The sequence below is a fragment of the Streptomyces sp. CBMA152 genome (assembly GCF_014596475.1).
In the GTDB taxonomy this organism is placed as follows: domain Bacteria; phylum Actinomycetota; class Actinomycetes; order Streptomycetales; family Streptomycetaceae; genus Streptomyces.
Genome location: NZ_MECJ01000031.1, coordinates 1 through 198849 on the forward strand (window position 1 = coordinate 1; position 198849 = coordinate 198849).

Sequence of the window (198849 nt, forward strand, 5' to 3'; positions counted from 1 at the left end):
ACCTTCAGGTTGACCGAGCCGATGGACAGCTGGGAGGCGAACACCTTCTTCGCCGAGGAGAAGCCCTCCATGTCGGAGATGGACTTCGTGGAGACCGTGCCGCTGATCAGCTTGGTGAAGCCGAGGTCGGGGGGGGGGGGGGGGGGGGGGGGGGGGGGGGGGGGGGGGGGGGGGGGGGGGGGGGGGGGGGGGGGGGGGGGGGGGGGGGGGGGGGGGGGGGTAGGCCTGCTGGGCTGGGCATGTTTCGTTCTCGGTGAGATTGCCTTGGTGTTCCTCAGACAGTGGCTACCCCGGGCGTGGCCCCGCTTGGTCGCGTACGTCGTGTACACCGCGACGATCACGTTTTCCACCCGGCCCATCGTGCCGGAATACTGCGCGGGGCCTGTCACCTTAGATACCGCTGCGCCACGGCCGTGAAGGCGGCCTTGGGTTCCCATTCCATGTCGGGGTAGGTCTGCCCTCGCCGCCCTTCGAGGAGTTTGACGATGCCCAGACCGGCCCTGTCCAAGTCGTCCCTGGGGTCGCCGTCCGGGCGGTGCGGGTAGCCAGGCAAGGCGAACAAGAACACGAACGCACTGTCCACGCCCTCGGTCTCGAAGATCTCCAGCAGTTCGCTCAGATAGGCGGCCTGGCCGGCCTCGTCCCGCTCGTATACGCCGTTCAGCCGTACAGGAGCCTTGGTCTCCGGGTCGTACTCGACCACTTCCAGCACCCGCCCACCGCGGTCTCCCGCGCCGCGGTAGGCCGCGGTGCCGAACCCGGTGATGGCGAGCGGCTTCGGGTCTTGGGCCAGGGTGCGCACCGCGTCCCGGAACCGGTCGGCGACCTCGGCGGAGCGGATCAGCTCGAACGTCACAATGTCGAAGGGAGTCCAGTCGACCTGCTCGAACTGGATGGACGCGTAGGTGAGCTTGCCCTGGAAGTGCTCGCGGACCGTGGCCGCAGCGTCGCGGAGGAAGGTGTTGATGCGGACACCGAGCTCGCACATTGCTTCGGCCCGCCGCTCGGGTCGGCTCATCAGCTGCGCGACCCGCTCCTCGGGACTCTCCCCGGGCAGGAACCCGCGGTTCATCACGCTCAGTTCGACCCCTGCGACGAACACGACTGCGGCCCCCTGCTGCCGGAGCCGTTCCGCTCGCTCGGCGCAGTCGCGGAAAAGCGTGAGGATCTGCTCCGGATACAGCTCCAGCGGATAGGGCGAGAACCAGACCTCCAGGCCGAGCTCGGCAGCGGCACCGGCGGCCAGCTCCAGCCGCTCCGGGTCACCGCCGATGATCTGGATCGCGTTGCAGTGCAGGTCCTCGCGGATGATGGCGAGTTCGCGCCGGACCACCGCGGGATCGAACTGCTCGCGGGATGTCTGGCCGTGCACGACGAATCCGGTGTCGTAGGTCATTCCTCTTGCTCGCATGGTGACGTCCTCTCCGTCGGTCCTGGTCGGGTCGAGGCTGACAAGAAAAGTGCGTGCACGCAAGTTTGCGTGCACGCAGTCCTGTGTGGAACGCTGACACCGTGACGACACCACCAGGGCTGCGGAAGCGAAAGAAGCAGGCCACACGCGAGGCGCTACGCGAGGCGGCCCTGCGCCTGGCCGTGGAGCGCGGACCGGACCAGGTGCGGGTCGAGGACATCGCCGAGGCGGCCGGGGTCTCGCCGCGCACCTACAACAACTACTTCGCAAGCCGCGAGCAGGCGATCGTCTCCGCTGTTACCGCGGACCGGGAGGCGCGGATCGCGGCGGCGGTCGCATCCCGGCCCGCCAGCGTGCGCCTGGCTGACGCCGTCACCGAAGCAGTGGTCGAGCAGTTCACCAACACCGGTGAGCGCGAACACAAGGCACTGCTGCTGATCACCACCCGGACCGCGCTGCGCGACGCGTTCCTCGATACCACCGCCGACATCGAGCCCCCTCTTACGGCGGTGATCGCCGAACGCCTAGGTGACGCCGGAGCGCACACAGCCCGCGTTCTCGCGGCGAGCGTGGCCGCGGCGGTTCGCATCGCATTGGAAGGCTGGCTCCAGCCGGCCGGGGGCGCAGAGGCCGCCGGGAGTTTCGGTGCCGGAGGACTGGTCGTGCCCTCCGGCTCACTGCCCGACCAACTCCGCGCAGCACTGGCCCCGCTCGCACCCGCGTTCGACGCCGCCGAGCGACGCACCCAGCCGTGAAGTCGCCCCAACTGGGGCATCCGCTGGGCAAACAGTAGATCCGGAACGTGCCGATGCACCCGGTCGTCATCATCCTCGTCAGTCGATTCAGCGCAGATGACGCCATGTCAGGTCGCGATCTACGACTGGAGTATCGGTACTCCAGTCGTAGATCGTGATCTCGCTGGCTTCGGCTGGTCAGCGGGCTCCTGAGTTGGCCGATCCAGTGCTCGGTCATCGCGCCCGGTGAGGGCCGTCGGCCGGGGACGGCCCTCACCGAAGCTATCGATCACATGGGGAGCGAGAGCAGGCGGACCTCTCCAGCGGGCCAGTTCGCACCGTCGCGCAGTGGCGTCCACATGGTCCGCAGCGGCATGATCACGGCCCCCTCGGGTTGTTCGACGTGGACGTCCCGCTCAAGGGTTCGCCAGCCGAGTTGCTGGTAGAGCGGGACGAGCGGTGGTCGACAGAAAAGAAGCCCGTGCTGTGGCCCCATCGTCCGTGCGTGGTCCAGGGCTGCCGATACGACCGACCGCGCCAGTCCGTGGCCCCGCAGATCAGGAGCGACAGCCACCCCGCCGACGCCCACCACCTGTGTGCCGACGCCGTCGATCGATATGGGAAGTTGCAACAGACCGGCGTGGGCTACGAGGCGGCCCTTGTGCCTGATGCCGAAATGATCTTTCTTGGGCAGCCATGTCAATCCGGCGTCTGCGACGCCGAACGGATCGGCACCGTCGCCGAGGATTTCGATCTGCTCGGTCTTCGTATACTCCATGAGCCGCACCACGGTTGGCGATGCGGAAGAGTGGCGATCTGTCATCTCGCCATGATCCCTTCGGGTCGGCCCCTGACCAACTGAATCAGCGGGGGTGTCCAACCGAGGTGCCCGGTCGCACTGTCGGAGGTCGGTGCGCAGACAGGTGCGGCCACCGCTGATCATCAGTGTGCGAAGACAGAAGATCACGCGATAGCCTCAGGTCACAGCGTGGACCCGGCCCACTGGCAGGGCGCATTCGCGGGCCTGATGAACCGTCACCAAGCAGTTGACCACCCGCTTCGCCACTATCGCCATCGAGGACCTCAACGTCGCCGGCATGACCCGCACCGCCCGCGGCGCCCTCGAACGCCCCGGCAAACGCGTACGCCAGAAAGCCGGCCTCAACCGCCGTTGCCGCAGCGCACCAAGCGGTTGCCCCTGGTAGAGGGGAGACCTCAAACGCCCGCCGAGCACCCAGAAGACCAGCTGGCCCCGGGCCGGACGGCAGGATGCAATGAAATGGGAAGACACCGGCCCACCAGGATCGGTGCCACCTCAGCGGAGCAATCCGCTGACGCTCTCCCCACGCGGACACGAAAAGGCAAAGCGGTCCTAGAGCCCCAGGTCACGACGGTCAGGCTCGCGCAGGAGTGACCAGCTCGGCGAGTTGATGGCGATGGTGGAGCCGCCCGGCGCGCGCGAGCCCTGCCATCGGTGTTGCTTGCCGGGGGCGAGCACTGGTCGCGCAGCACCGCGGCGGCATCGGGAACGGAGGAGCGCTCGGACGGGACGGTCATGGGGCCAGTACTGCGTGCCGGGCGACAGCCCGGCGAGGTCACACGGACGGGCTTAGCCGGTCATGCCGAGGGCGGTGTCCGGGCGGCAGAAGCCGCAGGTGCGACGCCGTCGGCGAGGGCCTGGCGGGCGGTTTCGCGGTCGACGGCGCGCATGCGGCCGGCTTTGTGGAGCAGCCACCACTGACCAGTGCCGTTCTGCAGGCAGAAGAACGACTGCCACTGCCCGGCCTGCTGCCCGTTATTGCCAGCTACCCAGCACCTTTCGTAGATGGCATACGGGCCGTACACCCCCGCAAGGCGTGCCTGCGTGGATACGGCAGTCACCTGGGGTACCACCGCCGTGGCTTGAGAGCCTGCGGCCGATCGCGACCTCGGTGACGACCGCCGGGACCAGCACCCGTGCCCGGCAGGGCGGTGTCCGCGGAATATCCCGGGCGCCGGCCCGTTGAGCTGATCATGAACAGGATTCTGGTGACCGGCGCGACCGGCAACGTGGGCGGTGAGGTGGCCGCGCAGCTCGCGGCCGAGGGGATCGGCGTACGGGCGTTGACGCGTCGGCCGCAACCGGCCGGGGCACTGAACGGCGCCGAGGTCGCGACGGGGGACCTGGCGCAGCCGGAGTCGCTGGAGGCGGCGTTGGCGGAGATCGACACGGTGTTCCTGATCTGGCCGTTCCTCAGCACCGAGGGCGCGCCCGCCGTGCTGGAGGCGATCGGACGGCAGGCGCACCGGATCGTCTACCTCTCGTCGTCGGGCGTACGCGAGGACGCCGACCGGCAGAGCGACCCCATCAACCAACTGCACGCCGACATGGAGGCCTTGATCGAGGGGTCCGGGCTGGAGTGGGCCGTCCTGCGGTCGAACACGATCGCCTCCAACACGCTCGGCTGGGCCGCGCAGATCCGGGACACCGGTGTGGTGCGCGGCCCCGACATCGCGCCCACCGCCGTGGTCCACGAGCGCGATGTCGCGGCGGTGGCGGTACGGGTGCTGGCCGATCCCCGGCAGGTGGCGGTGAAGCACGTCCTGACCGGCCCGGAGGTCGTGAGCAGGGCCGAGCAGGTACGGGCGATCGGCGAGGCGATCGGACGCCCGCTGCGTTTCGAGGAGGTGCCCGTGCAGGTCGCCCGGGAGCGGATGCTCGCGGACGGCCGACCGCCCGCCCTGGTGGAGGCCCTGCTGGCGAGCGCCGAGAAGCGGTCGCGGTCGGACCTGGTCACCGGCACGGTGGAGGAGATCACCGGGAAGCCCGCACGCTCGTTCCGTAGCTGGGCGGACGACCACGCCGACGACTTCCGCTGACCACGGAAGTGGCCGACCGCACTCACCCGTGCCGGCCGGCCACCGGCACATGGACCGGGCGGGCCCCGATGCGCTCAAGCACCTCGGGCGAGCCGAACCGCAGGTCGATGCGGCGCACCGCCTCGGCCCAGTCGGCGCGCGTGCGTATGGCGTTGAGGCAGTCGACCACGTACGGGTCGTCCCAGCGCGCCAGGGAGCGCCGCCACAGCACGAGCGGGTCCTCGGTGAGCAGGCTGCCCACCGTGCCCTCGTAGATCGGCATGGCGCGCACCTCGCCGTCCGGCTCGATCTCCATGGGGCGGAAGGTCGGGGTGCGTGCGAGGAAGTCCGGGTTCATCTGGACCTCGAAGTTCTCGGTGGTCTCCACGGCGACCGACGCGGGTGCGGCCGCCTGGAGCCGGCGCCGGGTCTCGGGCGCGATCAGCTCGGCCACCTGCTCGTCGCGCAGCAGCTCGTGCTCGACGAAGGACGGGCGGCTGGCGAGCCCAGTGGGCACCACCGCCCCGAAGTACAGGGTCTCCAGATGCGGGAAGCGTGGTGCCACCTCCGCGCACATCCGGTCCAGCTCGTCGAAGTTGCTGCGGATCACTACGTAGTCGATGCCGAAGCGCGGCGCCGGGAGCCCCGCCGCGAGCCTGCGCCCCACCTCCGCGTCGATCCGGGCCAGCGCGCCGGTCGCCCGCTCGAAGGAACGCGCGCGCCCCCGTATCCGGTCGTGGGTCGCGGCCGTCGCTCCGTCGAGGCTCACCACGATCTTGGACACCGTCCCGGCCAGTGCCTCGACCGTCGCCGTCGGCACCGCCCAGCCGCTGGTGTAGACGAAGACCACCAGCCCGGCGTCCGCGAAGTGCCGGGCGACGTCCACGATCCGTTTGATGGTCAGCGGCTCACCTCCGCACAGGGTGATCTGCTGCGGCTTCAGCGAGAGGATCGCGTCCGCGACCCGCATCATCTCGTCGTGGCTGAGGTTCTTCGCCGGGCGCCGCCCCGACTCCGTATAGCAGTGGTAGCAGCGCAGCGGGCAGGCGAACGTGACGTCCCAGATGATGGCGTTGGGGTTCTCGACGGTGTCCATGGGCGTACCTCCAGGCCGCGGGGGGCGACACGCGTCGCCGGATCCGCACGCTACGAACGCCCGGCCTGCCTGTCGTCCGTGGCGAAGTACGCAATGCGCGCGGGCGCGTACGTACGCACGGGGGATACGTACGCAACCCGCGCGTCCCCAACTGCGTAGCGGTGGCTTCGAGTTACGTAGTGGAATACGGATCTGCCCGCCCCGGTCCAGCGGCTAGCTTCCTCTTCTGTGACCCAGAGCACGGAGGAGGTGAGCCTCATGATGTATCCGCCCCCGACCGTCGGTACCGGTCGCTAACGCGAAGGCGGTGGCCGCTTCCGTTCCGGAGCGGCCACCGCACCCGTCGGCCGGGAGGGTCGGCGAACCCCGTCCGGCGGAGGGTGAACCGGTCATGAAGGTCGACAGCAGGGGCAACAACGAGAGCGAGAAGAATGGTGAGCGGGCCGTCAGTGATGTCCTGCTCCTGGTCCGGCAGTTGCCGCGGATCGCCAAGGGGCTGACCTTCGCGCTCGGCGTGCTCGTCGTCGGGCAGGCCGCGGGCGGTGCGCTGCTGCCGCTGGCCACCGGGCGGCTGGTGGCCGCGCTGACGGAGGCCTCCAAGTCGATGCACGGTGTGACCGTCGGGCTCGTGCTGCTGGGCGTGGTGCTCTTCCTCGACGTCGTGCTCGACCCGATCCGCACGATGCTCGCCTGGCGCCTCGGTACCGCGCTCGACGGCGCGACGGCCCAGACCACGGTCGACGGCGCCCTGCGTCCGGCCCGGATCGGCCACTTGGACGACGCGGAGGTGGCCGACCGCATCGAGCGCGCCCGAGCCGTCGGCCTTGGCGCGCACCCCCCGGGGCAGGCGGTCACCGCGCTCGCCGGGCTCGTACCGCTGCGGCTGACCGGACTGGTGTCGGCCGTGCTGCTCGGCTGGGCCGGGCAGTGGTGGATGCCGGTCGTCCTGGGCTCCGCCTGGGTGGTCACCGGGCGCTGGCAGGAGAAGGAGATCGGGCGGTCGGTCTCCGCGCACGCGGGCGAGACCGCGCAGCTGCGCCGCGCCGCCTATCTGCGCGAAGTCGCCACCACGGCGCCCGCCGCCAAGGAGGTGCGCCTGTTCGGCCTGCGCTCCTGGCTGGTCGAGCGGTTCACCACGGCCTGGTGGGACGGCATGGTGCAGATGCGCCGGGCCAGGGTCAGCCCGCACCGCCACGCCCTGGCGATCCTGCTGCTCCTCGCCGCGCACCTCGCGGTAGTACTCCCGCTGGTCCACCAGGCCACCCACGGCGACCGGTCCGTGGAGCAACTGACCGTCGCCCTCCAGGCGTTGCTCGGCCTGTTCGCGCTCGGCTTCAGCGGGGACCTCCAGTGGATGCTGCACACGGCGAGCGCCGCGGTCCCGGCCGCGATGGCGGTCGGTGAACTGGAGACGGCCGGGGAGACGGGACGGCTCGGCTCGGCCGGGCTGCCGCGGCGGGAGATCCGCTTCGAGAAGGTCTGCTTCGCCTATCCCGGCGGCCGCGGCCAGGTCCTCGACGGCCTCGACCTGGTCCTCCCGGCCGGCTCCTCGCTGGCGATCGTCGGGGACAACGGCGCGGGCAAGAGCACCCTCACCAAACTCCTCGCCGGGCTCTATCTGCCCGACAGCGGCCGCATCACCGTCGACGGCCAGGACCTGCGCGCCCACGACCCCGAGAACTGGCGCCGCCAACTCGCCGTGGTCTTCCAGGACTTCGTCCGCTATCCGTTCTCCGTACGCGACAACATCGGCTTCGGCCGGATCGAGGCGGACGCCGACGACGAGGCGCTCACCGAGGCCACCCGGCTCGGCGGCTTCCTCGGAGTGGAGGCCGAACTGCCGGGCGGCTGGGACACCTTGCTCAGCGGTGCCTACACCGACGGCACCGAACTGTCCGGCGGGCAGTGGCAGCGGTTGGCGCTGAGCCGGGCCCTGTACGCGGTCCGGCACGGCGCCCGGGTGCTCGTCCTCGACGAACCCACCGCCCACCTCGACGTCCAGGCGGAACACGAGTTGTACGCCCGCTTCCTGGACATCACCGCCGGGCTGACCACCGTCCTCGTCTCGCACCGGTTCGCCACCGTACGCCTCGCGGACCGCATCGCCGTCGTCGAGGAGGGCCGGATCGGCGAGTACGGCACGCACGACGAACTGGTGGCCGCCGGAGGCCGATACGCACGGATGTTCCGCGTGCAGTCGCAGCCCTTCATCGAGCAGGGCGTACGGGAAGGAAGCAGCCGTGCGTAAGAGCCTCGCCGCTGTCCGACTCCTGATCGGGACCGCTGTCAGGGCCGATCCCCGGCGCGCCCTGGTGGTCCTGACCCTTTCCCCGCTGCTCAATGTGGTGGCGGCGCTCCAGGCGGTGGGCCTCCAGTGGATGGTCGACGGCGCGAGCGGCCACGACCGCACCGAGGCGGTGCGCGGTGGGCTGCTGCTGCTCGGGGTCACCGTCTTCGTGCATCAGGCCGCCGCGATCGCCACCGATCTGCGGCTGGTGCTCCAGCACCGCGTCGGCCTCGAATTCGACCGCAGGCTGATGAACCTGTGCTCGGCTCCGCCGCACATCGGGCACTACCAGGACCCCGAGTTCCTCGACAGCGCCGAGGTGGTGCGCCAGCGGCGCGGGGAGTTCGGCACCGCGCTGGCCGCGCTGGTGGAGAACGCGAACCTGGTGGCGCGGTTCCTGGGCGCCCTCGTCCTGCTCGCGGGCGCGCATCCGCTGCTCGCGCTGCTGCCGTTGACGATCGTGCCACTGGCCGCGGCCAACCGCTGGCAGGCACGCCTCGTCGCCGGGGCCGAGCGGGCGGGCGCCGAGGCCGACCGCCGCCGCAGGGCCGTGTTCTCGCTGGCCACCGACCCGGCACCGGCCCGCGAGGTGCGGCTGTACCGGCTTGCCGGTGAGCTCTCGGCGCGCCACCGGGACGCCTTCCTCGCGGCGAGCGGCCCGCGCGAGGCGGCCCGCGCCAGGGGCGCGGTCGCGGTCGCGGCGGGGTGGCTGGTGTTCGCGGCGGCGCTCATCGCAGGGCTCTATCTGATCTCGCGAGCGGTGGTCGACGGAACCGGTTCGGCGGGCCAGGCGGTGCTGGTCCTCCTGCTGAGCACGCGGCTGGTCGGGGCGACCACCGGCCTCGGCTGGCTGATCGGCTGGCTGCGCCGCTCGCTCGACACGGTCGCGCTGTATCTGCGGCTGGTCGACCACGCGCGGGGGAGCGGGGCACGGCAGGACACCGCGCGGCCGGACCACGTACGGGAGTCCGGCGGCGAACTCGTCCTGGAAGGCGTCTCGTTCACGTATCCCGGCCGTACGGAACCGGCGCTCGGGCCCGTCGACCTGACCCTGTCCGCCGGGACCACCGTCGCCGTGGTCGGCGACAACGGGGCGGGCAAGTCCACGCTGATCGCGCTGCTCGCCGGGCTGCAACCGGTGTCGGCCGGGCGGATCACGTTCGGCGGCGAGGACCTGGCCGGGATCCCCGCGCAGGAGTGGTCGGCGCGGATCACGGCCTGCTTCCAGGACTTCTGCCGGTTCGAGCTGCTCGCCCGGGAGACGGTCGGGCTCGGTGAGGTCGGGGCTCTGGGCGACGAGGCGGCGGTGTGGGCCGCCCTGGAGTCGGCGGGGGCCGCCGACGTGGTGGCGGGGCTGAGCCGGGGTCTTGACACCCAGCTCGGCCGGACTTTCCCCGACGGCACGGACCTGTCGGCGGGACAGTGGCAGAAGCTGGCGCTGGCCCGCGCCCGGATGCGGACCCGGCCCGCCCTCGTCCTCCTCGACGAGCCCGCCGCCAGCCTCGACCCGGACAGCGAGGCCGAGTTGCTCGGCACGTATCTGCGGGCGGGCGTGTCCGGCCCGGCGACGATCACCGTGATCGTGTCGCACCGGTTCACCACCGTGCGCGAGGCGGACCTGATCGTCGTCCTGGACAACGGCCGGATCGTCGAACAGGGCACGCACACGGGCCTGTTGGCGCGTGGCGGCCGCTACGCGGACATGTACGCGCTCCACGCCGCCGCGTACACCTCGGCCCCCGCCGCCTCAGCCGCGCAGCACGGGCGGCAGGTCGCGGCGGGAGTGCACGCCGAGCTTGCGGTAGATCCGGGTGAGGTGGCTCTCGACGGTACGGACGGACACCGCGAGCCGGTGGGAGATCGCCCGGTCGGACAGGCCACCGGCGGCCAGTGAGGCGATCTCCACCTCGCGGGTGGTGAGCGCGACCGGCTGGGCGGGCGGCGGAGCCACCCCGAGCCGCTCGCGCAGCCGGCCCACCAGCACCACGGCGTCGCCCCGGCGGCTGCCGCCCTGCTGCTGGAGCGTGGCGGCCGCGCGCTCCGCGAGCCGCCACGCCTGCGTGCTCAGGCCGAGCGCGTCGAGGCGTACGGCGTGGTCGAGCAGTTCCGTACCGGCGCCGCGGGCCAGGGCGAGCACGGCCTCCGCGCCCGTGACGAGCCGGGGCGCGTCGACGTGGCGGACGACCTCGGCCAGCCGGTCGAGGACGGCGGGTGGCGGTCCGGCGGGGTCCAGCCACGCCGCACAGGTCAGGTACTCGGCCTCCACCGCCCAGCACCCGGCCTCCCGCGCCGCGTCCACGGCGGCCCGCATCGAGCCCGCCGCGCCCGCCGAGTCGCCGCGCGCGGCCGCGATCACCGCGGCCGCCCGGTGAACCTGGCCGGGAACCACCGCCACCCGGTCCGCCCAGCAGGGGGCGATGGCCTGCTGGGCGCAGTCGGGGCGCTGCTCCTCGGCCAGGCAGACGGCGAGCCAGCTGGAAGCCTCGGTCAGGAACAGGCGCGGGCCGCCGGCCTGTTGGACAACCGCCTCGCGCAGCTGTGCCATCGCGTCCGTACGGCGGCCGCGCACCCACTGGAGGTAGCCGCCGAGCAGCGCCCCCTCCCCGCCGGGCGCCACGCCTTGGACCGCCCGGCGGCCGATGGGTCTGCACAGGTCGGAGGCGGGCCACAGCTGCGCGAAGGCGCGCAGCGAGGGGGCGAGATCGGGCAGGTAGGACGGCAGGGCCCGGTCCGGGGACGGGTCCTCGGCCAGTGTCGCGGCGTCCGCCGTACGCCCGGTGAGGGCGAGGGAGGCGGCGAGCGCCAGACGGGCGGCGGCCACTCCCGGTCCGTGGGAGGCCTCGTGCAGGACCCGCTCGGCCAGCCGCGCCGCCGCGCCGGTGCGGCCGCCGAAGAGCAGGACCAGGGCATGGACGCCGTCCAGCGCGGCCTGTGCGGTGGGCGCCGTCGTCTCGGCGCGCAGGGCGACGAGTTCGTCGGCGGCGCCCGCCGGGTCGCGGTCGGCCCAGCAGCGGTGGGCGGCGAGTGCCGTGGCGAGCCGCAGCCGGCCGCTGGGTGTGGTCGCCGCCTCACGCGTCCGCTCCAGCACCTTGCGGGCCTGCGCGGCGTCCCCGAGCTCGACCAGTGCGTGCGCCAGCGGTACGGCGGCGGCGCTGGAGCGTTCGAGCGCCCGGAGAGCGAAGCGGCAGGCCAGCTCGGGGTCTTGGCGGCAAATCGTTTCCGCGGCCCGGATCAGCAGCGCCGAGTCGACCGGGCCGTGGGCGTCGAGCTGCCAGCGGGCCCGGGTCACCGGGTCGGGGCCGCTGGGGGTGCAGGCGTCGAGCAGGGCCGCGGCGAGCCGTCGGCGCCGCAGCCGGGGCAGTCGGTGACGCAGCGCCGCGCCCAGCATCGGCTGGCCGAGCCGGACCAGGATCTGCCCGCCGGTCTCCACCGTGCACAGCAGGCCCTGCTCCTCCAGGCTCTCCACGACGTCCGGGGCGACTGCCTCCAGCACGGGCAGGGAGAGCGGCTCGCCCAGGGCGACCGCCGCCAGGGCGTCCTGGTGGCGCGGGTCGAGCCCGCGCAGCTCGCGCTCGAACAGCTCGGCCAGCCGGGGCGGCACGGTCAGCGGACCCCGCCACCACCACACGCCGCCCCCGCTGACCAGGCGGCGCGTGGCACGGCCGTGGCGGACCAGTTCGGTGAGAAAGAGCGGATTCCCGCCGGTCCATTGGTGGAGCAGGTCGACCGTGGGCCGGGCGCCGGCGCCTTCCATCAGCGCGTGCACGAGCCGGCCCGTGTCGGCGAGGCCGAACGGCGCGATGTCGAAGCGCTCCAGATAGCTGTCCTTCCAGAGCGCGACCACGGCGTCGGAGGCGGGCAGCCCCGACTGCGCGGAGACGACGAGGCGCAGATTCCCGTCACCGGCCAGGCTCAGCGTCAGGGCGGCGGAGGCGTCGTCGAGGTGGTGGACGTCGTCGATGACCAGCACCGGGGTGCGCCGGCCCGCGCGGCGGGCGAGCTCGGTGCGCAGCAGACCGTACGCCTGGCCGTGGTCGAGGCGTCCGCCGACCCCGAGCAGCCCGCGGAAGACCCCGAACGGAAGCTGGCGGCTCGCCTCGGTGGCGGCCGTCCAGACGACTTCGAAGCGCGAGACGCCGAGTTGTGCGGTGACGGCCGTGAGCAGGGCCGTCCTGCCGACACCGGCGGGCCCGACGACCGCGGCCCCTTTCCTGGCCAGGACGGCCCCCAGCACCTGTTTCCGCTCCTGCTCCCTGGCGACGAACGTCCCCGGTACCAGGTCGTACGGCATCGTTCCCCCCGCGCAGGCCATCGGGCTGCCCGCGTACAACAAGCTCCCGCATGGAGCGGGGATACCGCGTTTTCCGGCTTCCCTTTGGCCGGAACTGTGTCGGGAAGGTCGGATTCCGGTCCCTCGCGCTTGTCGGAGGGGCACCCTGTGTACACCTCGATCCGGCCCTCGGCGGGCACCCGCCGAGGGCCGGATCCAGGTCACCAGCCCGACTTGCGCACCCCGGGCAGGAGCCTGGCGTGGGCCTGGGTGCGGACATTGATCCGGGGGAGGCCGAACGTGCCCCCTTCGCGGGCCTGGCGGCCGCGCTGGACCCGCGCGTGGTCGACCGACTGCCTGGCCCGGTTGTCCGACGTGGGCCCACCGCTTCGTGCCGTAGCCGTGATTGAACGGCAGGTTGCGGATGATCTCGAACCGGTCCGGATGCCCGATCAGGATCCGGTGGATGTCCAGGGAGCAACCCTTGACCGGTGCTCGGGCGGCCAACGGGCAGCGGTATAGCGGTAGTTCATGATGCTGGAGACGTTCACCCCGACGTCGTCGGCGAACCGCCGCATGGTCTCTTCCACCGACTGAACGTCCTCGCCCATCGTCGCCCGCGCACCCCCTTTCGCCTGCAGGGGCTCTACCTCCAAAGCGTTGTCACCTCGTGCTGTGACCCGCACAGGTTCGCCGGGTTGGCGCTGGCGCGCACTCGGCCGGTTGGATGTCGCGAGACGTTCAGCTTGGGAGGGGCGCGATGGCAGAGCCGGTCAGGGTCCGCAGGCTCACGGACCAAGAAGGCCAGCAGTTGCAGAGGATCGTGCGTCGGGGCAGCACGAACACGGTGCGCTACCGGCGGGCGATGATGCTGATGGACTCGGTTGGCGGCAACCGGGTCCCGGGCATCGGTCAGCTGGTCCAGGCGGACGAGGACACCGTGCGGGATGTCATCCACCGGTTCAACGAGATTGGCCTGGCCTGCTTGGACCCTCGGCGGGGGGAGGGGGGGAGGCCGTCCCCGCCTTCTCAGCCCTGACGACGAGGACTTCGTCATCAAGACGGCCACCACCCGCCCGACCAAGCTCGGCCAGCCCTTCACCCGCTGGTCCATCCGCAAACTCCTCGTCTACCTGCGCACGGCGCACGGCCGGGTGATTCGAATCGGCCGCGAAGCCCTGCGCTGCCTGCTCGCCCGACGCGGCGTCACCTTCCAGCGAACCAAGACATGGAAGGAGTCCACCGACCTGGAGTACGACTCCGAACTCGACCGGATCGAGCACGTCCTGGACCGCTTCCCGGACCGGACGTTCGCGTTCGACGAGTTCGGGCCGCCCGGCATCCGTCCCACTGCCGGCAACTGCTGGGCCGAGCAGACCGGCTGCCGGCGACCGACAAGCGCACCCACGGCGTATCGACAATCTCTCCGCCCACAACGGCAAGAAGATCCTGCGCTGGGCGAAGAGAAAAGACTGCGCTGGGTCGGGCGGCCCCTGGCTGACGTGGCCTGAACGCGTTCCCTCGCGTGAGAGGGACTTCAGCGGTGCCGTCGCCCCGGGATCAGGGCGCTGAGCATCGCACAGATGATCGCAGCGAATAGCAGCCCGCCCCACGGCATCCCGTCGACCGGGCGATGCCGAATCACCCCATAGACGAAGGAGCCAAGCCCGCCACACACGAAGAAGAGCAGGAAGCCTCGAAGCGCGGACCACCATCTCGGGCGGTCTATATCTGAAGTCACGGGAGGCATTATCCACACGCGACGGTGTCCGACCACGGCCACAGGACTGATCACTCCGGCATGCCGGTGAACCAATGCGGTCATAGCACTAGCTTGAAATGTGCTGTGGCCCCAACCACTCCGCGGTCGGGGCCACACTCGCTGTTCTGCCGGTGGCGCGCGGGCCGGTGCCCGGTCGGGTGGGTACCGGCCGGTCCGGTTCAGCGGGCGCTGGTGAGGAGGTCTTCGAGTTGGTGGGCGAGGGCGGCGTTCGGCTGGGGGATACTGCCGAGTTCGTCGTCGCCTTCCACGTCCAGGTGCTGGACGGCGTCCTTGACGGCGTCGTCGGGGACGAAGGCGTCGTCGCCGGGGGCCTCGAAACGCATGGTGATGCCGGCTCCTGGGGCGCCGGGGGTGATGACGATGTGCCCGACGGGGGTGTACTGGCCGATTTCTCCGTCGAGGACGGCCAGTTGGGTTGCCCAGAAGTCGGCGTCGCGGAGCTCCCCGCGGCGCAGGTGCAGGAAGTACAGGCACAGCGCGCTGGTCGAGTTGCCGGCTCCGGCGGCGAACAGCCACCAGAACTGAGCACCTTCCTCCTGCCCGGCGAGATCGAGCAGACAGGCGAAGGCGAGGGCGCCGCCGGGGTCGCGGTCGGCGTGGAACTTGCCGAGGCGGCAGGCGGCTTCGGTGTCGGTGATGACGTTCTGCGACAGCTCCCACAGCCGGTGGGCGGCTTGCTCGTGCAAGGCGGTGGGTGTTCGGCGGCGTGCTCCGCGGCTATGGTCGGCCATCAGCAGGCCCATCCACGAGAGCTCGGTGAGGTCCCGCGCCAGGCGGGCGCGCGAGGCTTCCAGGTGGGCGGGTGTGTAGTCGCCCTCGAAGACCCGGATGCGGGCGAGGGCGTCATCGATACTGCGCGGCTGGGCGGGCATGGGTTCCTCACTCATCGTCGTCTTTCGTGTCGAAGCCGAGCTCCGCCGCGAGCCGCCGCTTGGCTTTGCAGCGCAGGGTGCGCACCGTCTCCGGAGTGATGCCCATGGTCAGCGCGGTGCGCTTGGTGGTGAAGCCGAGCGCGTAGTTGAGGACCATCACATCAAACTGCCTCTCAGGCAGGCGAGCCATGGCCGCGTAGAGACCGATGGTGTGCTCCAGTTCGTCGAGTTGGGCGTTGAAGCGAGCACGGAAGGTCTCTATGACGACGTCGGTTGCCGCCCGGACGGCCCGCTCGAACACCATCGTCTGGGGTCCGGCCGCGGGCCGGCCCTGCATCATCAGCTCGGTGGCGACGCGCTCCTTGTGCAGAGCCCAGGCGTAGGAGTGGAAGTCGGGCTGCTCGGTGCAGTGCTGCCAGTTGATCGCCAGGTAGAGGAAGGTGCCTTGGACGAGCTCGTTCGCGTCGCGGTCGTTGCCCAGCTGGATGCGGGCGTACTCGTAGTAGGGGCGGTGGAAGCCCGTGTGGAAGGCGCGGAACGGCAGTGGCATGGCGTTGATCAGTTCCGTTATCGCCCGCTCGCCCGGCTCCGGGGAAGAGCTCTCACTCACTGTCGGCTCCTTCGTCCCACACGGGGGCGTCATGGCGCACCGCAGGGCGGGGGTGCTGGCCGACAAGGGTTGAGGCTCCGATCCGGACGCCGGCGCTGAGCAGGCGCCGCAGCAGACACCGCGCATCCGGCGCGAACGCGCGCGCGGAGGCGGCTATGGCCAGCACGAGGCTGACAACGTCTGACTTCACGGTGGTTGTAGTCCTTTTCGTTCGCGTTCTGGTGCGGCACCAGCCCCCTGGGCATCCCCGCCCGGTGCCTGAGCGTCGTTGCTCTTGCGGAACAGCAAAGCGGGCAGGACCACCGAATCGTTGAGGTGAACGACAACAAATCTTCGACGCAAAGCTACTGGTCAGTCACAAGACGTTCGCTCGGGAGTTCACTCTCGCCCCAAATGAACGAGTCCGGCCCCGGTCTTGCGTTCAACATGTGCCGCCGACCTGTGCGTCGTGCCTTTAGGCACGCAATCAACTACCGTTTGCGCAAAGAGCGGTAGTGATTATTCCGGATCTGATGTGATGGACGTCACGTGTCGGAGTGGACCCCGACCGCCCCCGCGCGCCCGCTCCGCCAAGCCGGATGCGCGACGGCGTCCCGCCGTCGCGGAGCATCGCGAAGAGTACGTCGGCTCGGCGATGGGGTCATCGCCCAGCAGCCCGGCCACTCACCATGCCGATCGGGAGGGGTTGCGCACCGCGACGCCGACGAGCCAGTGGGCCGGGATGAAGCCGCAGTGCCGGGAGTCGTGGCTGTGGCCTCGGTTGTCGCCCAGAACCACCAGGCTTCGTGCTGGGACGCTCGCTGGGGTGTGTTCGCCCAGGATCTGGGCGAGTTCGTCCGGGACCGGATCCCCGGGCAGGGCTGCCACACGTTTGACCATCCAGTCCGACCCGGCCGGTCCGCCTCGCCGTCCGTCGGGCCCAACGGGTGAGTCGGGGCCGGGCAGGGCGACCACGACCACGTCACCGGTTCGCAGCCGCCGCAGCGGTATGCGGCGGACCAGGAGCCGGTCGCCGTAGCGCAGCGCCGGCTCCATGCTGATGCCGACGACGTCGACGGTGAGGTAGCGCAGACGTGCCCGTAGAGCGGCGACGCACACAGCCGCCGTCATTGCCGCTATCGGGATCTCCACCAGGCCTGCGGCCGCTGCCGGCATCACGTCTCCCTCCAGCATGTGCCGGGGTGCCCCCGGTGTGCGGCAGCAGTGGGCAGCCGCACACCGGGGGGGGTGTCGCTTCACTACAGGCAGCAGCCGAAGCAGTAGACCCGGCAGTCGCAATCCACATCGCAGCAGCCGTTGTACCAGCACCAATACTTGTACTGGTTCTGGTCGAAGCAGAAACACCTGCCGGACCACCAGGCCTCCCCCTTGGCCTTGGGCGCAAGCGTGCCCAGGAGCCGGTCGCTGACTGTGCCCATCGTTAGTGACATGTCCTCACCTCCTCTCTTCCTCATGTCAGGTGGATCGAAGAGCGCGGCCGCGCAGGGCGCGTCGCGTCCCCGTTCAAGGCATCGCCGGAGCGCAGGCCGGGCTCGGCGTAGCCTTTGGCTTGGAGTCTGAACAACCTTGCGTAGATGCCTTCGTCCGCCATCAGCGATACGTGGTCGCCCTGCTCGGCGATCTGGCCGTCGGCGAGCACCACGATCTGGTCGGCCGTGCGGAGCGTCCCGAGCCGGTGCGAGATCATGAGGGTGGTGCGGCCGTGGGACAGGTCGGCCAGCCGTTCCTGGATCTCGCGCTCGGCCGCGGCGTCCAGACTTGCGCTCGGCTCGTCGAGGATGAACACGTCGCGTTCGGCCCGCAGGAACGCCCGGGCCACGGCCAGGCGCTGCCACTGGCCACCGGACAGCACCACGCCCGTGGTCGAGTCGTCGTCGGCTCCGCTGAAGTAGGTACGGCTGAGCAGCGTGTCGTAGCCGTCGGGCAGGGCGGTGAGGGCGGCGTCGATGCCTGCGTCGCGCGCCGCGGTGCCCAGTCGCGTCCGCTCCGCACCCACGTCGGCCAGCACGATGTTCTCGGCGGCGGTCAGGTCGTAGCACATGAAGTCCTGGAACACCGTGCTGATACGCCGGCGCAGTTCGGCGGCCGGCAGGTTGCGGACGTTGACGCCGTCCCAGTAGATGGCCCCGCGAGTCGGGTCGTAGAGCCTGGTGACCAACTTGACCACGGTCGACTTGCCGCAACCGTTGCTCCCCACCAGCGCGGTGGTGCCTGCGGCCGGGATGAACAGGTTGAGTCCGCGCAGTACCCACGGGTGTTCGTCGCTGTAACGGAACCACACGTCACGCAGTTCGATGCCTTCCCTCAAGGGCGGCACGGAATGTGGCGTGACGGGTGCGGGAAGGTCGTCGTCGGCGTTGTGCACGGCCAGATAGTGCTTGAACAGCAGCAACTGCTGATGGAGCAGAGCCGCTTCGTTGACCATCGCGCTCAGTCCCGACTGGACTCCCGCCACCGTCGCGAGGAACAGTGACAAGTCGCCTACGGTCAGCGCTCCCCGGGCAGCCTGGTGGATCGCCCATACGAGCCCCGCACCGGCGACGGTAGCGCTGAACACCGCGAGGACGACCTGGATCAGCAGTTCTCGGCGGTCCAGGGCGCGCCGGGCGGAGTTCGCGGCCGTCCGCTCCGCCATCATCCGGCCGTGCAGAAACTTCCCCGAACCGAACAGCCGGGTCTCCGCGGCGGCTTGAACGCTGGTCAGCAGCCCGGCGTAGAACATCTCCCGGCGCTCGATCACGCCCACCCCCCAGATGGTGCGCGCCCGGCGGCGGCTGAGCGCCAGTTGCGCTGCCAGAGCCGGGAGGGCCGCGGCGACGACCACCGCCGCCATGACCGGGCTGAGCACGATCAGTGAGGCGAACAGTCCGGCAACGCTGATGGCGTATTGCGCCAGGGCGAAGGTGCCGTTGACGGCTTGGGCCGGGGTCCGTCCACCTGCTTGTTGCGCCAGTCGTAGGCGGTTCAGGAAAGCCGGCTCTTCGAAGCGGGAGAGGCCGCTGAAGCGCGCGACGGCCTGGTACAGCCGGTCCGTCGCGAGCAGTCCCACCCGTCGTTCGAGCTCAGCCGTGAGATACCCCGTCACGCGTGGCAGAGCCGCGCCCATGACGCCGGTGGCCGCCAGCCCCGCGGCAAGCCACGGCATCGCGGCATACCCCTTGCCCGGCTCGACCAGGTGGTCGAGGACCAGTTTCGTCAGCCAGGCAGCGACCACCGGGACGAAGCCGGCCGTACATCGTGCCAGGGCACACCCGACCGTCGCGGCCGGTGCCGCCTTCCTGGCCATCACCAGCGCGACACGAACGCCCCGCACCCGCCGCTGCGAGGCGCCGCCTGGAGACGAATGTCCCATCGCCGTGTCACACCGCGGACGGAAGCGGCAGGCGCGTCGCCCTGCTGCCGGACGCGAGCACCTTGCCGTGGCGGTCCACCAGGTAGACGGTGGGCAGCGCGCGGGCGGCCAGGGCCGCCATCACCGTGTCCGCGTCGGCCCCTTTGACGACAGCGGCGACGTCGAGCAGCTGGTCGACCATGCCTGCGCCCGCCTCGCCCTTGGCCAGTACGCGGGCAAGCGCACGTTCGCGGCCGCCGGACATGGCGCGCGCGTACGCGACGAACTCCGGCACCGCATCCACGCACGGCGGGCACTCGGGCGAGAAGACACCGATCAGGGTGGTGTCCTCAAGGCCGGCCCGCGACAGCACGGTGCCGTCCGTCGCGCTGACACTGAATTCGGCGATCTCGGTGCCGGGCTGCAACCGGCCGCTCTCCGGCGTCTCCTCGTCATGTCCTGGTCGCTGCGCGGACTGTTCACGCAACCTGCGGACCACACCGAGCGTGATGGTCAGGTTGAGCAGGCACAAGACGGTGAGCACGACCACCGCCGCGGTGAGTACGGGCATCCCTGGCACTCCTCATCGATCGAAATCGGGCTCGGCCCGACCCGCGCCGGACGGCGCGAGCATGACGTCCACAAGGTCGTCGAACCGTACGAACAACCCGGCGCCGACAGCTGCCACGACCAATGCGACAGCCAGTCCTGATACCGGCCGCGTCGCATCCCGGGCCGGTCCGGTGGCACCGATGACCGCGATCACCACCAACAGACCGTTGCGCACCACGTGACGCCACCCCAGCTCGGCGCCCGCGGCGCCGAAACAGGAGCAGCGTGCCTCGACATCCCGGCGCAACGCCCCGGCGATGGCGGCGCAGAACACCATCAGCAGCGCGGCAGCGAGCAGGCACCCGGCGGGAGCCGTCACCGGGGCCGGCAGGAGCACCGGCACGCAGAATTCCGCGGCCACGGTGAGCAGCGCGAGCGTGCGAAGTGCGCGTGGCGACCGCTGCCCCAGGTTCGAGGTGACAAGGGAAACGGACTGCTCGAACGCCGCGAAGGCGCTGCGCTTGCGCACCTTCGCCACCGCGGAGACAGCGAAGACGATGCCCACCAGGCATTGCGCGGTTACCGTCGCATACGTCATTGCGAGCCTCCCCTCGTGCGCACGACCCGTTCGTTCGTCCGAGGCGCACGCGGCGCAGTGTGTCGCCCCCGCTGGAAGCCCAGCTCGGCCGGCAGTGATCCCGCGACCGACGACTGCCGAAGACCTTAGAAGAAGCCGATCGGTGGCGTCGTCAACCCCCAGGTTTGGCCTAGGTCTTCGGGCTACCGTCGTCGTTGTAGGCCAACGGCGGTACCACATCGCCGGGTCTACTGCCGACGGTTGGCACACCCCTTTTCCGGCAGGTCCCGGCCGGCAAACGTATGGGATGTCCCCGATTCAATGTGCGCCCGCGTCCCAATGCTCTGGTCCCCGGCATGCGACAGCCTTCCCACTGTCTCGGGACTGCGCTGACCAACCCTCAGGATCTCTCCGAGTACGTACGTTTGAGCTGCACCAACGGCCGCGCAACAACAGGTTTTCGTGTCACAGATCACTGAAGAACAAGATGAGGCTCAACATGACGTCGGCGCTTCGCGGCGGAACGGCCCACCACCTGCACGCTGTCCATCGACCGGGACCTCAACGTGGCCCGCAACATCGAACAGCACGCCGTTGTCGCAGCGCACCAAGCGGTCGCCCCTGGTAGAGGCTCGGCGCGGGCGGCACCGCATCGGGGGTGGTCGCAGCCCAGTGGGCGCCGGTGGCGGCGAGTGTGCCCAGCGATGCGATGACGAGGCCGCGTCGGTCCACAGGCCCTCCTGGATCCTCCAGTCAAGGAAGCCGCCCAGGACTCGGGCCCGCTGAGCGCCCAGGAAAGAACGCTGACCCACTCTTGTGGGTGATTGTGTCGAATGTCGCCCTATTGGAGGGTTTCCCCAAGCGCACTCATCGTGCGTCCCGAGGAGCATCCAGGGGGTGTCGTGGCCGACGTGTCACTGTGGAGCCCGCGAATCTCACGTTCGGTAGCCGTCACCGGATCAGCGTTGTTTGCCGTGGTGTTGAGTACGTCCACCGCCAGTCCCTCCGCGCTCGTCGGCTGCACGCTCAGCTGGATGGCCGGCGGCGTCGAGTGGGTGGATCCCGGTATGACCGCCGGTTCTTGCCGTGCCACCTCGCATGACGGGGCCGACTGGGTGAGCTCCGATCCCCTCAGCGCAGCGTGGAGCTTCTACCCCTCGGACAACTGCACGGGTGACCCCGTAGCCCTCGGCAACGGATTCAGAAGATTCTCGCCTCCCGGGGAGCCGCTCCACTTCGGGTCCGTGAGGATGGATGTCTGCCCGTAGCCGTCCTCCCCGCTGCTCCCGAACCCTCAGCACGGTCCGGTACATCGCTCTTCGGAGGTAATCGTGTCGTCCATCTCCCGGAAGATCGTGCGGCTTGCCACGGCAGGCGGTTCGCTCGCACTGGCCCTCACGGTCGGCACCTCGACCGCCATGCCTGCCCCGTTGGCCACCTGCACCCTGCGGGTCCAGTCGCGCGGCGCCTCCAGTTTCAGGGACGGGCTGTCCAGCGGAAGCTGCGTCGCCCCTTCGATCCATACCGACGTCAACAACGTCGCCGCCGGGAACCGGACAGGCCAGGCGGAGTTCACCATCCTCGACGGAGCGGGCTGTTCAGGGAACGTGATCGGACACGGCGTGGGCGAGGCGGACTACCTTCCGCACATCGACTTCACGACGATCCGGATCGACAATTGCCCCTGACCCCAGACCGGCGATACGGAGCCAGGCTTCGACGAGGAGGCGGCAAGAAGCGCAACACCGGTGCATGCGGGCCCTGGCCCAAGGCTGGGTAGTTGACGGATTTCCGCTGGTGGCAGGGGTGTTGGCGCCCATTTGGTGGCTGTGCAGAGGCCAGGGCCGATCTTGTTGATGAGGCCGTTGGCGGCCCAGCGGTTGAGCTGCCGGTACATGGTCTTCATGGTGATATCGCCGAAGCGGGCCGCGATGTCGCGGGGCCGCCACGGGCGGTTGGGGTCTTAGAGCTGGTAACAGAATGGTCAGGGCGTTGCGGCAAGTCGCTCTTACGGATGTTGAGTGCAGTGATGCTGGCTGGGGCATGCGTGGGTGCAGGTCAGGGTTCGATGACGAGGTTCTCGATGAGACCGCCGTCGAGGGTGAAGCGATAGTGCAGGTCCACCACCCCGCCAGGGAAGTTGCCCTCGAGGTGGTGTGTGGCGACGTAGTGGTCGGTGTCGACCTTCTGTGCGCTGGTGAGTTCGATCGTGTACGTGTACTCGCTGGAGGAACGGTTCAGCCAGGTCTCGATCGCGGGGGCTCCGCGGTGGGTCTTGCCCTCATCGGTCACGGTGGCGTCCGAATGGAAGGCGCTGAGTGCAGCGGCGGTGTCATGGTCGCGGTGGGCAGCCAGGTAGCGGGTGATCACCTCGGGCAGTGCGTCGGGGGCGATGTCCTGGGGCTGGTCGGTGTGCATGGCAATTCCTGACGGTGGTGGGGTTCACACGGTGGGGATGGTGCCGCCGTCGATGACGTGTTCGGCGCCGACGATGGCGGAGGCACGGTCGGAGGCGAGGAAGGCGACGAGCTCCGCGACTTCTTCGGGGCGGTTGGGACGGCCCAGCGGGATACCGCCGAGGGAGCCCATGAGCTGCTTCAGCGCAGCTTCGTGGGTGGTTCCGGCGTTCTTGGCGATCCGGGCGACGAGGTCGTCGGCGGCGGCGGTCTGAACGAAGCCGGGGGCGACCGTGTTGACGCGGACCCCGTGCGGGGCGACCTCGTTGGCCAGGCCCTTGCTGTAGGTGGTCAGCGCGGCCTTGGCGGCGGCGTAGGCGAGGGTGCCGTTCCACAGCGGCATGCGGCGCTGGATCGAGGAGACGTGAATGATGACGCCTTTGCCGGCTTCGATCATGCCGGGCAGCAGGCCGCGGTCCAGACGGACGGCAGCGAGGAGATTGATGTTCAGCTCCCTGGCCCAGTCGTCCTCGCTGAGGACCGCGTATCCGCCCGAGGGTGCCTCGGAGCCGCCCAGGTTGTTGACCAGGATGTCGACGCCGCCCAGACGGCGGAGGGCTTCCTGGACCACTGTGGCGGCCCCTTCGGGGCTGGCCAGGTCGGTGGTGATCATGTCCGAGGCCGCGACACCGTTCGATCGGCTCCGCGCGGTCACCAGTACGGTGGCGCCGGCCTGGGCCAGCCGTCGGGCGACGGCGGCACCGACCCCCTTCGTGCCACCGGTGACCAGCGTGCGCCGGCCCTTCAGGGATTCGTTGACCGGGCTTGCGGGGGTGATCATGTCGCATTCCGTTCCCGGGTGCGGGCAGGCGCGGGCACCGCACCCCTTTGTTACTGCTAAAATAGAAGCTAGTAACTTCGATTTTAGCAGTAACTCTCTGGGGGTGGTCAACCTTGGCAAGCCGTATCAGGGCAGAAGACCTCGAATGCCCGCTGTCGACGACCGTGCAGCACGTTGGCGAATGGTGGACGCTGCTGATCCTCCACGACGCCTTCGACGGCTACACCCGCTTCGACCAGTTCCAGGAGAACCTCGGCATCTCCACCAGCATGCTCACCGCACGCCTGAAAACCCTCGTGAGCGACGGCCTCCTGGAGCGCCGCCCGTACCAGGCCAACCCGGTACGCCACGAATACGTCCTCACCGACCTGGGCCGATCCCTGCGCCCGGTGATCGTCACCCTTGCAGCTTGGGGCAACTCCCGCCTCGCCCCCGAGCAGCGCAGCATGATCCTGGTTGATGCAGACAGCGGTGAAGAGGTCGAACCCGTGGTCGTCGACGCCAAGACCGGCCTCCGCCTCGACGACAGCAACGCATATGTGTTCACCGCCGGCCCCGCCGCCAGCAACGCCATGCGCGCCCGCTATACCCGAACCACGGCGACCTGAGCCTGATGATGCAATCACCACTTGCCGTCCGTCTCACCTACAGGCGACGAGCCGTGCCCTCGGCGCCTGCAGATCCGTTGCCGGGGTGTGAGCGCCCTGCCTGGGGCCAAGGAGTAACGACGTGCTGTGCCTCAAGTGTGTGTGATGTTCTGCCTGGTGTCGGGGTAGGCAGGCGGTGCCTGCCCCCTGCACCGTAGGCGTATGACTCAATCCGAGATTCCGGCCCGGACCTGGGAGAAATGCCATTTACTGGCCGCGCGGATATATGGCGCTGCCAGTGCAACCCGGGTGAGTCAGCGGACCGCGCCCGCCGCCGTGCGATCTGGGATCTCGACACGGCTGATACCGGTTCCCTCGTCACCACACTGATAGCGCTGGCACTGCACAGCGCCACCCTGGACGCCGCCCATCAGCACACCGGCACCGCTGCACAGAACCCCGATACCGTTCTGGCCACGGTCGCCGAGCACCTGAAGGCACGGCCCCGCCACGAGTTCTTCGCCGGCACCCCGAACCTGAACTCCCAGAGCCCGGCGGCCAAAACCGTCGCCGCACTCCGCCTGCTCGCCTACACCGCGGCGCGGCCCGCCCCTCCCACGCTCGAACGCCTCGCGGTGGACGCCCGGTCCACCGTCCTGGCCGCCGCAGCACATTCCCCGCGACCTGATCCCACAGCCGACTCCATGTGAGGCAGCTGGACTTGGGCACCGCCGCGGGCACATGCGGTGGCTGGGCTCACCAGCCTGTGAAGGTGCCCTGCTCGGGGGCGTCGATGGTCAGGGCCCCAGCGTGAGAAGTCGTTCTGTGGGCGGTATCTTTCGCGGCCGTGGTTCTGGCTGCAGCGGGTGGTGTGCGCGAAGGGCATGAAGATCCTGGCGCCGTTGTGGAAGTCGACGCTGACGCCCGGGTGCGGGGTGGGCGCGTGCGGAAGCAGGGCCTCATCCCGGAGCAGGGGACGTACACGATCCCGGCCGTGCAGCCGGGCGGCGGGCGTACACCGGCCGCCCGGCCCCGTTGAGCAAGCCGCGCTTGAGGGTGGGGCAGGTACGGCCACCCCCGAAGATCGGACCGGGGTCAGCTCACCAGTTGTGGTAGGCCGCGACGCGCAGGAGCGGCCAGGTCTGCGGGCCTACGTAGCCGTCGGCGGGTATCCCGTAGCTGGCCTGGAAGTTCTGCACTGCGTCGTGGGTGTGCTGTCCGTAGATTCCGTCTACGGCGAGGCCGTAGTGCAGCCTGTTGAGCAGGCACTGTGCCTCGATCGCGGGTGTGCTCCAGTCCCCGTAGGTCGGGACGTAGCTGTTTCCGCTGTAGTAGCCGGCGTACTCGTATTCCTTGGGGATGTCGTAGCTGTAGTGGCAGGTGTAGGTGGTTGCGGCTGAGGCGTTGGTTGCGGTGGCCAGGCTGCCGGTTCCGACGAGGAACGCCGCGGTGGTGGCCAGGGCGGCAGTCCGCCGTGGGATGCGCATGGTGTGCCTCCAGTTGGACGACCAGTGGTGACTGACCACTGTCGGCCCGGTCGGCACGGCAACGCATCACGCAGAGGTTTGAGATTAGGTAAACCTGTGCGGTACACGCCTCTGCTTGGTGAGGCTTGTACGAAACGCCGCGCAGTCGCGCGCTCACCCCGTCCGTTTCAGGAAGCGGACTACCTGACCGCTGGCTTCAGCGAGCGGGTGACGCTGGGGCGTGGGACGGACCGGTCCGCCGGGACTGGCCTCCTCCGTTCGCGATGTGACGGGAGGGAAGGCGGGTCCGTACGGTGGCGGCATGGCAATGACCGACCGTCACTGCGCCTCTCGGCGGCGGCCGTTGCCGCTCCGTGGGACGCGCACCGCGGAGCGTCGTGGGCTGGCTGGAGGACTGAGCGGTTACGCCGAAGTCGAGTGCTGATCTTTTCCTGCGTTGGGCACTCGGTCAGGCCGAACCCTGAGGCCAAGCGTCCGCTGGGCCGGGCCCGCTGAGCAGCACCGATACCCCGAGGTGGGTCGCCGTATCGCAAGTCACCCCAAATGTAGGGTGGAAATGTGAAAACGATCGAGTTTCGTGCTGTGCCCCGTCGATGGTTCTGGCTGGCCGCCGCCGTCTTTCTTCTCACCGGTGTGGTCTTCCCGTGTGTCATCACCTTCGGCATGGGCTGGGACGAGTTCGGTCGGCGCTTCCAGGAGTCGCCGCGCGGGAGGGGCCTGGGCTTCTGGTCCACTGGCCTCTTTACGATCGCGACCCTCTCCCTCATCGGGTGCTACTTCTTCGCCGGGCGCACGTACGTCGAGGCCGACGGCATACGTATCAGGACGCCGCTACGGCGGCGGTTCATCCCCTGGGAAAAGGTCAAGTACATCGACATGGACAAGGGGATCGACGAAGTCATGGGCCGCAAAGCCGGCCCCTTCTACCGGATTCGGCTGGACCTGGTGGACGGCACGAGTGTCTGCCTGCCCGCACCGACGAGCAGTGAGTTCGACTCCGCCATGGAGGCAGCCAAGAGCGCGATCATCCGCCGCCGGAAGGCCTGGACCGACGAGGCCTCCAGCGAGGTGCCGGAGCCAACGGTCAAACCCTGAACGGTTGTGACGAAGCGCGCCGTTGCCCCTCGTGGTTCGGCCCGGCCGAGAGGTCGAACTCCGAGAAGAATCGGCACGCGACCTCGCCGCAACCGCTTGGTACTCCAGTGCGACTTCGTGATCTATCCGGTTGAGGGGCTGGTGAGTCGTCGCCAGTTGCGGCTGCGGCGATCTCCGGCCTGGTGGTATCTGCGCCAGTTCGACCAGTTCAGCAGCCTGCGCAGGGACGTGATCGGCGGGGTCGGCACGGCACAGAGCAGGTGCCGGACCGCCAAGACGTTCAGGTCGACGGGGTTGGTGCTGCAGGCGTGCCCGTTGGGGTGTGCTGTCCTGGTAGGTGTCGCGCCGGCTCATGCGATCATCCGTCCTGAACTGATTCATCGTCCCGGCCGCGCTTCCGCCGCCAGTCCGACGGGCTCACCCCGCACGCCCGTTTGAACGCCACACTGAACGCGAACGCATCTGTGTACCCCACCTCGCGCGCCACCGCGGCAACGGTCTCCTCCGTGTCGCGCAGCAGGTCCGCCGCCAGCGCCATCCGCCAGCCGGTGAGGTAGGTGAGCGGTGGCTCGCCGACCACGCCGGTGAAGCGCGCGGCGAAGGCGGCCCGGGATTGGCCGACCCGCGCGGCCAGTTCGGCGACCGTCCACCGGTGTGCCGGGTCCTCGTGCAGCAGGCGCAGAGCGTCGCCGACGGCCGGGGTGGACAGCGCCCCGTACCAAGAGGGGAGTTCGGCCTGCGGCCGGGCGCACCAGGCGCGCAGCGCCAGCACCAGTACGAGGTCCAGCAGCCGGTTGAGGATGGCATCCTGACCGGGCTCCTCGTGGGCCACCTCGGCGGCTAGTAGGTCCAGCGCCGCGCGGGTGCGCGGCCCGGTGGGCACGACGGCCAGTGGCGGAAGTATGTCCAGCAGGCGCTCGCCCACGTCCCCGCGGAGTTCGTAGGCACCCCGGAGCAGGGTCGTGGCGCCGGGCAGTCCGTCGCCGTACGTGCGGGGCGCCAGGTTCTGCCGGGCTGCCGTTGCGCTGTCGATGACGTGCTTCCTTCCACTGCGGATCACCACCTGCGGCGGGGTTTCCGGGGCGTCGGCGATCGTGTACCGGTTGGTGCCGCTGATGAGGGCGATGTCCCCGGCGGCCAACCGCACCGGCGTGGCCTGTGGGTCGTCGTCGAGCCGGACTGACGCGTGGCCACCAAGGGTGGCCACGACCGTGAGCGGAGGGGCGTCGGCGAAGGTCATCGACCACGGTGGCCGCTGGATCAGTTGCCGGATCTGTGCGTTCCTGGCGCGGGCCCGGTGCAGCAGATCGCTCAGGACGTCCATGCCGGCCACGCTAGACGATTGCAAAGGGATGAGCGACGGTCTCCCATGGATCGTCTGCCTCCACCGGGGTTGTCTGGAGGGCATGAAGAACATCCTCATCCTCGGCGGCACCGGCACGACCGGCCGCCGCATCGCCCGCCGCCTGACGGCCGAGGGTCGTACGGTCCGTACGGCGTCCCGCACTCGCGGCGACGTCCACTTCGACCTGGACGATCCGGCGACCTGGGCACCCGCCATCGATGGCGCCGCCGCCGTCTACCTCATGGAGCCCAACCTGCAGCCCGGCGCGGACCGGCAAGCGCGCATCCCCCGCCTGGTGGCCGACGCGGTCGCCGCGGGCGCGCAGCGGCTGGTACTGCTCTCCGCCCACGGCGTCGGCCAGGCCGACGACAGCCACCCGCTCAAGGCAGCCGAACAGGCCGTCCGCGACTGCGGCGTCGACTGGACCATCCTGCAACCCGACTGGTTCGCACAGAACTTCAGCGAGTCCTTCTGGCTGCCGGGCGTCCTGGCCGGAACCCTCGAACTGCCCACCGGTGACGGGCGCACGCCGTTCGTCGACGCCGAGGACATCGCCGAGGTCGCCGCCGCAGCGCTGACCGAGGACCGCCACAGCGGACAGACCTACCAGCTGACCGGCCCACGGGCGATCGGCTTCAGTGAGGCGGCTGACCTGATCGCCGCCGCCACTGGGCGGACGGTACGTCACCTTGACATCGACCCCGACGTCTTTGTGGACCGCATGGTCGCCGAAGGCGTGCCCGCCGACGTCGCTCGACTACTCACCGGCCTGCTCGTGGACATCCGCGACGGCCGGGGCGCGGACGTCTCCGACGGCGTGGAGCGGGCGCTCGGCAGGCCGCCCAGGTCGTTCGAGGACTTCGCCGCCGAGGCCGCCGCCGCAGGGCGCTGGAGCTGACCTGACGGGCCACCGGTCAGTGCTGCGGTCTGACTTCGCGATCTTGCGTCGGACCCGCGTGAGAGCGGGAACGGCCACCGCGTGATCATCGGGGGTTGTGTCGACCCCGGAAGTTCGTGCGGTGGCCGCGGGCCAGAGCATAGAGACTGCCTGCTGGCGGGCGATGTTCGAACAGGCCATGGCCCGGATCGCGGGTCGGTTCAAGCGGGTGGAGCCGCGTGCCACGGCCCGCGCCTTCGTGCTTGGACTGCTGTCCGGCGTCGAGCGGAAGAACTGCCGGCGGGCTCGCTGAACAGGCCGGCCACGCCCGCCCAGGGCCGATGCAGCGCCTGCTGCGAAGCGCCTTTGTCCAGCGGTATGAGGAGCTCCGCCGTGATCGGCCAGCCGGTTTTCGGCTCAGCCGCGAAGAGTACGGCCGGGGCTTCCACTCCTGAGCGGACTCTCCGGGGCGATCGCGGGATTTCAGGCCGAGTTGGGGTCCGCGGCAGCTGGTGCGGGCTGGGTGGGGGTGAACAGGCCGGGTTCGGGTTCGGCGAGGACGCCGCGGGTATCCAGGCGGCGCGGGCCACGCCGCACTTGACACCACAAGGTCCGCAACACCCGCGTGCATGCCTGGCCCGCGCTCAAGCCGTCCGCACTCACGAGCAACGGTCGTGGGTGCGGACGGTATTGCGGCTATTCGCAGAGAGCTGAGTCGACCGCGTCGAACACCTTCAGCGACGACGACGCCGCATTGGTCACGGCCGTCGCGTGGCGGCCGTCGGCGGTGACCATGGTCAGCGAGGCGTACCCCCGCACCGCACCGCTGATTCCCCAGGCGGTGCCACCACAGGACAGGGCGCGGCTGGTCAGGCCGAGGCCGAAGTCCAAGCCCGGCCCGGCGTGGAAGGTGGTCTGCATCTCGGCCAGGCTCGCGGCGGAGACGACCTTGCCGCCAATGAGCGCCTGGTAGAAGGCGGTCAGGTCCTGCTGCGTGGAGATCATTGCTCCCGCGCCGCTGTACTGGGACGGTTCGAAGTTCGCGGTGGCATCGGTCCAGAAGAAGAACGGGCCGACCCGGCCACCATCGTATCCGTGCACGTAGGGGGTGGTCAGGGAGTGGTCGCCCGCGAGGGGGTAGGTGGTCCGGGTCAGGCCGAGCGGCTCGATGATCCGGTTGGTGACCGCCTTGCTCAGCGGCATGCCGGTGACCCGTTCGACGAGCATGCTGAGGATCTGGTAGTTGGTGTTCGAGTAGTGGAACGCGGCCCCGGGCGTGGAGGCGGAGGGCAGGCGGAGGCCGTCGCGCACCACCTCGGCCAGCGCGTAGGTCCCGTCCGGGTTGGCCTTCGCTTGCGGATTCCCGTTGGTGGGGATGCCGCTGGTGTGCTGGAGGAGCTGCCGGATGGTGATGGCGTTGCCGTCGTGTCCGTTACCGGCGACGACGCCCGGCAAGTACTGCTCGATCGGCGCTCCGAGGGAGACCTTGCCCTCGTCAACCAGCTGCATGACCACGGACGCGGTGAACGCCTTGGTCTGACTGCCGATGCGGAAGCGGTCGGCGGGCTGGATGGGCAGGGTGGCGTTGGTGGTGCCGGTGCCGACGGAGAGGCTCCACGTGCCGTTGCCGTTACCGGCGTAGAGGCCCGCTCCCGGACCGCCTTCCGCCTGAAAGGCGCTGAGGACCGCCTTGGTGGCGGCATGGTCTCCGGCCGGTGCGGCCTGCGCCGAGGCCGGCAGCGCGAGCACGGTTGCGATCAACGCACCGACCACGGCAGCCGGACGTCGTCCATAGGTGTTCGACCTCATCAGAACTCCCTCAATGTTCATACGAATGAGCAGGATGAGCGGATCCTTTGATCTTTACGGGTCTTACGCGAGACCTTCACCGGCCAACAAATCCAGCCACCCCTCACCTTGTCCTGGGGCTGGTCTTACTCGGCAAGACCGTCCGGGCCCGGATCCCGCTCGGCTCGTGACCCGTGATGGATACTCCTGCTGCCGCGGACCTCACGGGCCACGTGGGCGTTGACACCTCGCGCACGATGACCGAGCCCCCCTACGGTGCTCAGGGTCAGTCGGAGCCGAGTGCGACGGCGACCACGAAGGTGAGCACACCCGTGACAGCGGCGCCGGCGAAGACCAGTTCGGCGAGAGCTGGAACGGTGTCCGTTCGGCCGATTAGCGGACGCAGTGGTGCCCGCAGTGCTCCGGTGAGCGGGATGGCGAGAGCCGCCGCCGTGACCGCGTGGCGTGCAGCCCGCAGGGACCCGCGACGGCGGCCGTTCGCGCGCGGTACGGCGATCGACAGCGTCGCGTTGCAGAGCATCGCGAAGGCGAAGAACCCGCCCGCGTGGACCGACGCGGCGGTGAGCCAGAGCAGCGGGTCGGTCCAGCCTTCGCCGACGGCCTCCGCGGCGGCCAGCAGCGCGCCGCCGAGCCCGGCCGCCGCCTCGGCGAGGCCCAGGACGTGCCGGCGGGTGAACCGCACGGCGCAGGCGAAGCGCCGGTGTGTCACAGCCCGGTCCACTGCTCGCGTCAACGGCGCCGGGAGGTGCACGGCCAAGCCCCGGACCACTGGCTCCAGATCGTCGAGCCAGTCACCCGCCGCCGCACTCTCCCCGCGCCCGCGCGGGCCCGGGGAGAGGAGCCGACGAGCGCGCAGGACGCGCGCGCTTGCCACAGCGGCGGCCGCCGTGGGGAGCACCAGGGATGCGACGAGCCAGGGCGTCATGCCGCTCCATCGGCCTCGGTCGGCGCGCAGTGCCACGGCCGTCCAGTCGGTGAGCGTGGTGGTGGCGATCAGCGCGGCGCACAGGCCCCAGGTGCGCAGGAGCTGACTGATCCGGAAGCGCGGCTGCGGCTCGTCCCGTCGCAGCAGGACGGACCGGGCGGCGGCGAGCGCCGCCAGGGCCGGGACCAGGAACAGGGTGAACGAGACCACAGCGTCGTACGGGTCGTTCTGCCACGGGCTGCCCGCGCGCACCGCTTGAACGTGGGAGGTGACCTCGGCGAAGGCGGTGAAGACCGCGGCTGCGGCCAGGCCGTCCCGCGCGGCTCGGCAGACCGCGGCCCGGGCGGGGTGGCCGACGGGAAGCGTCGCGTCGGCGGCTGGCGTCGCGTCGGGACGGTTGGCCATGACGGAATAGTACACACCGCGTACTACGCAGTGCGTAGTAATCTGAGTCCAGTCAACGAAGGGAGACGGTCGGCATGCAGGCCAACGACGCCCAGACGCTGGTGCTCTGTGCCCTGGCCGACGGGCCGCTGCACGGCTATGCCGTGAACGCGGCCATCGAGCGGCTGGTCGGGGAGCGCCTCGGGCCCGGCAGCCTCTACGGTGCGCTCACCCGGCTGGAGGCCAAGGGGCTCGTCGAGCCGGTCGAGGAGTCGGGGCGGCAGCGCCCCGTGCAACTGACCGCCGAGGGGCGGGCGGTGCTCGAACGGGAGCTGCGGTCCATGGCCAAGGTGGCCGCCGCCGGGCTGCGCAGCCTGGGAGTGAGCCCCGCATGAGCGTCGCCGACCGCCTGGTGCGGCTCTACCCGGCCGCCTTCCGCGACCGCTGGGGCGAGGCCATGGTCGAGGAGGTGCGGGCGGCCGGTTGGCGCGGCTGGTACGACGCGCTGCGCGGCGCCGCCGACCTGTGGCTGCACCCGGTGCTCTGGCATGTCGACCCCAGGCCCGTCGAGGCTGGGCCGGCCGAGTCCGGGCCCGCTGAAGTTCGCTCCGTCGGCGCGCGCGACAGGCGCCTCGGCCGTGCCGCGACGCTCGGCGTCGCGGTCGCGCTGTTCACCGCGCTGCTCGGCCACGCGATGGGGGAGCAGGGCGCCCCCCTCGCCGACGCGCCGGGCGGGCCCTGGCCGGCGCGCGTCTGTGCCGTCCTGCTGCTGCTCGGTCTCGCGCTCGCCGCGCCGCGCCCGAAGCTCTCGGCGGGCGCGCTGCGCGTCCTGGTGGATCGTGCCGTCCGTCGTCTCGGCGTCCCGATGCTGCTCGGGGCGGGTGTGGTGGCGCTCGCGCGGGTCCACACGGGGCGAGCCGGGCTGTGGGAGCACCTGGCGGCCGACTCTTGGTGGCTCGCCCTGGCTGCGGCCGCGGTCCAGGCCTGTCGCGCGGTCTCGGACGTGGGCGGCGCCGTGCTCGTCCCGCCGTCCGCTGCGAGCCTGCGCCTCGGCCTGTGGAGTCTGACCGCGGGCAGCCTGCTGGCCGGGGCCGTGGCGCTCGCCGTCTGCCTCGGCCGTCCCGACCCCGACCCGATCGCCGTGGCGGCGGGCGGCTGCCTCGTCCTGCCGGCCGGCGCCTTGGCCGTGACCCTGCATGATCTGCGCGTGGTCTCCGGGAACTGACGTCGAGTACGCGAGCTCGCCCGCGTTCCTCCACCACCCGACCCGCAGGTGCGCGAAGACGCCCGGCTTACAGCAGCCAAGATCACCGCGTCGGAAAGCCCCACAACTCTTGTCTATTGCTCAGCTTCGCGGCGGTCCGCGCCGGTGGGCCGGCCTCGTTCGGCGGCGTGGCCTCGGCGCGGCCAGCAGGCATTCGCCGATCCGCGCCACGGTGTGGCCTACGGTCACAGCCAATGACGCTGGCACGGTGTGCGCTCACTGTGAGCGCGGGGAAAGATCGTCAAGGTCCCGGGGGAGCGCAGGGCAAACCTGAGCGTGCCCCCCCACACTGTGGTGGACGGTTTCGTTTCCCCTTGGTCCGAGGGTGGCGAGGGTTGGCTCACACGTGGTGTGGACGGTCAGGGGGTGGGGTCGGGGTCCCAGCCGAATTTGGAGCGCATGCGGCCTTCGGCGATGTGGCCGAGGGCCGCGGCGTGGTAGGGGACGGTGTGGTGGGGGATGGCGGTCAGGGGGAACCAGTCGAGGCCGCCGCATTTTGCGGGTTCGGCGTTGTAGGGCTCGCCCTGCCAGGTGCGGGCGCGGTAGAAGACGCCGAGGCGGGGTTCTTCGCCGGGGGCGCGGTGGTCGATGAAGTGGGCGAAGTCGAGCTGGTTGTCGTCGACGCGTACGCCGATTTCTTCCCAGCCTTCGCGGACGCTGCCGGTGTCGGTGGGCTCGTCGTGTTCGAGATGGCCGGAGGGGACCTGCCACAGGCCGGCGGCGTATCCGCCCTTGCGGAGCGTGAGGAGCACGTGGTCGTCGCGGATGAGGACGAGGTGGACGTCGCAGATGCGGCGGTGGCGGGTGGGCTGGGAAATAAGTGGTGCGGTCACGGTGATCGGGCTTCTGTCGTGGGGCTGTTGAGGGCACCGATTATGGCGGTGCCTGGCGGTGCCTGGCGGTGCCTGGCGGCGGTGGGGCGATGTTTCACCGATCGGGTGAACCGGGCTCAGCAGGGCTCGCCGCGCAGGAATGCCTGGGTCCGGTCGAGCTGCAGGCGGATGAGGCGACTCACGTGCCGAGGCGCTCTGGCGAAGAGCTCGTGCTGCACGGTGCGGGTTTTCTTGTCCCAGGCCCAGGTGCCGGCGATGCGGCCCGCCACGGTGATGGTGGCGCGTACTTCCCCGATGGGGTTGAAGGCCCGTGTCGTGTGAGCGGGATCGTGGTAGCGGGATCGGGTGGTGAAGTAGCCCTTGAACGAGGGGTCTTCGAAGGCGAGGAGTCGCACGTGGTCGTCTGGCAGGGGCTGGCTGGTGCGCAGCTGGTCGATGTCACACGTCAGCGCCATCTGCTCGCCCTTGAGGCCGTGGACGTGTAGGAGGGTGATCTCGGGGCGCAGGGCGGCGAGCGCGAGGGAGACCTGGGTGCGGGGCAGGCCAGACCACCACAGCAGGTCACCTTCGGCGGCGGGGCCGTAGGCGCGCAGGTAGCGGCGGACCAGGCGGATGGTCGCGGCGTGCGGGTCGTCGCTGGCCAGGGACAGGCCAGGGTGGGCGTGGTTGAGGAGGGCGAACTGGCGCGCCTCGCGGTGTAGTGAAGTAGCCGTGTTGCGGCAGGCGATGTGGCCCGATTCCCACGCCCACTTGATACCCAGAGGGATCTCCTCGACCCCTGTGGCGGGATGCTGTTTGCCGATGCGTTCTTGGAGATCGCGGTAGGAGAGCGGTCCGTCGTGGAGTTCGGTGATGCTGGATTCGGCCCATCGTGCCAGCTCGGGCACGCTGAGATGGTGGCGGCGGGCGGCGGCAGCGGTGGCTCCGAGGTGCAGCCGCAGGGTGGCGGCGTGGGCATCGCAGGCCTGGTCGAGCGGCCACAGGTGCAGGGTCCGGCGCATGCAGCGCACCTTGACCAGGCCGCCGCCGGGGGAGAGAGCGTCGCGGAGCTGGCCGGGGCGGAAGCCGGGCAGGCGGGTGCCTGCTGATCCCGGGCGGCTGTGTCTGGTGCATCGGAAAGTCCAGCCCGTTTTGGCCCGCGAGGAGTACGACGCGGTTGAGGAATGGGCGGTCACGGTCGTCGCCGCTCAGTTTCCCGGCCGAACCACGGGCGGTGAGATCGGCATGATGACGTTGTACCGGCTGTGCCGGGACAACCCGTCGAACTGCGCACTGCCTACCGCCGCAGAAGGCGACGACCACTGGCTGGCCGAGCTCTCCCGGTCCTTGCTCGACTGGGACGGCATCCCCCGGGCGAGGTTCGCGGACATGGTCTCGTCCACCGATGGCGACGTACTGGCCGTGCACAACGTCTGCCTGGCGGCCGAGTGGCATGGAACCGGAGTCGAGGCCGCATTGCTGGCGGAAGCGATCTGGGCCTTGGCCGACGGCTGCTGCGCGGTGGTCACGGACTCGTACACCAACGAGCGCCCAGATTACCCGCCGACGGCCGACGCCCGGTGGTTGCCCGTGCCCTCCACACTCCTCGACGGCGTGTGGCACTGCCTTGGCTTCCGCCTGCTTTCCTCCCGCACCGTTCCATCACCAAGGTCCACCGCCCACAGGCTCTCGACGCTCGCTGGCGGCCAGCCGTCCTCGTCTTTCCATCCGGAAGCTGACCTTCACGTGGTCATCACTGATGCGCGTCACTGCACCATCATCCACACCACTCTGTCCGCGCCGACCCACCGCCATCGCGGGAAACGATCAGCACTTGCAGGGTGGATCGTTGCCCGACGGCACAGGGTTCGCTCTGCACGCGGTGGTGGCTGCGGGAGGAGTGGTTCAGGCAGCGCGGCGGTCGTCGATTGTGACGGAGAGCTGTGGCCATGCCTCGGCAAGTCGCGCGAGCTCGTCCGCCGTCACGTCGTGAAACCTACGCAGGGGTTCGTTCGGGAAGAAGTGGACGAGGGTCCCGGTCGTGCGGTCGTCGGTGATGGGTTGCAGGTCGGTGGTGGGGATGCCGTGTTCGTATCGCTGGGTCCAGGATCCGTTGCGGCGGCGGTTGGTGTGGACGAGCCAGGTGCTGAGCGCGGCGACGGTGGAGATACCGCGGCGGGGGTGTTTGTCGGGCAGCAGTGGCGTGTCGGAGTGGTCGAAGAAGCGGAGGTCCTTCGTCGCCATGACCGGCTTCTTCACGACGTGGCCGTGTTCGTCGCGGCGTGTGTCGGTGCCCCGTCCGTCGTCGGCGACGGCCACGGAGCCATCGGAGTGGAGCGTGATGAGGCAGTGCCCGCCGCCGGTGCATTCGGCCTCGTCGGCCGCGTAGGCGACGACTTCCAGGATCAGGTGCCGGAGGCCGCCGGGGGCGAAGACGGCAGGAATCCGGCGGATGTGCTCCAGGTGGTCGCGGTCGACGGCGCTCGCCCAGTCGTGTGTCGTATTGCGCCAGGCAGCTCTTGGTGCGTCCATCCGACAACTGTGCGGGCGGCGATTACGGGTGCGCCTTGGGGGATCCATCCGCATGGGGGGCGTGACCATCTCTGGCTTGGCCGGCCCGCAGTCCTGTCCTCGGATCACACCATGGCCATCAAGATCGATCTCAGGGCCGGCCGTGGCGGCGGACAAGATCAGAGCCTTACCCATCAGGTACTTCCTCCGCTGCTGTCTCGCCTGTCGCATCTGAGCACGCGGTGATCGTCAGGTTGCGGCCGGGGGCGATCCCGCAAGATCACGTAACGGGCTGCCCCCGACTCATCGCGGCAGCCCGTTACTTCGGTTCCATGCGCACGTGTGGAACGATGATCTTATGGCGCAGAGAGATTCACAGGAGCCGCTTGACTCGGCGGCGGCACTGCAGGTGATAGGTCGGGCCCTGGTGGAGGCGGTCCCCGCGGGATGGTGCCGGATCCGGTGCGAGTTCCGCGGCACGATCCAGATCGACGGGGCCGGGCTGCAAGCGATCTTCGATGACGGATCGTCCACCAACTACCGCGTTCCGGGCATCGTCTGGGAGGAGTTCAACGAGTTGCGCGCCGCGCACTACCAGCCGGGCAAGGGCACGTGGTTCACCGCCCGCTATGTCGTCGAACGCTCGGGGGACTACACGATCGAGTTCGATTACGACAACGAGCCCGCTTTTGTCCCTCAGTTGACCCCGGGTGCCTACCTGCTCGATTTCGAGTACTACCCCCGCGATGCCGCGAACACCCCAGAGTGGTTGCGGGAGATGCTCCAGGAGGCGCGGGCCTCAAAGACGAGCCACCCCTGAGCCTCCCGGACCGACCGGGGCCGTCGGTGTGTGTCAGCGGACACTCCGATGACTTCGGCTTTCCCCATCGCGCGGAGTGCGGCAGACAGCGGTGTGCGCCGACTCAGTTTGTTCCTTGGAAGGGAGTTGGCGCAGCCGCTGCTGGACCCTGCGCGGTCGCGCCGGCACGTCATCGATTCCTAATGCCGTTCGTCAAGCCACAGGGCACGCGCGAAGTAGCGGGCCGGGGATTGTCAGAGGTGCCCGGTATGGTGCGTCCATCAGACTGGGGAGGGCTCATGGCGACCAAGTGGAGCTTGACGATCGACTGCGCGTACCCGGGCAAGCTGGCCAAGTTCTGGGCGCTGGCATTGGGCTATGTGGAGAAGCCCGCGCCCGCAGGGTTCGGGAGCTGGGAGGAGTGGATCGCGCACCATGGCGTTCCGGAGGACGAGTGGGATGACGGGGCGTATCTCTCGGATCCGGACGGCGTAGGCCCCACCTTGTCCTTCTTGAAGGTGCCGGAGCCGAAGTTGATGAAGAACCGGTTGCACCTTGACGTGCAAGTAGGTGGCGGCCGTGAAACACCGTGGGAGATCCGCTGGCCGCGTGTGGTCGAGGCGGTCGAGCGGTTGACCGTGGCGGGTGCGACTGTGGTCCGCGAGGACGAGCTGCAGGGCAGGCCGGATCACGTGGTGATGGCAGACCCTGAAGGTAACGAGTTCTGCCTGGTCTGACTGAATGCGCCAGATCGACCGTCCGACGCGGAACGTGTCGCGTCGGTTCCTACGCGGCAGCCCTTGCCGGCGGAGCTGGCTCGTAGCACCGGCCGTCCCGTAGGAGGGCCAAGAGGACGTTGACGCGGCGGCGGGCGAGGGCGAGGACGGCCTGGGTGTGGCGCTTGCCCTCAGCTCGTTTGCGGTCGTAGAACCTGCGCGACTCCTCGCACTTGCGGATGCTGAACAACGCCGAGGTGTAGAAGACGCGTTGGAGGCGGCGGCTGTATCGCTGCGGGCGCTTCAGATTCCCGCTGATCTTCCCGGAGTCGCGGGGCACCGGAGCGGCGCCGCCGAAGCCGGCGAGGCGGTCGGCGGTGCCGAAGACCGCCATGTCGCCACCGGTGGCGGCGAGGAACTCGGCGCCGAGGATGACACCTAGGCCGGGCATGCTGGTGATCACGTCGAAGTCGCGGTGCTCACGGAACCGGGCCTCGATCGCCTTGTCGAGCTCGGCGACCTGCTGGTTGAGGCCCAGCACCTCCTTCGCCAGCGTGTGCACCAGCTCGGCGGATAGCGTCTCCCCGGGCAGCCTGGTGTGCTGCCGTTCGGAAGCCTGGACCGCTGCCTCAGCGAGCCGGTCCGAGTGGACAACGTGGCGGTTTCGCAGCCAGGTCTCCAGCCGTTTGGCACCGATCCGGCGGATGTCGGCGGGGGTTCGGTAGCCCGTCAGCAAGGTCAGCGGGCCTGCCTTGGTCAGATCCAGTGCCCGTTCCAGGCCGGGAAAGACCCCCGTGAGCTGGGCCCGGAGGCGGTTGATGGTGCGGGTACGGTCGGCGACCAGATTCATGCGACGGCCGGTGAGGATCTTCAGGTCGATGACGGTGTCGTCGCCGGTGCGTAAGGGGTGCAGGTCGCGGCGGACGCGGACTTGGTCGGCGATGACGGCGGCGTCCTTGGCGTCGGTCTTGCCTTCGCCGCGGTAGCTCTCGGAGGCGCGGTGAATGGCCCGGCCGGAGATGTAGTGCACCGTCTGGTCGTGGTTGAAGAGGACCGTGATGGCGAGGGCGGCTCCGCCGTCGGCCAGGTCGATGCCCCAGGACGCCTCGTCGCCCAAGGCCAGGACATCGGTGAGGAGTTCGAGGAGTTCGGGTTCGTCGTTGGCGACGCGTCGGGACAGCAGCCGGTGGCCGCTCTCGTCGATCGCGACGCAGTGGTGATGGGTCTTGCCTGCGTCGATGCCGGCCCAGATCGCCGCCATATGGTGCCTCCGTGCGGTGTGCGGCTGGTTCCTCCCACGGACGACCTCGCTGTCGATTCCCTACGTGGCGATCATTCGCAATTCCTAATTGGCAGCCGAGTCGTCGTGGGGCGCCGGGCGGCCAATCGATGGAAGTCTCAAGCGGCAGAAGTTTGAAAGCCACACCCGGCGCCCCTGGGTGGGTGAACCATACGAAGGGCTCACCGCCTCCTGCAGGACAACGCAGGGACAAGTTTGAAGGGGAGGTATGGAGGCAACTCGCCCAAGTGGCCAGGCGCATAGACGCCGCCAGCCACGGTGACCGTACGGGTCAGCACGCCGATCGCAGACCGGCTGGACACAGGACCTCCCGGAACAGGAAGACCTTGGCCGGTCTGCCTGGCCTACCAGGGGTCCCGCTTCTGCACCTTGACCCCATCGTCAGCCCCGGCGAGGAAATCCTGCTCCCTCGGACGCTCTCGCCGCATGCCTCAACGACCAGGACGAGGCCGTACGGGTCATGGCTACGATCCGGCTCGCCCTGCGTGACGACCCCCGCGGTGACGAGGTGCTCCACGGTTTTGACCACAGCGACCAGGACTCGCCGTACTACTGGGACGTGTATGAGGTGTGGCGGGCACCGCTGGGCGCTTCGCACCGCGACGTGAACTGCTCAGGCCCGCAAACGGCAACGCCTGTCGGTCAGTGGTGGCGCTCAGTTGTTGCTTCGGCTTCCGGCCACCTTCTGCTCGGATGGCTGTAGCCACCGAGCCCCGGCAACGCCCCCTGCACGCCGAGCCTTCTGGGGCGGCGCAGCGTCCGTCGTCGTTTCTGCCACCTCGGCGGGCCGTCGTTCGAGGGCGCGCCGAGGTGGGAGCCGACGGGTTATCGGTGGGTGCGCCAGGTGGTGTAGAGGCCGGCGCCGGTGCTGACGACGAGGGAGAGACCGGCGGGCCCGACGGTGAGGAACAAAGCCGCGGCGACGGCCAGCAGGAGCACGAGCGCGGCGAGGTCCAGTGGCCCGCCCGGCCGTCGTTGGCGGCCCGCGCTGCGCGGGTTCGTACGGGCGAGGGCAGTCGTGTTCTTGGACATGGGTGATATCCCCGTGGGTGCGGATGGCCGCGGCTAGCTGCCGCCCTTCCAGCGTCAGCCCACCGGGGACCCGTCGGCCGGATCCGGTCAGAGGCTGCCGAAGACTGCCAGCCAATCCGTCTCCGGCGGGTCTGGACGGCCTGGCCGGGGTTGTCGGATGCGGTTGTTCGGCTGCGCGGCCAACGGGTTCTGCCCGATCCTGACACTCGTGCGCCCGCGTGCCGGAGAAGACCGGAGCGTCCAGCGCAGAGGCCGCTGCGGGTCAGGGGAGGGGGAGTTGATGGTTCAGCGGGTGATGATGCCGTCGGAGGATGAGGTGGGGCCGGGGCCGCGGCGGGATTTGCTGCTGGCGCTCCACGAGTTGTACCGGGACGCGGGCTATCCGGGACTGCGACCGCTGGCGGATGAGATCGACAAGAACGAGGACGAGCGCGCGCTGGGCAGGCCGGGCCGGGAGGGGATAGCCGCTCTGCTGCGGGGGGCGTCCACGAGCGCGCCGGAGTGGGCGAACATGCAGGCGCTGGTGTGGACGCTGGCCAAGCACTCGCACCGTCGCCCCGACGGCGACGTGGAGGTGAGCCGCTTCCACGCGCTGTGGCTGGCCGTCGATGCCTACGCCGCCGCCTCGGCCGGTGGGGACGGCTGGGTGGACGACCCCGCGGCCTACGCCCGGCCGCTCCCGGACGGTCTGCGAGACCGGAGCCTGAGGGCACAGGACCTGGTGAAGCTGTACCACCAGGGTGAGTTTGCGGTGCTGCCGACCGCGGCGAGCGCCGCGCTGTGGCCGCCGGACAAGGACAGCGCCTCCCTGGTGGAGACCGCTCTGCCGTTCGCGCTGAGCCAGTACGAGGAACGCCGGCCCCTGCTGGCCCGAGTCGTGCTGAACGCCGGAGCCCTCACCCGCCACCACGGACACCTAGAACGCGAGCTGGTGTACGCGCACCGCCCCCAGGATCGGGAACAGGTCCGCCAATTCTGCCTGGCTCACCTCCCGCACGACGTCCTGTGGGAGGAACTGAAGGCATACAGCGGCCCGGGCGACAACCCCGACTACCCGCGGAACCTGCGCGCCCGCTACCTCACCGACATCATTACCCACCGCAACGCGACAGACCTCGCCGCACTGCTGGCTCACCTCGCCAGAAAAGTCCCCGGCTATGCGGGCGACGACAAGACGTACGACGACATCGCCCTCCACTCCCTGTACCGGGCGCTCGCCGAACACTCCGACGTACAGGCCCTGAGTGAACTCCTGGCCGTGCTCGCCGAGGAGCCCGACGCCGACCACGGCCCCGACCTGAGCCAGCACTTGTGGGGCGAGATCGCCCGCGCCCGCTCCCCGCTGGCCCCGCTGCTGAGCGCGCTTCGGGAGAACGGGCAGGCATGGCAGACCACCAGCATCCTGCGCCGCACGCTGACGATCGACGTGATGGGCTCACGGCGCAACGACCTCGAGCTGGTGGACGAGCTCAGCCAGGCCGGACTCGCCGAAGACGCCGACACCGCAGCCTTCATGAGCCAGCTCACCGAAGTCGTCCACCTTCTGGCCAGCACCCACACCAGAACCGGCGGCCCCACCCGGACCGACATACTCAAACGCTGGGGCTACCTCTGACTGCCCCCACACCGCGTCCCGTCCAGGTCCACCTGGCCTGCGCTGATGCCGGATTCTGCCAGATCCTGGCAGCACGCACGGCACGTCCCGAGTCTCATCCGGGGGCGGGAGACGACCGCAAAGAAGGGGGAGTCCATGGTTCAGTGAGTCGAGATACCGTCCGAGGCCGACATGCCACTCGGACCGTGCCGGACGCTGCTGGAAACCCTGCACCTGCTCCACCGGGACGCCCAGCACCCCAGGCTGCGGCCGCTGGGGGCGGTGATCAACGAGAACAAGGACGAGGACTCGCTGGACAGCCCGCACCGGGATGGCATCGCCTGAATCCTGCGCGGCTCGTTCACCACCGCGCCGCTGTGAGCGAACCGCGCGAGGTTAAGGGCCCGCAGAGAATTAACTTGCTGGTTTTGGGACTTGGCACTCCAGGCCAGCGTGACACGAGCACGCATGTAGTTTCTCTGCGGGCCATTAGGGGTGTATCTGGTTTTGATCAATCCGCGGGCTCGCCCTTGTGGCCGTACACGGTCTGCGTTTGCGCCGTGAGTCGCTGCTGATTCGAGCGAAGAGGGTACGGCGGGAGCAGCCCGGGCACCACCGGCCGTGCTGATACAGCCGCTTGGTGTGGTTCTGGCAAGCGTCGTGGAAGAGGAGCACCGTCACTGCCCGTGCTGCTGAACGGCGCGTAGCGTGTCGGAGCATGATGCTGCTGCCGAACCTGCCGCAGAACACGGCACTGCTCGACCTGCTGCGTGAGCAGAGCGTGCCGCAGGAGCGCGGTGGCTATGCCGACGAGGGGTGGGAGCTGCATACTCACCCCGACCTCGTCGAAAGACTTGAAGACCTTGCTCCCCGCTGGCCCGTCCTGGCGTCCTTCGGGGTGCCCGTACTTGCCGCCAACGGCATCGCTGCGGTCGTTGCCGTGGGCACCGGCGTGCTGCTGGTGCGCCTTCCCGAAGCACCGCCCGAGCCCTTGGAGCCGGCAGAGCCCTGCCCGCCCCTGACGGATCCGGGCCAGGGTTGGTACGCGGTCTGCCCATGGCAGAACGAGCTTTCCTCGGCGGAGTCGAAGCGACTGCTGTCACTGCTGGTCCAGCATGCGCTCACGTATGCCGCGAGCCAGTCGGCGGTCGACAGCATCGACTGGCAGGAGAAACCTGGCACGCAGAGCGGCAAGAGCCAGGGCAGACGACCCAGCAAAAGGACAACCCGCCGATCGCGCGGCAGACGCGGACGACGGCGCTAGACCAACGGCGTTCGCCAGGCCATGCTCGGCATCGCCCGACTGCACAACCTCGCCCTCAGTGGATAACTCACGCCCATACGGGACAACCTCTGGCTCAGAACCGGTGTCTGACGCCGACACGACACGACACGACATGACGTCCAAAGATGTACCGAGGTCAGAAGTGGGGGCCTCGGCTGCACCCCAGGCGATGGTCAGGCGGGGGCGGACGCTACGGTCCTGCTAAGGGAGTCGGTCGGGGCGGCAGGGGGGAGGAGCGATGGTGACGGCACGCATCGCAGCCGTGACGTTGACTGTGTGGGGTGTGCTGGTCGTCCTTCTGCTTGCGCCTTCATTGCTACCGGTGGCGTGGCACTACTACTTCTACTCACCCGCAAGCGTGGGCTTGTGGATGCTTTCGATGCTGATCTCGCCTTTTGCGGCCTGTCTCATCAAGTGGGAATGGATCAAGAATGGCGGCGGTCGGCGGATCTGATTCCGCACAGTCCGCCGCCGTACGGTGTTCGTATGCCTCGTACTCCAGCTGTAGATCGTGATGAACCGTGGGGCAAAGTTGGGGCATGACTACGTACGAGACGATGTCGTTCCATCTTGAGACCGAGCGGCTGATACTGCGGCCGTGGGCCGAGTCGGACGCCGCTGAGTTCTGCGCCCTACTCTCCGAACGCGGCAAGGGGACCACCACGGTTGAGCACATCCGGACGTCCATCGCGGAGTTGCTCACTGCGACGGCGAGTACGGGGATCGCCCTGTTGCCCATCCAGCGCCGTGACGAAGGCGACTTCATCGGCTACTGCGGGCTGATCATCGGCCGCTCCACCGTAGAGGAGCCGGAAATCGCGTATGAGCTGTTCCAACGTGTGCATGGGCGTGGCTACGCCACCGAGGCGGCCAGCGCGGTGCTCGATGCCGCTATTGCGACCGGGCGGAAACGGCTCTGGTCGACCGTCGGTACGTGGAACACACCGTCGCTCCGTGTCCTTGAGAAGATCGGGTTCGAGCGGGATCACGTTTCCATGGAAGACAACGGTGAAGTGGTCTGGCTCACACGCTCGTTGCAGTGACGCGAGTGCACACACCCGGCGCCTCATACTCCACATGATCGAGGGCGCTCCGGAGGAGCGCCAGGCATGCCGAGATCGGGCAGTGCTCCAGGTGTAGATCGTGATCTTCATGTCTGGGCTGCGGCTTGTCGACGGTAATGGCTGGCCTGTGATCGTGCCTGATGGCGGCGTCGCCAGTCGGACCAGCCGATCCGGTGAGCGAGGTCGTTCAGTGGCCGGACGACGATGGTGAGGAACAGGTGCTGGTCTCGTTGCAGGCACCCGCCACCTGGATCCCGCCGTCCCGACCAGGGTGCGCAACGGAGCCGGCTCGGTGGAATGGCAGCGGTAGTAGGCGAGTTCGCCAGTGGTGCGGTTGCGCCGGATCAGCAGCTGACGGTGGCCCGGCGCCGGGCCGGTGAGTCGATGACGGCCCAGCCGTAGTAACGGTGCCCCTTCGCGCTGGGGCCGACGGACAGTTTCTGCCAGGCCCGCTTCCGGAGCTTGCCGGCCAGCCCGTCGAAGCGGAACCTTCCCGCACCGGTGGCCACTTCGGCCGAGCAGGCAACCGCGAGGACATAGCCCAGACCGCGTTCTTCCAGGGCCGTCCGCAGTTTCGGATTGCCGCCGTAACGGCGCACCGCCGACATGCCCCGCTTCCCCACCGCCGCCGACTTGGCCTCCTGGGTCGGCTTGTGCCCCGGCAACAACGAGTCCGGCGGCAAGCGCAAGTCCAGGCGCACCCGCCACGGCGACCCCTGGCTCACGGGCGCGCTCGGCCAGGCGGCCATCGCCGCCTCCCGCACCAAGAACACCTACCTCCCGGCCCGCTACCGCCGCATCACCGCCCGCCGCGGCAAGAAACGTGCCATCGTCGCACTCAGCCACACGATCCTGACCGCCGCCTGGCACATGCTCACCCACGACGTGCCCTACCAGGACCTCGGCGGCACCTACTTCCTCTACTTCGTCGAACGCGCCGGACGGGCCCAGCAGACCTGTCGCCTCGTCAGCCAACTCACTCAGCTCGGCTACCAAGTGACCCTTCAAGCAGAAGAAGACGCAGCCTGATCAGCAGCTACGAATATGGGTGGGATTTTCGGATCAGTCGAGGAGCCTGTCTTTGAACCACCGCCTGCGCCCCGACGCCTGGCACGCACGCTCGCCGCTCGGACCGTCGAATGGGGGACTCACCGCGAGGGCGTGCGCTAGGAGTCCCCGAACTGGCTCATCAAACTCGGCGGCTCCCTCATCACCCTCTACCGAAGGGAGCCGATGGCCCACCCCACGCCCTTCTCCCGCGTCGGAACCGGCGACGGTGTCACGCGGACGGGGGGCGGCCGTGACTGATCCGCGCCTTGGCCGAGCAGACGAGGACCAGGACGTAGCCGGTGCACGATGCACCGCACTCGCACTCGCACCGCATCAGGATTGACAGCCCTTTACGGACTGGCCGACAAGGTACGTGGACCGTTCGTGCGGGGTGAGATCGCGGCCGACCGCCGTGCAGATCCGGCGGATCGCCGCGGTCGGGGCGACCGGGCCGATGCCCCACTGGCGTACGGTGCGGTCGTTGCCGGTGGTGAACAGGCTCTGCCCGTCCGGGCTGTAGAGGACCCTGGTCACCTCGCCGGTGTGGCCGGTGAACATGGCGTAGGCGCGGCCGGTGGTCGCGTCCCACAGGCGTACCGTGCGGTCCTCCCCGGCGGTGGCCAGGGTGCGGCCGTCCGGGCTGAGGGCGATGTCCAGGACCCTGCCGCTGTGGCCGGTGGCGGTGGCGCGCGGATGCCCCGCTGCCGTGTCCCACAGCCGTACGGTGCTGCCGTCATTGGTGGCCAGGGTGCGGCCGTCCGGGCTGAACATGATGGTCCAGGTGCTGTTGCACTGGCCGGTGGGGGTGGCGAGAGTGCGGGCGCGGCCTGTGGTCGTGTCCCAGAGCTGCATTTCCTTGCTGTGGCCGGTGGCCAGGGTGCGGCCGTCGGGGCTGAAGGCCATGGCCCACTGGTCGTTGCAGCCGGCACTCGGATCGGTGTCCGGGGTGGAGGGCGGTGTGCTGGTCCGGCCCATCCGCCCGGTGAGGGTGGTGCGCAGGCGGCCGTTCGCGGTGTCCCACAGGCGGACCGCTCGGCTGTTGCCGGAGGCCAGGGTGCGGCCGTCGGGACTGAACGCCATTTTCGGCCATGGGCGTTGGTCCGGGTCCGTGTGGCCGGTGAGTCGGGTGCGCAGGCGGCCGGTCGTGGTGTCCCACAGACTCAGCGCGCCGCCGTCGGCCGGAGAGTAGTCGGCTTTGATGCGGCCGTCCGGGCTGAGAACCCCCTCAAGCGAGCCGTTGGCGGCGTTCGTTGTGCGTATCCGGCCGGAGGCCATGTCCCGCAGTCGTACGGTCCCGCCGTCGGCCATGAGCAGGGTGCGGCCGTCCGGGGTGAAGGCCAGCTCCGGCACCTGCGCGTGCGGGCTCGCGGGCAGTGCGGCAGCCAGATGTCCGCTGGCGGTGTCCCACAGGCGGGCCTGGTCGCCGGTGGTGGCCAGGGTGCGGCCGTCGGGACTCAGCGCGAGGGATCTCCTTGCGATGTTGCTGTCGGTCAGGAGAATGCGGGTGCGTCGGCTCTGGCTGAGGTCCCACAGGCGGACCGTGCCGCCCTCGCCGACGGCGGCGATGGCCTGCCCGTCCGGACTGACTGCGAGCGCCATGGGCAGGACCGTGGAGGCGGTGAGGGTGGTCACGAGGCGCCCCGAGGCGACATCCCAGACCACAGGGCCTCCACTTGCTCCAGCTCCGAGACCGTCGGCCAGGGTGTCGCCGCCCTTGCCCGATGAGAGCCGAGGCCCCGACCTGCCGACGGCGGCCTCGCCGACGGCGGCAGCGCTACTGGCCAGGGTGGTGCCGTCCGCACTGAAGAAGAGCTCCCCCACCATGGCGGTGCCGCTCTTGAGGGAGCGGACGCGGCCACTGGGGTGTTCCCACAGCCGCACGGTCCCGTTGTCGTATCCGACCGCGAGGGTGTGTCCGTCCGGGCTGAAGCGCAGAGCTGCCACTCCGCCGAAGTCCTCGCCTGTCAGGGTCTCTTTCGTGTGGCCTGTGGCGATGTCCCGCAGCCGTACCGTCCCGTCGTCGCCTGCCTGGGCGACCGTGTCCCCCTCCGGGCTCAGCATCGGCTGGGCTGCCATAGCCGCACCGAACAGCATGGTGCGCACGCGGCCGTCCGCCGGATCCTTCACCCGCACCGTGCCATCGGCACTGGCCCGGACGCCTGGTTGAAAGTCCGGGCCCTGCCGCGGTACGTCGTCCTCGCTGACCAGCAGGGTGCGCGTGCTGCGGGTCTCCAGGTCCCACTGCCGCAGCGTGCCGCCACCGAGAGCGAAGACCAGGGTGCGCCCGTCACGGCCGAATACCAGGTTCTCCGGGCCGTGGGGCTGATCGAACGTGGCCTCGGCACGGACACGGCCGGAGGCCACCTCCCACACCCGCAAGCTGAATTTCGTGCCGACGGCCAGGGCACGGCCATCGGGGCTGAACGCCAGCGAGTGGACCTGGTCTTTGCCGCTTACGGCCAGGGTGCGGGACTGGCCGGTCACGGTGTCCCACAGCCGTACCCCACGGTCGCCGCCCACCGCCAGCAGTCGGCCTCCTGGAGCGAATGCCACCGCGCTCGCTTCGCCGTCGCCAGCGCCGAAGGTGAGTCGGCGCTTCAGCGGTAGGGACCCCGCCGCGTACAGGGCCGCCGAGGCTTCCGCGGTAGGGCTGGAGCGGTAGGCCGCCACCGCCAGCAGCGAGGCGACATCAGGGTCGGTGGTCAGCAGCGACTGGGCCTGGGCCGCCAGCTGCCGCGACTGGGCCCGCCCCTGCGCGACACGCGAATCCTGCCGCTGCCCCCACGCGAGGACGGCCGCCACCAGCGCCAGCGCCACCAGCAGTGCCAGGGACACCACCGTCGCCCGGCGCCGCCGGCGTTCACGGGTCGCCGCGGCACCGCTGGCGGTGAGGAACTCCCGCTCCAGGAGCGTGAGATGCGTGGCCGCATCCGGGGCGGCGAACGCGTCGCGGGCCGCCTCCAGCCGCCCGCCCCGCAGCAGAGCTCCCTGGTCGCGGACTTGTTCCCGCCATGCTTGGGCGGCGTCGGTGAGCTGCCGGTGCAGGCGCAGCCGGTCCCGGTCCTCGTCGATCCATCCCCGCAGCCGCGGCCAGGCGGCGATCAGGGCTTCGTGGGCGAGGTCGACCCGGCCGTCGTCGAGGGTGATCAGGCGGGCGCGGGCCAGTCGTTCGAGGACGGCGGTGGCGTCGCCGGGGCGGTCGGCCTCGGCTTCCTCGAGGGTGATGGGACGGCGGGTGTCGGGGGTGCCGTCGCCAGGGGTGATCAGACGGAGCAGGATCCGGCGTGTCAGGGTGGCCTGGTGGTCGTCGAGGGCGCTGTAGAGGGTTTCGGCGGTGCGGGCGACGGCGCCTTCGAGGCCTCCGGCGCCTTCGTAGGCGTCGAGGGTGAGGGCGCGGCCGGTGCGGTGGCGCCAGGTCTCCAGCAGCGCGTGTGACATCAGGGGCAGGGAGCCCGGTTCGGCGGACACCTCTTCCACCAAGCGGGCGGTGAGGGCGCGTTCCACGATCAGGCCCTGAGCGGCGGCGGGTTTGGTGATCGCTTCGCGCAGCTCGCCGGGGCTCATCGGCCCGACGGGCAGGGCCGCCGTGCGCAGGATGTCGGCGAGGCGGGGGTGGTGGAGGCAGTGGGTGTAGAAGTCGGCGCGTACGCCCAGCACCAGCCGCAGTCGGCTGCTGGGGTTTCGGGCGGCCAGGATCTGTCCGAGGAAGGCGTCGCGTTCGTCCGGGTCGCCGCAGAGGGTGAAGACCTCTTCGAACTGGTCCACGATCACGAAGGTGTCGTCGTCCTCGGCTGCTCCGCCCGCCCCGCCTGCCCTGGCTGTCCCGCCTGTCCCGGTGCCACGCGGGGCGAAGAGTCTCTCGTGCTCGCTGGCCGGGTGGGGCCCGGGTGTGCAGATCCGCAGAGCCGCGACGCGTAACGCGGACGTGTCCGTGGGGTGTTGGAGGCGGGGGATGAGGCCGGCGCGCAGCAGGGAGGACTTGCCGCTGCCGGACGGGCCCAGCACCACACTGACTCGTTCTCGCGCGACGAGGCCGAGGAGCTGATCGGTCAGGCGGTCGCGGCCGAAGAACAGCGCGCTGTCGCCCGCCTCGTAGCGGGCCAGACCCCGCCATGGAGCGGGACCTTCCGCCTCCTGTTCGGTGCGGGCGGCCACGGTCTGATGCCGCACTGCCTGCTCGGCGTCATGCCAGCGCTGCTCCCACACGGCGCGGTCCGCATCGGCGTCGCAGGCCTCGACGTAGGCGAGGGTGACGGCCAGGGTGGGGAGTTTTTCTCCGGCGGCGGCCTGCGAGAGCGTGGAGAGCGAGTGCCCGGTCTGCTTCGCCATCGCCCGGTAGGACACGCGGGCATCGTGACGCAGGCGGCGCAGGGCGGCCGCGAACTGCGCCACCGGTCCCGCGGCCGGGTCGAGGGGCTTTTCGGGCCGTGCCATGGCATCCCCCTGCGTGGTGGATCGGCTCCTGCGGGTGATCAAGCGGCCCCACGCTAGAGAGGGTGTACCCAGACCGGCAAGGCGTCCCCCGGCCACCTCCCGCACGCCGCCGCAGGACCATGCGTACCTCCTCTCCTCCGGGAACCGGAGAAGGGATTGTTCGCCCTGGCGGGAGCGGGGTGCCGAACAATTTCCGGGCTGCTGGACTCGTTCACCGGCGCCGCTGCTCGGCGCTGCGGGCCGTCGCCGCATCCCGTGCGGCGGGCCCGGTGTGCGGCTGCGCGGGATACCCGCGCAGCCAGGTGCCCCGAAGCGCAGGTGCGTGATTCGGGCAATCCCTCAAGGAGGAATCTGTGTTCAACCGCAGGAAGCTGTTCAGTACAGTGGCCGCCACCGTGCTGGCCGCAGGTCTGTCCGTCGGTGCGGCCGGCGCCGCCACCGCGGCTCCCTCTGGCCATGGCCAGCCCTCCGTGTCCGCCGTCGTCGGCGGGTGCGGGTACTACTCGGGCAACGCGCTCACGGTGAAGGGGAACACGGGCAACCGGGTCAGCGAGGTCCAGTGCCTGCTCCTGTCGTGGGGCTTCAGTGTCGGTCCCGACGGGGTCGACGGTGACTTCGGCCCCAACACCTACAACGCGGTCCGCGCCTTCCAGGGCTGGTACGGCGGACTGGTGATCGACGGCAAGGTCGGCGTCAACACCTGGCGCGCTCTGCGCAGTTGACCCTGTCCCGCCGCCGCGTGGCCTGCGGGCGGAACCAGTGGCTCGCGGGCCGTGGGGGGAGGCGCGGCTGAACGGCGGGCCCGGGCGGTCCGGATCGCATACGGCCGGATCGCCCGGGCTGCCCCGACCACGGGCCGCAGGGCAGGTGAGTTGTGGGGATCCCCGAGCGGGCAGCACGGGGGGCTGCCCGTATGCGTCGGGGACTGGCCGTGCCGTCGGCCCGCCGGACACGGGGGCGGGGCCAGGCCGGTGGATGCGATGCGGCGCACGCGGGCCCGGCCGTCACCGACTGGGGGAGCGGGCAGGGCGTGGCCTGGGCGTGAGCCGTCCGCCCAGGCCAGGCCGAAGGCCGCCGGGATGGGTTCAGTGGACAGACGAGACCTGGGGGACGGGGGAGGGATTGCTGTGGTGTGGGCCCTGGTGTGGTCGGTGGCGATGGGGTGCGCGGTGCTGGTGATGCCGTGTACCGGAACGGTCCGGCCGGAGCGGCCGGCCTGGACCCGGGACACCGCCACCTCGGCGCCGTCCCCATACCGGGGCGGCTACTACACGGGCACGGCCCGGTTACGGCGGGGCTGTATCGGGGACGCGGTCCGCGAGGTGCAGGCCCTGCTCCTGCAGTGCGGCTACCCGGTCATGTGCGTGGACGGCGTCTTCGCGCCACCCCTGGAAACCCTGGTGAAGGCATTCCAGACCGATCAGCGGCTGCGTGCGGACGGCGCGGTGGGACCGGCCACCTGGGAGCGGCTGCGCCACTGCTGACATCGGTGCCGGGCACGGTCGGCGCGGCACGCCATGAAGGTACGGGGGCCTTGGCCGCCACGGTGCCGGTCTGGGGAACCGTCCCTGCCGGGCGGCCGTCGTACCGCCGGTATGCCAACAGACCCATGGCAAGCGGGGAATGTGAGGAGAGGGACAGTGAGGAGAGGGAAGATCGTCGTTTGGCGCGTCGGGTGTGCGGGGTGGCCTGGCTGTGTTGCTGGGGGTGGCAGGCTGTGGGGATGCCATCCGGGACACGCCGTGACTGAGGCCTCCCGCTCGGCATCCGCTACTCCCTCCTCTCCGGGGGCCAGGCCCTGTCCGATGACGGATGACGCGCTGAGGCGGCCGTCAGCGCCGCCGACGGTCATCGACGGGGTGGGGGAGAACACACCGGAGGCGACCCGTATCTCGCAGGCCGTGGGGGACCAGGGGCGCGGGGCGTATGCGGATGTGCACGGGACGCAGGCCAACGACTTCCCGGTGGGCCGGGTCGCCTTGTGCGTGACCGGACTCAACCGGGGCCGTGAGCTGGTGAAGGCGGCGGCGAAGGCCGACCCCGGAGCGGACCCGAGCCCGGTGGACCTCTACGTGAGCCGCTATACGTGGCGTGAGTTGTCCCGGGCGGTGGACACGGTCTTCGGCCCGAAAACCGCCTTCTCCCTCTACACCGCCAGCCCGACCGCGGACGCCTCGGGCATCCGCGTGACCAGCAACGCCGCGGGGACAGGTCCGGCATCGTTCCGGCACACCCTGGAGAAGGCGGCCGGGGGCATCCCGGTCGTGGTGGTCCAGGGCGAACCCTTCGTCGCCGGAGTCGGCTGAAGCCCTGCTGCCTTCCGCCTGTTGTCGGCTGCGAGCCGCAGGTCTGCTGTGGCTTCGGCGGCCGTGGCGAGCACTTCTGATCGCCCCGCCTTCCCCGGCGGCACGCAGCTCATCCACCCGTTTGGAAGGAGCAACACTCATGTACCAACGCACCGCATGGACGACCGTCCTCGTCGGCGCCGCGCTGATCGCGGGCCTGGCGGTCGGCCCGGCACGCGCCTCCGGCGTCCCGGCTCCCGCGCAGGGGCACGGCACCGCATCTGTGCTGACGGGCCCCAACTGCGAGCGCTCCCCAGCCACTCCTCCGCTCAAACCAGGTGACACCGGCAGGGCCGTACGCGAACTCCAGTGCCTGCTCGCGTACTGCGGCTACTACACCGGCCCCATCGACGGCTACTACGGCTCCGCACTGGGGCAGGCGCTCCTGCACTACCAGAGGGATCACGGCCTGCCCGTGGACGGTGTCGTGGGACCCAGGGTGTGGGCGCTGCTGCGTGCTGGGGTGTGCTGATCCGGATCGGCCGTTGGCCACGGTGTGGTGGCGACACAGTCACACGGCGGGCAGCGGCAAAGCCCGACGGTCAGGGGGCTCGTTGGACCGGGGCGGTCGTGATCGATGTGGAGGAGGAACGCGGTGACGGGTCCTGTTTGTACGCGTACGGCAGCTCGGGCCCCGCCGAGGCCGGCCGCGGCACGATCCAGCCCCAACGGGTCCACCAGCGCGCCTCGTTGCGGACCGCGCCCGCCGCCTCCAGCGCGGGGACGAGGCCGAGTTCGTCCAGCACCGGATAGGCGTTGGCGGTGATGGAGTGGGTGCAGAGCACCTTGTACGCCCCGGGGTCCGAGCGGCGTTCCAGCAGCGCGACGCGAACCCCGCGCCGGGCGAGCAGGATCGCCGCCGCGCTGCCGGCGATGCTGGCTCCGCTGATGACGACGTCGTAGTCGTGCCCCGCGTTCTCGGGGGCCATGCGCAGATCGCTCCCTTCGGGGTGAGGTCCCGTTCATGGGAGTGTGCAATGCAACTGGCCCCAGGTACGTAGCAGTTCGCGAGAGTGGTGCCCGGGGTGGGGGAGGGTGTCCCGGCTTAGCCCCGCCGTTGCCGACTGCGGCGCCTTGACCGTCCAGGTAGTTAGGTGCCATATTAGTTGCATGACGAATGGCGGGACGGATCGCGAGGCGCCCACGCTGGACCAGGCCAGGCAGCAGGTCGGGCGTTACGGTCTCGACGTCGATCCGCAGGCGGTGCTGGTCGCGGTGCGTCTGATCTCCGCCGGTGCGCGGGTCGGCCGGGCGGCCGAGGCGCACTTCTCCCGGTTCGGCCTGTCGACCGGGCGTTACCGACTGCTCGTCGATCTGGAGGACTGCGGCGGGGAGAAGTCCCCGTCCAGGCTGGCGTCCGACCTCGATGTCTCCCGGGCCACGGTCACCGGCCTGGTGGACGGCCTGGAGCGGGACGGCCTGGTCGCCCGGCGTGCGTCCGTCGAGGACGGGCGCGGCGCGGTGGTCGTGCTCACCGCCCGTGGTGCGCAGCGCCTGCGCGAGATGGCGCCCGATCACTTCGGGCGGCTGGAGGAGATGGTGGGCGGCCTCAGTGTCGAGGAGCGCGCGGTGTTCCTGGATCTACTCGCGCGCGTGGTACGGGGCAGTTCCGCCCTGACTGACGAGTAGCCCGGCCCGCGTCCGTCCTGGCTCCGCACCTCGGCGGGGCCTGTTTTCCGGCCCAATAGTTAGCTACCTAATTAGATTGGCCCAGGTGGATTCGTATCCCCGCCCCGGGTCGAGAGAGAGGCCCGCATGAAGTCAACGAAGGAAGACGTCGCCCCCGGCCGTGCGGACGCCCGGCCGTTCACGCTGTGGCGCGAAGTCCTGACCGCCTACGCCGCCCCGGCACTGATGGCCGGCGCGGCCGGATTCGCCACCGGCCAGAGCGGGCTGGTCCTGGCGGCGTTCACGTCCATCGCCGGCACCTCCGCCGTGGTGGCGTACCTGCTCGGTGCCTGGCTGCGGCACGGCGGACGCCCGCGGCGCTGGACCACCACCCTGCCGCGCCCGGTGCTGACGGGGCTGCTGGCCGCCGCCACGACCGCCGCGGCCGCCCTGCTGGGCTGGTTCGCCGCGGGCTGGCTGCCCGCCCACACCGCCGTTCCGACGGGGAAGTGGCTGGACCGGCTCCGCCTGGACCTGCCGATCTCCGCCGCCCTCGCCACCGCCATCGTCACCCTGCGCTGGCGGGCCGCCATCGGCCGTTGGCGCGCCTGACCTGGACCGACACCCCACCGACACCCGAGGAGAGGACGCACGATGATCACCGTCATGGGAGCCACCGGAGCCACCGGCAGGGCGCTGCTCCAGAGTCTGCGCATGCTCGGCGTGCCCGCCCGCACGCTGACCCGCACCCCGCAGCAGATACGCGACGGCGCCGGCGACCCGCTCGTCGAGGTCCGGTACGCCGATGCCACCGACCCCGGGTCGCTGCACGCCGCCTTCGAGGGAGCCACCCAGCTCTTCCTGGCGATGGCCAACGGCCCCGCGCAGGTCGAACTCGAAACCCGGGCCGTCGACATCGCCGCAGCCGCCGGCATCAGCCACATCGTCAAGATCTCCGCCCCGGCCGCCGAACCGGACTCGCCCGTCGCCGTCTCGCGCGGGCACCACGCCGTCGAGGAGCACCTGCGCGCCGCCGGCCCCGCCCACACGGTCCTGCGGCCCTACGCCTTCATGCAGAACCTGCTGCGCCTGGCCCCGGCCGTGGTGGCCCGGTCCGCGTTCCTCGGCGCCATGGGTGACGCGCCCTGCAACTACGTCGACTGCCGCGACATCGGCGACGTCGCCGCCGCCGCGCTGACCAGGGCCGAGCTCGCCGGCGGCACGTACACCCTGACCGGCCCCGAAGCCGTCAGCCACCCCGAACTCGCGGACCGGCTGACCGCGCTGACCGGTACTCGGGTCCGGTACGTCGACCTGCCCGCGCAGGAGCTGCGCGAGAGCCTGGTCCGCCACGCCGGGATGCCCGACTGGCTCGCCGACCACGTGACCGAGATCCAGCAACTGGCCAAGGCCCGCCCCGAACGTCCCACCAGCACGGTCGCGGACCTCCTGGGCCACCCGCCCCGTACGCTGCACGCCTTCCTGCAGGAGCACCGGGCGGACTTCCGTCGCTGACGACGGGGGCTGCCCCTTCGCCCGCCGGCGGGCGACCAGCCAGCCGATGGCGCCGCCGACCAGCAGCGTGACGGCCAGTTCCAGCCAGAGCGGAAGCGTGACGGTCGGGATCCAGGGCCGGATGCTCACCGAGTCCGCGTTGGGCAGCGATCTGCGCGAGGGTGTCGTGCTTGCGCAGATGGACCAGCGCAACGATCGCCCGTTGCGAGGGTCGGAGCTTGCACCGGCGGTCACCCTCCGGGTGACGATGAGCATGGTGACCCGCTGAGCAGTGTGCATCGTGAAGTCGCAGGTCACGGGTCTGGCGTGACGTTGATTCGGGGTGCTCACGCTGGCCGTGCGGGGCGGTCTGGCATGTAGATCGTCTGGCGGGGCGGCTTTGCGGGTTCCCGCCCGTCGTCGCCGGTGTCGCTTCTACGATCCGGCGCATGCACGATCAGGGCCATGCGGGATGACAGCACACGCGACTGGTGGGCCTTGCGGTTCTGTACGACCCGGGGCTCGGCGTCGTGGTCCTGGTCGTGGTTCCCCTCGACGTCCTGGTCCTCGTTGTCGTTCTGGTCGACGCGGTCTGTGGTCGCGGTAGCGGACCAGGCCCCAGGAGATGGCTTCGGGGCGGCTCAAGTCAGAGGTTCGGGGCGGGAGTTCCGTGGCACCAGCCGAAGGGTGGCCACCCGCTCCGAGCCTCGACACCCTATCGGCTGGTCCCGCCGTCGGTTGCCCGTCCGTCGCGGCGGTGGCCCCGGACGACGCGGGGCGCCGACAGCGGGGCGCGGGGGCTTGGTGGTTGGGGCGAGACTTTCGGGATGGGCACTGTGCCTCGTCCCCGTCGTCGGCTTGGTCCCGGTCCTGATCTGCCGCCGCCTGCGGTGCGTGATCCGCGTACGCGTGCGGTGGCGGAGCGGGCCGGTGATGCCGGATGGGTGGAGTAGCCGCAGGTGACGGTGCGGCCGACCTCCATGCGCCGTCGGCTGGGCTCTGGTCCGGTCGGGGACGGCGACCGTTAGTCCTGCCGAGCGTATCCGGTGACAGTGCTCGGCCTCAGCCCTGGGCAGCGCGTTCGTCCCGCTCGGCCCGCTTCTGCCGCATCCACGTTGACCGGGGTATCCCCTTGGGGCGTTCGCGTTCCCACTGGGCTTCCTCGGCGGTCTGCGCAGCGTGGGGGCCGGCGTGCTCGGTCGCGATGCGGACGTGGTCGAGAGCGTGTGCCACGGTCGCAAGGACGGCGCTGGCGAGCCGGGGGTCGTTGAGATCCTCTGCCGCCGCGTTGTACGCGGGCGGGAAGGCCAGTTCGGGGTGTTGGTTGGTCATCGGGGCGGGGCGCCTTGCGTCGGGCGTCTGAGCTTGTTCGTTGGCGTGCATGAGGTCCTCTCGGCGGGCCGGCCAGTTCGCGGCGCAGCGGTGCGCGCGACGGTGCCAGACGGCGCTATCGCCTCACTAACCCCTGGGCAGGCAGCGCGTTAGCGAAGAGACGCCGCCCGCCAGGAGGTGCGCTTCGGCCTCACCAACCAGCTCGACGTCGTCGGACGTTCCTGTCAGAGGAGGGTTGGTCGTACCCCCCCCGGGGGACTCAGCTCTGATCAGTGCACCATCCGCACCACCAGTCACGAAGTTGCGCATTGCCGCCAGCTCCTCATTCCAAGGGACCTCTCAGCAGACAACCGACCACCACGAAGGAGACGCAATGAGCGATCGCAACCCCGAGGGGCACTACGCGGAGTGCCCCTCACATCGCCGAAGGGTGCGGTCCTTCTGGAGCGATCGGTTGAACTGTAGTTGCCGGTGAAGGGTGGCAGTTGGGCTTCATGGCGCCCGCCACCATCGACCGCCGCCTCGCCGGAGTCATCGTCACCGCCCGCCGCCAGTGGTCGCGGTCCATACTGGCGAATGCTGGGTCCTCCGGCCCCGGGGATCAATCGAAGGTTTGCCGACACTCTCGAGCCGGTCGGCTAGCTCGGGCAGATTGCGGCCTCGATGTGGGCGAGTTGGGCGGCGAGGATGTCTTCGAGCGCGGCACGGCGGTCTGCCCCAAGGGGGCGGACGTCGCGGGCGAAGTGGGCCAGGGCGGGGAAGCGTTCGGGGCATGCCCGGTCGGCACCGGCACCGGCACCGGCCGCCAGCATCAAGCTGTCTTTGAACCTCACCGCAACCGCCCCTCACCACTGGTGCGTTACGACTTGATCGGCGGCGTCCCGAGCTCTTCGGCACCCCAGCTCGCCTCAAGGCCGTCGCCGCGCCGCCCGTTTGCTGTTCCCGACCGTCACCCAGGACGCGACGCCGGCGGTCCTCGATGACGACCGGGCCCTTGATGAGGGCGACTTCTTCAGCGCGAAGACCGAGGACCGGTACCCGGACGTGTTCGAGCTGCTGCCCGTCGGCGCCGACCAGGACACCGACCACGTCGCGGCCTTCCTCGCCGAGCACCCGCACACATGCTGACCCTCGGCCACGACACCGACGCGAACACGGCCCTCCTGGCGAGAGTCGTGGCGTCGTGACCGGGCGAATACGCCGGTCATTGGTCGCTTCGGGGGTCGTTGGGAGCCGCCAGCCGTCCCCGTAGTCAGCGGGCTTGATCTGGAGGCATCGAACGCTTAGGAGCACGACGGCCCCAGGAGGGTCAGCCGGGGTGGCGCAGCTCGCAACGGTCCTGGGGTTGTCTTGAGGGCGTTCACGACCCTGCTGCGTAAATCCCGTTGGTCATGTGGTGCTTGCATCGTGAGGTTGTGCCGCCCCAGGAGCGCCCGGTCGCTCACACGGGTCCGAGTAGCCGTCCTCGTGCACGTGTCATGCCGGGGGCTTCTGCAGCCAGTCTGCTTCGGTGGTCCAGAACATGTGGCGTGCACCGAGGTAGTCGTGGGCGAAGTCCGTGAACCGTTCGCGGGTGTACGGCTTACCGGTCTTGGGGTCCTTGGCGTTGATGTCGGGTTCCTGGACGGCCATCGCGACGAGGGGAAGGGCGTCCTTGTACTCGTGGAGGAACTTGTAGGAGTTCTCCATCTGGTACTTCCGGTCCGGCAGGGTGTCCGGTCCTCCGATGCCGATCTTCTTGTCCCTGGCGAGGTCGAACATCTCCTTCATGCGCTTGTGGTCGTCGTCATCCGGCAGGAAGTTGATGTACTGGATGAACTGCGTCTTGGTGAAGACCTTCTTGCCGTAGCGCATGTTGTCGATCTCGGCATCGATGTAGGACTTCGAGGTGTACTTGGTCTGATCCTTCTTGGTGTCCACCTCGACTGCGGTCTCGGGAAGGTTCACCCCGGCGAGCTTGCCGTCGAACTTCTCCGCCATGGCCTTCAGCATGGCCTGGAAGTCTGCTCGCACCTTGTTGTTCCACTGTGCGGCCATGGCTCCATGGGTGGTGGGGTTGTCAGGGTTCTCATCGACCGTCGGCGCGATGCCGCCCTCGTCCTTCACATATTGGGGAACGTTGGCGTCCTTCATGGCCACATCGAAGAACCGGTCCTGAACCTGGACGAACAGCTTCTTGTGGCGTTCCTGGAGATACTTCAGGGCATTGTCCAGCCGCGACCACTTGTACTCCCCCTTCTTCCCCTCAAGGGCCTTCCAGGGCGCCACCAGCTGTACGCCGCCGATGTCCGTACGGTCAATCATGGCTTTGACCTTCGGGTCCTCGCCGGACGTGGCATCCTCGAAGGCGCCGAGCGACATGTACAGATTGTCCGTCACCTTGCCGTGGGACACCGAGGCGGCGGCCTTGTCGGGGGCGGGAGCGGCGCCGGCCGCCCCGACGGTGGCCGTCAAGGCCACGGCTGTGAGGACAACAGATCCGACTGCACCACGTTGCGTCATCATGAATGAGACGCTAGGAGAACGTTCTAAGCGAAAGATAAGAGCGTCTCGGTCGGCCAATCCGACCTTGCGTCTTCGGAGACGTCTTTCGGTGCGTGCTTCCCCCCAACTCATGACGACGAACGGGAGGGGAGCCCGCGAGCCCCGCCGTTGGCGCCATGGCCAGCGTGGAGCAGCAACAGCGGGGCGCGCGTCTGCGAACAGGCCGTCAGGCCAGGCGGCAGCGGCCCTGCCTGTGGGTGGGCCGCCGGATTTGTTGGCGTGCCTTGCGGCTAGGACTTCAACTCGGCGATCAGGCTGCCCGCGCGACCGCCCAGCTCGTCGATCACCGTCTGACGGACCTGGCTGTAGACCTGTTCATCCAGCGTCAAGCTCAAGGCGCAGTTGGACATGCTCAGATCGGGCGGGGAGACGGTGGTCGGGAACGTGCGCTTCAACGTGTTGTCGCTTGTGAAGGTGTAGCCGATGGTGAGTACGGCAAGGGTGCCATCAGCGTCGGCCTGGCCGACGGAGAGGAGCTGCATGTTTCCGTCGTGGGCGGTGTGGCTCTCGGATTCGAAGACCGTGACGCGGTCGTCGGAATCAGCAAGCTTGTTCAGCAAGTTGATCGTCGCACGGAGGTCTCCCGCATGAGCCGTGCGCCGAGCCTGCCACCGTGGTGCGCGCATGGGATGACGCGCTGGCGATCGTGCCGCGCGGCGGTGTGACCGCCGGACGTACCCTGGTGATCCCGCGCCGTCACGTCGAGACCGCCGTCATCGCCCCGGCCGTCACCGCGTGGACGATGGCGCGCGCAGCCGAGCCGGGCGCCGACCTCGGCTGCGACCTGAACTTGGTCACCAGCGTCGGAGCCACGGCGACCCAGAGCGTCGGCCACCTTCATGTTCATGTGGTTCCGCGTGCTGCGGGTGACGGGCTGCCGTTGCCGTGGACGCCGCAGGAGAGCGCCCGCGCCGCCTCAGCGACCCTCACGTAGCGGACCAGGCCCGGGAGGGGGCGGCTTAGGGGCGGCTCAAGTTAGTTGCTCGGGGCGGGAGTTCCGTGTCAAACGGGATCACTGTCTTCGACGGTCACCGGATGTGCGGCGGGCTCGCTGTGGTCGCCGACCGGGCGCCCCCGGCAGCGAGCAGCTCGACGTGACACTGACCCGACCTTCCTTCTGAACACCCGTGCCCTTGCGGCCACTCTGCGCCCTTGCGGGCATTTGAAGGGGGCATGACGATGGCGTCATGTCGCAGCAGCCCAGGGGAGACTCCGGAGACACCGGAAACAGCAGCGGAAGCAACGCGAACGCAGGCACCGCCCGGCGTACGGTCCTGACGGCGGCCACGGCCGGGGCGGCGGTGCTCGGGATGCCCACGGCGTCCGCCGCCGAAGGGCAGCGGGCAGTCGGCACCTCCCAGCATCCCCCGCCCGAACTCCGGGCGCTCCTGCGGGAGATCGACCCCGACCGCATCGAGGCCACCGTCCGCAAGCTCGTGTCGTTCGGGACCCGGCACACCGTCTCCGCGCAGGACGACCTCGTACGGGGCGTCGGGGCGGCGCGGGACTGGATCGCCGCCGAACTGCGGGCCTGCGCGGCGGTGTCGGACGGGCGGATGAGCGTCGAGCTCCAGTCGTACGTCCAGCCGCCCGCGAACCGCATTCCCGTGCCCACCCGCATCACCAATGTCATCGCCACCCTGCGCGGCTCGGTCGCCCCGGAACGCATCTACGTCGTCTCCGGGCACTACGACTCGCGCAACAGCGACCCCATGAACGCCACCGCCGACGCGCCCGGCGCCGACGACGACGCCTCGGGAGTCGCCGTCGTCCTGGAGCTCGCCCGGGTGATGGCGGCACGGCGGCCCGCCGCGACCATCGTCTTCGCGGCGGTCGCGGGCGAGGAGCAGGGGCTGTACGGATCGGGCCACATGGCGGAGGTCTTCAAAAGCCGCAAGGCCGATGTGCAGGGGATGTTCACCAACGACATCGTCGGCAGCCCCACCGCCGAGGACGGCACCCGCGACCCGCACACGATCCGGCTCTTCGCCGAGGGCGTGCCCACGGCCGAGACAGCCGAGGAGGCCGCCGTGCGGCGGTCGGTGGGCGGCGAGAACGACTCGCCCTCGCGGCAGCTGGCCCGGTTCGTCCGCGACACCGCCGACAACGACGCCACCGGCATGCGGATACGGGTGGTCTACCGGCGCGACCGCTATCTGCGCAGCGGGGACCACATCCCGTTCCTGGAACGGGGGTATCCGGCGGCCCGGTTCACCGAGCCCGCCGAGAACTACGCCCATCAGCACCAGGACGTGCGGGTCGTGGACGGGAAGCAGTACGGCGATCTGCCCGAGTTCTGCGACTTCGGATTCATCGCGCGCGTCGCCCGGGTCAACGCCGCCGCGCTGTGGACCCTCGCGCAGGCCCCCGGGACCCCGCGCGGTGTCAAGATCGTCACCAGCGCGCTCGGCAACTCCACCGAGCTGGTGTGGCAGCGCGGCCCGGAACCGGACATCGCCGGGTACGAGCTGGTGTGGCGCGAGACGACCTCGTCCGAGTGGACCCATGTGCTGCGCGTCGGGGACGTCACGCGGTGCACGGTCCCGCTCTCCAAGGACAACGTGTTCTTCGGGGTGCGGGCCGTCGGCCGCGCCGGGCGGCGCAGTCCGGTCGCGTTTCCGGTGCCGCAGGCCTGACGACCCTGACGACGGACGAACGAAGGGGCCGCCGGTGCGGGACGAATCCCATACCGACAGCCCCTTCAGCGCCTGACCTCGCCTGTCCTACAGGCTGCGTACCGTGATGGTGCGGTAGTGGAGGTGGCCGTTGCTGTCGGAGTGGTGTCCCCGTTGTTCCGCGTGCTGCGGGTGACGGGTTGCCGTTGCCATGGACGCCTCAGCGGAGCGTCCGCGCCGCCTCAACGATCCTCAACTAGGGGTTGCCCGGTCGGTCACGTGAGCCGCTAAGCTGCCGCTTCTTCTCGAAGGAGACGGTGATGGCACCCGAATCCGCTGTCGCACTGGTGCAGAAGTTCACGGGCGGGGACTACGCCGACGATGCCGAGGCCAGCGGCATATTGGAGGCGCTTGACCGGGTCCTTGCCTGGCCCAGCGGTTATGTGAGCGGCTTGATCTTCTGGCCCAAGAGCCGGAATCCGGCAGTGGCAGAGGTGGTCGATCTGGCTCTGGCCTACCGCTTCCTTGCGTGGTGAGAGGACCTCGGGTCCATAGCCGGATGATCAAGGCAATGGCGGTGACGATGTCTTAGGGACGCTGCGAGGGTGGCGGCTCAGATCCGAGGGTGCCCCGGGCCCGCGCCGCACCATGCTTGGCGGGGCCAAAGACGCCTCCCCGTACGTCCCTTGGGAGCTCTGCCTCAGCCAGCCTGCCCCGTCGGCCGCACCGTGATGTGGTTGATGTCCACGCCCGCGGGCTGGTTGACGGCGAACACAATGGTGTCCGCGATCTGTTCGGCGGTCATCGTGGCGGCTGTCTCGGGGGTGCCGCCGCGGGCGTGCCAGAAGGGGGTGTCCACGATGCCGGGGGCGACAACGGTGACGCCGATTCCGTCCTGGCCGACCAGGAGGCGGGTGTTCTCGGCGAGGGCGTGGGCGGCCCACTTGGTGACGGAGTAGAGGTTGCCGGGGGTGTGGCGGACGCCGGCGACCGAGCCGATGATCACGATTCGGCCCTTGGAGGTCCGCAGGTGGGGCAGGGTCTCCTGGATGAGCAGGGCGGGGCCCAGGACGTTGGTGAGGATCATGGCGCGCATGTCCTCAGGGGCGTGGGTCTCCAGGTTGCCGGGCAGGGAGAAACCAGCGTTGGCTATGACGTTGTCCAACTGGCCCCAGGTGTCCAGCACGTGACGGACGGCGGCGGCGACGTCATCTGCTTCGCCGGCGTCGCCGGTGATCGTGAGCAGCCGCTCGCCCGCCCCCGCGGTGGTGGCGAAGGCGGCCAGCTTGCTCACGTCGCGTCCGGTGACGGCCACGCGGTTGCCCTGCTTGAGCAGGGCGCGGGCGGTGGCGGCGCCGATTCCGGTCGAGCCACCGGTGATCAGCGTGACGGGTTCCATGGGACGGCCTCCTCGGCGGCGGGGTCATCGGGGCAAAGCGGCTGCACTATACCCAGCGATCTTCGACGCTCGCTCCCGGATTTCTCCGACGGCTGGGCTCCTGACTGTGGGTCAGGAGTCCGAGGGCGTGTGCATTGTGTTGCGAAGTGGTAGCACCCAACTGACCCACTCATTCTGGCCGCACAGCGCCGGGAACGGGCCCGCGTCCGCAGTGAGAAGGGCATCCGGTGGGGCGGCCGGTCCAGGGAGCCGGCCGCTGAGGCCCGGAACGGACCGGTCAGCGCAAGTCGAGCCGCATGAGGACCCGAGGATGACCGGCCAGCACCGAGGTGGTGTCGGCGGCATGGGTGAATCCAGCGCGTTCGAAGTTCTTCCGGATCCCGGCGTACGCCATCGTCGTGTCGACCCGGGCCTCACCGCTGTCCAGGGGGTACGCCTCGATCACCGGTGCACCGTGGGAGCGGGCGAACTCGACCGCCCCGGCGATCAGAGCGTGCGAGATGCCCTGCCCCCGGTGACCTGGGCGGACGCGGATGCACCACAGGGACCACACCGGCAGGTCGTCAAGGTGCGGGATGGTGCGGCTGCGGGCGAAGGACGTGCCCGAACGCGGTGCCACCGCGGCCCAGCCGACCGGCTCATCGCCGTCATAGGCGAGCACCCCCGGCGGGGGCTGCCTACGGCACAGCTCGCCTACGTACTCGCCACGGGCCGGTCCACGGAGCTGGTTGTTGAGCTTGGACGGAAGCCGGTAGCTCAAGCACCAGCAGACGTTGGCACCAGGCGACTTCGGACCGACCAGGGCCCGAACATCCTCCAACACCGATGCCGGGCGAACGTCGAAGGTCATGCCATCACGATGCCACGACGCACATGACGACGCTGCCCAGCTCGCGGCGCCACAGGGCAACCCACCTCGGTGAGAGCCTGTCTTTGAACCCCCGTCGTCCGCCCAGAGGGCGAGCGTGCGTATCGGGCGTCGAGACGCCCCGCTCCTTGAGCGACGGTGATCGGACCCGGTGATCGCATCCATGACAAGCAGGCGGCCCGGATCGGGCAGAACGGCCCTGCGCGCGGCCGAGGTAGTCGTAGAGCGGGTGATGATCCTCGACAGGTGCAACGTCGTACGGGGCATGTGTCCAGCGCCCGCACTCTGGCCACCCCTACCGTCGTGGCCCACACTCCCGACGGCCGCCTCCGCTCCTGCTCATCAGTCACCGCGCCAGCCCAGATGATCGATTCCAAGAGGCCTGCCAACGAGTTGGTGCGTGATTGCGGGCGAGACGTGTCTGCCCTGCTCGGCACGTTGCTCAGGCGGTGATACCGCGGTCTGAGACAAGGTCGGCGACGGCTCGGTAAGTGTCGGGCAGCCGGTCTCGGCGGTGGGTCCAACGCGTCGGTGTTTTCCAGCGTTTGTGATCGGCGAGGGTGTGCTCGCCGGGTGCGGGGGCAGCGACCAGCACTGGTGTCCGGACCGCATCACCTCATGTCCACCGACTTGGGCAAGGCGATGTGAGACGAGGCCCCACATGAATGCGGGGCGGGGAACCGGAGTCAGGCGACAAAAGCGGCGAGGAGTTTGTCGGCGAGACGGTCCAGGTAGTCGGGGGCGGTCCGGGTTTGGACGACCGCGAGGCGCCAGTAGAGCGGGCCGGCGAGGAGGTCCAGCGCGAGTTCGCGGTCCACGTCCGCGGGGAGCTCCCCGCGCTCGACCGCCCGGTCCAGCAGCCGGTTGGCCCGCCTGCGCCGGGTGTCGCGCACGGCGGTGAAGAGCGCCTGGCCCAGCTCGGGGTTGCGGGTGCCCTCGGCGAGCAGGTCGGGGATGATCTTCGAGGGGAGCCGGTGGCGCAGCGCGCCGGCCAGCTCGGTGAGGAAGGCGAGCACGTCGCCGCGCAGGGTGCCGGTGTCGGCAGTCTCGGGCCCGTCCACGGCGGCCGCCGAGACCAGGGCGACGGTCATCTCCAGTTTGGAGGGCCAACGGCGGTAGATGGCGGCCTTCCCGGCTCCGGCCCGCTTGGCGACTGCTTCCAGGGAGAGCCGTGCGTAGCCGACCGTCGCCAGTTCCTCGAAGAAAGCGGCCGAGATCGCCTCGGTCACCGAGTCCTGGAGCACGGGGCCACCGGGAGGCCGGCGTTCAGGGGCGGCGGTGGGGGTCCGAGGTGCGGGCGAGCTGGGCATGCGCTGAACCTATCACCAGACGGAACGATTGCGTCTCGACTGAACGGGGACTACAGTTCCAACCAGACGAGACGGAACCGTTCCGTCTTGACTTCGGGTTGGAGTACACCATGCGCTTCCTGTTCGAGGACGAGTCGTTCTCCTTCGAGACCTTGCGTGCCGCTGGATTCGCCAACTACGGCGGCGCCGACGTCGGCGAAGTCGTGGCCACTGCCCGGAACATCGGCGAGGGCGACGAGGAGGCGTGGCTGCGGGAATGGAAGAACACCGCCGAGCGTGTGCACGCCATCGGCACCCGCGCCCAGGCCGACGGACACCTGGTCAGCGCTCGCGAGGCCCTGCTGCGCGCGTCGAATTACTACCGCACTGCCGAGTTCTACCGCCGCGACGACCCGGCCCACGACCCTGAGGTGAAGCGCCTGTCCGCGCTCTCCCGCGAAACCTTCGCGGCCGCCGCAGCCCTCATGGACACCCCCGTCGAGGCCGTACACATCCCCTACGAGGACGCCAGCCTGCCCGGCTACCTCTTCCTCGTCGACGACTCGGGCACCCCTCGCCCCACCATCATTTTCACCAGCGGCTTCGACTCCACCCTGGAGGAGTCCTACTTCGCCGCCGCCGCGGCCGCGACGCGCCGCGGATACAACGTGCTGGCCTACGACGGGCCCGGCCAGGGAGCGGTGCTGCGCGAGCAGGGGCTGACCTTCCGCCCGGACTGGGAGGCCGTGATCACGCCGGTCGTCGACTACGCGCTGACCCGCGCCGAGATCGCTCCCGACCGGATCGCCCTGCTGGGCTACAGCCTCGGCGGCTACCTCGCCGCCCGGGCCGCCGCCCATGAACACCGCCTGGCGGCCCTGGTGTTGGACGACGGCCTCTACGACTACCACGAGGCGCACACCCGGTTCATAGCGCCGTTCCTGCGGGAGTGGATCGAGAACGGGCAGGACGACCTCGCCAACCCCGTCGCTGGCCTGCTCATGCAGGCCAGCACCCAGCTCCGCTGGGCCCTGCGCAACGGCGTGTGGGCGTTCGGCGCCGATTCGGTCGCGGACTACATCCGCCGGACCGCCGACTACACCCTGGAAGGCAGGGCCCAGCTCATCGAGTGTCCGACGCTCACCCTGGACGCCGAGGGCGACCAGTTCTTCCAGGGCCAGCCTCAGCTCGTGCAGGCCGCCCTGACCTGCCCCCATACACTGGTCACCCTCCGCGAGGCCGAGGGTGCTGGCGAGCACTGCCACATGGGTGCCATGTACCGCTTCCACCAGGTCACCTTCGACTGGCTCGACAGCACCCTCAACTCGAGGGCTCAGCCCAGCAGTTAGTGGCTGTTGTTGTTCCGAACCTGAGGAGTGCTGGTCAAACGGGAGTCGCCTGTACTCCCGGCCCGGCCGGTCTTTCCCCGCCGTCGTGGCCTCCGCGTCCATCACATCGAGCGGCAGCAGGACCGCGCGCACCGGGTGGACATCACGTCGCCGAGGTGCCCGGCGGCGCGGCGAGGCCAGGGCACCCGCAGGCACGACGCCGGGTGTACCGCCACCACCAGCGTCCTTGAAGCAGTGCGCAGCTGGTCATCCGAGCGGTGGGAGGCGAGGACGTCCGCAGTGGCCACACGGCGGCGAGTGTGAAAATCGCTGTCCGATCACCGGGGCACGGTGATAGAAATCCGGCGTGGAAAAGAATCTTGAGTTCCCCGACCTGTTGCGACTGATCGATGAACGGTCGACCGCCTTCCGCGCCGTGGTCGCCGCCGCGCCCGGTCTTGACGCACAGGTGCCGACCTGCCCTGGGTGGACGCTGTTCGATCTGGTGAAGCATCTAGGCGGGGGAGACCGCTTCTGGGCCGCCATCGTCGGCGCGGGGCCCGCCGACGCGCCCCCGGCCGAGGCCGTCGCCGCGCGCGCCGCGCTGGAAGTGCCGCAGGAGCGTGAGGCCCTGGTGGCCTGGCTGGACGCGTCGACGCAGCTTCTGCTGGGCGCCCTGCGCGCGGCGGGGCCGGAGAGCGGTTGCTGGACGTGGTGGCCCTCGTGTCAGTCGCCGCAGACCGCCGGCGGTGTCGCTCGGCACCGGGTCCAGGAGAGCGCGGTGCACACCTACGACGCGCAGCTCGCCCTGGGCGCCCCGCAGCCGCTGCCGGTCGAGCTGGCGCTCGACGGTGTGGAGGACTTCCTGTTCGTCGTCTGCGAAACGCCGAGTGCCTGGCCGCACAAGCCGACGGCCTTCGACTTCCACGCCGCCGAGGGCCGCTCCTGGCGCCTCACCGTCGACGGCGACGGCGCACGCGTCACCCGCATCCCCGCGCCCACCGCCGCGACCGGCGAGGACTGGGACGCAGCCGGCGCCGCCGTCCACGGCACGGCCAGTGAGCTGGTCCTCTACCTGTACGACCGGATCAAGGCCGACTCCTTGCACGTTGACGGAGACGCAGGGCTGCTCGACCTGCTCCGCGCCTGGGAGCCGGAGAAGTAGGACGTAGCGGGGGCGGTTGGCGAGCGCGCGCACTGTCTGGCGCCATTTGCGCAGCGCTTTGACCAGCGCACCCCAGTCCTCGCCGTATTCCGGTGCGCGCCAGCGGCCGGGCGGCTCAAGGTAGTGGTGATACCGGGCCAGAGCGATGGCGACAGCATCCGGCCGCGGGTGCTCGCCCTCCGTGCGGCGGATCGCCGCACGTGTCCGCGCGGAGATGTCAGATGCGGCGGACGGAGGTGCCTCTCGGGGGACGCCACTGCGCGGACCGCAGGGCGTTCGGCCGACTACGCGGCATGTGCCTTTCGGATCGAACACATGGCGGCATTCTGACCTGTGGGTGGTCGCGGCGGCACCGAACGGGGAGAGGCGTCCGCGACCTTCGGGAGGTCAGTGCTTCGCCGGGTTGAGGGTGGCGAGCAGCAGACGCTGGGCGAGGGCCGGCGAGCGGCCGAAGGCCCAGTTGGTGGTCGAGACCGAGTAGACGCCCCGGAGGGACAGGTCGCGGGTGGCGAACATGCCGTCCGAGTAACCGAAGTCGTGGCCCGTCTTGCCCCACAGTACGGTGCCGTTCGGCAGTGGCGACGACATCAGGCCGGCGCCGTAGCAGGCCACGCCCGTGACGCACTCGCCGGTGCCGGCGTTCAGCGGGAGCGGCTTGCCGGCGCTGTCCTTGGGTACGGTGAACATCTCTTCGAGGTGGGCGGCGGGCAGCAGTTGGCCCTTGAAGAGCCCGGTGATGAAGTGGTCGAGGTCCGCCGGGGTGGAGATCATGTTGGACGGGTTGCCGCCCTGCTCGCTGACGTCGACAACCCCGCCCTTGCTGTCGGTGAGGTAGCCGTGCACGTAGGGCCGGGGCATCCGGGAGTCGTCCTCGGGCACCGAAGTCTGGTTCAGGTGCATCGGGTTCAGGATGCGATCGGTGACCTCGTCCTTGAACGAGTTGCCGGTGATCTCCTCGATCAGCTTCCCGGCGATCCGGAAGCCCAGCGAGTTGTACTCCTGCTTCGTTCCCGGCGCGAACCTCGGGCCGGGCCACGGGCGGTGCTCAGGTCGCAGGGTCGACTGGATGATCTCGTCGAAGCTGCGGTAGTCGTACCGGTCCGCGATCTCGTCGTCGATGGGCTTCTCCGGCGCACCCTGGCCGACGTCCGGGAGGCCGCTGGTCATGTTGATCAGCTGGCGGACGGTGATCGGGTCGAAGGTGTCCGGCAGCAGGCCGGGCAGGTAGGACTGGACCGGCTGGTCGAGGTCGAGCCGGCCCTCGGCGGCGAGTTGCAGGATGACTGTTGCTTCGAACGTCTTGGCGATGCTGCCGATGCGGAAGTGCGCGTTCAGCGGGATCTGCTTCCCGGTGACCGCGTCCACGGTCGAGCCCTGCCACAGCTGACCGGGCTCACCCACCCGGGCGATGGCCCCGGCCGCGTCGTCGCCGGGCCGGGTCGCGATGGCGGCGGAAAGTGCCGCCGGGTCCAACGGCGGAAGCCCCGGCCCGGCCGTGGGCGAGCTCACGGCGCCGGCGGGTTGCGAAGCCGCGAACGCCGGGACGGTGGTGCCTGCCGTGGTGGCGGCCAGTGCCAGGCCGGCCAGTCCCAGGGTCGCGATGCGCCGTATGCGCGTGTTCATGGGTCTGCTCCAGATGTCGTCAGGATGTCGGCTGAACTCTTGCGATCATCCTGTCGGGCCACGACCGTTTCGATCATGGGGCATCACCCTGACTCACCCCCGACTCTCCCCTGACGCAGACTGGGGGGCGACCGTCCATGCACGGCCGCGTTTCCCCCTGGCACGAGCCCATGACTCCGTTGGCCAATTCCGCTGGGTGGCTCTGGAAGGCCTGCATGGTCAAGGGGGAACGTGGTGTGTCAAGGGGCGATGCAGTCCGAAATGTCTGTCTGGTGGTCCGTGGTCAAGGGGTCTGTAGTCGGTCGCAGTCGGCGGAAGTGGGAGGTGCGGCTGCTGCCTCGTGGTGTCTCGGTGATCCAGGCGTCGATGCGTGAGAGGTTAAGGGCTGCCTCTGTGAACTGATGCTGAAGGTGCGTCATGGCGGCGCCGTGGTAGCGAGAACGTCGCAGTCGCATCTGCCGGACACCCTGCGAGATCGTGTTCTCGATGCCCGCGCGCGACTGGTAGCGCCGACGCCACTCGTCCGTCTGCTGCTCTTCGCGTGCCTCGTGGAGCGCTTCTAGTTCTTCGCGGTTTCTGAGGGTCAGGCGCCTGCCGATCCGGCCGGTACCGCGTGTGCACTGGGTGCGGACGGGGCAGGGCCGACAGTCGTTGATAGAGAACCAGACCCGGATGACGGGGCTCTGGTCTGGCTATTGCTGGCTGACCAGCCCCTGCTGCGCTTGCCGTTGGGACAGCTCACCTCCTGGGCCTGCCAGTCGATGGTGAAGCTCTCCTGCGTGAATCCGTCGTCGCACTTGGCCTGCCAGACCGCGGAGCCCGGAACCGGTCCCACGATCTCGATGCCGAAGTCGCGTTGCGCGGAGACGAGGACAGGGACTGTAAGACGTTCGGCTCTTCCAACATTTTCGTAGCTGTTGATCGCTGGGCTCGCTGGAGTGTCAGTTGAGCAGGATGCGGTGGCGGAGGAGGCGGTAGCCGGCGCGGCCGTAGGTCTGCCGCTTGAGCAACTTGATCTTGTTGTTGACGCCCTCGATACGTCCGTTGTGGTGGGGCAGGGTCAGTTCGGCGTCGACGGCGGCCCGGTCGCGTTCGAGGCCGGTGGCGAAAGAGTGCAGGAAAGCAGGTCGGTATCCCGGGCCCGGGCAATCCAGCCGGTCAGGGCCTTGGCATTGCCCGGCGAAGGGGACAGCAGGGTGGCGAACTCGCTCACCAGGGCGGACAGGAGGTCATCTCCGGGCAGGCCGCAGCGAGTTGGTCGTGCAGGACGCGTTGCCGGGCGGGGTCGGCGAGGAGGAGGCCGGTGGCCTTGCGCGGGGACAAGGCGGCGCGGTCGGCCTCGACACGGCCCTGGTTGATGTGGCGGACCAGCAGGTTCGCGCTGCCGGGGTAGCCCATCTGTTTGATCTCGTGCAGGAGGTGGGTGATGGGCACGGCCGGGTTCTCTGCCCGGCGTCGGCGCAGGTGTTCTCGGTAGGGGTCGACCAGGGTGGGCCGGTAGCCCGGAGCCCGGACCATCAGCCCGGGTTCGGTGTGGCGGTCATAGCGTTTGACGGTGTTCAATACGAGGTTCAGCCGGCGGGAGCAGTCGAGCAGACCCACCCCGGCGTCCAGGAGCTGGTGCACCTGGCACCAGCGTTCGCGGGTGGTCGCGGCCCGTCGGCCGTCTGCCACCGGCGGGCCGATCTTGGCTCAGCAGGCGCTGTGCGCGGCGACTTCCTTCCAGGCCGCCCCGGCCAGGCCGTGCCCCAGGTGCCAGCGGTCCATGCACTGCGTGATGGCGTGGTGGGAGCTGTTCGCACTGCCCGGGGTGTCCCTGGCCACGAGCTACTACAGCCCCACCGCGGCCGGGCACCAGGAGGTGACCGGCCGCAAGGGCTCCTTCGTCCGTACCCGGGCGAACATCGGCGAGGCGGTGCGGCGCGGTATCCCGCTGCGGGTCGGCATCGTGGACGTTCCCGGAGGCAATCACGCCGCCCGCGCCCGCGACGATCTCGTACGGCTCGGCGTCGACCCGAAGCGGATCAAGACCGACCGGGTACGAGCCGTGGGCCGCGCCACCGAAACCCTCGGCCGCGCCTTCCGTACGGCTGAGCTGTGCGGGCGCTGCGGCCTGGGCCGGGCCGCTGTCCTGCCGAGCGGCGACGTGGCCCCGCTGCGTGCTCGGCAGGGCTCTGGTTGTCGCGAACGTCCTTGCCCAGCCGCTCGGCGAGATCCTGACCGGCCCGGCCTGGCAGAAGGCCATGGCGAGCGTGCCCCGTCGCCGGGGCGGGTGTGTGCCGGACAGCTGCACCCCGAAAGAGGACTCGTGCCAGCCGTCGCCGGGCAGCTCCTGACGATGTGCCAGCCGGACGGGAGCGACTGCGACCCCGCTTCCACGGAGGCGTGCGACCCTGCGTACGACAGCATCCCGGACGGCGACGGAAACAGCGGAGGGGACGGGAAGTGACAAAGCCGGCGTGGGAGCCGCACGCGCGAAAGCTCGCGGACCAGGTCGCACACCCGGCCTCCCGCTGGCACGGGCCCCTCACCACCACCCCCCGGCACGTTTTCGTCCCTTGCTGGTGGGCGCGGGGGAAGCAGGAATGGGAACTGAGCGACGGCCCGACCGATCCCGATACATGGATGCGGGCGGCCTACTGTGACCGCACGCTGGTCACCCGCATCGGCGCCCTCCACGCCGACCACGCCGCCCCGCACCAGGCCGCTGACGGGCTGCCCACCTCGTCCTCGACCCTGCCCTCCCTCGTGGTCCAGATGTATCGGCACGCGCTCATCGGCGACGCTCACGAGGTGCTGGACGTGGCCACCGGCTCCGGGTACGGCGCCGCCCTGCTGTGCCGGCGCCTGCCGGAGAGGCAGGTGACGACTGTCGACATCGACCGCTACCTCACGGACGCCGCCGCCCAACGCCTCGACCGCGTGGGCCTGCACCCCAGGGTCGAAGCCCGCGACGCGACCGGACCGCTGCCGGGCACATACGACCGGATCGTGTCCATGGTGTCCGTGAGCCCCCTCCCGGCCTCCTGGCTGGCCGCGCTGCGGCCCGGCGGACGCCTGGTGACCACGCTGGCACGAACGTCGGTGATCGTGGTCGCGGACAAGACGGACGACGGCGGCGCGGTCGGTATGACGGCCCGCGACTGGGCCGGCTTCATGGCCACCCGTGACAGCGACGACTACCCGCCCTCGCTCTACACCCAGCTCGGCGACCAGGTTCACGAGCCCGGCGAGCACGTCAGCACGGGCCGGTACCCGGTCCTGCGCGTGGATGACGCGTGGGAGCTGCGTTCCATGCTGGAGTTCACCGTGCCGGGCACGGAATCCGCCTACCAGGAAGGCCCGGACGGCCAGCGCACCGCCTGGCTCGTGCACCCCGACGGTTCCTGGGCCAGGGCATGCGCCCACCACTTCGACAACCCCACCGTCCACCAGACCGGGCCCCGGCGCCTGTGGGACGCCCTGGAGCGCATCCGAACCCGCCTCAACACCGCCGGGGGACTGCCCGTGTACGGCGTCCCCCTCACCATCACCCCGGACGGCACGGTCCACCTCAAGCGCGGGAACTGGGCCGCCACCATCGGTCGTTGAACGCGGACCAACGGCACCGGCCCCACCGCCGAAGCGGTGCCCGGTGCCGTGTCAGAGTAGGAACCGGGGGGTCGAGAATCAGTGGTCTGACTAGCGGGAAGGCTGTGGCCTGCGGGTTGTTCAGTTGTACTGGGCGGTGTTGAGCCTTGGGCGCTCGGTGAAGGTGAGTGGTGGGCGGCGCGCTTGGCGGAGTGCGCGCCTGTTGTCCCGGGTTTTGTCGGTGCTGCGGGCGCGTGTGCGGGTTGGGCGAGCGGGTGTGCACCTTCAGCGGTTTTGGACACTACGTCCCCTCGGTCCGCGTCCTGGCGCGCGATCTGGCGCGGACCACGACCGGTGCGCTCTCCCACACCGCGCACCGCCTGGCCGACGAGATCACCACCGTCGCCGCCTGAGCACCGGGTGCTCCGCCCGGGGGCCCAACTGGGCCGGGGGCGCTGTTGTGTCCGGCTACTCCCCGCATGCCTCGACGGACGCCTGAAACGCATCCTTTGTGAATCTGCACCGAACGCGTGCGACAGGGGCGGGCGGGCTGAACCGTGCGCGCGGCGCGCCGATTGGATCGCCAGGCGCTTTGGCGTGCAGGATCTCCCCGTCCGATGATCGCAACACGGGGAGGGAACCCATGACCCGCACCACCCTCGCACTCGCCGCCCTCGCGCTCGGCACCTTTGCCTGGAGCTGGGTCAACGGCTCCGCGATCAACGACCAGGGCGAGCAGCCGAACGTCCGAGCCGCGTTCGAGAACCACTCCGAGCACTACGACGAGTAGTGGGCACGACGGCGTCCCGGCTGCCCGTGAAGTCAAACGGCGGCCGGGCGCGCCGTCACGAATCAGCAACACCCCTACGCCGCAACGAGATCAAGCGGTGCCATAGGTCCCTCGCAACGTCTGGGGGACCCATGACCCGAACCATCGCCACCCTCCTCGCCACCACCGCCGTGGCCGGCCTGCTCCTCACCGGATGCAGCAGCGACCCCGCACCCGCCGGGACCAGCCCCGGCGGCGGCACCGCGACCCTCCTATCAGACGGCCCGCACAAGACAGCGTCCGTGGAGAACCGCGCCGCCGCCGCGAAAATCCTCCACGCCAACGTCCAGCACTACCGCGACAGCCTCAACACCGGCCGCACCACCTGGGGCATCCCCAAGTTCGGCCCCTGGACGCAGCAAGCCCTCCTCGACCTGACCTACCAAGACGCTTTCGCCAAGGCCGACAAGCAGTTCACTGCCGACAACGAACCCGACAGCATCAACACCTGGCGCGACGACATCGCCGCGGTCACGGACGCCATCAACGACTGGGCGAAAAAGAACGCCCTGGACACCTCCAGCCAGCCCGCGCCGGCCACCACCGACGTCGACAAGGCGCTGGCCAAGGCTGACAAGGACGCCGACGACGTTGCCACCGGAAAATAGCCGCCGCGCCCGTCTGCGACTGCGCCATCCGCACACGCTTGAAGTGCCCCGGCCGCGCCGCCGGCGGGGAGGGCACCATTGTCTCCGGCGACCGGGGCCGGGCCCCTGGGTGGAAGAGTGCCAGAGGTCCCTGCCTCTGGGCGAAGGCGGCCGTCGCCGCGCTCGCGTTCGGGGATCTTGAGCACAAAACCGCAGTCAGTGACCGCTCATGGGAGCACTGGCCAACGAGAAGTCGGAATGGCCACCTATCGGTCGACGTCACAATCACCTCTCGCTCGGCCGCCTGAAAGTAGCGGGCAGAACATGACAGAGGACATGAAAGGCTATCAATACCCCTTGAAGCTAGGTGAGTTGGATGCGTACTGCTAAGGCTGCGCCCGCTACATGAGGGGATATTCACCCGCTCCGGCGCTGCTGCGGGGCCCCGGCCGAGCCGTCCCGAAGTGTGGCGACTTGGGGGTTTGGCTGGCTGTCAGTGCCGTGCGCCACGATCGGTCCATGGCCACCCTGGATGACCTTCCTCCGTACCGGCGTGCACCGTTGCTCTGGCGCTGGGCACACCAGGGACTCGCGTCCGTCGAGCACCGGGTCGCCGTAGCCAACGCCGAGAACAGGCCATGCAGCCTGCCGTCACCTCCGCCTGGGCCGGCGGGGGAGAGCTGGGCGGTGGCCGGGGATGACGGTCGGCTCCACCTGGTGCGCGGGGGGTGGATGCTGTGCGGCGAGGCGGAGACCGCTCACGGCTGGAGCCACCGCCAGCACTGCTCATGGGTCGAAGGCGGATCACGGCCCGCAGGAGTGGACGGGGCAGCGCGACGTCTCCGACGAATGGGGCTGTTTCGTGGCCGAGTGGTTCGTGCACCCCGCCGGGGCGCACACGGACCTCGGCACAGTTGATCGTGGCAACCGTTGCCCCGGCGGCACGTGGGAGACAAGCCACAGCTGGCCACCACCGCCTGCCCGTACGGCGTCCATCTGGCGCTATGCCTAGAACGGGTTTCAAGATGTTCAGGAAAGCCTTGCCCAGGAGGCCGTCGGCTTCGACTACAGTCTCGCCGCTTCGGTCTATCAAGGCTCTGGGTGAACTTGTCGTGCCAGGCTCAGCGACAGCTTCCGACACTCCGGTGTCGACACGGGTGTCGGCCGGAATCAGGAAGGCGGTCTGGCGGCGTTGCCGCCAATTGGGCCAGGTCCAGTGCCCAGATGTGATGAAGAGCGAGGGCAGTCGGTCCAGGTGTCCACCGGTGGGCGGGGGACGGGTTCACCCTCCTGGTGCACGGTTCCGCTTAGGGAACTGGTGGACGAAGGAATGGGTGAATGAGACGTAAGTGCAAGGGAGAAATGCGCCGTTCACGGCGATCGGTCTGCGGGTCGGTGACGCGCCGAGCGGCTGCCGGGGTCGCGTTGGTTCTGGCCTGCACGCTGGCCGGCCCCGCTGTGGCGGTTCCGGGGACGAGTGCCGAAGTCCCGGCCGCGGTGGCCTCCGTCGTACGGGTGGAAGGCCCGGCCGTGACCTTGCGAGCGAAGGAGGAAGGGGATCTGCCCAGGGTGTTCTGCCCGCAGGGGCAGACATCCACCGGGGGCGGCATCAGGGTTAATCCGAACAACGGTGTATTCATCCGAGGGGCGAGCCCTGGCGGGACGGGCTATGACGTCAGCGTCGACAACCTGAGCGATGAGCCACGCACGGTGACCCCCCTGGTGATCTGCACGACGGATCCGACCATTACCCACCAGGTCGGTCCTACCGCAGTAGGCGATGAGGCAATCAGCGACGCTCAATGCCCTCAGGGACAGGTGGCGGCAGGCGGCGGGGCCACCGCCGCGCGGCACAACTACCTGAGCAGATCGTTCTCGGGCGGCACCTACTGGTCGGCGCGGGCCAAGTCCCAGGGCGGCCTCTACAAGGGTGTCAACGCGTTCGCCCGATGCTCCTCGCGACCGCACTCCAGAGCCTCCAGCTCCATCACGCTACCGGCAGGGGGAGTGGGAACGGCCCATACCGAGTGTCCGAGCGGCCAAGTACCGACCGCGGGCGGTGGGACCGGCCACAGCAACGTCCTCCACAACGCGTCGAGCCCCACGGCAACCGGGTGGGACCTCCGCGCCACGAACGCGGACAACGTCGAACACCTACTGATCGTCGACGTGGTCTGCACTACCCCATGAGAACAGCGGCACGACCGGCTGGGCGTGAATCCGGTCGGCTTGGTCGGCGGATCGGGGCGATCCAGGCCTCTGGCAGCAGATCCGTGCGCAGCAGGTGAGCCAGGGTGGCCGCGTCGACCTTGTCGTTCTTCAGCCGGGCCGACGCGGTCGCCTTGCACTGCAGTGGATGCGCCATATGCGGCTCGAACCCGTAGTCCCGCAGTAGTTCGAGCAGCCAGCCCCAGTCGAACGCGGCCTCGAACGCCATCGGCGTGCCCACCGGCAGATCACCGATCACACCCAGCACCGTCTCGCGCCCATTGGGGACGTTTCGGTTTACCGCCGTCCGGCCATCCTCGTCCATCACGGCGATCCGCGACCGGCAACGATGCACATCGATCCCGACGTAAGCCTTCATCGCGAGCCTCCCGACCCGGACTCGGCTTTCCCCCCAACGAGAGTGCTCCGAACGCATGGGGAGGGGAAGCCCCAGCCCTCATAGGGTCAGGCAGGAACAGTGATGATGGCAGGTCTTCTCCACGGCGGCTGCCAGATTCTGAGGCAGATGCCACCTGCCGGCCACCTCGACCGCGCTCGGTGCCGCCTCGCGGACTGCCCGGCCGTAGCCGCTGTCGCGGTCCCTGCACACGATCTCCGCTCCAGGATGCGTCCTCAGCCATGCTGCCAGCGTCTCCGTGGTGCGGTCCGGCAGTACGTCGATGACCGTGGGGGTCTCGACGTCCAACACGATGGCCCCGTAGGTCCAAGACCGGCGGAACGTGAAGTCGTCGACGCCCAGTCCCCGCGGGCTACGGTCCGGCACGGGCGACGCGTGCAGCAGGTCCAGGAGCCGGGCGCGTCCGGTTGGCGCCGCCAGGACGCGGCACAACCGTGTCCCGGGCCATCCCCCCCACGGCGAGTGCGATGGCCCGCCACTACCCCTTCACCCCGGGCCCGGCGCGGGCGTATCTGGTGGTCAGGCACTCAACTTGCTCGACCAACGTGCGACGCGGACAGCCGGGAGCGTCGCAGAAGAACCGCCGTACGATCAGTCTCCCCACCACCCGTCGCCCAGCAGCAGGCAGTTCAGCGAGGTGCCGTTCGTACCGGCTGTGCACGCGGCGAGAGACCGTCGAGCAGTCCGGACACACCAACTCCCCGACGGAGCAGTGCGTCTCGAACACAACCAGCCCGTCCATTTCGGTGAACCGGTTGAGCACCAGCCCTACCGCCCTCGGCTTGGTCGACAGCCCGCACTGCCCTGGTACGGGGGCCGGGTAGCCCGCCCGGCGCCGACTCGCTGCGTACCCATGCGGCTTCGGTCTGCTCGTGGTTGTCCTCGAAGGAGAGCAGCCGAGACCCGCTGTCGGCCGCGTCTGCTGTTCGGCGGGTGGCCAGCACTGTGCTGGACACGGTCCTCGGGTTCACGCTGCTGGGTTCCCCCCGGGCCGGGAAATGAGGCCGTGCGTGGCGGGATTGTTCGGCACGCCGGAACCGGGCTGCCGAACAACCCCCGGTCTGGTGAGCTTGGCGACCAGCGGACAACAATCGCAGGTCAGGAATCCCACACCCACCGCGAGACAGAACAGGGGAACCCATGCACATACGAAGGATCGTCGCCGCCACGGCGATGGCTGCTGCCGCCACCACCGCCACCGCTGTTCCCGCGCAGGCTGGCGGGAAGCCGTACCACGCGCCCGAGTTCATCCTGGCGAACCGGCTGACCGCGCCGACCACCGTCGAGTTCACCTACCGGTGCCGGCCCGGTCTGCCGCGCACCCTCGTCATCGAGCTGACGGCCCCGGGGACCGACTTTTATATGAAGCTCAAGGGCAGGCAGGTCAACTGCAACAACAAGGCGCAGCGCTACAAGGCAGTGCTCGCCGATCCCGTTGACGGGATGGACCGCCCGCTCACGCCGGGCGAGGTCGGCCGGGTACGGCTGGGGATTTATGACGGCCCCAAGGGGGACGTGCTCCACACCCGCCTGATGACCGCACACTGACCCTCGAAGCGGACCGCCCGGACGGCCTGGGCGGTCCGTCGGCCCTGGGCGGTCCGTTGTGAGCGTGCGGCCCGGTCGGATCAAGGGACTGTCAGTCCGGCCGCTTAGGCTCGTGCCGTGCGTGAGAAAGACCCCAGGAGGGGACGCAGAGTTCCAGCGCCTGGTGAAGCTGAAACGATCCGTCGCGGGGGCTCAACCCCGACTCCGCCGGGGCGGAGTCGGGTACGGATCATGGTCGGGGGCGGGGCAGGGGCAGGTCGGGCAGCTGTGGATGGCGCAGGTGCTGGCCGCCGTTGTACACGTGCACAGCGAAGGCCTCCGGGCCCGGTCGACCTGCCGTGTCGTAGGCGTCCAGGACGTGCTCGATGCGCTCCCACAGCTTGACCGGGCCGCCCTCGCGTACGCGCCAACCGCCGTCTGCCGGGGTGAGGGTGGCGGCGGAGCCGGTGACGACGTCGGCCAAGTGGACGACGTCGCCGACGGTCGTCATCTGCGCGTCGGGCACGGCGCTCTGGGCCAGGAAGCGCAGGTGGAACGCTTCGTCGGTCATCGCGATGATCCGCTCCGGGCTCTGTCGGGCCGTGCGCGGCGTGTCGGGGAGGCACGCGGCCCAGTGGGCGGGGGTCCCGAACACCGGCGCCGCATGGGTGTGCGCTGCCATGAACGACACGGTGCCGCCCAGCAGCTGGCCCTCGGAGTTGTTCGACCAGGGCCGTGCGGGTGGCTGCCCGGTGCAGTCCACGCTGTACCGCCCGGCCGTCGGGTGTCTTGAGGCGTCGCCGGCGTGGGTGATCGGTGTCGAGTACCAGAGCAGCGGTTACGGGCGCGAGGGGGCACTCGCCGTGGCGCACTGGCCGCGTACGCGAGGGGTGGACGAGCCGGTCGCGTACATCCATCCGGGACATGACGCGTCCATGGGCATCGCCCGGGCCCTCGGCTTGCCGCGTCCGGTGTCGTGGTGGACGGCGAAGTCCGTTGGAGCGACTCGGGCAGGTAATGAGATCCCGGCAAGTAACCCGATCCCTCACCGCTGCATACCGCGATCCCCTCCACCGTTACACCACGCACATCACGGAGATAACGCCCCATTCCGGACCGTTTACTACAGCGGCATTTCGGCCTCATGGCGGCACCGGCCAAATGCTGGTGTCGGTTCCCAGGTACGGACCAGACTCGCGCTCAGCACCTCAGTGCTGACGTTCCGTCCCTGCAGAAGGCTCCACCGCGCATGTATACGTCCCCCAGACCCCGTGCCTTTGAGGCGCACCCCTCGCGTGCGGCGAGGAGGTGGCGCGCGTGGTGCGCTATGTGATGCGCAAGGCGACCGGCTGGCTTCTGATGATCGTGGTCGCGACCAACTCCACGTATTTCCTTGCCAGTTGGTTCCTGGATCCGCGGTCGAACTTCAAGGAGTTGCGGCCCGTCCGCAGCGAGGACCAGATCGACCGGGCTCTCGCGCCGTACAACCTGGACCCGCAGGTGCCGCTGGTGCACCGGTGGTGGGACTGGTTCACCTCGGTGTTTCTCCGCTTCGACTGGGGGAGGTCTCCCACCGGTGTCTCCGTCAACGGGGAGATCGGCTACCGGTCGCTCGTCAGCGCGGAGTTGGTCGTCATCGCGACGGTCCTGTCCGTCGTGCTCGGCGTCACCCTGGCCGTGTACACCGCGTCACGGCAGTACGGCTGGGCCGACCGCCTCACGCAGGCCGTCTCCATCGCGGTGTTCAACGTTCCCACGTCCGTCGCCGCGCTCGCCGTGGTCTTCGTCGCCATCTGGCTGAACCAGCACGCCGGGCTGCACTTCCTCTACGTCGCCGGGGAGAACTCACCGAACGTCGAAGGGCTGCTCCCGACGATCGGTGACCGCTGCCTGCACCTGATCCTGCCGACCCTGACGCTGACGCTGATGGGTTACGTCGGCTATCACCTGACGCAGCGTTCGCTGCTGCTCGACACGATCAACGCCGATTTCGTGCGCACCGCCCGGGCCACCGGGCTCACCCGGACCAAGGCGATCCGCAGGCACGCCCTGCGGGCCGCGCTCATTCCGACGGCGGCATCCGTGGCGTTCGGCGTCCCGGCCGTCTTCACCGGGGCCGTCATCACCGAGACGATCTTCGGCTGGAACGGCATGGGCCGTTACTTCGTCCAGACCATCAGCAAGAACGACGTACACGGTACGGTCGCGACCGCCGCCTTCGCCGCGGCTCTGACCGCGATCGGCGCGATCCTCGCGGACATCGCCACGGTCTTCCTCGACCCGAGAGTGCGGGTGAGCTGACGTGGCCACAGACGTGACGACCGGCGCCTCATCCCCTACGCCGGCAGACCAGGTGCCAGAGCCGCAAGCGGCGCTCCCCGCACACAGGAACGGGCCCCACCTCGGCCTCGGCCGGCTCTATCTGCGGCGCTTCCTGCGCAACCGCCTCGCCGTCGCCGGTGTGCTGATCTTCGTGCTGCTGGTGCTGTTCAGCGTGTTCGGCGGCCTGTTCACCTCGTACGCGTACTCCGACGCCGACTTCGCCGCACTCACCCAGCCGCCGAGCGCCACCCACTGGTTCGGCACCAACCAGGGCGGAAACGACATCTACGCCTCGGCCGTGCACGGACTCCAGCGCTCCCTGGCGATCGCCGTGAGCGTCTCCGTCCTGACCACCGTTGTCGCCGCTGTCGTCGGCTCCGGCGCCGCGTACTTCGGCGGCCGGGTCGAGAAGGCGACACTCGCCGTCATCCACTTCCTTCTGATCGTCCCCTCGTTCCTCATCCTCGCCCTGGTCTCCCACCGCCTCGCCGGCGACTGGCGGGTCCTCATCGTCGTGCTGACGGTGTTCGGCTGGATGTCCACCGCGCGCGTCATCTGGTCCGTCTCGACCTCACTGCGCGAACGGGACTACGTGACGGCGGCCGAGTTCATGGGGGTGCGGCCGCTGCGCATCATCGTGCGCCACATCATCCCCAACCTCGGCTCGCTGCTGATCGTCAACCTCACCCTCGGCGTCGTCGCGACCGTACTGAGCGAAACCGGCCTGTCGTTCCTCGGATTCGGCGTCCAGACCCCGGACGTGTCCCTCGGCACGATGCTCGCCGACGGTGCGGGCACCATCACGAGCGCCCCCTGGCTGTTCGCCTTCCCCGCGGGCCTGGTCGTCCTGCTCACCGTGTCGATGACCTTCGTCGGCGACGGACTGCGTGACGCCCTGGACCCCACATCCGTGACCGGCGCGGCAGGAGGCCGACGATGACACTCACCACGACCCTCGCCGACCCCGCACCGCCCACCGGCGCCACCCCCGTCCTGTCGGTGCGGGACCTGCGGATCTCCTTCCCCTCCGAGGCCGGACCCGTCGAGGCGGTGCGCGGCGTCAGCTTCGACCTCCTGCCGGGCCGGACCCTCGGCATCGTCGGCGAGTCCGGCTCGGGCAAGTCGGCCACCGCGATGGGCATCATGGGCCTGCTGCCGCCCTCCGCCGCCCTGCGGGGCCAGGTGCTGCTCGGCGGACGCGACCTGATCGGCCTTGGCGACAAGGAGCTGTCCGCGCTACGGGGCAACTCCATCGGCATGGTCTTCCAGGACCCCCTGTCCGCGCTCACGCCGATCTTCTCCGTGGGCAGACTGCTCCGCGACGCCCTGCGGGTCCACCAGGACCTGACGAAGCGGGCAGCCTGGGAACAGGCCGTCGAACTGCTCGATCTCGTCGGCATCCCCGACCCGCGCGAGCGGGCCAAGTCCTTCCCGCACGAGTTCTCCGGCGGCATGCGCCAGCGCGTCGTCATCGCCATGGCGATCGCCAACAAACCGTCTGTTCTCGTCGCCGACGAGCCCACCACCGCCCTCGACGTCACCGTCCAGGCCCAGATCCTGGACGTCCTGCGACTGGCGCAGCACGAGACCGGCGCCGGCCTCGTCCTCATCACCCACGACCTCGGGGTCGTCGCCGGCCACGCCGACGACATCGCCGTGATGTACGCGGGCCGGTTCGTGGAGCGGGCGGGCGTCGGCGAACTGTTCCGCCGCCCGACGATGCCGTACACCGCGCGGCTGCTCGCCGCCGTGCCGACCGTGGACAGCGGGGTCCACCGGCCCCTGGTCCCGATCGGCGGGGAGCCGCCCGCCCTCGTGGGTCTCCCGGACGGCTGCCCGTTCGCGAGCCGCTGCGCCGTCGCCCTCGACGCGTGCCGCACCGGCGAACCGGAACTGCGCGAAGTCACCGGGCACGGGCACGTGGCCTGCCTGCGCGCCGACGAGATCGCCGACGGGTCGCTTGATCCCGCGGGCGGTGTCGCGACCGTCGAACAGTCCGCCGCCTCCGGGCGGGTCGCGGCCGGTGAGGTGGTGCTGCGGGTGGAGGACCTCGTCAAGACCTTCCCGATCACCAAGGGCACCCTCCTCAAGCGCCGCGTCGGCACGCTGCGGGCGGTCAACGGGGTGAGCTTCGAGCTGCGCGCGGGGCAGACCCTGGGCCTGGTGGGGGAGTCGGGCAGCGGCAAGACCACGACCCTGCTGGAGGTCCTGCGGCTCAGGGCGCCCGAGGGCGGCCGGATCGAGGTGGCCGGAACCGACGTCGCCACGGTCGAAACCGCCGGGCGCAAAAGGGAGTTGAGGCGGGACGCGCAGATCGTCATGCAGGACCCGCTGGGGGCCCTGGACCCGCGGCTGCCCGTCTTCCAGCTGCTCGCCGAGCCCTTGCAGGCCATCGGGCGCGATCGCGAGTCGATCCGCTCCCGTATCCACGAACTGCTGACCCTGGTCGGTCTGGACGCCTCGGTGAGCGACCGTTTCCCGGCCGCTCTTTCGGGCGGGCAGCGCCAGCGGGTCGGCATCGCCCGCGCCTTGGCGACCGATCCGAAACTGCTCGCCCTGGACGAGCCGCTGTCGGCCCTGGACGTGTCGGTGCAGGCCGGGGTGATCAATCTGCTGGCGCGGCTCCAGCGTGAACTCGGGCTCGCCTACCTCGTGGTCGCCCATGACCTGGCCGTGGTCCGGTACATCTGCGACCGCATCGCAGTGATGTACCTGGGGCACATCGTCGAGACCGGCGACACCGAGACGATCTTCTCCGATCCGAGGCACCCATATACCCGGGCGCTGCTGTCGGCGATCCCGGTGCCCGACCCCGAGCGCGAACGCACCCGCGAACGCGTCGTGTTGGAGGGCGAGCAGCCGAGCGCCGCCCGGCTGCCCGCGGGCTGTGCCTTCGTCGACCGGTGTCCGCTGCACCGTCTGGCCCCCGCCGACGTACGTGAGCGCTGCCGCACGGAACGTCCCGCACCGGCCGAGGTGGCCGGACGGCCCGGCCACGAGTACGCCTGCCACGCCGTCTGAGCGGCCAGGCCCGAACTTCCCACCGTACCGAACCCAAAAGGAATCATTTCGCCATGCGTACAAGACTGGCCCTGCCCGTCGCCCTCGTCGCCGCCATCGCTGTCGCCGCCACCGCGTGCCAGTCCTCCTCCGACAAGGGCACGGCGAAAGCGGACGGCAAGGACGTGCAGAAGGCCGCGTCGGCGGCCGCCGACTACAACCCCCAGCCGTACGAGAACGTCAAGGACGGCGGCACCTACACCACGGTCGGCACTTTCGACGAGCAGGGCAACCCGTTCAACGTCAACTCCACCCTCACCGCGTCCCGGGTGTGGGCCTGGTACAACGCCGACGCGATCACGTACTCGCCCACCGGAGAGGTCCAGTACAACCCGGACTACTACAGCGACGTGAAGGTGTCCGTCGAGGGCGGCAACCAGAAGGTCACGCTGACGATCAACCCGAAGGCCACGTTCAACGACGGCACCCCGATCGACTGGACCGCGATCCAGGCCACCTGGAAGGCCAACAACGGTTCGGACAAGGCCTACGCCGCCTCGTCTACGGACGGCTACGACCAGATCACCTCCGTCGAGCAGGGCAAGGACGCCAAGCAGGCCGTCATCACCTTCAAGGGCGTCAACGCCGCCTGGTCGAGCCTGTTCACCACGTTCCTGCACCCCAAGGCCGCCACGGTGGACAACTTCAACAAGGCGTACGTCAAAACGGCCCACCCGGAGTGGGGCGCGGGCCCGTACACCGTCGGGACCTGGGACACCCACTCGGGCAACATCACCTTCGTCCGCAACCCGAAGTGGTGGGGCAAGAAGGGCAAGCTCGACAAGCGCGTCTACGTCAACCTGGAGTCGACCGCGGCGGTCAACGCCTTCAAGAACGGCCAGCTCGACTACACCTCGGCCTCCGACGCGGAAAGCCTCAAGCAGGTCAAGGGGCTCAAGGGTACGGAGATCCGCAGCGGCGGCAGCCCGTTCGAGTACGCGCTGTACTTCAACACGAAGTCGTCCGTCCTCGCGGAGAGCGACGTCCGCAAGGCCGTCCAGCAGAGCATCGACCGCAGTCAGATCGCGAAGATCCAGTTCCAGGGGCTCGGCTACAAGGAGCCGCTGCCCGGCTCGGCCGTGCTCTACAGCTTCCAGAAGGGCTACCAGGACAACGTCTCGGCCGTACTGAAGTACGCCCCCGACGAGGCCAAGAAGACCCTCGACGCGGCGGGATGGAAGCCCGGGGACGACGGTGTCCGCGTCAAGAACGGCAAGAAGCTCGAAATCGGCTACACGCTCCTGGGCGATGACCCGCTGGCCAAGGCCACCGCGGGCGCCTTCGCCGCGATGCTGAAGCCGGCCGGCGTCCACCTCGTCATCAAGAAGGCCGACGACGCGGACTTCTCCAAGATCCTCAGCGAGCGCAGGTTCGACCTCTTCGTGTCGGGCAACCGCTCCATGGACCCGTTCGGCGCCCGCTACCTGTGCGACTTCTACTGCTCCGACCGCGACTCCAACCTCACCGGTTCGGGCACACCGGCGCTGGACAAGGAGATCCGTGCGGCCTCGGACATCGCGGATCTCGACCAGCAGATCGCGGCGGTCAACAAGGTCGAGCAGAAGGCGCTCCAGCAGTACGCCTTCCTGCCGCTGTACAGCGGCCCCTCGACATACGGCGTGAAGAAGGGCCTCGCCAACGTCGGCGCGACCGTCTTCCACAGCCCGCTCCCGGAGACGGTCGGCTGGCAGAAGTGACCCGCGCCCGCACCGGGTTCTGCTCGGCGCGGGCCGCCAACTCCCGTTCGACGCGGTTTACGCGGTGTTCCCACGCTCTTGTACGCGGGCGTAGCCCATGAGGCCGATGAGGATCGCGAGGAGTACGGCCGATGAGCCCGCGGTGCCGAGGTCGAGGCCGCCTTTGGCGGTGGGTTTGGTGAGGAGGTCGCCCGCGGTGGCTCCGAGGGGCCGGGTCAGAACGAACGCGGCCCAGAACAGCAGGACGTTGGGAATCGCCGGCACGGGCATGAGCGCGAGCAGGCCCGCGAGGAGCGCGGTGATGAGAAGCGCGCCGCCCGCGTAGCCGAGTCCGCTGCTGTCGGAGAGGAAATCGCCCAGGGAGGTGCCGAGGGTGTTCGAGACGAGGATCGCGGACCAGAACAGGGCCTCGCCGCGCAAGGTGACGATGTCGCGGATGGCGAAGGTCAGTCCGGTGGCCTTCCAGACTGCGAAGATGACGGCCAGAAGGGAGATGAGGATCGCGGCGCCGGTGCGGTAGCCGAGTCCGAGGCCTTGCGGTCCCCAGCCCAGCGACGTGGCCCCGCTGGACAGATACGCGGCGCTGGCGTCGCGGTTCATGAAGTCCGACATCGTGGTGCCGGCCGTGCTGGTGGACAGGATGACGGTCCAGTAGAAGAACGGGTTGTAGTGCCGCGACCTCAGCTGCACGGCCAGCGTGACGACGAAGACCAGGAACAGGGCGATCGTGGTGAGGAAGTAGCCGAGTCCGAGAGTCTGGGCGAAGAGGTCACCGGCCGTCTCCCCGAGGGTCGTTGCGGCGATCTTCATGATCCAGAAGGCCAGGGTGACCTCCGGCAGCTTCCTCACCACGGACCGAACAGCGCCGGCCGGGCCCGCCGCGGCGAGGACTTCCGTATGTTCCACGTTCCATCACTCCTGGAGGGTGAATCGGAGCCCTGCCCCGGTGCACCACCGGGGGAGTCAGGGATGACCGCCCGCCATGATGGTGCGACGGAGACGTCCCGTGACAACGGCGGCACTCCGTGGCCGCAGGTGCTCTTGCGGTGCTGTATACGCAGACGCACGGCGGCGCGTTCAGTGCGGCGACGTCCAGGCAACCGCCGCGGCCACGCCGGTCTTCGGCCGCCGCGTGCGGTGGTGGGGTCGGCGGCGACGAGGGGTTGACGGGCAGGGGCCGCCCGGCCCACTCCCAGTGCGGCACCGGGGAGGAGGCGAGTGGCAAGGCCCTGCGTCGTTGTCATCGAGCGTCACCCTTCTTCTGGGCGCACGTGGAGTCGTAGGGTCGACTTCACGTGCGCCCAGGGTGGTAGGCAGTTCGATTCCTCCACAGACCAGGCGACTCTCGGTCTCGTGAACATCTGCTGTCCGTTCTCGTGAACAAAGCCACTCTCGGGCGCCGCACCTGTGGTGTGTGCCGGCAAGTCCGCGGAAGGCGCTGTTCGCGGTCGGCGGCGGCCGGGGTCAGGGTCCGCAGTGCGGGCAGCGGTCCGCGCGGCGGTGTCCGCGTGTCTCGACCACTACTCCCAGGGTTTTCATCCGCTTGAGCTCGTAGGCGACCGATGACGTGCTGGACAGGCCGACGGCTGCCGCGAGTTCGCGTACCGAGGGTGCTTCGCCGTGGTCGGTGACCCGGTTCCGGGCGGCGCGGGTGAGGTGTGTCTGGGTGTCGGTGAGGTGGCCAGCAGTCGTGCCGGTGCCGGTGTGGGGTCGTACGAGGTTCTTGAGTGCCATGCGGGCGCTGGGGGTGGCTCCGGCCGGGGTGCGCCAGTACGGGTGAGCGGCGATGCGGACGGACAGCTGCTGGAGCCGCCGCCGGTGCGCGGCCGTACCGGCGGCGCCGACGGCGGGGTCGGCGAGCTGCCGGTAGGTCTCGTACCAGGCGGCCTGAGCCTGGATGAGGTCGTGGGGGAACGTGTACTGCATGCCCCGAGTAGAGCACATGTTCGAATTCATGGGCGAATGAAGCACCCTGTCGTCCGGCCCGACTGTGACTGAGCGCTTCAGGTGGCGGATGAGCGCCGTAGTTGGCGGGGCTGAGCGGTTGAGTTGGCGGACGCGTTGAGCCTAAGCGCGATGGTTGTCACCGATGGTGTTGTGGGCGGTTGAGCCTGAGCGCGCCCTGTCCTGTCGCACTGAGGGTGTCGGATTCTCACCGCTTCTCGATCGTCCTGTCGGATTCTCACAGTGTCGTGTGCTGTGCGATGGCGTTTTGATGGGGATTCTTGAATCGGCTCGGGCCGTGCTCTTCCGCCTCGCATGACGGGCTCGTCAACCAGGTGGGACCTCAGTGGTGATACCGCCGCGCGGGGAACGGCTCAGCCGTTCGGGCGGGCGGCGCGGATGCGTCAGGCTGACCGGATGTCTGTCCGGCTGGCGTGGTCGAGGAGGTGCTTGATCCTATTGGCGACGATCGTCGACTGCTCGGCCTGGATGATGTGGCCGGAGTTGACCGATTCGAACTGGCCGTCGGGCAGTGACTTGGCCCAGCGCCGTTGGTGTGCGGTCAGGGCGGCGTGGTGCCGTGCCCGGCCCGTCTGGGGTCGGGAGGGCGAGAGCAGGAGAGTCCGGCACCGAGGCGGGTCGGGTGGCTCGGCGCGGAAGCGGGGTATGGCTGCGGCCACGGCCTTGATCTCTTTCCTTGTCTGCGCGGTGCCGGCCGGGACGAAGTCTTCGGCGAGCATGGTCTCGTAGGTGTCCGGCGGGAAGAGGCGTCGGATGTTGCCGCTGGCCAGGCGGGCCAGCGGGCGGAAGCGGAAGAGTGCCTGCGTCACGGCCAGGGAGTGGTCGACCTTCGTGGCGGTCCGGTCGAAAGTGTCGTAGACGGGCGCGCTCTCCGTTGCCGGATCGAGCAGCAGCAGCCCCCGTAACCGAGGCCCCAGCCCCTCTGCGGCGCGACGTGCGACCAGCCCGCCCATGCTGTGCGCGACCAGCACGAAGCGGCCGGGGACAACCGCCTCGACCAATGCGACCAGATCCGAGGCCAGGTCCTCGATGCTCAGCTGGGTGGCTGTCCGGCCGCTGCGGCCGAAGCCTGCCCGGTCGTAGGCGACCAGTCTCGTCCGGTCCTTCAAGAGCGGTAGCACCAGGTCCCAGCAGGTGCGCCCCATTCCCCCGCCCGCCTCGAAGACCACCCAGTCCGTCCCGCTGCCGGACTCTTCGACATGCACGGTCCGGCCGTTCACCTGCACCGCCCGCCCCACTGCCTGACGCATGTGGCCCTCCAACCTACCGTTTCCAGTTTCGATAATAGTACCGAGTATGGAATTGTGAAGCCATGGACACGACCGACGTACTTCTCCACCCGGTGCGCCTGCGCGTGGTGCACGCGCTTTCCGGCGGCCGGGTGCTGACCACCGCTCAACTGTCCGAGCGGATGCCCGAGGTGCCGAAGGTGACCATGTACCGGCACATCGCCGTGCTGGCCGAGACGGGTTTCCTCGAGGTGGCCAGCGAGCAGCGGGTGCGCGGCGCTGTCGAGCGGCACTATCGGCTGCGCCAGGACCGCCCGGTCGTCGATGCCGACGACGCCTCGGCGATGACGCTGGAGGACCACCGCCGGGGCTTCGCCTCCGCAGTGGCCGTGCTGATCGCAGAGTTCAACGCCTACCTCGACCGTGACGGTGCCGACCCGGTGGCCGACGCGGTCTCCTATCGCCAGGCCATGCTCTGGCTCAGTCCGGACGAACTTTCCGAGATGACAGCTGAGTTGCTCGCGGTACTGGGGCCTCGGCTGGCCAACCGGCCGGCACCGGGCCGCGTTCCCTACCTGCTCAGCCCCATCCACTTCCCCATCGGTCCGCCGTCCCCCGACGAGCCGCGGCTTTGAAGTGAGACGGCACTGCCTCTGAGTGGCGCCTGAGCCTTGCCCCCCGTGCTGCGCGCGGGCGGCTCCTCCGCTGTGGCGGTTCAGCACAGTCCGCCTGGACGCAGGCGGGGAACGAAGGCGAGTAGGTCTGGGGTCAGGGAGATCACCCCGGGAAGATCCAAATATCCTCATCAGTTTGCCCCGTACATGGGGTTTGATCTCAATTCTCCGGTCCGGCCTCGCGGTAGCTGTTACGCCGAGAACTTTCGGCAGGTACGCGGAGCCGAACAAGACTTCCGCAAAAGCCAGTGGCCTGAGAACCCCGAGCCTCCGCATGGTGTGGGCAAGAAGCCGTGGATCGTGGACGACGAGCTGTGGGCGCGGATCGAGCCGTTGCTGCCGGCGTGGCCGCAGCGGTCGGCGGGCCCGCGTCCGGTGGACGACCGTCTGTGCCGGCAGGGGCTCCTGTTCGTGCTGTACACCGGCATGACCTGGCAGCAACTGCCGCTGGAGCTGGGCTTCGGCCCTGGGCAAGTCGTCTCGCGGCTTCGTGAGGAAGAAGTCGCGAGACGTCGGTCAACGGCAGCCTGTGGCCGGTCGGTCGGCGGTCAGGCGGAGGCCGTCCACCGCTGCTCGGCGCCGCCGTAGCAGGTCCACTGGACGACCGGGGCGCCCGGCGTCGTGCTCGAGGCGCCGACCGCGGCGCACAGGCCGCTCGCCCGGTTCCACATCTGGGCGAAGCCCGTGTCGGGGTTCCGGTCGAAGTACCAGGTTTGCTCCGCCCCCTTGTCGCAGCCGTACTGGATCAGCTGGACGCCGGCGTTCGGCGAACTCGCCGGATCAGCCAGGCACTTGCCGCTGTTCCTGTTCACGACCTCGTAGCCGCCGCCGGAGTTCGGCATGGGGTAGAGGCCCCAGTACTGCTCGGCGCCGCCGTGACAGGACCACTGGATGATCCCGGCTCCGCCCGCCGTGCTCCCGCCGCCGACCGACAGGCAGTGCTGGCTGTTGTAGTTCCAGAGCTCCACGATCTCCCCGTTCTTGAGCGAGGGGGACGCGGTCGATGCCGAAGCCGAGGCCGGCATCACCCCCGCCGCGAACGCGATCGCGGCGGCGAGCCCCACGGCCCCCGCGCTGAGCTTCCTCCGGGTATGTGCCGCTGCGTTCATGCGTGTTCCCTCCGTGTCGAGACGTGCTGTTCACCGGGCACTGGCGCCGACGGCGTCGGAGGCGTCACGCGGTCCGGATGTCCCACCACTGCTGGGACTGGAAGTTCTTGCCCCACAGCTGGGCCCGGGCGCCGTTGCCGGGGACGTCGGTGTCGCGGTCCAGGACGGTGTTGTTGCCGTTGTTGAAGCGGACGTTGTAGATGGCCAGGTCCCCGGAGGGGTGGTACCACTGCTGCTGGGTAGTGCCGTTGCAATGCCACAACTGCACCCGCGTGCCGTTGGCGCCGCCGCCGTTGGTGTCGGCGTCCAGGCACATGCCCGGGAACCGCACGTTCCGCAGGCTGCCGTCGGTGGACAGCAGCCACTCCTGCTGGGTGGCGCCGCTGCAACTCCACACCTGGACCTTGGTGCCGTTGCCGCCGGCGGTGGCGTCGGCGTCCAGGCACTGGCCCGGGGTCGCCCGGTACAGGCTGTAGATCCGGACGTAGATGCCCGCGGTGAGGGAGCCCGCCCGGGCGCCAGGCGCCTGGCCCTGCTCCCAGGCCACGTGGTGGGCGGCGGGCTCTGCGGCCTGGGCGGATGCCGCGCCTGTGGCACCGGCGGTGAGGGCTGCCACGGCGGTCGCGACGGCGGCCAGCTTCTTGTGAAAGATCATGGGTCCTGGGTTCCTTTCGGGGCCGGTCTGTGCGGTGAATCCAGGAAACGCCACGCCGATTGACCGGTCGAATGATTCGATTTCTTTCGAAGCGACTGGCGAAAGGGGAACGCGTGTGATCCGGATCCGCCTGGGCGCCCGGGGGCTGGGGGGCGTGAGGTTCGCGGTCTCACCGATGGGCTCGGCCAAGGACCTGCTCCGCCTCGTCGGATTCAGCCCATGCACTCTGACCCCGCCCTGGCGGACCACGGCCCCGGACGCGCTGACCCGGCACCGGCTCGGGCTGCTGGCCGTGGTCGGCGGGGGAGGCCCCCTCGGTTACGCCCCGGACTTCCTGCGGCCGGAACCCCCGGCCTTCCTGACCGACATCGACACCGCGCTGCACCAGATCGCGACGACCCCGCAGGAACGGATCCGCTACGAGCTGGCCGGGGCCGTCAACGGCCACTCCTGGGACCCCGGTTCCGGCCACCCGGCGCCGCGGCAGCTCCTGCAGGCCCTCGACCGGGGGGAGGACCACTTCGCGCGCCGACTCGCCGACGAGATGGCGCGGTTCTGGCACGCGGCACTGAAGCCCTCGTGGCCAGCCATCCGGGCCCGACTGGAAGCCGACGTCACCGCCCGGGCCTCCGAGATCGCCCAGTACGGGCTCGCCGAGGCTCTCAACCGGCTGGCCCCGAACCTGGAATGGCGCGACGGCGAACTGCTCGTCCACCTCCGTGCGGACAGCATCCACCGGCTGACGCTGGACGCGGAAGCGGTGATCCTCACGCCGAGCGTCTTCGTCGACCGGGCTCTCTTCTGCGCCGGGGAACCGCCTGGGACGCCGGCGCCGCGCACTCCGCTCATCGTCTATCCCGCCGCGCAGTTCGACTGTCTTCCGCCCGCCCAGGACCACCCGCTGATCGGGGCGATGCGGCGAAAGCTCCTGGCCGAGCTGAGCCAACCGCGTTCCACGACGGAGCTCGCCCAGCGGCTCTACCTGAGTCCGGCCACCGTCTCCTACCACCTGCAGATCCTCCACCGTGCCGGGATCGTCACCCGTGCCCGACGATCCCGGCACGTGCTCTACCAGCGGCTCGGGGGAGCGGTGTAGGCGTACCTGCCGCGCCCCTCGCCCGGGAGGGGCGGGGGCGGGCCGCACCCGGGCGAGGGAGGGGGTACCTGTCGGGGCGCTCATACGCCAACTGAAGCGCTCAGTCACAGCCACTGTGACTGAGCGCTTCAGTTGGTTGTGTCCGTGCTTCCGTGACGGCTATGGCTGAATCAGGATCCGGGCCATGAGGAGGTTGAATGACGCGCGGCCGTACATTTGACGTTTGATCGTTTTGACCCGGTTGACGTGGCTCTCCACGGCACCGGAGCTGTAGGGGAGGGGCAGGCCGGCGGTGACGGCGGAAAGGTCCCGGCGGAGGTAGTCGGCGAAGCATCCGATCGGGCCAGGGCCGGTGATCTCTGCCTTCTGGATCCAGTCGTGCAGAAGGTGGCTGTGGCGATGGCGGAGCAGGTCGGTGAAGCCCTGGGCGAGGTCGTCGACGGCTGCGATGTCCGGGCAAGCGTGGCGGACGGCATTGAGTGCGGCTCTGCCGGTAGGACTCAGGGCTTCCTGGGGGGCGCATGATCCAGGAGGTGATGGTGCGGGGGCTGGGAGTCAGGAGTCTCGCGGGTATCGCTGTGCCGTGCCGGATGGCCAGGACGTAGCGATTCACCACGTGGGTATTGTCGGTGTAGCCAGTCGCAAGGATCTCCCGGTATAGCTGCATAGAGCTGGTGCAGCCCGCCTCGAACCCTCCTGCACGTACGGGATGAAGGGGTCGAGACCGGACGCCAGCTTCCCGAGGGAACACATCTCGTCGCTCCCCGGAGTTGCCCCGTGGTGTGTCCCGGCAGCCCGGTCCGCGGAAGGCGTTCTTCGCGGGTCCGGTCGTCGTCGGGCGGCGTATCGGGCCAGGAAGTGCGCGGCGGGTACGGGTACCGTCAGCGTCCGCAGTGCGGGCGGCGGCGTCCGCACCCGGCCACCGTTCCCAAGGCTTGTTCGACTGTGCGGGCCCGGTCGGGTGTTCCTGCGGGGGCAGGGCATGGAATCAGGGGGGTTACGATCCGTGTATGCGGCTTGAGGGATCAGGTTCGGTCTGTCTGCGGGTGGACGGGGTGTACTGCGCTGTTGCGGCGGCCTGCGTGGGGGTGTTCGCCAGGCCCCTGGGTGTGGCGCTGGAAGTGCCGAGCGGGTTTGTGGTCGGCGCGGCTGTGCTCACGGCAGGGTGGGCGGGGTTGTTGTTGTTCGCGGGGTCCCGGCTGCGACTGCGTACGTCGCTGCTCGGCGTCCTGGTGGTCAACGTCGTCGTCGCCGTACTGGTCGGTGTGCTGGCGATGACGCGTCCCGTCGACGCGGTGTCGGTCCTCCTGCTGGCCGTGGCCGTGGAGGTAGCGGGTTTCGCCGGTTGGCAGGCCGCAGTGCTGCGCACCGGCGTTCACTGCTGATCTTTATTTCGTGAAGCTACGAGAGGTGAGGGCCAGGCCGGTCTCGGCGAGGCAGCCGTCGACAAGGTTGGCATCAGGACCGGTCCCTTCGGGCGGGCCTGCTCTCGGCTCCCCGCCCGGTGTACAGATTCGCGTAGACGTCGCCGGCAAAGCTCATCATCCGGGACTGGAGCGGGCCGGTCGCCGCCGCGTACCGCGCCGCGTCACAAGCCTCGCGCCCGCTGCCGGGCGGGCCGCTGAGCAGCCATTCCTCTACGTCATCGATCAACGCCTGATGGGTCTCGTAGAGGGCATCGGCCAGATCTGTGACCGCGGTCTGCTCCTGGTCGGAGAGCATGAGGCGAAGCACCCACTCGGCTGCCTGCATCTCACGTATCCGGTCGTGCACCGCGGCTCGTTTCTCCTGCAACTCCGCGTCGGTTCCCTGTACGTCGCCGGTCTCGCGCAGGTGGTCCCGCACGACTCGCATCTGGCGGCGCGCATTGTCCACGGCGAGGATCAACTCCGAGCAGGCGACGCGTTTTTGGGTGATGGTCTCCGCATCGCGTTGGGCGTCGTGCTGTACCTGGGCCAGATCCAGCTGCGTACGTGCCTGAAGGCGCGTTCCGGCCCAGGATGTGAGCGCCCCGACGATCGCCCCACTGGCGCCCAGCCCCGCGCCCATCACCACAGCCCACTGTCCGTCCATGCCCTGACGTTAGGGCGTGTCCGGCAGGGTTTCGGCGGGATCACGGGATCGCCGCGCAGATATCACTGGTCTTCAACTCGTGGTCCGTGGTGGGGTGGCGGCCTGGGGCGGCGGTGTTATCGCGTCTGCATGCGGTATGTGCAAGGCGGCGGCCTGACCGCTGGGGATCGCCTGAGGCGTGAGCGAGTGCGTCTGCGGGCAGCCGAGTTGTTCGGCCAGGAGTGCACGGACCGCCAAGTGGCGGACGAGCCGCGGGTGACGCGGATGTCGGCGAACCGATGGCGCCGCGCCTGGCGTGCGGCGGGCGAGTCGGGGCTGCGCTCGAAGGGCCCCGCGTCCCGGCCGAGGCTGGGCGAGGGGGAGTTCGCACGGCTGGAGGCGGCGCTGGCCCGCGGCCCGCTCGCGCACGGCTGGCGTGACCAGCGATGGACGCTGGTGCGGGTGCAGCTGGTGATCGCCCGTATGTTCCGCGTGTCGTACTCGGGGCCGGGAGTGTGGAAGCTACTGCGGCGGGGCTGCTGGTCCTGCCAGGTCCCGGCCCCGGCGGGCGATCGACCGAGACGATGCGGCGGTGGAGGCGTGGAAGGCGGAGGTGTGGCTGCAGGCGGAAAGACCGCGCTCGACCTGGGCGCCCACATCTGCTTTGAGGACGAGTGCGGCAAGACGATGAGACCGCCCAAGGCGCGCACCTGGTCCCCGCGCGGGCACACCCCAGTCATCCGGGTGCCGGGCAGCCCCGGTGGCCGTGCCTCGCTCGCCGGCCTGGTCTGCTACCGGTCCGGCATCGCTCCCGCCTGCTGTTCCGCCTCCACCGCTACCAGCGGCGCAGGGGCCAACAGGCCAGTTTCTACCTGCGCGGCTACCGTGACTTCCTAGTGCTGGCCCATCATGCGCTCGGCTCCCCGATCGTCCTCATCTGGGACAATCTCGACCGGCACACCTGTGCCGAGATGACTGCGTTCGTCAAGGCCAACTCCGGCTGGCTACGCGTCTTCCAGCTCCCGTCGTACGCACCGGACTTGAACCCGGCCGAAGGCATCTGGTCGCTGCTGGTCCGCGGTCCGCTGGCGAACCTCGCCGTGGGCAGCTTCGACGAACTCGTGGACGTGATCAGACAGGCCCTGAAGAAGATCCAGTACCGACCCGACCTGATCGATGGCTGCCTCGTCGAGACGGGGGCCCTGGCATCGGGCTAGTGCTGGTGCCAGCCGGTGCGCTGGACGAGGTTGTCGCCGGTCCACATGGCGCAGGCGTGGAAGTAGCGGCCGGGGACTTCGTTCACGGCCCATGTCCACCGGTCGCGCAGGCCCTGCGATCCGTCGAGCACGGCGGGCCCGCACTGGTGCCACGATCCCTTCGTGTCGGACCAGTCCATCCACACCCAGTCGGTGCCGAGGTCGGTGTTGCTCCCGTTGAACAAGTGGGCCCACACGACCTCCCCGTACTTCGAGTTCCGGCCGTGGCTGAGGTTCACCTGTCCGCGCCGGATATCGCTCGGGAGGCTTCCACGATCTTGGGGTCGCTGGTGGCGAAGGCGCTGATGGTGGGGCCGCAGCTGTAGTTGATGCGGCCGTCGGGGCTGGCGTCGGCTGCGGAGGCGGCCGCCGCGCCGGTGATGAGGGGTGCGAGGGCGAGCAGGCCGACGGCTGCCGCCCGCAGTGTCCTGCTTCGTGTGGTGCCTGTCGTGCGTACGCGTTCGGTCATGTCTCCCCCTGCTGAAGCGCCGGTGTGGTCGCGTGACGTACCCCCGGGCCGATGGCTCCGGGGGCCGGGTCAGCATGGTCAGGGGAGGGGTGCGGCGGGGGCTGTTCCCTTCAGTCCTTGCCGCTCCTTTTCCCGATCCCGGGGTACTTCTTCGCCACGGCTGCTTTGACCTGCGCTTTCTCCTTGGGTGTGCCGTGCTGGGCGATCCGTGCGAGGGCGTTGTGGGCGTGGGCCTTGTCCTCGATCGGGTAGGCGCCTTTGGCTTTGGTGTGCCTCCGGCGGCTGCCGCTTTCTTCCCTTTCACCGCGAAGCCTTTTTTGGGAAGAGCGTTGCGTTTTTTCTGGCTGAGGTTGGCCAAAGCTGTCTCACGGGTGTTCCAACATCGGTTGAGTCGGTGAACGCGCTGGTCACGGGGTGGTGGCAACTGCACCAAGATCAAATGACTTTGGAACAGCCCTGGTGGAGCCGGTGATTGCCCGGAACCCGGAGGCGGGGTCGAGCCTGCCGTACCTGCTGCGGCTGCCCGTGAACGGATAAGTCCTGTTGTTCAAGGTCAAGGACATCTGGCTGCGTACCGCGTCGGTGTACTGCCACCCGGTGGACCTGGGTCAGTGGCCCGAGGCGAAGTCGACGCCATGCTTGTCGACGGTGCGGCTCCGTCAACCCACACGCGTGCCCCAACTCGGCCTCTAGGTCAGTCCTTGACCGGTGCCAGCTTGTCGATGACGTCCGGGTGGGCGTCCATCCAGTGGCGGGCGGACTCCTTCTCCTTGCCCGCACCGCCCTTTTGGATCTCGACTTCGAGGGAGGCGAGCTGCTCCTCGGTGAGCTTGAAGTTCTTCAGCCAGCCGTTCAGCTCCGGGAAGTCCTTGGCGAAGTCCTTCTTGCCCACGGTGTGGATCATGTCGCCCTCGCCCCAGGCGCCCTTGGGGTCCTTGAGCTTCTTCAGGTCGTGCTTGCCGTAGGCCCAGTGCGGCGACCACAGGGTGACGACGACCGGCTCCTTCTTCTGGATGGAGCGATCGAGCTCGGCCAGCATGGACGAGGTGCTGGAGGAGACGACCTCGTACTCGCCCTCCAGGCCGTAGTCCGTGAGGACCTTCTCGTTGAGGGTCTTCATTATTCCGGTACTGGCCTCGATGCCGATGATCTTGCCGTTGAACTTCTTGCCCTGCCCCTTGAGGTCTTCGAGCGAGTCGATGCCCTCGACGTAGGAGGGGACCGATAGCTCCAGGGAGGTGGGGCCGTACCAGGAGCCGATGTCCGTCAACTGGTCCTTGTAGCGGTCCCAGTAGTCCTTGTGTGTGTTCGGCAGCCACGAGTCGAATTGGACGTCCATCTGGCCCTGGGACAGGTCGGTGTAGAGCGGGCCCGGGTCGAGCTGCTTCACTTTCGGCTTGTAGCCGCGGTCCTCGAGGATGTTCTGCCACAGGTATGTGGTGGCGATGGCCTCGTCCCACGGGAAGTAGCCGAGGTTGACGGCCTTGCCCGCGTCCTTGCCCTGCTTCTTCGAGCCACCCGGGACCGTGACCGGGCCGTCCCCGGCCCCGTGGGATCCCTCCCGTACCTCGTTGGTGCCCGCCCACGGTTTCAGCACCGCGAGCCCGGCACCGATCAGGGCCAGGACGGTGACGAGTGACGCGAGGCCGACGGTACGGGGCCGATTGCGGCGTGGGGCGGGGTTTGCGGCGGGCGCGGGTCCGAACACGGGGGGCAGTGCCGGTGGCGGGGGAGCGGTCTGTGTTGGTTGCGCGGCGAGCATCGGCCCGGCGTCCAAGGCTGTCGGGACCGGGGCGGACTGGCCTGCGTCCAACGTGGTTGGGGTCGGTCGTGTCTCCGGCCCGAAATCCAGCAACTGTGCCGCGTGCCGTCCGAGTTGGGCAAGGACTGCCCCCGGCAGCCAGACCCCGTCCGCGGAGCCATCCACGTCGTCGGCCGTGCGCTCGGCGATCTGCGCGGGCGAGGGGCGCCGACTGGGGTCCTTGTCGAGACAGTCCCGCACCAGCGGAAGCAGGCTTTCCGGCACGCCGGTCATATCCGGCTGTTCCTCGGCGATGCGGAAGAGGTGGGCGTTGAGGCCGCTGTCGGTGGCGCCGAACAACAGGCGTCCGGTGGCGGCGTACACGAGGACCGCGCCCAGGCAGAACACATCGCTCGCCGGGCCGAGTTCGAGCCCGCGGACCTGTTCCGGGGACATGAAGCCGGGTGAGCCGATCAGCATGCCGGTGTGGGTGAGCAGGCTGTCGCCTCCCAGGCTGTCCAGAGCGCGGGCGATCCCGAAGTCGATGACCTTCGGGCCGTCCACGGTGATCAGGATGTTGGACGGCTTGAGATCGCGATGGAGCAGGCCCGCGTCGTGGACGGCCCCCAGCGCGAGCGCGAGCCGATTGGCGAGCACACGCACCGTGTGCTCGGGCAGCGGCCCGAACTCGGTTCCCACCACACTGCCCAGGTCGGGCCCGGGGATGTACTGCGTCGCCACCCACGGCACGGCCGCCTCGGTGTCAGCGTCGAGCACACCGGCCGTCCAGTCCCCGCCCACCCGCCGAGCCGCGCCCACCTCGCGCGCGAACCGCTTGCGGAACTCGACGTTCTCGGCGTATTCGGCCTGCACGACCTTGACGGCGACGGTGCGCCCGCCGGCGGCGCGGGCGAGATAGACCCGACCCATGCCGCCCGCGCCCAGGCGGCCGATGAGGCGGTACGGGCCTATGAGCTCAGGGTCCTCGTTGATCAATTGGTCCACGGTGGAAACCTATCCGAGGTGTGGATGTTCGGCGTTGTGGCCCTCCGCGACCACCACGACCGCACCGGCATCGGCCTCATCCTCATCGGCATGCCCGGCATCGAAAAGCGCCTCGCCCGCTACCCCCAGCTCTACTCCCGCTTCGGCTTCGTCCACCACTGCAAACCCCTGAAACCGTCGACGTACAGGCCTTCGTCCTCGTCCGCCACCGGCCCCACCTCAACCTCCACGCCATCGATGACTTCCAGTGGGCAAGCGGGGGGTGGGCTGCTCATCCCCGGCGCCTGACGGGTTCCCAGCGTGGAATGCTGGGCCGATGAGGTTGATCGGTAGCGACGGGCATGGTGTCGAGCTGGGCGTTGTGGGCTACCAGTTCCCCGCTGCGGCTGACCCGCGCCAGCGGCAGAGCTGGCTGATCGTCGAAGGGTCCGCCCACTGTCCGCAAGGGACGTGGTCGTTCCGCTGGCAGGCATTGACCGCAGACGACGCCGTCGAGTTGGCGCGATGGCTCGGCCGGGCGGCGGCCCACCCCTCCGGCTCCGAACACGACGACAGCGGCCGACTGGACTTCACCGAGCCCAACTTGGCCTTCGCCTTCACCTGGACCGATCCGGGTCCGGTCGAACTGAGCGTCAGCCTGGACTTGGAGTTCTCGCCTCCCGGCAGGTCCTGGGCCGCGATGGCCAGACGCCGGGCGGCTTCGGCCCGCAGGCCGTGATCTCCGCGCCAGTGCGGTGAGGCGAACAGGCTGGTCAGGGTAGTGGTCTCGGGACAGGTGGCGAGCTCGATGCGATCTTCGTCGGGACGACGGGGACTAGAGCTGAGCGGGGACCGGGCAGTTGTCCGGCCTCGACGTCCGCCTCGTTGACACGCGAGTTAGTCCGCCCAGGTCAGGTCACCCCTGACCGACTATCTTCGCTGTCAAAGGACACTCGTCATCAAGCTCAGCCGGAGATGCGCCCGCTGCCTCGTGAGACATCTAAAGATCTGGAGAACCGGGGTTCTCCAGATGCCTCAGAGTGTCTTGTTTCCCTGCTGCAGACGGGTTCGTCGCCATGGGCTGCGAGAAGCACGCCGTTCGCAGCAGCACGACCATCCACCTCTCGCAGTGCTCAGGGCTGCAGGTGCAGCCCCAGATGCCAGGGGGCATCCCCGCCTGCACGGTGATGCACGGTGATGAGGATCTTTGGAATCGGGTGTGACCGCACTTCCGTGACGACTACGGCCGACGGTGGAATGCTGGATCGTTCCTCCTGGGCACGTCCAGTTCATGGTGGTAGATGCCTTTGAAGATGTGTTGCTTCCGGGGTCGGCGGTTCGGATTCGGCAGATGTGCGTCGCGGGGACGGTGCTCATGGTGGACGCGGTCGGCTGCGGCCGACCGGGCCGGTGCCCGGACTGCGGCGTTCGTGCCGCACGGGTCCACAGCCGCTACTGGCGCCACCTCTCGGACCGGCCGACGGGCGGTCGGCAGATGGTGATCCGGCTTCTCGTGCGACGGTTCCGCTGTGACCAGCTGCTTTGCCCGAGACGGACGTTTGTAGAGCAGGTCTGGGGACTGAGCGAGGGCCGTAGGCGCTCGACACTCCCCATGCGCGATCTGCTGCGGGCCATCGCGGTCGAGCTGGGCGGCCGCCCTGGCCAACGCCTGTGCCATAAGCTCCTGTTGGCCGGGACCGGAGCCTGCTGCTCGGGCTGCTGGAGCCACCACCCGTGCCGGCCAGAGCACCGCGAGTGCTCGGCGTGGACGAGTTCGCCTTCCGCAAGGGCCGGACCTACGGAACCCTCCTGGTCGACGTGGAAAACTCGCTGCCCATCGACGTACTGCCGGACCGAGAGACGGCGACGCTCGCGGCCTGGCTGCGGACACATCCGGGCGCGGAGATCGTCTGCCGGGACCGGGCCACATCGTTCACCCGGGCCGTGCAGTAGGCCGCTCCAGCCGCGGTCGAGGTGGCTGATCGCTGGCACCTGCTCGCGAATCTGTCCGCCGCGGTGGAGAAAACCTGCCACCAGCACCGCGACTGCCTGCGCAAACACGCCGACCGGCACAACGGCGGGCGCCCCGAGGCACCGGAGCCCAACATCGCCCCGCAGCCGGCCGCCCTGCCCAGAACAGCGATTGTCGTCCGCACCCGCCAACGTCACCAGGACGTGCACGAGTTGCTCGACCAAGGCTGGACGATCAGCGCGATTGCCCGCCGTCTCCGCCTGGACCGCAAGACGGTACGCCGGTTCAAGAACACCGACCTGGACATCCTGATCGCCTCGGCCCGCGACCGCCGCCCCGGCCTGATCGATCCGTTCACCGCCTATCTGCAGGCCCGGTTCGCGGCCGGCTGCACCAGCCCGATGCGGCTATTCCGCGAGATCTGCGAGCGCGGCTACGGCGGCAGCCGACACGTCGTCTGCCGCTACGTGGCCAGCATCCACGACGGCACCGCCATCCCCTCACCGGCACCGATCGCCAGCCCACGCAAGATCACCGCATGGATCATGCGACGCCGTGAGACCCTGCGGGACGAGGACGCCGCCCGGCTCGACGAAGTCCGCCTCGCCTGCCCCGACATCGCTATGGCCTGCGACTTCGCCCGCGTCTTCGCTGAACTCGTCCGCAACCGCCGCGGCCATCTGCTGCTGGACTGGATCAGACGGGCCGAGCAGGACGGCCCCAAGCCCATCCGGGGCTTGGCAGGATTCCTCCGCCAGGACCTCGACGCTGTTACTGCCGGGCTCACCCTCACCTACAGCTCCGGTGTTGTCGAAGGCCACGTCAACCGCATCAAGACGATCAAGAGGCAGATGTACGGGCGGGCATCGTTCCCCTTGCTACGGGCCAGAATCCTCGTCCGGCCGTAGTCGTCACGGAAGCGCGGTGACACCCAAAATCGCAGATCCCCATCAGCCCTGCCTCTGGCGGAGGGTTCCTCAACACGGTATGCCGGGGGTGTGGGCGAACACGCACCATGCGAGAGCGATCTGTCCGACGACCGGTGGGCCCTGGTGGAAGCGGAGTACGTGGAGACGAAGAACCTGGGCGGAGGACTGGACGACCGCCCGTTCCACCTCCAGGTCGTCTGCTGACAGTGCCGAAGGGCCGCCGACCAGTACGCGGTGGCGGCCGGGACGAGGATGAACAACGCCTGCTGGGATGCCCAGGGCTACAAGTCCTTTCAGGGCTCGTGGTCCCGTCGGCGCATCCCTTGTTCCTTGCGGGCGCGGAGCGGGGAGGAGCAGGTTTTCTTCGACGGGCTGGGTGACCTGCCCGGACCCCGGCTGACCGAATAGGTTTCACCCTTTGGGTGAGGCCGGGGGGACTACTCATGGAGCGTGGAGGTCTATGCCGCTGTGGGTTCGCGTCGTCGTTGGGCGCTGTCGCTGATGCGGATCAGGAGGGCGACCATGAGCCAGTTGGCGACCATGGAGGAGCCGCCCTTGGCGAGGAAGGGCAGGGCCTTGCCGGTGAGGGGGATGAGGCCCATGACGCCGCCGGTGACGACGAAGACTTGGAGCAGGAGCGCGCCGGCCAGGCCGGTGGCGAGGAGTTTACCGAACGGGTCGCGGGCCACCAGGGCTGTGCGCAGGCCGCGCTGGGCGAGCAGGGCGTACAGCAGGAGCACGGCCATGACGCCGGCCAGGCCGAGTTCTTCGCCGACGGTGGTGAGGATGAAGTCGCTGTTGCCGGCGAAGCCGATGAGGTCGGGGCGGCCCTGGCCCAGGCCGGTGCCGGTGATGCCGCCGCTGCCGAAGCTGAAGAGGGCTTGGCCGAGTTGTTCGGAGATGCCGGCTTTTTGTCCGGTGGGGGTGAAGGCGTCCATGGGGTGCAGCCAGGCGACCACGCGGCCGTGCACGTGCGGTTCCATCGAGCCGACGACGGCGGCGCCGACCACGGCCATGAGCAGGCCGCACACGACCCAGCTGGTGCGTTCGGTGGCCAGGTACAGCATGATCACGAAGAGGCCGAAGAAGATCAGCGACGTGCCGAGGTCCCGCTCGAAGATCAGCACCAGCAGGCTGAGTATCCAGATGGTGACGATCGGGCCGAGCTGGCGGCCGGGCGGCAGTCGCATGCCGAGGAAGCGGCGGCCGGTCAGGGTCAGGGTGTCGCGGTTGACGGTGAGATATCCCGCGAAGAACACCGCGATCATGATCTTCACGAATTCACCGGGTTGCACCGACAGCGGGCCCAGCATGATCCAGCGCTTGGCGCCGAACTGGTCCGCGCCGAAGAAGGCCGGCGCCATCAGCAGCACCAGGGCGACCGCCATGGTGACGTAGATGTACCGCTGCAGCCAGCGGTGATCGCGCAACACCACCAGCACCGCGATGCAGACGGCCATACCGATGACCGTCCACACCAGCTGGCCGCTGCCCGCCTGGGCGATCTTCAGGCGTGGCTTGGCCGCGTAGGTGAGGTCGAGGCGGTGCAAGAGCACCAGGCCCAGCCCGGTGAGCAGCAGCGCGAGCGGCAGGATCAGCGGGTCGGCCCGCGACGCCCACCGACGGATCGCCAGGTGAGGTACGAGAGCCAGCAGGGAGACGGCGACGGCGAACCCGGCCAGCCCGGAGGGCAGCTGGCCCTGCATGGACAAGCCGGTGTAGACATAGCCGCCCACCGTGATCATGACCACGAAGCCGAGCAGCCATGCCTCGGTCCGCCGCCGGTTGGGCGCCTGGGCGAACGCCGCGAACGACATGGTGCGGCCGTGCTCGTCGTCGCGCTCCTCGGCCGGCGGCCAGGCCGTACTCCTCAGTCTCCCCACAGAAAACCCTCCACCCTGAACAGCCACACGTCCAGGAACATGCCCCACGGGCGGTCCGTGGCAGTAGCGCGCCGGAGGACGACGGGCGGACCGAATCGGTTCCCGGGTGTGGCTCTCACCATAGACACTTGCTGACTTGCGCGAGTCTGCAACTATTGGCCCCCACGGTACGTCTCACTGGGCAGACAGCGCAGGCCGAGGGCGGGACGGGCGGCAGGAGAGCCACCGGCACACCGGCCGGGCGGACAGGCGAAAGCGGGCATATGCGGGAGCGACAGACACAAGCGGCACGAAGCGGTCCGCTGACCCGGCACGGCCGGGACGCTGGGCATCCGTCCCGGCAGGTGCCGCCGCCTCCGGGAGGGCGAGCTACTGCCTCGGGGGCCGGGCCAGACGAACCCGTGCGTTCGCGACGTGCGGGCGGTGCTTCTGCCGTCCGGCGGCCTGCTCATGGCGTGGTGGCCGCGGCGCTGGTGGTGCCGGTGTTGCTGGGGGCTGGTGTGGACGACGTGCTGGGGCACCGACCGGGCTGGGGCATGGCGGTCGGAGCGGTGGTAGGGGCGGTGTGGGCAGCGCTGGGGGCGGCCCGTCGTGAGGTGCTGTGGTGGGTGGCACCGCTGCCGGCCCTGGTGGTGGCCGCGGTCACCGCCGGTGTGGCGGTGATCTCGGGTTCCAGCGGAAAGACGATGACGACCCGGCTGGTGTGGTGGGCGGTGTCCGCCTTCCCGGCGATGGCGGCCGCCGAGTGCGCGGTCGTGGTGGTGGCGGTGGTGTGCGGGGTGCGTTCCTCGCGGAGCGGGAGGCGTAGCCATGCGTGAGAAGCCCAAGCCGGGCCGGCCCGGCATAGCGCGGCGTGCGGCCGGCTCGTCGGCGCGCGCCAGTTCACGCCCCGCGGGGTGGGTGCTGGCGCTGCGCACGATGGTGTGGGCGACCTCCGCCGTGGTGATGATCGCGTGCGGGGTGACCTGGTTCGCGTACCACTCGCTCACCAGCGGCCTGACCACCTCCGACGCCCTGGACGCGGTGAAGAAGAAGGCGCCCCCGCATCTGGACAACTCGGTGAACCTGCTGCTGGTGGGGCTGGATTCCCGCAAGGACATGAACGGCAACGATCTGCCCAAGCAGTTCGTCCAGGACCAGCTGCACGCCGGCTCCAGCGAGATCGGCTACTACAACACCAACACCCTCATCCTGATGCACATCCCGGCGGACGGCGGGAAGGTCAGTGCCTTCTCGATCCCGCGGGACGACTACGTGCAGACTCTCAACGGCGACGGCTCATCCCAGGGTGAGCACAAGATCAAGGAGGCGTACGCCAACGCCTACACCGGCGCCCACGACCGGCTCGCGCAGCAGGGAGTCAAGGGCGCGGACCTGGAAGGCAAGAGCAGGGAAGCCGGCCGGGAGGCCACCCTTGCCACGGTCCAGGACTTCACCGGAGTGGCCATCGACCACTTCGCCGAGGTCAACCTGCTCGGTTTCTACGACATCGCCAAGGTGCTCCAGCCGATCACCGTCTGCCTCAAGCATCCGGTCAAGGACCACTACTCCGGCGCCGACTTCCCCGCCGGGGTGCAGCAGCTCAACGCCAAGCAGGCACTCGCCTTCGTGCGCCAGCGCCACGGCCTGGACGCGGGGGACCTGGACCGCACCCGGCGCCAGCAGGCGTTCATCTCCACCGTCACCCATCAGCTCAAGAGCCAGGGCGTCTGGCGCGATCTCGGCAAGCTGCAGGGCCTGTTCGGTGTGGTGAAGAAGGATGTCGTGCTGGACAGTTCGTGGAACGTGCTGGACTTCGCCCAGCAGGCGCCCAACCTGACCGGCGGCAATGTGGTGTTCCACACCCTGCCCATCACCGGGTTCGCCATGCGCAAGGGCGAGGACGTCAACCTCGTCAACCCGGAAAAGATCAAGGAGATCGTCCAGCAGGCTTTCGGCCCCAGCCCCTCGGCGTCGGCGTCGGTCTCGGCTGACGACAAGCTGGGCGCGAAGGCCGCACCGGCCACCGTGGATGTACGCAACGGCAACGGCACCACCGGCCTCGCCGACACCGGGCTCAAAGCGCTCACCGACCTCGGCTACACCGCAGGCGACACCGGCAACGCCCCGCTCCAAGCACACACCACCGTGGTCTACGGCAGCGGCGCCCAGCAGGCCGCCCAGCAAATCGCCGCGCGCCTCAAGACCGGCCCGGCCACCGCGAGTTCGAGCGTCCCGGCCGGACACGTCCGCGTCATCCTCGGCCACAACTACACACCCCCCAGCAGCCAGACCAAGGATCCCGCCCCCCAACCGTCGGCGTCCGCATCAACCGACGACTCCTCGGGACCCGCGGTCAAGGCGGGCGGGGTGCCCTGCGTCAACTGACGGGCCGGCGCAGGAGGGGGAGTCCACGGTCCCCTCTGGTGAGGTGTGGGGGAGGCGGCAGCCGCGTTCGGTCTGCCGCCTCCCCGTCCGCCTGCACATCGTCTGGGCGCTGCTCCACCGCACTCGGCACCGGCTCGCCGTACCCCAGCCCGCTGGCGCGCCCCGGCAACGTCGGCCGCCGCTTCGACCCCATCGAGGCCACGTAAGGCGACTGCAGAGACCCCACACCCGCACACTTGCGCAACTGTTAAAGTGTTAGGGCGCGTGCCACCCTGCTTCGTCGACGGTGTCCGGGCTTTGATCGATCAAGGAGCGAGCGGATGTTCACCGAACTGAGCCCGATGAAGCTGCTCGTCATCGCGATCGTCGCGGTCTTCGTCTTCGGCCCGGACAGGCTGCCCGAGTTCATCCGCAACGTCACCGGGTTCCTGCGCAAGGTGCGGGCCTTCGCCGACAGCGCCCAGGAGGACATCCGCTCCGAGCTCGGTCCGGAGTTCAAGGACTTCGAGCTCCAGGACCTCCACCCCAAGACCTTCGTGCGCAAGCATGTACTGGAGCCGAACGACGGCCTGGGGCTGGAGGAGATCCGCAGCGCCCTCGACATCCGAGAGGAACTCGCCGAGGCCAGCGGCGTCGTACGCGAGGCAGCCGATGGCCGGACACGAGGCGCTGCCCCAGGCTCTGTCTCGCTCACCAAGGACGCGGAGGCGACGGCTTCTGCGCGCCCCCTCTTTGATCCCGACGCGACGTAGCTCTTCACTCCCGGGGGAGTCCGGGGCGCTCGGTTGATCAGCGGGCACAGCTGGGGGGTGGGAGCGCCGCAGTTGAACTGTCGTGGTCCGGTAAACCCCACGCGGGAGTGGGGATTGCCGGTCGCGGGCGCCCTGGCTGCCTGTCCTGGCCGCGCTCTCGGGCCTATCGTGGCGCGCGTTTCGTACCGCTCCCGGGTACGGGGGCCGACCAGGACGAGGAGAGCGATGTCGTGAATCATCAGGCCATGGCTGGGAGCTGCGCTGGCTGCGGCGGTCGCCAGCACGGTCACCGCCGTGGCCGGCCCGAGTTCCGCTGCGGCCACTTCCCAGGGCGCGACGCCGGACTTCGACGTTGTCGCCAAGAACCTCAACAACCCGCGCCACATCGCCGTCTTGAAGAACGGCACGACCCTCGTCGCCGAGTCCGGAGCGGGAAGCCGGGCTGCAAGCCCGGTACCGAATGCGTCGGGCTCACCGGCTCGATCTATCAGGTCACCCCCGGCGGGGAAAGCAGGGCCGCGTCGTCACGGGCCTGCAGTCCGTGGCCACGCCGCCCACCACCCCGTACACGCCGATCACCGCCACCGGCCCGGTCGACGTCGAGGCAGGTCCACTCGGTCTTGTCGTGCTCAACGGCGGTGGTGAGACAATCGCATACCGCGCGAAACTGGGCAGGGGCGGCAACCGGCTCGGCACCCTCTACAAGGTGTCCGGAAAACGGGTTCTGGGCGACCTCGTGCGCTACGAGAGCGACAACGAACCCGACTGGGTCCTGGGCCACGAGCCGACGGCGGAGGAGCCCCTGAAGTTCCACAGCAACGCCTGGAAGTTCACCCGTACCCGCAGCGGCGGCTGGCTGGTGGCCGACGCGGCAGCCAACGATGTCGTACGCATCTCGCCCTCCGGCCGGGCCGGCCTGGCGACCCTGCTGCCCGACAACACGGCCAACGGGGAACGCGCGGACGGCGTGGCGGGCGGCGTCGTCGAGGCGCCCGACGGCACCGTCTACATCGCCGACATGGGCAACCTCAAGCCGGGAATCTCCCGGATCTGGAAGATGCGGCCGGGCCACCACCCCGAACTTCTCGTCGACGGCCTCAACGCGATCGACGACCTCGCTCTGGACAGCAAGGGCAACCTCGTCGCGCTTTCCCTCGCCGGCGGCTTCCAGAAGCAGGGCCCGCCCAAGCCCGGCGCCGTCCTCCGCGTCGACGTCAGGACCAAGAAGGTCACCGAGATACCCACCGGCGGCAAACTGGCCATGCCCACCGGCCGCACCGGGCCAGCGGAGTACGGAGCCGCCGATCAAGGGCCGCGCCCGGTGAGCGCGGCCCCACTGGGCTGTGCGGCGGCCGTCCGTTCCGCCGGCACCGCCTGCCCCTTTGAGGCGTGGTGCCATCCCGCAAGGAGGTGAACGACAGCCGGCCGCTCCCTTGCCACCGCCAGGCTCCGTGCACCGTGGTCGAACTTCCCGCCGCCTGGCGTCTCGCGAGGAAGCTCGCGTGGTGCCCATTGATCGATCGGCGGCTGCCCCCGATCTGTCAGTGGCGCCCTGGTCCGGCGGACCAGCGGGCACGCGCCTTGGCAGTGCGCTCAGGCGCTGACGGGGCTCAGTCGACGGCTTGCCGGGAACTGGGCGGAGGGCACGGGCAACTGGTCCAGCATCAGCTGCACGACAGCCACGATGTGGGGGTCGTCCACGAAATAGATCTGGTGTCTGCCTTCGCGGCGCGAGCGGACCAGGCCGGCCAGTTTCAGCTTCGCGAGGTGCTGGCTGACGGCGGGCAGCGCGCCACCCACCCGTTTGGCGAGCTTTGAGACGTCGCTCTCGTCCTGCGCCAGCGCCCACATGAGGTGCAGTCGTGCGGGCGAGGCCAGCAGTCCGAAGGTCGCGGCCGCTTGCGTCAGCAGCTCACCGGGCGGATCCGTGAAGCAGCCGATACCTGCCACCGCCACATTCACCTTCCTGTTCCGCCCTGGTCGCATTGCCTGCCAGGATGCCCCCTCAGTGTAGGAGTCCCGCCTCCTCGCGCAGGCTTATATCCCCCATACACTCCATATAGTTACGCAACCATGCAATGAACTGGCTGCCGAATCAGCCGTCATCGCGCCACTCCTGCCCCCGCAGGGAAGGAGCCGCGGCGCCAGCGCCGTAGCGGTGTCGCGGGGCTGGGTCCGACGGCGAAGTGGCCCGCGGCCTGCTCTTGCCTGCCGCCGCTTCCTCGTGGATGATCGCTCCATATGGTTGCCCAATTGCGCAACCAGGCAATCTTGTTGAAGTCGGCCGGTCGTCAGGTTATCCGCGCCCGGCAGTGCGGTGCCGGGCGAGTCGACACGGAGAGGCAGCGCCAGTGCCACAGGAACAGCTTCCGTCGCCGGGCAGTGCCAACCTGCGCTTAGGGGCGGCCGTAGCCGAGATAGAAGGCTTGTACACGGCGCTGCGCCTCACCGGCCCCGGATCGCGCAGGCAGCGTCTGGCCGTCGAGCTCGCCCATGCCGCCGAGCGACTCGCCGCCGTCGCGCTCGCATCGGCGGGAGGCGGGGGCATCGTGCCGCCCCGCTCACGTTGGCAGCGTCGACGGGCGCTCGCGGCCCGCGGCGCCAACTGGATCATCACCCGCACCGGTCCGACCGCGCCCGGCGGCCCCACGCCCCATGCGGACGGGCCTTCCGCCACCAGGGATATTGCCCAGTAGGCGTCACCGTGGGGCGCATTCTGTGGGCAAGGGCAGTCGACCGAGTCGATACCCGCGCCCAGCGCATCGCGCCTTCGCCCTTCCGGCGTCGGCCGCTTGTGCCCGCCCGTTCCTTTGTATGCCTGGCGCACGCGGGAACGTGCGGATCCGGGTGTCCGACGATGCCGTTGTCACCTACGCCGCCCCGGGGCAGGCAGCCACCCCCCGGGAGTCGGCCATGTCAACGCTCTGCATGCCGTCACCCCATACGCGCACCAATCACTGCCACGACGGCGATGACGACAAGGATCGCCGCGATCGCGGCAAGCAGTCGAAGGAGCTTCTTGTGGCTGTCTGTGGGGTGCGGTTCGAGTACGGGCATAGGCTGAGCCCCACCTCGGGGGATGTGCTGGTCAGGAGCGGCGTCGGCGGAAGAGCCGTCGTGCGGCGCGGATCAGGAGCCAGATGGCCAGCACCACTATGAGGATGATGACGATCAGGACCACGAGCAGGAAGATGCCGAGCTTCTTGAAGAAGCCCCGCTTCTTCTTTGTCTTCTGCGGGTGTGCCTGAGCCGCCGAAGCCAGATGGGTATATGCCGCAGGCCGCACCTCGGCACCGGCTGAGACCGCGCTGGAGGCCGAAGGGCGGGGACTCGCGGCATCAACTGCCGTCAGCTGCCGCCCAGTCCGAGTCGTCTGGTCGGCCGCCTGGGCGGACACGGGCGTCACCACCAGAGCCAGACCCAGGAGCGTACCGAGAAGCACGGCCGCACCACGAGCTCGTCCATGACGCGGGCGGCGCCCTGTAACCGGCAGGTCGCCGGACTCCCGCCAACCATGGCGACTGCGTACCGTGTTCACCCATACCCCCTCGGCATCAACGCAGGACAGGCTTTCTGTCTTGCGCAAGTGAGCAATCATTCTATGGGGGGACGCACACCGCTTAGAGCCAGCGCGCAGGGTATGCACCGCCGCCGCAGTCGGCAGCGGAACGTGATGGGGTCGCACTGCACCTCGGTCCGTGCCCGGTCAGCGGGTGGTGTTGTTCTCCGGCACGGCGCGGGCGGAGGCTGTGTCGCCGGGGGCGGCCTTGATGGTGCGGGGTGCCACCTCTTCGCCCGGGGTGGGTTCGGGCGTGGCGGCAGCCGAGGCGCCGTCCTCCTTCATGGCCTTGGTCTCGCTCTTGAGGATGCGCAGTGACTTGCCCAACGCGCGGGCGGTGTCAGGGAGTTTCTTCGAGCCGAACAGCAGGATGATCACGATCGCCATGATCAGTAGATGCCAGGGCTCCAGTCCGTTGCGGAACATCCTGCCCCACCTTTCTCTCGCCACAGCACGGGCATGTCGATGAGCATGCGCCTATCCAAAAGGTTGCTACATTGCGCAACTGTACAACCATCGGGTGGGGCTGGCCGCCCCTCCTTTCAGGCCGCATGGACACCGGACGGACGAGGGGCGTACATGGCAGGCAGGCGCGGGGGCGGGCGAGCCGACGCCAGGGCCCGGGCTGGGCGGCGCAAGAAGCGCAGCAAGGTGAAGATCGGGTTAGGGGTAGCGGTTTCTCTGCTGGTGCTGACCACCGCGGGCGCGGGCTGGATCTACGTCAAGCTCGACGGGAACATCGACACCTTCGGGGCGGACGGGATCTCCGGTGACCGGCCCCCGGCGTCGGACAAGGGTGCGAACATCCTCGTGATCGGCTCGGACGCGCGGACCGACGGGAACAGCGACCTGGGCGGCGGGAGCAAGGGCGACATCGGCCGCTCGGATACGGCGTTCCTGCTGCATACCTACGCCGACCAGAAGCACGCGGTCGCGGTCTCGATCCCGCGCGACACCCTGGTCGACATCCCGCCGTGCAGGCTGCCCGACGGCAGTTGGACCACGGGGCAGCACAACACCATGTTCAACGAGGCCTATTCGGTGGGCCAGAGCGCCAAGGGCAACCCCGCCTGTAGCCAGAACACGGTGGAGAAGCTGACCGGGCTGCGGGTCAACCACACCATCGTCGTCGACTTCAAGGGCTTCGCGGTGATGACGAAAGCCGTGGGCGGTGTCCAGGTGTGCCTGCCGCAGGACGTCTACCAGAAGGACCTCAACCCCCACCGGGCCACCCGCGGGGAGCGGATCTTCGCCAAGGGCCCGCAGACGGTGGCCGGGCAGAGGGCGCTGGACTACGTACGGATCCGGCACGGCATCGGAGACGGCTCCGACATCGGGCGCATCAAACGGCAACAGGCGTTCGTCGCGGCGCTGATCAAGAAGGTGAAGAGCGACGGCATGAGCCCCACCCGGCTGCTGCCGCTCGCGGACGCCGCCACCCAGTCCATGACCGTCGATCCGGGTCTCGGCTCCGCCCAGAAGCTGATGTCCTTCGCCCTGTCGATGAAGAGCATCGACCTGCACAACACCAAGTTCGTCACCCTGCCCTGGCGTTACCAGGGCGCCCGGGTCGCGATCGTGCACCCGGACGCCGACGCCCTGTGGGCTGCGCTGAAGGCCGACCGCACCCTGGACGGGCAGGACGCCGGCGGTCACCACAACAAGCAGGCCGCGACCTCCCCTTCACCCGGCGCCACCGAGCAGGTCTCCGGCAAGGGCATCTCGGTCACCGTCTACAACGGCACCTCGGTCACCGGACTGGCCGCCCGCGCTGCCGACACCCTCAAGGACCACGGCTTCACCGTCACGGGTACCGCCACGGCCCGCAGCCACCATCAGAACACCGTGATCACATATGGGCCCGGCCGCAAGGACCAGGCCGACACCCTCGCACGCCTCTTCCCCGGCGCGGACGTACAGCAGTCCCCGGCCGCCGCCGGCATCAGCGTGACCCTGGGCACCACGTACGTCAACGGCGCGTTCACCGCCTCACCCCCACCGACCACGGTGCCCTCCGGCGTGGCAGACGGTGCTCGGTCCGCCGACGACGACCCCTGCGCCAACCTCTCCTACGGGTAGCCGTACGCACCGTCCAGCTGCCTTCCAAGGAGCGGTCTTCGTCGCCGTGCGGTCTCGAAGTACGGCGTGGGGCCGGGCATGGTGGCGGACTCGTGCCGCAGAGCCATCCGCATCGCCAGGGCGACAACCAGCTTTCGCCGACTCGGTACAGAGTGCGGCCCTACGGCCAGGGGAATGGCCGTGTACAGGGCCCGTGTTGAGGCACGCAGTTGACGCCGAAGGAGACCTGCAGGGATGAATGAGAGAGTCAGCGGTGTGGTCCGTTGGTTCAACCAGCTGAAGGGGTATGGGTATATCGCCGGGGATGACGGTCGGGACGTGTTGGTTCACCGCCGGGACATCGAAGGTGCCACCTTCCTCACGGAAGGGTTGCGGGTCACCTATGTGGCTGTGGACGGTGCTGGTGGCGAAGTGCACGCGGAGCACGTGCACATAGTGGAGCATGCGCACTGAGCTTGGGCTGCGCAAGCACGGACCGACGGACGATCAGTCTCGTCGGCTGCCACCCCCGGCCGACACCGGGACCGTGACGAAGACGCGAGACCGCGAAGTCAAGCCGGGGGCTGGCTCGTCAGCTCTTACCTGAGCTTGAGGCGCGCGGTGGAGGTTGACGGCGAGTTGTCGGCCGTCGGGCAGGTAGAAGGTGACGGTGGCGCGGGCGAAGACGGGGGTGTCGCGGGTGTAGACGAAGATGAGCAGGCGGTGGAAGTGCTCGCGGTGGTCCAGGTCGATGTCGAGTTCTCGCCGCACAGCGCGATGCAGGGCGCTTGACGCAGACTGCCGGTGAAACCGTCCAGCGGCTGGACAGCACCCCTTCTGCGTCGGTGGTTGAACTGTTGGTCGGCTCGTGCGCGGGGCGGGCGGTGGGACATCGGCGCCCGGTGCGGCGGGCGGCTGCGCCGAGCCGGGTGTATCGGCCGGCTTTGTCGGACGGGAGGCAGGTCGCCACCATAAAAGCGATTGCCATATCGTCTGTGCGCGGAACCAGGGCGAGGGGCGCGCCGGAGCGCCAGGCTCCTCTCGATAGCAATACGCGCCGGCTTCCACGCGCGACACGCCCCGCCCGCCGCTGCCACGACCGGCGCCGCCTCCACATGGCCGAGGCGCGGCGGCGGGGGAGACGGAACCCAAGCGTCCCGGCGAGTGCGGCTCGTACGTGACAGGGTGGCCAACGCGAGGGCCGCGCCTGAGAACGTCCTGTCACTGCTGGGGCCGCGTCGTCTGGTCGGTCAACCACCGGCAACGGGGCGTCCGTTCGAACCGCCTCTCATCGCGGTGTCGACCTGGACGCTCCCGTGACCCGTCCGGGAAGGCCTGTCCAACCAGCGCCCAGGCTGCGTACGGTGCCCGCCGCAGCACCGTTGCCATCGCCGTGGCCGACAGGGTGGGGGAGCAGCCCGTCGCCACGTGGGATGCGGTGAGCGCGCCCAGGAAGTGAGGAACGCCTCGTCGGGGACGACCTGGATCAGGCCGTCGTCTGGGGAACGCAGGCGAACCATGATCAGCGGGATCGTCTACTTCAGCAACCGGTCCGCCATGCCGTCCGAGGGTGGCTCGCGACCGTCCTCGGACAGCTGCCGACCTGATTCACGAGCTGGCGGGCTCGTGGCTGGGTGGGCCGATGGCCGCGCCGAGGACGGCGTTGTTGGGCAGCAGCATTTTTCCGTCCACCGTATGGAGTTCGATGAACAACAGGGACATGTCGGTGACTTCGCCCTCGATGCGACCGCCCAGCGGGCCGGACTGCACGCTGATCCGCGTGCCGATCGTGAAGGGGTGGACCACCAGCAGTACCAGTCCCGCGAAGATGTTGCCGAGCACCGGCTGGGCGGCGATGCCCAGGACCACTCCGGTCAGCGCGCCGCCCAGAAGCAGCTTGTCCCAGGGCACCCGTACGAGGCTCAGTGCGCCCAGGATCACCATGGCGTACCCCGACAGCAGGCAGATCACCCGCAAGGCGGCGGAGCGGTTGTCGCTGATCCGCCCGGTCAGTAGGTGCACCAGGTCGTCGGTGGCCCCGCGCACCGCGATCAGAGCGCACACCAGGAAGAGGCCGGCGCTGATCCCGGCAACGATCCTGGCTGCCAGCGAGTTGTGGCTGCCCGGGCTTCCGAGCAGCCCGCCGTAGGTGAGCGACACGACGAGCCCGCCCACGGCCAGTGACGTCGTCACGACAGCCCGCCGGGTGCGGATGACCCCCCGCCAATGCGGTCTGTGGCCAAGGGCAGTGCCGTCCCCAACTGATTCTGCCTCGCCCACTGGTTACGTCCTCGCTGCGGTCTGGGATGTGAATGCCGCAGTAGCGTACCCACGCGCCCCGGGGAACGCTGCAGGCGGCAGCCCGGAACGGTCACTGGTGAACCTCATGCGCCCCTTCTTCCACCCCGTCAACTGGTCGGCCCGCACGCCCCAGCCCTGCTCTGCCGTACGCGGCACCGCGACGGCCCGGTCCACTCCGGTGACCTCCGTCGGCACCACGTACAACTCGGCGCAGAGCAAGCAACCCGCCGCCTGCCCGGTAGGGAAAGGGCGAGGTCCGGGGCTTGGCGGGACCTCCGGGTCGGCACAGCGCGAGGCAGCGCCCCCTGTTCTTTATTGCGCAAACGTGCAAGTATGTGGCTGTGCCGGTCGCCGACCGCGCACAGACGGTTCCAGGGCCGCCGCACTGCGGCTTTGGAACCGCATCCTCGCGCACTGGCCTTCAGCGGCGCAGTGACGTGCCTGGCGGGAAAGGGGGCGAGAAGCGATGGACAGCAGTGGTCCCGGTCATCATCGGCCGCCGCTCATCCCGCTCCCGGGCGCCCTGCCGCGTACACGGTAGGTAGTCCTCCAAGGGGCCCAGTCGCCTCGCCCGGGAGCAGTCCCGAATTCGCCCGCCGGCCGCGGTCCGCCCGCACCTGCCGGTCCCGAGGAGGTGCCCTGTGCACGCCCTGACCACCCTTGACTTCCTGCTGCGCCTGGCCACCGGCCTGGGCTGCGGAGCCCTGATCGGCATCGAGCGCCAGTGGCGTGCCCGGATGGCGGGGTTGCGCACCAACACCCTGGTCGCGCTCGGTGCCACCGCCTTCGTCCTCTACAGCGAGGCTGTCACGGACGCGGGCAGCCCCACCCGGGTCGCCTCCTATGTCGTCTCCGGCATCGGCTTCCTCGGTGCCGGCGTCATCATGCGCGACGGCGGCGGCATCTCCGGCCTGAACACCGCGGCCACCTTGTGGTGTTCGGCCGCCGTCGGCGTCATGGCCGCCTCCGGCCACCTCGCCTTCGCCCTCATCCTCACCATCGCCGTGCTCGGCGTCCACGTCCTGCTGCGCCCGGCCGGCCGCCTCCTTGACCACGCCCCCGCCAGCGGAACCGATCAGGACACCGAACTCCCCGCGCTCGTCCACATCGAGTGCGACCGTACGGAGGAGTCCCACATCCGCGCCCTGCTCCTGCAAGCCCTCACCTCCGCAGGACTCGCCCCCACCGCCCTGCGTGCCCACCGCCGCGACAACGCCACCAGCCTGCGCGCCACCGTCACCCTTACCGGCGACATCACCCGCGCCCTGGAACAGGTCGTCGCCCGCCTCTCCCTGGAACCCAGCATCCGCGACCTGCACTGGCACCTGGACGGCGGCGTGGCCCCGGCAGACGCCGGTACGCCTGAGGAGCGGGCCGCATCAGCCCGGCATCCCGACCCGCGGTCATCGGCGGCCAACTCGCGCTGCGCGACCTGACAGACACAGGTGAACCGGTCGCCGGACACCCCCCATGGGGGTGGTTCTCCCCGCCGATGCCCGGGTGTTTCGGCGGCGCATCTGGCATCGCTGGTGGAGGAGTTGGCCGGGCCACGGACGGCCGCCGAAGAAGGACGCCGCTTCCAGGCACGGGGCGGGACGAGGAAACGTGCCGCGGGTGCCGGGCCCAGTATCAGTTGGTGTTCGTGGACCGACTGGTAGCGACGCTGATTCATCTGCGCCGCGATCTGCCTCATGCGCTCCTGGCGGTGCTGTTCGGTGACCTGCAACGTCAAGTTGGGGGAGGCTCTGTGGTCACCCGGTTCATCGACCCTGCTGGCTGCGGTGGGCGGCGACGCGAACACGAGTGCCGCAGCGGGTTGAACAGTAGCGCTGCGGTGAGCGGCGTCCGGTGTCGATGAAGTAGCGGTCACAGCCGGGTGCTTCACAGCGGCCCCAGGCGCAGTAGCCGCGTTCGCTGAGCCAGAGCGCCAGGGCGAGGGCCGCGGTGCAGAGCAGCCAGTGGGCCGGTTGCATGTCCTGGGAGGCGCGTGCGTGGAGCGACCAGGGGCGTTGCGGCAGTCGGACCAGGCGGGGCTGGGCGGGGTACTGGTCCAGCAGTGCGTTGATGGCGTCGGCGGCCTCGTCTTCGTCCTTGATATCCAGGATGCCCGCGATGATTGCGGCCGCTTCACGTAGCTCCTGGATGGGGGCGTCTGTGAGTTGGAGGGGCGGGTTGCCGTGCCGTTCCACCAGGCCCTTGAGTGCGGCTGCGGTCAGCTCGGTCCCGGCCTGGCCGGTGTTGACCAGGTCGACCAGAAAGTACAGGCCGCGTGGATTGTCATCGCCGAAGCCCTGGTGCATGCGTGTCTCCCGCTGCGGGTCGAGATCGTTCGACCCGATGGTAACGTCTAAATTGGATTTATTCGTTACGTCGGGTGGTGTCGGCCCGTGAGAGGGGGTTCATCATGGCTGCGTCGCGGACGTCCGTCCTGGTTGTCGGAGGCGGGCCGGTCGGCTTGACGTTGTCGGCCCTGCTGTCCGGGTACGGGGTGGACCACGTGCTGATCGAGACTCACCGCACGACGTCACGTCACCCCAAGGCCCGGGGTATCTCGGCCCGTTCCATGGAGATCTTCCGCCGCATGGGCGTGGAGGAACAGGTCCGGGAGGTGGGCCTGCCGGCCGAGCAGATCTCCTTCTATCGCGGTCGTGACCTGGTCGATCCGGACTTCGTCCGCACCGGCCTCGCCCAACAGCCCGACCGGAGCGACGAGTACACGCCGTCGCCGGGGATCATCTGCTCCCAGGACGCCCTGGAACCCGTCCTGCTACGACACGCCGCGGACTTCGCCGGCCCGCGGGTCCGGTTCGGGACCCGCCTGGTCTCCTTCACGCACGACGGCCCGGGCGTACTGGCCGTCGTCGAGGAAACAGCCACAGGCTCCCGGCACGAGGTGCGCGCGGACTGGCTCGTCGGCTGCGACGGCGCCGCGAGCACCGTGCGCGCCGGAGCAGGGATCGCCATGAAGGGCCCCACCGGCTTGGGGCGCTACCTGAGCATCCGCTTCGAGGCGCCGCTCGGCCAGGTCGTGGCCGACCGCGCCAGCGCCTCGTACTTCCTCACCGCCCCCGGGCGCGGCGGGTTCATGGCCGTCGACAACGACCGCCACTGGATCTACCAGTACCCGCTCACCCCGGACACGCCCGCTGTGGACCAGTTCGACCACGGGCGCCTGGCCGGGCTCATCCGCACCGCCGCAGGGATCTCCGACCTGGAGGTAGCGGTCCGCGACGCGATGTCCTGGCGGATGGACGCCCAACTCGCCACCGCCTACCGCCGCTCACGCGTGCTGCTGGCGGGCGACGCCGCCCACACCATCCCGCCCACCGGCGGGCACGGCATGAACACTGGCATCGGCGACGTGGACAACCTCGCCTGGAAACTCGCGGCCGTCACCACCGGATACGCGGGCGACGCCCTACTGGACAGCTACGAAGCGGAACGCCGTCCCATCGCCTGCCAGGTGATTGACATCTCCACCGCCAACGCCCAAAACCGCGCCGGCTACCGCATCGACGACGAACTCCTCCTGACCGCCGCCTACCGCTCCACCGCCGTCATTGCCGACCCCGATACTGCACCGACGCACACCGTGCTCACCCCGGACGGCTACCGCCCCCGCTGCCATCCGGGACAGCGCGCACCACACGTCCGCCTCACGGGAGGCGACACCGGCGCGAGATCCACCCTCGACCTCATCGGCCCGGGCTTCACCCTCCTCACCGCGACAGACAGCCCGACCTGGCAACGGCAGGCCGAAACCGCCCAACAGATGGGCATTCCCCTCACCTTCCAGGCCATCAACACCGCCGGCCAATGGGAGGCCGCTGCCGGGCAGTGGGAGCGCCGGGTCGGCACCGGTGGCGCTGCAGCCGCAGTCCTGGTCCGTCCAGATGGACACGTGGCCTGGCGCGGCACCGACTCGACAGTGGACTTCCAGGAGATCCTGAGACGAGTCCTTTCCCTCTGATCCTCCTGATGACGGCACCTGCTGGCGCGGCAGGCGGACGCGGTGCCTCATCTTCTCCAGCTCGATGCCTGCGGCCCTCGCAGGAGCGTCGCTCCGAGGCCTGCTTGCCAGGGGGCATGGTCGAACTCCCAGGTCAGGACGGGTACTTGCTGACCTTGTGGAATCCGCTGGCCCCGACCCGACCACACGCCCCCGACCACGGTCACGATGGGGACACAAAGCCCGTGGTCGGCCCGACCACAGCCCCGACCACGGGTCACCGACCCCGACCAAGTGCGCCTGAACCGGGCAGAGTTGCGAAGTGAACGGGGAGGGGGAACTGGCCGCGCGAGCCTAGGAGTGCAGAGAGTGAGGCCGCCGACGGATCGGGCACGCGTCGGCTCCAGGGGCAGGTGGTGGCAGCCTGCCAAGATCCCCGGCCTCGTCACCCGCGATCAGCTCTGCGTCTCCTCGCGGCGTCCCATAGCGGCCGCATCGGGTACGAGGAGCAGCTTGCCGGTGGTACGCCGAGCCTCCAGATCGCTGTGGGCCTGGGCGGCCTCGGACAATGCGTAGCGGCCCGTTATGGTGACCTCCAGCGCCTTGGAGCGCACCCACTCGAACACATCGGCGGCCCGTCGGAGCAGTTCGGACCGATCGGCGATGAAGTCTCCGAGGCTGGGCCGGATCAGGGTCAGCGAACCGCCGTGGGCGAGCCGAATGGGATCAAACGGGGGCACGGCACCACTTGCCGCGCCGAAGAGCACGAGATGGCCGCGGGTTCGCAGGCTGGCGAGGCTCGCGTCGAAGGTGTCCGCGCCGACGCCGTCGAAGACAACCGGCAGTCCCTGACCGCTGTTGAGCCGCCTCACCTCGGCTGCGAGATCGTCGACTGCGGAGGAAAGGATCACCTCAGCGGCCCCGGCACGCTTCGCCAGCTCGGCCTTCGCCGTGGTCGACGTCGTGCCGATCACCCTGCCGCCGAGATGGGTGATGAGCTGGGTCAAAAGCAGCCCCATGCCACCAGCAGCCGCATGCACGAGCACCGTGTCGCCCCCCTGAACCGGGTAGGCGTCCTTGACGAGATAGTGCGCGGTCATGCCTTGGAGGAGCACGGCGGCGGCTGTCTCGAAGCCGATATCGTCGGGCAGCGGCACCAGCCGGGAGGAGTCCACGACGGCCCGCTCGGCATACGTGCCGGGAATCTCCACCCAACCGACCCGGTCCCCGACTGCGACGTCAACGACGCCGGGTCCAACTTCGACGACCGTGCCGGCGCCCTCAGCGCCCGGGGTGAAGGGCAGCGGGAGGCTGTACCGGCCTTCGCGGTGGTAGACGTCGAGGAAGTTGACCCCGGATGCGGCGACCTCCACGACCGCCTCGCCCGGACCCGGCCGCGGCTGGTCCACCCTGGCCTCCTGCAGCACCTCGGGACCGCCCACTTCGTACACCTGAATCGCTCGCATGACCCCTCCAATAACGGCTCATCAATAACGGCTCATCCCCCACCAACCCCGTTGATGGCGATCCGATTCCCGGCAAGCAGACCAGCCCTCCGCCCCCGCCGAGAGCTGAGATGCCTGCTTTGCACCCGGGTCTGGGACAGGAGACCGAGGCCGTCAAGGGTCGACGAATGCACCACCCGCCGCTTCCGCACCGCCGTACGGCCACCCACCGTAAGTGCCTGAGTCTGTCGGGAATCCTGTGGGCGGGGTCGCAGTACGGGGGACGACGCGAGTGGTCCGCGAGCTGCTGATGGGCGGCTAGCGCGGTCACGAGTCGGTGGTGGCTGGTTCGAAGAAATTTACCTCTCGCGGCTGGGGGCGACGGGACGGTGGAGGGATCCGCCGCACCGGAGGTATCCGAGATGTCTGTCCGTTCCCGATCTGGCGCGTCGATTCCCGAACTGACGGTGTGGGTCGCCCGCGCCAGCAACCCCAGGGCACCACTGCCATGTGCATCCGTGACCGGCTGGACGGCGTGTGGAGCGAACCCAAGGGACGGTCGGCCAGGCCTGTCGCCGGCCCAACTGGCCACGGTCTGTGTCCTGCAGTTCCTGCCGGAGCTGTCCGACCGTCAGGCCGCCGAGGCGGTTCGCTGCCGCATTGACTTCACATACGCCCTGTCCATGGAGATGGACGATCCAGGCTTCCACCACAGCGTCCTGGCTGACTTCCGCGAACGCCTGGCCGAGACAGGCCGAGCCGATCAGCTCCTGGAACTCGCCCTGAAACGGATCCAGGCCGCTGGGCTGCTCACCGAACGCGGGCGCCAGCGCACCGACTCCACCCACGTCCTGGCCTCGGTCCGGGACCTGACCCGGATCGAACTGGTCACCGAGTCGATCCGCGCGGCCCTGGAGGAAATCGCCCGTCTCGCTCCCGAGGAACTGATCGCCCTGGTCATCGTCGAGTGGGGGCAGCGCTATGGGCGTGCGGCACGGCTCGGCAAGAACCCCACCCGGCCCAAGACCCGCATCAACTACCTCGGCGAAGACGCTGATCTGCTGCTGCGCCACGTGGCCTCCCTTCCCCGCGGGCTGCGGGAAGGCCCACGCGTCCAGGTATTACGGCAGATCTTCCTTCAGAACTACTTCCTCGACGGTCAGGGGCGCATCCGGTGGCGCATGCCCACCGACGCGGGGCTGCCGCCCACGGCCACCGCCATCGTCTCGCCCTACGACGTGATCGCCCGCTATGCCCGCCGCGGTGACACCCGGTGGAAGGGATTCCTCGCGCACGTCACCGAGACCTGCGACGCCGACGCGGTCAACATCATCACAGACGTCATTACCACCGTGGCATCGGGCAACGACGCCCGGACCCTGCCCACGGTCCACACCCGGTTGAAGGGAAGAGGTCTGCTGCCCGCCGAGCATCTGGTCGACGGCGGCTACATCTCGGTGGCGCACCGCGACCGCGCGGTCCGTGAGTACCAGATCCACCTGGTCGGGCCGGTCAAGGAGAAGATCACCCGCAAGTCCCGCAAAGGCAACGGGTTCGACCGCGACGCGTTCACCATCGACTGGGAACGCCAGCAGGTGACCTGCCCGCAGGGCAAGGAGAGCATGAGCTGGGCAGCCCACGCGTCGGTTGCACCCGCCATCCACGCGAAGTTCTCGCAGAGGGATTGCAGGCAGTGCTCGGTCAAGGTGAACTGCACCCGCAGTCCCCGCCGCCTGGTGAGCTTCTACCCTCGCGAACTACACGACGTCCTCGCCACCGCACGCGCCGAGCAGCAGACACACGCGTGGAAGACCCGGTACGCGATGCGGGCGGGAGTGGAGAGCACGATCAACGAGCTCGTGCACGGCCACGGAATGCGCCGATGCCGCTATCGCAGCAGAGGAAGGGCCCACGTCCAGCACATCCTCACCGCCATCGCGATCAACGTTGAACGGATCAGTGCACAGACTCCAGTCGGCACCGAACTCCGCCCCGACAACCAACTGCTTTCCAGAACTTCCTGGACCAAAGAGCCGTCCCACGACCCCGGAAATGGCGCGCCACCGGCTGACCCCGCCCACAAGGTTCCCGACAGACTCAGGCACTTGGTGGGGCAGTGTTACTGGGTCAGGAGCTTCAGCGTGTCCATGATGATCCCGAACGTCTTGGGGAAGTTCGTGCGGAGGCTGTCCTGTGCTTCCGCGGAGAGTGCCTGGAAGTCCTTGACGATCTTCTGGGCCGCCTGCAGTACCTCCTGGAGTGAGGGCAGCTCACCGCCCGTGGGCCGCAGTGAGTTGACCGTTTCGATGACGCTGGTCACAAACGCCTTGGCGTCGGGCACCAGTTTGTCGATATTGCCCTTCAGTAGGTTCCTGAGTTCTGTCAGGAGGTTGTCGAGCGCGGCGCGGAGGTCGGCCCGGGCCAGGGGGGAGCCGCTTTCCAGGGTGGTCCGGCCGGCTTCGGATTTCCACCGGGAGAGCTGTTGCATCAGCTGGGTCTCGGCGGCTCGGGGAGCGGACTGCTTGGCCAGGGCGGCGTCTGCGGCGGCGGCCGGCGCCGCTACCGCGGTACCGAAAACCACCGAAACGCCGATGGCCACCACCAGTCGTGCGCGGGACTTCTTCGCCTTCGAGGACATGTGCCGCTCCATCTCTGAGACAGTCCAGACCGGCTGAGCCAACGCCCGTGCTCCGGCCGGTGCCGCCGGTCACCGGCGCCACCTTGGCCAACCTCGCACCGTCACCAACCGGTGGCATCCAGAACGCACCCATGCGGGGTAGCGGAGCGCACGGGCGCCTGAGGGGAGGACGACGAGGGATACGCGGCCGGATGGTCGGGCTGCTGCGGCGAATGGCTGTGACCAGCCTGAACTGTCGGTTCCTCATGCCATGCTGACCACGATCAGGGGCGACGGGGCGAGGGAGAGACGGCGAGGGGGGCTCAGTACTACGGCTACGGCGCCGACAGCGAGAACGGCGACCGCATCGACGACCCCTCCGAGGACGCGGTGTTCATGATGATCAGCGACCTCAACGACTTCGACAACACCTTCGTGGTCGTCCAGCCCGACGAGGACGACCCCGCCTGGTTCGTCTCCGTGGCTGTCCTCGATGACGGCGGTTACGAGATCGTCCGCCGTGACAGCACCCGCAACGAGCACGAGGTCACCACGGCGACCAGCATCGACCACATCGCCCGCGACCTCACCATCTGGATGGCCGCCCGCGACTTCCCAGGACGGCCAACCACGCAGGTCAACGACTTCTGAGGGCCGCCCCCCAACTCTTTGGGGGCGGCCCTTGTGGTGTGTCGCGGTGGGTCGTCTGGCGGTTGTCCAGACGTGCTCCTGCTCGGGTCAGGCGGGGTGGGCTGCGTCGCGTGTGCACAGGGTGCATACGTATTTGCGGCGCAGTACGAGCCGCATGGCTGCCGGGTCTTTGTGGACTGGGCATAGCCAGGACAGTTCGGAGCGCTCGGGCAGGTCGCGTTTGATGAACGCGCCGACGCCCTTCCACGGCTTCTTACCCATTGTCGTCGTCTGAGTCGTCCGGCTCGGGCTCGGGCTCGGCGGGGGTGATGATTTCCTGCTCGTACACGTCGTACCCGTTCACCTCGTCGTTCTTGCCGCTCATGGCGGACTCTCCTTCAGTTGTAGCGAGTTGGGGTGGTTCTGGGGACCCCGCCCGGCCGTCTCCGCTTCACGGGGCGTGCGACCGGGCGGGGCCGTGGCCCGCTCTCTGCCGGGGACCACGGCCAAGGGGACCGTTCGGCAGGGAGCGGGAGTCTTAGGACCGGCCGCGCTGGCGGACCTGGTGGAGCCTGCCGACCGCGACGAGTTGCTTGCGCTCCCACTCGCTGGCCGGGCGCAGGCGCCGGAAATGGGACCGCCAGATGAGGCCGGTGGGGCGTTCCATCTCGACCATGAACGCGTCTATCCCGCGCACGGTGCCGGGCATCTCGTAGTCGCGGTCGAACAGGACCATGCCCAGGGTGATGTCGTGCGCGCTGCGGAAGGCGCTGCGTGGCGGGCCCGCCGGGGTGGGGGGCTTCATCGGTGCCCGCCGTGCGGGTACTCGCGGCGAGGCAGGCCGCGTGTGAGTGGCCCGTGTGGGATGTAGACGACGCCGGAGCGCCGGTGCAGCGCCCCGCCGTACTGCGTCCACCACCCGGTGGGGGAGCCCGTGTAGGGGCCGTCAGGGTCGTCGATGAGACTCACCGGCGTGGGGGCCGGTAACGCGTTCGTGGGTCGTGTGCGCCGCCGCGCGGGGGCGCTCACCGGTTCGTTCCGACCGGGGTCCACGCGCGCCTGGTGAACCTCGGAGCGGGTCGGCCGCCGCAGCCCGGTCGGCGGTACGGCCCATTCGGCGCCTCCGCCCGGCGGAACGAGGAACACGCTGCCCTGGTACAGGCGGCGTACCTCACCGGTCCGGCCGCTGGCTTTGTCGACCGCGTAACTGCCCAGGGTGGGGCTCCAGTCGCCCGCCACGAAGTCGGCAAGTACCTGCCTGCGCTGGCGGTCCGCGTCCGTTCTGTGAGCCATCGTCGGCTCCCCTCGTGTGGTCTAGGAAAACCACCCCGGGGACACCCGCTCACCCTGTCTGTGGCACTTCGCAAGCCCGTCTGCGGGAAGTGCCACACGCCCTACAGCGGCAGGCCCACGACGTCGGCCATTGCCCGCATCTCCGTCGTCAACGTGCGCCGACCGGCGATCACCCGGCCGAGGATGTCGCGGGCGTAGCGCTGGTTCGGCAGCCACTCGGGACTGTCGGAGCGGATCCTCTCCAGCCGCTCGAACGCCTCGGCGTAGTCGCCGGTCTTCGCGTACGCGTCGGCCACGTCCAGGAGGTGACGGTTGCGGTTGTTGCTCGTGGGCTTCAGGCCGGAAACCGGGATGCCCTCGGCCAGACGCAGCACCCTGTCCGGCCGGTCGGTCACGCTCGCGTTCTCGGCGGCCTTGAGCTTGACCGTGGTCGGCCCGAAGGTGCGCAGAAAGTCGTTCTCGGGGGCGTACTCGCGCCCCAGCGCGACGGCCGCCGACGTGGCGAACCGCAATGCGTCCTCGGCGTCCCCGGGCTGCGCGTTGCGCACCGCGGCCGCAGAGACCCGCAGCAGCAGCCAGCCCCACGTACTCAGTTCGGCCGGCGTCGCGCGCGAAATCCGCGGTTCGGTCTCATCGGCCCACCGCACCGCCAGGTCATACGCCCGCTCCAGCTCGCCCTGGCGCAGCAGGAGCCAGCACGAAGTGTTGACCGTGGCCGCACCCTCCAGCCGGTCGGCCGCATCGTCCAGGGCGCGCTCCAGCGCCGTCTCAGCGGCCCCGAACTGGCGCGTCTGGACCATGAGCCACCCCGAGAGCTGCAAGAGCCGCACCCGCACGCGACGCCCTTCGGGGCCCAGGGCCTCGGCGTCCCGCAGCAAGGGGGGCAGCATGACGGACAGCGCGGCGAACCGGTCATCCGAGAACAGGGGAGTCGTCGCGGCCAACGCGGATCGAACCCCCTCGACGGTCGGCTGGACGTCGTCGCCCAGGGCCTCGGTGCTCGGCGGCGCCTCGATGGCACTGCGCACGTCCGCCCACAGGTCGACGGTCTCGGGACTGGCGTCCTCGGGGTGCGGGCCGCCGGACAGGCGCATCGTGGGAACCCGCATGGCGTGCGCGAGTTTGCGCAGGGTCTCCAGGCTGGTCGTCTCGCGCTCGCCCTGCTCCAGTTTCCGGATCGCGGAGAGGGACACCCCCGACGCGTTCGCCAGCTCGCGCTGGGTCAGTCCGCGCCTCTTGCGGACGTCCTTGATCCTTTGCCCGGCACTGCTCATATTCCGAGCGTACGCCCGGGACCCGGTACGGCACAGGCAGAGTCAGGGAGCCAACCGCCGTGTGGCCGGGCGGGGTTGGAGCCCGGGGCGGGCGTTCCGTTAGACGGCGTCCCCTCCTCGGGGCGGGCGCCGTCTCGCGGTCTCGGTCGCTGCTGGTCGCCGTATCCGTGGTGTGTGCCGGGTCTGTAGTGCGGGCATGGGTCCGCGCGGGCGACTCAGTGGGCGATCCCGCATGGTCCTCGGTGGAGATTGAGGTCGGCGCCGCCGACCACCTGAATGGTGTTCGGGTCCCACCAGTACCGGCGTGGGCGGAGCGGGCTGCCCCCCCGATGGGACAAGTGCGGTACGGGTGAACCAGGCCGGGACTGCCCGCGCGTCGACGGAGACCGCTGGGCACCAGCGAGCGGAATGCCGACATAGGCCTTGGATTGCCGTTGCTAGTGACCCCACGAGCGAAGAGGTTGGACATGGCTGACAAGGGAGGCACGGACAAGGTCAAGGGCAAGGCGAAGGAAGCGCTCGGCAAGGCGACCGGCGATAAGCGGACGACGGCCGAGGGCAAGATGGACCAGGCCATGGGCAAGGCGAAGGAAGCCGTGGCAGACGTCAAGGACTCGCTCCGCGGCAGGGGCGACGAGCGCTGAATCCAGCTGCTTGCGGAGGGTGCCCGCCTGTGGGAGGCGGGCACCCTCCGTTGCGCCAGGGCGTGGCTGGGGCGGCACAATCCGCCCTCTCGACTGCTCACTCGCCAACCCAGACACGCAGTCAACTGATAGCCGCAGTCAGTGCCTGTTTCTGACCTCATGCCCGCAGGTCATGAGGGGTACTGGGAGCGGGCGGGAATGGATCGGCGTTCGTGGAACGGTCAGCATGACCGTTCCACGAAGGCACTCAGATCTGGACTATCTCGAAGGCTTCTTTGCCTTCTCCGCACTCCGGACAAGTCCAGTTCTCGGGCAGGTCCGCCCACACGGTCCCCGGCGCGATCCCTTCCTCCGGACGCCCGGCCTTTTCCTCATAGATCCACCCGCAGTTCTGGCACAACCAGTTCTTGTATTCCGTCTGCACGGACTCTCCCGAGGCTCACTACCGAAGGTTGATCACTGACGAACGGAGTGTCTCAGGGCCCGGAGCTTTCAAGATCATCGGGGTGAGGCTTAGCTTTCTCCGCGACCAGGCGCCCGAGGAGTTCTGTTCGTGGAACGGTCACGCTTGCCGTTCCACGAGCGCCGACGGCTTCCCGCCCGTTCCCCGTACTCGACCTGCGGGTACGGGATCAGAAACAGGCACCGACCCGCGCGCGGTGGTTGGGGGTCGGACGTCCCGCGCCAGGGCTGCCGGCGCCGGTGACGCCCTGCTCTTTGTCCGACATCCCCGCTCAGCCCGTGCGAGCCCGGCAGGTGCCCGTGCCCCCCCGGTCAGAACTGCGCAGACGGCAGCCACTTTCGCCAGTCGCAACCTCATCAGCGGCATCCCAGCATCCGGTTGAGGTGACGCCGCTCCGGGCAATGACCGGTGCATGCCATGATCTGCGAATGAGTGAGTACTGCTGGCCTGGGGAGGACGGCAGGCTCGTGCCCGACGTGGCTTCGGCGTGGTCCGAGACCGTCCGCGTGCTGCCTGTCGGTACTCGTATCGCCGGCGAGGTCGTCGGCCGGCAGCCGTTCGGTGTCTTCCTCGCCATCGACGATCACCCCAACGCCATGGGCCTGGCCAGGATTGACAGGATGCCCCGGTGCATGGAGCTGCCGGCCGTGGGGCAGCGCGTCACGGGCGACGTCGTTTGGCACGCCGACCACAATCACCAACTGGGGGTCGTGCTCGGCGAGTGGACCGAGCACGAAGACCTCCTGCCCCGCATTCTCGTCGGCCAGATGGCCGATGGACGCGTCACGAAGATCGCGTCCATCGGCGTCTCATGAGCGGAACCAGGTCCTTTTGACCGAACCCCTCCCGTAGCCCACCTAGGACCCGCATCGACATACCAGCCCGATGGTCACGCCGGATCGCGGCGCACGGCTCGATCTTCCGCTTCGGCACCCGCATCGAGACCCTCTACGGGAGATGCACTTGCGGCTGGTGTCTGAGCTAACACCCAGGTCCCGCGCGACCTCCGCGGCCGACTTCCCGGTCTCCAGCACGATCCGCACCGCACCCTCACGGAACGGCGCGTCATGCGACCGTCGCTTCTCGCCCGTGCCCCCCAACTTCCCCTTCAGTCACGGCTCTACGTTACGAGGGGAAGGTCAGAGTTTGCGGCAGGCGACCTCGAAGTCCGCGAGCCACCGCTCGCGGATAGTGGGTGTCCGCTGGCGGTAGATCGTTTCGAACCGCCCGTCGCTGGCAAACGGAACTGACAACATGCCGCCGTGGTACGTCAACCTCGAGTCGAAGGCGGGCCATTGAAACGACGGGGCAATGACAGGCAGCTCTCGGTGTTGCAGCGGGTGGGAGCCGGGTGTCCTGCCGGCTCTGGGAGACCAGCTCCTACAAGACCACTTGCCAAGCACTACAGAACCGGGGCCTGGTCACGATCTCCCGGAAGGGCGGGCAGTGGAATGTCGCCCTGCCAAGCGTCGGCCAGCGCTATCTGGCGCACGGCACGTACTTTCCACACGGTTCGCGCTCCCCGACGCCCCAGGCCGTCACTTCACCACCCCCATCCAACCGCGCGCAGGAAACGCCGGCCTCCGTGCGAAAGCCAAGCCCTCCACATGCAGGCCGCCAGGCGGGAGCGACGGGGCCTTGCAACGGGACTGCGAGTGCTTTCAGTGCCTGTTCCAGGCCATGCAGATGAGCCAGAGCCAGTTCGCCGCTGGAAGGACGCGGTGCGGCAACGGGTGCGTCGATCTAGCTTCGCGTTGCTTCGGGCGTGGTCAGTGCCTGTACCGCTGTCGCCGCCGCGGCCCGCCCCTCCCGCGCGACTACCTCCTGGAGGCCCGCCTGGGCCTGGCCGCCGTCCTCGCCGTCGAACTGGGCGACCGCGAGACGGTGTCCTCGGTCTACCGCCAACTCCTCCCCGCCGCGGACGGCCTGGCCGGCGCCGGCAGCGGCGTTGTCACCCTGGGCCCGGTCGCCCACCACCTCGGCGCCCTGGCTCATCTCTTGGACCGCCCGCGGGAGGCCGCCGACCACTACCGCCGGGCACGTGCGGTCGCGGAGCGGGCGGGGGCGCGGCATTGGGCGGAGGCGGCGCGAAGGGGGCTGGCCATGGGCGGGTGAGTAAGCGAGGGGTGCTACCGGTTGCTCCAGTGTTTATCGGGTGTTGATGGGACTCGCATAGGCTCGTTCCTTTCTTGATCAACAACTCCCGACGGAAGTACCCATGAAACGAAGAAGAACTACTGCGGGGCCCTGGGGCACCGCAGGACGTCCCGGGCGCCTGCGGGTGTGGTCGGTCGCTGCACTGTCCCTGACGCTCCTCGTCGGACTGGTGCAGACATGGTGGCTTCCGGCGCCCCCGGCGTCGGCCGCCGTGTCGGACCTGACGGTGGCGACCTGGAACATGCAGTACAAGGGGGACAGGCTCGACCTCGGAGTCCCAAGGCTGATGCTGGACCATGGCATCAAACTGCTGGCCCTGCAGGAAGTGCGTAACTCGAAGGGAACGACCAACAGAGTTCACACCGAACTCCCCGGAACCTCTCTGGAGAACAGGGAAATCGCCGGTTACACGGTGGAGAGTTCCGTTCTCACCGTTGCGCACCAGAGTTACTACTACTACCGCGCGTCAGGTTACCTCAATCGTCCGAAGAACCAGGTTCTCTTGAACCGCGACGTGGCGATCGTGACCAGGGAGAAGGTCAACTGGTCCGACATCGATGTCCTTCCAATGCCGCTGAGCGTGGGCGGCGACCCAAAATTCGATGAGCCGGATTCCGGGGAGCCGGAGGGGCCGATACGGACACCGAGGAAGGAGGACGTTACCGCCCCGGCCATCGGTGTTCACATGAAGGGCACTTGGTACTACTCGTTCCATGCGACGAACGGATCCAACTACGGGAGAACGAACAATGCTCCTGCGGCTATCAAAGCTATCCGTGAGCATACGCGTCCCGTCGACACGGACAGCTGGGCGGTTCTGGGCGACTACAACCGCACCCCGGAATCGTGGAAGTTCAAGAAGGAGGGAGTATATGCAGACCTGGCGCTGCACGATGACGAGAAACTCGTCACATCGGGGCAACTGACGCGCCCCAGCAGCAAAAGGGAGCTGGACTATCTCGTGGCCAAGGGGGACATCGCCACGAACTACAAGGCCACCATGCTCCAGAGCATCAAGGCGCTCGGGTCCGATCACAACGCGGTGGTCTTCTCCACGGAGCCCGTGGACCCGAAGGTGAATCCAGTCGCTGAATGCACGTCGAAGAAGCCGAGATCAGCCGGTTCGGCCGATGACGCGGAGCTCTGTGCCGCCTCGGCGGCCGTCTCGATGGGCGACAGCTACCTTTCCGGCGAGGGCGGCCGGTGGGCGGGCAACGCCAACACCTCTCCCAGCGGCGACGTATGGGGCACCGACCGCAGGGCCGACTGCGCGGACAACAAGGACTGCGTCTACGGTGACACGTCATACGACGACGGCGGCAACCGCTGTGACCGGTCAGACGTCGCACCCATCAAGAGCGCCGCGATCGACGACATCCCCGAAGAGCGCCGGTTCAATATCGCCTGTTCCGGGGCCGAGACGAAGAACATTGTCTCGGAGGGGTTCAAGGACCAGAAGCCGCAGGCGGAGAGGCTCGCGGAACTGGCGGATGACTACGACGTCAAAATGATCGTGGTGTCCATCGGGGGTAATGACCTGGGCTTCTCCGACATCATCACCGACTGCGTCTGGAGATTCTGGGGGTGGCCGCGCGGCGGCACCTGCAACACGAACTCCGCGAACACGTCGCTGAAGGAAAAGCTGGACCGGACCCGGGGCGACGTCGTCAAAGCCCTGGAGAAGATCCGCTCGGTCATGGAGGACGCCGGGTACGAGAGCGATGACTACGACCTGGTGCTGAGCACGTATCCGAATCCGCTGCCCAGGGCCGCACAGATGCGGTACGACGAAGACGACAACACCCGCTACTCGGCCGGTGGCTGCCCATTCCGCGACAGCGACTTGAACTGGGCCCGCGACAAACTCATGCCGGGCATCACCTCCATGCTGCGCGGCGCGGCGGACGAGACCGGGGTGTCCCTGCTGAACGTGGAGAACGCGTTCACCGGGCACGAGCTGTGCCACCGGAGCGCCAAGCAGGCCACGAGCGCCAACTCGCGCGCGAACCCGCTGTCGAGCGCGGAAGCCGAATGGGTCCGGTGGATTCCGTACCAGGTCGACAGCTCCAAGAACTGGCTGTGGGGGTCCCAGGGAGACAAGCAGGAAGCCATTCACCCCAACGCCTACGGGCAGAAGGCGCTCGGCACGTGCCTGACGACCTTCGCCAAGTCGCGCGTGCCGGGCCAGGCACGGACGTTGACATGCGCGGGCACTCCGGGCAAGGGCAGCGACGACGTGGGGACGGAGCACACCGTGCGCATCTCCCAGTACAAGACGAATGACGCCATTCCCCAGGAAGTGCTGCAGCGCCGCACAGCCGATTCCGAGTGGGTGTCCACGGGCCCGGACGACGCCGACACAGGACGGTGGTACATCAACGGTGACCCTAGTGCCCTCAAGCTCGGCAAAGAGCCTGAGGACGACGAGGTACTAGAGACCACCATCAGGAACCGGACGGGACAGTACCTGCAGGGAGACGGCAGTAGTTCATGGCAATGGGCAACCGTCACCGACACCCCCCGTATCTGGAAGATCAGGCCAATCTCGCCAGACGGTAATTTCTTCATCACCACGGACGATGAGAAGTGGTGCCTGGCCTCCGAACCCGGCTCCCCCCAATGGGGGTCCCTGAGGCCGTGCAACAACGTGAGTTTCCTTCGCGACGAGTGGAGCATCGAGAAGGCGGACATAAAGATCACCCCCCGCCCCCAGCCCATCGACCGCACCGGCCCGCTCCAGTCCGCCAAGGACGGCCTTGTCGCCGACGTCGACAACGCGAACGCCGAGCCGGGTACCCGTGTGAAGGCGCTCGCGCCCAAGGACCACCCCGCCCAGAAGTGGCGGACGCGGTCCACGCCGAAGGGGTGGCAGATCATCAGCGCCCTGGACGGCGCCCCCGTACTGGCGCATGACACCGGCAAGCACGAGGCTCACCTCGCCAAGGACAACGACGGGGACGGGGCCCAGCTGTGGCAGGCCGAGGACGCGGGCGACGGCTGGTCGCGGCTGCGCAATGGCGGCCTGTGTCTGACAGCCGCAGGCACGGATGAGACGCTGGCCGTCAAGGACTGCGCGTCCGGCGACACCGGGCAGCGCTGGAAGACCCTCGGCATCGCACCGGACAAGCCCAAGAACGGCGACGCCGGTGACCCCTTCGACGACTCCGCTGATGACCGGGGCACCAAACCCGCCGCCTCCGGCGACTGCCGCCCCGAGGGCATGACCGCGACCCAGGGCGTCTCCACCCGCTACTGCGATGTCTACGACGGCATGGGCCGCGAGTGGGTCGGCAAGGACCGCACCCGGCGCATGGTCGGGTACTTCACCGGCTGGCGGGCGGGGACGAACGGGGACCCCAAGTACCTCGTCTCCAACATCCCCTGGTCCAAGGTGTCCCACATCAACTACGCCTTCGCCCGCGTCGACAACGACCGGATCTCCATCGGCGACCCGTCCGACGCCAAGAACCCGGCCACCGGCATGACCTGGGACGGCGCGAAGAACGCCATGGACCCGTCGCTCCCGTACAAGGGGCACTTCAACCTGCTCAACACCTACAAGAAGAAGCACCCGGCCGTGAAGACGCTGATCTCGGTGGGCGGCTGGGCGGACACCCGGAACTTCTACACCATGGCCACCAACGCCGACGGCTCGGTGAACCAGGCCGGCATCGACACCTTCGCCGATTCGGTGACGGAGTTCCTGGACCGCTACGGGTTCAACGGCGTCGACATCGACTACGAATACCCCACCGCCCTGCCCAACACCGGCAACCCCAAGGACTGGGACGTCTCCAACCCGCGCCGCAAGGGCCTCCAGCAGGGCTACAACGCGCTGATGAAGACCCTGCGCGAAAAGCTCGACAAGGCCGGCGCGGACAAGGGCCGCTACTACCTGCTCACCTCCGCCGGATCCTCCTCCGGCTACCTGGTACGCGGCCAGGACGCCGGCCAGGCGCTGCAGTACCAGGACTTCGTCAACGTCATGAGCTACGACCTGCACGGCTCGTGGAACAAGTTCGTCGGCCCGCAGGCCCCGCTGTACGACGACGGCAAGGACAACGAACTGGCCGACGCCGGCATCTACAACGACCAGGCAGCCAATACGAAGGACTTCCAGAAGCACGGCTACTTCAACGTCGATTGGTCCTACCACTACTACCGCGGCGCGCTCCCGCCCGGCCGCATCAACCTCGGCATCCCGTACTACTCCCGGGGCTGGCGCGATGTCCAGGGCGGCACCGACGGGCTGTGGGGGACCGCGGCGATGCCGGACCAGTCCCAGTGCCCCCAGGGCACCGGAGGACGCGGCCCGGCCAACGCGCAGTCCTGCGGCCTGGGTGCGGTCGGTATCGACAATGTCTGGCACGACACCGAGGACGGCCGCGAGGTCGGTGCCGGCTCCAACCCGCTGTGGCACACCAAGAACCTCCAGGACGGCGTCACTCCGGGATACCTGGAGTCCTACGGGGTCAAGGACGCGAAGCTGACCGGCACATATGCCGAGAAGTACTCGGACGCCCTCAAGGCGCCCTGGCTGTGGAACGACGCCACGAAGGTCTTCCTGTCCACCGAGAACGAGCGGTCCATCGACGCCAAGGCACAGTACATCGCCGACAAGAACATCGGCGGTGCGATGGTCTGGGAGCTCGCCGGCGACTACACCAAGCGCCCGGGCGGCGAGTGGGGCATGGGCTACGACCTCACTACCCGCCTGGACAACGCCTTCAAGGGCGCGGGCGCATACGACAACACCAAGGCCGGCGGGCGGGCGCAGCCCAGGGAGGTGATCGACGTCAAGGCGGAGCTGGTCGACTTCCCCACGGGTAAGGACGACTTCTACCCGGTCCAGCCCAAGCTGCGGATCACCAACGACAGCAAGGTGCCCCTCGGCCGCGGGACCGAGATCTCCCTCGACATCCCGACCTCGACACCGCCCATCGTCAAGGACAACGACTACAAGGAGATGAAGGGACTCACGCCCGGGCACACCGGCCCCAACGCCGGCGGCCTGAAGGGCGACTTCCACCGCCTCACGCTCAAACTCGGCTACTGCGAGGACCTGCCACCGGGCAAGTACCGCGACATCGACCTCAAGTACTACCTGCCCATCACCGGCCCCGCGAACGTCACCTTCAAGGTCGGGGACAAGGAGTTCGGCAGCACCGGCGACCGGCGCCGCGACGTCGATGTCGTCGACCCGCCGGCCCCCGCCTCCGGGGACCGCTGCCAGGCAGCCGACTGGCAGCAGGGGCAGGTCTACCGGCCCGACGGCGGACGCCTCTGGCGGATGTACGACAAGGGGGACAAGGGCTGGATGTTCGAGTACGGCGACAGCCCCTCGGGACAGCCGATGATGATCGACAACAACCCCGACCAGTCCCGCGTCCACCTGGTGGAGCTCACTGAGTCCAACCCCAACCAGTACTGGCAGATCCGCCCGGCCGGAGACGGCCTCTACACGATCGCCAGCGGCGACCGCTGCATGACCGCGACCGACTCCCGCACCGACATCGCCTCGGTCGGCTGTGACGGACGCGCCGAGCAGAAGTGGAAGCTCGTCCCGATCGCCGACAACGGCAGTGAGGGCGCACCCGGAGGGCCCCGGCACAACGGGCTGTTCAAGCTCCGCTCCGCCACAGGCGACCACGACGTCGAAGTCGCCAACGGCACAACGACCAGGGAGACCCACATCGTGAGCGGCGACCCGGCCACCTCAACGGCCGCGTTCGTCAAGCACGACGGCTGGTACTGGTACGCCCAGTGGTACACCACCGTCGCCCCGGGGCAGTCCGAGTCCAACGGCGGCAAGCCTTGGAGAAAGCTCGGGCCCGCCGCGTAGCGAACAGGACGGACAACGGGGCCCGGTGGAGCGACGACGCTCCACCGGGCCCTTTCCGGTTCTATGTCCCCGGCGGCAAGGCATCGTTGTTCGGCGGCCTGTTCAGCAGGGGACGACCGTCCACACGTAGTACCAGTTCTGCTCCTTGGAAGCGGAGATCGGCGGCAATGTTTGGCCGAGGTAGTCGCCGCGCTTGCCGTAGAACTTCGCAGCGTGCGTTCCGTACTGGCGGTTCACCCACGATCCGGTACTGGTGAAGTTCATGTCGTAGGAGTGGCAGTAGTACATCTGGTCTTCGCTGCCGGCCCAGGCGTAGTCGCTGAAGGCGCAGAAATAGCCGTTCTGGGTGTAGGCGAACGGGTTGCAGATGCTGCTGTAGGCGGGGGCGGTGCTGCCGTGGTCGGTGAAGGTGCGCGGGTGCGCCTCGCCGGGGATGGCGACGCGGATGGTGCGCTTGTCGTCGACCTTGATCTCGTTGAGGGAGATCTGCTTGCCGCCGCTGCGCTTCAGGTACTTGGCGACTTCGGCGCGCAGCGCGCTGTCCTGCGCGGGGGTGAGATGCGCGGCGCGGGCCTGGCCGGCGAACGGCTGGGGTGTGCTGGCGCTGGCGGTTCCCGCGTTGATCGAGAGTGCGAGCAGTGCAGCGGCTGCGGAAGCGGTGGCGATCTTCCTTATGATGCGGGCTCGGCCAGCCATATGTTTCCCCCTGGTACGCGGTTGATGGGCCACCGGCGATGCTGACACCGGGGGCCGGTGGCGTCGAGGCTGAATACTGGCCACATCTGACGCCTGGACCGAGATTCGATCCGCGTGCCTCACATGACCCACGTTCGAGGGGCTGGATCGGTCCGCGTACGCAGGCGTACGGCTTCTTCCGGCGGTTGACGGCGTCGGTCTGGTCGGGCCGGAGGATGTCGAGCCGCGGGGCGGCGGTGTACCCGTCGGGCGGGACGTGGCGGAGGCTTAGCGCGCCGCCGGCGTCGGCGACCAGGACCTGGTCCTCGAGGACCTCACCCGGGAGCAGGTCCTGGACTGGCGCAACCGCGCCGCCGCCGACCACCAGATCGTCCACGAGCACATCGACCGGTACGGCGAGCACTCCGCGCAGCGCCTGTCCACCAGGTCGTTCGTCGCCACCGTGCAGCGCCTCGCGGGCCTCGGGCATCTGGACTTCGGCTACACCCCTTGGGGGCTTCCCAATGCCTGATGTCAAGCCGCGACGGCGACAGGAGGTGTGACTTGATAGGACCGTCTGTCACGAATCAGAGCCCAGATCACGTTGACGCGGCGGCGAGCCAGGGCGAGCACAACCTGGATGTGTCGCCTCCCCTCCGCCCTCTTGCGGTCGTAGAACTGACGGGAGTTGGGATCGCTTCGGATGCTGAAGAGCGCGGATGTGTAGAAGACGCGCTGAAGCCGCCGGTGGTACCTCTGAGGTCTGCGCAGGTTCCCGCTGGTCTTGCCGGAGTCGCGCGGTGCCGGGGCCAGGCCGGCGAAGGCTGCGAGGCTGTCTGGAGTGGGGAAGGCGCTCAGGTCGCCGCCGATAGCGGCAAGGAACTCTGCCCCGAGCAGGGGGCCGATGCCGGGCATGCTGGCGATCACCTCGGCGAGCTGGTGCTCGCGAAACCGGCCCTCGATGAGCTTGTCGATCTCCGCGACCTTTTCGTTGAGGGCCATCACCTCCTTCGCCAAGGTGTGCACCATCTTGGCGACGGCCTTCTCGCCGATGACGGCGGTGTGCTGCCGCTCAGCCGCGTTGAGTGCGGCCTCCGCGAGAGCCTCGGCTCTCCGAACTTTGCGGTTGCGCAGCCAGGTGGCCAGCCGGTTACGGCCCATCCGCCGGAGAGACGCGGGGGTCTGGTAGCCCGTAATCAGTACCAGCGGTCCTGCGTTGGTGAGGTCCAGGGCGCGTTCCAGGGCGGGGAACATGCTCGTCAGCGTGGACCGGAGACGGTTGACCGTGCGGGTGCGCTCGGCGACCAGGTCGATGCGGTGACCGGTCAGCAGCTTCAGTTCGATGGTCGCTTCGTCACCAGCGCGGACCGGTTGGAGATCGCGGCGCATCCGAGCCTGATCAGCGATCACGCGGGCGTCACGGGCATCGGTCTTTCCTTCGCCGCGGTAGGCGTCGGAGGCGCGGTTGACGATGCGGCCGGGCACGTAGAGGAGTTCCTGGCCGTGGTTGACCAGCAGCGCGATCAGCAGGCCCGGTTCCCCGCCGGTCATGTCGACGGCCCAGGTCGCTTGGCTGTCGTCGACGAGGGCGAGAACATCGCCCAGCAGTTTGAGGAGTTCCTCCTCGTCATTGGCCACTCGCCGCGACAGCAGAGTCTTGCTTTCGGCATCGACGACCACACAGTGGTGGTGCGTTTTGCCGCAGTCGATCCCGGCCCATATCCGGCGCATCGTGCTCCCAGAGGTCGTGCCTGCTCGTGTACCACGGACGACCTCGCCGGCATTGCTCTACACAGCGACCTTCTCGCACTTCCCAATCGGCGGCCGAGTCGTCGTGGGGAGCCGGGCGGCCAAGCCTCCAGAGCCACCAACGGCACAGGCATGAAAGCCACACCCAGCTCCCCTGGGTGCCACAACCCTACGAATGGCTGGGACGACCCACGCAGGAAGGTAGAGCAGGCATGAGCGGCGGCGAGGTGTCCGGAGTCGGCCTGGTCCGGGTCGCGCTGCGGGCCGCGATGGAGGCGGCCCGGAAGAACGGCGATGGCCAGAGGGCGAAGAAGCCGCCTTGTTTGCACAGTTCCGTAGAAGTCAGCGACTGAAGCGACCCACTCTTCAAGCCGTCGACGGCCGGGCACGCATGACCCTGACCGACGTGGGCCCGATCCATTTGGATGTGCGCGCGGCCGGGCGGGAAAGGAGCGCAGCTGCTGACACGACTGGTGTCGCCTACTTGTGACCTTGCACCGTAGATGGCCAAAGATTCCAGGTTAGTTGGCCAGGCCTTGCTGGGTGAGGGTTTCGGCTGTGTACCGCCCGAAGGCGGTGCTCGGTCGTTGCCGTGAGCGTACGTGCCCATCTGTCCTGGAGATATGAGTGGAAGCGGAGCCGTGCGTACGGGAGTGGAGACCAGGATCTGGTCGGCGTCGTGCGCGGTGGACGATTTGTTCGTGCCGCTCGTCCTGGGGGCGGAGAACGGCGGCAACCTGGACCTGGTGGAGGGGTGGGGCCGTCGCTGGTCGGTGACGTGGTGCGTCGAGGGGTCCGAGCTGTCGTGTCCGGTCAGCGCGATCGCAGATGTTCCTGTTCGTCGTGCTGAGCCGGTACGGCATTTCAGCTGGCATCCCCGTCAGCGTCATCGGCCGGGGTTGGAGGCCATGGTCACGACGAGGCGGTTGCACGGGTTCGAGAGCTTGGAAGAGCGGAAGTTCTTGCGGGCGGTGGACTTCGCCGGTTCGGTACGCGGCGTGCTGTCCCAGCCGTTCCGGCTCCGGTTCAAGACGGTGGCGGGCAAGGTCCGGTCGCACATCCCGGACTATCTGGTGGTGATGCCGGACGGCCGGTGGCTGGTGGACGTCCGCCCGGCTCGCCGGGCGGACAAGGCGGAGGATCGGGAGTGTTTCGCCGCCGCGCGTGAGCTGGCCGCGGCGGCGGGATGGCAGTACAGCGTGGTGTCCGGGTGGAGGCCGCAGGTGGTGTCTGCCCTGGAGGCGATGCGGGCCGAGGCCCGGCCGATGAGCCACCTCCTGGACCTTCAAGCGCGGATGATGGGGCTGCTGGAGAGCGGCGGCATGCCGTTCGGAGAGCTGGTCGAGGCGACCAGGTTGCCGGTGGTGGCCCGAGCGCATGTGCTGCACCTGCTCTGGCACCGCAGGGTTGGTGTCGACTTGGCCTCGCCGTTGCTGGACGGGGCGATCGTGGCGTTGCCGCAGGGGCGGCCGTGGTGACGGGCGGGCCGCTGGAGTTGACGGTTGGCACCGAAGTGGAACTGAGCGACGGCCGCTGGACGGTTGAGGGGGTGCGGGCAGGCAGCGGCGAGGCCGTTCTGCGACGGATGGAGGGCGGCGAGGTCCGGAGTTGGCCGCTGGCCCGGCTCGTGGCCGAGGCCCGGACCGGAGTCGGCGAAGCGTCTGGGGACGGTCAGGCCGCGTCGTTGCTGGACCTGGGCGAGGGACAACTTGAGCAGCTGCGGCTGCGGGTGGCTCACGCGATGGAGGCGGACTGCGGGTTCCGCAGTGGGGACGCGCGGTGGCCGGAGCCGGGTGAGCCCAGGCCGCCCTACGACCCGGCAGTGACGACGAAGGATCAGCGATTCCGTCGCAAGGAGGCCGAGTTGGCCCGGCTGCATCCGCGGGAGGCGAGGCGGCTGGGTCTGGAGCGGATGAGTGAGCGGACCTTGCGGCGGACGGCCGCCGCTTGGCGGGAAGGGGGCTTGGAAGGGTGTGTTGACGGTCGCTGGCTGCGGCCCTCGCCGGGGCGGCCGTCGGTGACCGAGCAGATCGCTGAGGCGATCGAGGCAGTTCACCAGGAGTGCCTGCACCGGTCCAAGGTGACGATGCGGACGCGGGAGAAGCTGATCCACCAGTACGTCCGCGAGGAGTTCGGCGAGGACGTGAAGATCCCGCACTACACGACTCTTTGGCGGGTCTGGCGGGAGTGGTTTGGGCCGGGCGGCACCCGGCCGCGCTACCAGCGGTCGGCGGCCGCGATGGATCCGGGCGGGTCGTCGCTGGTGATCACACGGCCGGGGCAGGTGGTGGCGCTGGACACGACACCGCTGCCGGTGCTGCTTCGCAGCCACGGTTTCGGGGACGCGGTGAGTGCCCACCTGACGCTCGCGATGGATGTGTTCTCCAGGTCGTTGGTTGCCTTCCGGCTGACGCTCGGGGCGGACACGTCGGTGGACGTGGGTCTGCTGCTACGGGACGTGATGATGCCGTTGCCGATGCGGCCGGGCTGGGGCAAGGACATGGCCTGGCCTTATCCGGGAGTGCCGGGATCGGTGGTGGCGGAGTTCGCCGGCTACGAGGTGGCAGGGCTGCCGTTCTTCGCTCCGGGCACGGTGACCACCGATCACGGGTCCGTTTACAAGTCTCACCATCTGGTCGAGGTGGAACGGAAGTTGGGCTGCTGCATCCTGCCGGCCCGGACCATGCGTGCCACCGACAAGGCCGCCTGCGAGCGGGCCTTCCGCTCGGCACAGACCCTGCTGTTCGAAGCGCTGCCCGGGTTCAGGGGTGTCGACGTGGCCGACCGGGGCGCTGACCCGGAGGGCGACGCGGTGTTCACGGTGTCCGCGATGGAGCACCTGATCGCCACCTGGATCGTGAAGGTGTGGCAGAACAGGCAGTTGGGCGAGCATGCCCCGCCCTGGGCGCCGGAGGAACGACACAGCCCGAACACGCTGTTCGCGGCCTCGTTCGCTCAGGGTGGGTTCGGTCTGCGGGTGCCGTCCGCGGATTCGTACTACGGGGTGCTGCCGGCCAGTTACGTGAAGATCCACCGCAAGCGCGGAGTGAAGATCAAGAACCTTTGGTACGACGGGCCGGAGCTGGACGACTACCGCGGCAAGCGGTCCAACCGGGGAGGGAAATACGCGGGTCTGTGGCGGATCCGCCGCGATCCGCGGGACCGGCGCGAGGTGTTCTTCGAACACCCGGTCACGCGGCAGTGGCATCCGCTTCGCTGGAGTGGGCTGCCGCCCGAGGGCGAGGTTCCGGCATTCTCCGACGCCAAGGTCGACGAGTTGACAGCGGAAGCAGTCGCGCGGGGCCTGGCCCCGAAGGACGACCGGGACTTGCTGCCGGTCCTGCTGGAACTGCTCGAAGAGCACGTCCCGGTCGAGCGGTGGCCGGGACGCCGGGCCAAGAATAATGCGGGCAAGCGGCGCCGGGCCGCGCTGGCCCGGGAGGAGCAACGCGGACAGGCCGCGGCCTTGGACCGGCACCGTCCCCGGCAGCTGTCCGAGCCCGCGGCCGAGGTCGTGCCGCTGAAGCGGGACCAGGTCCGCTCGGCCGTCGATTCCGAGCGGATGAGGCGCCGCCAGATGGCAGTTCCCTCGACTCCGCAGCTGCCGGGTCTACTTGGCAGCGAGTACAGCGAGCGTGATCCGTTCCTGCTGCCGACTGAGGAAGACGCTGAGGAGTCCGATGACTGACCTGGATTCGTCGGGGATCGTGCCGTTTCTGCGGGAGGGGCCACCGCCGGACCGGACCACGTTCGAGGGCTGGCAGCAGTGGCTCCGCACCCGGGGCACCTTCGTGCCGGCCCCGCGGATGGCCTGGGAGGAGTACGCGGCGAAGAGCCCGCGCAAGCAGGCTCTTTACGATCTGCATCGCACGGCCACCCACGTGAACCTGGTGCTGCAGCGGACCCCGATGAGCGACAACGTGGCCGCGCTGATGAACACGCGGCTTCGCAACAACGCGTTGAACTTCGAGCCCGGCACCCGTGACGGGCTGATGCTCAGCGGCGGCGGCTTCCAGGGCAAGACCGCCACCGCCTGCGATGTCGCCGCCGAGTTCGAACGGGTATGGCGGACACTTCATCAGGAACTTCTTCCCGCCCCGCTGCCGGGAACCCGTGACGTCGTCGCGCCGGTCGTCTACTGCAAGACACCGGTGCGAGCGACCCCGAAGGGACTGTGCCAGGCGGTCCTGGACTTCTTCGGTGAACCGCACCCCCGAACCCTTCACCTGCTGATCCGCAGCGTCCGCGACGCGTTGCAGGCCCACCGCTCGACGGCGCTGATCCTGGACGACATCACGCGGTTGCGCATGCACCGGGAGAACGACCAGGACACCCTGGACCTGGTCCGCGACCTGATGGACATGAACGTCACGCTCGTCCTGATCGGCGTGAACATTCCCGGATCCGGCCTGCTCAGGGAGGGGCGGCACGATCCGCGCAGTGGTCAAGTCATCTTCCCCGCCAAGGCCCGCAGGAGTCACAACGACGAGGCGGCTACCCAGACCGAACGGCGCTTCGACCTGATCAGTCTGGACCCGTTCGACTACAGCACCAGCCAGGGCATCGAAGCCTGGATGGCCCACCTGGCCGGCACCCAGGCCCAACTCCGGTTGCTGCGGGCGCCGGAGGACATGCTGACCGGCGGAAACATGCCCGAGTACCTGTTCCGCCGCACCAACGGCATCGTCGGTCTGCTCAGGCGTCTGATCGCGGATGGATGCGCATACGCGATGAGCACCGGAGCGGAGCGGCTGACACCCGAGACCTTGTCCCAGGTCAACCTCCGGCTCGGCAACTTCCCCGGCCTTGACTTCGAGGCAGGTGAGATGCCGGATATCCCGGCCGATCCCCTCCTCGAGAACCCCCCCGAAGCCTCCCCGGAAGAAGCCGCGCAACACGGTCTTCGACGACCATGGCGGTCAGGCCGCCGTGGGAGGGTGAGATGGCCCCGACAGCCTTGCGTCCCATGCTTCGCAGCCTGGACCCCCTTCCCGACGAGGCCCTGTCCGGCTACCTCCTCCGCCTGTCCCACCGGCTCCGCATCACCCCTGCCACCCTGGTCAAGCGCACGGGCCTGGGCATCGACACGACAGCCGACTCCAAGGTCTACCGGATCTCGATGCACTACCTTTTCGCCCTTGAGCCCGAATGCGAGGAACCGTTCGCCCGCGCCACCCGGCTGAGCCCGGCCGAAGTCCAGGGCCTCCTGCTGGCCCCGCTCGGCCGCCGCTACGGCCCGTTGAACCCGCGATTCTTGAAGTCCGCCGAGCCGTCACGAGTGATCCGCAACAACTCGTGGGTGCTGAGTGAGAAGGTCCGGTACTGCCCGCAGTGCCTGGCTGGGGACGGCAGCGAGATCGAGGCACTGCACGGTGGGGCCTGGCGGAGGCTCTGGCGGCTTCCTGTCACCTTTGCCTGCGTCCGTCACCGGCAGCTGCTTCGCGATCGCTGCCCTGACTGCGGCGGACTCGTCCACGCCGGCGACGCGAAGAGCATGCTCGCGCGGCTGAACGACGACGCCCTCCACCCCACGCAGTGCCGGTCCACCCCCTCATCCACAGCCAAGGACCGCAGCGTTCGCCCTGCCTGCGGCGCGGACCTCACCGCCGCTGAGGGAGGAGAACTCCGGTCGCTGTCGCCGCAGACCCGCCGGACCATCTACACCACCCAGGAGCGATTGACGTCCCTCCTGGCCGACGACGGCCCCGAACAGATCGGCAGCGTCGGCTGGGCCGTTCCCGTGGCGCAGTACTTCATGGACCTGAAGGCTGTCACCTCGCTGATCTTCATGACCTGGCCCGAAGCCCGGCCACACGCGGCCACCCCGACACTCGCCCAAGCACTGGACGCCGAAGCCCAGCGGCGTCATGAGGACTTCGCACAACAACGAGCGGCCGGGAAAAGGGGCCCTGCGGCACGGGCCTATGTCGTCCCGTCGGCCGACCCGCTGGCCGCCGCTGCCGTGTTCGAGATGGCCGACCGTTTCCTCCGATCCTCGGACGAAAACGCCGCATCAGCCCTGCTCGGACCGCTGGCAGAAGAGGCGAGATACGCCCATCAGCCGGTCAGCTACACCATCCGTCGGGCCCAGGGCACATCGATCCCCCTCCAGATCGTCCTCCTCACTCACCGACGAAATGCCCGATCGGGAGAGAACGTCACCACCCTCATCGAACGCAATGAGGGCCTGGCCCGTTGGCCAACCAGTCAGAACAGACTGGCCAAGTGACATGAAAATTCTGGCCATCAACCCTGCAAGGTGGCCATCTACGGAGCACAGGCACACACACTGACACTCTCGTGCCGTCCGACAGTTCTGGTCGCGGCTCTAGTCGCGCTCCGGGTCGCAGTTCTGGTCGCCTCGGGGGCTGCCGTTCGAGGGCTGCGGCATGTGGCCTGAGCAGGGAGACAAGGGGTCCGCGCGACACCGGTTTCGGCGCCGACTACTTCACTGGGGACTCCTTTGACGGTCCCGGTCTTCCTTGGGCAGCGAGTGGTCCGTGCAAATGCTGCGCGGCTCGGCGTGCTCCTGGCCGTCGGACTGTAGTTGCCCCGTATCTGCTGGGTGTGATGATCGTTAAAGGAGCTATGGGCGTACGTACTCTTACCCGGGCCGTCGTCGTCATCCTTGCGCTGGCGGGAGCGAGCCAGACATCTGCCGCCTGGGCAGATGGTCCTGTGCCCGACCATGGAACGGCGGTGCTGGGGCAGTGTCAGTCGGTTGATCGGGAAGGCACCCCTGGGCTGCTTGGCAGCCTCGGGCTTGGCTCCGAGAATCCCTTGTCTTCCGTGACCTGCTATCCCGCCGCGATTGCCTCTCATTGACATCCGTAACCGTGCAGTTCGATGGCCAGCCACCCGTCAGGGCAGCTGGCCATCAAGGCACGTAGCGGCAGAAGTCAGCTGGCCTTCGCTGACTCCTCAGAAGCCGTCCCGCTTCTCCTTGATCGATGACGCGCTGTGTTGGTGATGCTGAGGACGATGCGCGATGAACGACCGCCGTGGGCGCTATCTGACTGCGCCTCCCAAGGGGGCGGAAGTGGGCGGGATTTCGTGGCGAGTTGATTGATCATGGGCATAATTGGCATTGTTGCGGTCGTTTCTGGTGATCTGTTGGGGTTGGCTCGGACGTACTCGAAAGCCGAGGGATTCTAGGTCTCGGAGGACCGGGCGGTCTGGGTCGCGTACGAACGGGCCATTTTCTCCGCGCAGTTGCACCGGAACGCCAACGTGATCGAGCAGGTCCTCGCCCCGCACGCCCGCCGCCAACCGGCGGACGAGTGGGTGCGCCTGGCTCTGGACCAGCTTGGAGGAGCCAAGGCCACCTTCGAGGTCCTCACCCGCATGGAACGCTAGGAACAGGGTGCTGACGTGCGTGAACGCCGCTACCCCTCGGACACCACAGAGGCAGAATGGGCTCTGATCGCCTTGCTGCTGCCGCCACCGGCAGCGAGCCTGCCGACCGGCGGGCGCCCCGAGGTCTACGACCGTCGCAACATCGTCGACGGCATCCGGTACGTCAACCGGACAGGCTGCCAGTGGCGTGCGGTCCCCGCCGACTTCCCGCCCTGGCGGACCGTGTTCCGCTGGTTCAGCAAGTGGCAGGCCACCGGGGTCACCGCCCGGATCTGCGCTGAACTGCACCGGCAGGTGCGGCTGCAGGAGGGCAGAACCCGCGGTCGGTGACCGTGGTCGTCGACTCCCAGACCGTCAAGGCCGGCGCCGCCGTCTCCAGGGCGACGACTGGCTATGACGCGGGGAAGAAGACGACGGGCCGCAAGAGGCACCTCGCGGTGGACACGCGCGGGCTGCCGGTGATGATGATGGTCACCCCGGCCAGCGTCCATGACGCGCACGCCGCCCGCGACTTGCTCTTCCGTCTACGCCTCACCCATCCCGAGATCACCCTCGTCTGGGCCGACTCCGCCTACGGCGGCGAACTCGTCACCTGGGCGAAAGACCGCCTGCACCTCACCCTGAAAACCGTCAACCAGCCCAGGACAAAGGGCTTTGTCCTGATGCCGAAGAGGTGGGTGGTGGAGCGGCGCATTTCGTGGCTGATGGGATCTCGGCGCAACTGCCGCGACTACGAAAAATTGCCGTCGCACGCCGAAGCGCATCTGGCGTGGACCGTGATGGCCCTGATGACCCGCAGACTGACCAAACCCGTGGCCGACTGGCGTGAACCCCGGCCCCCGCCGCCCCCGCAGCCCGGGCCGCTGCGGATCAGGCTGCATCCCTGGACTGTCCGCCTCGCCCCCACGCCACCGTGAGGGTTGTCCCGCCAGTCCCATCCTCGGCCTTCAGCTCTTGGAGGGCAGCGGGCCGGTTTCCTACCGTCCTGGTTGGCGCTGCTTGCGGAAGGTGTGGTCGGGGGCTGGCAGTGCCGGTGAGGATGTGGGTGTGGGTGTGGGTGTGGATGCGGGGAGTCCGCCGGTGGCCAGGACGTGCTGGGCGACGGTGGTGAGCAGGGTGCTGTGCCGGCGGGCGTGACGGCGCATGGCGTCGAAGGCGTTGTTGGGGGAGATGGCGCGTTGGGCGGCCAGGTAGCCCTTGGCCTGTTCGATGACGATGCGGCTCTGCAGGGCGGTATGGAGCTGCGCGTTGACGGTGCCGACGTGCTGGACAGTGCGGGCGTGGAGCAGACCGATGGTGGCGGCGTCGGCGAATGCCTGCGCCAGGACCAGATCCGCCGCCCGCAGAGGGCTACCGTCGGCGGACAGCAGCAGCAGACTGCCGATCGTCTCCTCGCGCAGCCGCATCGGGACCGCGAAGGCGGAGGCGTAGTCGATGTCGGACGCCTGGCTCGCGAAGTGGGACCAGGCACCGGGTGCATCGGCCAGAGCGGCGCACATCACGGGAGCGGCAGTGCGGTAGGCGTCCAGGGCGGGACCCTCGTGCAACGCCAGATCCACCATCCGCGACAGGGCGGGGTGCGGGTCGCACGGTGCCGGGCTGTGCAGGTACTGCGGATCGGGATAGGCCAGCAACACCACCGCATCGGCCGCGAAGAGGTCGTGGCAGCGCACGGTCAGCTGCTGCAGAAAGTCGATCACATCAAAGTCGTTGACCAGGGTGTCGGCGAGTTCCACGAACGTCTGGGCAATCTTCTCTTCCCTCGTCATGTCCTCATCTCCTGCAACGGGATCAGGTTTCATGCGGGCAGCTCCCGCAGGATGCCGCGCGCGGTCTCGCTCAGACTGTGCCCCGAGGAGAACGCCTGCGCCCGCAGCCGCACCAACGCCTCCTCCATACCCACCCCGAGCCGGCAGCTCAGCGCCCCCGTCGCCTGGTGCACCTCGGCCCGGTACAGCTCGATCACGCCCGGCCCGTCCGTACCCATCGACAGACCCGGCTGCCAGGCCAGCAGCCACCCGGCCAACGCGTCGGCCACCCGCAGCCCGTCCACCGCCTGCTGCGGTGTCAGCCTCCCCGGCTCCGACCGGTACCCCGTCAACGTCCCCAGCGTGGCCGCCCCGGAGCGTACCGGCCACACGAACAACGCCCGAACTCCCAAGTCCCTGGCCTCGGCGGCGAACTGCGGCCACCGCCCGACCGCAGCCAGGTCCGCGGCCTGAAACGGCACCTCACCGAAGTCAGCCGCCACTCCCGGGCCCTGCCCCAGAGTGAACTGCACATCCTCCAGCCGGGCACTCAGATCATCGCTGAACCACACCAACTCCGACCCGAACCGCATCGAAACCGCGATCCCCCCAAGCCCCAGAACCCGAGCACAACGCCCCGCCCACACACGATGCTGCTCCCCGCCGACAGCCTCTCCCAGAGCCTCCAGCACTGCCTGCACACCCATCCACCCCACCACCCTGTGCGCCTTTTGACACCACCGGACCACTCACCAGAGCGCCCGTGCCGTACTGGGTACGCTACTGCCCACCCCATCACCACGGCGCGGACTCCAGGTAAAACCCGACTACGAGACGGTGCGTCACCAACCACGGAGAAGCGGGACGGCTTCTGATGCGCACGAGCTGCGCACCGGCGCGTTGGAGTGTCTGTACGCGTTGCGGAAGGTCCCTCAGCCGGGGCAGTTCCCGCTGGTCCTGGTCGGCCCGGAAGAGCAGCTGCACAGGGCGCTTGGGCGCGGCGCGCTGGCGGGTCTGAAGTCGTTCGTCTTCGTGTGGAACCGTCTGCTGGCGACGTGAGTGCGTCTTCTTCCGGATGTCGAGAATCAGTGATTCTGCTCAGCGGGGGAGGCTGTGGCCTGCGGGTTGTTCAACTGTACTGGGCGGTGTTGAGGCTTGGTCGCTCGGCGAAGGTGAGCAGTGGGCGGCGGACTTGGGGGAGTGCGCGCCTGTTGACCTGGGTTTTGTCGTTGCCACGGGCGAGTGCCGGGTTGGGTGAGCGGGTGTGCACCTTCAGTGGTCTTGGCAGCAATGGAGCCGAAGCCGCCGCCGTCTGCGCCGTGCGGCCTTGTGGCCAACGCGCTGACGGACGGCCACCCCGGGCCCTAGCATGGGGTGTACGGGGTCGGCAGCGGCTCGTGTGGTATGCAAGGAGGGACTAGAAATGTCCGAGACCTCCCAGGATGCCGCGCTGGAGCACCGGCCGGACTTCCCGCCCAAGACCCCATCGCCGCCGAAGAAGCCTCCGTCCCCGTTCCCGCCCGAACCCGGCACCGCACCCGCGCCGGTACTGGGCGCGCGGGCGCGGGTGCGCCTGGCGAACCGCCGATGCGTGAACTGGCCGATGGAGTCCGCTCCGTGGACCGCTACCACCGCCCAGCGCCGCGTCGTCGAGCAGTTGCAGGCCTGGGGATATCGCCCTGATGAGGCTGCGGTACGGCGAGTGGTGGCTGCTCTGATCGCACCAGCGGTGGCGGATGAGGGCCGGCGCATCAGCGTGCACCTGGCCGACGAGCACGACCGTGCCTGCATCCTCGTCCTCAGCCACCAGCACCTGGGCGACGCACCCACTCAGCTGTCCCTGGCCGTAGTGGCCGACTGCGCCTTGGTTTCTGCGTGCGGAAGTGACCAAGCCCTGGACGGGACCCGCCTGTGGGCGGTCATCGACGTCACCGCTCCTGCCCGCCGCTAATCGGCGGAGGGCGGTGTCGTACGTCGGGATACGCCTGTGCAGCACCACGGGCTCGCCGACAATGCGCCATGTGCGGGTGACGCCGGACGTTACCCACTGCGTGCGAAGCCGTCCATGGCTGCGCGGGCGCAGTCCTCGTCGGTGCCAAGGCGTTCCTCCGGAGTGGTTGGGTCAGCCGGGCAGTCCGCCGCTGGTGATGGTGCCTTCGGGGTGCTGCTGTGGCGGGAGTTCCGCGAAGGCTGCGATTTCGGCTTTGAGTGTCCGCCATGCCGCTCGTTGCCGTTGTTGTGTGTCGCTCCGGTCGATGATGCTTCTGAGGCTGGCGATCTGCTGGTCGATCCGGTGGGCGCGGAATGGGTCGGATGGCCGGAGCTGGTCGAGGCGGCGGGCTGTTGCGCTGATCCGTTTTGGGGTGGGCATTGTTGCCCAGGACGAGACCGGATGCGTGGCGGTGTCCGTGTTGAGGAGTGTCTCGCGTGTGCCCATGTGGATCACCGTGCCCCAGTGCTCGGCAGTGATGGGCTCTTTGGTGAGGTACCAGGCTGCCGGGTCGCCGCCGGCTTGCTCCACCGCGGTTCGGTTGTCGCACAGCTCGCGCCACACGGGCCAGTAGAGGATGGACGGGATGGGAGCGACGGATATGCGGACGACGGTTCGCTGCGGGTCCTGCAGGCCGCTGTGGTGCCCGGGGCCGTCGGTGAGCCACACGTGCTTGGAGGATCCGTCCAGGTGATGTGCTGCCTGGGACGTGGTGTCGATGGAGCCGGACGTGCGGATCTCCTCCCAGAACTCGGCGCTCGTGTAGTGGAAGAGGGTGCTCAGCATGGTCATCACGACCCCAGTGTGAACCGGCGCTCCGCGCGGCGGTGGCGGGAGGCCGTGGCGCCGCCCGCTCTCGCACAAAGCGACTCGGCGCAACCCCGTGGGGTGCGGGCCGTGCGGGTGTGCCGCACGCGTTGGCCGTGAACGAGACGGTGATCGCGTTGATCCGCCCCAAGCCTGATCCGGCCCGGGTCGTGGGTGAGCCGCCGGAGGCGGTCGCCGCCGCCCAGGCCGCCGTGGACGCACCGGACGGGATCGGCACCATCGGCTCCTACGCCACCGAAGTCCCTCTCGCCGCCACAGGCACCTGGTCTACGGCGGGCCGGGGCGGGGCGCAGGCCGACCTCGTGCTGAGTGCGCCGGAGGTCGGGATCCCGCTGCTCTTCGTCGAGGTCGACAACTGCTTCGAGGACGCGGCCCGCATCGCCGCCAAGTTCGACAAGTACCTGCGCTTCTACCAGCGGACGGTGAAGGACACCGACGGCCACCCGCGCCCGATGTGGCGCACCCGCTGGCCCACACCCGACCCCCGCTACGGTGACACCCCGCACCCGCCGGTCCTACTCGTCTTTCACCAGATGGGCCCGCGCCCTGCTGCAGGGCAGATCAAGGAGGTCGCCGAACTGACCTGTTCCCGCTGGCAGGGCACCTGGCACCGGGAGGACGGCTGTCACATCTACGACGGGCAGATTCCGATCGTGGCGACCATGCTGGACCTGCTGCGCGAACACGGCCCGGTTGGCCCGGCCTTCTGGCGCTTCGGCCGTGACCACCGCCAACACCTCGCGGACGCGATCGGCAACCCGCGCCGCCGAGAAGGTCCGCCAGGAGGCCTACCGGGCCGAGCAGTAGCGCCTGGCCGAGCAGAAGGCCGCCGAACATGAAGCCGCCCGCCCCGCTTGCGCTGCTTGCGGGGCGAAGTTCACCGATCATCGGTGGAAGGCTACCGAGGCGTACCCGAAGCAAGTGGGCAAGTGGTACCCGACGCTGTGCGACGAATCCGAGGACCACACCGTCAAGGCCGCGCGCCAGGCGGAGGTCGACCGCGAGCGTCAGGAACACGAGGCGGAGCAGGACCACGCCCTGGAGCCGGGCATGTTCCGCGGCCTGTTCCGCCGACGGGCTGCCCCGGGCGACTCGTCAACATTGCCAGCTCGAGTAGACGCGGATCGGGTGGCGGACTGCTCCGGCATGATAATTCGGACAGTGCGGTCGAGGATGGCGAGGCGCGTGCTCATGAGACTTGAACTGAACCGTGAATGGGTCGTTGGCGAACCGATCGGTGAGCCGGGCGGATTCGGCGCCGTCTACGCGGCGCACGATGCCGATGGTCTGCCCGCCGCAGTAAAGCTGGTCCCGAAGCGCCCTGGCGCTGAGCGGGAGCTGTTGTTCACTGAACTCGATGGTGTCCGCAACGTTGTTCCCACCCTCGACAACGGCGAGCACGAGGACCAATGGGTACTCGTCATGCCACGTGCGCAGAAGTCTCTGCGGGCGCACCTGCAGCAGCAGGGAGCTCTCCCTCTGGCCGAGGCCGTGCGCGTCCTGACAGACATCGCGGAAACCTTGACCGACCTCGATGGAAGGGTCGTCCACCGCGACCTCAAGCCGGAGAACGAGAGCCTGTCTTCGAACCCGTCTGTGCCACACCGATCCCCGCCGGCCGCTGCCGCGCCCGTCCTTTGGGCGGACGACTGGGGTTCAAGAACGGGCTCTCAGGTTCAAGAGGTGGCGGGGGTCGGCGTGGCGTGGCGGGCCGTTTTGACGGCGGAGACCAACAGGATCAACACGAGCGCCGGGATGAGGACCACGTCTGGGATCACTCCCAGAAGGAGTCCGCCGAGGAGGGCACCGGTGATCGAGCCAGCTGCCAGGACCAAAGTGAAGCTTCGACCGACGGCCGGCCGAAGTCGACTGGGCGGCATGGAGCGAGGCGTTGACGAGCCTGAGCCTGGTTGCCGAGGACGAGGCCATCACGGCAGCCAACGACCTGGCCAAGGCCATCGCCATGGTCGGGCAACACGCCCACCACGGTGACCAGAACCCTGAGCGCTGGCGGCAGGCACAGATCCGGCTGGCCGAAGCCCAGCTGGCGTTCGTCAACGCCGCCCGGCAAGCCTGGACCGAAAGTAACCGCCAGTCCGCACACGACTGGGCGGGCCCTACATCGCCGACACCGGAGACACGCCCACCTCGTGACCGTCAACACCCTGACAAAGGGCGAACGTTGCCTGATACGGCTCTAGGGCGTGTCTGACGGGTCTGTTACGGCCGTCGGTCGTTGCTGGCTTGCAGTTGGATCTGGTGCGCTCCCGGGAGCTTCAGGGCGCCCCTTAGGTGACCCGTGCACGAGCTGCGGGCGGGGAATGTGCCAGTCAACTCATTCGATGTGCCGACAGCGCACGCCCCTCGGAGGAAGCTCATGAACCGTGCTCGCCGATTGGTCGCCGCCACAGCGACAAGCGTCCTGCTAACCCTGGGAGCTATCCTGCTGGCCGCTCCGGCTCAGGCCGCCGAACCCCAACCCGCTGGCCTCCAGGACACCCTCACCCAGCTCGGAGCGGTCCTCGATCAGGTCCTCGACGGCTTGTCTGGCGCTTCATGAGCGAAGCCAGAGTCGGATCGCTGCGGCGAAGCGGGCGGCGGGCTGGGCGACCGCGACGCCCGTGACGGTGGCGGAGAAGCTGGAGGTCATCCGTGATCTCGCGCAGGACGAGGCGGTGGCGGTCCAAGCGGCGTGCGACCTGCTGCACCGGCCGGAGGTGGCGTTCAAGGCGATGCGCGACCGGGAGGCTCGCGCGCGGGTGAACGAGGCCCAGTTCGACCAGACCGAACTCGTCGCCCCCGTGGTGTGTGCCGGCAATTCCGCGGAAGGCGCTGTCGAGGCGGGCAGGGTCGGCGCCCGCAGTGCGGGCAGCGGTCCGCGGACCGCTTGGGCCCAGGGCGTGTCTCATGTGGTGACGGGAAGGGCTGTCAGGCCCCGCAGGCGCAGTGATCGGCGCGTGTGCGCGGCGTTGTGTGATGTCGCGAGGGTCAGGTGGGGTGTGTGTTGGTCGAGGCTGAGGAGAGCGGTGCGAAGTTCGGTTCGGGCCAGTGCGGCGCCGGGGCAGTAGTGGGGGCCATGCCCGAAGGCCAGGTGCGGGTGGGGATGGCGTACGGGCCGGAAGTGCTCAGGGTCGCGGTTGCCCGCGGTGAGGGCGAACAGGACGGTGTCGCCTGCTGTTATCGGTGTTCCGCTGATGGTGATGTCGCGGCGGGCGAAGCGTCGCACGGAGGTCAGGGCGGGGCCGTGGCGGTGCAGAAGTTCTTCGACGAGCGCGTGGAGGTTCTCCGGGCTGTGGCGTACTGGCGGCAGGGTGTGGGGGTGGCGCAGGACCTGGAGGACGCTCAGGCCGATGAGGTGGGCGGTGTTCTCGATGCCTGCCCACCACATGCCGAACGCCAGGCCGACCAGTTCGTCCTCGCCGAGCCCGGGGCCCTTGGCGCTGGTCGCGATCCATCGGGTGATCAGGTCGTTGCGAGGGGCGCGGCGGCGCTGGGCGATCAGACGGGCCATCAGCTGCTGGACGCGGTCGATGACGTACTGCAGGTCGCGGGGGCGGGGAGGGTGGAGCATCGTGCGGGTCCACTCCGCCAGCTCCGGGCGGTTGTGTGCGGGGACGCCGAGCATGTCGCAGACCACGGTCAGCGCGAGCGGCAGGGCGAACTCGCCCATCAGCTCGCCGCCGCCGCGCGCCGCGATCGGGCGGGCCAGGTTGTCCGCGATGCGGCGGATCCGCGTGTCCCAGTGCGCGATGTGGCGCGGCGCGAGCGGCGCTGCGGCCAGCGTGCGCAGCCGTGTGTGGTCGGCGCCGTCGCGGTTTTGCACGTTGGCCGCCAGGGCCCTGGGCAGGCTGAACCCGCGGTAGCCGTCGCCGGCGTGGATGTCGTCGAGCGCGAGCAGCGGGCTGCGCATCCAGAGGCGTGCCTGTGCGTGCGGGGTGACGAGCCAAGCCGTGGACCCGTCCGGCATGCTCAACCGGCTCACTGACCGATCCCGGTGCAGAAGACCAGAGGCCGCGGGGGTATACGCGACGCCGGGGTGAGGATTCATGGGACGGTGCCTTCCCACCCTCGGGGAACCTGACCCCCGGCGGCCCTGGCCAAGAGGCAGCACGGCCGGGAACGGTGGCTTGTCTGTCCCAATCTGTCGTTCGAACGATCCGGGCCAACGGCGAAGGGGAGGCAGAACCTCTCCACCACCGGTCTGGTGGGCGGTGGCGGGAGGGCCGAAGGCGCACGGGGGCAAGGCGGCGATGCGGCGCTCGGCCAAATCCACCGACGGACGTTTCTGGTCCGGATTCGTCCGGGTAGGCCGCCGTCTGTCGTGTGCGGGAGGGCCCCGTCAGCCACTTGGCATTCGCGTCGATGAACTCCTTCATACCAGCGGTCAGATGGAGGCGGACGTTGCCCCAGACCAGGACGATCGAGCCCGAGCTGAATACGGGCACGGACGATCAGGTCACGGAAGTCCCGCCAGCCGAAGCCCTTCGGCTCGTCCTTCCGGCCCCGATACTCGCGGATCGCATAGATGAGCCGGGACCGCCGACCCGGCTTGAAGCAGGCCATGCCCGCCTGGCCGCATGCCATGCCGGTAGGCGTACCGGCGGACGCAGAAAGGGCCCCTCGGTCGCCGGGGCGATGAGTGAGGTCATCACGCCGACGGCCAGGGGCCCTGCCTGTCACACCTCAGCTGACCGGTTCACTTCACCTCGCGGTGCAGGATGAAAGAGGTTCAGCAGGTGCATACGGTGTGAAAGCACGGTCCAGTTAGGAGTAATCGCACTTCCACATGCTGCACCAGTACCCTTGTGACCACTGCCCGCTGATCTCTTCAGAGCCGTCCGGGTGGATGTATCGGTAGTGGGCCGTCATCGTGTACGAATTGGTTCCGAAGATCCCCTCTGTGGGGAGGCGGATGAGTTGGTGGGCGGTTTCGTTGCCGTCGGGGAGCTTCCCGGGCGACGGGTCGAACTCTGCCTTTGCGGAGATATCCCCGGATCGCTCGACCACGATCTTCGTCCCCTCCGCCAGTCCCTTCCCGTTGTTCCAGGCGAAGGCCACGGCGGAATAGATTGTGCTGACTTCGAACTGCACGTCCGGCTTGGCGGGCAGGACCGACCGGTCTACGTGGGTGAACTGGTCTCCGGTGAAGATGTGGTTCGCCATGGGCTTCCCCGGTACCTGGAGAAATCCATGCACCTCGTCCTTCCCCGTGTTCGCCCCGATCTCCGGCCAGCGCTCCGCGTTCCGCTGCACAGGACCCGTCTCGCGGTCTTCCAGGTCGTTGTTGAGGCACACCTGGTTGCTGTAGGCGCCGGAGAAGAACTGGAAGCAGTCCTCGACGCCGGGGATGGGACGGATCGCATCAACGCGCTTGACGCCCGACTTGGCGAACAGGCCCTTCAGGGTTGCCCAGTTGTCCTCGATGCTGCGGGGCTCGTTAATGATCTTTCCGTCAGTCCCGAGGCGCGCGTACTTGTCTCCGGAGAACAGGTACAGCTCGCCCGGCCTCCTGGGTACCTTCATGCCGGCGGTGATCCTGGTGTCCCGTGACGCGGCGAACAGGGGTGCAAGGCCCTCCCAGTGTTCGGTCGTCTTTTTGACCTCGCCGGGGGACAACTTCAGGTCGCCTCCGTTGGATGAGGTGGAAACGCTCAGAATGTTGGCTCCGGAGAACAGGTAGTAACTGTTGGGGGCCTGGTTGGGGACGACGCCGTCGATCTGATGGGACGAGCCGGGTGCGGAGAGCAGTTTGCTGATCGCGTCGTTGCCGGTCTGCGGAGTCATGCTCCGTGCGGGCTCTTCGGCCTTCCAGGTCTGGCGCGCCGGGGTGCCGTCTTCGCCGGACCAGGTGGTGACGTATCCGTCCGGTTCCCCGGAGTCCAGGTACTGGCCGGTGGCGAGGTTTTTGATGCGGCCCTTGTCGTCGGGCTGCCAGCGCTGTTCGGGTGCGTTGCGGTGGGTGCACGCGTTCACGGTGACCGGGTCTCCGGCTTTCTTCCCTCCGGCCATGCACAGCCCGCCTTCAAGGTCAGTGATGCGGCCAGTGGTGCGGAAGAAGAATTCCTGCCGGGTGGGATCGGTGGCGTCCTTCGCGTGGTTGGCCTTCTCGTTCTCGATGTCGAAGTGCAGGTACCTCTGTGCGCCGTCGGATGTGGTGGAGAGACGGAAGGGGTGTCCCAGCGGAAGGAATCCGGGGCCGGTGAGTCCGAAGTTCTTCAGGACGTCTTCGACTTCTTCCGCCGTGACACCGGCGGGAGGATTTTTCTTCAGGTTCTCAAGAACCCCGGCCCGCATCTTCTGCGAGCTTTCGTAGCAGGGGTTGCTTCCGTCCGGCATACTGCGCCCGCACCAGATTCCCAGCTGGATGCTGCTGACGCGATCGATGTAGGCCTGGTTGAATTCCTTGCCCTGTTTCTCGTTCCAGGCTGCGTTCATTCCGTCGGCGATCGACTTGGCCGCTGCCTGGCGCACGATGTCGGGTGTCTTGTCGGTGAGTGTGTCCACCGCGGCGTCGGCGTTTTTGGATGCGTCGGTACGCGCCCAGTCACCGGTCTTGGGGGCGGTGTAGGCGCCCCCGTCGACGGTTGCTGTGGCGGCGTGGGCGGTCGCCTTGACCGAGGCCCGCTGGAGTTCGACGGCCTGGAGGAAGCCGATCGCCATGGCGACGACCTGGGTGCCGCCCTCCTTGGACAGCCAGCCCTTTTCCGGGTCCTGAAGGTACTTCATCAGGGCGTCGTGCCACCCTATATCCCGCTCCGCTACGGCGTTTTTGACATCGTCGTAGCGCTGGAAGTCAGCAGCGATGGCCTGCGCGCCGAGGTGGTAGACCATCGCCACGGCGAACGCCGGGCCGCCGATTCCCTCCACTCCTGCCGTCTCCAGAAGACCGGCGAGCGAGGCGGCGGCATCGACACCGAGGCTCACATAGTCCTTGTGCTCAAGATCGACCGCCAGGCCGAGGATGTCGCCCACCGCGGGGATGAGCGCCGCGATGGCGGCGCCCTTGTCCAGATCGGTGGAGTCGCCGGAGAACGCCTGGTAGAGGCCGAGGAGGTACATGCCTGCTCCACCAGCGCTCTTCACCCGTTCCCACGCGAGATCTCCGGCCGGGTTCGCAAGCTTCCCGCGCGTCTTCTCATAGGGCACGTAGAAGGTGGCAGGATCCTTCAGCGACGCCTTCATGTCCTTGGACAGCTTGATCTCGGAAACCTCACCGATACCGGCAAGTTTCTTCTCCACCAGCCTCTCGGCCACGGCCCGCGCCTCACGACGGACCTGCTCCCAGTCCACCGTCTCCACACACGACGCCGTACCGGACTTGGCACACAGCTCCTTCGCCCGCTCCCGCGCCCGGCCCGGCAGCTTCTTGCCCTCGGCAACGGCCTGCGCACGTGCCGGCTCCCGATCCAGTGTCTTGGCCAGAGCCATCACCGGCTTGCCGACACGATCGAGTGACTCGGCCAGCTGGGTCAACGTCTTGTTCGCCTCGGCCAGTTTGCCGGCATTGACCTTTCCACCCGAAACGGCAGCTACCAGTTTCTCCCGGACCGCCTTGGCCTTCTCCCGTACCTGGGCTGAAGCTTCCTCGGAGTTCTCCAGAGTGTGTGCCGCCTCGGCCAGCGACTTGGCCGCTTCAGCCACGTTCCCCTCACGGCGCAACGTATCGAGGATGTCCGCGGACTCCTGCACGAACCCGATCTCCGTACACCCGCGCGCCGAGCCCTTGGCACGCGCGGTGCCCGCCGAACGCTTGGCGAGCGACGGGCCGATCGGACAGCCCGCCATCATGGCCTCCGCGTCGGCTACGCCTCGGGTGCCCTTATTGAATCTCTGGACGAGCTCCGGCTTGTTTCCCTGGGCCATCTCCCAGGGAACGATGAGCTCGTACCGTTCAGCCCCGCCCGCATCCGTGGTGCCGTCCTTCAACTTCAGGACGACCTTGTCCTTCGCGAGGGAGTCCACCATCGGGTCGTCGGCCTTAACCTGGAACTCTTCCTTGATGCGCTTGACGCGCCTCTTGTCGAACTGCTCCTCTGTCTCGCCGACCTCCTTCACCATGTCCACGGTTGCCAGGGTGAAGGGCGGTTGCAGTTTCACCTTGACCACGCCCCCGGCGGACATTCCGTCCTCGCCGATGGTGTACCCGGCGGCGTGGCTTTCGTTTTCCGCCAGGTAGAAGCCCTTCCAGTCCCGCTCATTGTTTCCGGCCGTGCCATGGCGCTCGACCCCTTCGAGGACTCTGTCCACGTCCCCGGGCTTGACGCCGTGGAACGCGACCAGCTCCCTCTGCATCTCCTCCCGCGTGATATCGCCCGCAGCCGACGGCAGTTGCACCCGCGCGTCCGGATGCTCCTCCAGGAAGCCGCGGACCTCCCGGGTGCGGCTGTGCGTCTCCTGCGTCACTTCCTCGGGCCGGCCGTCCGCGCTGCACCACACCGATTCGCGGCCGCGGCCGAAGTAGCGCGAACAGGCCCGCACCGCGCTGGACAGAAGCTTCTTCCCGGTCTTCTCCCCGGCCTTCTCCAGCTTGTCCCGGAGGGCTTGAGGGTCTTTCAGTTCACGGATGGTGAAGGAAGTGTCGGGCGGCACCGTGACGAACTCGCCGGCCACCTCCGCTCTGGTCTTCCCCCACGCCTTGGCCATCTCCTCCGCGGGAAGGTCGTAGTGCGGCCGCGCGCTCCAGTTGTTCTCCTCGGCCAGGCGGGTCTCGCTGCTGAGGTAGGTCTGGCCACGGCCATGCTGGACCTTTTGCAACGCCGTCTTCGTGGCCTCGTCAGGGGCGTTCTTTATCGCTGTCCCGATGGCTTTTTCCGACTCGTCGACGAAAGCCATCCTGAGCTCGGACTTGCCGCCAGACGAGGCAACAGTGGTGACGGATGTCCGGGCATCGTTCCCGCCGAGGGTCCTGACCTCTTCACCGGCGATGACGACCTTGGCAGTCTTACGTGATCCGTCGGCGGCTGTGAACGGAACCTCCACCTCGACTTTCCATCGAGGGCCGTCGAGCAAGGTCCCCTGGAGGTAGTGCCCGACGTGGACCAGCTCGTGTCCGACCAGCTGGCTCTCGTGGATGGCGATCCGCTTGCCGTCGGGCAGATAGCCGAAGAACACCTTCGCCTCGTCAGGCATGGCGACCATGCCTTCGGATCCGTTGGAGTTGCTGGCGCGGCTACGGTCGATGGCGTTCGCCACCGGTTCGGAGACGACCGCATTCTGACGCAGGTCGTCGGCGAGAGCCTTGTCGGCCTCCTCCGCCTCCTTCAGTTTCCGCTTCAAAGCGTCGGGCCACTGCTGTTCGTCGGCGGGCATACCCCGGTAGAACAGCGTGGTGACCGTGTCATTGCCGAACGCCGGCTTCGCCTTGCCCGTCGCCACATCGATCGGCCGCATACGGCCGATCCCCTCCAGCAGTTCCCGGCCCTCCGTGCTGGAGGCAAGCCCCTTGACGGCACCCTCGACCCGCGCAAGGAACGCCTCGGCCTTTGCCGCTTCCGCTCCCTGGGCGCCCACGGGCAACGTGTGTCCGCCCGAGCTACCGGTGTACCTGTCCCACAGGACAGCTATCCCCGATTGCACCTTCGAGTCCGGAATCGCGATGCGGTACGCCTTGGCCTGCGTCCCGTTCGGCAACGTCACCGTCACCTCTTCACGGCCCGAACCCACCGTCCGCTTGCCAGCCTCACCGGAGGCTGCCGCCATATACGCCTTACCGGCCTCCTTGAAGCCAGGCGAACCTGCAGCAGGTGTTGCGGCCAACGCCGCCGGGGCGATACCGCCCAGCAAACTGGCTGCCACGAGTGCCCCGATCAAGGGAACTCGCATCGATCTTTTAGAAACTGCTCTCATCTGTCTCTCTCGTGCCGTCGCATCGACCAGCCGACAGCGCCCAGCGCCGCGAACGGCAACAAGGGCGTCAACTACGGTGACAGGCAGGCTGGCTTCGCGGCAGGAGACATCGAGCAGCACGCAAGGGCTGCCACAAGGACCTGGGCGCGCTCTTCCCCGCCAGGGGGCCGCTAATGCACAGGCGTCGGCCCCATGGACCGGCGCCCGCACCACGCCGCTGCGCTCACCATCACCAGGTCAAGCGTTACTTGGCGAGAACTTTACCAACAAAATATTGATATAAAACTTAACGAGTGCTTTGCCCGTGAAGCGCAGATATGAGTGGCTTCATTGCGCTTCACTGCCACGACAGACCGTCCGCTACGGCTTCAGCGGCGGCGCCCAGCACCGCGCTCGATCCCGGCGAACTGCACGGCCTGGTCCTCGGCGTCGTCCACCGCTACACCAACCGCGCTGTTCTCACCGGGGTGGTTGCCGAAGAGCGGCGCCAACGCCGTGAGTCGCCAAGATGCGATACGGATCCTCCTGGAGCGGTCCGAGCCCCCGACCGGCCGGCCCCATCCTGTGTGCGTTCGTCCAGGGCACCGAACCCGACCCTTACCCAAAACCCCGGCCAGGCCCGTTCTCTCAGCTGATGCGCAATCACAAGAACCTGGAACTCCCGCTTCATCCACTGCGTGACAGCAAGTGTCGACAGGGGCGTGACCATGCAGATCGGGACCTGGGCCAGAGCGGCGGGTATTTCGCGCGCCACCGCTCGTAGTTGGCCATACCGCCCGGACGGCACGCCGGGACAGAGCACGTCCACGCAAAGCCCCCTGCGCCCCGGGTGCCCTGGCAGGGCGGCGTCCAGATGCCACAGGGCGGCGATCTGGTTTGCTGCCAGGGCCTTGGTGCGGCCGGCAGCGCCGGCCGCCGCTCGATGCCGATCACCGGGTCGCCTTCGATTCAGCCCGGCAGCTGCCACCAGCCGATCGCCCTGCGCGCGATGGACGGTTCCCGGTTGACTGTGTCGGGGTCCATCGCGTGCGCCCGCGCGGCCAGCTCGGTGAGTACTTCCGCAGCGCCCGGGTCGTCGATCGCGGTGACGGGGACGACGGGGTGCTTCGCGCCCTGGCGGGCGGGACCGCCCGGCGCGGGTTCGCCGGCGGGCATCCATCCCCATGCCGTCCGCGAGATCCGGTAGATCCGGGCGGAGGGCTTCGCGATGCCCATGCCGGTGAGGTACCGCTCGGCCGCCGCGGAGTCCGACGACGGAGGAGCGGACAGGGGCACCACCCAGGCGCGTGGCAACCGCAATGCGCCCCTTGCCTCGAGTTCGGTTGCCGGCTCGATCGTGATGACCGCCCCGGCTTCCGCCTCCGCCGCAGGGAATGTGTGCACCTCGCCGTGCTGGCGGGAATGCCCCGCCGCAGGTCGCGGTGGTCGCGGCAGAGGCTCCACCGCAGTCAATCCGGCGTGTGCCGGGGCAAGTGTGGGGCGGTCGGGGGCACTTGCCGAGGGCGCGCGCCATGCGGCTGTGCGCAGGGTGCGCGGCGAGCGCCCCCTGAGCGCGCCTTGTCGGAGGTGCTCTGTTGACGCCAGCTAAAAGGGAAGGAACGGTTCCCCCGCCTTGTGCAGGCGGTGCTGGTGCCCTGCGTGGGCCTGCTGGTGGAGGTGGCAGTTATGACGGTGGCGAGATATGGGCGGCTGGTGATGGGTGGTGCGCCGGAGCTGTCGCGCTTGTACCTGCCGCCAGGCACAGTCATGTCTGGTGAGAGCGGTAGCGGGGGAGTGCGCGGTCTGATCTGGGGTGAGGGCGCGAGCGGTGGGGTTCCGGCTACGGCAACGGGTGGTCTGGGAGGTTGCGGCTGCCGGTGGGTGTGCGCGGGGTGTGCGGGGCGTGTTGGGGGTGTGCGGGGTCTGCCCGCGTATGTCGTGTGCGCGCCCTTTTCGGTGGGGCGGGGTGGTTGTTGGCTCTGCGTTACAACAAGCGTGCGTGCGGGTTCCGGGGCGGGCGGTACTGGCCGATCGCCCGGGGCGGGCGCGCGGTAGGGCAGGCAGGTGATGTGCGGTGATCACCATTGTGGTGGAGGGCGGCCCCGAGGGCCTGGGGCGGGTCTGGGAGATTGATGCGCCGGTGGTGCCGGAGCGGTGGGTGGTGGCCTTTTACGGTCGGCACCAGCACTACGAGCGGACGGGCGCCACGGTGCTGGTCGAGGGCCGACAGCTGTCGGTGTTCCAGTTCACCTACAGCACGGCGATCGCCGAATAGGAGCACGGTCATGTCTGCTTCCCAGGAGACGCCCATTGCCGTCGTCGGGATCGGCTGCCGGTTCCCGGGCGGTGTGGAGAGTCCGTCCGGTTTGTGGCGGCTGATGGCCGAAGGCCGCTCGACGGTGGGGCCCGTGCCCGCGGACCGCTGGGACGCGGAGCGGCTCGCCGCGCTGCACGACCCGCAGATCGCGGCGCGCGCCGCCGTCGGCTGTTTCCTCGACGGGGACGTGTGGGCCTGGGAGCCCGAGGCGCTGTCCGTGGCGCCCGCGGAGCAGGACTCGGTGGACCCGCAGGCCCGGGTGCTGATGGAGACCGCCTGGGAGGCGGTGGAGCACGCCGGCATCCCCGTCGACCGGCTGCGCGGCAGCCGCACCGGGGTGTATGTCGGCACCTACGCCCTGGATAACCTCTTCCGTGAGGCGCGGCCGGTCGAGGATGCCCCCAACAGTGCGTATCTCTTCGGTAATTACCATGCGGGGCCGGCGGGGCGGGTGGCGTTCTCGATGGACCTGCGCGGCCCGGTGATGGTGGTCGGCACGCACTGCTCGTCGGCCATGGTGGCGCTCGACAGCGCTTGTGGTGCGCTGACCCTGGGGGAGTGCGACGCTGCCCTGGCGGGCGGTGTCCTGCTGATGCTGGCCCCGCAGACCCAGTACTTCGAGGCCCCGCTGCTGCTGTCCGGCCGGGGCGCCTGCCATGCCTTCGACACCCGGGCCGACGGGTACGTGCGCGGCGAGGGCGCCGGCATGGTGCTCCTCAAACGCTTGGCGGACGCGCTGCGGGACGGGGACCGGGTGCTGGCGGTGATCCGCGGCAGTTCCGTCAACAACGACGGCCGCTCCACCCGGATGACCGCCCCCTCCACCGAGATGCAGCAACTGCTGTTCCGGGACGCTGTGGCCAGGGCGGGCATCGACCCCGGTGAGGTGGGGTTGGTGGAGGCGCACGGTCCGGGCACCGCGGTCGGCGACCCGGTCGAGTACACCTCGATCAACGCCGTCTACGGGCGGGGACGGGGGCGGTGTGCGCTCGGGTCGGTCAAGACGAACATCGGGCACAGCGAACCGGTCTCCGGGATCGCCGGACTGATCAAGACCGTCGAGGCGCTGCGGCGCGGCGCGGTCCCGGCCAACCGGAACTTCACCCAGTGGAACCCGGCCATCGTCCGGGACGAAGAATCCCGGTTGTTCGTGCCGACCGAGCTGACTGCCTGGCCGGTGCCGGGGAACGGCCCCCGGCTCGCCGCCGTCTGCTCCTATGGCGTCAGCGGCACCAACGGGCACCTCGTCCTGGAGACGGCACCCACCCGGACCCACAGGCGTGCGGCCCAGAAGGCGCGCGGGCACGACGAGCCCCGGCTGTTCCTGCAGTCGGGCAACTCGCCGCAGTCCCTGGCCGCGGCGGCTGGACGGTTGGCGGAGTGGACCGGAACAGAGGATGCGGCCGATGCTCCGCTGGGTGACGTCGCGCACACCCTGGCGCTGCGCCGCGCCCATGCCGAGCAGCGGCTCGGCATTGTCGCCCGCAGCCGCACCGAACTCGCCGAGCAGGCAGGGGAGTTCGCCGCAGGGGGCGTAGCCGACGGCGTGGTGACGGGGACGCCAGTGCTGCCGCCGGGGCATCTCGGTCCGGTGTTTGTCTTCACCGGTCAAGGCTCGCAGTATCCCGGTATGTGCCAGGGCCTGCTCGCCCACGAGCCGGCGTTCGCCGCCGTCGTCGACGAGTTGGAACCGCTGATTTTGCGGGAGTGCGGATTCTCGCTGCGCGCGATGCTCGAGGAGCCGGACGGCCTGGTTGGTGTGGACCGCATCCAGCCCACCCTGTTCGGCGTGCAGGTGGCGCTGGCCGCGCTCTGGCGGTCCTGGGGGGTGCAGCCCGCGGCAGTGATCGGCCAGTCGCTCGGCGAAGTCGCCGCCGCCGTGGTGGCGGGGGTACTGAGCACCGGGGACGGTGCCAAGGTGATCTGCCGCCGGGCCACCCTGCTGGCCCGCATCGCCCATGGCGCGATGGCCTCCGTGATGCTCAACGCCGCAGACACCGCAGCCGCGATCGAGGCGGCCGGCGCCGACGGTGTCTCCCTCGGCGTGCTGACCTCACCCGGCACCACGGTGATCTCCGGTGACGCGGCGCAGGTACGGGCGCTGGTGGACGCGTGTAACGAGCAGGGCACGGTGGCCCGCCTGGTGGACGTGGACGTGGCCTCGCACTCCGCCCAGGTCGATCCCATCATTGGTGAACTCCACGAGGTCCTCGCCGAGCTGCCCGCCAACCGGCCCGGCCAGATCGCCTTCTACTCCACCGTGACCGACGACCCCCGTAACCCGGGCCCGCTGGGCGCCTCCTACTGGGTGCACAACCAGCGCGACACCGTGCACTTCCAGCGCGCCGTCGAGGCAGCGCTCGCCGACGGCCACCGGCTGTTCGTCGAGTGCACCGCCCACCCGCTGGCCACGCGCCCCGTCCAGGACACCGCCCGTGCGGCCGGCATCACCGACATCGTGGCGGTCGGCTCGCTGCGCCGCGGGACCGACGACCGCGAGGCGTTCCTGACCCACCTCGCCACCGCGCACGCCGCCGGATACGACGGCATCGCCTTTGCCACCCGCTACGGCGACGGCGAGCTGGCCGATCTGCCGGTGACCGCCTGGAACCGGACCCGGCACGGCGGCAACCAGCCCCCGTACGCCCTCGTCGCCCCCCAACTGCCCGCCGCCCGCCAGCACCCGCTGCTCGGCGGCCACGTGAGCGACCCCGACCACCCGGGCCGGCACCTGTGGCAGACACCGATCAGTCCCCGGCGGCTGCCCTGGCTGGGCGACCACAAAGTGGCCGGCACCCCGGTGCTGCCCGGCACCGGCTTCGCCGAGATGCTGCTCGCCGCAGGCGCCGAGGTCTTCGGCACCCGCCACATCGCCCTCAGCGACCTGCGCATCGACAGCCCCCTGATCCTTGACCCGGAACCGCGGGTCACCACCCGCCTGGTCCGCGACGGCAACGTCGCCCTGGCCGAAGTCCTCACCCACAACGATGACGACGGCAGCGTCCTGGTGCACGCCCGGGCGGCAGTACGTGCTCTCGCCCCGACACCACCAGGGCCCCTCTACAAACCCGACGAGGAGTGGAGTGACACCACGCCCGCCGACCTGTACCAGCATCTGCGCGAGCGCCACGACGTCTTCCACGGCCCCGCGTTCACCGCGATCGACCGCATCCGCATCCACCCCGATCGCACCCGCGCTGTCGCCGCCCTCTCCCTCGCCGACAGCGCCCGGGTCAGTGCCGCCGCGATGCTGCTGCACCCCGCGCTCACCGACGAGCTGGTGCAGACCGTGGTGGCGGCCTGGCTGACGTACTGTGCCACCAGCCCCGGCCCGGTCGTCGTCGCCGGGTTCGACGAGATCCTCGTCCACGGGCCCACCGCGCATACCCGGGCCGCGCACATCCGCCTGCACCAGGCCGACGACCTGGCGTGCACCGCCTCCGGGGTACTCACCACCGGGGACGGCACGGTCGTGGCCGAGGTACGCGGGCTGCGCCTGGCCAACATCACCCCCGCCGAACAGCGCTACACCGACCGCCTCGCCCACCTGGCCTGGGTGGCGCAGGACGCTCCCGCCGCTCCCGCCTCGAGCGACCAGCACTGGCTGGTCATCCTGCCGGAGGACGCCGCGTGGGGCGGACGGCTGAGCAAGCTGCTCGCCAAACGGACCGCGGGCAGCCGCACCCTCATCCACCCAACCGGGCAGCCCCTGGACACCATGCAGCTGGACGCCGCCCACGCCGCCCACGACGACGATTCCGCCCCGCCTCCCTCTCACGTCCTGCTCGCCCTCAACGGGCAGGACACCGAGGCGACACCGCAGGCCGCCCGCGCCGCCGTGACCCGGACCCTGAGCGTGCTCCAGCGCCTCGCGGAGTGGGAACGGCCGCCGAGGCTGTGGGTGATGTGGCGCGGCGACGACCCGCTGGCCGCAGCAGGCGTACGCGGACTGCTGCGGGTCGCAGCTTTCGAACACCCCGAACTCCTGCCCAGCGCACTGGAGGTGTCCGGTGCCACCCCGCTGGAGGCGGTCCTTGCGGACCTGCTCGCCGACCAGCGGGCGATCACCGAAATCGCCTGGCGGCACGGCGTGCGCACCGTTGCCCGGGTCCGCCCCGGCCCGGCACCGGACACCGGCGACGGTCTGCCCGCGCCGGTCCGGAAGGACGGCGCCTATGTGATCACCGGCGGCCTGGGCGGCCTCGGCCTGCTCACCGCGCGACGGTTCGCCGAACGGGGAGCGAGGCGGGTGGTCCTGTGCGGCCGCAGCGAACCCTCGCACGCGGCCGCCACAGAGCTGGAGAACCTGCGCACCGCTCTGGGGACCGACCTCCAGGTCGTCCTCGCAGACATCGCCGAACCGGACACCGTGCGCCGCGTCCTGGACACCGCGAGGGCCGACGGCCTCGCCCTGCACGGCATCGTGCACGCCGCCGGCGTCGTCGAAGACGCCACCCTCACACGTCTCGACACCGACCTCCTGGACCGGGTGTGGCGCGGCAAAGCAGAGGGGGCCTGGGTCCTGCATCAGGCCACCATCGGCACCGCCCTGGACTTCTTCGCCGTCTACTCCTCCGTCGCCTCTCTGATCGGCTCACCCGGCCAGGGTGCTTATGCCGCCGCCAACGCCTATCTCGACGCCCTCGTCGCGCACCGCATCGCCGAGGGCCTGCCCGCCACCGCAATCCACTGGGGCGCCTGGAGCGAAGTCGGCCGCGGCCAGCACCTGGCCCAGCGGGGCTTCGTCATGATCTCCCCCCAGGACGGCATGGACGCCTTCGAGAAGATCCTCACCGAGGGCCACCGCCAGATCGCCTACTCACCGCTCGACATCGGCCGGTGGACCGCCTCGTACCCAGCCCTGCGCACCGCCACGCTCATCGGGGAACTCCTCGACGGCCCGGCAGACAGCGAGGACAGCCTCACCCCGGTACGCGACGCGGTCCTGAGCGCCGACTCCCTGCCCGAGCGCCGCCGCATCCTGGAGACCTTCGTCATCGACCAGGTACGCGAACTCCTCGGCAACACCACCCGCCACATCGGCGCCCACACCAGCCTGGTCCTCCTCGGCCTGGACTCCCTCGGCGCCGTCCAGCTCCAGCAACGCCTCCAGCGCGCCCTCACCGTGGACATCAAGCCCGGTGTCATCTGGGTCAAACCCACCACCGCAGCCCTTGCCGAATGGCTCTTGGACGCCATGGCCCTCACCTCCCCGACAGAGGCGGACACCAGCGACCCGGCATCGGAGCACCCACGATGAGCCCCCCTCTGAGCGGAGTGACGGAGCTCGCGCACACCGCTGCCAACCCGAACAACCCGACACCGACTCGGTATCGGAGCGGATGGGCCTGCGCACCGACGATGCCGCGACGGCCGCCGGTGCTCCCGTGCCCTGACAAACCGTTCTGCGGCGCCGCGAACTCCGCTCCACAGCCACCGGACGGGGAGAGCCAATGAGGCGATCACGCCACGCCCGCGGACAACTCCCAACCAGAGGCTGGCTGTCCACGCCAGAAACCAAGATCCCGGTGGGGGGACAAGAAGCCGTCCGCGAGGACACCCGACGGCGATGGCTGATTCCACCGGTGGTGTTCTGGGCAGCGCTCGGCATGGTCATGGCGGGCCTGGGCGCCTGGGTGATGCTGCGCTGGGCACTGGCCGACGTCCCTCACTGGATGCCCCGCCGCCCCGACGGGGTCAGCCCGGGGCGCGCGGCCGTGCTGTGGGGGTCCTTCTACGTATTCCTCGGCGCGACCACCGGGTGCGTAGGGTGGCTGGCCTGGCAGTGCGTCAGACAACGCCGGCTGCTGCTGGACGCGATGCTGTGCATCGGCTACACGGTTTCCTTCTGGCTGTCCCCGATCGCGCAGTACGGAACCCGGATGGTGCACTTCAACGTGTACCTGCCGAGCACTACCTCCTGGGGGCCGTTCATCCCCGGCTGGCACAGTGAGCTCGCCGAACGCCAAAACGACTCCGTCGTCGCGGGCTGGACCGGATACCCCCTCATGATCGGCATGATCTGGATGGTAGCCGCACTGATGCATCTGCTCTTCCTGCGACGCAACCCCGGGCTCTCCGGGCCGAGGTTCGTCCTGGCAGCTTTTGCGGTCACGTACGTCGTCGACGTCATCGTGGAATCGGCCTTCATCCTGTTGGGCCACTACGGGTACGTCAACTCGATGGCCGAGCTCGCGATCATGCCCGATCACTGGTACCGATTCCCGCTGTATGAATACCTGGCAGTCGCTCTGTTCTGGGTGGGAACGCCCTATCTGGTGCGGCACTACGGCGGCGCACCCGTCTTCCACGGAAGCGAGCGGCTTCCACCGCAGCTACGCACCCCCGCCAGGCTGCTGGCCATCATCGGCCTGGTCACCATCTGCACGCTGGTTTCCCTGGTGTCCTTCCGGGCGTTCAACCTGATCGGCACTCCCCATCCGGCCACCGACCTTCCGGGCTACCTGCGATGACACCCCACAGCACAGCACCCCGAAGCCACCGCACCCCGACCGGCCACGCGGTCGTCATCGGCGGCGGCATGGCCGGACTGCTCACAACCCGCGTCCTGGCGGACTTCTTCGACCAGGTCACCGTCCTGGAACGCGCCCCGGCCGCCAGCGGTGACCGATGGCGCAGCGGGGCACCACAAGCCCGCCACCCGCACCTGCTGCTCGCCCGGGGCCGCTTGATCCTCGAGGGCCTGTTCCCCGGCCTCCACGACGACCTGCGCCTGGCGGGCACACCCGTGTTCGACTTCGGGCAGCGTGCCGCGATCCTGACCCCCGCCGGCCCCACTCCCACCGTGTCGACCGGCATCATCTGCCAGTCCAGCAGCCGGCCGCTGCTGGAATCCCTGCTGCACGCCCGCGTCCAGGCCCTGCCCGGCGTCACCATCCGCCACAGCACCACAGTCACCGGGCTGCGCTTCAACCCGGCGACCACCGCGGTCACCGGCGTCACCCACACCCGCCGAGGCACCCCTGCGGCATCAAATCGGGTGAGCACCGAGTTGGAAGCGGACCTCGTGGTGGACGCCAGCGGCCGGTCCTCCCGCCTGCCCGACTGGCTGGCCGAGCATGGCCTGCCCCGGCCTCGTACCACCACCGTCGACCCGCGCATCGGCTACGCCACCCGCCGCTACACCATCCCCGACACCCTCACCCTCGACGTCGATTTCCTCGCCGAACTCACCCGCGCCCCGCACCGCAGCCGCGGCTGCTTCGGCCTGCGCATCGAAGACAACCAGTTCCTGCTCGGCCTGCAGGGCGCCGGCGGGGACTATCCACCCCACACCGAGCAAGAATTCGCTGAATTCGCCGCCTCCCTGCACATCGGCCTGCCCGCCCTGCTCGAACACCTCACCCCCAGCTCACCGATCTACGGCCACCGCGACGCCCCCAACCGCCGCCACCACTACGAGAGGCTGCGGCCCTGGCCCACCGGCCTGGTCGTACTCGGCGACGCCGCCTGCGTGTTCAACCCCGTCTACGCCCAAGGCATCACCGTGGCCGCCCTGCACGCCCTGGCCCTGCGCGACCTGCTCACCCGTACCCACCCCGCCGACCGCACCACTGCCCTGGCGGCCTTCCAGCGAAGGCAGGCCCGGATCACCGCCTGGCCCTGGCTGCTGTCCACCTGCCTCGACCACGCCTGGCAACCCCAACCCCCCACCCTCACCGACAAAGTCACGGCCCGTGTGCTGGACGCCCTCCTCAACTCGCTCCCCGGCAGCCCCGCCATGTTCACCCGGTTCTTCCGCGTCCTGCACATGCTCACCGGCCCCCACACCTTCCTCCACCCCGCCGCCCTCGCCCGCACCGCCACCCACCTACGCCACCGCCCACCAGCCGCTCAACGCGAGCCAACTGCGGTGGCAGTCCAGCCGACTCGGAGACCGGCTCCCCGCCATGGAACACAGCAGCCGCCCGACATGGGAGCACCACGCTGATGACCGTCGAGCAGCAGCCACAACGCAACCGATCACAGGAAGGTGTACCGCCGATGTCCAACACTGACGACACAGCAAAGGACGTCACGCCGCAGGCCGCACGGACGACCCCGGAGGGCTTCCTGACCGTCGAAGGACAACAGCGGTTCCTGGACCTGTTCCTGCCGGTCCGCAACGAGGTGATCCACGACTTCTACCACCCTCCCGGCGGCAGCAAAGACCAACAGAGCATGACGCAAAAGCTGCGTGCTGCGGTCCGCATTCTGGGCGGAGGAGCCAAGGAAACCGTCGCGGAGATGTACCGCCTCCACTTCAATCATCTGTTCTCGACGATCTGGCTCGCTCTGGACTGGGGCCCGTACACCCCGGAGATCCGGAAGATCGCCGATCCGCTACGACGCCTGCACCTGTCCCAGGTCAACTCCGTGGACACCTGCTGGCAACCCGCCGTGGAAGCCGCGCCCGAAGACGGCCTGCTGGTCGAACTCGGCACCGGCCTCAGCGACGGGTGGGCCCGGCTCGCGCTGCTGATGCCACATGCGAGGATCGTGTCCATCACCATCGAACGCGACCAGGCGGAGATGGCACGCCGCATCGCCGACAAACTCGGACTGTCCGACCGGGTCGAGATCCGGGTCGGCGACATCTTCGACCCCGCGACCACGCACGACCTGATCGGGGCCGCCGACGCCATCACCGCGATGGGCGTCATCCCCCACTTCCCCCCACCCCGCAAGGCAGAAGGACTCCGCAGGATGGCGGCCACGCTCAAACCCGGCGCCCCACTACTGATCTTCGACGCCTACAGCACCCGACCCTTCTCACGCTTCATGGCCCGGGCACTCGCCAGCACCCAAAGCTGGTACCCGACCCGCGAGGACTTCCGAACCGCCCTCGACCAAGCGGGCCTCTCTCTCACCCGGTTCGACACCCACCCACCACAAAGCTGCCTCCCCATCGCCGACGACACCCGCACCAACGACCAACTCCGCCAGGAATTCGGCCCACTCATCGCATGGCTCTTCCCGAAAATCGTCAGCAACTTCATGAAAGGGCTCCTCAAACCCCAGGAATCGGTCTACCTCTCGGCCACTCGACGATGAGCCAATCGCGGCTTCACGACCGCGGCACCACCACCCTTGCCCCTCTACGCGGTGCCCTCCGGGTCCAGGGCCCAGAACCGGCTGATGTCGCGCGGGTCGCGGCGTAGCACGAACCGGCCGAACCGCTCGCGGCACGCGATCCACGGCTTGAGCGCGCTGCTGTAGTACTGCACGTGGTCGACCACGAACCCGGACGGTGCTAAGGCCAACGGACCACGGGCCAGAACCCAACTGGGTGGCATCGAGCAGAAGTGGGACGACGGAGAGCTCGACGGCGACATCGTCGAGGAACTCGTCATCGACGACGTCATCGGCGAAGGCACCGCCCGGCGGGAGTTCCCTGGTATCGCCTACGTCATCACCTGCCGACCCTCGACACCACCGCGCGGCCCGGTCAGAACCGTTGTGGGGCCGTTTCGTTGAGCAGAGAGACCCGTACCCCGCGGTGACCTGCCCGGGCCCGGCCGATCGTCCGCCGTCCGGGCCCCGCCCAGCTCGCAGTGCCGCACCGTGTGGATCAGCCGTCGCGTTGGTGCCGCGCCTGACCGCTGTTTCTTCATCGACGGCACCGCCGCCAACGTCACCGCGGCACGCGACGCCGGGATGACCGGCTTCCACTACCGCCAACTCGACGAACTGCGCGCGGCACTCGCACAGCTACCCAACCAGTAGCTGTCGCACGCCCGCGGTGCGTGATCCGCGTACGCCTATGGCGGCGGAGCGTGCCGGGGGTGCCGAAGGGGTGGAGCAGCCAGTGGTGACCGTGCGGTCGGCCTCGGTATGCCGCCGCCCGCAGGGTGCTGCGAGTGGAGGGGGATGGAGCCTTAGCCTGGATCCACCGGTCGGCTTGGGAATTGCTCTTCTGGGGTTGGCGGGGTGGGGTGTCGGGGTTCGGAGCCAGTTGTGGGTAGCAGGCATCCGCCAGTCTGCCCAGCTCTTCCACGGTTTCGGTTCCGGTTGGGCCCTGGTGGGCGAAGTGGTCAGGGACGTAGCACTGCTTCGGGTGGTGCGTGGACGGCGGCGAACAGCTGCGTCCACGGTTCCTGCCAAGGGCCATCGCTGTGGCAGGTGCAGCGCCGGGTGGAGCGGGCGATCCGGGCAGGGACACGGACGAGGTGGGCGCGGAGGGTGGCGGTGGTGGCCTTGGAATGGAAGGCCGAGGCCAGAGTACCGGTGGCTCGCAGCAAGTTGTAGGTCATGGCCTACGGGGTGAGCCAGGCGGAGTTGGCGTGGAAGGGGTCCCGAGGGCAGGTGGGCGAGGGCTGCGGCTTTGCTGTCGGCGATGACCTGTTCGACGACAGCGTGATGGCGGTGTTCCTGCTCGGCCTGGAGGGTCTCGGCGGGGTTGTCGGTGAAGGACGGGTGGTAGCGCCAGACGGGGAACAGTTCGCCCTGCTCGCGACAGTGGGTGGTTTGGGCAGGTCGCGGACCCGGCGCACGATCAGCCGGGCAGTGACGTGCTCGGCCTTTTTTGCGGCCGGTGAACGCGGTGTAGGCGGGGATCTCGGCGACCTGGGCATCGAAGATGAGTTCACCGGTGTCGGGATCGGGCACGGCAGTGGGGTAGGTGAACTGCTGCCATGCGGTGTCCGGGACGGCCAGGACGGCCCATTTGACGGAAGGGTTCATGCCGCGGTTGATGGAGAAATGGGCTCCGGCTCGGCGGCAGGCAGCGATCACACCGGCGTTGTAGAACTGCGAGTCCGCCCGCAGGACGCGTATGCCGGTGCAGCCGGCCTCCGCGGCGGTGCCCAGGGCCTCACGGACGAGTTTCGGGGCGCCGCGGGAGTCGGCTGCTTTGCCGCGACGCAGCCGCACGGCGGCGAGGTGGGCGTGCAGATCGTGGCCAGCAGCGGGTGGAGGGTGCGGATGCCCTTGAACCGGCCGTACTCGGCGCCCTGCTGGGTCCAGCCGTAGACGCGCTTGTGGGCGGAGTCGACATCGATGAACGCCTTCTCGCCGGAACCGGGTAGCAGCGGGGTGTGCGTGGCCAGTGCGGCCAGGAATCTGCGGTGCACGGCGTGGAGTTGGAGTGCGTGACCGTGGGTGAAGGCGCGCAGGAACGTGCCGAGCGTGGAGGGGGCACCGATCCCGCCGAACAGGGCCGGCATCGCACCGTGGTGCAGGACGTCCAGGTCGTCGATGCTGTCCGCACCCGCAGTCATCCCGGCCACGATGCTGGTGACCTTGGCGTCCACTGCGGCACCCGCGCCGTTCTTCGCCCCGCTCAGCTTCACCTTCTCTGCCGTCAGACGGGCAAGCCCGCACCTCTCGGCCAGCCGCATCACCGGGACCAGCCCGGCGTACGCGACCAGATTCGTGTCATCGAACGCAGCGGACACCGCTGAAGCGGCATGGGAAGACTGCATCTCGGAAGTGCCTTGTTGATCGTTCCTGCTGGAAGCCTGAAGAACTCCCATCATCGCAGGTCACAAGGCACTTTCTCGTTCCCCTGAAATCGACCGCATCCTCGTGCCGTGCCGTGCACGGCCAAGTCGCCGCACGGTGGCACCCTGCCGCTACTCATGGGCGACGGAGCGGCAACAACCGTTTCGGGTGCACTATGCTCCGGGTAAATGATCACTGATTCGCCCGGGTGTATACCGGCTGCTCGGGGGTTCGTCGAACGCCATCGTCACGGCCTGCGTGCTCTGTTCGGCGTCCTGAACGTGCCCTGGTACGACGGCGCGGAGCAGCTTGCGGCCGCGGCGGCCCGACACTGGCTGGGGCCGGAGCACGGCCGGACGATCATCTCCTGCACGCCTGCCCAAAGGGCCCGGGCGCTGGAACTGGTCGGGGAGGTAGGACTGTTGGAGGCGACGTGGCCGCAGGCGGGCACTGCCTTCGACGAGACCGACATCGTCGCGGGCCTGTGGTCGGCCAACGAGGGCCGACTGCGCTTAGTGCGCCGGCTGCACGATGAGCACGGTTGCCGGACCGGCCCGGTCAAGCTCTGGTGCGGCCAGCGGGTGCGGGAGGAACGCGACGGGAGCGTCGACGACATTCTCGGCCGACTGGCCGCTGCCGACCCGCGGCTGCTCCGCCATCCCTGGGTACGCGCCGAACTCACCCGCGATCCCCTGGACCGCGACCCGTGGCAGCGCCCGTTCGCCACAGAGTACGAACTGGCCATCGCTGCCGCCCTGACCGTTTTCGGCCCCGGCCTGACCCTCACAGACCGCCGCCTGGCCACCGGCCCGGCCACCCTATCGGGTATACCGCGCCGCACCGTCCTGTGGCAGGAACTGCGCACCGCGGACGGGCTGGCGCTGACCGTGCTGAACGCCGCTGCCCGGCACCGTCCTCAGGGGCCGCCCCGCCATACCACCGCCAGCTGCGCAGAGGAATGGCTCGCGCACCTGCCCCCCGCCGTCGGGGCACGCGTCCTGATCATCTCCGGCAATCCGCACACTGAGCGGACGCTCGGCGACATCGCCCGCGTGGCTCGGTGCGCCGGGCGCGACGACGTGATCCTGCAGGCGGCTGGGAACGGTGCGCCCGACCGGCCCTGGCGTCTGGAGCTGTGCCTGGGGGAGATCGCCCGTCTGCTGCACAACGACGCCGCTCACGCCGGCGTCACGTTCGCGGTTTCGGCTGCGGCGCGGCGCGCGTAGTCGGCTTTGAGCTGTTCGATGTCTTCCAGGCGGTAGCCGAACAGCAGGGCTCGGTCGTAGGCGGCGCCGAAGTTGTGCTCGCTGCCCGGGTCGAGCTGCTGGTAGAGCTTGACCCGGGCGATGCGCTTGTCCAGGCTGTCCCAGCCGGAGTGCACCAGGCGTATCCCGTCGGTGTCCTCCAGCCGGCCGTGTTCGGTGAGGTTGAGCGGCCAGTGGTGGTTGTGCAGGGGCTTGCGGCCTGCCTGGAGGCCGGGCCGGTATCGCCAGATGGCGCAGCGCATGCTGGTCGCTGTTCCCATCAGCGGCACCATGCGCGGAAACTGCGGGTCGTCCCAGCTCGATACCAGCGGACACCGCAGACCCGCCACCTCATCCGGCGAGGCAGCCAGACGAGCCCGCACATCACCCTCGACCTCGAGAAGCTGGTCGTCGTCGGTCATCACGATCCAGTCGGGTCGGCAGAAGTCCGCCATGCGGTACAGCAACTCCAACCCCGCCGACTCCGGCACCAGCCACGGATCACCAGGCAAGCCCGCACGGGCGTGCACCACATTGGTCACCCCCGGATGCTCCCGCAGCACCTCGGCCGTCCCGTCAGTGCTGCGGTCATCCACCACATAGATGTCGTCGCACCACCGGGCCAGCCCATCAAGCACCGCCACCAGGCCCTTCCCGCCATTACGGACCCGCATCAGACCCAGTACACGCACCACGACCCCACAAATCACAGACCAGATGACGAACAAGACAGACGAACCGCACTCTACGGCTGCAGACCCAGCAGACCGCCGACGCGGCATAAGGGAGTGCATCCCATGGGTGCCCTCTCGTTCGGCGGATATGGATCCGCACGAGGTCTCATCATCCCAGCTCAGATATCACCCATGCGTTCGAGTCCGTACTCAGGGCCAACTGGTGTTCGGTGGATCGAGGCTTAGCGCCCCTCTTTGGACCCCCGTCGGCGTGGAGCGCGACAGGTGTGGGGTTCAGCCGCCCGACGATCCCGTGCGCACCCAGTGCACAGACATGGCCGCGCAGACGCCGTCGAAACTTTGCCGACGCCGCTGTGTCATGGCGTCGGCCGGCAGAGACCGGCGAGTAATAGTGCGTACGAGCACGCCACCGAAGTGGCGTACGGCGAGTCATGCGCTGCTCAACAGCGCCTACCCCACCGCGAGTTCGGCCAGGCGGGTGCGGGCTACCGACATGTGGCCTTCTGCGCCCGGCTCTGTGCCACGATGGCGGCATGGCGGCGCAGCCTCGTGTCTACGGCTCTGATCCTGACGACCCCGAGCCGTAGGCGGTCGAGGGCCACGAGTACGTCACTCTCCAGGGCGGCCCGCTCGACGGGCTGCTGGTCGACGTCACCGGTCTCAGCGCCGAAGAGCGGGCGGAGGGCGGTGCCCTGATCGCGGAGTACGGCGCGCATGGCCCCGGCGGGCGGGCCTGGTACGACGCCCGGGAGAGCGATGACCGTTACTGGGACTGGACGGGCGATACCGCTATGTAAGCCATGCCTGCCGAGCATCCGTCCTCACCACCCGCATCTCGGTGAGAGTGGTGAGGACGGCCAGCTGGGTTTGCGGCCCGTTCTACACGGACTGCACCGGCATCATCCACCGTCTCAAGGATTTTGAGACACTGCGCACATACACGCGGCCTCCGGTCATCGCCGGGATTCTTGACCACCCTCTGCTCCGGGGCGTCCCGGGCGTCGACGCCCACATGACCGTCGACCGTGTCGCCCGGGAGTCCAGCCGCACTCCACATGTTCTGCCGCCCAGGGCGCGCGAGATTCAACTGCCACACCTCCTCCGAGAGCCGCCTGCTGGCGCGCTAGGGGAGGCGTAGGTCGCTGGCGGCGATGTCCTTCAAGGTCGGGGCGGCTGCGCTGATCTCCCAGACGTGGGTGCGGTTTCGTACGGGCAGCGGTGGGTCGTTGGGCCGCCAGGGCCGGTAGCGCAGCAGTCCGTAGCGGGCGGCGACGTGCTGGATGGCGGCCTGGCCCCAGCGAGCGGATGCTCTGCGCCCGGCGATCTGGCTGGTGATTGATCTAAGGCCGATGAGGGTGTCGCCGGGCCGGATATGACCTCCGCATCGAGGCGCATCCCGGCGGTGTCGTGGTGGGCGCGCACCGTCGTGGGGTCCACGCTCGCCAACAACATATCCGCCTCTGACCGGGCGGCGGCCTGGGCGATGAGACCTTCCAACAGCACAGTGAAGACACCCTGGTCCCTCTAGAGGCGAAGACGGCCGTAGACGGTGGGCCATGGACCGAACTCGGCGGGCGTCTCGCGCCACTGGGTGCTGGAGCGGAACCGCCAGATAACCCCCTCGAACTGGTCCCGCAACCGGGCCGGAAAACAGACCGTACTCGCCGATCGGCAGGTACGGCTCGATGAACTCCCACTGCTCGTCCGTGAGTTGCCTACGCCTCACACCCAGCGTCCTACCAGACCCCCCACACGAGGACAGAATCCAAGGATCACGACCTCGCACAGTCCCTAAAACCTCCCACCGTCGCGGCCAACGGCGACCTCAACGCCTACTGGGAGCACCATCTCGTTGCCGAACACCAGCGTCTCTACTCAGCTGGCCAGCACCGATACGCCCTCACCGCCTGAGGATCCCCTCACTCACAACGAGCCGCACCCGTCGGCTTTCGGGGCTGTCCGGTTTGGTAGGGAGGGGGTCGAAGGACAAGGCGCGGGCAGGCAGGAACATGGTCGTCTCCGAGGGGCAGGCCGCGGGGGGCGGTGCTGGCATCCGTTCGTTCCGCGCACCGCACCCCACGGGTCAGGTCTTGCAGGGCGGTCAGAGGTTAGAGTGCACGGCGAAAGCCGCCAGGGCCACCAGGCCGACGCCTTCAGTGGTGATCTGCTGGCGCACGCCATCGAAGAGCGCGCTGAGGTAGGTGCGGTCGTCGGTCTGCTGCTGCTGGTTGGTGACGTTGGTGAGGGTAGTAACGGCTGTGGTGCGGTTGGCCTGGGTGTTCTGAGCCTGCAGAGTCTGGCTGAGTTCGTCGGCCTGGGCATTGGTGTCGACGACGACGAACCTGACGCGGGCTCCGTTGGGCCATCCGGTCCCTGCGGGGTTGCTTCCTGCAAGGGCGTTGGCGATGGCGGAGCCCAGGGACCGGTTGCTCTCGCGGTCGATGTGCATGAGGCTCAGCATGTTGGAGGTGCCGCCCTCGGCGAACATGGCCATCGGCCATTCGTCGACATCGTGCAGGACGGGCACCGAGTTGGCCTGACGGTAGGCGCGGATCTGTGCACGGGTCTGCCGCCGGCGCTCGATGGCGTCTGCGATGTTGCGGTCCAGGGTGAGGATGGCCATGTCGGGGTGCACGGTCGTCGCGTGACGGATATGAGCCGCGGCGCTGCCGAATTCCTGCACGCTGATGATCAGCGTGACATCGGCTTCGTGTACCTGGCGTTTGCGCAGCTCGACACGGGGTTCCTTCTTGACCTCCCCGCTGGTGCTGCTCTTGAACAGGTAGTCCTGGCCGGTGCGCGCGCGGTATTGCTCGGCGGCCCACAGGAAGCAGGACCGTGGGCTGGTGTCGGGATTGTCGTCCTGGACCGACCAGCAAATCCGCGGCTGCTCATCCGCGCCGACCGCCTTCGGCCACGTCCACGTCTGCCGCTTGTCCGTGCCGGAGCACTTACGGGTGTCGACGCCGATCGTGCTGAAACCCCAGTAGTACCACCAGCCGGTGGTACTAGGAAAAAGTCCGCCACTCGTATTGTCGTCGCTGGCCCGCAGACACTCGCCCGGACGCAGTTCCGAGAGGCTTTGGATCTGCTTGCCGTTGAGATTCCACGTCTGATGGACATCGTTGGAGCAGGGGAAGTTCCCGACGGCGTCTCCGCCGCCCCAGGCGGCGCCCGCGTTGGTCGCGTCGAGGCAGAGGGACTTGCCGTTCGACTGGCCATCAGGATCGGCCGTAATTTGGCCGTACTTGCTGACCAGCCACTTCTTGTTGTTGCCCCGATAGGTGTCGTTGCTCCCGCAGGTCATCACCGTGTTGATAACCGCTCGGCTACTGCCGCTCCCGTTGTTGGCATACCCGTGGTACAGGCAACGGTTTTTGTACCACGAACTGTCGCCAGACGGGTTCTCCGCATAGGCGCCGATCTGTCCGTACCCGGCATCGGGTACGGCGATGCCGGCCCCGTGCCCTTCTGCGGGTGCCGCGACCCCCACGCCCGGGAGCGCGCACAGCGCAGCCACAATGAGCGCCACCGAACGCCCAGCAAGGCGGCGGGTGGCTCCGGGTGAGCCGGGACGGAAACGTAGCTGTGGCATCAATGCCCCTTCTGCATAGCCCGATACCGGCCTGTCGGCCGCTCGCCCACCTGCACCGCGCCGATGGGCCCCCATGGGAGGCGCCCCCACCCTCTCGATGACGCTGTGCTGCCGACGCCATCGCGCGCGAGGACATCCGCCATTCGCGGTAGGCAGATCACCTGAGCGGGCTTACAGCGGGTATGGCCGTACCCGCAACCGGTAAATAGGCACTACACATCCCGGCCACCCGAAGGAAGATCTGCATGCGCATCCTGCCTCGCGTCGTCATCACCGCCGGAGTGATCGCAACGCTCTGCAGCCTGTCCTCCTCTGCTGCAGCCGCAACGGGCCGATTCGGCGCAGGGGTCCTGACGGCAGAACCCAACCGTGCCACCGTCATCGCAGTCATCGACGACCCCGCTGACGGGTCATGTCACCCGGTGGGCAACGCCAACGTCGCGGAGAATCTGACTGCGGGAACGGCCGCTCTGTACGCCACGACGGACTGCTCAGGGACCGCTGTTCTCAGCCTTGCCCCTGGAGCAGCTATGGAGGGGCACGCCTTCAAGTCGGTCAAGTTCTGACTGAGCCTGATGCTTGCCTCTGAGGTCGAACAGCGACCCGGATGTGGACCCTTCAGTCGCGCCAGTCCTCGCCGTGACCGACCTCATGACCGCCACCGGCCGCGGCTTCCGCTTCGCCTCCGGGCCGCTGCCGTTCTTCCGCACCCCGGAGCACGACTCGGAGCCAGGCCGACGCCCCCGAAGGCCGTCCCACGTGGGTTCGGCAGCATCTCCGGGCGCCAGTGTGGGGTCCTCGGTGGGCGTCGCGAGCATCGGTTCCGGGAGGTGCCAGGTCGAAGCCACGGCCGACGTCTTCCACCCGCGGCGGCGCATGCGGGGCTTGTCGCCCGGTCAGCGGATACGAGGCAGCGCTTTGTCGGGATGCGCGGTGTGTACGTACTTCACGGCGACCCTGGGGTGGATGCCGAAGAGCCGTACGAGGCAAACAGGGTCCACCGTCTCATGGGCTTCGTCGAGAACGCGGTCAGACCACAGTTGGCGGGGCCGAAGCCCGATATGGTCGAAGGCGGAACGCATGCCGGTGTAGCTGATCTGCGGCGATGTCGGGTGCCGGTAGGCCTGGGAGGTGACGATCAGGTGTGGGTTGGTGGCCTGGGGCCAGCGGGTGCAGCGTTCGCGCAGCCAGTCGGCCACCAGCCGGGTGCTCAGGTCGTCGAGGACTGCATACGATTCCTAATCTCTTTGTCAAGCGGCTGTCGTGACGGGCGGTATGGACTCGTAGCACCGTCCGTCACGCAGTAGGGCCCCCAGGACGTTGACGCGGCGCCGGGCGAGGGCGAGGACGGCCCGGGTGTGCCGCTTGCCCTCGGCGCGCTTGCGGTCGTAGAAGCGGCGGGACTCTTCGCAGCAGCGGATGCTGATCAACGCCGACGTGCAGAAGACGCGTTGAAGACCGCGGCTGTATCTCTTCGGCCGGTGCAAGTTGCCGCTGATCTTCCCTGAGTCGCGGGGAGTCGGGGCGACGCCGGCGAACCCGGCGAGACGGTCCGGTGTGGCGAAGGCCGTCATGTCCCCGCCGGTGGCGGCAAGGAACTCGGCGCCCATCAAGGGGCCGATGCCGGGCATGCTCGCGATCACCTCGGCGTGTTTGTGCTCGCGAAACCGGGCCTCGATGAGCTTGTCGGTCTCCGCGATCTGCTCGTTGAGGCGCATCACCTCCCTCTCCAGGGTGTGGACGAGCTGGGCGGTCGGCTTCTCCCCGGTCACGCTCGTGTGCTGGCTCTCGGCGGCTTCCACGGCGGCCTGGGCCAGCTGAGCGGCGCCACGGACCTTTCGGTTGCGCAGCCAGGTCTCCAGCCGACGGATACCGGTGCGACGGATGGCCGCCGGGGTCTGGTAGCCGGTGAGCACGACGAGGGGCCCGGCGTTGGTCAGGTCCAGGGCCCGTTCAAGGGCCGGGAAGATTCCGGTCAGGCGGCCGCGCAGCCGGTTGATCGCGCGGGTGCGGTCGTCGGTGAGGTCGCGTCGGTGAACGGTGAGGATCTTCAGCTCGGTGACCAGCTCGTCCCCGGGCCGCAGGGGTTGTAGGTCCCGTCGGATCCGGGCCTGGTCGGCGATGATCGCTGCGTCTTTGGCATCGGTCTTGCCTTCGCCCCGGTAGCCCTCGGATGCCCGATTGACGGCCATGCCGGGGATGTAGAGCGTGTGCTGACCGTGGTTGAGCAACAGGTCGATCAGCAGGGCGGCCCCGCCGTCGGCTAGGTCGACGCCCCAGGTGACCTCATCACCTAGGGCGAGGACGTCGACCAGGAGCCGCAGCAGCTCCGGCTCGGCGTTGGTCACCCGTCGCGGCAACAGCCGTTTACCGGTGTCGTCGACCACCACGCAGTGGTGGTGGGTCTTGCCGGCGTCGATACCGGCCCAGATCGCTGTCACGCGCACTCTCCACGGATCGCTTGCTTGCCTGCACCACAGACGACCTCGCTGGCGAGTCCCTACTCAGCGATCGCATCGCAATTCCTAATCAGCAGCCGAGTCGTCGCGGGGTGTTGGGCGGCGAATCGTACGAAGCCACGGACGGCAGACCACTGAAAGCCACACCCGACACCCCTGGGCGAGCCAACCCTACGAATGGCTCGCTCATCCCGATCAACAAGGTAGGGACCACTGACGGCTTGAATCGATCATCTACGGTTCCGCCATGACGACTATGGAGCCCCGACCCGATCTTCGGCCCCCCGGCCTGAACGCCGACGAGAAGACCACCCTGCTGACCTTCCTGGACTACCTGCGCGAGTCCGTCCTGGCGAAGGTGGCCGGCGTCCCGGAGCCGGCGGTCCGCACGGCCGGCGTCCCTTCCGGGACCAGCCTGCTCCAGCTGCTCAAGCACCTGACGGCCGTCGAGCTCAACTGGTTCGTCTGGGCCTACACCGGCGCCGACCGCGAGTGCTGGGAAGACGAGGGTGCAGTTTCCGCCGACGACACCGCGTCGAACTTGGCGGACGCTTATCGCGAGGCGATCGCCCGGGCCAACGAGGTCGCCCTCGCCTGCAGCGACCTGGACCGCCCCGGCGCCCGCTCGCTGCGCGAGACCCCGCCGCCGTCGATGCGCTGGGTGCTGGTCCACATGATCGAGGAGACCGCCCGGCACGCCGGTCACGCGGACATCCTGCGCGAGCAGATCGACGGCTCGATCGGGCGGTGATGCGGGACGGTACTGTAACCGCGAAAGTCGAGTGCCCAGCGGATTGAGCCGTTACAGAGCCAGTGGGGCAACGCCCCACGGTCACCTGGCAGCTGGATCTGGGCATCCAGCCCTACGGCCCCCGCGCCGACAAGGGCAGCGCGGGGGCCGTAGGGCTGGGGCACGGTCGACGAAGGTTTCCCCGGGCTCACACCGATGGGGCCTCGGTGGTCCTCGATCCAGTCCGGCGGTGACCGACCATGTCGGTGTGGCGGGCTTCACCCCCCCTGTGGGGCAGATCAGAAGACCAGAGAACCCCAGCTAATCTGGTTGGTGTTGATGTCCATGACCTCTACCTGGAGCTTGTGCACACCGTCGTTGTGGTACTCCGGCCACGTGTTCACTCCGCTTCCCCAGCCGGTGTGCGTCCAGCCGCCGGTCTGGGTGTTCGTCTGCCACAGGTCCACCTTGCACTCGTTGGCGGGCCCGTCGACGTGGCCGTAGGCGTACATGTCGGAGTAGGGGAGGATGTATGCATGGCAGTTGCCAGCGAACGCATCCCCGCCCAGGCTGGCTGCTGAGGCAGCGCTGGCCGAGACGGCGACGAGGCCTGCTGCGGCAATCCCTGCCGCAGCGAACTTGATCGTGCGTCCGATCTTCACGGTTGCTCCTTCGGAGATGGTGAAAGGTTGAGGAACGTATCTGTGGCGTTCCGCGGCTTGATACTGCCGGGGGGTGGAGTTGGCCGTGTGGCCCCGATCTGATCCGTGCAGGTCAGCCGGGGGTAAGGGGCCGGACAATCGGGGTTGTCCGCGGACAACTGGGGGACCGGGGATGCGCAGAACAGGCCGACCACAGGGGGCGCCGAAGGGTGCGACGCGAGGGGCCGATGCCCTGGCCGGTTTCTTGGGGGATCTCACCGCCGAGCTGACGGTCCGTGAGCTCGCGCAGCGGTACGGGGGCGGCAGGTGTCGTGGCTTGGTGGTCTTGACGGGCGTCGAAGATGCGGCTGGCGCGGCGGGCCCCGGCCGCGTCGCCGATCGGTGCCGTTCCGTCCCTCTCAGAGTCGACGTCCTGGTCCTCGTCGTCGACCTGGTCCTGGCCGTCGTTGTCGATGGCGGTCGCGTCCGGAGTGGGGGAGTCCCGTCCCGTCGGGCGTGCGTGATACTGCTCGCGCCATAACGGCCCTACCTCAGCGATGAGTTCAGCGATCACCGTCGGCGGCAGACCGGTGACCCGGTACTCCGCCACGATCAACTCACGCGCTCCAGCCCCCATCATGCACAGTTCAACGAGCAACCCGCACGCCGGGCCGCGGCCAACCGTGCACGAGGTCGTTGGCAAGGGGGATTTCGCCGCGCGCCTAACAAGCGGTCCGCACCGGTAGGCGTGGTCCGCCGGGCACCTTCTACTCTGGACCTGGAACACCCTGACCCGAAAGCGGCGAGTTGCGCCGTGTGGATGTGGAGGAGCGGTTCGATGGCTGTGCGTCGGCGAACCATGCTGGCCGTCACGGCGAGTGGTGTGCTCACGGGATGCTCGGGAGCTACGGCTTCCGCCCCGAAGACCACTCCTGCGCAGGCCACCCAACCCACCGGTCCGGCGTCGTCGCGCTCGCCCCGGCCTTCCGCGTCGGCATCCCCCGTCCCCACCCGGGCCGAGATCGTTGCCCGGTACGGCAAGGTGAAGCCCACCCACTGGGGCCTTGAGGTCACCGGCGCGCTCTCGCGGCTGTCGACCACGCGGAAGGTGACCGCCCTGACCTTCGACGCGTGCGGCGGCAGGGGCGGCAGCGCGTACGACAAGGCGCTCATCGAGTTCCTGCGCCAGAGTTCCGTCCCGGCCACGCTGTTCCTCAACTCGCGGTGGATCGACGAGAACCCGGCCGTGTTCAAGGAGCTGGCCGCCGACCCGCTCTTCGAGATCGCCAACCACGGAACCCGGCACCTCCCGCTCTCGGTCTCCGGGCGGTCCGCCTACCAGATCCCCGGGACCCGCGACGCCGGCGAAGCGTACGACGAGGTCGCGGGCAACCGCGCCAAGCTGACCGATCTGCTGGGCCACCCGCCCCGCTTCTTCCGCTCGGGCACGGCCTACTGCGACGACGTCGCGGCCAGGATCGTCACCGACCTCGGCGAGCGGTTCGCGTCCTTCGACGTCAACGGCGACGGCGGCGCGACCTTCACCCCCGAACAGGTCCAGCAAGCGATGCGGGCGGTGCGCCCCGGCTCGGTCGTCATCGGCCATATGAACCACCCCCACGGCGGCACGGCACGCGGGATGCGCATGGCCGTACCCCGGCTGCTGGACAGCGGCTACACCTTCGTACGCCTGACGGACGGGGTACGGGCCTGAGCTACCGGTGCTGCAGGTGGTAGCGGTGGCAGAGCTTCAGCCGACGGGCGCGGGCCACGGCGAAGATGCGATAGCTGGACGCGGGGGCGAGTTCGTCCGGCACTGCAGCCGTACAGCGGCGGGCCAGTTCCTCGATCTCGCCTCGGGGACGGGCCAGTATCGCGCGGGTGCAGGGTTGGGCTGGGGTGTTGCAGGCCGGGTGAGTACGGCCTGTGGTGTCTTGGGGTGGGATGACAGGTGGTCTGGCCTGGTGTTGTGTCAGTTTCGTTGAGAATGCCGGGTGTTGTTGCAGGTGGTTTCTGCGTCTGATGGCATTGTCCGTGTTCATGCTGGTCAGGGGGGTCGGGTTAGCGGCTTCGTGCCGCCGTCGTGAAGACCCCGGCGCGCGCGGCGGCGGCGGCCGCCTCGGCGGCGCGGTCGGCGAGTGCTTCGTCGAGCGGTGCGCCGGTCGTGAGCAGACGGTAGTAGAGGGGTGCGGAGACGGCGCGGATCACCTCGTGGGGATCGGTCGTCTGCGGCACCTCGCCCCGCTCCACGGCCTGCTGCACACACGGTGCCCACTCCTCGACGCGGGTCTCGTAGAAGCGGTGCAGTGCGGTCGCGGTCGGGGCGTCGCAGGTCGCGGCGGCGATCACCGCCTTGAAGAGCGCGCCCTGGCGGGGGTCGGCGAGGGTGCGGCGGACGAGCCGGGCGTTGGCCCGCAGATCGCCGAGGAGCGTGCCGGTCTCGGTGCGGGGCAGCGACTGCTCGGCCATGTCCGCGAGCAGGTCCGCGACCAGGCCCGCAGGGGTTCCCCAGCGGCGGTAGACGGTGGTCTTGCCGACCTCGGCGCGGCGGGCAACGTCCGCGAGGTCGAGCCCGGACAGACCGCCCTCGGCGAGCGCGTCACCGGCGGCCCGCAGCACCGCCTCGCGTACGCGAGCGGTCCGGCCGCCGGGGCGCACGGTCCCCGGATCTGCTTCTCCCGACGTCATAACGGGACTCCCGTTCCATTAAAGGCTGAGACTTTGCTACGGTGAGGTCACATCCTAACGGAACACAGGTCCCGTTAGCGCCGGTTGATCGTCGTACACGGAGAGGAATCCGCCATGGAAGCCATGGAATACAGGAGGCTGGGCACGTCGGGGCTGCTGGTGCCCGCGCTGAGCTTCGGCGCCGGGACGTTCGGCGGGCGCGGCGAGCTCTTCAGCAACTGGGGCGAAACCGACGCGGCCGAGGCGAGGCGGCTCGTGGACATCTGCCTGGAGGCGGGGGTGAACATGTTCGACACCGCCGACGTCTACTCGGGCGGCGCCTCCGAGGAAGTGCTCGGCGCCGCGATCAAGGGGCGGCGCGACGACGTGATCGTCTCCACCAAGGCCGGGCTGCCGATGGGCGACGGACCGGCCGACGCCGGAACCTCCCGCTCCCGCCTGATCAAAACCGTCGAGGCCGCGCTGCGCCGCCTCGACACCGACTACCTCGACCTCTTCCAGCTGCACGCCTTCGACGCGGGCACCCCCGTCGAGGAGGTGCTGTCCACCCTCGACGACCTCGTACGCGCCGGAAAGATCCGCTACACCGGAGTCTCCAACTTCTCCGGCTGGCAGCTGATGAAGTCGCAGGCCGTCGCGGACCGGCACGGTTACGCCCGGTACGCGGCCCACCAGGTGTACTACTCGCTGGTCGGCCGGGACTACGAATGGGAGCTGCTGCCGCTCGCCGCCGACCAGGGCGTGGGGGCCGTCGTCTGGAGCCCGCTCGGCTGGGGACGGCTCACCGGGAAGATCCGCCGGGGGCAGCCGCTGCCGGAGCAGAGCCGGTTGCACCGCACCGCCGACTTCGGCCCGCCCGTCGAGGACGAGCTGCTGTACCGGGTGGTCGACGCCTTGGACGAGATCGCCCGGGAGACCGGCCGGACCGTCCCGCAGATCGCCCTCAACTGGCTGCTGCGCCGCCCCACCGTCTCCTCGGTCATCATCGGTGCCCGCAACGAGGACCAGTTGCGGCAGAACCTCGGCGCGCTCGGCTGGTCCCTGACCGTCGACCAGGTCGCCCGCCTCGACGCCGCGAGCGCCAAGCCCGCCCCCTACCCGTACTTCCCGTACGAACGCCAGGAGGGCTTCGCCCGGCTCAACCCGCCGCTCACGGGCCGCACCGCACGCTGAGTGGGGCCCGGCCGCCGAGATGAGACTCGCCCGAACCGGTGGGGCTGTGGTGCGCGATGCCCTGATGGCCTGTCAGTCTCTCCGGCTCCGGGAGATCGCGTCTGGTACGCACGCCCTCTCTGGTATCTGTTGCGGCATCTACTGCACTATCTGCTGCGCTATCTGTTGCCCCGCGCCTTTCGTGTCTCGTATATCGGGGCTGGTCACCAGGGGAGTTGGGGTGTGGTGGGGGGTCTGACATCCCCTCCACGGCCACTCGCCACGCCCCCAGAACAAGGAAAAGGGAGGAATGGGGGCGAGGGCGTGCGGTCGCGGAGGGGATCGGGGCCGGCCTTTCTGGTTGCGCGTCGCCGGGGGCTCCGCGCCGCGCCTGCCTGACGGTCTCACCGTCCGGAAGGCCGGGGTGGTGCAGCGTGCACTTCGCCTTGCGAGCGGCAGCCGCAGCTCGCTGATGTCCCTGGGATACGCGCAGGAAGGGTGCGATCGACGCATTTAGGTGATGTTGATCGGGTATTGAGTCGTGATCCTTTAAGTGGTCTCTGTCCGCCTCTCGGGTCCGACCGGGAGGGGCACAGGGATACGAGGAGATCACCATGTCCATTGCCCGGAAGAGAACGCGGCTCGCGGGGGCCGTTGTTGGTATGACAGCCCTGGCCGCGCTCGCATCAACGGCCACTGCCGCCCCCTCTCACGCCGCGGACGGAGCTGTCACAAGAGCCGCAGCATGGGGCAGCACGACCGGCCTTCAATACTGGGTCAACTGCGAGGAAGGAAGTGACGGGACCGGCACAAACCCGACGATCTCGACGATCCTCACCGGCAAGCGCATCGTCCAAGGATCGGCGCGTCAGGGCAACACGCTGGTGCTCGACTTCAAGTACACGTACGTGCAGGTCGTTCCTAGCCCGTTCGGTGGCGCTCCGTCCCGTGTCGCCGTTGAAGACGATCTCTCCTGCGGTAAGAGCCTGAGCAGCGGCAACATCCTCTTCCACACCCGCAACGGCAAGGTCGTGAACCCGTAGGTCCCCGATGGGCCATCAGCACGGCGGGGCAGTCCTGTCCACAGGGCTGCCCCGCCGTGGCCCTCACTGAGAGCTGTTTCATATCCCTGATTCGGTACCCCGGTCACCCCACGGGGGCATCGTTCTCCCCGGCGACGGGGGTCACTGGTCAACGACATGCTGGGCATGTTGTTGGCGGGCGGTGTCAGGACGTCGGTCAGCCGCAGTCGGGCGTGATCGAGCCGACGGGCGCGCCGGTCAGCTCCGTGTCGCCGAAGCCGGAGATCTCCTGCTCGTCACCGGCGAAGTGCGGCTTGTCGTTGAGGCGCACGATGCAGCCGAAGGAGTCGGGTATCGGGTTGCGCGCCGACATTGGCTTGATCGCCGGGTCGAGTGAGTCGACCTCGGGGAAGGTGAAACCGGTCTTGGTGACCTTGACGTTGAGCCGGTAGAGGACCTGCCCGCTCTGGTGCGGCCCGCTGAAGAGGCAGAACTCGCTCTTGTGGCAGGCGTGCGGGGCCTCGGAGGCGTCAGTGGCCGAGGCGGCCGGCGCGACGGTGGCCGAGAGGCCGATGACCGCCAGGGCCGCCAGACCGAGACGTAAGGCGCGGTGCGACACGATAACTCCTTGAAACGGAAACAAAAGGACAAAACCTGACGCGCGCCAACCTACCGAAGATCAATTAACGGTCCATAGGCCTTGACGGAATCGGGATCATTTCCAGCCGGGGGTCGGCGGCGACGGTGTCGCGGGCGGCTCCCCCCTTCACTGTGCCGATTGGGGACTGGCCTGCGCCAGGCTCTGACACTTATTCGGAAGATGAGCCCCTTCAGTCCCTCATGCTGCCCCGGTAGCCCCCTGAGCTGGGATTTCTTGAGGGACTGGCCAGCGAGTCTGGTCACTTGACGGAGGAAAAGAGCGTGCTGCGCCAGGAGGAGAGCAGTGTGTCTGCTCTGCCAGCGTCGGTTTCCCCACGAGGGGTGACCGCTTGTACCGCCGTCCCCCCGCCGGGTTCACAGGGAGCCTCGACTGGGCGGCCGTCACTGTCGACGCCTTGGCAGCAGCCGTACCGTCACGTGAGTCTCGCGTCCACCCCCTGATGGCCCCCACGGTTCAGCCCGTCGGCTTGTACCAGCTGATGGGCAGCCTGACCCGGCGCATGGCCGTCGTCGTCGCGAGCTCGGTCTCCGGCGGTGCCACGGCCGCGGCCGCGTAGATCTCGCGCGCCGACATGGACGGTTCCCCCGGCATGTCGAAGAGCCGGTCGTGTTCCAGGACCTGCCAGGCCAGACATGCTCCAGTTGTTCGGTGTCCAGGCCGGTGAGGCAGGTCGCGACCCGGGCGCGGTCCTGGGTGAGGTAGGCCCGGGTCAGGTCGGTCGCCCGCCACAACGCTTCGACCAGCCACGGTTCGGGCGTTTGTGCCATGCCTCTTCTTCTAGCGGATGTGCGGAGGTGGCGTGGGCGATTGCTGTCCGGACCACCACTACGGGCAGAACGCCCCTGGCAGAGCTCGCAACGCGGTGCCCGTCCCGCCCGCGGCGCGCAGCCCCGGTTCGCCTCCGCTCCGTCAGCCGCGTCCGGGGGTGTCGGTCCGCACCCGTCCGCGGCCGCGCCGCATGCCTCGATCGCCGTCCGCGCCCGCCCGCGTCGTGCTCCGTACTCGTGCTGGCCTGAGTGGCGGTGTCGAGCATGTCGCGCAGTGTTTCGCGTTCGTCGGCCTTCGCGGCGGTGAGCGCGAACAGGACGGGCAGTCCGCCCAGCGTGCACACCAGGTGCAGGCGCAGACCCCAGAAGTACCAGGAGCGCGACGCGCAGTAGCCGTACTGCGCCCAGCCTGCGAGGTCCGAGCGCCTGGCGGTCTCGCGGGAGCAGTCGCAGCCGACCGGGGTGGAGTCGACCACCCACACGTCGTCGCTCCACAGTGTGGTGTGCTGCGCCAGCATCCTGGTCATGTGCTTGAACTGCTCGGATGCGTTAGGGAGTCGCTTGTTGTAGCCGGACTGCTGAGGCAGGTATGGGAAGGGATGGCGGAAGTCCCGGCCCGCGCGCCGCAGCCACCGCCGCTCCGAGGTGTAGCCAAGCAGTGCCGACATCGCTGCGGCGGTAACCAGTTCGGCGTCACTGAGCATGGGCGCGATCCCGACGCGCTGGACGCCACGGAGCCAGATGCGGCGATGCTTTCAACGCGTCGTCGATCCGGACGTACAATGCCGTTGCGAGGTGTCCAAGTCGGTCATCACACACCGACATTGGACACCCTCGCGCCCTGTCCGCAGGCCACCCTTTGAACTCATTCAGGGATCCGGGGCGGTCTCTACTGCGGTGAATATGCGGCGCGGTCATTTCGCAGAGCCTGGATGAGCCAGGGGTACACCGGGATCAGACTCGGTACTACCTGCCAGCCGTTGACGATCCACACCAGCCGCCAGTACCGATCCACCTGAGGATCGTGCGCCTCTTCGAACTCCTGCGCCATCCAGTGTCGGAATTCCGCGTCAGGAGTGTGCGCGAACACCTCGGCGAAGCGGTGCACGAGGTCGTCGATGACGGGTGCGGCCCTGTCACTGAGCGGGTCTATGCCCGACTCCATGGCCTGGGTGACCTTCTGACGGGTGAACTCTGTCAGTTCCTCGCCGGCATCGCTCTCGATGTCGAGCGTACGCCCGGCGGCCTGGCGTGTGGCTGTCCGGCGCATCCGGGCACGGAAGTTTTCGTCGCCAACCAGCTCGGCGAGCTCCACCCAGGCGGTGACCTGCTCACCGGTCGGATCATCGGGGAGGTCGGGGGTGGCAGCACACACCATGGCCACCACGGCCGGGTCGGCATCCACTGTGCCGAAGGTGCCATACACGAAATCGTCGATCAAACGTCGGCGTTCCTCGCCGGACAACTGCGCGAGCCTGTGCATGAGCTTGGTCTCCTCGGGACTGGACCCGCGTCTGGCCACGACTCGCAGAACGCTCCGACGCCGTAGCAGCATCCGGATCTGGACGTCCATGGCGTCGGCGTGCGCCGCGGCGACTTCTGCCATTGACAGCTCGCGGTCCAGTACCCGCTGAATCGTGGGCAGGTCCATGCCCAGCTCGCGCAGTGTGCGGACGAGTTCCAGACGAAGCAGTGCGTCGAGGTCGTAGAGCCGATAGCCGGCGGGACTTCGGGTGGTCGGCGCTACCACCCCCGAATCGGAGTAGAACCGGATCGTCCCCACAGGCAAGCCGGTCCGCCGGGAAAGCTCCCCGATCGAGTAGAGGGTCGTAACGTCCATGTCCCCCACTCTGCTGTCTCCAGTCACTAGAGACTCAAGGCTATTCCCCAGCTGGGCGAACGAAGGTGACGGTATGTGTCACCGCTCGCCGGCAGCCTATGGCTACGAGTCCTTGGACTCATTCATCCATCTAGTGGGCGATCCCTTCTGGTCCCCGGTGGGGATCGAGGTCGGCGCCGCCGACCACCTGAATGGTGTTCGGGTCCCACCAGTACCGGCGCCAGTACCTGGCCCCCGACTCCCAGCTCTGTCCCCAGGGGCAAAGTAGCCCGCCGGTTGGTTTCAGGACTGCGGGGCGGCGGTCTTCTTGGCTGGCGGGGGACGGTCTTGGTCTTGTCGAGGTGCTCATACACCGTCGACCGTGGCACGCCGAACATGTCGGCGATCTGCTGGACGGTCTTCTCCCGCTCGTCGTAGAGACGTTGGGCGAGCGCGGCCTGGTCCTCGGTGAGCTTCGGCCGGCGTCCGCCGACCCGCCCCCGGGCCCGCGCGGAGGCGAGCCCGTCGTTCGTATTCGCCACGATCAGCTCGCGCTGGAGCTCTGCCAGTACGGACAGCATCCCGAACATGGCCCTGCCTTCAATGGTGGCGGTGTCGATGCCCTGCTCGATGACGTGCAGCCCGATACCGCGCTCGCGCAGGTCGGCGCCGAGGGTTACCAGGTGCAGGACCGAGCGGGAGAGCCGGTCGAGCCGGGTGACCTTCAAGGCGTCGCCCTCGCGCAGCAGCTGCATGACGAGGTCGAGCTTCGGGCGGGACGCCTTCGCGCCGCTGGCGACGTCGATGTGGATGTTGTCGCGGTCGACGCCGTGGCGGAGCAGTGCGTCGATCTGATGATCGGGGTTCTGGTCGGCCGTCGATGTGCGGCAGTAGCCGATGAGCATGTCGGCCGGCGAAACCGACTACGCCCACCGCCTGCGGAGTAGGCGGCCCCTTCAGTCTGCCAACTGCTGTAGCCATTCGCGCAGCAGAGCCGTCTCCGTGTCTCGCAGAGGTACCCCGGTGCTGAGGGCGGTTTCAAGTGCGGCATCGAGGGCGAGTGCGTGCGAGGCCAGGTCGGACCCGGATGAGGCGGGCGAGTCCGTGGTGACCGAGGCCATGACGGTGTCCCGCAGCCGCGCCGAAGTGGTCAGGTCCCGCTGCGAGGGCTCTTCACCGATCAGCGCCAGCGTTGCACCCGTCGTCGCCGCATGGATGACGCGGGTCGCCTGCTCCACCGGAACCCGGAGGCGCCCGGCCTCGGCCGCCCGGCCCAGCAGCCTCACCAGCAGGGCGTGCGCCTCGTCCGCGGCCGGGGGCCGGCGCCCGGGCCGCGCAGTGCCATACATGAGCACGTAAAACGCGGGGTGCCGCAGTCCGAAGTCGACGTGCAGGTCCCAGCCGCGGTAGAGGTCGGCCACCGGGTCGTCCGGGGTCAGCGCCAGTGCCTCCCGTTTCTCGGCCAGGTACATCTCGAACCCGTAGGCGGCCAGCTCGGCCAGGAGTCCGTCCTTGTCGTCGAACATCCGGTAGAGCGCGGGGGCCGTGATGCCCGCGGCTGCGGCGACCGCGCGCGTGGAGACCGCTTCGCTGCCGCCCTCCTCCAAAAGCTTGGCGGCCACCTGCAGTACCTGGCGTCGCGCGGCGCGTCGTCCCTCGTTCATGGAACAACGATATCCCATATTGCGTATCGCCGCCTTATCAGTGCTACCGTCTAGAGCGGAACGACGATCCATGCTGATGGTGGTCGGCGCCGGCCCGCGACACCTGGGCATGCCCCGCACCCCGGCCCGGGACGTCGGTCCCCACTCGTAGAGCAGTGCGGCCGACCGCCGCACCGGGCAGCTCATCGTCTGCCGGCACACCACCGAACACGCCGCATCGCGGCAGGATAGGAACACCCGTGTCCGATATCTCGATCGTCATCGCGTCGCATTCCGGCTACGGCCACACCGCGCAGATTGCCACTGCCGTCGCCGACGGCGCGCGCTCCATCGGCGGGACGCACGTCCACCGCGTGGACGTCGCCTCCCTCAGCGACGCCGACTGGGACCTGATGGACGCCGCGGACGCCATCATCTTCGGTACCCCCACCTACATGGGCACCGCGTCGGGGGCGTTCCACGCCTTCGCCGAGGCCACCACCAAGCGGTGGATGACCCGCGCCTGGAGCGACAAGCTCGCGGCGGGATTCACCAACTCCGGCTCCATGAGCGGCGACAAACTGCACACCCTGCAGTACTTGGCGCTCCTGGCGGCCCAGCACGGAATGCTCTGGGTGAGCCTGAACCTCCTGCCGGGCTGGAACACCACCACATCCAGCCCCCAGGACGACAACCGCCTCGGCTTCTACCTCGGCGCCGGCGCACAGAGCTTCAACGACACCCCCGCCGTCCACGACGCAGACCTCAACACCGCCCGCCACCTCGGCCGGCGCGTCGCCGAGCACACCCGCATCCACCGCGCCGGACTGACCGCCGCAGCGCACTGACACAACGGTTCGCCAGAAATTGCCTTCTAGTTTCTTTCCGAGGAGTGAGTCATGCAGCACCGGACACTCGGAAGGCAGGGCCTTGAGGTCTCGGCGATCGGCTACGGCGCGATGGGCCTGACGATGGCCTACGGACCCACCGACGAGGAGGCCGGCGTCGCCGCCCTCCGCCGCGCACACGACCTGGGCGTCACCTTCTTCGACACCGCCGAGATGTACGGCTGGGGCACCGGATCCAACGAGATCCTCGTCGGAAAGGCAGTCAGGGACTTCCGCGACGACGTGGTCCTGGCCACCAAGTTCGGCGTCGACATGTCGGTACCGCCCGAGCAGATCGGCGGCCCTCTCAACAGCCGGCCCGACAACATCCGCAAGGTCGCCGACAACAGCCTGCGCTACCTCGGCGTGGACCACATCGACGTCTTCTATCAGCACCGCGTCGACCCCGAGGTGCCCATCGAGGAGGTCGCAGGCACCGTCAAAGAACTGATCGACGCGGGCTGGGTGAAGTACTTCGGTCTCAGCGAGGCCGGGCCCGAGACGATCCGCAGGGCGCACGCCGTGCAGCCGGTCTCCGTCCTGCAGACCGAGTACTCCCTGTTCGAACGGGACGTCGAGCAGCTTTTCCCCACCCTGGACGAACTCGGCATCGGCTTCGTCGCCTACTCCCCCCTCGGCCGCGGGTTCATCACCGGCACCGCCAAGCCCGCCGGCCAGTACGAAGCCACGGACATCCGCAACGTCGACCCGCGCTGGCAGCCAGGCAACTTCGAGAAGAACATCGAAGCCGTCGACCGGCTCGCCGAGCTCGCGGCGGCCAAGGGTGCCACCGTCTCCCAGCTGGCCCTGGCCTGGCTCCTGACCCGGGGCGAGCACGTCGTGCCGATCCCCGGCACCCGCAGCCCGAAGCGCATCCAGGAAAACGTCGGCGCCGCCGACCTCACCCTCACCGACACCGACCTCAAGGCCATCGACGAGATCCTGCCTCAGGGAGGCTTCGGCGCCCGCTACGCCGAGGGGCACGTGCCCACCTGGATCTGAGACCCGCCCTGGGACAGATGCACTCGGACACCGACGGCGGCACACAGGCCCGGTAAGGCCCGGATCACCGGAGCCTTGCAATGCCAGCCACGGCGAGAGTGCCCGAAGCCGTTGGAGCTGGCTTCGGGCACTCTCTTCGACGGCGCCGAACACTCAGCTGGGCATCGTCGCGGTGGGCTCAGGGAAACGCGGCCGGGGCACTGTGATCGATAGCCCCAAGTCGAGCCGCTTGTCCATGTCGAGGCGGAACGTGCCGTACGGGTTGATGTTCGACCAGAACAGCGCGGTCAGCCCACGCCGGTCCTCGGCACTCAGCTTCTTCGCCCAGGCGGGCTCGGCGAGAACCTGCTGGAGCAGCAGGGTATTGATGTGCACGAGGCTCGACTGAAGGAGGTGCAGGGCGAGCATGGAGGTCTCGGCGTGCTCCTTGTCCGGGCCGGTCAGGGCGCCGTCCTTGCCGTAGTGGAGCACTGTGTTCGCGCTGTTCCAGTTCTCCACGACCTGGAGCCCACCGTGGATCTCGCGGCGCAGGCCGGGGCTGGCGAGGTAGTCGCAGGCGAAGATCGTGCGTACCGCGCGGCCGAGTTCTTCGAGCGCGGCGTAGGTGGGGTGCTTGGGGCCACCGCGAGTGAAGCGCCGCAGCACCTGCTCGGCCTCTGCCGTACCCAGGCGCAGGGCGGTGGCGTACTTGACCATCTGGTCGTACTGCTGGGCGATCAGGTCCCAGCGAATCGAGCGGGTCAGGGAGCCGCCGAGCGCCGGCCAGCCGGGCGGGTCGTCGTCGGGCCGGTACAGGCGGACGCTGCCGATGTTCTTCAGCCTCGGCAGCAGGCGGAAGTTCAGCAGCTCAGTGAAGGCGAACCCGACCACGGAGGCGCCGTGGGTGTCGACGTAGTTCGACTCGATCTCGGCGTCCGTGCAGTGCCGCAGCAGGCCCTCGATCATCGCCGCGACCTCGGACGACGAACAGGACTTCAGCTGGGAGTAGATGCAGACGTTCTTCCGCTCCACGTGCCAGTAGATCATCACGCCGTTGCCGCCGTAGCGGGCGTGGTATTCGGTCATGAAGTTCGAGGACCAGGACCCGAACTTCTTCGAGTCCGACGCGCATGCCGTGCCCTGCCCCCACCATGCGGTGTCGCGGGCCGCGAAGGTGGCGTTCACCAGTTTCGTCACGGCGGCGCGGAGGTTGTCGACGGTGATGAAGTGCCGGCGCACGTGCCGCAGCGCGGCTTCGGTCTCGCCGTGCTCGCCGGTCGCCACGATGGCGCGGATGCCCATGTTCGTACCGAGAGCGAACAGGGCGAGCAGCAGCCGACGCTGGAGGACGGCGCGGTCGATGCGCTCGTAGGCGGCGACGGAGGCGAACTCGTCGGTGAAGCCGGTGGCGAAGTCGGCGTTCTTCACCACGTCCAGGAGGTCGAGGACGCCCCAGCGTCGTACGACCTCGTCCTTGAGCGCCTGGAGGCCGGTGGGCTCGTCCAGCTTCTCCAGCTTCGGGACCGTGATCCACGGCTCGCCGTGCCGGGTGGTGACCTTCACCCCGCCCGCGGAGCCGTCCGCGAGCGCGGCCGACAGCCGGTCCAGTCCGGCCGTCATGCGCTGCTTCAGGTCCGTAATGAACGCCTGCGGGTCCATCGGCTGGCGGATCGCGGCATAGTGCACGGTGCGGGTGGCCTCGAAGTCGCCGGGCAGGTCGTCCTCCGGGTTGCGCCAGCGCAGCCCGCCCTCAATGTAGATCTCGCGGCGGCGGATCGCGTCCCGCAGCGCGACCAGGACGCACAGCTCGTACGGGATCCGCTCGACCTTGCCCTTGTCGTCGACGACCGCCTCGCGCCAGTCCTTGCGCACGACGCCCTCCATCGGCACCGCGTCACCAGCGTCGTAGAAGCGGGTCTTACCGTCGACGTCGGCGTACTTGGCCAACAGAATCAGCGCGTCCATCACCGGCCGGTAGGCGGTGTTGTTGCACCTGAAGCCCAGCATGTTCAGCAGCGACGGCAGCATCTGTCGGTAGTACGAGCTGTACGACGAGCGCAGCGTGGTGCGGACCTTGGCCTTGAAGACCTTCTCATTCGCCTTCGCCTCGGCGACCAGGTCGCGCAGCGTCTTCTCGCCGACGACCGGGTACAGGGCCGTGCGCACGATCTCGTCCGGCTTGCCGATCGCGGCGTCGGCGAGCCTGAAGAGGATGCCTTCCTTGCCGCGGACCTTCTTCAGCTCCGCCGTCAGCTGCCTCTCCACCCGGCGCTCGGCACGGGCGTTGATCTTCTGCACCAGGGCGACCAGCAGATCCACCAGGGCATCGGTGATCTCCGCCTGCCGGGACGAGCAAAGCGCCGCAAGCAGCGTGATCCGTACGTCCTCGGCGGTGTCCCTGAAGTCCGAGGGGTACATCTTGATCGCCCGCGCCCGCCACGCGGCCAGCAGCTTCTCCGAGCAGTCCGCGAACAGCCCGTCAGGCAGGCCGAGTTTCCGCACGTCGTTCAGCTTGGTGATCTCCGCCAGCAGGGAGTCCAGGCCGACCGCACCCGGGTCGCGCTTGAGCGCGGCCAGCAGGGCCGCGCCGTCCTCGTTCTCCTCGGCCACCAGCGCCAGAAGCCGGGCCACCCCCGCGCCGCCCAGGCGCTCAATGGTCCGTGCGCAGAACGCCTTCTCCGCCCGGGTCTGGGCCGCGGTGACGATGCGGTCGATGCGGCCCGGCGGCTCGATGCTCCTCTCCCGGCACTCCACCAGTAGGGCCTCGCGCAGCCGGTCCTCCACCAGCTCGACCGGGCACACCTCATCGGCGAGCCACTCGATCAGCTTTTCCTCGTCCGCCCGGGTGGCGGGCCGGAACTTCAGAGCCTCGCGGATCTGCTTGCGGTGGTTCTTCGCCGACCGGCTGGTCAGGTCGTACTTCACGAAGTCGGCGGCTGGCACCTTCACCAGTCCGGCGACGTACTCCACTGCGGACTGCGGAACCTCCTCCAAAAGATCCGGGAACCGGCCCTCCGACTCGAAGAACTTCAACATCAGTGCGAAGCCGAGCCGTGTCGATCCGCTCTTGTTCGCCACCAGGTCCCAGTCGCCGTCCACCAGCGTCCAGCTCGCCAACAGCTCTTCCGGCGACCGCTCTTGCCGCACACCCGCCCCTTCCCTCGCCTGCCCCGGGCTTCACTCGGACGGCCCAACGAGGCGCCCGAGGGCAAGGAAACCGGTCATCTGACTATCTGAAAGCTACCCGCCGGTTACTTTGCCCCTTGGGGCAGAGCTGGGAGTCCGGGGCCGAACCGGTGGGGCTGTGGTGCGCGATGCCCTGATGGCCTGTCAGTCTCTCCGGCTCCGGGAGATCGCGTCTGGTACGCACGCCCTCTCTGGTATCTGTTGCGGTATCTACTGCGCTATCCGTTGCAGTATCTGTTGCCCCGCGTCTTTCGTGTCTCGGGTATTGGGGCTGGTCACCAGGGGAGTTGGGGTGTGGTGGGGGGTCTGACATCCCCTCCACGGCCACTCGCCACGTCCCCAGAATAAGGAACGGGGAGGAATGGGGGCGGGGGTGTGCGGTCGTGGAGGGGGTCGGGGTCGGCCTTTTGGTTGCGCGTCGCCGGGGGCTCCGCGCTGCACCCGGGGGCCGTGTGAGTCGCTGTGTGCCTCTCTCCCGCGTTTTCGTCCCGCCCGGGTCTCCTCGCGGGGCAGTGTGCGAGAGGGTGTCAGATCGGCCTACAGCGCTTCGTGTTGGTGGCCGCAGCGGGCGGCGGCACACGGGTCCGGCTTCCTCAAGACCCCTTGTAGGGAAGTAGTTGGCGGCGCCCACGGCTTCCGGTGGTCCCCTTGTCCGCCAGGTCAGAGCACGCTTCTGGGGCCTGGCCGAGGGGCGCCCGGTGCGACCAGAGGCGCGACCAGAGGCGCGGCCTTCTGTGGGGCTCCCGGGCGGTCGTTCATGGGTGGTTGACGAGCTTGGTGAAGGCGTAGATGCCGCCTGCGATGGTGGCCAGTGAGGCGACGCATGCGAGGGCGGGGACGGCTGCGGGGTGTTCGAGCAGGACGTAGAAGAGGAACGTGGCGGCCAGGACGAGGACTACGACCAGCACGGCCTGGAGCTGGCGCCGCAGCGAGGCGTCCGTGGAGGCCGGCACCGGCTCGGGGGTGGGGGCCGGGGGTTGGGCCGGATCGGTCGGCGGGATCGGGTTCGGGTGGGTGGTCACGGTGGGGCCTCTCGATGGGTTGGCGGGTGGGACGAGACGTCAGACTCGGGGCCGGACCTGGTAGCCGGGCCGGGGCGCCTCGTTCAGATCAGCACGATGATGGATCGAACAGTTAGCGGTGCAAGAGGCGTTGACCTGCGACTTTCGATGGCCGGGCCGTACGGGCCCGTCTGGTGGGTGTGCGGGGACTGTGTGGTGCCGCCCGGCCCGGTCCGCCGACCCTGGGCGCGGCGCAGCGAATTTCCCCGGAACCCCTTCACCGTGAATTCACGTATGCCATGGTGGACTTCTTCAATTGAAAAGCGAGCGGGACCGTCGGACACACAATCCGCCATCAGAGAACCGGAACTGACGGAGTCCCAAATTCCAGGGAGCGCCGAAAAACGAGCCGCCCCCATTCCGCATCCAGACAAAGGAATTCGCGAAGCGAATTCCGCCAGGCCGAATCGCGGAGCGATTCGAGCCCAGGCCAACGGAGTTGGCCGTAATTCCGGCGAAGCCGGAATTTAGCCGCGCGGAGCGCGGCATCTTTTCCGTCGCGTAGCGACGGCGCGTCGTGTCTGCGG

The 198849-nt window shown here is 68.9% G+C and carries 182 protein-coding genes and 15 pseudogenes; 99 read left to right on the forward strand and 98 right to left on the reverse strand.

Annotation, left to right across the window (positions count from 1 at the left end; all coding sequences use genetic code 11):
• Both BG418_RS40180 and BG418_RS31270 read right to left on the reverse strand, forming a co-directional pair.
• Positions 1-128 (reverse strand): annotated as a pseudogene (locus tag BG418_RS40180) (ABC transporter permease); the annotation flags it as partial.
• A gap of 257 nt (positions 129-385) precedes the next feature.
• The gene (locus BG418_RS31270) at positions 386-1396 is read right to left on the reverse strand and encodes a hypothetical protein (protein WP_188272353.1); all 1011 of its coding nucleotides are present in this window, start codon (positions 1394-1396) and stop codon (positions 386-388) included.
• Between the two features lie 116 nt (positions 1397-1512).
• Here BG418_RS31270 and BG418_RS31275 point away from each other — a divergent pair, with 116 nt between their 5' ends.
• Complete coding sequence (locus BG418_RS31275) at positions 1513-2166, forward strand: TetR/AcrR family transcriptional regulator (RefSeq protein WP_188272346.1); 654 nt, start codon at positions 1513-1515, stop codon at positions 2164-2166.
• Between the two features lie 268 nt (positions 2167-2434).
• Here BG418_RS31275 and BG418_RS31280 read toward each other — a convergent pair whose 3' ends face one another.
• Complete coding sequence (locus BG418_RS31280) at positions 2435-2923, reverse strand: GNAT family N-acetyltransferase (protein ID WP_223184358.1); 489 nt, start codon at positions 2921-2923, stop codon at positions 2435-2437.
• Between the two features lie 839 nt (positions 2924-3762).
• On the reverse strand, positions 3763-4026 hold the full coding sequence (locus BG418_RS31285) for a hypothetical protein (protein ID WP_188272348.1): 264 nt from the start codon (positions 4024-4026) through the stop codon (positions 3763-3765).
• A 132-nt stretch (positions 4027-4158) separates the two neighbouring features.
• Here BG418_RS31285 and BG418_RS31290 point away from each other — a divergent pair, with 132 nt between their 5' ends.
• The gene (locus tag BG418_RS31290) at positions 4159-5004 is read left to right on the forward strand and encodes an NAD(P)H-binding protein (protein ID WP_188272349.1); all 846 of its coding nucleotides are present in this window, start codon (positions 4159-4161) and stop codon (positions 5002-5004) included.
• A 22-nt stretch (positions 5005-5026) separates the two neighbouring features.
• On the opposite strand, the gene BG418_RS31295 is transcribed toward BG418_RS31290, so the two are convergent.
• The gene (locus tag BG418_RS31295; RefSeq protein WP_188272350.1) at positions 5027-6079 is read right to left on the reverse strand and encodes a radical SAM protein; all 1053 of its coding nucleotides are present in this window, start codon (positions 6077-6079) and stop codon (positions 5027-5029) included.
• Positions 6080-6470: 391 nt separating this feature from the next.
• On the opposite strand from BG418_RS31295, the gene BG418_RS31300 reads away from it, so the two are divergent.
• On the forward strand, positions 6471-8327 hold the full coding sequence (locus tag BG418_RS31300) for an ABC transporter ATP-binding protein (RefSeq protein ID WP_188272351.1): 1857 nt from the start codon (positions 6471-6473) through the stop codon (positions 8325-8327).
• A 289-nt stretch (positions 8328-8616) separates the two neighbouring features.
• Positions 8617-9849, forward strand: a pseudogene (locus BG418_RS40185) (ATP-binding cassette domain-containing protein); the annotation flags it as partial.
• A 264-nt stretch (positions 9850-10113) separates the two neighbouring features.
• On the opposite strand, the gene BG418_RS40635 reads toward BG418_RS40185, so the two are convergent.
• Positions 10114-12657 carry a LuxR C-terminal-related transcriptional regulator gene (locus BG418_RS40635; RefSeq protein WP_188277428.1) on the reverse strand — a complete coding sequence of 848 codons (2544 nt, stop codon included), beginning with the start codon at positions 12655-12657 and terminating at the stop codon, positions 10114-10116.
• A gap of 739 nt (positions 12658-13396) precedes the next feature.
• Here BG418_RS40635 and BG418_RS31315 point away from each other — a divergent pair.
• Positions 13397-14050 (forward strand): annotated as a pseudogene (locus BG418_RS31315) (transposase); the annotation flags it as partial.
• Between the two features lie 527 nt (positions 14051-14577).
• Here BG418_RS31315 and BG418_RS31320 read toward each other — a convergent pair.
• The 8 genes from BG418_RS31320 to BG418_RS31355 form a co-directional block, all read right to left on the reverse strand.
• On the reverse strand, positions 14578-15306 hold the full coding sequence (locus BG418_RS31320) for a hypothetical protein (RefSeq protein ID WP_188277429.1): 729 nt from the start codon (positions 15304-15306) through the stop codon (positions 14578-14580).
• Positions 15299-15901, reverse strand: a complete 603-nt coding sequence (locus BG418_RS31325; RefSeq protein WP_317453818.1) for a sigma-70 family RNA polymerase sigma factor — start codon at positions 15899-15901, stop codon at positions 15299-15301. Before BG418_RS31325 ends, BG418_RS31320 begins: the two co-directional genes overlap by 8 nt.
• Positions 15894-16091: a hypothetical protein gene (locus BG418_RS31330; protein WP_188277430.1), complete on the reverse strand. Its 198-nt coding sequence runs from the start codon at positions 16089-16091 to the stop codon at positions 15894-15896. The genes BG418_RS31325 and BG418_RS31330 overlap by 8 nt, the downstream gene beginning before the upstream one ends.
• Positions 16092-16564: 473 nt before the next feature.
• Positions 16565-17056 carry a S26 family signal peptidase gene (locus tag BG418_RS31335; protein ID WP_188277431.1) on the reverse strand — a complete coding sequence of 164 codons (492 nt, stop codon included), beginning with the start codon at positions 17054-17056 and terminating at the stop codon, positions 16565-16567.
• Positions 17057-17139: 83 nt separating this feature from the next.
• Positions 17140-17331, reverse strand: coding sequence for a hypothetical protein (locus tag BG418_RS31340; protein ID WP_188277432.1), 192 nt, complete (start codon positions 17329-17331; stop codon positions 17140-17142).
• Positions 17332-17351: 20 nt separating this feature from the next.
• Positions 17352-19187, reverse strand: a complete 1836-nt coding sequence (locus BG418_RS31345) for an ABC transporter ATP-binding protein (RefSeq protein WP_223185731.1) — start codon at positions 19185-19187, stop codon at positions 17352-17354.
• A 73-nt stretch (positions 19188-19260) separates the two neighbouring features.
• Positions 19261-19803: a hypothetical protein gene (locus BG418_RS31350; RefSeq protein WP_188277434.1), complete on the reverse strand. Its 543-nt coding sequence runs from the start codon at positions 19801-19803 to the stop codon at positions 19261-19263.
• Positions 19804-19815: 12 nt separating this feature from the next.
• Positions 19816-20382: a MauE/DoxX family redox-associated membrane protein gene (locus tag BG418_RS31355; RefSeq protein WP_188277435.1), complete on the reverse strand. Its 567-nt coding sequence runs from the start codon at positions 20380-20382 to the stop codon at positions 19816-19818.
• A 1310-nt stretch (positions 20383-21692) separates the two neighbouring features.
• Between BG418_RS31355 and BG418_RS31360 the strand changes: the two genes are divergently transcribed.
• Entirely contained in the window at positions 21693-22049 is a 357-nt protein-coding gene (locus BG418_RS31360; protein WP_188277436.1) for a hypothetical protein, read from the forward strand.
• A 370-nt stretch (positions 22050-22419) separates the two neighbouring features.
• On the opposite strand, the gene BG418_RS31365 is transcribed toward BG418_RS31360, so the two are convergent.
• Both BG418_RS31365 and BG418_RS31370 read right to left on the reverse strand, forming a co-directional pair.
• The gene (locus BG418_RS31365; RefSeq protein ID WP_188277437.1) at positions 22420-22779 is read right to left on the reverse strand and encodes a nuclear transport factor 2 family protein; all 360 of its coding nucleotides are present in this window, start codon (positions 22777-22779) and stop codon (positions 22420-22422) included.
• A gap of 24 nt (positions 22780-22803) precedes the next feature.
• The gene (locus tag BG418_RS31370; RefSeq protein WP_188277438.1) at positions 22804-23598 is read right to left on the reverse strand and encodes an SDR family oxidoreductase; all 795 of its coding nucleotides are present in this window, start codon (positions 23596-23598) and stop codon (positions 22804-22806) included.
• Positions 23599-23711: 113 nt separating this feature from the next.
• Between BG418_RS31370 and BG418_RS31375 the strand changes: the two genes are divergently transcribed.
• Positions 23712-24206 (forward strand): helix-turn-helix domain-containing protein, encoded by a 495-nt coding sequence (locus tag BG418_RS31375; protein ID WP_188277439.1) that lies wholly within the window; start codon positions 23712-23714, stop codon positions 24204-24206.
• Between the two features lie 239 nt (positions 24207-24445).
• Positions 24446-24895, forward strand: coding sequence for a hypothetical protein (locus BG418_RS31380; protein ID WP_188277440.1), 450 nt, complete (start codon positions 24446-24448; stop codon positions 24893-24895).
• 390 nt (positions 24896-25285) lie between these two features.
• On the opposite strand, the gene BG418_RS31385 is transcribed toward BG418_RS31380, so the two are convergent.
• Positions 25286-25672 (reverse strand): peptidoglycan-binding protein, encoded by a 387-nt coding sequence (locus BG418_RS31385; RefSeq protein ID WP_188277441.1) that lies wholly within the window; start codon positions 25670-25672, stop codon positions 25286-25288.
• Between the two features lie 582 nt (positions 25673-26254).
• Here BG418_RS31385 and BG418_RS31390 point away from each other — a divergent pair.
• Entirely contained in the window at positions 26255-26767 is a 513-nt protein-coding gene (locus BG418_RS31390) for a PH domain-containing protein (protein ID WP_188277442.1), read from the forward strand.
• Positions 26768-27125: 358 nt separating this feature from the next.
• Here BG418_RS31390 and BG418_RS31395 read toward each other — a convergent pair whose 3' ends face one another.
• The gene (locus BG418_RS31395; RefSeq protein ID WP_188277443.1) at positions 27126-28091 is read right to left on the reverse strand and encodes an AraC family transcriptional regulator; all 966 of its coding nucleotides are present in this window, start codon (positions 28089-28091) and stop codon (positions 27126-27128) included.
• An 82-nt stretch (positions 28092-28173) separates the two neighbouring features.
• Here BG418_RS31395 and BG418_RS31400 point away from each other — a divergent pair, with 82 nt between their 5' ends.
• A complete protein-coding gene (locus BG418_RS31400; protein ID WP_188277570.1) occupies positions 28174-29010 on the forward strand; it encodes an NAD(P)H-binding protein in 837 nt (278 codons plus the stop codon).
• 675 nt (positions 29011-29685) lie between these two features.
• On the opposite strand, the gene BG418_RS31405 is transcribed toward BG418_RS31400, so the two are convergent.
• Positions 29686-30798 carry a serine hydrolase gene (locus BG418_RS31405; RefSeq protein ID WP_188277444.1) on the reverse strand — a complete coding sequence of 371 codons (1113 nt, stop codon included), beginning with the start codon at positions 30796-30798 and terminating at the stop codon, positions 29686-29688.
• 265 nt (positions 30799-31063) lie between these two features.
• Positions 31064-32128 (reverse strand): hypothetical protein, encoded by a 1065-nt coding sequence (locus BG418_RS31410; RefSeq protein ID WP_188277445.1) that lies wholly within the window; start codon positions 32126-32128, stop codon positions 31064-31066.
• Between the two features lie 74 nt (positions 32129-32202).
• Here BG418_RS31410 and BG418_RS31415 point away from each other — a divergent pair, with 74 nt between their 5' ends.
• Entirely contained in the window at positions 32203-32502 is a 300-nt protein-coding gene (locus tag BG418_RS31415; RefSeq protein ID WP_188277446.1) for a PadR family transcriptional regulator, read from the forward strand.
• Entirely contained in the window at positions 32499-33332 is an 834-nt protein-coding gene (locus tag BG418_RS31420; RefSeq protein ID WP_188277447.1) for a hypothetical protein, read from the forward strand. The genes BG418_RS31415 and BG418_RS31420 overlap by 4 nt, the downstream gene beginning before the upstream one ends.
• A 398-nt stretch (positions 33333-33730) precedes the next feature.
• Here BG418_RS31420 and BG418_RS31425 read toward each other — a convergent pair whose 3' ends face one another.
• From BG418_RS31425 to BG418_RS31440, 4 genes are all read right to left on the reverse strand, one after another.
• Positions 33731-34204, reverse strand: a complete 474-nt coding sequence (locus BG418_RS31425; RefSeq protein WP_188277448.1) for an NUDIX domain-containing protein — start codon at positions 34202-34204, stop codon at positions 33731-33733.
• Between the two features lie 116 nt (positions 34205-34320).
• Positions 34321-35379 (reverse strand): DNA glycosylase AlkZ-like family protein, encoded by a 1059-nt coding sequence (locus tag BG418_RS31430; protein WP_188277449.1) that lies wholly within the window; start codon positions 35377-35379, stop codon positions 34321-34323.
• 12 nt (positions 35380-35391) lie between these two features.
• Positions 35392-35712 carry a hypothetical protein gene (locus BG418_RS31435; RefSeq protein ID WP_188277450.1) on the reverse strand — a complete coding sequence of 107 codons (321 nt, stop codon included), beginning with the start codon at positions 35710-35712 and terminating at the stop codon, positions 35392-35394.
• 376 nt (positions 35713-36088) lie between these two features.
• Positions 36089-36715: an ATP-binding protein gene (locus BG418_RS31440; protein ID WP_188277451.1), complete on the reverse strand. Its 627-nt coding sequence runs from the start codon at positions 36713-36715 to the stop codon at positions 36089-36091.
• 337 nt (positions 36716-37052) lie between these two features.
• Between BG418_RS31440 and BG418_RS31445 the strand changes: the two genes are divergently transcribed.
• Together BG418_RS31445 and BG418_RS31450 are read left to right on the forward strand one after the other, a co-directional pair.
• The gene (locus BG418_RS31445; protein ID WP_188277452.1) at positions 37053-37514 is read left to right on the forward strand and encodes a hypothetical protein; all 462 of its coding nucleotides are present in this window, start codon (positions 37053-37055) and stop codon (positions 37512-37514) included.
• Positions 37515-37792: 278 nt separating this feature from the next.
• Positions 37793-38230: a VOC family protein gene (locus tag BG418_RS31450; RefSeq protein ID WP_188277453.1), complete on the forward strand. Its 438-nt coding sequence runs from the start codon at positions 37793-37795 to the stop codon at positions 38228-38230.
• A 49-nt stretch (positions 38231-38279) separates the two neighbouring features.
• Here the strand turns inward: BG418_RS31450 and BG418_RS31455 are convergent, their stop codons facing one another.
• Together BG418_RS31455 and BG418_RS31460 are read right to left on the reverse strand one after the other, a co-directional pair.
• Positions 38280-39470, reverse strand: a complete 1191-nt coding sequence (locus tag BG418_RS31455; protein ID WP_188277454.1) for an IS110 family transposase — start codon at positions 39468-39470, stop codon at positions 38280-38282.
• A gap of 864 nt (positions 39471-40334) precedes the next feature.
• The gene (locus BG418_RS31460) at positions 40335-40541 is read right to left on the reverse strand and encodes a hypothetical protein (RefSeq protein ID WP_188277455.1); all 207 of its coding nucleotides are present in this window, start codon (positions 40539-40541) and stop codon (positions 40335-40337) included.
• 280 nt (positions 40542-40821) lie between these two features.
• Here BG418_RS31460 and BG418_RS31465 point away from each other — a divergent pair, with 280 nt between their 5' ends.
• The 5 genes from BG418_RS31465 (at position 40822) to BG418_RS31485 (ending at position 44463) form a co-directional block, all read left to right on the forward strand.
• Positions 40822-42156, forward strand: coding sequence for a hypothetical protein (locus BG418_RS31465; RefSeq protein WP_188277456.1), 1335 nt, complete (start codon positions 40822-40824; stop codon positions 42154-42156).
• A 171-nt stretch (positions 42157-42327) separates the two neighbouring features.
• Complete coding sequence (locus BG418_RS31470; protein ID WP_188277457.1) at positions 42328-42480, forward strand: hypothetical protein; 153 nt, start codon at positions 42328-42330, stop codon at positions 42478-42480.
• A gap of 373 nt (positions 42481-42853) precedes the next feature.
• The gene (locus BG418_RS31475; RefSeq protein ID WP_188277458.1) at positions 42854-43399 is read left to right on the forward strand and encodes a hypothetical protein; all 546 of its coding nucleotides are present in this window, start codon (positions 42854-42856) and stop codon (positions 43397-43399) included.
• Between the two features lie 259 nt (positions 43400-43658).
• On the forward strand, positions 43659-43874 hold the full coding sequence (locus tag BG418_RS31480; RefSeq protein ID WP_188277459.1) for a hypothetical protein: 216 nt from the start codon (positions 43659-43661) through the stop codon (positions 43872-43874).
• Positions 43875-43959: 85 nt separating this feature from the next.
• Positions 43960-44463: a GNAT family N-acetyltransferase gene (locus BG418_RS31485; RefSeq protein ID WP_188277460.1), complete on the forward strand. Its 504-nt coding sequence runs from the start codon at positions 43960-43962 to the stop codon at positions 44461-44463.
• A 107-nt stretch (positions 44464-44570) separates the two neighbouring features.
• Here the strand turns inward: BG418_RS31485 and BG418_RS31490 are convergent.
• Positions 44571-45074: pseudogene (locus BG418_RS31490) on the reverse strand (IS701 family transposase); the annotation flags it as partial.
• Positions 45075-45090: 16 nt separating this feature from the next.
• On the opposite strand from BG418_RS31490, the gene BG418_RS31495 reads away from it, so the two are divergent.
• Complete coding sequence (locus BG418_RS31495; RefSeq protein ID WP_223185732.1) at positions 45091-45513, forward strand: transposase; 423 nt, start codon at positions 45091-45093, stop codon at positions 45511-45513.
• Between the two features lie 354 nt (positions 45514-45867).
• On the opposite strand, the gene BG418_RS31500 is transcribed toward BG418_RS31495, so the two are convergent.
• Positions 45868-49968 carry a helix-turn-helix domain-containing protein gene (locus BG418_RS31500; protein WP_223185733.1) on the reverse strand — a complete coding sequence of 1367 codons (4101 nt, stop codon included), beginning with the start codon at positions 49966-49968 and terminating at the stop codon, positions 45868-45870.
• 353 nt (positions 49969-50321) lie between these two features.
• Here BG418_RS31500 and BG418_RS31505 point away from each other — a divergent pair, with 353 nt between their 5' ends.
• The 4 genes from BG418_RS31505 to BG418_RS31520 all read left to right on the forward strand — a co-directional run bounded on the left by BG418_RS31505 (position 50322) and on the right by BG418_RS31520 (position 52785).
• The gene (locus BG418_RS31505) at positions 50322-50690 is read left to right on the forward strand and encodes a peptidoglycan-binding protein (RefSeq protein ID WP_188277461.1); all 369 of its coding nucleotides are present in this window, start codon (positions 50322-50324) and stop codon (positions 50688-50690) included.
• 366 nt (positions 50691-51056) lie between these two features.
• The gene (locus tag BG418_RS31510; protein WP_188277462.1) at positions 51057-51452 is read left to right on the forward strand and encodes a peptidoglycan-binding protein; all 396 of its coding nucleotides are present in this window, start codon (positions 51057-51059) and stop codon (positions 51450-51452) included.
• 321 nt (positions 51453-51773) lie between these two features.
• Entirely contained in the window at positions 51774-52274 is a 501-nt protein-coding gene (locus tag BG418_RS31515; RefSeq protein ID WP_188277463.1) for a hypothetical protein, read from the forward strand.
• A gap of 139 nt (positions 52275-52413) precedes the next feature.
• Positions 52414-52785 (forward strand): peptidoglycan-binding protein, encoded by a 372-nt coding sequence (locus BG418_RS31520; RefSeq protein WP_188277464.1) that lies wholly within the window; start codon positions 52414-52416, stop codon positions 52783-52785.
• Positions 52786-52855: 70 nt separating this feature from the next.
• Here the strand turns inward: BG418_RS31520 and BG418_RS31525 are convergent, their stop codons facing one another.
• The gene (locus BG418_RS31525; protein ID WP_317453819.1) at positions 52856-53242 is read right to left on the reverse strand and encodes an FAD-dependent monooxygenase; all 387 of its coding nucleotides are present in this window, start codon (positions 53240-53242) and stop codon (positions 52856-52858) included.
• Positions 53243-53423: 181 nt separating this feature from the next.
• On the opposite strand from BG418_RS31525, the gene BG418_RS31530 reads away from it, so the two are divergent.
• From BG418_RS31530 to BG418_RS40965, 4 genes are all read left to right on the forward strand, one after another.
• Complete coding sequence (locus tag BG418_RS31530; protein WP_188277465.1) at positions 53424-53942, forward strand: MarR family winged helix-turn-helix transcriptional regulator; 519 nt, start codon at positions 53424-53426, stop codon at positions 53940-53942.
• A gap of 126 nt (positions 53943-54068) precedes the next feature.
• Complete coding sequence (locus tag BG418_RS31535) at positions 54069-54533, forward strand: hypothetical protein (RefSeq protein ID WP_188277466.1); 465 nt, start codon at positions 54069-54071, stop codon at positions 54531-54533.
• A 42-nt stretch (positions 54534-54575) separates the two neighbouring features.
• The gene (locus tag BG418_RS31540; RefSeq protein ID WP_188277467.1) at positions 54576-55436 is read left to right on the forward strand and encodes an NmrA family NAD(P)-binding protein; all 861 of its coding nucleotides are present in this window, start codon (positions 54576-54578) and stop codon (positions 55434-55436) included.
• A 46-nt stretch (positions 55437-55482) separates the two neighbouring features.
• Positions 55483-55704, forward strand: a complete 222-nt coding sequence (locus tag BG418_RS40965) for a hypothetical protein (RefSeq protein WP_188277468.1) — start codon at positions 55483-55485, stop codon at positions 55702-55704.
• 773 nt (positions 55705-56477) lie between these two features.
• Here the strand turns inward: BG418_RS40965 and BG418_RS31550 are convergent.
• Both BG418_RS31550 and BG418_RS31555 read right to left on the reverse strand, forming a co-directional pair.
• Positions 56478-56747, reverse strand: a complete 270-nt coding sequence (locus tag BG418_RS31550; RefSeq protein ID WP_188277469.1) for a hypothetical protein — start codon at positions 56745-56747, stop codon at positions 56478-56480.
• A 638-nt stretch (positions 56748-57385) separates the two neighbouring features.
• Positions 57386-57535, reverse strand: a pseudogene (locus BG418_RS31555) (TetR/AcrR family transcriptional regulator); the annotation flags it as partial.
• Positions 57536-57680: 145 nt separating this feature from the next.
• Here BG418_RS31555 and BG418_RS31560 point away from each other — a divergent pair.
• Positions 57681-57875: a hypothetical protein gene (locus BG418_RS31560; protein ID WP_188277470.1), complete on the forward strand. Its 195-nt coding sequence runs from the start codon at positions 57681-57683 to the stop codon at positions 57873-57875.
• A gap of 348 nt (positions 57876-58223) precedes the next feature.
• On the opposite strand, the gene BG418_RS31565 is transcribed toward BG418_RS31560, so the two are convergent.
• Positions 58224-59207, reverse strand: a complete 984-nt coding sequence (locus BG418_RS31565; protein WP_317453820.1) for a hypothetical protein — start codon at positions 59205-59207, stop codon at positions 58224-58226.
• A 314-nt stretch (positions 59208-59521) separates the two neighbouring features.
• Positions 59522-59851 (reverse strand): hypothetical protein, encoded by a 330-nt coding sequence (locus BG418_RS31570; protein WP_188277472.1) that lies wholly within the window; start codon positions 59849-59851, stop codon positions 59522-59524.
• A gap of 53 nt (positions 59852-59904) precedes the next feature.
• On the opposite strand from BG418_RS31570, the gene BG418_RS31575 reads away from it, so the two are divergent.
• From BG418_RS31575 to BG418_RS31585, 3 genes are all read left to right on the forward strand, one after another.
• Entirely contained in the window at positions 59905-60225 is a 321-nt protein-coding gene (locus BG418_RS31575; protein WP_188277473.1) for an HIT domain-containing protein, read from the forward strand.
• A 253-nt stretch (positions 60226-60478) separates the two neighbouring features.
• Positions 60479-61927: a M20/M25/M40 family metallo-hydrolase gene (locus tag BG418_RS31580; RefSeq protein WP_188277474.1), complete on the forward strand. Its 1449-nt coding sequence runs from the start codon at positions 60479-60481 to the stop codon at positions 61925-61927.
• 299 nt (positions 61928-62226) lie between these two features.
• A complete protein-coding gene (locus BG418_RS31585) occupies positions 62227-62442 on the forward strand; it encodes an e9imm peptide (RefSeq protein ID WP_188277475.1) in 216 nt (71 codons plus the stop codon).
• Between the two features lie 164 nt (positions 62443-62606).
• On the opposite strand, the gene BG418_RS31590 is transcribed toward BG418_RS31585, so the two are convergent.
• From BG418_RS31590 to BG418_RS31600, 4 genes and pseudogenes are all read right to left on the reverse strand, one after another.
• Positions 62607-63305 (reverse strand): SDR family oxidoreductase, encoded by a 699-nt coding sequence (locus tag BG418_RS31590; RefSeq protein WP_188277476.1) that lies wholly within the window; start codon positions 63303-63305, stop codon positions 62607-62609.
• Between the two features lie 277 nt (positions 63306-63582).
• A complete protein-coding gene (locus BG418_RS31595) occupies positions 63583-64155 on the reverse strand; it encodes a GNAT family N-acetyltransferase (RefSeq protein ID WP_188277477.1) in 573 nt (190 codons plus the stop codon).
• A gap of 460 nt (positions 64156-64615) precedes the next feature.
• A pseudogene (locus BG418_RS40970) lies at positions 64616-64741 on the reverse strand (transposase); the annotation flags it as partial.
• A 118-nt stretch (positions 64742-64859) separates the two neighbouring features.
• Entirely contained in the window at positions 64860-65483 is a 624-nt protein-coding gene (locus tag BG418_RS31600; RefSeq protein ID WP_188277478.1) for a TetR-like C-terminal domain-containing protein, read from the reverse strand.
• A 110-nt stretch (positions 65484-65593) separates the two neighbouring features.
• On the opposite strand from BG418_RS31600, the gene BG418_RS31605 reads away from it, so the two are divergent.
• Positions 65594-66811, forward strand: a complete 1218-nt coding sequence (locus BG418_RS31605) for a S9 family peptidase (protein ID WP_188277479.1) — start codon at positions 65594-65596, stop codon at positions 66809-66811.
• A 346-nt stretch (positions 66812-67157) separates the two neighbouring features.
• On the forward strand, positions 67158-67955 hold the full coding sequence (locus BG418_RS31610) for a maleylpyruvate isomerase family mycothiol-dependent enzyme (RefSeq protein WP_188277480.1): 798 nt from the start codon (positions 67158-67160) through the stop codon (positions 67953-67955).
• A 387-nt stretch (positions 67956-68342) separates the two neighbouring features.
• On the opposite strand, the gene BG418_RS31615 is transcribed toward BG418_RS31610, so the two are convergent.
• The 5 genes from BG418_RS31615 to BG418_RS31630 all read right to left on the reverse strand — a co-directional run bounded on the left by BG418_RS31615 (position 68343) and on the right by BG418_RS31630 (position 71252).
• The gene (locus tag BG418_RS31615) at positions 68343-69578 is read right to left on the reverse strand and encodes a serine hydrolase (RefSeq protein ID WP_188277481.1); all 1236 of its coding nucleotides are present in this window, start codon (positions 69576-69578) and stop codon (positions 68343-68345) included.
• A 239-nt stretch (positions 69579-69817) separates the two neighbouring features.
• Positions 69818-70252 carry a transposase gene (locus tag BG418_RS41255; protein ID WP_188277572.1) on the reverse strand — a complete coding sequence of 145 codons (435 nt, stop codon included), beginning with the start codon at positions 70250-70252 and terminating at the stop codon, positions 69818-69820.
• Between the two features lie 267 nt (positions 70253-70519).
• Complete coding sequence (locus tag BG418_RS31625; protein WP_223185753.1) at positions 70520-70696, reverse strand: transposase; 177 nt, start codon at positions 70694-70696, stop codon at positions 70520-70522.
• On the reverse strand, positions 70639-70791 hold the full coding sequence (locus tag BG418_RS40220) for a hypothetical protein (protein WP_223185734.1): 153 nt from the start codon (positions 70789-70791) through the stop codon (positions 70639-70641). Before BG418_RS40220 ends, BG418_RS31625 begins: the two co-directional genes overlap by 58 nt.
• Positions 70788-71252, reverse strand: a complete 465-nt coding sequence (locus BG418_RS31630) for a hypothetical protein (RefSeq protein WP_188277482.1) — start codon at positions 71250-71252, stop codon at positions 70788-70790. Before BG418_RS31630 ends, BG418_RS40220 begins: the two co-directional genes overlap by 4 nt.
• Positions 71253-71343: 91 nt before the next feature.
• On the opposite strand from BG418_RS31630, the gene BG418_RS31635 reads away from it, so the two are divergent.
• The 5 genes from BG418_RS31635 (at position 71344) to BG418_RS31655 (ending at position 74585) form a co-directional block, all read left to right on the forward strand.
• Positions 71344-72027 (forward strand): radical SAM protein, encoded by a 684-nt coding sequence (locus BG418_RS31635; protein WP_188277483.1) that lies wholly within the window; start codon positions 71344-71346, stop codon positions 72025-72027.
• A gap of 176 nt (positions 72028-72203) precedes the next feature.
• A complete protein-coding gene (locus BG418_RS31640; RefSeq protein WP_223185735.1) occupies positions 72204-73169 on the forward strand; it encodes a methyltransferase domain-containing protein in 966 nt (321 codons plus the stop codon).
• A gap of 254 nt (positions 73170-73423) precedes the next feature.
• Positions 73424-73561, forward strand: coding sequence for a hypothetical protein (locus BG418_RS31645; protein ID WP_188277485.1), 138 nt, complete (start codon positions 73424-73426; stop codon positions 73559-73561).
• 230 nt (positions 73562-73791) lie between these two features.
• The gene (locus tag BG418_RS31650) at positions 73792-73938 is read left to right on the forward strand and encodes a hypothetical protein (RefSeq protein ID WP_188277486.1); all 147 of its coding nucleotides are present in this window, start codon (positions 73792-73794) and stop codon (positions 73936-73938) included.
• 131 nt (positions 73939-74069) lie between these two features.
• The gene (locus tag BG418_RS31655; protein WP_188277487.1) at positions 74070-74585 is read left to right on the forward strand and encodes a hypothetical protein; all 516 of its coding nucleotides are present in this window, start codon (positions 74070-74072) and stop codon (positions 74583-74585) included.
• Positions 74586-76743: 2158 nt separating this feature from the next.
• Here BG418_RS31655 and BG418_RS31660 read toward each other — a convergent pair.
• The 3 genes from BG418_RS31660 to BG418_RS41260 form a co-directional block, all read right to left on the reverse strand.
• Positions 76744-77151, reverse strand: a complete 408-nt coding sequence (locus BG418_RS31660) for a transposase (RefSeq protein WP_188277488.1) — start codon at positions 77149-77151, stop codon at positions 76744-76746.
• Between the two features lie 78 nt (positions 77152-77229).
• A complete protein-coding gene (locus tag BG418_RS31665) occupies positions 77230-77556 on the reverse strand; it encodes a transposase (protein ID WP_188277489.1) in 327 nt (108 codons plus the stop codon).
• Positions 77557-77668: 112 nt separating this feature from the next.
• Positions 77669-77932, reverse strand: a complete 264-nt coding sequence (locus tag BG418_RS41260) for a transposase family protein (protein ID WP_188277490.1) — start codon at positions 77930-77932, stop codon at positions 77669-77671.
• A gap of 398 nt (positions 77933-78330) precedes the next feature.
• Between BG418_RS41260 and BG418_RS31675 the strand changes: the two genes are divergently transcribed.
• Complete coding sequence (locus BG418_RS31675) at positions 78331-78738, forward strand: hypothetical protein (RefSeq protein ID WP_188277491.1); 408 nt, start codon at positions 78331-78333, stop codon at positions 78736-78738.
• A gap of 229 nt (positions 78739-78967) precedes the next feature.
• Here BG418_RS31675 and BG418_RS31680 read toward each other — a convergent pair.
• Positions 78968-79435 (reverse strand): annotated as a pseudogene (locus BG418_RS31680) (SAM-dependent methyltransferase); the annotation flags it as partial.
• Between the two features lie 599 nt (positions 79436-80034).
• On the opposite strand from BG418_RS31680, the gene BG418_RS31685 reads away from it, so the two are divergent.
• From BG418_RS31685 to BG418_RS31700, 4 genes are read left to right on the forward strand one after another with little or no spacing between them, the layout of a single operon-like run.
• On the forward strand, positions 80035-81018 hold the full coding sequence (locus tag BG418_RS31685; protein WP_188277492.1) for an ABC transporter permease: 984 nt from the start codon (positions 80035-80037) through the stop codon (positions 81016-81018).
• Between the two features lie 52 nt (positions 81019-81070).
• Positions 81071-81979: an ABC transporter permease gene (locus BG418_RS31690; RefSeq protein ID WP_188277493.1), complete on the forward strand. Its 909-nt coding sequence runs from the start codon at positions 81071-81073 to the stop codon at positions 81977-81979.
• Positions 81976-84060, forward strand: coding sequence for an ABC transporter ATP-binding protein (locus tag BG418_RS31695; protein WP_188277494.1), 2085 nt, complete (start codon positions 81976-81978; stop codon positions 84058-84060). The genes BG418_RS31690 and BG418_RS31695 overlap by 4 nt, the downstream gene beginning before the upstream one ends.
• Before the next feature lie 53 nt (positions 84061-84113).
• Positions 84114-85796, forward strand: a complete 1683-nt coding sequence (locus tag BG418_RS31700; RefSeq protein ID WP_188277495.1) for an ABC transporter family substrate-binding protein — start codon at positions 84114-84116, stop codon at positions 85794-85796.
• 57 nt (positions 85797-85853) lie between these two features.
• On the opposite strand, the gene BG418_RS31705 is transcribed toward BG418_RS31700, so the two are convergent.
• The 3 genes from BG418_RS31705 to BG418_RS31720 all read right to left on the reverse strand — a co-directional run bounded on the left by BG418_RS31705 (position 85854) and on the right by BG418_RS31720 (position 89011).
• On the reverse strand, positions 85854-86702 hold the full coding sequence (locus BG418_RS31705; protein ID WP_317453821.1) for a hypothetical protein: 849 nt from the start codon (positions 86700-86702) through the stop codon (positions 85854-85856).
• Positions 86703-87260: 558 nt separating this feature from the next.
• Complete coding sequence (locus BG418_RS40975) at positions 87261-87722, reverse strand: hypothetical protein (RefSeq protein WP_317453822.1); 462 nt, start codon at positions 87720-87722, stop codon at positions 87261-87263.
• 422 nt (positions 87723-88144) lie between these two features.
• Entirely contained in the window at positions 88145-89011 is an 867-nt protein-coding gene (locus BG418_RS31720; protein WP_188277496.1) for an alpha/beta fold hydrolase, read from the reverse strand.
• A 62-nt stretch (positions 89012-89073) separates the two neighbouring features.
• Here BG418_RS31720 and BG418_RS31725 point away from each other — a divergent pair, with 62 nt between their 5' ends.
• Entirely contained in the window at positions 89074-89625 is a 552-nt protein-coding gene (locus tag BG418_RS31725; protein ID WP_188277497.1) for a helix-turn-helix domain-containing protein, read from the forward strand.
• A 318-nt stretch (positions 89626-89943) separates the two neighbouring features.
• Complete coding sequence (locus BG418_RS40640) at positions 89944-90252, forward strand: transposase (RefSeq protein ID WP_317453823.1); 309 nt, start codon at positions 89944-89946, stop codon at positions 90250-90252.
• On the opposite strand, the gene BG418_RS31735 is transcribed toward BG418_RS40640, so the two are convergent.
• Both BG418_RS31735 and BG418_RS31740 read right to left on the reverse strand, forming a co-directional pair.
• Positions 90213-90773: an RICIN domain-containing protein gene (locus BG418_RS31735; protein WP_188277499.1), complete on the reverse strand. Its 561-nt coding sequence runs from the start codon at positions 90771-90773 to the stop codon at positions 90213-90215. The genes BG418_RS40640 and BG418_RS31735 overlap by 40 nt on opposite strands.
• A gap of 64 nt (positions 90774-90837) precedes the next feature.
• Positions 90838-91428, reverse strand: a complete 591-nt coding sequence (locus BG418_RS31740) for an RICIN domain-containing protein (RefSeq protein ID WP_188277500.1) — start codon at positions 91426-91428, stop codon at positions 90838-90840.
• Between the two features lie 115 nt (positions 91429-91543).
• Here BG418_RS31740 and BG418_RS40980 point away from each other — a divergent pair, with 115 nt between their 5' ends.
• The gene (locus BG418_RS40980; protein ID WP_188277501.1) at positions 91544-92524 is read left to right on the forward strand and encodes a helix-turn-helix transcriptional regulator; all 981 of its coding nucleotides are present in this window, start codon (positions 91544-91546) and stop codon (positions 92522-92524) included.
• Positions 92525-92683: 159 nt separating this feature from the next.
• Here BG418_RS40980 and BG418_RS41265 read toward each other — a convergent pair whose 3' ends face one another.
• A complete protein-coding gene (locus BG418_RS41265) occupies positions 92684-93028 on the reverse strand; it encodes a transposase (RefSeq protein ID WP_223185757.1) in 345 nt (114 codons plus the stop codon).
• 506 nt (positions 93029-93534) lie between these two features.
• Here BG418_RS41265 and BG418_RS31755 point away from each other — a divergent pair.
• Positions 93535-93909 carry a hypothetical protein gene (locus tag BG418_RS31755; protein ID WP_188277502.1) on the forward strand — a complete coding sequence of 125 codons (375 nt, stop codon included), beginning with the start codon at positions 93535-93537 and terminating at the stop codon, positions 93907-93909.
• A 73-nt stretch (positions 93910-93982) separates the two neighbouring features.
• Here the strand turns inward: BG418_RS31755 and BG418_RS31760 are convergent, their stop codons facing one another.
• A complete protein-coding gene (locus tag BG418_RS31760; protein ID WP_188277503.1) occupies positions 93983-94597 on the reverse strand; it encodes a hypothetical protein in 615 nt (204 codons plus the stop codon).
• A 186-nt stretch (positions 94598-94783) separates the two neighbouring features.
• On the opposite strand from BG418_RS31760, the gene BG418_RS31765 reads away from it, so the two are divergent.
• Together BG418_RS31765 and BG418_RS40985 are read left to right on the forward strand one after the other, a co-directional pair.
• A complete protein-coding gene (locus BG418_RS31765; RefSeq protein ID WP_317453824.1) occupies positions 94784-95473 on the forward strand; it encodes a winged helix-turn-helix domain-containing protein in 690 nt (229 codons plus the stop codon).
• The gene (locus BG418_RS40985) at positions 95473-95793 is read left to right on the forward strand and encodes a transposase (RefSeq protein ID WP_317453825.1); all 321 of its coding nucleotides are present in this window, start codon (positions 95473-95475) and stop codon (positions 95791-95793) included. Before BG418_RS31765 ends, BG418_RS40985 begins: the two co-directional genes overlap by 1 nt.
• On the opposite strand, the gene BG418_RS31775 is transcribed toward BG418_RS40985, so the two are convergent.
• The 3 genes from BG418_RS31775 to BG418_RS40235 form a co-directional block, all read right to left on the reverse strand.
• Positions 95790-96071 (reverse strand): hypothetical protein, encoded by a 282-nt coding sequence (locus BG418_RS31775; RefSeq protein ID WP_188277504.1) that lies wholly within the window; start codon positions 96069-96071, stop codon positions 95790-95792. The two genes, BG418_RS40985 and BG418_RS31775, sit on opposite strands and share 4 nt — an antisense overlap.
• On the reverse strand, positions 96068-96301 hold the full coding sequence (locus BG418_RS31780; RefSeq protein ID WP_188277505.1) for a hypothetical protein: 234 nt from the start codon (positions 96299-96301) through the stop codon (positions 96068-96070). The genes BG418_RS31775 and BG418_RS31780 overlap by 4 nt, the downstream gene beginning before the upstream one ends.
• Positions 96302-96995: 694 nt before the next feature.
• Positions 96996-99047 carry a glycine betaine ABC transporter substrate-binding protein gene (locus BG418_RS40235; RefSeq protein ID WP_317453826.1) on the reverse strand — a complete coding sequence of 684 codons (2052 nt, stop codon included), beginning with the start codon at positions 99045-99047 and terminating at the stop codon, positions 96996-96998.
• 24 nt (positions 99048-99071) lie between these two features.
• Here BG418_RS40235 and BG418_RS41270 point away from each other — a divergent pair, with 24 nt between their 5' ends.
• The 6 genes and pseudogenes from BG418_RS41270 (at position 99072) to BG418_RS40645 (ending at position 102131) form a co-directional block, all read left to right on the forward strand.
• Positions 99072-99335 carry a hypothetical protein gene (locus BG418_RS41270; protein ID WP_399001067.1) on the forward strand — a complete coding sequence of 88 codons (264 nt, stop codon included), beginning with the start codon at positions 99072-99074 and terminating at the stop codon, positions 99333-99335.
• Positions 99336-99363: 28 nt separating this feature from the next.
• On the forward strand, positions 99364-99765 hold the full coding sequence (locus BG418_RS31800) for a hypothetical protein (RefSeq protein ID WP_188277506.1): 402 nt from the start codon (positions 99364-99366) through the stop codon (positions 99763-99765).
• A gap of 636 nt (positions 99766-100401) precedes the next feature.
• A pseudogene (locus BG418_RS41275) lies at positions 100402-100551 on the forward strand (transposase family protein); the annotation flags it as partial.
• A 209-nt stretch (positions 100552-100760) separates the two neighbouring features.
• Complete coding sequence (locus BG418_RS31810) at positions 100761-100979, forward strand: transposase (RefSeq protein WP_188277507.1); 219 nt, start codon at positions 100761-100763, stop codon at positions 100977-100979.
• A 21-nt stretch (positions 100980-101000) separates the two neighbouring features.
• Positions 101001-101906, forward strand: coding sequence for a transposase (locus BG418_RS40990; RefSeq protein WP_188277508.1), 906 nt, complete (start codon positions 101001-101003; stop codon positions 101904-101906).
• Positions 101907-101996: 90 nt separating this feature from the next.
• Entirely contained in the window at positions 101997-102131 is a 135-nt protein-coding gene (locus tag BG418_RS40645) for a hypothetical protein (protein ID WP_262928625.1), read from the forward strand.
• Positions 102132-102385: 254 nt separating this feature from the next.
• Here BG418_RS40645 and BG418_RS31820 read toward each other — a convergent pair whose 3' ends face one another.
• Positions 102386-103744 carry an FtsW/RodA/SpoVE family cell cycle protein gene (locus BG418_RS31820; RefSeq protein WP_188277576.1) on the reverse strand — a complete coding sequence of 453 codons (1359 nt, stop codon included), beginning with the start codon at positions 103742-103744 and terminating at the stop codon, positions 102386-102388.
• 329 nt (positions 103745-104073) lie between these two features.
• On the opposite strand from BG418_RS31820, the gene BG418_RS31825 reads away from it, so the two are divergent.
• The 4 genes from BG418_RS31825 to BG418_RS31840 all read left to right on the forward strand — a co-directional run bounded on the left by BG418_RS31825 (position 104074) and on the right by BG418_RS31840 (position 108343).
• Entirely contained in the window at positions 104074-104628 is a 555-nt protein-coding gene (locus BG418_RS31825; protein WP_317453827.1) for a DUF6542 domain-containing protein, read from the forward strand.
• Positions 104621-106177, forward strand: a complete 1557-nt coding sequence (locus BG418_RS31830; RefSeq protein WP_188277510.1) for an LCP family protein — start codon at positions 104621-104623, stop codon at positions 106175-106177. The genes BG418_RS31825 and BG418_RS31830 overlap by 8 nt, the downstream gene beginning before the upstream one ends.
• A 320-nt stretch (positions 106178-106497) precedes the next feature.
• On the forward strand, positions 106498-106929 hold the full coding sequence (locus BG418_RS31835) for a sec-independent translocase (RefSeq protein ID WP_188277511.1): 432 nt from the start codon (positions 106498-106500) through the stop codon (positions 106927-106929).
• Between the two features lie 460 nt (positions 106930-107389).
• Entirely contained in the window at positions 107390-108343 is a 954-nt protein-coding gene (locus BG418_RS31840) for a ScyD/ScyE family protein (protein ID WP_223185737.1), read from the forward strand.
• Positions 108344-108522: 179 nt separating this feature from the next.
• Here BG418_RS31840 and BG418_RS31845 read toward each other — a convergent pair whose 3' ends face one another.
• Positions 108523-108885 carry an ArsR/SmtB family transcription factor gene (locus BG418_RS31845; RefSeq protein ID WP_399001075.1) on the reverse strand — a complete coding sequence of 121 codons (363 nt, stop codon included), beginning with the start codon at positions 108883-108885 and terminating at the stop codon, positions 108523-108525.
• Positions 108886-109280: 395 nt separating this feature from the next.
• Between BG418_RS31845 and BG418_RS31850 the strand changes: the two genes are divergently transcribed.
• Entirely contained in the window at positions 109281-109625 is a 345-nt protein-coding gene (locus BG418_RS31850) for a hypothetical protein (RefSeq protein ID WP_188277514.1), read from the forward strand.
• Positions 109626-109863: 238 nt separating this feature from the next.
• Here BG418_RS31850 and BG418_RS40650 read toward each other — a convergent pair whose 3' ends face one another.
• The 3 genes from BG418_RS40650 to tatA all read right to left on the reverse strand — a co-directional run bounded on the left by BG418_RS40650 (position 109864) and on the right by tatA (position 110914).
• Positions 109864-109986 (reverse strand): SGM_5486 family transporter-associated protein, encoded by a 123-nt coding sequence (locus tag BG418_RS40650; RefSeq protein ID WP_262928626.1) that lies wholly within the window; start codon positions 109984-109986, stop codon positions 109864-109866.
• 31 nt (positions 109987-110017) lie between these two features.
• Positions 110018-110371 (reverse strand): hypothetical protein, encoded by a 354-nt coding sequence (locus BG418_RS31855; protein WP_188277515.1) that lies wholly within the window; start codon positions 110369-110371, stop codon positions 110018-110020.
• Between the two features lie 264 nt (positions 110372-110635).
• Positions 110636-110914 carry a Sec-independent protein translocase subunit TatA gene (tatA, locus tag BG418_RS31860; protein ID WP_188277516.1) on the reverse strand — a complete coding sequence of 93 codons (279 nt, stop codon included), beginning with the start codon at positions 110912-110914 and terminating at the stop codon, positions 110636-110638.
• 153 nt (positions 110915-111067) lie between these two features.
• Here tatA and BG418_RS31865 point away from each other — a divergent pair, with 153 nt between their 5' ends.
• Positions 111068-112567 carry an LCP family protein gene (locus tag BG418_RS31865; RefSeq protein WP_188277517.1) on the forward strand — a complete coding sequence of 500 codons (1500 nt, stop codon included), beginning with the start codon at positions 111068-111070 and terminating at the stop codon, positions 112565-112567.
• A 234-nt stretch (positions 112568-112801) separates the two neighbouring features.
• Complete coding sequence (locus BG418_RS31870) at positions 112802-113020, forward strand: cold shock domain-containing protein (RefSeq protein ID WP_188277518.1); 219 nt, start codon at positions 112802-112804, stop codon at positions 113018-113020.
• A gap of 33 nt (positions 113021-113053) precedes the next feature.
• Here the strand turns inward: BG418_RS31870 and BG418_RS31875 are convergent, their stop codons facing one another.
• Together BG418_RS31875 and BG418_RS40995 are read right to left on the reverse strand one after the other, a co-directional pair.
• Positions 113054-113317, reverse strand: coding sequence for a hypothetical protein (locus BG418_RS31875; RefSeq protein WP_188277519.1), 264 nt, complete (start codon positions 113315-113317; stop codon positions 113054-113056).
• 837 nt (positions 113318-114154) lie between these two features.
• On the reverse strand, positions 114155-114739 hold the full coding sequence (locus tag BG418_RS40995; RefSeq protein ID WP_188277520.1) for a mechanosensitive ion channel domain-containing protein: 585 nt from the start codon (positions 114737-114739) through the stop codon (positions 114155-114157).
• A 749-nt stretch (positions 114740-115488) separates the two neighbouring features.
• Here BG418_RS40995 and BG418_RS31885 point away from each other — a divergent pair.
• Positions 115489-116283, forward strand: a complete 795-nt coding sequence (locus tag BG418_RS31885; RefSeq protein WP_188277521.1) for an MgtC/SapB family protein — start codon at positions 115489-115491, stop codon at positions 116281-116283.
• 9 nt (positions 116284-116292) lie between these two features.
• A pseudogene (locus BG418_RS40250) lies at positions 116293-116564 on the forward strand (hypothetical protein); the annotation flags it as partial.
• A gap of 43 nt (positions 116565-116607) precedes the next feature.
• Here the strand turns inward: BG418_RS40250 and BG418_RS31890 are convergent.
• Complete coding sequence (locus tag BG418_RS31890; RefSeq protein ID WP_188277522.1) at positions 116608-117147, reverse strand: CGNR zinc finger domain-containing protein; 540 nt, start codon at positions 117145-117147, stop codon at positions 116608-116610.
• 104 nt (positions 117148-117251) lie between these two features.
• On the opposite strand from BG418_RS31890, the gene BG418_RS31895 reads away from it, so the two are divergent.
• Positions 117252-118817 (forward strand): FAD-dependent monooxygenase, encoded by a 1566-nt coding sequence (locus BG418_RS31895; RefSeq protein WP_188277523.1) that lies wholly within the window; start codon positions 117252-117254, stop codon positions 118815-118817.
• 434 nt (positions 118818-119251) lie between these two features.
• On the opposite strand, the gene BG418_RS31900 is transcribed toward BG418_RS31895, so the two are convergent.
• Positions 119252-120262 (reverse strand): quinone oxidoreductase, encoded by a 1011-nt coding sequence (locus BG418_RS31900; protein ID WP_188277524.1) that lies wholly within the window; start codon positions 120260-120262, stop codon positions 119252-119254.
• A gap of 401 nt (positions 120263-120663) precedes the next feature.
• On the opposite strand from BG418_RS31900, the pseudogene BG418_RS41280 reads away from it, so the two are divergent.
• Positions 120664-122142, forward strand: a pseudogene (locus BG418_RS41280) (transposase); the annotation flags it as partial.
• Positions 122143-122360: 218 nt separating this feature from the next.
• Here the strand turns inward: BG418_RS41280 and BG418_RS41285 are convergent.
• A complete protein-coding gene (locus tag BG418_RS41285) occupies positions 122361-122891 on the reverse strand; it encodes a hypothetical protein (protein ID WP_399001121.1) in 531 nt (176 codons plus the stop codon).
• A gap of 238 nt (positions 122892-123129) precedes the next feature.
• Here BG418_RS41285 and BG418_RS31915 point away from each other — a divergent pair.
• A pseudogene (locus BG418_RS31915) lies at positions 123130-123509 on the forward strand (hypothetical protein).
• A gap of 517 nt (positions 123510-124026) precedes the next feature.
• Here BG418_RS31915 and BG418_RS31920 read toward each other — a convergent pair.
• The 3 genes from BG418_RS31920 to BG418_RS31930 form a co-directional block, all read right to left on the reverse strand.
• Complete coding sequence (locus tag BG418_RS31920; protein ID WP_188277526.1) at positions 124027-124293, reverse strand: hypothetical protein; 267 nt, start codon at positions 124291-124293, stop codon at positions 124027-124029.
• On the reverse strand, positions 124290-124781 hold the full coding sequence (locus BG418_RS31925; RefSeq protein WP_188277527.1) for a hypothetical protein: 492 nt from the start codon (positions 124779-124781) through the stop codon (positions 124290-124292). The genes BG418_RS31920 and BG418_RS31925 overlap by 4 nt, the downstream gene beginning before the upstream one ends.
• A gap of 101 nt (positions 124782-124882) precedes the next feature.
• Positions 124883-126055 (reverse strand): helix-turn-helix domain-containing protein, encoded by a 1173-nt coding sequence (locus tag BG418_RS31930; RefSeq protein WP_188277528.1) that lies wholly within the window; start codon positions 126053-126055, stop codon positions 124883-124885.
• Positions 126056-126522: 467 nt separating this feature from the next.
• On the opposite strand from BG418_RS31930, the gene BG418_RS31935 reads away from it, so the two are divergent.
• Complete coding sequence (locus BG418_RS31935; RefSeq protein ID WP_188277529.1) at positions 126523-126699, forward strand: CsbD family protein; 177 nt, start codon at positions 126523-126525, stop codon at positions 126697-126699.
• A 247-nt stretch (positions 126700-126946) separates the two neighbouring features.
• Here the strand turns inward: BG418_RS31935 and BG418_RS31940 are convergent, their stop codons facing one another.
• Entirely contained in the window at positions 126947-127123 is a 177-nt protein-coding gene (locus BG418_RS31940; RefSeq protein ID WP_188277530.1) for a rubredoxin, read from the reverse strand.
• A 506-nt stretch (positions 127124-127629) separates the two neighbouring features.
• Between BG418_RS31940 and BG418_RS31945 the strand changes: the two genes are divergently transcribed.
• Positions 127630-127977 carry a hypothetical protein gene (locus BG418_RS31945; RefSeq protein ID WP_188277531.1) on the forward strand — a complete coding sequence of 116 codons (348 nt, stop codon included), beginning with the start codon at positions 127630-127632 and terminating at the stop codon, positions 127975-127977.
• Between the two features lie 42 nt (positions 127978-128019).
• Here BG418_RS31945 and BG418_RS31950 read toward each other — a convergent pair whose 3' ends face one another.
• Positions 128020-128262 (reverse strand): transposase, encoded by a 243-nt coding sequence (locus BG418_RS31950; protein WP_188277532.1) that lies wholly within the window; start codon positions 128260-128262, stop codon positions 128020-128022.
• A gap of 586 nt (positions 128263-128848) precedes the next feature.
• On the opposite strand from BG418_RS31950, the gene BG418_RS31955 reads away from it, so the two are divergent.
• On the forward strand, positions 128849-129277 hold the full coding sequence (locus tag BG418_RS31955; RefSeq protein WP_188277533.1) for a hypothetical protein: 429 nt from the start codon (positions 128849-128851) through the stop codon (positions 129275-129277).
• 1003 nt (positions 129278-130280) lie between these two features.
• Positions 130281-135161 (forward strand): glycosyl hydrolase family 18 protein, encoded by a 4881-nt coding sequence (locus BG418_RS31960; protein WP_188277534.1) that lies wholly within the window; start codon positions 130281-130283, stop codon positions 135159-135161.
• Between the two features lie 102 nt (positions 135162-135263).
• Here BG418_RS31960 and BG418_RS31965 read toward each other — a convergent pair whose 3' ends face one another.
• Both BG418_RS31965 and BG418_RS31970 read right to left on the reverse strand, forming a co-directional pair.
• Positions 135264-135857: a hypothetical protein gene (locus tag BG418_RS31965; protein WP_188277535.1), complete on the reverse strand. Its 594-nt coding sequence runs from the start codon at positions 135855-135857 to the stop codon at positions 135264-135266.
• Between the two features lie 513 nt (positions 135858-136370).
• Entirely contained in the window at positions 136371-137567 is a 1197-nt protein-coding gene (locus BG418_RS31970; RefSeq protein ID WP_188277536.1) for an IS110 family transposase, read from the reverse strand.
• 641 nt (positions 137568-138208) lie between these two features.
• Between BG418_RS31970 and BG418_RS31975 the strand changes: the two genes are divergently transcribed.
• The 7 genes and pseudogenes from BG418_RS31975 (at position 138209) to BG418_RS32000 (ending at position 145858) form a co-directional block, all read left to right on the forward strand.
• Positions 138209-139063, forward strand: a complete 855-nt coding sequence (locus BG418_RS31975; protein ID WP_188277537.1) for a TnsA-like heteromeric transposase endonuclease subunit — start codon at positions 138209-138211, stop codon at positions 139061-139063.
• Entirely contained in the window at positions 139057-141273 is a 2217-nt protein-coding gene (locus BG418_RS31980; RefSeq protein WP_223185738.1) for a transposase, read from the forward strand. Before BG418_RS31975 ends, BG418_RS31980 begins: the two co-directional genes overlap by 7 nt.
• A 304-nt stretch (positions 141274-141577) precedes the next feature.
• Positions 141578-141919, forward strand: a pseudogene (locus BG418_RS40255) (AAA family ATPase); the annotation flags it as partial.
• Positions 141920-142551: 632 nt separating this feature from the next.
• Positions 142552-143814 (forward strand): TniQ family protein, encoded by a 1263-nt coding sequence (locus tag BG418_RS31990; RefSeq protein ID WP_223185767.1) that lies wholly within the window; start codon positions 142552-142554, stop codon positions 143812-143814.
• Positions 143815-144815: 1001 nt separating this feature from the next.
• Positions 144816-144941, forward strand: a complete 126-nt coding sequence (locus tag BG418_RS40655; RefSeq protein WP_262928628.1) for a hypothetical protein — start codon at positions 144816-144818, stop codon at positions 144939-144941.
• A gap of 15 nt (positions 144942-144956) precedes the next feature.
• Positions 144957-145271: a transposase gene (locus tag BG418_RS31995; RefSeq protein WP_188277540.1), complete on the forward strand. Its 315-nt coding sequence runs from the start codon at positions 144957-144959 to the stop codon at positions 145269-145271.
• Positions 145268-145858 (forward strand): transposase, encoded by a 591-nt coding sequence (locus BG418_RS32000; RefSeq protein ID WP_188277541.1) that lies wholly within the window; start codon positions 145268-145270, stop codon positions 145856-145858. The genes BG418_RS31995 and BG418_RS32000 overlap by 4 nt, the downstream gene beginning before the upstream one ends.
• A gap of 60 nt (positions 145859-145918) precedes the next feature.
• Here BG418_RS32000 and BG418_RS32005 read toward each other — a convergent pair whose 3' ends face one another.
• The gene (locus BG418_RS32005; RefSeq protein WP_188277542.1) at positions 145919-146710 is read right to left on the reverse strand and encodes a GAF and ANTAR domain-containing protein; all 792 of its coding nucleotides are present in this window, start codon (positions 146708-146710) and stop codon (positions 145919-145921) included.
• Positions 146711-146739: 29 nt separating this feature from the next.
• Positions 146740-147282, reverse strand: a complete 543-nt coding sequence (locus BG418_RS32010; protein ID WP_188277543.1) for an ANTAR domain-containing protein — start codon at positions 147280-147282, stop codon at positions 146740-146742.
• 325 nt (positions 147283-147607) lie between these two features.
• Here BG418_RS32010 and BG418_RS32015 point away from each other — a divergent pair, with 325 nt between their 5' ends.
• Both BG418_RS32015 and BG418_RS32020 read left to right on the forward strand, forming a co-directional pair.
• A complete protein-coding gene (locus BG418_RS32015) occupies positions 147608-147748 on the forward strand; it encodes a hypothetical protein (protein WP_188277544.1) in 141 nt (46 codons plus the stop codon).
• 364 nt (positions 147749-148112) lie between these two features.
• Positions 148113-148640, forward strand: a complete 528-nt coding sequence (locus BG418_RS32020; protein ID WP_188277545.1) for a hypothetical protein — start codon at positions 148113-148115, stop codon at positions 148638-148640.
• 171 nt (positions 148641-148811) lie between these two features.
• Here the strand turns inward: BG418_RS32020 and BG418_RS32025 are convergent, their stop codons facing one another.
• A complete protein-coding gene (locus BG418_RS32025; RefSeq protein ID WP_188277546.1) occupies positions 148812-149474 on the reverse strand; it encodes a hypothetical protein in 663 nt (220 codons plus the stop codon).
• A 32-nt stretch (positions 149475-149506) separates the two neighbouring features.
• Between BG418_RS32025 and BG418_RS32030 the strand changes: the two genes are divergently transcribed.
• From BG418_RS32030 to BG418_RS40265, 4 genes and pseudogenes are all read left to right on the forward strand, one after another.
• Entirely contained in the window at positions 149507-150346 is an 840-nt protein-coding gene (locus BG418_RS32030) for a replication-relaxation family protein (RefSeq protein WP_188277547.1), read from the forward strand.
• Positions 150347-150698: 352 nt separating this feature from the next.
• Positions 150699-151499, forward strand: coding sequence for a protein kinase domain-containing protein (locus BG418_RS41290; RefSeq protein WP_223185770.1), 801 nt, complete (start codon positions 150699-150701; stop codon positions 151497-151499).
• Complete coding sequence (locus tag BG418_RS32040; protein ID WP_188277582.1) at positions 151399-151719, forward strand: hypothetical protein; 321 nt, start codon at positions 151399-151401, stop codon at positions 151717-151719. The genes BG418_RS41290 and BG418_RS32040 overlap by 101 nt, the downstream gene beginning before the upstream one ends.
• A gap of 364 nt (positions 151720-152083) precedes the next feature.
• Positions 152084-152302: pseudogene (locus tag BG418_RS40265) on the forward strand (DUF6192 family protein); the annotation flags it as partial.
• A 110-nt stretch (positions 152303-152412) separates the two neighbouring features.
• On the opposite strand, the gene BG418_RS32045 reads toward BG418_RS40265, so the two are convergent.
• From BG418_RS32045 to BG418_RS32055, 4 genes are all read right to left on the reverse strand, one after another.
• On the reverse strand, positions 152413-153474 hold the full coding sequence (locus tag BG418_RS32045; protein WP_188277548.1) for a cytochrome P450: 1062 nt from the start codon (positions 153472-153474) through the stop codon (positions 152413-152415).
• Positions 153475-154271: 797 nt separating this feature from the next.
• Positions 154272-159302 carry a hypothetical protein gene (locus BG418_RS32050; RefSeq protein ID WP_188277549.1) on the reverse strand — a complete coding sequence of 1677 codons (5031 nt, stop codon included), beginning with the start codon at positions 159300-159302 and terminating at the stop codon, positions 154272-154274.
• Between the two features lie 419 nt (positions 159303-159721).
• A complete protein-coding gene (locus tag BG418_RS40665) occupies positions 159722-159844 on the reverse strand; it encodes a hypothetical protein (protein WP_262928630.1) in 123 nt (40 codons plus the stop codon).
• A 457-nt stretch (positions 159845-160301) separates the two neighbouring features.
• Entirely contained in the window at positions 160302-160646 is a 345-nt protein-coding gene (locus tag BG418_RS32055; protein ID WP_223185739.1) for a hypothetical protein, read from the reverse strand.
• A 760-nt stretch (positions 160647-161406) separates the two neighbouring features.
• Between BG418_RS32055 and BG418_RS32060 the strand changes: the two genes are divergently transcribed.
• The 5 genes from BG418_RS32060 to BG418_RS32080 all read left to right on the forward strand — a co-directional run bounded on the left by BG418_RS32060 (position 161407) and on the right by BG418_RS32080 (position 170703).
• Complete coding sequence (locus BG418_RS32060) at positions 161407-161607, forward strand: DUF5988 family protein (RefSeq protein ID WP_188277550.1); 201 nt, start codon at positions 161407-161409, stop codon at positions 161605-161607.
• A gap of 10 nt (positions 161608-161617) precedes the next feature.
• Positions 161618-166909, forward strand: coding sequence for a type I polyketide synthase (locus tag BG418_RS32065; RefSeq protein ID WP_188277551.1), 5292 nt, complete (start codon positions 161618-161620; stop codon positions 166907-166909).
• Between the two features lie 325 nt (positions 166910-167234).
• Entirely contained in the window at positions 167235-168122 is an 888-nt protein-coding gene (locus tag BG418_RS32070; RefSeq protein WP_188277552.1) for a spirocyclase AveC family protein, read from the forward strand.
• Complete coding sequence (locus BG418_RS32075; RefSeq protein WP_188277553.1) at positions 168119-169600, forward strand: NAD(P)/FAD-dependent oxidoreductase; 1482 nt, start codon at positions 168119-168121, stop codon at positions 169598-169600. The genes BG418_RS32070 and BG418_RS32075 overlap by 4 nt, the downstream gene beginning before the upstream one ends.
• 53 nt (positions 169601-169653) lie before the next feature.
• A complete protein-coding gene (locus BG418_RS32080; protein WP_223185740.1) occupies positions 169654-170703 on the forward strand; it encodes a cyclopropane-fatty-acyl-phospholipid synthase family protein in 1050 nt (349 codons plus the stop codon).
• A 44-nt stretch (positions 170704-170747) separates the two neighbouring features.
• On the opposite strand, the gene BG418_RS32085 is transcribed toward BG418_RS32080, so the two are convergent.
• Complete coding sequence (locus BG418_RS32085) at positions 170748-170888, reverse strand: Mu transposase C-terminal domain-containing protein (RefSeq protein ID WP_317453831.1); 141 nt, start codon at positions 170886-170888, stop codon at positions 170748-170750.
• Positions 170889-171213: 325 nt separating this feature from the next.
• Between BG418_RS32085 and BG418_RS32090 the strand changes: the two genes are divergently transcribed.
• Positions 171214-171375, forward strand: a complete 162-nt coding sequence (locus BG418_RS32090; protein ID WP_188277555.1) for a hypothetical protein — start codon at positions 171214-171216, stop codon at positions 171373-171375.
• A 308-nt stretch (positions 171376-171683) separates the two neighbouring features.
• On the opposite strand, the pseudogene BG418_RS41295 reads toward BG418_RS32090, so the two are convergent.
• Positions 171684-173072, reverse strand: a pseudogene (locus BG418_RS41295) (IS1380 family transposase).
• Positions 173073-173279: 207 nt separating this feature from the next.
• Between BG418_RS41295 and BG418_RS32100 the strand changes: the two are divergent.
• The gene (locus BG418_RS32100; RefSeq protein WP_188277556.1) at positions 173280-174317 is read left to right on the forward strand and encodes a hypothetical protein; all 1038 of its coding nucleotides are present in this window, start codon (positions 173280-173282) and stop codon (positions 174315-174317) included.
• Here the strand turns inward: BG418_RS32100 and BG418_RS32105 are convergent.
• The 4 genes from BG418_RS32105 to BG418_RS32120 all read right to left on the reverse strand — a co-directional run bounded on the left by BG418_RS32105 (position 174269) and on the right by BG418_RS32120 (position 178625).
• Positions 174269-175030: a glycosyltransferase family A protein gene (locus BG418_RS32105; RefSeq protein ID WP_317453833.1), complete on the reverse strand. Its 762-nt coding sequence runs from the start codon at positions 175028-175030 to the stop codon at positions 174269-174271. The two genes, BG418_RS32100 and BG418_RS32105, sit on opposite strands and share 49 nt — an antisense overlap.
• Before the next feature lie 485 nt (positions 175031-175515).
• Positions 175516-175746, reverse strand: a complete 231-nt coding sequence (locus tag BG418_RS41300; protein ID WP_188277557.1) for a hypothetical protein — start codon at positions 175744-175746, stop codon at positions 175516-175518.
• Between the two features lie 808 nt (positions 175747-176554).
• Positions 176555-176668 (reverse strand): transposase, encoded by a 114-nt coding sequence (locus tag BG418_RS41305; protein ID WP_399001107.1) that lies wholly within the window; start codon positions 176666-176668, stop codon positions 176555-176557.
• Between the two features lie 463 nt (positions 176669-177131).
• Positions 177132-178625, reverse strand: a complete 1494-nt coding sequence (locus BG418_RS32120) for a hypothetical protein (RefSeq protein ID WP_188277558.1) — start codon at positions 178623-178625, stop codon at positions 177132-177134.
• A gap of 245 nt (positions 178626-178870) precedes the next feature.
• Between BG418_RS32120 and BG418_RS32125 the strand changes: the two genes are divergently transcribed.
• Complete coding sequence (locus BG418_RS32125; RefSeq protein WP_188277559.1) at positions 178871-179191, forward strand: hypothetical protein; 321 nt, start codon at positions 178871-178873, stop codon at positions 179189-179191.
• A 330-nt stretch (positions 179192-179521) separates the two neighbouring features.
• Here BG418_RS32125 and BG418_RS32130 read toward each other — a convergent pair whose 3' ends face one another.
• A complete protein-coding gene (locus BG418_RS32130; RefSeq protein ID WP_188277560.1) occupies positions 179522-179824 on the reverse strand; it encodes a hypothetical protein in 303 nt (100 codons plus the stop codon).
• Between the two features lie 51 nt (positions 179825-179875).
• The gene (locus tag BG418_RS32135; RefSeq protein ID WP_399001112.1) at positions 179876-181072 is read right to left on the reverse strand and encodes an IS110 family transposase; all 1197 of its coding nucleotides are present in this window, start codon (positions 181070-181072) and stop codon (positions 179876-179878) included.
• A gap of 268 nt (positions 181073-181340) precedes the next feature.
• Here BG418_RS32135 and BG418_RS32140 point away from each other — a divergent pair, with 268 nt between their 5' ends.
• Positions 181341-181835 carry a DinB family protein gene (locus tag BG418_RS32140; RefSeq protein WP_188277580.1) on the forward strand — a complete coding sequence of 165 codons (495 nt, stop codon included), beginning with the start codon at positions 181341-181343 and terminating at the stop codon, positions 181833-181835.
• Between the two features lie 278 nt (positions 181836-182113).
• Here BG418_RS32140 and BG418_RS32145 read toward each other — a convergent pair whose 3' ends face one another.
• Positions 182114-182476 (reverse strand): hypothetical protein, encoded by a 363-nt coding sequence (locus BG418_RS32145; RefSeq protein ID WP_188277562.1) that lies wholly within the window; start codon positions 182474-182476, stop codon positions 182114-182116.
• Between the two features lie 817 nt (positions 182477-183293).
• Here BG418_RS32145 and BG418_RS32150 point away from each other — a divergent pair.
• A complete protein-coding gene (locus BG418_RS32150; protein WP_188277563.1) occupies positions 183294-184169 on the forward strand; it encodes a polysaccharide deacetylase family protein in 876 nt (291 codons plus the stop codon).
• A gap of 347 nt (positions 184170-184516) precedes the next feature.
• On the opposite strand, the gene BG418_RS32155 is transcribed toward BG418_RS32150, so the two are convergent.
• Positions 184517-185143 carry a TetR/AcrR family transcriptional regulator gene (locus tag BG418_RS32155; protein WP_188277564.1) on the reverse strand — a complete coding sequence of 209 codons (627 nt, stop codon included), beginning with the start codon at positions 185141-185143 and terminating at the stop codon, positions 184517-184519.
• Between the two features lie 123 nt (positions 185144-185266).
• Here BG418_RS32155 and BG418_RS32160 point away from each other — a divergent pair, with 123 nt between their 5' ends.
• Together BG418_RS32160 and BG418_RS32165 are read left to right on the forward strand one after the other, a co-directional pair.
• Entirely contained in the window at positions 185267-186316 is a 1050-nt protein-coding gene (locus BG418_RS32160; RefSeq protein WP_188277581.1) for an aldo/keto reductase, read from the forward strand.
• 593 nt (positions 186317-186909) lie between these two features.
• On the forward strand, positions 186910-187338 hold the full coding sequence (locus BG418_RS32165; protein WP_188277565.1) for a hypothetical protein: 429 nt from the start codon (positions 186910-186912) through the stop codon (positions 187336-187338).
• A gap of 196 nt (positions 187339-187534) precedes the next feature.
• On the opposite strand, the gene BG418_RS32170 is transcribed toward BG418_RS32165, so the two are convergent.
• The 5 genes and pseudogenes from BG418_RS32170 to BG418_RS32190 form a co-directional block, all read right to left on the reverse strand.
• Complete coding sequence (locus tag BG418_RS32170; protein WP_188277566.1) at positions 187535-187936, reverse strand: hypothetical protein; 402 nt, start codon at positions 187934-187936, stop codon at positions 187535-187537.
• A 1042-nt stretch (positions 187937-188978) separates the two neighbouring features.
• Positions 188979-189570: pseudogene (locus tag BG418_RS41000) on the reverse strand (transposase); the annotation flags it as partial.
• A 64-nt stretch (positions 189571-189634) separates the two neighbouring features.
• Positions 189635-190585, reverse strand: a complete 951-nt coding sequence (locus tag BG418_RS32180) for a MerR family transcriptional regulator (RefSeq protein ID WP_188277567.1) — start codon at positions 190583-190585, stop codon at positions 189635-189637.
• Between the two features lie 122 nt (positions 190586-190707).
• On the reverse strand, positions 190708-191469 hold the full coding sequence (locus BG418_RS32185; protein WP_223185743.1) for a recombinase family protein: 762 nt from the start codon (positions 191467-191469) through the stop codon (positions 190708-190710).
• A gap of 51 nt (positions 191470-191520) precedes the next feature.
• Entirely contained in the window at positions 191521-192228 is a 708-nt protein-coding gene (locus BG418_RS32190) for a TetR/AcrR family transcriptional regulator (RefSeq protein ID WP_188275053.1), read from the reverse strand.
• A gap of 239 nt (positions 192229-192467) precedes the next feature.
• Here BG418_RS32190 and BG418_RS32195 point away from each other — a divergent pair, with 239 nt between their 5' ends.
• Positions 192468-193055 carry a flavodoxin family protein gene (locus tag BG418_RS32195; protein WP_188275054.1) on the forward strand — a complete coding sequence of 196 codons (588 nt, stop codon included), beginning with the start codon at positions 192468-192470 and terminating at the stop codon, positions 193053-193055.
• Between the two features lie 51 nt (positions 193056-193106).
• Entirely contained in the window at positions 193107-194096 is a 990-nt protein-coding gene (locus BG418_RS32200) for an aldo/keto reductase (protein WP_188275055.1), read from the forward strand.
• Between the two features lie 153 nt (positions 194097-194249).
• On the opposite strand, the gene BG418_RS32205 is transcribed toward BG418_RS32200, so the two are convergent.
• The 3 genes from BG418_RS32205 to BG418_RS40285 all read right to left on the reverse strand — a co-directional run.
• Positions 194250-197222 carry a Tn3 family transposase gene (locus tag BG418_RS32205; protein WP_188275056.1) on the reverse strand — a complete coding sequence of 991 codons (2973 nt, stop codon included), beginning with the start codon at positions 197220-197222 and terminating at the stop codon, positions 194250-194252.
• A 794-nt stretch (positions 197223-198016) separates the two neighbouring features.
• Positions 198017-198283 (reverse strand): hypothetical protein, encoded by a 267-nt coding sequence (locus BG418_RS32210; RefSeq protein WP_188275057.1) that lies wholly within the window; start codon positions 198281-198283, stop codon positions 198017-198019.
• A gap of 291 nt (positions 198284-198574) precedes the next feature.
• Positions 198575-198849, reverse strand: a 275-nt coding sequence (locus BG418_RS40285) for a hypothetical protein (RefSeq protein WP_223185072.1), incomplete at its 5' end; no start/stop codon positions are given.

Bases quoted from the DNA above. Each gene is read 5' to 3' on its own strand.
- BG418_RS31605 (WP_188277479.1), top strand. From the start codon at position 65,594: ATGCGCTTCCTGTTCGAGGACGAGTCGTTCTCCTTCGAGACCTTGCGT.
- BG418_RS31725 (WP_188277497.1), top strand. From the start codon at position 89,074: ATGGACACGACCGACGTACTTCTCCACCCGGTGCGCCTGCGCGTGGTG.
- BG418_RS31955 (WP_188277533.1), top strand. From the start codon at position 128,849: ATGAGCCAGAGCCAGTTCGCCGCTGGAAGGACGCGGTGCGGCAACGGG.
- BG418_RS31900 (WP_188277524.1), bottom strand. From the start codon at position 120,262: ATGCGAGCGATTCAGGTGTACGAAGTGGGCGGTCCCGAGGTGCTGCAG.
- BG418_RS31525 (WP_317453819.1), bottom strand. From the start codon at position 53,242: ATGGCCCCCGAGAACGCGGGGCACGACTACGACGTCGTCATCAGCGGA.
- BG418_RS31400 (WP_188277570.1), top strand. From the start codon at position 28,174: ATGAAGAACATCCTCATCCTCGGCGGCACCGGCACGACCGGCCGCCGC.
- BG418_RS31660 (WP_188277488.1), bottom strand. From the start codon at position 77,151: ATGAAGGCTTACGTCGGGATCGATGTGCATCGTTGCCGGTCGCGGATC.
- BG418_RS31395 (WP_188277443.1), bottom strand. From the start codon at position 28,091: ATGGACGTCCTGAGCGATCTGCTGCACCGGGCCCGCGCCAGGAACGCA.
- BG418_RS31355 (WP_188277435.1), bottom strand. From the start codon at position 20,382: ATGACGTATGCGACGGTAACCGCGCAATGCCTGGTGGGCATCGTCTTC.
- BG418_RS31595 (WP_188277477.1), bottom strand. From the start codon at position 64,155: ATGACCTTCGACGTTCGCCCGGCATCGGTGTTGGAGGATGTTCGGGCC.
- BG418_RS32140 (WP_188277580.1), top strand. From the start codon at position 181,341: ATGGAGCCCCGACCCGATCTTCGGCCCCCCGGCCTGAACGCCGACGAG.
- BG418_RS31935 (WP_188277529.1), top strand. From the start codon at position 126,523: ATGGCTGACAAGGGAGGCACGGACAAGGTCAAGGGCAAGGCGAAGGAA.
- BG418_RS31530 (WP_188277465.1), top strand. From the start codon at position 53,424: ATGACGAATGGCGGGACGGATCGCGAGGCGCCCACGCTGGACCAGGCC.
- BG418_RS31695 (WP_188277494.1), top strand. From the start codon at position 81,976: ATGACACTCACCACGACCCTCGCCGACCCCGCACCGCCCACCGGCGCC.
- BG418_RS31990 (WP_223185767.1), top strand. From the start codon at position 142,552: ATGCTTCGCAGCCTGGACCCCCTTCCCGACGAGGCCCTGTCCGGCTAC.
- BG418_RS31970 (WP_188277536.1), bottom strand. From the start codon at position 137,567: ATGCGCCGGATATGGGCCGGGATCGACTGCGGCAAAACGCACCACCAC.
- BG418_RS31580 (WP_188277474.1), top strand. From the start codon at position 60,479: ATGTCGCAGCAGCCCAGGGGAGACTCCGGAGACACCGGAAACAGCAGC.
- BG418_RS31820 (WP_188277576.1), bottom strand. From the start codon at position 103,744: ATGTCGTTCGCGGCGTTCGCCCAGGCGCCCAACCGGCGGCGGACCGAG.
- BG418_RS31280 (WP_223184358.1), bottom strand. From the start codon at position 2,923: ATGGAGTATACGAAGACCGAGCAGATCGAAATCCTCGGCGACGGTGCC.
- BG418_RS31320 (WP_188277429.1), bottom strand. From the start codon at position 15,306: ATGAGTGAGGAACCCATGCCCGCCCAGCCGCGCAGTATCGATGACGCC.
- BG418_RS40635 (WP_188277428.1), bottom strand. From the start codon at position 12,657: ATGCCGTACGACCTGGTACCGGGGACGTTCGTCGCCAGGGAGCAGGAG.
- BG418_RS31975 (WP_188277537.1), top strand. From the start codon at position 138,209: ATGAGTGGAAGCGGAGCCGTGCGTACGGGAGTGGAGACCAGGATCTGG.
- BG418_RS32045 (WP_188277548.1), bottom strand. From the start codon at position 153,474: ATGCCGGACGGGTCCACGGCTTGGCTCGTCACCCCGCACGCACAGGCA.
- BG418_RS31405 (WP_188277444.1), bottom strand. From the start codon at position 30,798: ATGAGGTCGAACACCTATGGACGACGTCCGGCTGCCGTGGTCGGTGCG.
- BG418_RS32075 (WP_188277553.1), top strand. From the start codon at position 168,119: ATGACACCCCACAGCACAGCACCCCGAAGCCACCGCACCCCGACCGGC.
- BG418_RS32185 (WP_223185743.1), bottom strand. From the start codon at position 191,469: ATGCTCATCGGCTACTGCCGCACATCGACGGCCGACCAGAACCCCGAT.
- BG418_RS32190 (WP_188275053.1), bottom strand. From the start codon at position 192,228: ATGAACGAGGGACGACGCGCCGCGCGACGCCAGGTACTGCAGGTGGCC.
- BG418_RS41300 (WP_188277557.1), bottom strand. From the start codon at position 175,746: ATGCGCGCCGTACTCCGCGATCAGGGCACCGCCCTCCGCCCGCTCTTC.
- BG418_RS31300 (WP_188272351.1), top strand. From the start codon at position 6,471: ATGAAGGTCGACAGCAGGGGCAACAACGAGAGCGAGAAGAATGGTGAG.
- BG418_RS31420 (WP_188277447.1), top strand. From the start codon at position 32,499: ATGAGCGTCGCCGACCGCCTGGTGCGGCTCTACCCGGCCGCCTTCCGC.
- BG418_RS31385 (WP_188277441.1), bottom strand. From the start codon at position 25,672: ATGCGCATCCCACGGCGGACTGCCGCCCTGGCCACCACCGCGGCGTTC.
- BG418_RS31635 (WP_188277483.1), top strand. From the start codon at position 71,344: ATGCACTGCGTGATGGCGTGGTGGGAGCTGTTCGCACTGCCCGGGGTG.
- BG418_RS32010 (WP_188277543.1), bottom strand. From the start codon at position 147,282: ATGCGGTTCGGGTCGGAGTTGGTGTGGTTCAGCGATGATCTGAGTGCC.
- BG418_RS31470 (WP_188277457.1), top strand. From the start codon at position 42,328: ATGCCACTCGGACCGTGCCGGACGCTGCTGGAAACCCTGCACCTGCTC.
- BG418_RS31760 (WP_188277503.1), bottom strand. From the start codon at position 94,597: ATGGACGGACAGTGGGCTGTGGTGATGGGCGCGGGGCTGGGCGCCAGT.
- BG418_RS31735 (WP_188277499.1), bottom strand. From the start codon at position 90,773: ATGAACGCAGCGGCACATACCCGGAGGAAGCTCAGCGCGGGGGCCGTG.
- BG418_RS31965 (WP_188277535.1), bottom strand. From the start codon at position 135,857: ATGGCTGGCCGAGCCCGCATCATAAGGAAGATCGCCACCGCTTCCGCA.
- BG418_RS31535 (WP_188277466.1), top strand. From the start codon at position 54,069: ATGAAGTCAACGAAGGAAGACGTCGCCCCCGGCCGTGCGGACGCCCGG.
- BG418_RS31650 (WP_188277486.1), top strand. From the start codon at position 73,792: ATGACCCGCACCACCCTCGCACTCGCCGCCCTCGCGCTCGGCACCTTT.
- BG418_RS41290 (WP_223185770.1), top strand. From the start codon at position 150,699: ATGAGACTTGAACTGAACCGTGAATGGGTCGTTGGCGAACCGATCGGT.
- BG418_RS40650 (WP_262928626.1), bottom strand. From the start codon at position 109,986: ATGCCCGTACTCGAACCGCACCCCACAGACAGCCACAAGAAGCTCCTT.
- BG418_RS32065 (WP_188277551.1), top strand. From the start codon at position 161,618: ATGTCTGCTTCCCAGGAGACGCCCATTGCCGTCGTCGGGATCGGCTGC.
- BG418_RS31740 (WP_188277500.1), bottom strand. From the start codon at position 91,428: ATGATCTTTCACAAGAAGCTGGCCGCCGTCGCGACCGCCGTGGCAGCC.
- BG418_RS31600 (WP_188277478.1), bottom strand. From the start codon at position 65,483: ATGCCCAGCTCGCCCGCACCTCGGACCCCCACCGCCGCCCCTGAACGC.
- BG418_RS31500 (WP_223185733.1), bottom strand. From the start codon at position 49,968: ATGGCACGGCCCGAAAAGCCCCTCGACCCGGCCGCGGGACCGGTGGCG.
- BG418_RS31930 (WP_188277528.1), bottom strand. From the start codon at position 126,055: ATGAGCAGTGCCGGGCAAAGGATCAAGGACGTCCGCAAGAGGCGCGGA.
- BG418_RS32020 (WP_188277545.1), top strand. From the start codon at position 148,113: ATGTCCGAGACCTCCCAGGATGCCGCGCTGGAGCACCGGCCGGACTTC.
- BG418_RS40965 (WP_188277468.1), top strand. From the start codon at position 55,483: ATGGCGCCGCCGACCAGCAGCGTGACGGCCAGTTCCAGCCAGAGCGGA.
- BG418_RS32125 (WP_188277559.1), top strand. From the start codon at position 178,871: ATGCGCATCCTGCCTCGCGTCGTCATCACCGCCGGAGTGATCGCAACG.
- BG418_RS31895 (WP_188277523.1), top strand. From the start codon at position 117,252: ATGGCTGCGTCGCGGACGTCCGTCCTGGTTGTCGGAGGCGGGCCGGTC.
- BG418_RS31480 (WP_188277459.1), top strand. From the start codon at position 43,659: ATGGTGACGGCACGCATCGCAGCCGTGACGTTGACTGTGTGGGGTGTG.
- BG418_RS31720 (WP_188277496.1), bottom strand. From the start codon at position 89,011: ATGCGTCAGGCAGTGGGGCGGGCGGTGCAGGTGAACGGCCGGACCGTG.
- BG418_RS31700 (WP_188277495.1), top strand. From the start codon at position 84,114: ATGCGTACAAGACTGGCCCTGCCCGTCGCCCTCGTCGCCGCCATCGCT.
- BG418_RS41260 (WP_188277490.1), bottom strand. From the start codon at position 77,932: ATGGACGGGCTGGTTGTGTTCGAGACGCACTGCTCCGTCGGGGAGTTG.
- BG418_RS31380 (WP_188277440.1), top strand. From the start codon at position 24,446: ATGCCATTTACTGGCCGCGCGGATATATGGCGCTGCCAGTGCAACCCG.
- BG418_RS32080 (WP_223185740.1), top strand. From the start codon at position 169,654: ATGTCCAACACTGACGACACAGCAAAGGACGTCACGCCGCAGGCCGCA.
- BG418_RS31865 (WP_188277517.1), top strand. From the start codon at position 111,068: ATGGCAGGCAGGCGCGGGGGCGGGCGAGCCGACGCCAGGGCCCGGGCT.
- BG418_RS31585 (WP_188277475.1), top strand. From the start codon at position 62,227: ATGGCACCCGAATCCGCTGTCGCACTGGTGCAGAAGTTCACGGGCGGG.
- BG418_RS41270 (WP_399001067.1), top strand. From the start codon at position 99,072: ATGTTCGGCGTTGTGGCCCTCCGCGACCACCACGACCGCACCGGCATC.
- BG418_RS32155 (WP_188277564.1), bottom strand. From the start codon at position 185,143: ATGACGTCGGGAGAAGCAGATCCGGGGACCGTGCGCCCCGGCGGCCGG.
- BG418_RS31410 (WP_188277445.1), bottom strand. From the start codon at position 32,128: ATGGCCAACCGTCCCGACGCGACGCCAGCCGCCGACGCGACGCTTCCC.
- BG418_RS31455 (WP_188277454.1), bottom strand. From the start codon at position 39,470: ATGGCGGCGATCTGGGCCGGCATCGACGCAGGCAAGACCCATCACCAC.
- BG418_RS31780 (WP_188277505.1), bottom strand. From the start codon at position 96,301: ATGACCGAACGCGTACGCACGACAGGCACCACACGAAGCAGGACACTG.
- BG418_RS31370 (WP_188277438.1), bottom strand. From the start codon at position 23,598: ATGATCACCCCCGCAAGCCCGGTCAACGAATCCCTGAAGGGCCGGCGC.
- BG418_RS31920 (WP_188277526.1), bottom strand. From the start codon at position 124,293: ATGAAGCCCCCCACCCCGGCGGGCCCGCCACGCAGCGCCTTCCGCAGC.
- BG418_RS32120 (WP_188277558.1), bottom strand. From the start codon at position 178,625: ATGCCACAGCTACGTTTCCGTCCCGGCTCACCCGGAGCCACCCGCCGC.
- BG418_RS31295 (WP_188272350.1), bottom strand. From the start codon at position 6,079: ATGGACACCGTCGAGAACCCCAACGCCATCATCTGGGACGTCACGTTC.
- BG418_RS31870 (WP_188277518.1), top strand. From the start codon at position 112,802: ATGAATGAGAGAGTCAGCGGTGTGGTCCGTTGGTTCAACCAGCTGAAG.
- BG418_RS31445 (WP_188277452.1), top strand. From the start codon at position 37,053: ATGGCGCAGAGAGATTCACAGGAGCCGCTTGACTCGGCGGCGGCACTG.
- BG418_RS32150 (WP_188277563.1), top strand. From the start codon at position 183,294: ATGGCTGTGCGTCGGCGAACCATGCTGGCCGTCACGGCGAGTGGTGTG.
- BG418_RS31830 (WP_188277510.1), top strand. From the start codon at position 104,621: ATGCGTGAGAAGCCCAAGCCGGGCCGGCCCGGCATAGCGCGGCGTGCG.
- BG418_RS31655 (WP_188277487.1), top strand. From the start codon at position 74,070: ATGACCCGAACCATCGCCACCCTCCTCGCCACCACCGCCGTGGCCGGC.
- BG418_RS31840 (WP_223185737.1), top strand. From the start codon at position 107,390: ATGCGTCGGGCTCACCGGCTCGATCTATCAGGTCACCCCCGGCGGGGA.
- BG418_RS41285 (WP_399001121.1), bottom strand. From the start codon at position 122,891: ATGGAGCGGCACATGTCCTCGAAGGCGAAGAAGTCCCGCGCACGACTG.
- BG418_RS31290 (WP_188272349.1), top strand. From the start codon at position 4,159: ATGAACAGGATTCTGGTGACCGGCGCGACCGGCAACGTGGGCGGTGAG.
- BG418_RS31890 (WP_188277522.1), bottom strand. From the start codon at position 117,147: ATGCACCAGGGCTTCGGCGATGACAATCCACGCGGCCTGTACTTTCTG.
- BG418_RS31590 (WP_188277476.1), bottom strand. From the start codon at position 63,305: ATGGAACCCGTCACGCTGATCACCGGTGGCTCGACCGGAATCGGCGCC.
- BG418_RS31825 (WP_317453827.1), top strand. From the start codon at position 104,074: ATGCGGGAGCGACAGACACAAGCGGCACGAAGCGGTCCGCTGACCCGG.
- BG418_RS32160 (WP_188277581.1), top strand. From the start codon at position 185,267: ATGGAATACAGGAGGCTGGGCACGTCGGGGCTGCTGGTGCCCGCGCTG.
- BG418_RS31270 (WP_188272353.1), bottom strand. From the start codon at position 1,396: ATGACCTACGACACCGGATTCGTCGTGCACGGCCAGACATCCCGCGAG.
- BG418_RS31540 (WP_188277467.1), top strand. From the start codon at position 54,576: ATGATCACCGTCATGGGAGCCACCGGAGCCACCGGCAGGGCGCTGCTC.
- BG418_RS32005 (WP_188277542.1), bottom strand. From the start codon at position 146,710: ATGACGAGGGAAGAGAAGATTGCCCAGACGTTCGTGGAACTCGCCGAC.
- BG418_RS31520 (WP_188277464.1), top strand. From the start codon at position 52,414: ATGTACCAACGCACCGCATGGACGACCGTCCTCGTCGGCGCCGCGCTG.
- BG418_RS31925 (WP_188277527.1), bottom strand. From the start codon at position 124,781: ATGGCTCACAGAACGGACGCGGACCGCCAGCGCAGGCAGGTACTTGCC.
- BG418_RS31835 (WP_188277511.1), top strand. From the start codon at position 106,498: ATGTTCACCGAACTGAGCCCGATGAAGCTGCTCGTCATCGCGATCGTC.
- BG418_RS31335 (WP_188277431.1), bottom strand. From the start codon at position 17,056: ATGCCGGCAGCGGCCGCAGGCCTGGTGGAGATCCCGATAGCGGCAATG.
- BG418_RS31515 (WP_188277463.1), top strand. From the start codon at position 51,774: ATGACGGATGACGCGCTGAGGCGGCCGTCAGCGCCGCCGACGGTCATC.
- BG418_RS31615 (WP_188277481.1), bottom strand. From the start codon at position 69,578: ATGAACACGCGCATACGGCGCATCGCGACCCTGGGACTGGCCGGCCTG.
- BG418_RS31495 (WP_223185732.1), top strand. From the start codon at position 45,091: ATGCCCCGCTTCCCCACCGCCGCCGACTTGGCCTCCTGGGTCGGCTTG.
- BG418_RS31550 (WP_188277469.1), bottom strand. From the start codon at position 56,747: ATGACCAACCAACACCCCGAACTGGCCTTCCCGCCCGCGTACAACGCG.
- BG418_RS31350 (WP_188277434.1), bottom strand. From the start codon at position 19,803: ATGCCCGTACTCACCGCGGCGGTGGTCGTGCTCACCGTCTTGTGCCTG.
- BG418_RS31800 (WP_188277506.1), top strand. From the start codon at position 99,364: ATGAGGTTGATCGGTAGCGACGGGCATGGTGTCGAGCTGGGCGTTGTG.
- BG418_RS31475 (WP_188277458.1), top strand. From the start codon at position 42,854: ATGATGCTGCTGCCGAACCTGCCGCAGAACACGGCACTGCTCGACCTG.
- BG418_RS31365 (WP_188277437.1), bottom strand. From the start codon at position 22,779: ATGCACACCGACCAGCCCCAGGACATCGCCCCCGACGCACTGCCCGAG.
- BG418_RS31440 (WP_188277451.1), bottom strand. From the start codon at position 36,715: ATGGACGCACCAAGAGCTGCCTGGCGCAATACGACACACGACTGGGCG.
- BG418_RS32180 (WP_188277567.1), bottom strand. From the start codon at position 190,585: ATGGACGTTACGACCCTCTACTCGATCGGGGAGCTTTCCCGGCGGACC.
- BG418_RS31460 (WP_188277455.1), bottom strand. From the start codon at position 40,541: ATGTCCAAGAACACGACTGCCCTCGCCCGTACGAACCCGCGCAGCGCG.
- BG418_RS31450 (WP_188277453.1), top strand. From the start codon at position 37,793: ATGGCGACCAAGTGGAGCTTGACGATCGACTGCGCGTACCCGGGCAAG.
- BG418_RS31465 (WP_188277456.1), top strand. From the start codon at position 40,822: ATGGTTCAGCGGGTGATGATGCCGTCGGAGGATGAGGTGGGGCCGGGG.
- BG418_RS32200 (WP_188275055.1), top strand. From the start codon at position 193,107: ATGCAGCACCGGACACTCGGAAGGCAGGGCCTTGAGGTCTCGGCGATC.
- BG418_RS31415 (WP_188277446.1), top strand. From the start codon at position 32,203: ATGCAGGCCAACGACGCCCAGACGCTGGTGCTCTGTGCCCTGGCCGAC.
- BG418_RS32100 (WP_188277556.1), top strand. From the start codon at position 173,280: ATGATCACTGATTCGCCCGGGTGTATACCGGCTGCTCGGGGGTTCGTC.
- tatA (WP_188277516.1), bottom strand. From the start codon at position 110,914: ATGTTCCGCAACGGACTGGAGCCCTGGCATCTACTGATCATGGCGATC.
- BG418_RS31345 (WP_223185731.1), bottom strand. From the start codon at position 19,187: ATGGCCAGGAAGGCGGCACCGGCCGCGACGGTCGGGTGTGCCCTGGCA.
- BG418_RS32165 (WP_188277565.1), top strand. From the start codon at position 186,910: ATGTCCATTGCCCGGAAGAGAACGCGGCTCGCGGGGGCCGTTGTTGGT.
- BG418_RS31640 (WP_223185735.1), top strand. From the start codon at position 72,204: ATGCGGGCGGCCTACTGTGACCGCACGCTGGTCACCCGCATCGGCGCC.
- BG418_RS40975 (WP_317453822.1), bottom strand. From the start codon at position 87,722: ATGCAGTACACGTTCCCCCACGACCTCATCCAGGCTCAGGCCGCCTGG.
- BG418_RS31340 (WP_188277432.1), bottom strand. From the start codon at position 17,331: ATGTCACTAACGATGGGCACAGTCAGCGACCGGCTCCTGGGCACGCTT.
- BG418_RS31485 (WP_188277460.1), top strand. From the start codon at position 43,960: ATGACTACGTACGAGACGATGTCGTTCCATCTTGAGACCGAGCGGCTG.
- BG418_RS31675 (WP_188277491.1), top strand. From the start codon at position 78,331: ATGCACATACGAAGGATCGTCGCCGCCACGGCGATGGCTGCTGCCGCC.
- BG418_RS31755 (WP_188277502.1), top strand. From the start codon at position 93,535: ATGCGGCTTGAGGGATCAGGTTCGGTCTGTCTGCGGGTGGACGGGGTG.